At 69.2% G+C, this 183,638-nt stretch carries 146 protein-coding genes, 2 tRNA genes, 1 other RNA gene, 5 pseudogenes and 1 riboswitch (1 of these 155 running past the window's edge); of the genes and pseudogenes, 70 read left to right on the top strand and 84 right to left on the bottom strand.

What is annotated here, in order from left to right; all coding sequences use genetic code 11:
* From uvrC to EUC46_RS00750, 4 genes are all read left to right on the top strand, one after another.
* On the top strand, window positions 1-744 hold the 3' end of the coding sequence (uvrC, locus tag EUC46_RS00735) for an excinuclease ABC subunit UvrC (protein WP_128772277.1). The gene continues 1,494 nt to the left of window position 1, outside the view; 744 of the gene's 2,238 nt are visible here — the last part of the coding sequence; its start codon lies off the left edge, out of view; the stop codon is at window positions 742-744.
* A gap of 98 nt (window positions 745-842) precedes the next feature.
* Window positions 843-1,694 (top strand): PRD domain-containing protein, encoded by an 852-nt coding sequence (locus EUC46_RS00740; protein WP_128772278.1) that lies wholly within the window; start codon window positions 843-845, stop codon window positions 1,692-1,694.
* A gap of 187 nt (window positions 1,695-1,881) precedes the next feature.
* Entirely contained in the window at window positions 1,882-3,741 is a 1,860-nt protein-coding gene (locus tag EUC46_RS00745) for a beta-glucoside-specific PTS transporter subunit IIABC (protein ID WP_128772279.1), read from the top strand.
* A gap of 106 nt (window positions 3,742-3,847) precedes the next feature.
* Window positions 3,848-5,293 (top strand): glycoside hydrolase family 1 protein, encoded by a 1,446-nt coding sequence (locus EUC46_RS00750; protein WP_128772280.1) that lies wholly within the window; start codon window positions 3,848-3,850, stop codon window positions 5,291-5,293.
* 145 nt (window positions 5,294-5,438) lie between these two features.
* On the opposite strand, the gene purT is transcribed toward EUC46_RS00750, so the two are convergent.
* Complete coding sequence (gene purT, locus EUC46_RS00755; protein ID WP_128772281.1) at window positions 5,439-6,662, bottom strand: formate-dependent phosphoribosylglycinamide formyltransferase; 1,224 nt, start codon at window positions 6,660-6,662, stop codon at window positions 5,439-5,441.
* A gap of 235 nt (window positions 6,663-6,897) precedes the next feature.
* On the opposite strand from purT, the gene rapZ reads away from it, so the two are divergent.
* The 19 genes and pseudogenes from rapZ to EUC46_RS00850 all read left to right on the top strand — a co-directional run bounded on the left by rapZ (window position 6,898) and on the right by EUC46_RS00850 (window position 27,571).
* Window positions 6,898-7,896, top strand: a complete 999-nt coding sequence (gene rapZ, locus EUC46_RS00760) for an RNase adapter RapZ (protein WP_128772282.1) — start codon at window positions 6,898-6,900, stop codon at window positions 7,894-7,896.
* A gap of 15 nt (window positions 7,897-7,911) precedes the next feature.
* Window positions 7,912-8,919: a gluconeogenesis factor YvcK family protein gene (locus tag EUC46_RS00765; RefSeq protein ID WP_128772283.1), complete on the top strand. Its 1,008-nt coding sequence runs from the start codon at window positions 7,912-7,914 to the stop codon at window positions 8,917-8,919.
* A 60-nt stretch (window positions 8,920-8,979) separates the two neighbouring features.
* Window positions 8,980-9,960, top strand: a complete 981-nt coding sequence (gene whiA, locus EUC46_RS00770; RefSeq protein ID WP_128772284.1) for a DNA-binding protein WhiA — start codon at window positions 8,980-8,982, stop codon at window positions 9,958-9,960.
* A 413-nt stretch (window positions 9,961-10,373) separates the two neighbouring features.
* Complete coding sequence (gap, locus tag EUC46_RS00775; RefSeq protein WP_128772285.1) at window positions 10,374-11,381, top strand: type I glyceraldehyde-3-phosphate dehydrogenase; 1,008 nt, start codon at window positions 10,374-10,376, stop codon at window positions 11,379-11,381.
* Window positions 11,382-11,556: 175 nt separating this feature from the next.
* Window positions 11,557-12,750 (top strand): phosphoglycerate kinase, encoded by a 1,194-nt coding sequence (locus EUC46_RS00780; RefSeq protein WP_128772286.1) that lies wholly within the window; start codon window positions 11,557-11,559, stop codon window positions 12,748-12,750.
* 12 nt (window positions 12,751-12,762) lie between these two features.
* Window positions 12,763-13,542 (top strand): triose-phosphate isomerase, encoded by a 780-nt coding sequence (gene tpiA, locus EUC46_RS00785; protein ID WP_128772287.1) that lies wholly within the window; start codon window positions 12,763-12,765, stop codon window positions 13,540-13,542.
* A 147-nt stretch (window positions 13,543-13,689) separates the two neighbouring features.
* Window positions 13,690-13,923 (top strand): annotated as a pseudogene (secG, locus tag EUC46_RS00790) (preprotein translocase subunit SecG); the annotation flags it as partial.
* Between the two features lie 144 nt (window positions 13,924-14,067).
* Window positions 14,068-14,991: a site-specific tyrosine recombinase XerD gene (xerD, locus tag EUC46_RS00795; protein ID WP_128772289.1), complete on the top strand. Its 924-nt coding sequence runs from the start codon at window positions 14,068-14,070 to the stop codon at window positions 14,989-14,991.
* A gap of 144 nt (window positions 14,992-15,135) precedes the next feature.
* Window positions 15,136-16,014 (top strand): ParA family protein, encoded by an 879-nt coding sequence (locus EUC46_RS00800; RefSeq protein ID WP_128772290.1) that lies wholly within the window; start codon window positions 15,136-15,138, stop codon window positions 16,012-16,014.
* A complete protein-coding gene (locus EUC46_RS00805) occupies window positions 16,004-16,852 on the top strand; it encodes a segregation and condensation protein A (RefSeq protein ID WP_128772291.1) in 849 nt (282 codons plus the stop codon). Before EUC46_RS00800 ends, EUC46_RS00805 begins: the two co-directional genes overlap by 11 nt.
* Window positions 16,849-17,457 (top strand): SMC-Scp complex subunit ScpB, encoded by a 609-nt coding sequence (scpB, locus tag EUC46_RS00810; RefSeq protein WP_128772292.1) that lies wholly within the window; start codon window positions 16,849-16,851, stop codon window positions 17,455-17,457. The genes EUC46_RS00805 and scpB overlap by 4 nt, the downstream gene beginning before the upstream one ends.
* Window positions 17,454-18,419 carry a pseudouridine synthase gene (locus EUC46_RS00815; protein ID WP_206645846.1) on the top strand — a complete coding sequence of 322 codons (966 nt, stop codon included), beginning with the start codon at window positions 17,454-17,456 and terminating at the stop codon, window positions 18,417-18,419. Before scpB ends, EUC46_RS00815 begins: the two co-directional genes overlap by 4 nt.
* Entirely contained in the window at window positions 18,419-19,594 is a 1,176-nt protein-coding gene (locus EUC46_RS00820; RefSeq protein ID WP_128772417.1) for a prephenate dehydrogenase, read from the top strand. The genes EUC46_RS00815 and EUC46_RS00820 overlap by 1 nt, the downstream gene beginning before the upstream one ends.
* A 131-nt stretch (window positions 19,595-19,725) precedes the next feature.
* Entirely contained in the window at window positions 19,726-21,885 is a 2,160-nt protein-coding gene (gene der, locus EUC46_RS00825) for a bifunctional cytidylate kinase/GTPase Der (RefSeq protein ID WP_128772293.1), read from the top strand.
* Window positions 21,886-22,011: 126 nt separating this feature from the next.
* Window positions 22,012-22,764 carry a carboxymuconolactone decarboxylase family protein gene (locus EUC46_RS00830; RefSeq protein ID WP_128772294.1) on the top strand — a complete coding sequence of 251 codons (753 nt, stop codon included), beginning with the start codon at window positions 22,012-22,014 and terminating at the stop codon, window positions 22,762-22,764.
* A gap of 166 nt (window positions 22,765-22,930) precedes the next feature.
* Complete coding sequence (locus EUC46_RS00835; protein ID WP_128772295.1) at window positions 22,931-24,100, top strand: low temperature requirement protein A; 1,170 nt, start codon at window positions 22,931-22,933, stop codon at window positions 24,098-24,100.
* Between the two features lie 228 nt (window positions 24,101-24,328).
* Window positions 24,329-25,984 carry a glucose-6-phosphate isomerase gene (gene pgi / locus EUC46_RS00840; RefSeq protein ID WP_128772296.1) on the top strand — a complete coding sequence of 552 codons (1,656 nt, stop codon included), beginning with the start codon at window positions 24,329-24,331 and terminating at the stop codon, window positions 25,982-25,984.
* Between the two features lie 84 nt (window positions 25,985-26,068).
* Entirely contained in the window at window positions 26,069-27,334 is a 1,266-nt protein-coding gene (gene moeB, locus EUC46_RS00845; RefSeq protein ID WP_241655306.1) for a molybdopterin-synthase adenylyltransferase MoeB, read from the top strand.
* 160 nt (window positions 27,335-27,494) lie between these two features.
* A tRNA-Pro gene (locus EUC46_RS00850) sits at window positions 27,495-27,571 on the top strand.
* A gap of 496 nt (window positions 27,572-28,067) precedes the next feature.
* On the opposite strand, the gene EUC46_RS00855 is transcribed toward EUC46_RS00850, so the two are convergent.
* Window positions 28,068-28,574 carry an EXLDI protein gene (locus tag EUC46_RS00855; protein WP_229118607.1) on the bottom strand — a complete coding sequence of 169 codons (507 nt, stop codon included), beginning with the start codon at window positions 28,572-28,574 and terminating at the stop codon, window positions 28,068-28,070.
* 65 nt (window positions 28,575-28,639) lie between these two features.
* Window positions 28,640-30,188: pseudogene (locus EUC46_RS00860) on the bottom strand (IS1634 family transposase).
* A gap of 277 nt (window positions 30,189-30,465) precedes the next feature.
* On the opposite strand from EUC46_RS00860, the pseudogene EUC46_RS00865 reads away from it, so the two are divergent.
* Window positions 30,466-31,678: pseudogene (locus tag EUC46_RS00865) on the top strand (IS110 family RNA-guided transposase).
* A 601-nt stretch (window positions 31,679-32,279) separates the two neighbouring features.
* Here the strand turns inward: EUC46_RS00865 and EUC46_RS00870 are convergent.
* Genes EUC46_RS00870 through EUC46_RS00885 form a run of 4 tightly spaced genes read right to left on the bottom strand, consistent with a single transcriptional unit; the run spans window position 32,280 to window position 34,492 of the window.
* Window positions 32,280-32,996 carry a tyrosine-type recombinase/integrase gene (locus EUC46_RS00870; RefSeq protein WP_206645847.1) on the bottom strand — a complete coding sequence of 239 codons (717 nt, stop codon included), beginning with the start codon at window positions 32,994-32,996 and terminating at the stop codon, window positions 32,280-32,282.
* Entirely contained in the window at window positions 32,983-33,426 is a 444-nt protein-coding gene (locus tag EUC46_RS00875; RefSeq protein ID WP_128772297.1) for a hypothetical protein, read from the bottom strand. Before EUC46_RS00875 ends, EUC46_RS00870 begins: the two co-directional genes overlap by 14 nt.
* On the bottom strand, window positions 33,423-33,962 hold the full coding sequence (locus EUC46_RS00880) for a hypothetical protein (protein ID WP_128772298.1): 540 nt from the start codon (window positions 33,960-33,962) through the stop codon (window positions 33,423-33,425). The genes EUC46_RS00875 and EUC46_RS00880 overlap by 4 nt, the downstream gene beginning before the upstream one ends.
* A gap of 20 nt (window positions 33,963-33,982) precedes the next feature.
* Entirely contained in the window at window positions 33,983-34,492 is a 510-nt protein-coding gene (locus EUC46_RS00885) for a TetR/AcrR family transcriptional regulator (RefSeq protein ID WP_128772299.1), read from the bottom strand.
* A 140-nt stretch (window positions 34,493-34,632) separates the two neighbouring features.
* Between EUC46_RS00885 and mobF the strand changes: the two genes are divergently transcribed.
* Window positions 34,633-36,525 carry a MobF family relaxase gene (gene mobF, locus EUC46_RS12825; RefSeq protein ID WP_241655309.1) on the top strand — a complete coding sequence of 631 codons (1,893 nt, stop codon included), beginning with the start codon at window positions 34,633-34,635 and terminating at the stop codon, window positions 36,523-36,525.
* A 28-nt stretch (window positions 36,526-36,553) separates the two neighbouring features.
* On the opposite strand, the gene EUC46_RS00895 is transcribed toward mobF, so the two are convergent.
* Window positions 36,554-36,781 (bottom strand): helix-turn-helix domain-containing protein, encoded by a 228-nt coding sequence (locus EUC46_RS00895; RefSeq protein WP_128772300.1) that lies wholly within the window; start codon window positions 36,779-36,781, stop codon window positions 36,554-36,556.
* Window positions 36,782-36,894: 113 nt separating this feature from the next.
* Here EUC46_RS00895 and EUC46_RS12470 point away from each other — a divergent pair, with 113 nt between their 5' ends.
* A complete protein-coding gene (locus tag EUC46_RS12470; RefSeq protein ID WP_164918716.1) occupies window positions 36,895-37,404 on the top strand; it encodes a hypothetical protein in 510 nt (169 codons plus the stop codon).
* Window positions 37,405-37,854: 450 nt separating this feature from the next.
* On the opposite strand, the gene EUC46_RS00905 is transcribed toward EUC46_RS12470, so the two are convergent.
* The 4 genes from EUC46_RS00905 to EUC46_RS13220 form a co-directional block, all read right to left on the bottom strand.
* Entirely contained in the window at window positions 37,855-38,292 is a 438-nt protein-coding gene (locus EUC46_RS00905; protein ID WP_128772301.1) for a type II toxin-antitoxin system VapC family toxin, read from the bottom strand.
* Entirely contained in the window at window positions 38,282-38,527 is a 246-nt protein-coding gene (locus EUC46_RS00910) for a CopG family transcriptional regulator (RefSeq protein ID WP_128772302.1), read from the bottom strand. Before EUC46_RS00910 ends, EUC46_RS00905 begins: the two co-directional genes overlap by 11 nt.
* 221 nt (window positions 38,528-38,748) lie before the next feature.
* Window positions 38,749-38,877 carry a hypothetical protein gene (locus EUC46_RS13215; RefSeq protein ID WP_277750456.1) on the bottom strand — a complete coding sequence of 43 codons (129 nt, stop codon included), beginning with the start codon at window positions 38,875-38,877 and terminating at the stop codon, window positions 38,749-38,751.
* A gap of 70 nt (window positions 38,878-38,947) precedes the next feature.
* Window positions 38,948-39,550: a sugar O-acetyltransferase gene (locus EUC46_RS13220; protein ID WP_277750457.1), complete on the bottom strand. Its 603-nt coding sequence runs from the start codon at window positions 39,548-39,550 to the stop codon at window positions 38,948-38,950.
* A 162-nt stretch (window positions 39,551-39,712) separates the two neighbouring features.
* Here EUC46_RS13220 and EUC46_RS00920 point away from each other — a divergent pair, with 162 nt between their 5' ends.
* The 3 genes from EUC46_RS00920 to EUC46_RS00930 all read left to right on the top strand — a co-directional run bounded on the left by EUC46_RS00920 (window position 39,713) and on the right by EUC46_RS00930 (window position 42,440).
* A complete protein-coding gene (locus tag EUC46_RS00920; RefSeq protein WP_128772303.1) occupies window positions 39,713-40,564 on the top strand; it encodes a PhzF family phenazine biosynthesis protein in 852 nt (283 codons plus the stop codon).
* Between the two features lie 95 nt (window positions 40,565-40,659).
* A complete protein-coding gene (locus EUC46_RS00925) occupies window positions 40,660-41,583 on the top strand; it encodes a CHAD domain-containing protein (RefSeq protein WP_128772304.1) in 924 nt (307 codons plus the stop codon).
* Window positions 41,580-42,440: an HAD family hydrolase gene (locus EUC46_RS00930; RefSeq protein ID WP_277750458.1), complete on the top strand. Its 861-nt coding sequence runs from the start codon at window positions 41,580-41,582 to the stop codon at window positions 42,438-42,440. Before EUC46_RS00925 ends, EUC46_RS00930 begins: the two co-directional genes overlap by 4 nt.
* A gap of 132 nt (window positions 42,441-42,572) precedes the next feature.
* Here EUC46_RS00930 and EUC46_RS00935 read toward each other — a convergent pair whose 3' ends face one another.
* The 3 genes from EUC46_RS00935 to EUC46_RS00945 form a co-directional block, all read right to left on the bottom strand.
* A complete protein-coding gene (locus EUC46_RS00935; protein WP_164918717.1) occupies window positions 42,573-43,640 on the bottom strand; it encodes an alpha/beta hydrolase in 1,068 nt (355 codons plus the stop codon).
* 72 nt (window positions 43,641-43,712) lie between these two features.
* The gene (locus EUC46_RS00940; RefSeq protein ID WP_128772305.1) at window positions 43,713-44,150 is read right to left on the bottom strand and encodes an RNA-binding S4 domain-containing protein; all 438 of its coding nucleotides are present in this window, start codon (window positions 44,148-44,150) and stop codon (window positions 43,713-43,715) included.
* A gap of 9 nt (window positions 44,151-44,159) precedes the next feature.
* The gene (locus EUC46_RS00945) at window positions 44,160-45,221 is read right to left on the bottom strand and encodes an HNH endonuclease family protein (protein ID WP_241655310.1); all 1,062 of its coding nucleotides are present in this window, start codon (window positions 45,219-45,221) and stop codon (window positions 44,160-44,162) included.
* 291 nt (window positions 45,222-45,512) lie between these two features.
* Here EUC46_RS00945 and EUC46_RS00950 point away from each other — a divergent pair, with 291 nt between their 5' ends.
* Window positions 45,513-46,016, top strand: coding sequence for an NfeD family membrane protein (locus tag EUC46_RS00950; RefSeq protein ID WP_128772306.1), 504 nt, complete (start codon window positions 45,513-45,515; stop codon window positions 46,014-46,016).
* A complete protein-coding gene (locus EUC46_RS00955) occupies window positions 46,013-47,494 on the top strand; it encodes a flotillin family protein (protein WP_128772307.1) in 1,482 nt (493 codons plus the stop codon). The genes EUC46_RS00950 and EUC46_RS00955 overlap by 4 nt, the downstream gene beginning before the upstream one ends.
* Window positions 47,495-47,748: 254 nt before the next feature.
* On the opposite strand, the gene EUC46_RS00960 is transcribed toward EUC46_RS00955, so the two are convergent.
* The 4 genes and pseudogenes from EUC46_RS00960 to zwf form a co-directional block, all read right to left on the bottom strand.
* Window positions 47,749-48,465, bottom strand: coding sequence for a hypothetical protein (locus tag EUC46_RS00960; protein ID WP_128772308.1), 717 nt, complete (start codon window positions 48,463-48,465; stop codon window positions 47,749-47,751).
* 15 nt (window positions 48,466-48,480) lie between these two features.
* Window positions 48,481-49,308, bottom strand: coding sequence for a 6-phosphogluconolactonase (gene pgl, locus EUC46_RS12840; protein ID WP_338324451.1), 828 nt, complete (start codon window positions 49,306-49,308; stop codon window positions 48,481-48,483).
* Window positions 49,288-50,217: pseudogene (locus EUC46_RS00965) on the bottom strand (glucose-6-phosphate dehydrogenase assembly protein OpcA); the annotation flags it as partial. The gene pgl and the pseudogene EUC46_RS00965, both read right to left, overlap by 21 nt.
* The gene (gene zwf, locus EUC46_RS00970; protein ID WP_128772309.1) at window positions 50,214-51,776 is read right to left on the bottom strand and encodes a glucose-6-phosphate dehydrogenase; all 1,563 of its coding nucleotides are present in this window, start codon (window positions 51,774-51,776) and stop codon (window positions 50,214-50,216) included. The gene zwf and the pseudogene EUC46_RS00965, both read right to left, overlap by 4 nt.
* 197 nt (window positions 51,777-51,973) lie before the next feature.
* Here zwf and gndA point away from each other — a divergent pair, with 197 nt between their 5' ends.
* The 6 genes from gndA to EUC46_RS01000 all read left to right on the top strand — a co-directional run bounded on the left by gndA (window position 51,974) and on the right by EUC46_RS01000 (window position 58,985).
* Window positions 51,974-53,449 carry an NADP-dependent phosphogluconate dehydrogenase gene (gene gndA, locus EUC46_RS00975; RefSeq protein ID WP_128772310.1) on the top strand — a complete coding sequence of 492 codons (1,476 nt, stop codon included), beginning with the start codon at window positions 51,974-51,976 and terminating at the stop codon, window positions 53,447-53,449.
* Window positions 53,450-53,566: 117 nt separating this feature from the next.
* Window positions 53,567-56,245, top strand: a complete 2,679-nt coding sequence (gene pepN / locus EUC46_RS00980) for an aminopeptidase N (protein WP_128772311.1) — start codon at window positions 53,567-53,569, stop codon at window positions 56,243-56,245.
* Window positions 56,246-56,395: 150 nt separating this feature from the next.
* Window positions 56,396-56,848, top strand: a complete 453-nt coding sequence (locus EUC46_RS00985) for an FHA domain-containing protein (protein ID WP_128772312.1) — start codon at window positions 56,396-56,398, stop codon at window positions 56,846-56,848.
* Window positions 56,849-56,931: 83 nt separating this feature from the next.
* Complete coding sequence (gene ftsR, locus EUC46_RS00990) at window positions 56,932-57,582, top strand: transcriptional regulator FtsR (protein ID WP_128772313.1); 651 nt, start codon at window positions 56,932-56,934, stop codon at window positions 57,580-57,582.
* 54 nt (window positions 57,583-57,636) lie between these two features.
* A complete protein-coding gene (locus EUC46_RS00995) occupies window positions 57,637-58,113 on the top strand; it encodes a DUF151 domain-containing protein (RefSeq protein WP_128772314.1) in 477 nt (158 codons plus the stop codon).
* Window positions 58,114-58,463: 350 nt separating this feature from the next.
* The gene (locus EUC46_RS01000) at window positions 58,464-58,985 is read left to right on the top strand and encodes a MerR family transcriptional regulator (protein WP_128772423.1); all 522 of its coding nucleotides are present in this window, start codon (window positions 58,464-58,466) and stop codon (window positions 58,983-58,985) included.
* Between the two features lie 285 nt (window positions 58,986-59,270).
* Here the strand turns inward: EUC46_RS01000 and EUC46_RS01005 are convergent, their stop codons facing one another.
* Complete coding sequence (locus EUC46_RS01005) at window positions 59,271-60,869, bottom strand: Hsp70 family protein (protein WP_128772315.1); 1,599 nt, start codon at window positions 60,867-60,869, stop codon at window positions 59,271-59,273.
* Between EUC46_RS01005 and EUC46_RS01010 the strand changes: the two genes are divergently transcribed.
* The 5 genes from EUC46_RS01010 to EUC46_RS01030 all read left to right on the top strand — a co-directional run bounded on the left by EUC46_RS01010 (window position 60,868) and on the right by EUC46_RS01030 (window position 66,655).
* Entirely contained in the window at window positions 60,868-61,167 is a 300-nt protein-coding gene (locus tag EUC46_RS01010) for a hypothetical protein (RefSeq protein WP_128772316.1), read from the top strand. The genes EUC46_RS01005 and EUC46_RS01010 overlap by 2 nt on opposite strands.
* 178 nt (window positions 61,168-61,345) lie before the next feature.
* On the top strand, window positions 61,346-62,575 hold the full coding sequence (locus tag EUC46_RS01015; RefSeq protein ID WP_128772317.1) for an inorganic phosphate transporter: 1,230 nt from the start codon (window positions 61,346-61,348) through the stop codon (window positions 62,573-62,575).
* The gene (locus EUC46_RS01020; protein WP_128772318.1) at window positions 62,572-62,808 is read left to right on the top strand and encodes a hypothetical protein; all 237 of its coding nucleotides are present in this window, start codon (window positions 62,572-62,574) and stop codon (window positions 62,806-62,808) included. Before EUC46_RS01015 ends, EUC46_RS01020 begins: the two co-directional genes overlap by 4 nt.
* 147 nt (window positions 62,809-62,955) lie before the next feature.
* Window positions 62,956-64,476 carry a glycoside hydrolase family 32 protein gene (locus tag EUC46_RS01025; RefSeq protein ID WP_128772319.1) on the top strand — a complete coding sequence of 507 codons (1,521 nt, stop codon included), beginning with the start codon at window positions 62,956-62,958 and terminating at the stop codon, window positions 64,474-64,476.
* Between the two features lie 181 nt (window positions 64,477-64,657).
* Window positions 64,658-66,655: a PTS sucrose transporter subunit IIABC gene (locus EUC46_RS01030; protein WP_206645855.1), complete on the top strand. Its 1,998-nt coding sequence runs from the start codon at window positions 64,658-64,660 to the stop codon at window positions 66,653-66,655.
* A gap of 75 nt (window positions 66,656-66,730) precedes the next feature.
* Here the strand turns inward: EUC46_RS01030 and EUC46_RS01035 are convergent, their stop codons facing one another.
* Window positions 66,731-67,738 carry a LacI family DNA-binding transcriptional regulator gene (locus EUC46_RS01035; RefSeq protein WP_128772321.1) on the bottom strand — a complete coding sequence of 336 codons (1,008 nt, stop codon included), beginning with the start codon at window positions 67,736-67,738 and terminating at the stop codon, window positions 66,731-66,733.
* A gap of 200 nt (window positions 67,739-67,938) precedes the next feature.
* On the opposite strand from EUC46_RS01035, the gene EUC46_RS01040 reads away from it, so the two are divergent.
* From EUC46_RS01040 to EUC46_RS01050, 3 genes are all read left to right on the top strand, one after another.
* Complete coding sequence (locus EUC46_RS01040) at window positions 67,939-68,382, top strand: hypothetical protein (protein WP_128772322.1); 444 nt, start codon at window positions 67,939-67,941, stop codon at window positions 68,380-68,382.
* 88 nt (window positions 68,383-68,470) lie between these two features.
* Entirely contained in the window at window positions 68,471-68,677 is a 207-nt protein-coding gene (locus EUC46_RS01045) for a hypothetical protein (protein WP_128772323.1), read from the top strand.
* A 35-nt stretch (window positions 68,678-68,712) separates the two neighbouring features.
* On the top strand, window positions 68,713-69,213 hold the full coding sequence (locus tag EUC46_RS01050) for a GNAT family N-acetyltransferase (RefSeq protein ID WP_241655311.1): 501 nt from the start codon (window positions 68,713-68,715) through the stop codon (window positions 69,211-69,213).
* Here the strand turns inward: EUC46_RS01050 and EUC46_RS12475 are convergent.
* Together EUC46_RS12475 and EUC46_RS01060 are read right to left on the bottom strand one after the other, a co-directional pair.
* On the bottom strand, window positions 69,210-70,205 hold the full coding sequence (locus tag EUC46_RS12475; protein ID WP_164918718.1) for a GNAT family N-acetyltransferase: 996 nt from the start codon (window positions 70,203-70,205) through the stop codon (window positions 69,210-69,212). The two genes, EUC46_RS01050 and EUC46_RS12475, sit on opposite strands and share 4 nt — an antisense overlap.
* Before the next feature lie 120 nt (window positions 70,206-70,325).
* On the bottom strand, window positions 70,326-71,453 hold the full coding sequence (locus EUC46_RS01060) for a 6-phosphofructokinase (RefSeq protein ID WP_128772325.1): 1,128 nt from the start codon (window positions 71,451-71,453) through the stop codon (window positions 70,326-70,328).
* 253 nt (window positions 71,454-71,706) lie between these two features.
* Between EUC46_RS01060 and EUC46_RS01065 the strand changes: the two genes are divergently transcribed.
* Window positions 71,707-72,060, top strand: a complete 354-nt coding sequence (locus EUC46_RS01065; protein WP_128772326.1) for an RNA polymerase-binding protein RbpA — start codon at window positions 71,707-71,709, stop codon at window positions 72,058-72,060.
* A 720-nt stretch (window positions 72,061-72,780) separates the two neighbouring features.
* On the opposite strand, the gene EUC46_RS01075 is transcribed toward EUC46_RS01065, so the two are convergent.
* The 8 genes from EUC46_RS01075 to EUC46_RS01110 form a co-directional block, all read right to left on the bottom strand.
* Entirely contained in the window at window positions 72,781-73,587 is an 807-nt protein-coding gene (locus EUC46_RS01075; protein WP_128772328.1) for a polyprenol monophosphomannose synthase, read from the bottom strand.
* Window positions 73,588-73,625: 38 nt separating this feature from the next.
* Window positions 73,626-75,128, bottom strand: a complete 1,503-nt coding sequence (gene lnt, locus EUC46_RS01080) for an apolipoprotein N-acyltransferase (protein ID WP_338324448.1) — start codon at window positions 75,126-75,128, stop codon at window positions 73,626-73,628.
* A 77-nt stretch (window positions 75,129-75,205) separates the two neighbouring features.
* Entirely contained in the window at window positions 75,206-78,091 is a 2,886-nt protein-coding gene (locus tag EUC46_RS01085; protein ID WP_128772329.1) for a DEAD/DEAH box helicase, read from the bottom strand.
* 72 nt (window positions 78,092-78,163) lie between these two features.
* Complete coding sequence (locus tag EUC46_RS01090) at window positions 78,164-79,114, bottom strand: diacylglycerol/lipid kinase family protein (protein WP_128772330.1); 951 nt, start codon at window positions 79,112-79,114, stop codon at window positions 78,164-78,166.
* A gap of 40 nt (window positions 79,115-79,154) precedes the next feature.
* Complete coding sequence (gene tatC, locus EUC46_RS01095; protein WP_128772331.1) at window positions 79,155-80,039, bottom strand: twin-arginine translocase subunit TatC; 885 nt, start codon at window positions 80,037-80,039, stop codon at window positions 79,155-79,157.
* Window positions 80,040-80,112: 73 nt separating this feature from the next.
* Entirely contained in the window at window positions 80,113-80,382 is a 270-nt protein-coding gene (gene tatA, locus EUC46_RS01100; RefSeq protein ID WP_128772332.1) for a twin-arginine translocase TatA/TatE family subunit, read from the bottom strand.
* Between the two features lie 48 nt (window positions 80,383-80,430).
* A complete protein-coding gene (locus tag EUC46_RS01105; RefSeq protein WP_128772333.1) occupies window positions 80,431-81,453 on the bottom strand; it encodes a helix-turn-helix transcriptional regulator in 1,023 nt (340 codons plus the stop codon).
* Window positions 81,453-82,406, bottom strand: coding sequence for a helix-turn-helix transcriptional regulator (locus EUC46_RS01110; protein WP_241655312.1), 954 nt, complete (start codon window positions 82,404-82,406; stop codon window positions 81,453-81,455). The genes EUC46_RS01105 and EUC46_RS01110 overlap by 1 nt, the downstream gene beginning before the upstream one ends.
* A gap of 74 nt (window positions 82,407-82,480) precedes the next feature.
* Between EUC46_RS01110 and EUC46_RS01115 the strand changes: the two genes are divergently transcribed.
* The 7 genes from EUC46_RS01115 to hisG all read left to right on the top strand — a co-directional run bounded on the left by EUC46_RS01115 (window position 82,481) and on the right by hisG (window position 89,786).
* Window positions 82,481-83,671: a DUF3866 family protein gene (locus EUC46_RS01115; RefSeq protein WP_128772335.1), complete on the top strand. Its 1,191-nt coding sequence runs from the start codon at window positions 82,481-82,483 to the stop codon at window positions 83,669-83,671.
* Window positions 83,672-83,870: 199 nt separating this feature from the next.
* Window positions 83,871-85,193 (top strand): sensor histidine kinase, encoded by a 1,323-nt coding sequence (locus tag EUC46_RS01120; protein WP_241655313.1) that lies wholly within the window; start codon window positions 83,871-83,873, stop codon window positions 85,191-85,193.
* A gap of 13 nt (window positions 85,194-85,206) precedes the next feature.
* Window positions 85,207-85,968 (top strand): response regulator, encoded by a 762-nt coding sequence (locus EUC46_RS01125; protein WP_241655314.1) that lies wholly within the window; start codon window positions 85,207-85,209, stop codon window positions 85,966-85,968.
* Between the two features lie 54 nt (window positions 85,969-86,022).
* The gene (locus tag EUC46_RS01130) at window positions 86,023-86,757 is read left to right on the top strand and encodes an ABC transporter ATP-binding protein (RefSeq protein ID WP_128772337.1); all 735 of its coding nucleotides are present in this window, start codon (window positions 86,023-86,025) and stop codon (window positions 86,755-86,757) included.
* A 32-nt stretch (window positions 86,758-86,789) separates the two neighbouring features.
* The gene (locus EUC46_RS01135; RefSeq protein WP_128772338.1) at window positions 86,790-88,493 is read left to right on the top strand and encodes an ABC-2 family transporter permease; all 1,704 of its coding nucleotides are present in this window, start codon (window positions 86,790-86,792) and stop codon (window positions 88,491-88,493) included.
* A gap of 66 nt (window positions 88,494-88,559) precedes the next feature.
* Window positions 88,560-88,823, top strand: coding sequence for a phosphoribosyl-ATP diphosphatase (locus EUC46_RS01140; protein ID WP_128772339.1), 264 nt, complete (start codon window positions 88,560-88,562; stop codon window positions 88,821-88,823).
* A gap of 117 nt (window positions 88,824-88,940) precedes the next feature.
* Window positions 88,941-89,786: an ATP phosphoribosyltransferase gene (hisG, locus tag EUC46_RS01145; RefSeq protein ID WP_128772340.1), complete on the top strand. Its 846-nt coding sequence runs from the start codon at window positions 88,941-88,943 to the stop codon at window positions 89,784-89,786.
* On the opposite strand, the gene EUC46_RS01150 is transcribed toward hisG, so the two are convergent.
* The 4 genes from EUC46_RS01150 to acpS form a co-directional block, all read right to left on the bottom strand.
* Entirely contained in the window at window positions 89,781-90,836 is a 1,056-nt protein-coding gene (locus EUC46_RS01150; protein WP_128772341.1) for an ABC transporter substrate-binding protein, read from the bottom strand. The genes hisG and EUC46_RS01150 overlap by 6 nt on opposite strands.
* A gap of 44 nt (window positions 90,837-90,880) precedes the next feature.
* On the bottom strand, window positions 90,881-91,687 hold the full coding sequence (locus tag EUC46_RS01155) for an ABC transporter permease (protein WP_241655315.1): 807 nt from the start codon (window positions 91,685-91,687) through the stop codon (window positions 90,881-90,883).
* Between the two features lie 145 nt (window positions 91,688-91,832).
* A riboswitch (FMN riboswitch) is annotated at window positions 91,833-91,975 on the bottom strand.
* A gap of 108 nt (window positions 91,976-92,083) precedes the next feature.
* Window positions 92,084-93,568 carry a sodium/proline symporter PutP gene (gene putP, locus EUC46_RS01160; RefSeq protein WP_128772343.1) on the bottom strand — a complete coding sequence of 495 codons (1,485 nt, stop codon included), beginning with the start codon at window positions 93,566-93,568 and terminating at the stop codon, window positions 92,084-92,086.
* Window positions 93,569-93,659: 91 nt separating this feature from the next.
* Entirely contained in the window at window positions 93,660-94,262 is a 603-nt protein-coding gene (acpS, locus tag EUC46_RS01165; RefSeq protein WP_241655316.1) for a holo-ACP synthase AcpS, read from the bottom strand.
* Window positions 94,263-94,421: 159 nt separating this feature from the next.
* Between acpS and EUC46_RS01170 the strand changes: the two genes are divergently transcribed.
* A complete protein-coding gene (locus tag EUC46_RS01170; RefSeq protein ID WP_128772344.1) occupies window positions 94,422-95,084 on the top strand; it encodes a DUF6891 domain-containing protein in 663 nt (220 codons plus the stop codon).
* Between the two features lie 88 nt (window positions 95,085-95,172).
* Here the strand turns inward: EUC46_RS01170 and EUC46_RS01175 are convergent, their stop codons facing one another.
* From EUC46_RS01175 to EUC46_RS01335, 33 genes are all read right to left on the bottom strand, one after another.
* Window positions 95,173-104,631, bottom strand: a complete 9,459-nt coding sequence (locus EUC46_RS01175; protein ID WP_128772428.1) for a type I polyketide synthase — start codon at window positions 104,629-104,631, stop codon at window positions 95,173-95,175.
* 100 nt (window positions 104,632-104,731) lie between these two features.
* Window positions 104,732-106,300, bottom strand: coding sequence for an acyl-CoA carboxylase subunit beta (locus EUC46_RS01180; protein WP_128772429.1), 1,569 nt, complete (start codon window positions 106,298-106,300; stop codon window positions 104,732-104,734).
* Between the two features lie 96 nt (window positions 106,301-106,396).
* On the bottom strand, window positions 106,397-108,223 hold the full coding sequence (locus EUC46_RS01185) for an acetyl/propionyl/methylcrotonyl-CoA carboxylase subunit alpha (RefSeq protein ID WP_128772345.1): 1,827 nt from the start codon (window positions 108,221-108,223) through the stop codon (window positions 106,397-106,399).
* A gap of 459 nt (window positions 108,224-108,682) precedes the next feature.
* Complete coding sequence (gene rpe, locus EUC46_RS01190) at window positions 108,683-109,348, bottom strand: ribulose-phosphate 3-epimerase (protein WP_128772346.1); 666 nt, start codon at window positions 109,346-109,348, stop codon at window positions 108,683-108,685.
* A gap of 62 nt (window positions 109,349-109,410) precedes the next feature.
* Entirely contained in the window at window positions 109,411-110,928 is a 1,518-nt protein-coding gene (locus EUC46_RS01195; RefSeq protein ID WP_128772347.1) for an RsmB/NOP family class I SAM-dependent RNA methyltransferase, read from the bottom strand.
* On the bottom strand, window positions 110,925-111,887 hold the full coding sequence (fmt, locus tag EUC46_RS01200) for a methionyl-tRNA formyltransferase (RefSeq protein ID WP_128772348.1): 963 nt from the start codon (window positions 111,885-111,887) through the stop codon (window positions 110,925-110,927). The genes EUC46_RS01195 and fmt overlap by 4 nt, the downstream gene beginning before the upstream one ends.
* 80 nt (window positions 111,888-111,967) lie before the next feature.
* Window positions 111,968-112,597 (bottom strand): HAD family hydrolase, encoded by a 630-nt coding sequence (locus tag EUC46_RS01205; protein WP_128772349.1) that lies wholly within the window; start codon window positions 112,595-112,597, stop codon window positions 111,968-111,970.
* A 34-nt stretch (window positions 112,598-112,631) separates the two neighbouring features.
* A complete protein-coding gene (locus EUC46_RS01210) occupies window positions 112,632-114,728 on the bottom strand; it encodes a primosomal protein N' family DNA-binding protein (protein WP_206645848.1) in 2,097 nt (698 codons plus the stop codon).
* A gap of 7 nt (window positions 114,729-114,735) precedes the next feature.
* Entirely contained in the window at window positions 114,736-115,926 is a 1,191-nt protein-coding gene (metK, locus tag EUC46_RS01215; protein ID WP_128772430.1) for a methionine adenosyltransferase, read from the bottom strand.
* Between the two features lie 5 nt (window positions 115,927-115,931).
* Window positions 115,932-117,338, bottom strand: a complete 1,407-nt coding sequence (gene coaBC / locus EUC46_RS01220) for a bifunctional phosphopantothenoylcysteine decarboxylase/phosphopantothenate--cysteine ligase CoaBC (RefSeq protein WP_128772350.1) — start codon at window positions 117,336-117,338, stop codon at window positions 115,932-115,934.
* Window positions 117,339-117,373: 35 nt separating this feature from the next.
* Window positions 117,374-117,772, bottom strand: coding sequence for a DNA-directed RNA polymerase subunit omega (gene rpoZ, locus EUC46_RS01225; protein WP_128772351.1), 399 nt, complete (start codon window positions 117,770-117,772; stop codon window positions 117,374-117,376).
* Between the two features lie 44 nt (window positions 117,773-117,816).
* Window positions 117,817-118,383, bottom strand: a complete 567-nt coding sequence (gene gmk / locus EUC46_RS01230; protein WP_206645849.1) for a guanylate kinase — start codon at window positions 118,381-118,383, stop codon at window positions 117,817-117,819.
* Window positions 118,384-118,400: 17 nt separating this feature from the next.
* The gene (gene pyrF, locus EUC46_RS01235) at window positions 118,401-119,282 is read right to left on the bottom strand and encodes an orotidine-5'-phosphate decarboxylase (RefSeq protein ID WP_277750459.1); all 882 of its coding nucleotides are present in this window, start codon (window positions 119,280-119,282) and stop codon (window positions 118,401-118,403) included.
* Window positions 119,283-119,302: 20 nt separating this feature from the next.
* Complete coding sequence (carB, locus tag EUC46_RS01240; protein WP_128772353.1) at window positions 119,303-122,629, bottom strand: carbamoyl-phosphate synthase large subunit; 3,327 nt, start codon at window positions 122,627-122,629, stop codon at window positions 119,303-119,305.
* A gap of 1 nt (window position 122,630) precedes the next feature.
* Window positions 122,631-123,860 (bottom strand): glutamine-hydrolyzing carbamoyl-phosphate synthase small subunit, encoded by a 1,230-nt coding sequence (gene carA / locus EUC46_RS01245; protein ID WP_128772354.1) that lies wholly within the window; start codon window positions 123,858-123,860, stop codon window positions 122,631-122,633.
* Window positions 123,861-123,863: 3 nt separating this feature from the next.
* Window positions 123,864-125,183, bottom strand: a complete 1,320-nt coding sequence (locus EUC46_RS01250) for a dihydroorotase (protein WP_128772355.1) — start codon at window positions 125,181-125,183, stop codon at window positions 123,864-123,866.
* On the bottom strand, window positions 125,180-126,169 hold the full coding sequence (locus tag EUC46_RS01255) for an aspartate carbamoyltransferase catalytic subunit (RefSeq protein WP_128772356.1): 990 nt from the start codon (window positions 126,167-126,169) through the stop codon (window positions 125,180-125,182). The genes EUC46_RS01250 and EUC46_RS01255 overlap by 4 nt, the downstream gene beginning before the upstream one ends.
* Window positions 126,166-126,774, bottom strand: coding sequence for a bifunctional pyr operon transcriptional regulator/uracil phosphoribosyltransferase PyrR (gene pyrR / locus EUC46_RS01260; protein ID WP_128772357.1), 609 nt, complete (start codon window positions 126,772-126,774; stop codon window positions 126,166-126,168). The genes EUC46_RS01255 and pyrR overlap by 4 nt, the downstream gene beginning before the upstream one ends.
* A gap of 128 nt (window positions 126,775-126,902) precedes the next feature.
* Window positions 126,903-127,814: an SDR family oxidoreductase gene (locus EUC46_RS01265; RefSeq protein ID WP_128772358.1), complete on the bottom strand. Its 912-nt coding sequence runs from the start codon at window positions 127,812-127,814 to the stop codon at window positions 126,903-126,905.
* A 12-nt stretch (window positions 127,815-127,826) separates the two neighbouring features.
* Window positions 127,827-128,582 (bottom strand): polyphosphate--glucose phosphotransferase, encoded by a 756-nt coding sequence (gene ppgK, locus EUC46_RS01270; RefSeq protein WP_128772359.1) that lies wholly within the window; start codon window positions 128,580-128,582, stop codon window positions 127,827-127,829.
* A gap of 76 nt (window positions 128,583-128,658) precedes the next feature.
* Window positions 128,659-129,237, bottom strand: coding sequence for a transcription antitermination factor NusB (gene nusB / locus EUC46_RS01275; protein WP_128772360.1), 579 nt, complete (start codon window positions 129,235-129,237; stop codon window positions 128,659-128,661).
* Window positions 129,238-129,273: 36 nt separating this feature from the next.
* Window positions 129,274-129,837, bottom strand: a complete 564-nt coding sequence (gene efp / locus EUC46_RS01280; protein WP_128772361.1) for an elongation factor P — start codon at window positions 129,835-129,837, stop codon at window positions 129,274-129,276.
* Window positions 129,838-129,969: 132 nt separating this feature from the next.
* A complete protein-coding gene (locus tag EUC46_RS01285; protein ID WP_128772362.1) occupies window positions 129,970-130,665 on the bottom strand; it encodes an FMN-binding negative transcriptional regulator in 696 nt (231 codons plus the stop codon).
* A gap of 9 nt (window positions 130,666-130,674) precedes the next feature.
* Entirely contained in the window at window positions 130,675-131,217 is a 543-nt protein-coding gene (locus EUC46_RS01290; protein WP_128772363.1) for a shikimate kinase, read from the bottom strand.
* The gene (aroB, locus tag EUC46_RS01295) at window positions 131,207-133,057 is read right to left on the bottom strand and encodes a 3-dehydroquinate synthase (RefSeq protein WP_241655317.1); all 1,851 of its coding nucleotides are present in this window, start codon (window positions 133,055-133,057) and stop codon (window positions 131,207-131,209) included. The genes EUC46_RS01290 and aroB overlap by 11 nt, the downstream gene beginning before the upstream one ends.
* Window positions 133,054-134,301 carry a chorismate synthase gene (gene aroC, locus EUC46_RS01300; protein WP_206645850.1) on the bottom strand — a complete coding sequence of 416 codons (1,248 nt, stop codon included), beginning with the start codon at window positions 134,299-134,301 and terminating at the stop codon, window positions 133,054-133,056. The genes aroB and aroC overlap by 4 nt, the downstream gene beginning before the upstream one ends.
* 73 nt (window positions 134,302-134,374) lie before the next feature.
* Window positions 134,375-135,277, bottom strand: a complete 903-nt coding sequence (locus EUC46_RS01305; RefSeq protein WP_338324449.1) for a shikimate dehydrogenase — start codon at window positions 135,275-135,277, stop codon at window positions 134,375-134,377.
* A 16-nt stretch (window positions 135,278-135,293) separates the two neighbouring features.
* Entirely contained in the window at window positions 135,294-136,511 is a 1,218-nt protein-coding gene (gene mltG, locus EUC46_RS01310) for an endolytic transglycosylase MltG (RefSeq protein ID WP_128772366.1), read from the bottom strand.
* The gene (ruvX, locus tag EUC46_RS01315; protein WP_128772367.1) at window positions 136,508-136,984 is read right to left on the bottom strand and encodes a Holliday junction resolvase RuvX; all 477 of its coding nucleotides are present in this window, start codon (window positions 136,982-136,984) and stop codon (window positions 136,508-136,510) included. Before ruvX ends, mltG begins: the two co-directional genes overlap by 4 nt.
* Before the next feature lie 12 nt (window positions 136,985-136,996).
* A complete protein-coding gene (gene alaS, locus EUC46_RS01320; protein ID WP_128772368.1) occupies window positions 136,997-139,708 on the bottom strand; it encodes an alanine--tRNA ligase in 2,712 nt (903 codons plus the stop codon).
* Window positions 139,709-139,859: 151 nt separating this feature from the next.
* Entirely contained in the window at window positions 139,860-140,483 is a 624-nt protein-coding gene (gene rpsD / locus EUC46_RS01325) for a 30S ribosomal protein S4 (protein WP_128772369.1), read from the bottom strand.
* 352 nt (window positions 140,484-140,835) lie between these two features.
* Complete coding sequence (locus EUC46_RS01330; RefSeq protein ID WP_128772370.1) at window positions 140,836-141,711, bottom strand: sulfite exporter TauE/SafE family protein; 876 nt, start codon at window positions 141,709-141,711, stop codon at window positions 140,836-140,838.
* Window positions 141,712-141,877: 166 nt separating this feature from the next.
* Window positions 141,878-143,389, bottom strand: a complete 1,512-nt coding sequence (locus EUC46_RS01335) for a replication-associated recombination protein A (protein WP_128772371.1) — start codon at window positions 143,387-143,389, stop codon at window positions 141,878-141,880.
* Here EUC46_RS01335 and EUC46_RS01340 point away from each other — a divergent pair.
* A complete protein-coding gene (locus EUC46_RS01340) occupies window positions 143,388-145,775 on the top strand; it encodes an MMPL family transporter (protein WP_241655318.1) in 2,388 nt (795 codons plus the stop codon). The two genes, EUC46_RS01335 and EUC46_RS01340, sit on opposite strands and share 2 nt — an antisense overlap.
* A 69-nt stretch (window positions 145,776-145,844) precedes the next feature.
* Here EUC46_RS01340 and EUC46_RS01345 read toward each other — a convergent pair whose 3' ends face one another.
* Window positions 145,845-146,462 carry an L-threonylcarbamoyladenylate synthase gene (locus tag EUC46_RS01345; protein ID WP_128772372.1) on the bottom strand — a complete coding sequence of 206 codons (618 nt, stop codon included), beginning with the start codon at window positions 146,460-146,462 and terminating at the stop codon, window positions 145,845-145,847.
* Window positions 146,463-146,528: 66 nt separating this feature from the next.
* The gene (locus EUC46_RS01350) at window positions 146,529-147,110 is read right to left on the bottom strand and encodes a TetR/AcrR family transcriptional regulator (RefSeq protein WP_128772373.1); all 582 of its coding nucleotides are present in this window, start codon (window positions 147,108-147,110) and stop codon (window positions 146,529-146,531) included.
* Window positions 147,111-147,487: 377 nt separating this feature from the next.
* Between EUC46_RS01350 and EUC46_RS01355 the strand changes: the two genes are divergently transcribed.
* Together EUC46_RS01355 and EUC46_RS01360 are read left to right on the top strand one after the other, a co-directional pair.
* Complete coding sequence (locus EUC46_RS01355) at window positions 147,488-147,805, top strand: ArsR/SmtB family transcription factor (protein ID WP_128772374.1); 318 nt, start codon at window positions 147,488-147,490, stop codon at window positions 147,803-147,805.
* Complete coding sequence (locus EUC46_RS01360) at window positions 147,783-148,112, top strand: hypothetical protein (protein ID WP_241655319.1); 330 nt, start codon at window positions 147,783-147,785, stop codon at window positions 148,110-148,112. Before EUC46_RS01355 ends, EUC46_RS01360 begins: the two co-directional genes overlap by 23 nt.
* A gap of 173 nt (window positions 148,113-148,285) precedes the next feature.
* Here the strand turns inward: EUC46_RS01360 and aspS are convergent, their stop codons facing one another.
* Window positions 148,286-150,091, bottom strand: coding sequence for an aspartate--tRNA ligase (gene aspS / locus EUC46_RS01365; protein WP_128772375.1), 1,806 nt, complete (start codon window positions 150,089-150,091; stop codon window positions 148,286-148,288).
* A 328-nt stretch (window positions 150,092-150,419) separates the two neighbouring features.
* Here aspS and EUC46_RS01370 point away from each other — a divergent pair, with 328 nt between their 5' ends.
* The gene (locus tag EUC46_RS01370) at window positions 150,420-151,178 is read left to right on the top strand and encodes a DUF4253 domain-containing protein (protein ID WP_128772376.1); all 759 of its coding nucleotides are present in this window, start codon (window positions 150,420-150,422) and stop codon (window positions 151,176-151,178) included.
* A 352-nt stretch (window positions 151,179-151,530) separates the two neighbouring features.
* On the top strand, window positions 151,531-154,077 hold the full coding sequence (locus tag EUC46_RS01375) for a DEAD/DEAH box helicase (RefSeq protein ID WP_128772377.1): 2,547 nt from the start codon (window positions 151,531-151,533) through the stop codon (window positions 154,075-154,077).
* A gap of 170 nt (window positions 154,078-154,247) precedes the next feature.
* On the opposite strand, the gene EUC46_RS01380 is transcribed toward EUC46_RS01375, so the two are convergent.
* The gene (locus EUC46_RS01380) at window positions 154,248-154,982 is read right to left on the bottom strand and encodes a DUF4097 family beta strand repeat-containing protein (RefSeq protein WP_128772378.1); all 735 of its coding nucleotides are present in this window, start codon (window positions 154,980-154,982) and stop codon (window positions 154,248-154,250) included.
* A 99-nt stretch (window positions 154,983-155,081) separates the two neighbouring features.
* A complete protein-coding gene (locus tag EUC46_RS01385; RefSeq protein WP_128772379.1) occupies window positions 155,082-155,660 on the bottom strand; it encodes a CopG family transcriptional regulator in 579 nt (192 codons plus the stop codon).
* 263 nt (window positions 155,661-155,923) lie between these two features.
* On the opposite strand from EUC46_RS01385, the gene EUC46_RS01390 reads away from it, so the two are divergent.
* Together EUC46_RS01390 and EUC46_RS01395 are read left to right on the top strand one after the other, a co-directional pair.
* A complete protein-coding gene (locus tag EUC46_RS01390) occupies window positions 155,924-157,456 on the top strand; it encodes a cation:proton antiporter family protein (protein WP_241655320.1) in 1,533 nt (510 codons plus the stop codon).
* A gap of 75 nt (window positions 157,457-157,531) precedes the next feature.
* On the top strand, window positions 157,532-159,139 hold the full coding sequence (locus EUC46_RS01395; protein WP_128772380.1) for a cation:proton antiporter family protein: 1,608 nt from the start codon (window positions 157,532-157,534) through the stop codon (window positions 159,137-159,139).
* Here EUC46_RS01395 and hisS read toward each other — a convergent pair.
* Together hisS and EUC46_RS01405 are read right to left on the bottom strand one after the other, a co-directional pair.
* Window positions 159,136-160,539, bottom strand: coding sequence for a histidine--tRNA ligase (hisS, locus tag EUC46_RS01400; RefSeq protein WP_128772381.1), 1,404 nt, complete (start codon window positions 160,537-160,539; stop codon window positions 159,136-159,138). The two genes, EUC46_RS01395 and hisS, sit on opposite strands and share 4 nt — an antisense overlap.
* 82 nt (window positions 160,540-160,621) lie before the next feature.
* Complete coding sequence (locus EUC46_RS01405) at window positions 160,622-161,458, bottom strand: MBL fold metallo-hydrolase (RefSeq protein WP_128772382.1); 837 nt, start codon at window positions 161,456-161,458, stop codon at window positions 160,622-160,624.
* Window positions 161,459-161,737: 279 nt separating this feature from the next.
* Between EUC46_RS01405 and EUC46_RS01410 the strand changes: the two genes are divergently transcribed.
* Window positions 161,738-163,438: a DUF349 domain-containing protein gene (locus tag EUC46_RS01410; RefSeq protein WP_128772383.1), complete on the top strand. Its 1,701-nt coding sequence runs from the start codon at window positions 161,738-161,740 to the stop codon at window positions 163,436-163,438.
* Between the two features lie 209 nt (window positions 163,439-163,647).
* Here EUC46_RS01410 and EUC46_RS01415 read toward each other — a convergent pair whose 3' ends face one another.
* Complete coding sequence (locus EUC46_RS01415) at window positions 163,648-164,478, bottom strand: MerR family transcriptional regulator (protein WP_128772384.1); 831 nt, start codon at window positions 164,476-164,478, stop codon at window positions 163,648-163,650.
* 222 nt (window positions 164,479-164,700) lie between these two features.
* Between EUC46_RS01415 and glnA the strand changes: the two genes are divergently transcribed.
* From glnA to EUC46_RS01435, 4 genes are all read left to right on the top strand, one after another.
* Window positions 164,701-166,125 (top strand): type I glutamate--ammonia ligase, encoded by a 1,425-nt coding sequence (gene glnA, locus EUC46_RS01420; protein ID WP_128772385.1) that lies wholly within the window; start codon window positions 164,701-164,703, stop codon window positions 166,123-166,125.
* Window positions 166,126-166,368: 243 nt separating this feature from the next.
* Window positions 166,369-167,292, top strand: coding sequence for an ABC transporter substrate-binding protein (locus tag EUC46_RS01425; RefSeq protein WP_128772386.1), 924 nt, complete (start codon window positions 166,369-166,371; stop codon window positions 167,290-167,292).
* Between the two features lie 113 nt (window positions 167,293-167,405).
* A complete protein-coding gene (locus EUC46_RS01430; RefSeq protein ID WP_128772387.1) occupies window positions 167,406-168,398 on the top strand; it encodes an amino acid ABC transporter permease in 993 nt (330 codons plus the stop codon).
* Window positions 168,395-169,186, top strand: a complete 792-nt coding sequence (locus EUC46_RS01435) for an amino acid ABC transporter ATP-binding protein (protein ID WP_128772388.1) — start codon at window positions 168,395-168,397, stop codon at window positions 169,184-169,186. Before EUC46_RS01430 ends, EUC46_RS01435 begins: the two co-directional genes overlap by 4 nt.
* 106 nt (window positions 169,187-169,292) lie before the next feature.
* On the opposite strand, the gene EUC46_RS01440 is transcribed toward EUC46_RS01435, so the two are convergent.
* The 3 genes from EUC46_RS01440 to EUC46_RS01450 all read right to left on the bottom strand — a co-directional run bounded on the left by EUC46_RS01440 (window position 169,293) and on the right by EUC46_RS01450 (window position 175,100).
* Window positions 169,293-169,931, bottom strand: coding sequence for a histidine phosphatase family protein (locus tag EUC46_RS01440; protein ID WP_128772389.1), 639 nt, complete (start codon window positions 169,929-169,931; stop codon window positions 169,293-169,295).
* 99 nt (window positions 169,932-170,030) lie between these two features.
* Window positions 170,031-173,747 (bottom strand): bifunctional [glutamine synthetase] adenylyltransferase/[glutamine synthetase]-adenylyl-L-tyrosine phosphorylase, encoded by a 3,717-nt coding sequence (locus tag EUC46_RS01445; RefSeq protein ID WP_128772390.1) that lies wholly within the window; start codon window positions 173,745-173,747, stop codon window positions 170,031-170,033.
* A 21-nt stretch (window positions 173,748-173,768) separates the two neighbouring features.
* Window positions 173,769-175,100 (bottom strand): glutamine synthetase family protein, encoded by a 1,332-nt coding sequence (locus EUC46_RS01450; RefSeq protein WP_128772391.1) that lies wholly within the window; start codon window positions 175,098-175,100, stop codon window positions 173,769-173,771.
* A 246-nt stretch (window positions 175,101-175,346) separates the two neighbouring features.
* Between EUC46_RS01450 and panB the strand changes: the two genes are divergently transcribed.
* Entirely contained in the window at window positions 175,347-176,198 is an 852-nt protein-coding gene (gene panB, locus EUC46_RS01455) for a 3-methyl-2-oxobutanoate hydroxymethyltransferase (RefSeq protein ID WP_128772392.1), read from the top strand.
* A gap of 127 nt (window positions 176,199-176,325) precedes the next feature.
* Here panB and EUC46_RS01460 read toward each other — a convergent pair whose 3' ends face one another.
* Window positions 176,326-177,057 carry a histidine phosphatase family protein gene (locus tag EUC46_RS01460; protein WP_128772393.1) on the bottom strand — a complete coding sequence of 244 codons (732 nt, stop codon included), beginning with the start codon at window positions 177,055-177,057 and terminating at the stop codon, window positions 176,326-176,328.
* Window positions 177,058-177,232: 175 nt separating this feature from the next.
* On the opposite strand from EUC46_RS01460, the gene map reads away from it, so the two are divergent.
* Entirely contained in the window at window positions 177,233-178,135 is a 903-nt protein-coding gene (gene map, locus EUC46_RS01465) for a type I methionyl aminopeptidase (RefSeq protein WP_128772394.1), read from the top strand.
* 535 nt (window positions 178,136-178,670) lie between these two features.
* The gene (locus EUC46_RS01470; protein WP_241655321.1) at window positions 178,671-179,519 is read left to right on the top strand and encodes a hypothetical protein; all 849 of its coding nucleotides are present in this window, start codon (window positions 178,671-178,673) and stop codon (window positions 179,517-179,519) included.
* A gap of 110 nt (window positions 179,520-179,629) precedes the next feature.
* On the opposite strand, the gene rnpB is transcribed toward EUC46_RS01470, so the two are convergent.
* The 4 genes from rnpB to EUC46_RS01490 form a co-directional block, all read right to left on the bottom strand.
* Window positions 179,630-180,005: RNase P RNA component class A (rnpB, locus tag EUC46_RS01475), an RNA gene on the bottom strand.
* Between the two features lie 208 nt (window positions 180,006-180,213).
* Window positions 180,214-180,948, bottom strand: coding sequence for a zinc ribbon domain-containing protein (locus EUC46_RS01480; RefSeq protein WP_128772396.1), 735 nt, complete (start codon window positions 180,946-180,948; stop codon window positions 180,214-180,216).
* 34 nt (window positions 180,949-180,982) lie between these two features.
* Window positions 180,983-181,897 carry a Nif3-like dinuclear metal center hexameric protein gene (locus EUC46_RS01485; protein WP_128772397.1) on the bottom strand — a complete coding sequence of 305 codons (915 nt, stop codon included), beginning with the start codon at window positions 181,895-181,897 and terminating at the stop codon, window positions 180,983-180,985.
* A gap of 48 nt (window positions 181,898-181,945) precedes the next feature.
* Window positions 181,946-182,027, bottom strand: a tRNA-Leu gene (locus EUC46_RS01490).
* A 1,310-nt stretch (window positions 182,028-183,337) separates the two neighbouring features.
* Between EUC46_RS01490 and EUC46_RS01495 the strand changes: the two are divergent.
* A pseudogene (locus EUC46_RS01495) lies at window positions 183,338-183,638 on the top strand (recombinase family protein); the annotation flags it as partial.

Consider the following 183,638-nt stretch of genomic DNA (forward strand, 5'->3'; position numbering starts at 1 on the left):
GAGGATGGCGCGCCCCGCAAATCCGACTACCGTCGTTTTACCCTGCGCGGGCCCGAGGGCGGCGGGGCCGGCGATGACACCGCCGCCATGGCGGAAGTCCTCACTCGCCGCTTTAAGCGGCTGCTGGCCGAGCAGGGCGAACTCACCGGCGACAACCCCGCCGGCGATGGCGCGGCGGGGGAGGGGCTGCCGGACCTCGTCCCTGACGTCTTCGACGGGCGGGCCACCGCCGTGGACACCGACGGCGTCCCCATCGCCTCGGGGCCCATCGACCCGAGTACCGGACGGGCTCGGCGCTTTTCCTACGCGCCCAGCCTTGTGGTCGTCGACGGCGGGCTGCCCCAGGTTAATGCCGCCAGGGCCGTCCTTGACGAGTTGGGGGTGGACGTGCCCCTGGTGGGTTTGGCCAAGCGCCTGGAGGAAGTGTGGGTACCCGGAGAGGAGTTCCCCGTGGTCCTACCGCGCACCTCACCGGCCCTCTACCTGCTCCAGCACCTGCGCGATGAGTCGCACCGCTTCGCCATCACCCACCACCGCAAGAAGCGCTCGACGGGCATGACCCGCTCCGTACTCGACGATATTCCCGGCCTGGGGCCGGCCCGGCAGGCCGCTTTGCTCAAGGAGTTCGGAAGCGTTAAGCGGCTGCGCCGGGCCAGCGCCGAGCAAATCGCCTCCGTCAAGGGCATTGGCCCGGCCCTGGCGGCCGCCGTCCTCAACCACCTGGGTGGTGGACAGGGCTCCTGAGGCGCCTGGCACCGGATGGCCGCCGGCACCCCCGCGGACCCTCCCGGAGAGTCACCAGACAGTGCTCACAAGGCGCCTGACAATGGCACACTCACCGTATGGAGATCCTGCGGGTGTTCAACAACAACGTCGTGCTGGCGCGTGACGAGCTTGGGCGCGAGGCCATCTTGACCGGTCGCGGCCTGGGCTTCCAACGCCGGCGCGGGGACACCGTCGATCCCGGGCTCATTGCCCGCCGCTATGTGCCCGCCCAGAACGCCGAGTCCGTGGCCGAGGTCATTGCCGGCATCCCCCTGGAGCGGATCTCGCTGATCGAGCGCACCTTCATCCAAGCCGCGCACGAGCTGAAGACGGCGGTGCCCTCCTCAACCGTGCTGGCGGTCGTCGACCACGTCAACCAGGCCATGGAGCGGGTTCGCACCGGACTGGTCATGGATTACCCGCTGCGCGCCGAGGTGGCCCACCTCCATCCCGAGGAGCTGCGGCTGGCCGAGAAGATGGTGGCCAATATCAATGCCTCTCAGGAGGTCCAGCTCCCTTCCGGGGAGGCCATTGCCCTGGCCCTCCACTTGTTCACGGCCGCCGTCGGGGCTCCCTCAACCCAGGAGGCATCACGCCAGTCCCGGCTCATTGCCCAGGTCATGGACCTGCTCAAGGGCGCCTTCGGCGAGGCCTTCGACGAGCACTCGATCGGCACTGCACGCTTCGCCGTCCACCTGCGCTACCTGCTGGTGCGCTCTCGCACTGGCGAGCAGATCGCCGACGGGACGGCGTCGGCCATAGCCGACGTGCTACGCGCCACGCACCCTGAGGCGCACCGGGTGGCACTGCGGATCAAGGAGCTTCTTGAGTTGCGTCTGGGCACCCGCATTGAGGCCGATGAAACCGCTTACCTCACTCTTCACGTCGCCCGCCTTCAGACGGGAATGCCCCCACTGACAGTGATGTGACTTATGACACATCACTCCGTACTTGTTTCTCCGTTAGCGGCTCCCTACGCTTCTCTTGAGCCCCTTGGGGGTTTATAGGATTGTGACCCGCAAGGGGCAAGACCTGAGATGTTTTCTGTGCAAACAGCACAAGAGGCATTTCGGGTCTTTTTTGTTCCTCGCGGATCCTGGATCGAGGAGGATCTTGATGGCAAAAGTCGACTACGCGGCGATGGCGCCGCAGCTTTTAGAGAAGATCGGGGGCGAGGCCAATATCTCCGCGATGTCCCACTGCGCCACCCGGCTGCGCCTGGTCCTGACCGACGAGTCCAAGGCCGCTACGGACCAGATTAAGGCCATGCCGGGAGTGGTCACCGTGGTGCAGGCCGGCGGCCAGTACCAGGTGGTCATCGGCAACGATGTGCCGCTGCTCTACGAGGAGCTCGGCAAGATTACCAAACTCGGCGACAGCGGCTCCCAGGACGAGGCCGCCGACGAGGGCAGCCTCTTCGACCGCGCCATTAAGCTCATTAGCGCCCTGCTCAACCCCATCATTTGGACCCTGGCCGGTGCGGGTCTTATTAAGGCGGCGCTTGCCCTGGCGACGACGGCGGGCTGGTCGGACCAGTCCACGACCTACACGATTCTCAACGCCGCCTCCGACTCCGTCTTCTACTTCCTGCCCATCGTCCTGGCCCTGACCTCGGCGCGCCGCTTCAAGGCCAATGAGATCACCGCCGTCGCGCTGGCCGGGGCCCTCGTCTACCCCAACATTGTGGAACTGGCGAGCGCCAAGGGCGTCACCTTCTTCGGGATTCCAGTGGTCATGGCGAGCTACACCTCATCGCTGCTGCCGATTATTGTGGCCGTGTGGGTCCAAGGCTATTTGGAGCGCTTCTTGAAGAAGACTCTGCCCGGCGCGATCCGCAATTTCACCGTGCCCATGATCGTTCTGGCCGTCATGGTCCCCCTGACCCTCATGACGATCGGCCCGGTCACCACACTCATCTCCAACGGGCTGTCCTCGGGAGTCTCTCAGCTCTTCGTCCTCGCACCGTGGCTGGCAGGGGCCGTCATGGGGGCCTTCTGGCAGGTCTTCGTCATGTTCGGCGTCCACTGGGGCTTCGTCCCGATCATGATGGCCAACCTCGACTCCCCGGGATACTCCTTCATCGGCGCGCCCCTCTTCGCCGCAGTCCTGGCGCAGGCGGCGGCCGTGCTCGGCGTGATGATCCGCACCCGCAGCGCCAAGATGCGGGAACTGGCCGGACCGGCCGCCCTGTCCGGATTCCTGGCCGGCATTACCGAGCCCGGCATCTACGGTGTCAACCTGCCGCTCAAGCGCCCCTTCATCTACGGCTGCATTGGCGGCGCCGTTGGTGGTGCCATCATGTCCATGGGCGGCGCTGCCACAGACACCTTCGTCTTCCCCTCCCTCATTGGCATCCCCGCCCTGCTCAACTACGGAAACCTCGTGCTGAGCTTCGCCGGTATGGGTGTGGCCGTGGTCATCTCCCTAACGCTCACCCTGGTCGTGGGCTTCAAGGACCCGGTCGAGGAGGCCGACGCCGAGCCCGCAGCGCAGGACGCCGGCGACGCCGAGCCGACCATCGCGCTGGGCTCGCCCCTGGCCGGCCGGGCCGTGCCCTTGGAGCAGGTCACCGATCCGGTCTTCTCCTCCGGCGCCCTGGGCAACGGCGTCGGCATTACGCCTGAGGGCGACAAGCGCATCCGCGTGGTGGCGCCCGCCGCCGGGACCCTGGTCACCGTCATGGACTCCGGCCACGCCTACGGCATTAAGACCGACGACGGCGTCGAACTGCTCATTCACGTGGGCCTGGACACCGTCGAACTCAAGGGGGAGGGCTTCAGCCCCGCGGTCGCGCTCGGCCAGCGCGTTGAACGCGGAGACCTCCTCACTGAGGTCGACCTGGCAACCCTGCGCGAGGCGCAGAAGGACCCCACCACCATTCTGGTGGTGACCAACACCGCCTCACTGGCCGGCGTCGTCCCGGTCATCTCCGGCAATGTCGACGCCGGTGACACCGTCGTCGAGATCGATCACTGAGGGCTCCCGGTTGGGGCCGCAATCGGCCCCAACCGGCCCCTCGCCACCCGCCGCATATAACACGTACCAAAAGCCGAGATCACGACATCACAAGGAGACATCACCGATGACCACCGCATCACCGACCTTCCCCGAGGGCTTCCTGTGGGGCGGCGCCGTGGCCGCCAACCAGGTGGAAGGCGCCTATAACGAAGGCGGCAAGGGCCTGTCCATCCAGGACGTCATGCCCCGCGGCATTACGGCCCCGCGCACTGCAGCGCCGACGCCCGACAACCTCAAGCTCAAGGCCATCGACTTCTACCATCACTACGCCGAGGACATTGCCCTGCTGGCGGAGATGGGATTCAAGGTCTTCCGCTTCTCCATCGCCTGGTCCCGGATCTTCCCGGCGGGCGATGAGACCGAGCCCAATGAGGAGGGGCTGGCCTTCTACGACCGGGTCCTCGATGAGTGCGAGAAACACGGCATTGAGCCGCTGGTGACCATCAGCCACTACGAGACCCCGCTGCACCTGGCCGAGACCTACGACGGCTGGTCCGACCGGCGCCTCATTGGCTTCTACGAGCGCTACGCCCGCACGCTCTTCGAGCGCTACGGCTCGCGGGTCAAGTACTGGCTGACCTTCAATGAGATCAACTCGGTGCTCCACGAGCCGCTGCTGTCCGGCGGCATTAACACCCCCAAGGACGAGCTCAGCCGCAAGGACCTGTACACCGCCATCCACCACGAACTGGTGGCCAGCGCCGCGGCCACGAAGATCGCCCGCGAGGTCGCCCCCGACGCCCTCATCGGCTGCATGGTCATTGCCACGCCGGTCTACCCGCTGACGCCCGACCCCCGGGACGTCCTGGCCGCCATGAAAGCGGACCACGCCAACCTGGCCTTCTCCGACGTCCACGTTCGCGGGGTCTACCCGGGTTACTTCCTGCGCACCCTGCGCGAGGAGGGCCTGGAGCTGTCCGACCTGGGTGTCACCGAGGAGGATCTGGCCCTGCTGCGCGAGCACACCGTGGACTTCGTGTCCTTCAGCTACTACATGTCGGTCTGCGAGACCGTCACCCAGAACGTCGAGGCCGGGGAGGGCAACATCCTGGGCGGGGTGCCCAACCCCACCCTGGAGGCCTCCCAGTGGGGCTGGCAGATCGACCCGGTGGGACTGCGCGTGGTGCTCAACCAGTTCTGGGACCGCTGGAACAAGCCGCTGTTCATTGTCGAGAACGGCCTGGGGGCGCGCGACGAACTGGTCACCGGAGCCGACGGCGAGCCCACCGTCGTCGACGACTACCGCATCAACTACCTGCGCGACCACCTCATCCAGGTCGGCGAGGCCATCGCCGACGGCGTGACCGTGCTGGGCTACACCACCTGGGGCTGCATTGACTGCGTGTCGGCATCCACGGCCCAAATGTCCAAGCGCTACGGCTTCATCTACGTCGACCGCAATGACGACGGCACCGGCACCCTGGAGCGCTACCGCAAGCAGTCCTTCGACTGGTACAAGGAGGTCATCGCCTCCAACGGCGCCAGCCTCGTGACCGACGCGGAGGTCTGAACCCATTCTCCGGCCCCACCAGCCGAACTGACATTGTGGGGTGAGACAGACGACGTTGGTGTCTGTCTCACCCCACAATGTCAGTAATGTCAGTTAATGTCAGTTCGGGCCGGGTAGTGGCGGTATTGGCCGGACGGTGGCGGCGTCAGTGGGCAACACGAACCGCCTGCGCAGCCGCCCGGGCGCGCTGGCGCGCGACAGCCACAGTGGGACCAGTCGCCACCGCTACGCCCATGCGACGCCCCGGGTGCGCCACCGGCTTGCCGAAGAGCCGCAGATCCACGCCGGGCACCGCCAAGGCGGCATCCACACCAGTGAAGAGCACGCCCTGACCGGGCCTGGACTCCCCGGTGGCCTTGACCACGGCGGAGGCGCCCGGCGAGCGCAGCGACGTATCGACCGGCAGACCCAGCAGAGCGCGCGCGTGGAGCTCGAACTCGCTGAGCCTCTGGCTGGCCATGGTCACCAGGCCGGTGTCGTGCGGGCGGGGCGAGACCTCGGAGAAAAGAACCTCCTCACCGCAGACGAACAGCTCGACGCCGAACAGGCCCCAACCGCCCAGGGCCGTCGTCACCGCGCGGGCCATCTCCTGGGCGCGCTCCTGGGCCCCGGCGGGCAGCGCCTGCGGCTGCCAGGACTCGACGTAGTCGCCGTCGACCTGGCGGTGCCCAATGGGCTGGCAAAAGCTCGTTACCGTCTCGCCGCTGGCGGCGTCCCGGGAGCGGACCGTCAGCAGGGTGATCTCGGTGTCGAACTCCACGAAGCCCTCAACGATGACCCGCCCCCGGTCCACCCGGGAGTCGGTGGCCGCGTAGCGCCATGCCGCCTCCAAGTCCCCCGGGCCGCGCAGCACCGACTGGCCGTGCCCCGAGGAGGACATGACCGGTTTGACCACGCAGGGGTAGCCGACCCGGGCGGCGCCGGCGGCGAGCTCGGCCGGGCTGGAGGCGAAAACATAAGGGCTCGTGGGCAGGCCGAGCTCCTCGGCGGCCAGGCGGCGGATCCCCTCGCGATCCATGGTCAGGCGCGCGGCGCGCGCGGTGGGGACCACACGCACTTCACCGGCCTCCTCCAGAGCCACCAGCGCCCCGGTAGCCAGCGCCTCGATCTCCGGGATAACGATCCTCGCGCCCGTGGAGCGGATCGCGGCGGTTAACGCCTGCGGGTCGGACATGTCCACCGTCAGCGCGTTGTGGGCAACATGCTGAGCCGGGGCACCGTCATAGCGGTCAATGGCGGTAACCTCCACGCCCAGCCGCGTCAGGGCGATAGCGACCTCCTTGCCGATCTCACCGCCCCCAAGAAGGACGGCCTGGGTGGCGCTGGAGGACCAGGGCGTACCAATGACGCCGGGGGCGGTCGTAGTCATATTGTGCTCCTCGGGGCCGGGGCGGCGGCATTGTGCCCGACGCACGCCGGACAGCCCCACGCTACCCAAGGACGGCGCACGCAGCCCCACCGCGTCAGTGCGGCGCGCCGCGCCCACCAGGCGCCGCGCCCATAGCCAGGAATAGGGGGAGGCGGGCGAGCGCCCAGGACCGCATCCACCACGCCCCGGGCCCGGTTCACCCCGGCCGGGCTGTGGCCCATGCCATGCTTGGCTCATGGACGCCGACGACCGACCCCCGACCTCCGGGCGCGCACCGCACCCCAACACGGCCTCGGGCCGTGATCCCCTCAGGGACACCGTGCCGACCGAGATCCCGGCGATTGACGACGCCGCACCGCCCGTGCCCCGCGCCCAGCGCCCCGAGATGATCATTGTGACCGGCATGTCCGGGGCCGGGCGCTCGCGCGCGGCCATGGCCCTGGAGGACCTCGACTGGTACGTCGTCGACAACCTCCCGCCCCAGCTCCTGCCCGCGCTGGCGGGCATGATGACAACGGTCGGCGCCGGGGTGCACCGTCTGGCAGCCGTCGTCGACGTGCGCACCCGTGAGTTCTTCGCGTCCTTCATGGACTACCTCAAAGAATTGCGCAGCTCGGGCATTGATGTGCGGCTCATCTTCCTGGACGCCTCCGACGCCTCCCTGGTGCGGCGCTTCGAATCCTCCCGCCGCCCCCACCCCCTACAGGGCACGGGCTCGATCCTGGGCGGTATTGAGTACGAGCGCACCCTGCTGGGCGGCCTCAGGGCCATGGCGGACATGGTGATCGACACCTCTGACTACTCCGTGCACGATTTGGCGCGCCGCGTCCGCGAACTCGTCGCCAAGGACTCCGAGCTGGCCCTGCGCATTAATGTCATGAGCTTCGGTTTCAAATACGGGCTGCCCATGGACGCCGACCACGTCCTGGATGTGCGGTTCATTCCCAACCCCTTCTGGGTGGCCGAGCTGCGGCACTTGACGGGCCGCGACGATCCCGTGGCCGAATACGTCTTCAGACAGGAGGGGGCGGCGGCCTTCGTCGATGGCTATGCCGACCTGCTCGCGCCGGCCCTACCGCGCTACATCGACGAGCTCAAGCCCTTCGTGACCATCGCCGTGGGCTGCACCGGGGGCAAGCACCGTTCTGTGGCCTCCGCCGAGCGCATTGCGACGCGCCTGCGCTCCAAGGGATTCGCGGTGGTGGCCCAGCATCGGGACCTGGGACGGGAGTAGGACAGGAGCAAGGACATGGGTACCACCATTGATGCTGAAGGCTGGCCCCGGCGAGGGGAGGAGGGCCCCGCCGTCGTGGCCCTGGGAGGAGGGCACGGCCTGTCAGCAACGTTGCGGGCCCTGAGTCACGTCACGCACCGCCCCACGGCCGTCGTCACAGTCGCCGACGACGGCGGGTCCTCGGGGCGCCTGCGCCGCGAGTTCGACTGCCTTCCGCCAGGGGACCTGCGCATGGCACTGGCGGCCCTGTGCGACGAATCGGAGTGGGGCCTGACCTGGAGGGATGTCCTCCAGCACCGCTTCGAGGGCGAGGGAGAGCTGGATAACCACGCCCTGGGCAACCTTCTCATCCTGGCCCTGTGGCAGCTCCTGGGCGACGAGGTCGAGGGCCTGGCCTGGGTGGGTCGTCTCTTGTCGATCCACGGCCGCGTGGTCCCCATGAGCGCCGCCCCACTGGTGATCGAAGCCGACATCGTTAACGACGGGCGGCGCCGCCGTGTCTCGGGCCAGGTGGCCGTGGCCACCGCCCGGGGGCGCATGGAGAACGTCAGAGTGGTTCCCGAAGACGCCGACGCCCACCCTGAGGCGGTACGCGCCATTGAGGAGGCCGAGTGGGTGGTACTGGGACCGGGATCCTGGTACACCTCCGTTCTGCCGCATCTCATTCTGCCCGCCATGCGCCGAGCCCTGGTGAGCACCAAGGCCCGTAAGGTCGTGGTGCTCAATCTTTCCGAGCAGCGCGGGGAGACCGACGGCATGACCGCCGCGGACCACCTGCGGGTTTTATCGGAGTACGCTCCAGACCTGCGCCTGGACGTGATTCTGGCCGACCCTTCCGCAGTAGAAGACCTCGGCGACCTCGCCAGGGTGTCCGCCTCCATGGGGGCCTCCCTGGTGCTCCGTCAGGTGCGCATTGACTCATCTGTATGCCAACATGACCCCCTACGGCTGGCGGCCGCCTTCCGGGACGCCTTCGATGGTGTTGTCGGGGACGTCGCCTCTGGCGATGATCCAGGGGACTGAGCGGCAGTCGATCTCGCACACGAGCCGGGGAGGATGAAGACTAGTGGAGGAGTACCGCCCATGTCACTGACCGTGACCGTCAAGGACGAGCTGGCGCGAACAAGAGTGGACAACGCCGCCCAACGCCGGGCAGAGGTCGCCTCCATGCTCCGCTTCGGCGGGGGCCTGCACATTGTCCAGGGGCGCATTGTCGTGGAGGCCGAACTCGACCACGGCGCGGCCGCGCGCCGCCTCCATCACGAGCTCAAAGACCTATTCGGCATGGATCCCGAGGTGATGGTCGTTCAGGCCGGCTCTCTTCACCGGGGCTCGCGCTACATCCTGCGCGTCACCGAGCGGGGCAAGGATCTGGCCCGCCTGACCGGCCTGGTCGACGGGCACGGCCGGCCCGTGCGCGGCATGCCGGTGGCCGTGGTACAGGGCGGACGCAATGCCGCCGCCGCGGCCTGGCGGGGCGCCTTCCTGGCCCGGGGGTCACTGACCGAGCCTGGGCGGTCCTCCGCCCTGGAGGTCACCTGTCCGGGCTCTGAGGCGGCGCTGGCCCTGGTGGGGGCCGCGCGCCGCTTCGATGTGGCGGCCAAGGCCCGAGAGGTGCGCGGCGCCGACCGGGTGGTGGTGCGCGACGGCGAGGCCATTGGCGTTCTGCTGGAGCGCATGGGCGCGGTCGCCGCCTTCAAGACCTGGGGTGAGCGCCGCAGTCGCCGCGAGTCCCGGGGCACCGCCAACCGTCTGGCGAACTTTGACGACGCCAATCTGCGCCGTTCGGCGCGCGCCGCCGTCGCCTCCGGGGCGCGCGTGGAGCGGGCCTTCGAGATCCTGGGAGACGACATCCCCTCCCACCTGCAGGAGGCCGGGCGGTTGCGGGTCCAGCACAAGCAGGCCAGCCTGGAGGAGTTGGGACAGCTCTCCGAGCCCCAGTTGACCAAGGACGCGGTGGCCGGACGGATCCGTCGTCTTCTGGCCATGGCCGACAAGCGCGCCCACGAGTTGGGCGTGCCCGACACCGAGTCCGTGCTCACCCAGGAAATGCTCGACCTGTGAGCCGCTGAGCCCACCGCCTCGGGCCTGCGCCGCCCCGCCGAGGGCGGGCCGAACGCGACCACCAGAATCACCCAGAATCACCGCCCCCGGCGCATGGCACCACCGCTTCTCCGCCAGGCCGGCCGCGGCGGCGGGCCGGGTCGCGCCGTCTCGCAGAATGAGCACAGGAATGCAGATGTGGGACCTGGGTCCTGCGCCCGGGGCGAAACCACGCGCACTTGCAGTGGCCGTTGCGGGCTCGGCTGAACTTTTCGCCCTTGGCGTGTGCAGACAGCCACCTTGTGACCGCCCGCACGCTACACTCGCGTGTGCCGGACCCGAGGTGGTCGTTGATCCTGACGGTCCGGGGCACAGCACAGTGCACACCCCACCATCGACCGTGCGCCACAGCCGGCGCACTAGGAGGACACAAAGTGACCACCCGCGTTGGTATCAACGGCTTTGGCCGTATTGGCCGCAACTTCTTCCGCGCCGCCCTTGAGCAGGGCGCGGACATTGAGGTTGTTGCCGTCAATGACCTGACCGACAACAAGACCCTTGCTCACCTCCTCAAGTACGACTCCATCACGGGACGCTTCGACGGTGAGGTCTCCTACGACGAGGAAGGCATTATCGTCAACGGCAAGCACATTAAGGTGCTCGCCCAGCGCAACCCCGCCGACCTGCCCTGGGGCGACCTGGGCGTCGAGGTGGTCGTGGAGTCCACCGGCTTCTTCACCGACGGAGAGAAGGCCAAGGCCCACATCGACGCCGGCGCCAAGAAGGTCGTCATCTCGGCTCCCGCCAAGAACGTCGACGGCACCTTCGTCATGGGCGTCAACGAGGGCGACTACGACAACGCCACGATGAACATCGTGTCCAACGCCTCGTGCACCACCAACTGCCTCGCCCCCCTGGCCAAGGTTCTCCACGAGAACTTCGGCATCGAGCGCGGCATTATGACCACCATCCACTCCTACACCGGCGACCAGCGCGTCCTCGACGCCCCCCACAAGGACCTGCGTCGCGCCCGCGCCGCCGCCCTCAACATGATCCCGACCAAGACCGGTGCCGCCCAGGCCGTGGCCCTGGTCCTCCCCGAGCTCAAGGGCAAGTTCGACGGTCTGGCCGTGCGCGTCCCCACCCCGACCGGCTCGCTGACCGACCTCACCTTCGTGGCTGAGAAGGAGGTCTCCGTCGAGGCCGTCAAGGCCGCGGTGAAGAAGGCCGCCGAGGGCGAGCTCGAGGGCGTCCTGGAGTACACCGAGGACCCGATCGTCTCCACCGACATTGTGGGCGACTCGCACACCTCGATCTTCGACGCCTCTGAGACCAAGGTCATTGGCAACCTCGTCAAGGTCCTCTCCTGGTACGACAACGAGTGGGGCTACTCCAACGCCCTGGTCCGCCTGACCGCCCTGGTCGGCTCCAAGCTCGCCTGAGACCACGCTGAGAACATGTCTCTTTAAGGGATCGCGCCCGCGCACGCACACTGCGTGCGCGGGCGCAGTCCGTGGAGGGGCGCCGCCCGGCGGCAGGCGCCTCCTCGCCCGGCCCGACTCCGTCGTCGGCCCGGGCACCCCTTACACACCACCCCGACCGATAATGAGGTTTCGCATGAAGACCATCGAGTCCCTGGGCGAGCTCAAGGGCAAGCGCGTCCTGGTCCGCTCCGACTTCAACGTCCCCCTGGACGCCGACAAGAACATTACCGACGACGGCCGCATCCAGGCCGCCCTGCCAACCCTGCGCGCCCTGCTGGACGCGGGCGCCAAGGTCGTCATTGTCGCCCACCTGGGCCGCCCCAAGGGCAAGGTCAACCCCGACTACTCGCTGGCCCCCGTGGCCAAGCGCCTGGCCGAGGTCACCGGCGCCAAGGTCACCCTGGCCGAGGACACGGTCGGGGAGTCCGCCAAGGCCGCGGTGGCCGCCATGAAGGACGGCGAGATCGTCCTGCTGGAGAACGTGCGCTTCAACGCCGCCGAGACGTCCAAGGTGGATGCCGAGCGCGAGGCCTTCGCCGCTGAGCTGGCCGCCCTGGCCGACGTCTTCGTCTCCGACGGATTCGGCGTCGTGCACCGCAAGCAGGCCTCGGTCTACGACGTCGCCAAGGTCCTCCCGGCCGCCTCCGGGCTCCTGGTGCTCAAGGAGATCGAGTCCCTGGGCCGTGCCGTCAACAACCCCGAGCGCCCCTACACGGTGGTTCTCGGCGGCTCCAAGGTCTCCGACAAACTCGGTGTCATCTCCAACCTCCTGGGCAAGGCCGACCGCCTCCTCATCGGTGGCGGCATGGCCTACACCTTCCTGGCCGCCAAGGGCTACGAGGTCGGCTCCTCCCTGCTGGAGAAGGAGCAGATCGAGACCGTCAAGGGCTACATGGAGACCGCCAAGGCCAACGGCGTCGAGCTGCTCCTGCCCGTGGACACGGTCGTCGCCCCGGTCTTCGCCGCCGACGCCCCTGCCACCGTGGTTCCCTCTAACGAGATCCCCGCCGACCAGATGGGCTTGGACATTGGTCCCAAGACCCGTGAGCTCTTCGCCGACGCCATTGCCACCTCTAAGACCGTGGTGTGGAACGGCCCCATGGGCGTCTTCGAGTTCGAGGCCTTCGCCGCCGGCACCAAGGCAGTGGCCAAGGCGATCTCCGAGTCGGACGCCTTCTCCGTCATCGGTGGCGGTGACTCCGCCGCCGCCGTGCGCACCTTGGGCTTCGACGAGTCCACGTTCTCCCACATCTCCACCGGTGGTGGCGCCTCCCTTGAGCTTCTCGAGGGCAAGACGCTGCCCGGAATCGCTGTCCTGGACGACTGAAGGAACACCGCAATGAGTAACCGCACCCCGCTAATGGCGGGCAACTGGAAGATGAACCTCGACCACCTCGAGGCCACCCACCTCGTCCAGGCCCTGGCCATGGACCTGAAGGACAACGACCACGACTACGCCAAGTGCGAGGTCCTGGTCATCCCGCCCTTCACGGACATCCGTTCGGTTCAGACCAGCGTCGAGGCGGACTCCCTGGGCATTAAGTACGGCGCTCAGGACGTGTCCACCCACGACAAGGGCGCCTACACCGGTGAGATCTCTACCGCCATGCTCACCAAGCTCGGCTGCACCTACGTGGTCATGGGCCACTCCGAGCGCCGCGAGTACCATGGCGAGTCCGACGAGCTGGTCGGCGCCAAGGCCCGCAAGGTCCTGGACGCGGGCATGACCCCGATCCTGTGCTGCGGCGAGGCCCTGGAGATTCGCAAGGCCGGCACCCACGTCGAGTTCGTTCTGGCCCAGATCCGCGCCGCCCTGGCTGGTTGGCAAGCTGAGGACGTCGCCAAGATCGTCATCGCCTATGAGCCCATCTGGGCCATTGGCACCGGTGAGACGGCCACCGCCGAGGACGCCCAGGAGGTCTGCGGGGCCATTCGCGAGGCCCTGCGCGCCGACTACGGCGAGGACACCGCCGAGGCCACCCGCATTCTCTACGGCGGCAGCGCCAAGCCGGGCAACATTAAGGAGCTCATGGCTCAGGCCGACATTGATGGCGCCCTTGTTGGCGGCGCCTCACTGAAGGCCGATTCCTTCGGGGCCATGGCCCGCTTCTACGCCTGATCGCGCGCCGGCGCACCAGACGTACCCCGCCGGGGTCCGGACACCTCACAGCCAGGTGCTCGGACCCCGGCGGGCATCTCGGGTAGAGTCGGGCCGGGCCGCGGCTGCGCGCCGGGCCTCGCGCGACACCGACGAAGGGACCACGACATGAACATCCTGCGCATTGCTCTTCAGGTGCTGCTCGTGCTCTCGAGCTTCTTCCTCATTATGTCGATCCTCCTGCACAAGGGGAAGGGCGGCGGCCTGTCGGACATGTTCGGGGGCGGTGTTTCCTCTTCGGCGGGCACCTCTGGTGTCGCCGAGCGGAACCTGGACCGCATTACGGTTGGCGTGGCCCTGGTGTGGGTCGCCACCATTGTGGGGCTGGGGCTCCTCACCAAGTTCTTCCCCGACGGCGGCGGGGATACCGCCGACTCGATTGTCGTGGGCCTGGGCCTGGCCTCTGGTCTTCTCCCCAGTTGAGAACCGGCCACGGACACCGCCCAGAACCCACTGACCCCGCCCAGGGACGCACTCGAGCGCACCCTGCGCGGGTACTTGGCGCACCTGCGCGTTGAACGCGGGTTGAGCCCTAATACTCTGAGCGCCTACGAACGGGATTTGAGCCGTTACGCCGATTTCCTGCGGGCTCACGGCACCATGGACCCCGGCCAGGCCACTGAGGAGGACGTCACCGACTTCCTTCAGGCCCTGCGCACCGGCCGGGACGGCGGCAGGGCGCTGGCCTCCTCCTCGGCCTCCCGGACGGTGACGGCGGTGCGCGGCTGGCATCGTTTCCTCCACGAAGAAGGCCTGACGGATGATGATCCGTCTGCGGCCGTGCACCCCCCGCAGGTGGGCCGGCGCCTGCCCAAGGCCCTGACCGTTTCAGAGGTCCAGCGCCTGCTGGAGTCCGCTGGTGGCGACGACTCCCCGGCCGGCCTGCGCGACCGGGCCCTGCTGGAACTGCTCTACGCCACCGGTGCGCGCATCTCTGAGGCCGTGGGCCTGGTCGTGGACGACCTGGATGCCTCCACCGGCTGCCTGCGCCTGCTGGGCAAGGGGCGCAAGGAGCGCATTGTGCCCATGGGGGCCTGCGCCTGGCGGGCCCTGGAGGCCTATCTGGTCCGGGGACGCCCCGAGCTGGCCTCCAAGGGCAGGGGAGTGCCCGAGGTCTTCCTCAACACCCTGGGCCGTCCGCTCTCACGCCAGAGCGCCTGGGGAGTACTTCAGCAGGCCGCCCAGCGCGCTCAGTTGAGCGGGCCGGACGCCCCCCAGGAGCGCAGCATCTCCCCGCACACCCTGCGCCACTCCTTCGCCACGCACCTGCTGGCCGGCGGCGCGGACGTGCGCGTAGTCCAGGAGATGCTCGGGCACGCCTCAGTCACCACCACCCAGATCTATACGAAAGTCACCGTCAACCAGCTGCGCGAGGTCTACGCCACCAGCCATCCCCGTGCCCTGGGTTGAGTCCGAACCGCACTGCTTATCCGGTTTTCCCGCCCTCGGCACCGGCGGGTGCAAGCCGGTTTCACCGGCGTTCCGACATGAGGTACAACGGCCCGCGCGCGGGTCGAAGCCGTTACCGGGCCAGTGTCGACTAGGCTGACGTTTGTGAACGACTCCGATCACCCTGGACTGCTTGATAGGCCCTCTTCCGAGGAGAAGAAAGAGGAGGGGAGAGTCTTTCCCGACCCTGCGCCACTGGAGTCGCACGGGCCGGCCCGCGTCATTTCGATGTGCAACCAGAAAGGCGGCGTCGGCAAAACCACCACCACAATCAACCTGGGCGCCGCTCTGGCCGAGTATGGCCGCAAGATCCTCATCGTCGACTTCGACCCCCAAGGGGCCGCCAGCGCGGGGCTGGGGATCAACGCCCACGAGTTGGACTCCACCGTCTATGACGTGCTGGTGGCCGCCCGCCCTGATGTGCGCCCCATCATCCAGCCCACCACCACACCGGGCCTGGACATTGTGCCGGCCAATATCGACCTGTCCGCCGCTGAAGTCCAACTCGTCAATGAGGTGGCCCGCGAGCAGGCCCTGGTTCGCGTGCTGCGCCCCATCCTGGACGACTACGACGCCATTTTAGTGGATTGTCAGCCTTCTCTGGGGCTGCTGACTATCAACGCCCTGACCGCTTCCCACGGCGTTATTATCCCCTTGGAGACCGAGTTCTTCGCCTTGCGCGGCGTGGCCCTGCTAGTGGAGACCGTGGACCGGGTGCGGGACCGGCTCAACCCCCGGTTACAGATTGACGGCATCCTGGCCACCATGGTTGATCCGCGCACTCTGCACTCCCGGGAGGTCCTGGAGCGTTTGGCCCAAGCCTTCAGCGACAAGCTTTTCGATACCCGCATCCGGCGCACCATTAAGTTCCCGGACGCCTCCGTGGCCAGTGAACCGATCACCAGCTACGCCCCTTCCCACCCCGGTGCTGAGGCTTACCGCCGCCTGGCCCGGGAGCTCATTGACCGCGGCAATGTCGCTTAACCCGGCGGTCGGCCCCCCGGCACCCCCTGGGCCGCCCCCGCAGTCCCATACCGCTGCGGTCCGGCTGCCCGGTTTCTCGGTGAACCTGCCCCAGTTCGAGGGTCCTTTCGACCTGCTCCTGGCCCTGATCGCCCGCCGCCGGCTCGATGTCACCGAACTGGCCCTGGCAGAGGTCACCGACGACTTCATCGCCCACATGCGCGCCGACTGGGACCTGGGGCGCGCCAGCGAATTCCTGGTCGTGGCCGCCACGCTCCTGGCGCTTAAAGCCCACCAGCTCCTGCCCCACGAACCCGGGGAGCCCGACGAGGACCTGGAGCTCCTGGAGGCCCGGGACCTGCTCTTCGCCCGCCTGCTGCAGTACCGGGCCTACAAGCAGGCGGCGGCGGACCTGCGCGACCGCGCCGAGGACGCCGCCCGCTGCCATCCCCGTGTCGTGGGGCTGGAACCCCACCTGGCGGCCCTCCTGCCCCGGCTCGTGTCCACTATCACCCCGCAGGGGCTTGCCCGCATGGCGGCCGCCGCCCTCACCCGCCCCGCCGACCCGGGCGTCCAGACCGTCCACCTCCATGAGCGCGTGCCCGTGGGGGAGCAGATGAACCTCATGGCCCTGCGGCTGCGCCAGTGGGGTGCGACGACCTTCACCGAGCTCATTGAGGGGGCCACCAGCACTGCCGTGGTTGTGGCCCGGTTCCTGGCCCTGCTCATTTTGCACCGCCAGGGCAGTGTCGAGTTGGACCAGGAGACGCCCATGGGGGAGATCCGAGTGACCTGGTGCGGCCCCGACAACGACCTGAGCGGCATGATAGGACCCGACGTGGAGGAGGAGTTCGCATGAGCCGGCATCAGGACGCCCCGGTGGTGCCCCGCGATCAATTGCGCGCCGCCGCCGAGGCCATCCTCGTCGTCGCCGATGAGCCCGTGCCCACCAGCGCCCTGGCCGAGGCCCTCGGGTTGGACGAGCCGGCGGCCACGGGGCTCATGAAGGACCTTGCCGCCGAGTACCGGGGGCGGGCCCCCGGGGCCCGCGTCCATGGGTTCGTCTTGCGCCGCGCCGCCGGGGGCTGGCGCCTGGCCTCGGCCCCTGAGCACTCCGGGCTGGTCGAGCGCTTCGTGGTGGGCGGGGCCACCGCCCGCTTGAGTCAGGCCGCTCTGGAGACCCTGGCCGTCATCGCCTACCGCCAGCCGGTGACCCGCGCGCGCATTGCCGCCATCCGTGGGGTCAATGTCGACTCGGTGGTGCGCACCCTCCAGGCCCGGGGTTTAATCGAGGAGGTTGGCGCTGAGCCCACTGGGGCGCTGCTGTACCGCACCACCACCGAGTTCTTGGAGTTCCTGGGCATTGACACCCTGGAGGAGTTGGCGCCACTGGCGCCCTATCTGCCCGACGCCTCGACACTGGGCGAAATCGAGACCGAGATGACAGCGAGGAGTCTGACGTGAGCGCACGCGACCTGCCCCACCAGGGCGACTTCGGAACTGAGGAGTTCTACGACCCCGACGACGTCGAGGAGCTTGACGAGGACGCCGACCCGAGGCTCTTGGCCTCCTTTGACGCTGAAGCCCTGGGGGAGGATGAGGAGGCCGAACTGGTCGCCTCCCGCCGGCGGGCCGGGCGCGGAGGGGTCGAGGACCCGCACGTGGCCGGTGGCCAGCGCCTCCAGAAGGTCCTGGCCCACGCCGGCCTGGCCTCTCGGCGCGCCTGCGAGCAGATGATTGCCGCCGGGCGGGTGAGTGTGGACGGAGTCGTGGTCACTGAGCCGGGCCTGCGCGTGGACCCCGTATCCCAGGAGATCCGTGTCGATGGCTCCCGGCTGCTCACCAACCCGGAGATCATTACCCTCATGGTGCACAAGCCCGCTGGAGTGGTCGTCACCATGGAGGACCCCCAGGGGCGGCCCACGGTCGCCCAGTACGCCCAGCGGTGGGTGGCCGAGCACGCCCAGGAGCTTGGGGCGCCCGGGGGCGTCCGCCTGGTCCACGTGGGGCGCCTGGACACTGAAACGGAAGGGCTGTTGCTGCTGTCCAACGACGGCGAGCTTTCCCACCGCCTCATGCACCCCAGCTTCGAGGTCGCCAAAACTTATGTGGCCATCGTCCAGGGACGGGTGGAGCCGTGGGTGCCGCGCAAGCTCAAGCGCGGCATCGAGCTGGAGGACGGCCCGGTACGGGCCGACCGGGTCGTGGTCAAGGACACCGGGCCACGCGGCTCCATTGTGGAGATCACCCTGCATTCGGGGAAGAACCGGATCGTGCGGCGCATGTTCGACGCCGTGGGCCACCCGGTCATCCGTCTGTCACGCACCAGGCTCGGGCCCCTGCGCATTGGCTCCCTCAAGCCCGGGGCGGTGCGGGCCCTCAGCGGCGAGGAGATCACGGCCCTGCAGCAGGAGGTCGGGCTGTGATGCCGGCTCCCGACGCCGATGCGCCCCGGGCGGCGCCCATAATGTCGACCACCGGCCCGGTCCTGGTCATTGGCACGGGCCTGTTGGGAACCTCCCTGGCCCTGGCCCTGTCGGGGGCGGGCATCGAGGTCCAGTTAGCCGATACCTCACCGACTTCCCTGGCCCTGGCCCGGGATATGGGTGCCGGGCATCCGCGCAGTCACGACGACGCCGAGCCCCAGATTGTGGTTGTGTCCACGCCCCCCGATGTGGCCGCCCAGGTGGTCCTTGACGCCCTGGCCGCCCACCCTCACGCGGTGGTCACTGACGTGGCCTCCGTCAAGGAGCGTGTGGCCGCCCAGGTGCGCGCCCGCGCCGGCCAGGACGCCGGCCGCTACGTGGGCTCCCATCCCATGGCCGGTCGGGAGCGCTCAGGGGCGGCGGCGGCCGACTCCGACCTCTTCGCCGGGCGCCCCTGGGTGGTGGTGGGCGATGGCGCCACACCCGCCGCCGAACTGGTGGTGCGCAATCTCGCCGTTGACGTGGGCGCCACGCCCGTGCGCATGCGGGCCGCCGAGCACGACACGGCCGTGGCCGCCGTCAGCCACGTGCCCCAGCTGGTCTCCTCCCTGGTGGCCGCCCGCCTGGAGGGGATGCCTGAGACGGCCCTGGCGTTAGCCGGTCAGGGGGTGCGCGACGTCACTCGCATTGCCGCCTCCGACCCGCGCCTGTGGTCGGCGATCGTGGTGGGCAACGCCGGCCCAGTTACCGGCCTTTTGCGCCAGATCCGCCAGGATCTGGACACCCTCATCGCCGGGATTGAGCCGGCCGCCGTCGACCCCGCCGGCCCCGACTACACCGCTCCCGGGCGGGCGGCGACCATTGCCCCTGGTGCCGTCGGCGCGGTCACGGCGATCATGACCCGGGGCAATGCCGGCCGGGCGCGCATCCCCGGCAAGCACGGCGGGGCGCCCAGCCGCTACGCGCAGGTCCAGGTGCTCGTGCCCGACTCCTCCGGCGAGCTTGGCAGGCTTTTCGTTGATGTCGGGGATGCGCGGGTCAATATTGAGGACTTCGCCCTGGAGCACTCCCCGGGGCAGCGCGCCGGCCTGGCCCTGCTGTCGGTACTGCCCGGCGCCGCCCAGCGCCTGGAGAAGGCCCTGGACGCCAAGGGCTGGCGCGTGGTGCGCTCCTGAAGGCACCGGTGAGTTCATGGGCGATAGCGGTGCGGGTGTGGGCGGGGTCATCGGGGTCCGGCGAGTGCGCAGCGAGCTGCGTGTGCGACGCTTGGCCCGGATTGTGTCCACAAGGCCTTGAGGAGGCGCATATGGGTATTGTCGTGGCCATTGACGGGCCGAGCGGCTCGGGCAAGTCCACCGTCTCCAAACGGGTGGCCACCGAGTTGGGCCTGGCCTACCTGGACACTGGGGCCATGTATCGGGCGGCCGCCTGGTGGTGCGAGCATGAGGGTATTAACCTGGCCGACGCCGCCGCCGTCGCCCGCGCCGTGGCGGCCATGCCCCTGGACATGGGGGTGGACCCGCAGGCCCCGGACGTGGTGTGCGACGGGGTGGACATTACTCGGGCCATCCGTGAGCCGCATGTGGCGGCCGTCGTCTCCCAGGTGGCCACGAATTTGGATGTGCGCGCAGAGCTCGCCCGTCTTCAACGCGAGATTATCCGCACCGAGGCCCAAGGGCTGGAGCGCTGCTTCTCCGGTGGCGCCGGGATCGTGGCCGAGGGCCGCGACGTCACCACGGTCATCGCCCCCGATGCCACTGTGCGCCTGCTGATCACGGCCTCGGAGGAGGCGCGCCTGGCGCGCCGGGCCGGGGATCTTCAGGCCGCGGGCAAGAGCGTGAACGCCACCGCCCTGCGCGATCAGGTGGTGCGCCGCGACCGCGATGACGCCACCGTCTCCCAGTTCCTCACCGCACCCGAGGGCGTCACCCTGGTTGACACCTCGCAGATGAGCCTGGAGGAGACCGTCGAGCACGTCCTGGGCCTTATTGAGGCCCGGGTGAACGAGGACGCCGAGCGCGATGCGCAGGATCTGCTGCGCACCCGGGCCCTGCGCGCGGACCTGGAGGGCTACGAGCTCGACGAGGAGGATCTCGTCCTGCTGGGTCAGGACGGGGAGCTGCCCCGCGCCGACGCCGTCGAGCCGGGCCTGCCGGTGCTGGCCGTCCTCGGCCGCCCCAATGTCGGCAAGTCCACGCTCGTCAACCGCGTCCTGGGCCGTCGCGCCGCCGTTGTCCAGGACGTCCCGGGGGTTACTCGCGACCGCGTTTCCTACCCGGCCGAGTGGGCGGGGCGCCGGTTCACCATTGTGGACACCGGCGGCTGGGAGGTTGATGTTAAGGGGCTGCACGCCTCGGTGGCCGCCCAGGCCGAGGCTGCCATGGAGATGGCCGACGCAGTGCTGCTCGTCGTGGACGCCCAGGTCGGCGTCACCGAATCCGACGCCCAGATTGTGCGGATGCTGCGCCGCAGCGGCAAACCGGTGGTTGTGGCCGCCAACAAGGTTGACTCCCCGGCTCAGGAGGGCGACGCCGCCGCCCTGTGGGGCCTCGGTTTGGGCGAGCCCCACTCCGTGTCGGCCCTGCACGGACGTGGCAGTGGCGACGTCTTGGACGCCGTCATGGAGGTCCTGCCCGAGGTCTCGGCTGTCGCGGGCCCCGCCCCCGAGGCGGGCCTGCACCGTATTGTCCTGGTGGGGCGCCCCAATGTCGGCAAGTCCTCTCTGCTGAACTCCATTGCCGGCGCCCAGCGCGTTGTCGTCAATGAGGTCGCCGGAACCACCCGCGACCCGGTCGACGAGGTCATTGAGCTCAATGGGCGCCAGTGGGTGTTCGTCGACACCGCCGGCATCCGCCGCCGCGTGCGTCAGGCGCGGGGAGCCGACTACTACGCGGTGCTGCGGACCCAGGGGGCCATTGAGAAGGCGGAGGTCGCCGTCGTCCTTTTGGACGCCTCCGAGCCGGTGACGGAACAGGATGTGCGCGTCATTGAGCAGGTACTCGACGCTGGACGCGCCCTGGTGCTGGTCAACAATAAGTGGGACCTGGTGGATGAGGAGCGCCAGGCAATGCTGCGCCGGGAGGTCGAGCAGGACCTGGCCCACGTGTCCTGGGCCCCGCACATTAATCTGGCGGCCCGCACCGGCTGGCACACCAACCGGCTTGTGCGCGCCCTGGACGCCGCCCTGGAGGGGTGGACCACGCGCGTGCCCACTGGGCGCCTCAACGGCTTCCTCGGTGAGCTTCAGGCCGCCGCCCCGCACCCGGTGCGCGGTGGTAAGCAGCCCAGGATCCTCTTCGCCACCCAGGTGCAGGTGGCCCCTCCGCGCATTGTCATCTTCACCACCGGCTTCCTGGACGCCGGCTACCGTCGCTTCATTGAGCGCCGCCTGCGCGAGGAGTTCGGCTTCGTGGGCACCCCCATCCAGATCGGGGTGCGCGTGCGGGAGAAGCGGCAGCGTCGCTGACCCCCCTGCCCGTGACAGGGCGGTCCGTCCCCGCCCCGGGCCGTGGGGGGCACCGGGAGTACCTGGCGCCGGGCCGGCCCCGGTGCAATGCTCACCCCTGTTACCGGTACTGGCAAGGAGCACACCATGACGAGCCGTGACGAGCAGGCAGCCCAGGTCTACCACCGCCTCTTCGGGGCAGGAGCCACCGCACCCTTCGAGAAGGACCCCGAGCTCGGCCGGATACTCCAGACCGTCATCTTCAGCGACGTCTTCTCCACCGGGGAACTGTCTGACGCCGAGCGCGAGCTCGCCACAGTAACCGTCCTGGCCACCCTTCAGGCTCTTCCCCAGTTGCGTGCGCACCTGGGGGCCGCCCTGCGCGTGGGCAACGAGCCCCTGACCCTGCGCGAGACCATCTACTCCCTGGCGCCCTTCATCGGCTTCCCGCGTACGCTCAACGCCCTGGGGATCCTGGACGAGGTCCTCCAGGACCACGGCGTCAGCCTCCCGCTGCCGGATGCGGCCACGGTCACGGACGAGGACCGCCACGAGCGCGGGCGCGCCATCCAGGAGCCTCTTTACGGAACGGAGATCGTGGACACCTTCGCGCCCCTGCCCGAGCCCTACGGGCAGGCCGTCCCCGGCTTCCTCACCGACTTCCTCTTCGGTGACCTCTGGACACGTGAGGGCCTGGATGTGGCGACCCGGGAGATCGTGGGCCTGTGCGCCCTGACGGCCCTGGGCCTGGAGCGCCAAGTGCCGCTCCACGTGCGGGGGGCCATTGCGGCCGGCAACAGCCGTGAGAAGATCCTGGCGGTCCTGGTCCAGATCTTCCCATACATAGGCTTCCCCTTGGCCCTCAACGCGATCCGGACGGTCCTGGACCTGGAGGACTGAGCCCCTAAGTGCTTAGTGGGCTCTTGGTGAGCCCGTGGTGGGCCAACGCCGGGCCTCTCCTGCGCCGTCGGCCCGCCTCAGGCCCAGGCCGCGCAGGGAGAGAGGATGCCTGTACCGCCCGGTTCAGGATCCGTACCCGCCCCACGAGCCGCTAGGGTGACCCGCGATGACTGCCCAGAATCCCGCCGCGTCCCGCCCTGTGCTCCCGCACCGGGCCGTCGACCCGGTCATGCTCTTCTTCGACCTCGTCTACGTCTTTCTCATCACCGAGCTCAGCGGCGTCATCCGGGGCGAGCCGGGCTGGACCGGACTCGTTCACGCGGTAGTCCTCCTGGCCCTCCTGTACTGGCAGTGGTGCCTTGTCACCATCCAATCCTCCATCCGCGATGCCTCCACCACTAGGCACCGCTTCACGGTCATGCTCCTCATGCTCATTGCCATGGGCACAGCCGCCGCGGTGCCCCAGGCCTTCGGCGAGCGGGCCATGGTCTTCGCCGTCTCCTGCTGGGGGGCGCGCCTCCTCATTACCGTCATGCTGGCCCGAGGCGAGAACAGCCGCGCCTTCCGCATGGACCTCACGACCACACTCATCCAGGGCCCGCTCCTGCTCGGGGGCGCGGCCCTGGGCGGTACCGTCCAGATGGTCATGTGGGCCGTGGCGGCCCTGTGGGAGATCGCCGGACCGTTCCTCCACGCCGGTGCCATGAGCACCCAGCGCTACGATGTCGGCAACGTCGTCGAACGCTTCAGCCTCCTCATTATCGTGGCCCTGGGCGAGACGGTCGTGTCCATCGCCACCCCGCAGGCCGAGCTCGCCCACCTGGACTGGACCGACCTGGCCAGCCTCGTCACGGCCTTCACCCTGGTGGGTGGTCTGTGGTGGACCTACTTCCACCACAACCTCAACCTTATGGAGCACTACATCTCGCGTGCGACCACACCCTTCTATGCGGTGCGCAGTCTCCTGGTCTACGGGCACCTGGCCCTTGTCGCCGGGTTGATTACCACCGCCGTCGGGCTCCACCACATTATGGCCGAGCCGCACCACTATGTGGACCTGGAGACCTCCATGCTCCTATGCGGCGGCACCCTGGTCTTCATGTCCATGTTCGCGGTCGTCCGGCTGCGCAATGCGCGCAGGTTCTACCACTCCCGCGCCGTGGCCTGCCTGCTCTGCCTCGCGATCGTCCCCCTCGGCCCCCATCTCAGCGGCCTGGTCCTCCTCGGCCTCCTCGCGGCCGTCGTAGTGGGGGAGGGCACCTGGGAGACCCTCGCGCCCCGCAGTGCGGGCGTGCCCCAGCACGATGAGCTCACGCGCCTCGCCGTAGGCGCCTGAACCCCATCGTCTCACGACACAACGGTTCCCCAGCAGCCGGTCTATAAGGGCCGGGCCGGCCGTCCCGCCCTCAGTGACCTAGTGACCGCCTTGTCGCCCTGCTCGCCCTCGTGGGCGCAGCCGTGCGCCCGGGAGTCCCTCCCGTCGACTGGTACCCGGGGTGCCCGGGCGCAAGGAGCTCGCCGGCAGAGGCTGGGCGAGCGGACCGGAGGCCCATAGACTGTAGGCATGCTGAACCCGGTTGACCCCACCACCACACCTGCCTGGAAGCGCCTCACCGATCTTCATGACACCTTCACCCCTGACCTGCGCGCCTGGTTCGCCGACGACCCCGAGCGCGCCGATCGCTTCTCCTATGAGATAGGTGACCTCTTCGTCGACCTGTCCAAGAACCTTCTGACCGACGAGGTCCGCGACGCCCTCGCCCAGTTGGCCGAGGAGGTTGATGTGCCCGGACGGCGCGACGCCATGTACGCCGGGGAGCACATTAATATCACCGAGGACCGGGCCGTCCTGCACACCGCCCTGCGGCGCCCCGCCACCGACACCCTGAAGGTCGACGGCCAGGACGTCATCGCCGACGTCCACGAGGTCCTGGAGAAGATCTACGCCTTCGCCAACCGCGTCCGCTCGGGGGAGTGGACCGGTATCACCGGCAAGCGCATTGAGACAGTGGTCAACATTGGTATTGGCGGCTCCGACCTGGGACCGGTCATGGTCTATGAGGCGCTCAAGCCCTACGTTCAGGAGGGGTTGGCCTGCCGTTTCATCTCCAATATTGATCCCACCGACTGCGCCGAGAAGGTCAAGGACCTCAACCCCGAGACCACTTTGTTCATTATCGCCTCCAAGACTTTCACCACTCTGGAGACTCTCACCAATGCCCGCATGGCCCGCGACTGGTTCTTGGGAGCGTTGAAGGCGCAGGGCGTTTCCACCGAGGGCGCCATCGCCAAGCATTTCGTGGCCGTGTCCACGGCCCTGGACAAGGTCGCCGCCTTCGGTATCGACCCGGACAACGCCTTCGGGTTCTGGAACTGGGTGGGCGGACGCTACTCGGTGGACTCCGCCGTGGGCACCGTGCTGGCTGTGGCCATTGGCCCGGAGAACTTCGCGGAGTTCCTGGCCGGCTTCCACGCCGTCGACGAGCACTTCGCCACTAAGGCGCCGGCCGAGAACGTCCCCATGCTCATGGGCCTGCTCAACGTCTGGTATGTCAACTTCTTCAAGGCCGGCTCCCACGCCATCCTGCCCTACGCCCAGTACCTGCATCGATTCGCCGCCTACCTCCAACAGCTGACCATGGAGTCCAATGGCAAGTCCGTGCGCTGGGACGGCACGCCCGTGACCACGGAGACTGGGGAGGTCTTCTGGGGCGAGCCGGGCACCAACGGTCAGCACGCCTTCTACCAGCTCATCCACCAGGGCACCCAGCTCATCCCCGCGGACTTCATTGCCGTAGCCAACCCCGCCCACCCCATCAAGGACGGGGGAGTGGACGTCCACGAACTATTCCTGTCCAACTACCTGGCGCAGACCGCCGCCCTGGCCTTCGGCAAGACCGTTGCGGAGGTGCGCGCTGAGGGCACACCGGAGGAGATCGTCCCGGCCCGCGTCTTCGCCGGCAACAAGCCGACGACGTCGATTCTCGCCCCCGCCCTGACCCCCTCGGTGGTGGGGCAGCTCATCGCCCTGTACGAGCACATCACCTTCACCCAGGGCATTGTGTGGGGCATTGACTCCTTCGACCAGTGGGGGGTGGAGTTGGGTAAGAAGCTCGCCCTTCAGATCGCGCCCGCCGTCCAGGGCGACGACGCCGCGCTGGAGGCCCAGGACTCCTCGACGCGTCAGCTCATCACCCGCTACCGGGGCCTGCGCAAGTAGGGTCCCGTCCTCACGCGGGATTGTGCCCGGTGGGCGGGGCTGGATGGCCTGGCCCACCGGGTGCACGTGTGAGCAGGAGCGGGCGTGCTCAAGCCGGTGAATTTACGGGCGCCTGCGGGCCGAGGAGCGTCGACGATCCGCGGCTCGCAGAGCGTGGTTGCCCCAGAGCGCCTGGTGCCGCTCACTGAGGCCGAGCGAGTCAGGTACAGCCGCAATATGCTCGTGCCCGGAATCGGGGTGCGCGGGCAGCAGCGCATTCGCGCCGCCAGGGTGCTGGTGGTCGGGGCCGGTGGACTCGGTTCGGCCGCGCTCCTCTACCTGGCTGCCGCCGGGGTGGGGACACTGGGGGTCATTGACAATGACGCCGTTGACGTATCCAACCTGCAGCGGCAGGTCATTCACACCACCGGGAGGGTTGGGACGGCCAAGGTGGACTCGGCGCACCAGGCAATCCGGGCGCTCAACCCGGATGTCAATGTGGTCACCCACCGCAGGCGGCTCACAGCGGCCAATGCCTTACAGGTGCTGGCCGGCTACGACGTCGTCCTGGACGGGAGCGATAACTTCCCGACCCGTTACCTGGTCAATGACGCCTGCGTCATGACCGGGGTGCCCCTTGTGCATGGGGCCGTGCTCCGCTTCGACGGGCAGGTGGGGGTCTTCGATGCGCGCCAGGGCCCCTGCTACCGCTGCCTGCACCCCGAGCCGCCACCGGCCGGCTCGGTGGTCTCCTGCGCCCACGGCGGCGTCCTCGGGGTGCTGCCGGGCCTGGTGGGGACCATGCAGGCCGCAGAGGCACTCAAGCTGATCGTCGGCGGAGCGGAGCCGCTAGTGGGACGCCTACTCCTCATTGATGCCTGGGGTGCTCGTGTGCGCGAGCTGCCCGTGCAACGCAATCCGGAATGCGCCGTGTGCGGGAGCGCGCCGACCATGACCGACCTTGAAGACAATGGGCGGGCCTGCGGCGCCGGCCCGCGGCCGACCAATGAGGAGGAGGCCTGCGGCGCCGGCCCGCGGCCGACCAATGAGGAGGATCAGATGAGGGAGATCAGCGCCGTCCAGTTGCGGGAGCGCCTGGCAGCGGGCGAGCGGCCCGGCGAAGAGTTCACCCTGCTCGATGTGCGCCAGGCCGACGAAATCGCCGAACGCCCCATGCCCGGGGCGCTTCATATCCCGCTGGGAGAGGTTGTCGAGCGCATGGGAGAGCTGGACGCCACCCGCGAGACGGTGGTGGTCTGTGCCGCCGGGGTGCGCTCGGCCAAGGCGATTGAGGCACTCACGGCGGCCGGATACACCGGGGCACTCATAAACCTCGCCGGCGGTGTGCGCGCCTGGTTGGAGACCACCTGAAAGACACCGCCCGTCGTCTTCTCATCGCCATGAGGGAAGATGCCCGACCGGAGCGCCCTGGAGACAACGGTGACCGGGGTCACGACCCATCGATTTCGAGAGCGGGCACCCCATGGGCTAGGGTTCTACTCGTTCCGAGCGGCATTGCGCCGCGAGGAGACGGGCTGTGGCGCAGCTTGGTAGCGCACTTGACTGGGGGTCAAGGGGTCGTGGGTTCAAATCCCGCCAGCCCGACCAATTGCATAGCACTCAAACCCACGTCATGAGAGACCTCTGGCGTGGGTTTTTGGTTGAAAAACGGCTGGTTTTGGGTGGTTTCGGTCGGTTCGGAGCCGTGGAGGCGGGCATGTGCTGCGGTGGCGGGGCTGGGGTTTCCGACTTCGTCGCCACTCCCGACTTCGTCGTCACCCCCGGCCCGGTCGTCACCCTCGGCCTTGTCGTCGCTCCTGTCCCGGTCGCCCGGAGTCTTTGGTCTTGTCGCGCCCTCAGTGCTCTTACTGTCCCCTGCATCCCCTACCCCTCCTGGGCTGCCTGCACCTGCCGCGTTCTCTGTCCCACCCGGACCCACTGCAGCCCCTGTGGTAGAACTCATATCCCATCCCAGGATGTTGTCGAAGGGCGGCATACAGGTGGCTGTGGTGGTGACCTGGCCTGTGTCTTGGTCTGGCACTAGGTACACATGTTCGAAGAAGAGCTGGTTGAGCATGCGGCGGATGGGATGGCCGATGGCATGTCAGATGTCCAGGACTTCGAAGGGGGGAATGGCGAGGGCTGACTCGACGCGTTCAGCCAAGGCGCCATCGACCTGGCCCAAGTGCTCAATGTCGGGGTACACGACCATCGTCTTGTCGCCCGCGACCCAGAAGTCGCGATCCCACGTCTCGGGGTGGGACCAGAGGTTCTCCTGACCTGCGGCCCAGTCGGGCAACTTCCGCTGGATCTTGGTGGCGACAGCCAGCTGGTTCTTGGCGGTCTGGTAGACGGTGTCGATGCGGGTCCCCTCGGGGGCTGGTTGACTGACGCGGACCAGGCGTCGCCCCATGAAGGTGACCCTGTGGTCTACGCCGTCAGTGCGCAGCGCGAGTTCGATCTCCTCGTAGCCCGCGCCCGCTCGTTGGTGCTTCTTCACGTAGTCGCGGAGCGCCTCCGCGACAGCCGCCGACAGCCCACCAGCGATCTCGCTAGCTTCGGTGAACAGGCTCACGTCGTCTTCCGCGACATACACGTTTCTACTGGGCATGATCATAACTATACGCATATTTGTGACGCTCGTCAAGCCCACCCACATACCTGACTCGTGCCACTTTAGTGCCCTGGGAGCTGGACGGCTGTGATGATGTCGGCGGCTTCGGCGGTGATCTGGGGTTGGGCGGTGATGGTGTGCCCGGCGATGGTGACCTCCACGCTCTGCAGCGGCTGGAGCGCGTGGATGATGCGCTTGATGGACATGCCGGTGGTGTCCTGCAGGTGGCGGGCGACGGCCAGGGCGGCCATGACCGTGGTCAGGTGGGCCTCGATGGAGTCACGCTGGTGGTGGAAGACCGGGCGGGCCCGCAGGTCGTGCTTGGGCATGCGCCACGACTGCTCGACGTGCCACAGGGAGCGGTAGGAGGCCACCACCTCGCCCGCTCCCATCCGGGGGGCGGTCATGTTGGTCACGTACCCCTTGAGGCCAGCCCCGGCGCGAGCCCTGGCCAGGGCGGCCTCGTCCAGGGCCAGGTCGCCGCGCGAGCCGGTGACGAACCTGGGGCGGCGGGAGGAGGCGTCCCCGTCGATGACGGCCCTGGCCTTGTTCTCCTGCGCCGTCAAGGTGGCGTTGTCGCGGGCGAACCACTTCGCGCTGTAGTGCCATACGACCCGCCACGAGGTGGGGTCGGCCTCGGGGTCCCAGGCGGGACGGTTCTTGACCTTGGGGGCCCCGTCCTTGGCGTGCTTGACGCCTTTCCTGGGGGTGGTGGTCTCGATCAGATCACCGTCCGAATAGGCGTTGCCGTGGAAGTGGGTGTGCTCGGCCAGGTCGTAGGGCGCCTTGGTGGTCTTGGAGCCTACGACGAAGGAGCAGCCGGCCTCATCCAGGGCGGTGAGGTTGGTGTAGGAGAGTATGCCGGCGTCGGCCACCACCACCAGGTCGCCCGCACTGACGCCGTGGGCGTCGAGGAACTGTTTGACCATGGGGACGATCGTCTTGGTCTCGGCGTGGTTGCCTTCCCAGCACCCCACCTGGAGGGGGAAGCCGGTGCGGTCCACGAGCATCCCGACCGTGATCTGGGGGTCGACGCGGCGTTCTTTGGAGAAGCCGACCCTCCTGAGGTCGTCCTCCTTCTCGGCCTCGAAGTACAGGGTCGTGACGTCGCACATGAGGAGGCTGAGGTCGCCGTGGGCGGCCACCCGGGCGTGCAGGGCCGCCTGGATGCTGGTGCACCAGTCGCGCTGCGCGCAGCGGGCCAGGGACCGGAACAAGGTCCTCAGGGCGACGGGAGGGATGCCCAGGGAGGCGATGACCCTGACGGTGTCGGCCTTGCTGGTGGGCTCCACCAGACGCGCCAGCGCCATCTGCTTGAACGCCTCGTCCCCGCCCACGGCGTCGTCAAGGCCCAGGGTGGTCCAGGCGTGGGTCAACACGTCCCACAGCAGGTCGCAGCGCCTGGCGCCAACCACAGCCACAGGGGCGCTAGCGGGCCCTGCCACCAGCCTGTCCAGGTCCAAGGCCGACCTCCATCAGGGCGGCGAGCTCGGCCTCGTCGTCGGCTGAGCCCAGGTGCTCCAGGATCGTGCGCCTGTCGTCCTTCTTGTCCACGAGCTGCACGGCGGTGGCGCCCGAGGCAGTACGCACTTTGCGCAGGTAGGGCCTCACCCACCCCACACTACCCACCGCCTTAGTGCCCCAGAGCCCGTTACCTTGTTAGTGGTCGCAGGGAAGAGCCTTGCGGCTGGGCCAGCGGCTGCCGGCATGATGTCTTGCCCCTGTCTATCGAATGATCCGGGGGGCGAAAGTCACTGGCCGCCGTGGGGCGAACTGGTGATCGCTGATAAGGGGAACGACCCACCACCGCGTGAGGTCTTTCGCAGGCGTGGGTGCGGGGCCAGTCGCCAAGGGCTGGCCCCACACGCGCGAAGCGAGGGAGCGTGTCATGCAGGTAGACGACATCGACGTCTTCATCGGTATCGACGTTGGAAAGAGCGATCACTGGGCCACTGCCCTGACCACGGCGGGCAAGCGCCTGTACGACAGGCCATTGCCCAACGATGAGAAGTGACTGCGTGAGCTATACGACAAGCTCTCCCGCCACGGGCTCGTGCTGGTCGTGGTTGACCAGCCAGCCACCATCGGAGCCCTAGCGGTCGCTGTAGCCCAGGACATGGGGATCACCGTGGGCTACCTGCCGGGCCTGTCGATGAGGCGCATCGCCGATCTGGCGCCCGGCAATGCCAAGACAGACCGACGCGACGCGGCGGTGATCGCCCAGGCCGCCCGCACCATGCCGCACACACTGCGGTCGGTCACCACCAGCGACCAGGACTCGGCCGCGCTGAGCATGCTGACCGGCTTCGACTTGGATCTGGCCCGCCAGGTCAACCAGGCCTCCAACCGCATCCGGGGCCTGTACACCCAGGTCCACCCCGCCCTCAAGACCGTCCTAGGTCCACGGCTGGAACACGACAGTGTGCTTGAGGTGATCGCCGCCTGGCCTACGCCCGCCGCCCTGCGCAAGGCTGGGCGGGCGCGCATCGATGCCAAGCTCAAGGCCCACGGCGCCCGCCGCCACGCAGCCTGGGCCCAGGCCATCATCGACGCGCTCGCCAGGCAGACGGTTGTTGTCGCCGGCACCGACGCCGCTGGCGTCGTCCTGCCGCACCTGGCGCGCCAGCTCATCGCCCTGCACACCCAGAGGGCCGACATCGCCGCCCAGGTGGAGGCCCTGGCGGGTGGCCCACCCTCTCTTGCCCGGTCCTGACCACCCATGCCCGGCATCGGGGTCCCGGCCGCCGCTGTCTTTCTGGCCGAGACCCTGGGCAAGACCTTCGCCACGGGCGCGCACCTGGCCTCCCACATCCGGCCTGGCACCCGTCACGAGACGCTCGGGATCCTCCATCCGCGGTGAGCATGCCAGCCATGGCGGCAACAAGAGACTCAAACGGGCCATGTTCCTCTCAGCCTTCGCCGCCCTGCGCACCGACCCCGCCTCAAGGACCTACTACGAACGCAAGAGAGCCCAGGGCAAACGCCCGGGCCAAGCCATCCTCGCCCTGGCCCACAGACGCATCCTCACCCTGCACGCCATGATCCGAAACGGCACCCTCTACAACCCACAACCAGCCCAACCACTAGCCACCGCCGCTTGACACACCACATAGGGGCACCACCCCGCCACTCGCGCCGTTCCAACGAAAACCCCGCACCGATCACCGAGAACCCGAAAAGTGGCACGAGTCACGTCAGACGGCGGTTGATACGCCAAGGGGCGGAGCCAGTGGGCTTGACGGCGCTGTCTGAGGGTGTGGTGGCACCTGATGACCTGGCGGCACTGGGCTTGGCCCGACCTGCCGCTTCGGCGTCACCGGGTGCCGACCGGCGGGTAGGCCCGACAGTGGGGTCTTCCTCGGGTGGCGCTCCTTCGTTGCCAGTCATCCGCTGTTCCGCCTGCTGGAGCTGCCGGACCTCCTCCGACGCATGCTGCATCACGTAGCGCCAACACTCGTCCCAGAGGTTTGAGTGGGATAGGGCTGGGCCGACAGTAAAAGCCCTGGTGAGAAGGTATTTCTCACCAGGGTTTTCTCGTGTCCGAGGGTGGTCCCCCTCTGGTCCCCCCAGCGAGGCGAGCTGGCCGAACGCAAGGCGCCGCTGCACCACGCCGCGGCTGGCCTGTGGATAAGGGGACCAGAACCCCGTTCCGAGCGGGTTCAGCGCCGAAGGCCGGGCACGATCCGCGGCACGCCAGGGTGGTCACAGCCCGCGCCCCTGCCGCTGCCGAGGCGCTTTGGACTTGGCTGCTCCGAACGCGGCTCCGCTCAGGAAGGCGTTGGCCTGTTCTGCGGCCGACGCCAGGTGCCGGTCGTCGGGGTGCAGGTAGCCGCGCGTCGTCTCGATCGAGGCGTGCCCGAGGATTTCTTGGAGCACATGCAGGGGAACGCCCGCATCGGCGAGCCAGGTCGCGCCCGTGTGCCGGAGGCCGTGCCGAGTCAGGTTGGGAAGCCCGAGGTCGATCACGAGCTGATCCCAGTTCGTCGCATCCCGAACGGTCGCGGTGGTCAGCACGCCGCCTCTCGGCCCGGTCAGCAGTTGGTCCTCCGGCTGCTTGCCTTCGGTGAGATGTTCTAGCACGGGACGCAGCGGGTTCAGGATCGGCACTCGGCGCTCCTTGCGGTTCTTGGTGGGCTTGGTGATGAGCCCGCCCTTTCCGGGGAATATCTGCCAGCGGATCACGACAAGGTTCTTGTCGAACTGCACGTCCCTCACTTGCAGCCCGGACACCTCCGAGCTGCGAGCGGCCAGGAGTGCGGCGAGCATCACGAAGTCCGAGTAGGACTGGTGCACCTGCCCGCACGCATCGGCGGAGGGCGTCAGGAGACGATCGACTACCTGCGGCATGATCGGCACATCGGTGGTGCGCACGATCTCGGCCAATGCAGTGTCGCGCGCGGTGTGTTCAAGCGGTGTCATAGCCGGAAAGGTGGACGGTCGCTAAAGCGACCTCCAACAGCCCCCACGCAGTCGAGTAGCTGCCGAAGAGGAGGCCGCCGGTGCCCGTGGCTACACCGTTGGCGATCATGAAGACGCCGATGCCGATCAGTCCGATGCCGATCAGGAGCAGCGGTACGGCAAGAATCCATCGGTTCCAGCGGCGCACACTCGGTATCAAGGGCAGGAGTGTGATCGTCAGGATCAGGATGCCAACGGCGGCGTTGCCCCATTGAGCCAGTGAGATTTGTCTGGCGTTCGCATACAGAGCGCGTTCTGCGTCGCTGACTTCCGGCCCACCGTGGATGCCAAGGCGACCCTCGACGGCGTACTGCGCTTTCGCGGCAGCATAGAGGACAGCAAGGATGGCAGCAGCCACGATCAGAGCGACGCGCACGGAGTTTCGTCTCATCTTCCAGTTCCTCCGTGGCTGTTGCGGAGGACGCCCGCGATCCCTTTGAGCCAGGATCGACGGATCATGCCGCTACCGGCTCGGATGAGAAGCCAGTACACACCGAAGGCGCGAGCAGAGAGCCCGCTGGTGGCGTAACATCGCGTCTCCGTAGACAGCAAGCCGTCGCGGTAGAGGAAGTTCATCGCCACCTTCACCGTGTCCGGCGGGGAGGTATCCCTGAATCCCGTGATGGGATCGCTCTCGAAGTCCAGGACGCTGGGATCATGCCGAGCGCGGAGGAAACCGACGTAGACCAGTTCGTCGCTGTCGCGGTGCGCGAGCACATAGGGGCCGTGGTCGAAGAAGTCGAGCACCCGCCCGCCTCGTTCTTCGGGCACTTTTCCAAGTGAAGCGATGGTCATGATCCGGCGGAACAGAGGCACATCGTTCCAGGTCAGTGCGTCCACCGCGTCGATCACTTGATCCGCAGCGGCGTAGGTCTTGATGCTGTGGTACTCGCTCCACTCCCAGGCGGGGAGTGCGCGATCGAGCATGGTGCCTGCGCGCCCCCGAGTCATTGTTCTGTCTCCGTGCTCGGTGCGAGCACTCGTGCGACAGCCCGAGTGAATCGGCCCCAGGTGTCCTCGGGCAGCGCCTCGGAGATACGGTCGAGCAGCAAGAGAGGCGCGAGATTCAGCACGGCAAGCACAACGGCGGCATCCGGGTCTACATCCGGCCTGAGCGAAGCAGCTCGTTCGACTGCCGCGCGGAACAGCGCACGCGACGGCTCGGGGTCGTCCGTCAGGACGCGGCCCAGGTAGCGGATGTCTGCGGATCGCTTCGCCAGCGCCTCGACCGCCCCGGAGGGATCCGTGCGGGCGAGTTCGTCGGCGCGTTCGAGCACCACCGTCGTGCAGCGATCCGCGAGCGCCTGTTTCGAGCCGAAGTGATGGACGATCAATGCCTGGCTCGTGCCTGCTTCGCGCGCGATCACCTGCATGCTCGTGCCCGCGACCCCGCGCTCACCAAAACATGCGATCGCGGCTTCGATGATCCGCTCTGCCCCGGGTGCGTTGATGCTCATGCGATGAGACTAACTGTTTATTCAGTCAGCGTCTAGAACTGTACCATCGCACGTCTTTCAGACGAGGTCCGCGCCGCCCGGCGGGCGGCGCCGTAGGCGGGTTCTGGCGCTCACCTCCCAGCCAGGAGGGAGGCCCGGTCGTGACGGTTTCGATGCGCGTGATGAGTGCGGGCGATGGCTACAAGTACCTTCTGAAATCCATCGCAGCCGGCGACGGTGACCGCTCCCTTTCGACCCCGCTTACGAGGTACTACGCCGAGGCGGGGAACCCGCCAGGCTTCTGGCTTGGACAGGGCCTCGCGTCGCTGGGGCACGGCGAGCTGGCCGGTGGCTCGCAGGTGTCCGAGGCGCAGCTACAGCTCTTGATCGGCATGGGGCATGACCCCATCACCGGGGAGGCTCTGGGGCGTCCCTATCAGCAGTTCGCCAGTGTCGTCGAGCGGATTGAGCAGCGCGTGAACGCGCTCGACCCGGAGCTGGGGCCGGCGGCGCGAGCGCGAGAGGTCGCTACGATCGAGGCTGAGGAAGCCGAGCGCGGCACCCGCCGCGCGGTGGCCGACTACGACTTCACGTTCAGCGTCCCCAAGTCCGTCTCCGCAATCTGGGTGGTTGCAGACGCGGGCACGCAATCGCTGATCGCTGACGCGCATCACGCAGTGGTTGCAGAGCTGGTTGCGTTCCTCGAACGGGAGGTTGCAGCAACCCGCGTGGGCGCAACCGGCCCGGACGGCGCGGTTGCGCACGTCGATGTCACCGGCGTCTCAGCGGCAGCGTTCGACCACTACGACTCACGCTCAGGCGACCCGCAGTTGCACACCCATGTAGTGATAAGCAACAAGGTTCTGACCGCGCAAGACGGGCGCTGGCGCACCCTCGCAGGGCGCCCGATGCACGCCGCGGTCGTCGCCATATCCGAGCTATACAACGCGGCTCTGGCCGATCGACTGACCGGCACCTTGGGCGTCGGATGGGAAGCACGGGAGCGGGGCCGCGACCGCAACCCAGCGTGGGAAATCGAAGGCGTACCCGACGAGCTGGTGACCGAGTTCTCCACTCGCTCGCAGCATATCGAGGTCGAGAAGGAACGACTGATCGCCGAGTACGTCGCCAGGCATGGCCGGCAGCCCTCGGCGCGAATGGTGCTGAAACTGCGCGCCCAAGAGACGCTCGCCCCTCGACCGGAGAAGCAGATCAAGTCGCTGGCGGACCTCACCCGCGACTGGCGCGAGCGCGCAACCCGGCTGCTCGGCACGGATGCGACCGGCTGGGCGCGCGCCTTGCTCCGCGGCGAGGCACCGCGACGGATGCTGCGCGCCGACGACGTGCCGCTGGACGTGGTGCACGAAGTCGGGCAGGCCGTGATGGAGACGGTTGCGGAGAAGCGCACGACCTGGACTCGCTGGAATCTGCACTCCGAAGCCAGCCGGCAGTTGATGGGCTGGCGGTTCGTCAGCCTCCAAGATCGTGAAGCGATCACCGGGCTCATCGCGGACACAGCCGAGCGTGTATCGCTGCGGCTGACGCCACCGGAGGCGGCGTCGAGCCCGTTGCAGTTCCGACGCGCCAATGGCACCTCGCGCTTCCGGCCGCACGCCTCGGTCCTGTTCTCATCCGAAGCTCCGCTCGCGGCCGAAGACCGCCTTCTTGATCGAGCCGCAGACCGGACGGGGCCGGTACGCGCCGACGAACATCATCCTGATCCGCACCCACGGTCGTCGTGGGATCGGCTGGATCACGCTTGCTGGTGGCCTCGCGGCACTCTGCTTCTACGCTGCCGCGATCTGCACGGTGCTGCTGAGCCGCGATGGCCCCGGCTGGCTCAACCTTCTCGTCCTCTTGTTCATATGGGACGGGTTCAAGATGCTCAGGATCGACCCCGTGACGCTCATGCTGCGCCGGTACATTCGCACCGAGCCCGAACCCGAGTGCGAGCTGGAACCCGAGCCCGACGCGGAGGCCGAGGCGGAGCCGGCCAGCGGTGCCGAGGGGGACGGGGATGGGTACGCGTGAGCACGTGGTGGCCTCGGCGCTGAGGCTGATGCCGGGCGCGGCCCGGGGCCGTTAGGGGTGCTGAGGCCCTCCTGTGAGCAGGCCGAGGGCGTCCAGGTCGAGGCGGCTGGCCAGGAGGTCGACGGAGTCCAGGGTCAGGTTGCGCTCGCCGCGCTCGATGCCCGCCAGGTAGCGGGCCGTCACCCCCAGATGCTCGGCGAGGGCCTCCTGCGTCAGGGCGCGGCGGTGCCGCTCGGCGCGCAGGTTGGCGCCCAGGCGCTTCCTCAGGGGCTCTGACACACCCCCATCGTCAGTGCCGGAAGCCACTGCTTCCAGGTACTCATCAGTTCCACAGGAACCGATGACTTCTACTAAGATCGGCTCGGACTCCAACAGAAACGAGAGGCAGCCCCATGCCCACGAAGTTCCCACGCAGAACAGCCGTCATCGTGATGGCAGCCCTCCCTGCCGTGCTCGCCCTGAGCGCGTGCGGCAGCAGCAGCCCGATGGACCAGTACGCCGGGACGTACACTGGCTCGTCGGGCAGAACGACACTCCTGCTCAACAAGGATGGAAGTGCCTTCTACTCAGAGAGTCGCACCGCGAAGTACGAGCCGGATAAGCGTGGTTCGGCGAAGTGGAAGATTGAGAAGAACAGGCTCATCGTCTACGACAACGAGGCCCTCGGCTACGACATCTACGCCGAGCTGAGAGGCAATGAGAAGGGCAATGAGGACTCCCTGCTGTTCCAGTCCAACAACAATAGGTGGAACGACGAGGTCTATACGCGGGGCAGTAAGAGTGGCCTTGGCGGCACAGTTGGACAATGTCGACGCAGTCGTGTGCGCAAGACTGTTGGGCTTTCCGCCGCGGCGCAGCCACTCCTTGACCTGTCGGGGATCGTGTCGATCAAGTCATGGTGAGCGAGCGCAGAGGTGAGGCAGACCGTCGCGTCGGGTCGGCGGGTCGCGGCCTCGACCAGGCTCCAGTCCGTGGCCGGCGCGTCTCTGGGGAGGTAGATTCCGCGCGCGATACGGGTGAAGTCGCCAGCATCGGCTGCCCGGTAAAGGCCAGCGCGCGACCCAGAAGCGGTCAAGTCCCTTTACGGGAAGGATCATGACAATCATCCGCTGACGATCCGTGACGCCGATCGCGGTCTTCTCACTCTCAAGCGGGCCCGTCGACCAGGGGCTCGGCAAGGTTGTTGGCCTGGGGGATGGCTTGCGGTGATGTGCTTGATATGACTCGCCAGGGTGTCAGCAAGCACTTCCACGCTGCGTGGGGAGCTACATGGGGTCTGATGGCACGTGCAGGTGCCGGTGGTCGGCCGGGATCGCGGGGCCCTCAGGTCCGCCCAGGCGTTGCCCGGCCCGCTACCGCGGGGACGAGACGGCTGGACTGACCCAGCGCAGGTCGGGGAACCGGGCGAAGTCGCTGTCGAAGGAGCACAGGGAGGTGCCGTACTCGATGGCCAGCGCTGCCAGATGCGCGTCGGTCACGAGGTTGCCGCGCAGGTCGCCGTCGACCAGGAGACGAGCGAGGACCTGTGCGTGACGGGCTCCGGGAACGGGGACCCAGGCCTGCTCGGCCTGAAGCCAGTCACTGATGAAGCTCCAGGCCTCTGCCGGCGTCAGGGGACTGGTCGTCACGCGGGGGTGGGTGATGATGCGTTGGAACGCCAGGAGCGAGGCCCAGGGCAGTCCGACGCGTTCCGCGCCGTTCAGTGCATCGGTCAGCCACGCTCGTGCCGCGTCGTGGAAGGAGGAGCGGTCGTCAACGGCGTAGAGCAGGACATTGGCGTCAACGATCATGAGTGGCCCGGGTGCCGTCCTGGTCCAGCAGGTCGAGAACGTCGGCGACGTCGGTCACGTCCACCTTGAGTCCGACGTGCGCCGTCCGCTGGCGAAAGCGGGTGGGTGCAGGCTTACGGGCCAGACCCGCCCTGGCGAGCTCGTTGACGGCCTCGCCGAGCCCCACCTGTCGCTCACGCCGCAGCTGCTCCGCGGCCGCGGCGACCTCCGGGTCCAGCCTCACGGTAGTTCTCATGGAACCAGGCTAGCATCTGTGGTGCACGCCGAGGCGCATCACAGATGCGACACGAGCACCCGGGATATCCCGTGGAGTGCAGTCGGAGCGCTGTGGAGTCAGGGGGTCATGCGCGGAGGTCTAACCGTGTTTGCGGTAACCCGCCCCAGGCCGCCCGTCCCTGGTTGGAGCGGCATCCGGGACCTCGCCGAGGCGTTTCGGTCGCGGGCCGCCGTCAGGGGTCAGGCGGCTTTGATGACGTCGAGGACGTCCTGCCCCGTCGTCACCACCTGCGCGCCGTCCAGGAGCTCAGGCGGTAGATGGCGGCGCTGACCGTCCTCGAACCCGAACGCGAACACCTCGAACGACATACGGTGAGACTACCGGCTGCTCATCGGAGGCGGCCCGGCTGGCCGTTGCGCCCTCCCGGCCCAGTGGGGCTCAGTGGGAGGGCGTGTACCCGGTGCGATCGGCCTCGGTAATCCTCCTCAGCACCCGCGCGGGATTGCCGGCGGCCACAGTGCGCGGGGGCACGTCGTGGGTCACGACGCTCCCCGCGCCGATGACCGCCCCATCGCCGATGGTCACCCCCGGCAGCACGGAGGCGCCCGCACCGATCCACACGGCGTTCCCAATCGTGATCGGGCGGGCGAAACAGCCCCCGGCTATGCGCTCGGCGGCGTCGAGGGCGTGTCCGGCGGTGTAGAGGCCGACCTTCGGGGCGAGCAGCACGTCGTCGCCGATCGTGATGGGTGCGCAGTCGAGCATCACGCAGTCGAAGTTCGCGAAGAACCGCTCACCCAGTCGGATATTGGAACCGAACTCGCAGCGGAAGGTCGGTTCGAGACTCGCCCCCGTCCCGGCACTGCCCACAACCTCCCGCAGCAGGGCCTCGCGCTCCTGCCGAGGCCGGCCGTAGGAGGCGTTGTAGGCGTTCGTGGCCAGGACGGCGCGGGTGCGAGCGGCGATGAGCTCAGGGGTCAGGTCGTCATACATTGCGCCGGTGGCCATATGGGCGAACTGCTCGTGAAGCGAAGCGGTCATCGCGCCATTTTGCACCACTCACGACGATGCGCGGCCCGCAAGCGTCACGGAACAGGTGCGCCCACCGGTCGCGCTGACACGGGGTTAATCGGGACAATGGGCGGGCGCCCTGACTCGGTTAATCCCCAACGCAGGGCACGGACACGAAAGGGGCCTCAACCCATGACCCGCAGCTACCCCTTCGCCCAGGTCAACGTATTCTCCTCCGAGCCCTACCTCGGCAACCCCCTGGCCGTGATCCACGACGCCGATGACCTGACCGTCGAGCAGATGCAGCGCATCGCCCGCTGGACGAACCTGTCTGAGACAGTGTTCCTCCTGGCCCCCACCGCCCCCGGGGCGGACTACCGGGTGCGAATCTTCACCCCCGGTGGGGAGCTGCCCTTCGCCGGCCACCCCACCCTCGGCTCAGCACATGCCTGGACCGAGCACGGGGGTGCGCCCCGCGACCCCGCCGTCATCGTCCAGGAGTGCGGCGCCGGCCTGGTGGACGTGCGCCGTGACGGCGGCCTGCTCTCCTTCGCCGCACCGCCCACCATCCGTTCTGGCGGCCTCGACGAGGACTACCTGACCAGGATCGTTGCGGCATTCGGTATCAACCGCTCCCAGGTGCTCGCCCACCAATGGGTCGACAATGGCCCCGGTTGGGCCGTGGTGCGCCTGGCCACCGCCCAAGAGGTTCTTGATCTTGACCCCGACCTCTCCTTGATCCCCGACGCCATGGTCGGAGCCCTCGCGCCGCACCCCGGGGGCTCCGAGTACGCCTATGAACTGCGCACCTTCGCCCCCGCCGTCGGAGTCGATGAGGACCCGGTCTGCGGGTCCATGAACGCCTCGGTCGGCCAGTGGCTGGCTCGCACCGGCGAGGCCGGGACCGGCTATCGGGTCTCCCAGGGGCGCAGGCTGGGCAGGGCCGGGGACATCACCGTCACCGTGGACGCCGAGGGCGCCGTGTGGGTTGGCGGCGCCACCCAAACCCTGTTCCGGGGCACTGCACTCACAGCACTGACCTGACGTGTGCGCCCTGAACCGCACAATGCAGTTAAGTGTTCAGATTGCTCGCGCAGCCAGTGTGAACGGGAGAGCCCCCGGGTCCCTACCATGGGGCCATGGCTCTGCGCGACGCCCATCACACCATGCCATTGGCGGCGGCCGTCGAACGCTACCTCGACGAGCAGGTTGGTCTGCTCGTCGCAGGCGCCGCCGCCGTCAGACGCCGGGAGGCCGACGCCATCCATGATCAGCGCGCGGCGGGGCGCCGACTGCGTTCGGTTCTGCGGACCCTGGGACCAGCCTTGCGCCCATCCCGCCGCACGGCGCTGATCACCGAGCTCGACTGGTTCAATTCACGCATGGGCTCAGCCCGCGACGCCGAAGTGGTGCGCGATCACCTGGCCCTGCTGTTGCACGGCCTCGACGATCCGGGAGCCGGCCGGCACCTGCTCGAACGCGCCACCGTCCACGCCGAGGCCGAGGCGCGCCAAGTCGACGCCCTCTACAACGACCCCCGCTACACCGCCCTGACCTCCCTCCCCACACCTTTGGCCCCTTCGCTGTGGCGGCACCCTCACCGGGCACCCGACGACCAGATCATGATCGAGCGCCTGACCCGGGTTGGGGCTCGAATGCTCACCGCGCGCGGCCGGGCCGAATCCGCGCATAGGGCCACCGACGTCGAGCTCCACCGCCTGCGCCGACGTGTCAAAGACGCCCGCTACGGAGCCGAGACCATCCGCGCGGCGGACGCTGAGGCGCCCGCCGTGGTCGCATCCCTGCGCAAGGCGGCCACTCTTCTCGGCGATCTCCAGGACATGGTCGTTGTTCGTCAGTGGCTTGACAGCCCCGGCAACGCTGGGCTCACGGCACCCCAGGCGCTGCTTGCGGCGATCGCAGAACGGCGCGACAGCGCCCTGGCCCGTATTGACACCGCGGTCAACTCCGCCCTTGAGGACTGGTGCTCCTGGAGCGGAATGGACCTGCAAGCCCCTCTCCCGCGGCAGTCCACCGGAGCCACTGAAAGAATGGCTCCGTGAATTACGCGCCGCTGCCCAATGAGCTCACCGACCCGCTGCCCTCCCGCATCGACCTGAGGCTGGTGGTCAGCGACATGGACGGCACCCTTATGGACGGCACAAGACGAGTCCCCGCCGGGTTCACTGACATGGCGGCGCGCATGCGCTCTAGGGGGATTCTCTTCGTCCCCGCCTCGGGCCGCCAGCTCGCCAACTTGCACCATGTGTTAGGCGACGCCATTGACGACGCCCCGGTGATCGCCGAGAACGGCGCCCTGGTCAAGCAGGGCGCTACTGAGATCCATTCCGACACGATGAGCGCAGCCGACGTCGCCACCGTCGTTACCACCGTCCGCTCACTAAGGGAACAGGGGTACGATGGCGGCGCGGTCATGGCCTGCAAGCAGAGCGCCTACATTGAGCGCGCCGACGCCCGCTTTATCACCATGTGCGACACGTACTACACCGCCCTGGCCGTCGTTGACGACCTCCTGGCCCTGAACCGCGCGGAGGTCCTCAAAGTGGCCGTCTACGACTTCGGCGACGCCGAGGAGGGCAGCGCCGCGGCCCTCGGCCCAGCGGCGCCCGGGCTCCAGACCGTGGTCTCGGGCAAGCACTGGACGGACATTATGCCCAAGGCCGTCTCCAAGGGCCGCGCCCTGGCGGCAATCCAGGCGCGCTTCGGCATCGCCCCGGCCCAGACCGCCGTATTCGGCGATTACCTCAACGACCTCGACCTCTACGACCACGCCGAGCTGTCCTTCGCCGTGGCCAACGCCCACCCCAGGATCACCGCCACCGCCCGCTACCGGGCGCCGGCGAACACCGAGGACGGCGTGCTGCGCACCATTGCCGAACTCCTGACCCGCCAGGGCTGACACCGCCACTAGCCACCGGGCACATGCGCCAAGTCCACGACGCCCCGGGCGAGCCGGCAGGAACTCATGCGCAAGATCCCATGCGCATCATTTGGCCGTCTTCAACCAGTAACCGCGCCGGCTGCCGCCCCCTCAACGCGAGGGCGCAGCGGACACCAGGGCCAGCCCCAGCGCCTCAATGGACTCAGCCCTGAAATCACGCATGGACGACGCCCACTGGCAGTTGTCCGCCGCGTGGTACATGCCCTTCTCCGTGCGCACTCGTGCACTCACGCCGGCAGCGCGCAGACGCCGAGCGTAGGCCAGACCCTCGTCGTAGAACAGGTCGAGGTCACCGACCCCAATCCACGCCGCCGCCAGCCCGGCCAAGTTGACTCGGTGCGCCGGGACCGCCCAATCGCGCCCATCGAACTGCCCCGGGGCGCACCCCAGGTAGGCCCGCCACGCCTCAGCATTGGCCCGCGCCGTCCACACGAAGTCCCCGCGCCCAGGTATTTCCGCTCCACCGGCACCAGTGGCGCTATCGAGCATGGGGGAGTTGAGCAACTGGAAAACCAGGCCAATGCCCGCATCATGGGCGCGCTGGGCCAGCGCCGCCGCAATCCCACCACCTGCCCCGGCACCGCCCACGGCAAGACGCGCAGGATCCACCCCGAGCTCCTCGGCCCGCTCCCGGACCCACGTCAGGACCGCGAATCCGTCATCCAGGGCCGCGGGGAACGGGTGCCCGGGGGCGAGCCGGTAGTCGACAGAAACCACCAAGATGCCGAGTTGGCGCGCAATACGCGAGCACAGCAGATGATCCTGGGCGGGGCTCCCGGAGACGAAACCACCTCCGTGGAACCAGAGCAGCGCCCCGGTGGGAGCCCCCTGGGGGCCGGCCGCCTCAGCGCGATAGCACCACACCGGAACCTTCAGGCCACCGCCGAGAGCCGTCCTCTCCCGTCCCAGTCCGCGGGGAAAGACCCGGGGGAGGGCGGCGGCCGAGAGCCTGTGGCGCTGCCTGTCAGCAGGACGCCCAGCAGAGCTGGTGCCGTGAGGCAGGACCAGCAGCGGCGCCCGCAACTCGGGGGCCACCTGGTGGAAAGCCGGTCCCAGATCACGACGCCGAGCCTCGACGACGACGGCAGCACCGACCGCGGCCAACCCGGCCAGCGCCAAGGCCCCCAATGAGCGGGGGCGGTGTGTTGGCGGCGGCATTGCAGCTCCTGAACGTGGCGGTAAGGACCGAGGACGGCGCTGTGCCCCAGTCGTCGCGAGAGTACCGCAGTCTCACCGGGCCCGGTGCCGCCCCCCACCCATGAGGGCGTCGAGTTGGCGGCGCTCCTTCTTCGTGGGCCGGCCGGCTCCCCGCGCCCGAATGATCGCGGCGGGAGCGTCCATGGGGGAGGGGCGCGGCGGTGAGAAGTCGGTGTAGGCGGTGCGGGCGACAGGGGCCCCGACCCGCTTGGTGAGGATGCGCTCCACGGTGAGAAAACGATCGAAGCCGTCGACGCGGTAGCGCACCTCATCGCCGACGCGCACATGCTGCGCGGGCTTGGCGGTCTCGCCATTGACACGCACATGACCGGCCTTGCAGGCGGCGGTGGCCGCCGAGCGGGACTTAATCTGCCGCACACTCCACAGCCACACATCCACGCGCACCGAACTGGGTCCACGAGGGGGACCGCCCACCTGCGAAGCCCGGCTCGGGTGCCGCCCGTTGTTCATGGCTTGATCCTAACGACGGCGGCGCCTGCGGCCCCGCCTCAGTGCCCGCCGTGCCCGGCCCATGAGCCCAATCCCGAACAAAATCGTCCCCACGCAGGCAAGCACGGCCCGGCCGGGGTGGTGCACCACGGCGCTCGCGGTACGGGCGGCCAGGTCGCCGCCGCGTTGGAGCAGGGGCGCGCTGCTATCACCGGCCATGCACTGGCTCAACGTGGCGTGCAGGGCACTGCGGTCGGCATCGGGCAGGCCCAGCCCGTAGGCTGCGGCCACGGAAACGAAGCGCTGGGCGTATTGGCAGTGCTCGGCCTCCTGGGGCGGCCACCAGCCGGTCCCCGCGGCGGTGTCCCAGGTGCCCGTCTCAGTGGAGCCGACCGGGCAGGTGGCTGGGCCGCAGGCTCCTTTGCTCTCATTGGCCTGTCCGTCGACGGCCAGTAAGTTGAGCGGGTCATTGGCGACCAATAGGCGAGTGCGGGCGTCCCAGGCCCAGGCCCCGTGGGCGTAAAGGTAGTTCAGTGGCACCACATGGTCGATCTGGACCGCCGCGGAGGTGTCCTGGCCGCGGGTGAAGGCGATGGTGGAGCCCGTGTAGGGATCGTGGAGCACCCCGGACCACACGGTGGCGTCCGGGCAGACGGCGGCCCCCTGGCCGACGCCCTCTTCCCGGCCCTGAAGGCCCTCGGCACGCGAGTAGTCCGTCTCCGTGAGGTCACGGGCCAGGATCTCGTTGCGGGTGTCGCAGCCGTCGCCGTCGACGTCCTCCCAAGCCCGGCCGAACCAGCCTGTGCGCGAGCCGCCCTCGCCCCAGGACACGGCTGCGGGGGAGTCCGGCGGGAGGTTCTCCAGGGCGCTGAGCGCCTCGGCCGGGCTGAGCACCAGTGTCCCGCGCTCATCCCAAGGCACCGGGGAGGCGGTTGCCGCGTCGAGGGCGGGCGGGGCCGCCTGGGCGCCGGCTCCGTTCGGGGCGGCCAGCACCCCCGCCAATGCCAGGGCAAGGACCGGTACCGCCGCCATTGACCGGGACATTCGCGCCTGCACGCCGGAGCGCCGGGTCGCCACCGAGAGGATGCTCATGGTCACGAGGCTACCCAGTGCCTCTGACAAGGACGCGGCATGCTCCGGGTCTCGGACTCCGGGTCTCCGGCCGGACCCTGGGAGGTGGGAGGTGGGATGACGCGCGCAGGCGCCGGCCCGGTGAGGATAGCGCTCCCCATGTGCATGTGCGATGCGGCAGGAGGCGCACGGAGGCGATTTCGTGACATCCTTTGGCTTGTCGGAGGTGGGCCGACCACGGCCGCCCCGACGGGGCGCCCATCCCGCGTCCCGGTCCGTCTGCGGCCCAGCGCCGCATAGGAGGTGCAGTCTGTGGCCGTCTACTTCGTTTTGGCCGTCGTCGGGCTCGCGCTCATGCTCGTGTCCTTCTTGGCCGATGACGTCCTCGACGGGGTCCTGGACATTGACTCCGGGGGCCTGTTCTCCACTACCGCTGCGGCGGCTGCTCTGACCCTTTTCGGTGCGGCCGGCATTATCTCCACCGGTATTGGCGCGGATGCGCGCTGGGCGATTCCGGTGGCGACAGTAACCGGTGTGGTCGGCTACGCCCTCACGGTGGCCCTGGTCCGCGTTATGCGGGCCTCTGAGTCCGAGCAGCCGGAGCTGACCGCCTCGGTGGTCGGCGCGCAGGCCCTGGTCGAGGCGGGCCCGTCCATCCTGGTGCTCTACAACGGCGCCTACCTGCGCCTCGCTGTTCGCACTGAGGATGGCACGCCCCTGTCCACGGGGCAGTCCGTGCGCGTGGTCTCCCTGGCCACGCCCACCAGCGCCGTCGTCACACCTGTCACATCATCCGCAAAGGAGTTCCTCTCGTGACACTCGTTATCGGTATTGTCATCGCGATCGCGGCGGTGGTCTGTGCTGGCTTTCTTGTCGCCTCGCGATACAAAGTTGCCTCGCCTGATGAGGCCCTCATTGTCACCGGCCGCAAAACCAGATCCCGCCTGGACGCCTACGGCCGGGAGATCGCTGATCTGACTAACCAGCGGGTCATTGTCGGCGGTGGCGTCTTCGTTATTCCCTTCGTGCAGAAGATGTACCGCCTCTCCCTGGCCAGTCGGAAGATCGTCATGGGCATCGAGGCCATTGACATTAACTCGATCCCCATCGACGTTAAGGCCGTGGCCGTGGTCAAGATCGGTGGCACTGAGACGGCGATCCGCTCGGCGGCCCAGCGCTTCCTCAACCAGCAGAACCAGATGGCGGACACGGTTCAGGAACTCATGGCCGGCTCCTTGCGCTCGGTCATTGGCTCGATGAGTGTCAAGGAGATCATTACCGACCGTGAGGCCCTGTCCACCAAGGTGCTCCAGGCCGCCCAGGAGTCCCTCACCGAGCAGGGACTCGCCCTCGACACCCTCCAGGTGCAGGACATCTCCGACCGCAACGGCTACCTGGACTCCATGAGTGCCCCGAAGGTCGCCGAGGTTCGCCGCGAGGCCAACATTGCCAATGCTGCTGCGCACCAGAAGTCGGAGGAGGCTCGCATTGAGGCCGAGCGCCAGGTGGTGCTCAAGAACAAGGAGCTCGCCCTCCAGCGGGCCGCGATTAAGGCTGAGACCGACCGGGCCGATGCCGAGGCCTCGGCGGCCGGCCCCATCCAGGCCGCGCAGATGGACCGCGAGATCGCCACGAGTCAGAACGACGCCGCCAAGCAGCGCGCCGAACTGCGCGCCACCGAGCTGGTGGCCGAGGTCGAGCGTCCAGCGGACGCCGCCCGTTACAAGACTGTGGTCGAGGCCGAGGCCGCCAAGGCGGAGGCGATCGCCCAGGCCGAGGCCCGTGCGCGCGCCGCCACCATTGAGGCCGGGGCCCGTGCCGAGGCGCAGAAGATTGAGGCCCAGGCTCGTGCTGAAGCCCGCCGCCAGGAGGCGGCCGCCGAGGCGGAGGCCGTGCGCCTGGCCGGTCAGGCCGAGGCGGACAAGACCTCCGCCATGGCACACGCTGAGGCCGAGCGGACCCTGGGCGTGGGTAAGGCCGAGGCGGAGGCCACCAGCGCCAAGGCCGAGGCCATGCGCGCCTACGGAGAGGCCGCTGTTCTGCAGATGGTGGTCGAGCAGCTGCCCAACATTGTGCGTGAAATGGCGGCACCGCTGTCGTCTATTGACCAAATGTCCGTGGTCTCCACCGATGGTGCCACCCCATTGGTGCGCAATGTGGCCTCGGGCATTGGTCAGACCACTGAGCTCGTCAAGGGCCTAACTGGGCTGGACTTGGCCGGGTTGTTCCACAACGCCTCGGAGGGGGCCACTGCCAGCACCTCCGGTTCCGGCCAGGCGTCTCCGGGCGCCTGAGGGCGGTGCGAAGCCAACTCTCGTAGTTCCAGGTTCAAGGGGAGGGCCGGTCACTCCATGAGTGACCGGCCCTCCCCGCAAGCCCCCTGCCGGGGCCGGCGGCCCGGGTTGAGGACTTCCCGGCCCAGGCCCGGGGCTCACCGCGATGCCGGGCAGCGCAGTGCCGGATGCGGGCGACGACCTTCTGGACTCGTGCCTCCTACGGTGGCCGCGCCGCAAACGCCTCCCGGCAATCACAGGGGCGGCGACGCCGCTCAGGCCGGGTTCCTCTGACCCTGCGGGCCCGTGGCACCACCGGCCTCACTACTGCCGTCTGGAAGCTCAAGCCGCGTCTGGAGGACGCGGAGCTCCTCCAGGGCGGTCAAGTGGGAGAAGCGGGCTTCCAGGGCTGCACCATCAGCATCCAAGGCTCGGCGCCGGGCGGCCTGGGCGCAGCTGCGCAGTTCGGCTGCGGCTCGCGCCACCACCTTGTGCTGAGGGTGAGTTGGGCCCTCGCCCTCACCCAGGTCCCCCCGGGCGGCCTCTACCTGTCCGAGCAGGACGCGCGGGGCGTAGACGCGCACCAAGGCCATGGCGTCGCAGCGCATCTGCTCATCGGTGCCGGGCGCCTCCCACATCAGGCCAACAGTGGTCAGGTCGTCAAGGACCTCCTGCCAGCGCAAGCCCTGAGCGGCGGGCAAAACGCCGCTTGAGCGGGCGACCTGCCCGCGCAGGGACGCCAAGGCGGCCTCATAGTCCGCCCAGGCGGTGCCCTCCAGTTCCGGTCTGCTGCGCCGCTCCCGGTGGAGCGCCACAGCGCCCGCCGCCAGGCCCAGGCCGCCGGCCCCCAGGGCCGTGTCGAGCACTGTGGCCACACCTGAGGCATCGAAGGAGCGCGCGGTGAGGAGGGCGAGTAGCCCGCCGCCCAGAGCGCCGCCAATGACCCACTGCCGCCATCGGCGGCCACTGGCCCGCGCCGCAGAGTCTCGCATGGCCGGCTTCCTACCTCAGGGCACGCCTGCCGCGGCGGCGGCGTCGAGGTACCAGACGGTCTGCGCACCGCGAGCGCAGGAGGCCGGGGCGGCGAGCATATTCGGGGCCGATAAGCCGGCGGCCACCGCCTGCACCTTGCCCTGCCCGCCGGCCACCACCATGACGGTGCGGGCCCGCTGAACCAGCCCCATGGTCAACGAGACGCGCTCGGGTGGCGGCTTGGGGGACTGGCGCACCGCGACCGCCGTCGCCCCCAGGGATACAGCGGCGCTGTGGCCGGGGAAGAGGGAGCATACGTGGGCGTCGGGACCCAGCCCCAGGTGGATGACGTCGAAGCGGCCCTGGGATGGACCGAAACGGGTCAGCTCCTCGGCCAGTTCCTCGGCGGCAGCCTCAAGGTTCTCGACGCGCTCGGGTCCGGCAACGCGGTGAATATTGTCCTCGAGCACGCCGGCTTCCACCAGGGCGTCAAGGGCCAGGTCGTTGCGCTCGGGGTGCCCGGCGGGCACGAAGCGCTCATCGCCGAACCACACGTGGATCGCCTCGCGGGCGGTGCGGTCCATACCCGCCTGCTCCAGTGCGGTCGGCAGCTCCTCTGCTAGGACTACGCCGGCCGAGCCGCCGGTCAGAGCCAGGTGTCCGGCCCCCCGGGCCTGCACGGCCTGGGCCAGCAGCTCGGCGGTGCGCGCCGCGGCTTGGGCGGCGGCCTGGGCGAGGGTACCGGCGACGACGACCTCGGCGGCGGGATGGGCGGCGGCCTGGGCCTCCAGCAGGGCCGCCGCCTTATCGGGGGCCGGTGCCGCGGCGGAGGTCGCCGAGCCGAGGTGGGCCAGGACCTCCACATAGACCAGGTCGGGTGTCAGGCGCCGCAGCTCCTCGTTCATGGTGGATATCGGCTCCCGCCGGGCCATGGTGACCACCTGCGGATCGCTGGCGCCCGGGCGGGTAATAGTCACCCTGTCCTGGTCCTTGCGGGCGATAACGAGCTCGCCGTCTCGTGTGGCCGCAGTGATGGAGGAGATGCCCTGGGCGCCGACGTCGTCGACGCGGCTGACGTCGATGCCCAGGCGCAGGCGCAGCCAGGCGACCATGAGGGACACCGAGGCGTTGCGCGGCTCCCCGGCCACAACAATCCCGGTGAGGTCGCCCTCGCGCGACAGCGGGCCAAGGGTGGCGGCGACCATGGCGCGCCACAGGGTGATGCGGGTCCAGGCCAGGTCAATGTCACCGCTGGCGTGGACCGGTGCTAGGGCGCGCAGGGCCGCCGCCGGGTCCGCCTGGGCCGGGGTGTTGGTGATGCGCGTGGTAGCCAGGCGGCCCAGGGGGTCCTCGGAGGGGACAGTCGGGCAGCGGCACGGCCACCAGGTGACCACGGGGACGTCGGGCAGGAGGAAGGGCACGACCAGGGTGTCGGTGTGCTCGGCGGCCTCCCCCCAGGGGCGCAGCACCAGGGTTTCCCCGGCGCCGGCGTCGTGGCCGACCCGGAGCTCGGCGTCAAGGTGCCCACTGGTGGTGGCCCTGGTGTGCCCGTCGGCGTGGTGGGCCTGGTCGGCTGGTGGGGCGACGACGGCGATAATGCGGCAGGGGTGGTCGCGGCTGGCCTCATGAGCGGCCGCCAGGGCCTCCTCCAGGCCCTCGGCGTCGGTGGAGATCACCAGGGTCAGTACCCTGGAGGCGCCGGCGGCGCCTTCGGCGGCGAGCAGTTCGGAGACAATGCGCTCGGTGGTGGTGGCGGTCAGTTCGGTGATCATGAGCGCCTCCAGGTGCGCTGGTCGCGGGCGAGCAGGGCGCGGGCACTGGGCGGCCCCCAGGATCCGGGCCGGTAGCCCTCGGGGGCGCCGGCACCGGCCCAGTGCTCAATGATCGGGTCGAGGATCCGCCAGGACAGATCCACCTCGCGCTGGTGAGGGAAGAGTGGGGCGTCGCCTAGGAGGGCGTCGAGGATGAGGCGCTCGTAAGCCTCGGGGGACTCCTCGTTGAAAGAGGCGCCGTAGCCGAAGTCCATGGACACGTCACGCAACTCCATCTGGGTGCCGGGAACCTTGGAGGCCAGGCGCAGGGTGATGCCCTCCTCGGGCTGGATGCGCAGCACAATGGTGTTGGCCCCGATCCCGGCGGTGGCGGCGGTCTCGAAAGGCAGGAAGGGCGGCCGCTTGAAGACCACGGCGACCTCGGTGACCCGGCGTGCCAGGCGTTTGCCGGTGCGCAAATAGAAGGGCACCCCCGCCCAGCGGCGGTTGGCGATCTCCAGGCGCACGGCGGCGTAGGTTTCGGTGCGCGAGTCGGCGGCCACCCCCTGCTCCTGGAGGTAGCCGCGCACCGGCACCCCGCCTTGAAAGCCGGCTTCGTAGCGGCCCCGGGCGGTGGAGGCGTCCAGGTCCAGGACGCCGGCGCGCTCCAGGCGCACGCAGTCGAGAACCTTCTCCTTCTCGGCGCGCACGGAGGCGGCACTCATGGAGGCCGGCTCCTCCATGGCGGTCAGCGCCAGGAGCTGAAGAAGGTGGTTTTGGATGACGTCGCGCGCCGAGCCAATGGTGTCGTAGTAGCCGGCCCGGGTACCAATGCCTATGGCCTCAGCCATAGTGATCTGGACGTGGTCGACGTAGCGCTGGTTCCACAGCGGCTCGAACATGGTGTTGGCGAAGCGCAGCGCCAAAATGTTCTGCACCGTCTCCTTGCCCAGGTAGTGGTCGACGCGGAAGACGTCATTGGGCCGAACGATCCGCGCCACCAGGGCATCGAGTTCTTGCGCCGAGGCACGGTCGTGCCCGAACGGCTTCTCAATCACCACGCGCCTCCAGGCCCCCGGGGCCTCCTGGACCAGGCCGGAGCGGGCGATTCTCTCGGTGACGGCGGGGAACCAGCCTGGAGGAATGGACAGGTAGAAGGCGCGGTTGCCGGCGGTGCCGCACTCGTGATCAAGCTTCTCGACCACCCGGGTCAGGCGGGCGTAGGCGCCGTCGTCCTCGAATGAGGCGAAGGGGACGAAACGCATCCCGGCGGCGAGCTGTTCCCAGATGGCCGGCCGCCAGGGGGTGCGGGCGCCGGCGCGCGCGGCCTTGGCCACGTAGTCGCGTAGGGCGTCGTCATCCCATTGGCGCCTGCCCACCCCTACAAGACTGAAAGCGGGGGAGAGCAGGCCGCGGTTGGCCAGGTCGTAGATAGCCGGCAGGAGTTTGTGCTGGGCCAGGTCGCCGGTGATTCCAAACATGACCAGCACGCAGGGGTCGGCAATGCGCGGCAGGCGCAGGTCGCGGGCGTCGAGCAGCGGGTTCGCTCCGGCACTGTCCAAAGAGGCGGAGGTGGGCACGTCAACCTTTCAGGATGCGATCCGGCGCCCCGGGCCCGGAGCGCCTGTACCCAAGCCTATGCGCCCAGAGCCTCATAGGGGCCCGAATGCGCCCACGCCATCTGCGCACTGCCGCCTGCCGCCCCAATGGGCGCGGTAGGCTCGTGGCAGGCGCACGGACGCGTACGGCGCGACCCAACGGGCAGGAAAGGCAGCTCATGAGCGACTTCGTCCCCACCCCCTCCTCAGCCGATATCGGTGTCGTTGGGCTGGGGGTGATGGGGGCGAACCTCGCCCGCAACCTGGCCCGCCACGGCCACGCCGTGGCCGTGTTCAACCGCACTCTGGCCCGCACCGAGCGCCTCATGGACCGCCATGCCTCTGAGGGCCGCTTCCTGCCCGCCGCACAGCTGACCGATTTCGTGGCCTCACTGCGCCGCCCGCGCGTGGCCATAGTGATGGTCAAGGCGGGGGACGCCACCCAGGCCGTGATCGATGAGCTCACCCCACTCATGGAGGCGGGGGATATTGTCGTCGACGCGGGCAACACTCTCTACACCGACACCCGCCGCCGTGAGGCCGCCCTGCGCAAAGCCGGCTTGCACTTCGTGGGCATGGGTGTCTCCGGGGGCGAGGAGGGGGCGCTGCTGGGGCCCGCGATTATGCCCGGCGGCACCGAAGAGTCCTACAAGCGCCTCGGCCCCATGCTGGAGTCCATCTCCGCCCACGTCGACTCCGTCCCCTGCTGCACCCATGTGGGGCCCGACGGCGCCGGCCACTTCGTCAAGATGGTGCACAACGGCATTGAGTACGCCGACATGCAGCTCATTGCCGAGGCCTACGACCTACTGCGCCATGTCGCCGGGATGGGCGTGGCCGAGATCGCCGAGGTCTTCGGCACCTGGAAGGACTCCGAGCTCAACTCCTACCTGATCGACATCACCGCCGACGTCCTCTCACACACCGACCCCGTCACGGGCCGGCCCTTTGTCGACGTTGTCGTCGATGAGGCCGCCCAAAAGGGGACCGGGGCGTGGACCACCCAGAATGCCCTGGAGTTGGGGGTGGCCGTCCCGGCCATTGCCGAGGCGACCTTCGCCCGAGCCGCCTCCTCCTCAGTGGCTCAGCGGCGGGCTGTGCGCCAGGCCGCCATCGACCCGGGCACCCGTCCCCCCGCCATGGAGGGGGCCCAGGAGAAAGAGGCCTTCGTTCTGGCTGTGCGCCGTGCCCTCTACGGCTCGAAGATCGCCGCCTACGCGCAGGGCTTCGACCAGATCGCCACCGCCTCGGCCACCTATGACTGGGGCATTGACCTGGGGGCCATGGCCCGGATCTGGCGCGGCGGCTGCATTATTCGCGCCCGTTTCTTGGACGACATCACCCGCGCCTACGGGGAGGACCCCGGCCTGGCCAGCCTCCTGACCGCCCCCGCCTTCGCCTCCGCCCTCCAGGAGGCTTTGCCCGCCTGGCGCCAGGTGGTGGCCACTTCCGCCCTGGTGGGAGTGGCCACCCCCGCTTTCGCCTCCTCACTGGCCTACATCGACCAGCTGCGCGCCCCCCGGCTGCCCGCCGCCCTCATCCAGGGCCAACGCGACTTCTTCGGCTCTCACACCTACCATCGGGTCGATGACGTCGCCGGCGTCTACCACACCCTGTGGGCCCAGCCGGGGCGCCCCGAGGAGAAGTGGGACTAGAGCCCTTAGCTTCACAACCGCCGCTGGTCGCCTTGGCCGCGGGCCCGGGCCGGGAGCGCTCTCGGTCCGGGCCCGCGGCTTGCGTCCGGCACCTGACTGAAAGACCCGACCGCACCTATGACCACCGCCGCACCGCCACGTCCCGCCGGCCCCACCAACCTCAGTCGCCAGGAGGCCGCCTGGCGTTCATGGGTGTGCACGGTATCCGCCCTGAGCGTCGCCATCGACCTGACTGGGGCGCCGGCGCACGACAACAGCGGCTTCACCGTCCGCAGCGAACTGATCTTGCGGGTGCACGAGGAGGGCACGAGCGGACTGTGGATGGATTTCCAGGGCGAGGAGGTCTGCAAGCTGCTCGTCAATGGTCGGGCGGTGCCCGTGAACTGGGACTCCAACCGCATCGCCCTACCGGCCCTAGGGGCGGGGGAGCACCGCGTCATGGTGGAGGCGCGGGGCCAATACTCCAACACCGGTCAGGGCCTGCACCGCTTCCACGACCCGGTCGATGACGCCACCTACCTTTACACGCACTTCGAGCCCTCCGACGCCCGCCGTGCCTGGCCCTGCCTGGACCAGCCGGATCTTAAGGCGCCCTTCAGTCTCCAGGTGGTCCACCCCGAGTCCTGGACACTCATCGCCAATGGCGCCATTGAGCACCGTGAGGTCCACACGGAGGCCGGCGCGGCCGTGACCCGTTTCGCCACCACCCCGCCAATACCCACCTATCTGACGGCCTTGTGCGCGGGCCCCTGGCATCGTGTGGGCGCCCAATGGCGCCCGCCCCGCCCCGGGGACCGGCCGGTGGCGCTGTCCTGGTCCTGCCGGGCCTCTCTGGCCCACCACTTGGACATCGAGGAGCTCATGCGCATCACGACCGCGGGCATGGACCTGTTCGATCAGGCCTATGCCTTCCCCTACCCGTGGGGAACCTACGACTCGGTGCTCGTGCCCGAGTACAACATTGGCGCCATGGAGAACCCGGGCTGCGTCACCTTCAGCGAGGACTCCTACCTCTTCCGGGGCCCGGTTACCCGTGCTCAGAGGGCGGAACGAGCCAACACGATCCTGCACGAGATGAGCCATATGTGGTTCGGGGACCTGGTGACCCCGCGCTGGTGGGAGGACACGTGGCTCAAGGAGTCCTTCGCCGACCACCAGGGCACCTGGGCGCAGGAGGCCGCCGGCTTCCCGGAGGCCTGGGTGTCCTTCGCCTCCTCACGCAAGGCCTGGGCCTACCGGGAGGACTCGCGTGCCGCCACCACCCACCCGATCGTGGCCACGGTCGAGGACGTTGAGGCGGCCCGCCAGGCCTTCGACGGCATTACCTACGCCAAGGGCGCCGCCGTCCTCAAGCAGCTCGTGGCCCACCTGGGTCAGGAGACCTTCCTGGATGCCGCCCGCGCCTGGTTCACCGAGCATGCCTTCGCCAACAGTGACCTGGGGGATTTTCTGTCCGCCCTCGCAGCCGCCTCGGGACGGGACATGGAGGCCTGGGCGAACGCCTGGCTGCGCACCGCCGGCCCCAGCATCCTCTCCAATGAGATCGAGGTCGCCGATGGCCGAATCACCCGCCTGGTCCTGCACCAGGAGGGCGTCGACCCGACCACTGGGCGCACCGTCCTGCGACCTCACACACTGGTGGTGGGCCTGTATTCCCTCGACCCGCACGGCGCCCTGGTGCGCACCCACCGCCTACCGGTGACCCTGGAGGGGGAAGTCCTGGACGTCACCGCGGCCAGGGGCCTTCCCGCCCCGGATCTCGTGCTCGTCAACGACGAGGACCACACCTACGCTGTTGTGCGCCCCGACGAGACCTCCCTGGCCACCGCCTGCGCGCACCTGAGCGACCTGACCGATCCTCTGGCGCGGGCCCTGGTCTGGTCAATGCTCCACAATCTCATGCGCGACGCGAGGATCCCGCCGCGCCTCTTCGTCAAGACGGTCCTCAACCAGGCCGATGACACCACCGAGGCCACGACCCTGGCGACCCTCCTGGCTCAAGCCCTCCAGGCCGCCACCCGCTACGCCCACGCCCGGGATCGGGCGCTGCTGGTAAGCCATCTTCTTGAGGATGATCATCCCACCGGGCGGGCGGCAGGCGTCCGGCGGGGCGGCTGGGGGCGCTTGTGCGGGGCGGCCCCGGGATCCGACGCCCAGCTGGTGCGGGCCCGAGCCTGGTTGGAGGCCGCCGGCCAGGCCGCACTCCTGGGCCCGGTGGCCTCCAGGAGAGTCGCCGAGCGTGTGCGCAGCATCCTGGAGGGCCGGGTGCCCGGCCTCAACCTGGACGCGGATCTGCGCTGGCGGGCCCTGATCGCCCTGGCCCGCCTGGACCTGGTCGCCGACGAGGAGCTGGACGCCCAACTGGCCGCCGACCCCGGCTCCAGGGGCGTGACCCGCCACCTGGAGGCGACCTGCGCCCGGCCCGAATCGGCCCTCAAGAAGAAGATCCTCACTCGTCTGCTGACCGAACAGACCCTGAGTAACGACCACGTGGACGCGCTTACGAGGGCTTTTGGTGTCGATGGCCACCGCAGTCTCACCGCACCACTGACCGCCCGCTACCTGGAGGCCCTGGAACCGATCTGGGCCGGGAGAGGCCAGGAGATCGCCACCCGCCTGGTGCTTGGGCTCTTTCCGGCCTGCGGGGATAGGGCGGACCTCGACGCCGTCGACGCCTGGCTGATTGGCCACGCTCAGGCACCAGCCGCCCTGCGGCGCCTGATGCTCAAGAACCGCGATGACCTGGCGCGGTGCTTAAACGTCAAAGAGACAGCACTAACGAGCACCGGCGCGTGAGTCATGTGAGTCGTGTGAGTTAAGGCATGAGGCCGGCAAAGAGTTCGCTTTGCGAGCAGTAACGCCATATGATCTCCTCTCCGGGGCCTGGCACCGGTATGGTGTAACAGACGCGGTGCATCCGGCGCCGCCGGACCGGAGGGGGAACAGATGTCGAGCATTCCGATGGACCCGGACCCGACCTCGACTCAGGCCTTCGGGGCGATCGACTTCTTAGGGAGTCACGACGGTCAGGGTGCAGGTCTGTCTCCGCAGGACCGCGCTGCGATTGCGGCGCTGCCGGCGGGCACTGCGCTGCTGCTGATCCATCACGGCCCCACCACGGGCGCCCGCTTCCTGCTGGACGCCGCCGAGACCACGGTGGGGCGTCACCCACGGGCGGACATCTTCCTTGACGACGTCACCGTCTCGCGCAAGCACGCCATGTTCCTCGGCCTGCCCGAGGGGGGCTACCTGGTGCGGGACTCGGGCTCGCTCAACGGCACCTACGTCAATCGCCAGCGCGTAGAGCAGGCGGCTCTGCGCGCCGGGGACGAGGTCCAGATCGGCAAATATCGGATGACGTACCATCCCGGTCCGCAGCGGCCAGTCACTGAGCAGTGAGCACGGCTACGGCGCGCCCTGCCCGGCGCGATGCCGCGGGCCCCTCCGGCCCCTGGCCCCAGGGGGTGTCGCGCGAGCCCTCAATGAAAATCAGCGAGGTCGTGGACGCGCTCAAAGATGAGTTCCCGGCGCTCTCGCTCTCCAAGGTCCGCTACTTGGAGGGGGAGGGGTTAATCTCCCCTCACCGTCTCGGCAACGGCTACCGCCGCTATTCCCAGGCTGATCTGGAGCGCCTGCGCTTCACCCTGTGCGCTCAGCGCGATGAGTATCTACCGCTGTCGGTGATCCGTGAGCGCCTTGCCAGTCTCGACGCCGCGCCCAATGCGCTGGAGCCGGCGCCGGTGGCACGGGTGGTGGCCTCCTACGGGCGGCTGGCCGCCGATGTCCCGCTGGACCTGGACTCACTGGTCTCCCACTCCGGGGCCACTCGCGCCGAGGTGGAAGAACTGATCGCTATCGGCCTGGTCAGCCCCGACGCCCGTGGGCGCTTCTCGCCTCAGGCCCTGCGCACTGTCAGCCTGGCCCTGGAGGTGACCCGGCGAGGCATTCCGTTGCGGAATCTGCGCGCCGTGCGCGCCGCCGCTGAACGCGAGGCCGACGCCATTGCTCAGGCAGTGCAGCACAAGCGCTCCCGCTCGACTACAGCCGGCGAGGACGCCGCTGCCGAGCTCGCCGGGCTGCTGGGGGAGCTGCACGGGGCCTTGCTGCACCGGGCCGTTGAGGCCCTGGACTAAGAGCCATTCATCCATTCGCCAGACAGGGCCAGTGGCTCCCCGTAGCCTTGCCGTGTGCGATCCATGCATCTTGTTGGGGTCCGCTCCACAACTCCGAACACGGGGCTGGTCGCCATCCTGGTAGAAGATGGCGGTCCCGGGATGCTTGCCGTGCCTGTTACCGCCCGAGAGGGCATTGCGCTGAGCCCTGAGGGCGGCGGGCGCCCTCCGAGCTGGACGAGCCTTGTCACCCACTGCACCCGGATGCTCGGCGCGGAGGTCACTGGCGTTTTGCTTGATGTTGACGCCGACGCCCGCTTGACGGCGGTCATGCTCGTTTCCCGGGCCCCGGAGCCTCAGGCCCAGGGCGCGGTGCCCTCCAGCCCCGGCGACGCCCTGGTGCTCTCCTGGGCCGCGCGGCTGCCGGTATGGGCTACTGAGGAGCTGCTCCGGCTGCGCGGCGTGGACCTGAGCGAGGAGACGCTCCAGCAGAGAGTGGACCGCTGGGCGATGATCGTGGAGTCTCTGAGCGCCGAGGACGCCGCGCGCTGAAAACCGAACACCTGCGACACGCGGGGCAGGTGTGACTCGTGTGACTCAGGATGTGATGTACAGCACGTCCGCCTGTTGCCTGAGGGGATTGAACCTGCGTGATTCTGCGGAATACCCGCACTCGCGACAAGCCCGCTGGACCTTAGGTTGAGATTAGGACACAGATGACTAGACCGGACGGCGTGCCATTCATTGAGAGCGCGCCTGGGGCGACCTATCGTGTGCATATGGCCGGATCAAGCCGACCGAACCACGTGCCACCCCCCGCACGGTCCCCGAAATGATAGGAGCCCCCAGTGAGCGCGAACGAGGCGACCCTCCACGTCAGCGCACCCCAGCGTCTACAGGGGATGCTCTTTGGTGACCCTTTGCCTGAGCTTGACCTGAACTCCGGCTATCGAGGCCCTGTCGCCTGCCGGGCCGCCGGCATTACCTACCGACAACTCGACTACTGGGCCCGCACCGGCCTGGTTGAGCCAACAGTGCGAGGCGCCAAGGGATCAGGCTCGCAGCGACTGTACTCTTTCCGTGACATATTGCTACTTAAGATCGTCAAGCGCCTCCTGGACACCGGCGTCTCCCTGCAGCAGATCCGCACTGCCGTCAACGCCCTGCACGAGCGCGGAGTGGAGGACTTGACCTCCATCACCCTCATGAGTGACGGCGCCTCGGTCTACGAGTGCACCAGCGCCGATGAGGTCATTGACCTGGTTCAAGGCGGCCAGGGCGTCTTCGGCATTGCCGTAGGCCGAGTGTGGCACGAGGTGGAGGGAACCTTGGCCACGCTTCCCGTGGATCACGCCACGGACGCCCCGGTGGTCGTCGAAGACGAGCTGGCCAAGCGCCGCGCCGCCAAGCGCCAAGCCATGTGAGCCCCGGCCCGCCCCCGGTGCCCAGTGCTGGATCCGCGTGGCAGAACGTGAGGCGGACGGGGCACCGCGGCGTCGACGGGCTCAACGTGCCGACAACGTATCGACAAGGACGGATCTGCGTTACCGGGACGGGGCCGGCACGGCCGGGGGCGGGACACCGGCGGCCCTGCGAAGAAGAAGGGCGCCTCGAGGGCCGGGCCCGCTCTCAGCAGGCATGTGGTCAAGCATGCGATGAGGCGGCCGTCAGGTAACCCGACGACCGCCGTGACGCGTCTTAAACGACTCTCAAGCCGTGCGGCGCCCCAGTACGTAGGAACGCGAATAGCCGTCATTGAGATCGGTGAGGGTCACTCGCACCACGCCGGTCTCATCAATCTCGTAACGCTCCTCGACCCAGGGGCCGAAGCCCGGGCGCACCACAGCCACGTCTGAGAGGTCGTCGCGGTCGCGCAGGGCCGGGTCGAAGGGGAAGATGACCTCCTCATACGGGGCCAGTTCGCCGCGGGGCCCGCCGTGCTCGTCCACTCCGGCGCACTCCACGAAACGGTAGCGCCCTAGGTTGTGCACAGCCGGGTAGCGGCGGGTAATGACGGTGCCGGGCGCGCCCTTGCGGGCCTGGACCGAGTCCTCGGTGAGGATGGCGTCGAAGGTGGTCACCGCACCGTCGTCGGCCTCGCGGAAGACGCCAAAACCACGCGAGAGCCTGTCAGTGAGGTCGTAGCCGGAATTGCGGTCAGCAGCAATGGCCAGGCCAATGGCCGTCGAGGCGGCCGGATACGGGGAGCGGTGCACGCGTCGCCCGAAGCGCTCGCGCAGCATCCTGGGCACCGGGGGGAAGGAGGAGGCGCCGCCCACCAGATAAATCCCGGCGACCTCGGTCAGGTCGGGGGAACCGTCGTCCAGGCGCCCCACCAAGGGGGACATGGTCTCCAAGGAGCGCTCGATCAGGGGCACGCAGGCGGCGTAAAGATCAGGGGCCGCAATGACAATGGCTGAGCCGCGCAGCTCAATGACCAGCCGCCGGGACTGGGGGGACAGGGCCTCCTTGGCATCGCGGCACTGGTCGAGCAGGTCGTCGAGCTCATGGTGGGACAGGTCCGCCTCGGTCAGGCCCGCGCGCTCCAGGACGAGTTGGGCCAAGACGAAGTCGACGTCGTCACCACCCAGGTCGGACAGCCCCCGAGAGGCCAGAACGTCATGGGCGGTTCCGACCACATCCACCAGCGAGGTGTCGAAGGTGCCCCCACCCATGTCGTAGACGACAACGCGGGTGCGCCGGGAGGAGACCGTGGAAGACTTGCGGTGGGTGTACTCGAATCCTGCCGCACTGGGCTCGTTGAGCATGGCGGTGACATTGAAGCCGGCTGACCGGAACGCCTCCAGAGTCAATAGGCGCTGGGCGCCGTAGGCGTGGGCGGGGGCGGCCACGACGACATGGGCGTCCGCCGAGCCGAGGTCAACCCCGTCCAGGGCCGGGACGGCCCCCAACAGTGTGCGCAGGTGGCGCAGGTAATCAGTGAGGATGTCTAGAACGGTGAAGGTTCGCCCTCCCAACTCCACCGGAGTGGAGTCGGTGACTGTGGGGGAGGAGAGCACCCGCTTGAGACTGCGCAGCAGGGGAGCGCCGGCGCGCGCCGCCTCCAGCGCCTCGAAACCGTGGACCAGGCCGGCATCAGTCAGCGCTGTCAGGGAAGGGAGGTATTCATGGGCATCACCATTGGAGTCGGTAAAGGTAACGACCGGGTAGTTCCCGCGGTCAGCGCGGCAGACCACGGTGCGGGTGGTACCCAGGTCGACACCGATGTCCAGGGGAAGGACGGGGGCGCGCTTGCGCCTCCTGCTCGATTTGCCAGGACGGTTCGTCGCTGTGGTCTGAGGTGTCATGGCGCGAGCCTATCCTCGCGCCGCGCTTAAATCCGGGACCCGGGGCTGCCGCGTCGAAATCAGGCCCGCCAAATACCCTGATGATGACAACATGTCACAATACAAGGCCGCCGAGGGCGCGCACCGCACCCGCGCATCAGGCTCGGGGCGCGCCCTCATCACCGACACCATCGACATCATCAACAAACACCAATGCGAGCGACCCGAGGGCGGTCACCACCCGCGCGGGGCCGTGGCGGCGCCGTCGGGCGCCACCACGGCCCACGGGGTGCGCGGTCGCCATCTGCCGGGGCGGTGACCAGCACCACCGGCCCCGCAGATGAACAGTTGGTGAACAAGAGCCCTCCCGGCATCCACGCACGTGACGGGCTGCTAACAATTGGGCTCGGGGCACGTCCACATGCCCCGAGCCCAGGCTCCCCACCCGCCTCCCGCGCGGCGGAGCGCCCAGGCTCCCTCACCTGAGCGGGACCGGCATGACTACAACCCTTTTCATTGTGATCGTCGTCGTCGTAACGGCGCTGATCTTCGACTTCACCAACGGCTTCCACGACTCGTCCAACGCAATGGCGACATCCGTGGCCACCGGGGCCTTCACCCCGAGGCGAGCCGTACTCGTCGCCGCCATCCTCAACGTCATTGGGGCGATGCTCTCCACCGAGGTCGCCAAGACGATCTCTCACGGCATGTTCGACGACTCCTTGATCCAGGCCGCCCCCGAAATGGTCTTCGCCGGGCTGGCCGGGGCGATCCTGTGGAACCTGGCCACCTGGCTCTTCGGCCTGCCTTCATCCTCCTCGCACGCCCTGTTCGGCGGCCTCATTGGAGCGGTGGTGATGGCGGCCGGCCTCCAGGGCGTGCACTGGGGCACCGTCATATCCAAGATCATCCTCCCGGCCCTCATCGCCCCCTGCGTGGCCGGCGCCGCCAGTGCCGTAGCCACATGGCTCGCCTACCGCATAGCCAAGCCCACCGACCGCTTCAGCCAGGTCATCTTCCGCAACGGCCAGCGAATCTCCGCCTCCATGGTGGCCCTGTCCCACGGCACCTCCGACGGTCAAAAGACCATGGGCGTCATCACCCTGGTGCTGGTGGCCTCCGGTTACCAGGAGCCCGGCAGTTCGCCGCACTGGTGGGTGATCGCCGCCGCTGGAATCGCCATTGGTCTGGGCACCTACTCGGGCGGCTGGCGCATTATGCGCACCATGGGCAAGGGCCTGGTCCACATTGACTCCCCGCAGGGCTTCGCCTCCGAGACCGCCTCGACGGTGGCCATCCTGGCCTCCTCCCACCTGGGCTTCGCGCTGTCGACGACACATATCTGCACCGGCTCCATTCTGGGGTCGGGCGTGGGCCGGGGCACCAAGGTCTCCTGGGGCACCTTCGGGCGCATGGGCGTCGCCTGGCTCATCACCCTGCCCTGCGCGGGCGTGGTGGGGGCGGTGACCTCCTTCATCGCCGTCAAGGGCGGGGTAGTCGGCACCGTCCTGGTCATCGCCCTGCTGGCGGCCTCCTCCCTGCTCATCATCCGCCAGGCGAACCACAACCGTGTGGACTTCTCCAACGTCAACGACGCCAACGAAGTCATTGTCTCCAAGAACGGCGACCCGAGGTTGCGGCGCGCCCCCAAGTCCGTCGATGAGGTCAAGAAGGAGCTTGTGGGCGCCGGAGCCGGCGCCTCGACAACGAAGGAGTCCTTGGCATGAGCATCCACTGGGGGTCACTGGCCCTGGTCACGGTTGTCACCGTCCTGGGCACCGCGTTCATCATTACGATCACCTCGGCGGCCGCGCGGATGCTCGACGAGGTCCACATTAAGCGCAAGTCCGGGCAGGTCGAGGGCCTGCACGCCGCGGAGATAGGAGCGGGCTTCTTCATCGTCTGCGCCGCCGTCATCGTCCTTTTCGGGCTGTGGCTCATCATTCCCTACTTCCACTGAAGACGGACTGCGCGCCCATTCCAATAATCCGTGCAGTGCCGCCGTGGCCCCTCCGGGCCACGGCGGCACTGCGCGTGGTACAAAATCAGTCGTTCCTGTGCGTGCCTCGGGTCACATGAAAGAGCCTTTCATTGATACCCTCAGTGCGTGAATGAAGATCTCAAGGCGCTGGCCCGCGAGGCGGTCTCCGCCTCCCAGGCTTCAGCCGACCCCGACTACCCGCTCCTGCACATCGTCGCCCCCGTGGGGCGGCTCAACGATCCCAACGGCCTGCTGATCGACGGCCAGGAGTATCACGCCTTCTACCAGTTCAGCCCCTTCCATCCCCACCGCAAGCTCGTCTACTGGGGGCACGTGTCCTCCACCGACGCCCTGCACTGGCAGCACCACGATCCTGCAGTCATCCCAGACTCCTTCTACGACCGCAACGGCGCCTACTCGGGCAATGCCATCGTCCTGGAGCCCGGCGAGTTGGGGGCGGCCCCAGGGGGAGGGGACTACCAGCTCTTCTACACCGGCAACCTCAAGGACCCGGTTACCGACGAACGCACCGCCAGCCAGTGCCTGGTCACCAGCACCGATCTGACAGAGTTCACCAAGTGGCCGGACAACCCGCTCATCCCCAACCACCCCGAGGGCTACACCGCGCACTTCCGCGACCCGCAGGTCTTCCGCGACCCGGATCGCCCGGGGGAGTTCCGCATGCTACTGGGCGTCCAGCGCGCCGACGAGACCGGGGCAGCGCTGCTCTACCGCTCCACGGACCTGCTGAACTGGAAGCTGGAAGGCGAACTCACCTTCCCCGACGCCGACGGCGCCTTTGATCGCTTCGGCTACATGTGGGAGTGCCCCGGCATTGTGCGCCTGCGCGACGAGGCGACCGGGCAGGACTGGGACGTCCTCATCTGGTGCCCCCAGGGCATTGACCCCGACAAAGAGGGCTACGAGACAATCTTCGCGTGCACCTACATCGTCGGCCACCTGGTGGGCACTGAGTTCCGCGACTGCGACGGGACCTTCCACGAGGTCGACCGCGGCTTCGAGTTCTACGCCCCCCAGGCCTTCGCCCGCCGCACCACCGAACCCGGTGCGGTGGTGTTGGTCGGATGGGCCGGCAGCGCCGGCGAGGACGACCAGCCCTCCATTGAGACCGGGGGCTGGGTGCACGCCCTGACTGTCCCCCGCGCCCTGTCGCTGCGCGACGGACGACTGGTCCAGCGCCCACTCCCCGCGGTAAGCCAGGGCGCCGGCGCACTGTCTGTGGCCGGCCAGGAGTTGGCGGCGGGGGAGTACCCCATCGCCGAACTCACGGACTCGCGGTCCTGGTATCTGCAGCTCGAGACCGCCCCGGCCACCGGATCCTGGGGGCTGCGGATCGGTTCGCAGGATTCCCACGTGGACATCCGCATTGAGGACGGACGCCTCATTGTGGACCGCTCCACTTCCCGGTACACCCAGCACGGGGCGCGAAGGGTGGTGACTCTTCCCGAGGGCTGCTCCTCTCGTCTCGAGGTACTCCATGACCGCTCCATCACCGAGCTTTTCCTAGGCGACGGTGACCTCGCCCTCACCCTGCGCTCCTTCGTCGACCCGCGCACCTGCGGGGCCACGCTGGTGGTTGAGGACGGGTTGCAGTTGCGGTCCGCGTCGGCGCGCACTCACGACTAGCGCTCGCACTGGCCGGGGTTGGGCCTGGACGCCTCTTGCGAGTCACCCAGGAGCCCGGTAGTGTGACCAACGTTTGACACAGGTCCGATCGCCCGGAATTCACGGCTGAGTTCCACGAGTCGCACTCCCAACGGGCGGCACAGGGCGAAGGGGCCCCAGAGAAAGGAAAACCCGGGTGGCTATGGATCACGCCCGAGTCGCCAGAGACGTCATCACGTATCTGGGCGGCACTGACAACATCAACGCAGCAGCGCACTGCGCAACCCGCCTGCGCCTGGTCATTAACGACATGGACAAGGTCGACCAGGCGGCTTTGGATAAGGACCCCGATCTTAAGGGCACCTTCCTGGCCGGCGGCATGTTCCAGATCATCGTGGGGCCCGGCGACGTCGACATTGTCTTTTCCGAGATGGTGGGCAAGGGCGTCAAAGAGGTCACAAAGGATGAGGCGAAGCAGGAGGCCGAGAAGGGCGGCAATATCTTCTCCCGCTTCATTAAGATGATCGCGGACATTTTCGTCCCGGTCCTGCCGGCCCTCATCGCCGGCGGTCTCATGATGGCCATTAACAACGTCCTCACCGCCGAGGGGCTCTTCGGTGACAAGTCACTGATCCAGAGCTGGACGTGGTTGGCCGACTACGCCGACCTCATCAATATGATCTCGGCGGCCCCCTTCGCCTTCCTCCCCGTTCTTATCGGGTTCTCGGCGACGAAGCGCTTCGGCGGCAACGTGTACCTCGGGGCCGCCATGGGCGCGGCCATGGTCTCGACCTCCCTGCTCAGCGCCTACTCAATGACTGACGACGCCGCGGCGGCGAAGTTCTGGGAGTACACGGGCGCTGAGCCCACGTGGCACCTGTTCGGCCTGGAGGTGGACAAGATCGGCTACCAGGCCATGGTGATCCCCATTATCTGCGTGGCCTTCATCCTGTCGGTCATTGAGAAGCAGCTGCACAAGTACCTCTCGGGCACCGCGGACTTCCTGCTGACCCCGCTCATCACCATCCTGGTGACCGGCTTCCTCACCTTCGTGGCAGTCGGCCCGATTACGCGCCAGCTCTCCATCTGGCTCACCAACGGCCTGGAATGGGGCTTCAATACCCTCGGCGTCCTGGGCGGACTCCTCTTCGGTCTGCTCTACTCGCCCATTGTGGTCACCGGTCTGCACCAGTCCTTCCCGGCCGTTGAGCTCCCCCTCATCACGCAGCTCCAGACCGAGGGTACCGGCGGTGACTTCATCTTCCCCATTGCCTCCATGGCCAACGTCGCCCAGGGCGCCGTCGCCCTCGCCGTCTTCTTCAAGGCCAAGGACGCCAAGCTCAAGGGCCTGGCCGGTGCCGGTGGCGCCTCCGCCGTCTTCGGCATTACCGAGCCCGCCATCTTCGGTGTCAACCTGCGTCTGCGCTGGCCCTTCTTCATCGGCATGGGGGCCGCTGCCATTGGCTCCGCCGGCGTGGCGCTGCTCAATGTGCGCGCCAGCTCCCTTGGCGCGGCCGGGTTCGTGGGCTTCGTGTCCATCCGCACCGAGGACATTGTGAAGTACCTCCTTCTTGAGGTCATTGTCTTTGTCATCGCCTTCGCCTGCGCCCTGGCCTACGCCTCGACCCGGGGCAAGGCATCGCTGGCCGGCGATGTGGACGAGGCGGCTCTGGAGGCCGAGGTCTCCGCCGCTCACGCCGCCCCCGTTGAGATCCCGGCTGAGGCCGCCACCGACTTCAGTGTTACCGCCCCGATTCAGGGACGCGCGCTTCCCCTCTCAGAGGTCGAGGACCAGACCTTCGCCTCAGGGATGCTTGGCCCCGGCATGGCCATTGACCCCGCCGGTGGGCCGGTGGTCTCCCCGATCGACGGCGAAATCCTCGTCGCCTTCCCGACTGGTCACGCCTACGGTCTGCGCTCCGCCAGCGGCGTGGAGTTGCTCATTCACGTGGGCATGGACACCGTCCAGCTGGAGGGCAAGCACTTCGCCCCGAAGGTCAAGGCCGGTGACAAGGTCCGTCGCGGCACCCCGCTGGTCGAGGTGGACTGGGACGCGGTCAAGGCCGCCGGCTACAAGACCGTGACCCCGATCGTGGTCTCTAACGCCACCGCCTTCGGCGGCGTCGAGGAGGCCGCCTCCGGCGAGGTCAACCGCGGTGACGCGCTCTACGCCGTCGTCCCCGCCCCTGCCGACGCCTGAGCTCGGCACAATAGGCTGGTGGGCCGGACCCGGAGCATCCGGGTCCGGCCCACCAGCCGTTTTAGACAGTGCGTCTTAAACAGTGCGACCGGTGAAGAGCTCCACCGGCAAGATAATCGGCGTCGCCGGCCCGCCCCCGATCTCGCCGCCGTCGGCAATCGTCTTAATCTGAGACAAGAGCGTGCCGACGGCGGTGCGGGCCAGATCCGCTAGCGGCTGACGGATCGTGGCCAACCCGGGCATGGCCCGGCGCACCGCGGACGTGCCGTCGAAGCCAATGACCTTCAGCTGGTCGGGGACCGTGCGCTTCCTGGTGTAGGCCCATTCCAGAACCTCCGCGGCCGAGAGGTCGTCAGTGGCGAAGACCCCGTCGACAATGTCTCCCACCTCGTCGAGGTACTCATTGATGAGGTGGGCGCGCTCCTCATCGGGGGTGTGGAAGTCGACCGTGAGAACAATGGGCTCAATCCCGGCCTGCGCCAGTACCTCACGGTATCCGGCCTCCCGCAGGTTGTGGGGGCCCGAGCGGGAGGTCAGTAATGCTGGTCTGCGCGCGCCGCGCTCCAGCAGCAGGCTCGTGGCCAAACGACCACCGGCCTTATTGTCACAACGAATGTTGGGGATGGTGGGGGACAGGTCCCGGTCGACGGTGACCAGAGGCATGCGCACCGTGCGGTACTCCTCCAGGTGCTCGTTGTGCGCGCCGGAGATAATACCGTCCACGCGATGGGACACCAGGAGGTCGAGGTACTCGCGCTCCCTGTCAGCCCGTCCCATGGAGTTGCAGACCAGGATGCGGTAGCCGTGCTCGGCCAGGGCGTCCTCGATCTCAACAGCCAGCTCACCGAAAAAGGGGAGGGCCACGGTGGGGACAATGACACCGATCGTCTGCGTGGACTTGCCGTGCAGGGCGCGCGCCACCTGGTTGGGGCGGTAGCCGAGCTCGGCAATGGCTTCGGCCACACGCTCCCGGGTCGCCTCGCTGAGGTAACCGCGGTTGTTGAGCACGCGCGATACCGTCGTCAACGAAACCCCTGCAACTTTGGCAACATCGGCAAGAGTAGGTTCGCGACGGGACTGCACCACAACTCCTAACATGGGCGGCTAACCATCCAAGCCTATGCCGAGTTCCTGCGAGTCCGCTGGTTGGCACGACTCAGCAAGGACACGAAAACAGGGCGGGTTCGAGTGCGCCGCGACCTCCCGGGCCGGGGGTGGCGGTTCCAAGGAAGCTCACAGGCACCGCCGAGGGCTGGTGCAGGGGTGGTGCTTAGTGTCCAACCATGAGTACCGAGCAGCATCGTCCCGTCATCACCTACATTGACCAGGACGGTTACCCGGTTGAGGCGCCGCGGAAGCAGGCCTTGGGCGGTCACGGCCCGGGGGCCCAGTTCTCGCCGGGGATCACGGTGAGCGCGGGCGCCGTCCATGTCACGGCCGCGCCCCAGGACATCGGGGCCGCGGGAGACGCGGGCGCAGACCCGGACCTGCTGGCCCCGGCCTGGCGGGCGGGCATGCTCACCGGGGCCGGCACAATCGTCCTGGCCCTGCTCATGATGGTGCTGACTAGCGGTTTGCTCGCCGTTGTTGTCTGGCCGCTGGCGGCCTTCACGCTGGTCATGGGCGTCAGTCTCATTGGGGGGACGATTGAGGCACGCCGCAATGCCAGGCGGAAGGGGCTGACCGGACTGCGGGCCCAACACACCCCGAAATCCTCGCTAAAATGACATAATGTTCCTTATCGGCACATGGAGGATCGGGGTGAGCTAAGGCTCCGGAAGCTACTGAGTCTGCGTCTGCGGAGCGCGCCAAACGGTGCTCGTCGTCGAGCACAAACCTGAGACCATCGCCATTGCCGACCACGTTGTCGACCTGGGACCAGGCGCCGGCTCCCATGGCGGAGAAGTGACCTACACGGGGAACGTTGACAGGCTGCGCGCCTCGGGCACTCTCACCGGCCGCCATCTGGCCGGCCGCGCGGGACTGACCGGGGAGCACCTGGCCGACTACGTCGCGCCGTGACGTCGGCCGCGGCCGGTCGTCCTACGGTTGTGCCCGTGAGCGAGCCCGTGACCATCCGCCCCGCCACGAGGGCCGACTCCCTCGCCGTGCGCGAGATCCGCAACGCCGCGGTCCGCGAGTCGCTGGCCATCTGGACCAGCCGGGAACAGGACCCGGCTGCGGCGCTGGGCTGGCTGAGCCGCCTCATTGAGCGGGGCACGGCGCTCGTGGCCTGCGGCGCCGACGAGGCGGTGGTCGGTTTCGCCGTCGCCAGGCCCTGGCAGGCCTACGAGGGTTACGCCCGCACCGTGGAGGACTCCGTCTACCTGTCCCCTGCCGCCCGGGGCCGCGGCCTGGGCGGCGCCCTGCTGGAGGCGCTCATCGCCGCCAGCCGCGCCGCCGGCGACCGGACCATGGTGGCCCAGATCGAGGCCGGCAATGCCGCCTCAATCCGCCTTCACGCCGCGGCCGGCTTCGACCTCGTGGGCACCATCCCGGCCGCCGGTGAGAAGCGCGGCAGAGTCCTCGACCTGACCCTCATGTCGCTGCGGCTCTAGGCGCTGCCCGCCGCTGCGGGCGCCGCCGCGAGGACCCGCAGCCTCGTGCACACCACGGGCGCGTCGTCGTCCAGGACGGGCGCCGGGGCGCCGAGGCCGTCGAACCAGGTCAGGTACTGCGGGCTGGACCAGAAGCGCTCATGGGCCTGACGCCACTGGCCGGCGGTGGCCCACCCCTCCCCTTCGGCCACGGCGTGCTCGTCGGTGACCTCGCCCAGGGGCACGACGGCGATTCCGGTCAGCTCGGTCACGCAGATCGGCGCCCCCGCCGAGTCGACGACGACCTCACGGGAACCCACTTGCGGCAGGGGGGCGTGCTGCGCCTCGTACTCGGCCGCCAGCGCCGTCGTCGCGGTCTTCTCCCCCGCCAGGATCGCCCCGACGAGGCGGTCGCGAAGCGGGCCGGGGAAGGCGTACTCGCCCGCGGGCAGCAGCTCCCAGCCCTCGGGCAGCCACGCGTGGCGCGCCGCCGGCCTGCGGCACGACCGGAACAGCACCTGCGGCGCGGCATCGTAGTAGTCCCGGTTCGTCCCAATGCGCTCCATCCCGATGCGCTCGGCGACACGCTGGGAGGCGAGGTTGTCCGGGTGGGTGACGGCCACGAGCTCCTTGACCCCGCGGTCGTGGACGGCCTCGAGCACGGCCGCGGCCGCCTCGGTGACGTAGCCGTGGCCGCAGTGCTCGGCGACCTGGCGCCAGCCGATCTCAAGCACGCTCGGCTCCGTCCCGTCGGCGGGCGGGATCGGCTTGACCATAATGAGGCCGACCGCCTGGCCGGTCTGGCGCAACTCGATGAGGCTGAAGCCCTGCACCGGGTGGCAGACCAGCTCGGTGAAGCGCTCCAGGAGGCGGCGGGCCGCCGAGGCATCGGGCGTGACGGCCGAGGGGATGAACCGCAGGAGGTCGGCGTTGGCGTGCAGGCGCACCACGAAACCGAGGTCGCCCTCGCCGACGGCGCGCAACCTCAGGCGCCGGGTCTCCAGGGGGATCATGCCGGGCAGTCTCCCACGGCGCTGCCGGCCCCGGCGCCCCGGCTGCGCCCGAATGCCCGGGCGCGCCCGAAGCGGCGGTCCCGGGAACCGGCCGCCCCGATGCCAGCGGGCCGGTGGGGGTCAGTCCCCCAGGGCCGTGCCCACCGCCCGGGCGGCCTCAATCCACTCGTGGTCCGGTGGCACGAACTTGATTCGCCCCGCCACGTTCTTCAGCGGCACCAGCTCGGTACCGGCGCCGCCCCGATCGGCAACCATGACCCCGAAGTGGTCGTCAGCGATCGCCTTGGCGCCGGCCACTCCCAGGCGAGTGCCCAGCAGGCGGTCGGCGGCATTGGGGATACCGCCGCGCTGGACGTAGCCGAGGATGGACACGCGGGCCTCCAGGCCGGTTGCGGCTTCAAGCTGCTCGGCCAGGGTGAGGGTGTTGGCACGGTGCGCCGCCTCCAAAGCCTTGACGCCCTTCTTGGCCGTGGCTTTGAGCTCGGGAGTTTTAGCAGCCTTGACCAACGCCTGGGCGTTGGCCAGTTCGGCGGCGTCGGCCTGGCTCAGGGCGCCTTCGGCGACGGCGACCACGGAGAAGGTCGAGCCGTAGGAGCGACGGCGCTCAATCCTCTCGGCAATGGCCTCAACCGAATAGGGGATCTCAGGCAGCAGAATGACGTCGGCTCCGCCCGCAATACCCGCGCCCAGGGCCAGCCAGCCGGCGCGGTGGCCCATAATCTCGGTGAGGATAATGCGGTGGTGGGAGTGGGCCGTGGAGTGGAGCCGATCGACGGCCTCAGTGGCTATCTCCAGGGCGGTGGAGAATCCGAAGGAGGTGTCGGTCTCCACAATGTCATTGTCAATGGTCTTGGGCAGGTGGATGACGTTCAGTCCCGCATCCAGTAGGCGCTTAGCGTTCTTCGCGGTGCCGCCTCCTCCCAGGCACACCAAGGCGTCGAGCTCATCCTTCTCATAGTTCTCCACAATGGTGGGGATCATGTCGCGGACCTCGCCGTCGACCACCATGCGGTGAACCTTGTCCCGGCTGGTGCCCAGCATGGTGCCGCCAATGGTGAGGATGCCCGACAATGCGGCGCCGTCGAGTTCGATGAACCGGTTCTCCGCCAGGCCCCGCATGCCATCGCGGAAACCGATGAGTGACCAGCCGTAGTCCCGAATCGCCGCTTTGCCGAACCCGCGAATGGCCGCGTTGAGTCCAGGGGCGTCTCCGCCCGCCGTGAGAATACCGATGCGCTTCGTTGCCATGGTCACAGTATGCCGCGCTTCGCCCTGGCGCACTGGCGGTCCGGGATACCTACTCCCGATCCGGACACGCGGTCCCGGACGCGTGGTCAACGCCTTGCCCGCAACCGGTAGTATGGGCTGCCGTGCCTCTTGACTCCATCGGCGGCCTCCGGGAACCCCGGGAACAAGACCGCCGGTGGCGCTGTTGAGAGGGTCGGTGTCGTTGCCACAGGCCCGGCACCGATGCGGTTGAGCAGCGAGGAAGGCAGGCAGCATGGCAGACCGGGCACTGCGGGGCATGACCATTGGCGCGAAGTCCATGGAGTCCGAGGACGGCGTCGAGTTCGCCGCCAGGATGAAAGTCACCTACGAGTGCCCGTTGGGTCATGTCACCATCATCCCCATGTCCACCGAGGCGGAGGTTCCCCCCACCTGGGAGTGCCCCGAGTGCGGGCAGGCCGCCGCCCTGCGCGGCGAGGAGGACCCTGAGCCCGAGGAACCGAAGAAGGCCCCCCGCACGCACTGGGACATGCTCCTGGAGCGTCGTGAGATTGACGAGCTCAAGGTGCTCCTCGACGAGCGCCTGGAAATGCTTCACAGCGGCGAGATCTACCGCCAGCGCTTCTAGGGCGGTTGAAAACAGCCGTGGCGACGAGAGTCAGGAGCCCGGCGACCCAGAACTGTGGCCACCAAACGACCAGGTGCCACCAGCCCCGGACGCTGATCGGCCCAGCCCACACCCTGGGCAGCGCCTGAATGGCGGGGACCAGTCCGTAGAGCAGGGATCCAGTGCCTACGCCTATGCCGAAAAGGAGGTACAAACAGCGCGGGATGTATCGGCCGACCGGGGCGACGATGAGGTAGGCCCAGGCGATCCATCCCAGCTTGAACAAGGCGGTCGCCAGGACGAGGGCCACGATCCAGGTGGGGCGTGCGCGGGCGAGCTCGACACCGCGGTCCTGCACCGCAGTGTCCACGAGCCACATGCCGCCGAGGCCCCAGTAGAGACTGATACCGGCGAAGGGCAGCAGCCAAGCCATCACCATTGTGGCCGGCAGGTTGGCCTGGGGCCGGTAGCTCCATCGTTTGGCGGTCATGTTCCTCACCGACTGCCTAAGAGGCTGCGCCGGTAGGGGCGGCTGGGGTGGCGTCGATGTGATGCATGAAATGCCTCCTGACTCCTGACACTTAGGTCGGGGTTTAGTGTGCCAGCGGCTGCTGAAGTGTGGCCAGGATTCCGCGTGCGTCGGGGGTGAGCTGGGGATGAGCGGTCAGGGTGTGGCCGTTGATGGTGATGTCGACGCGACGCAAGGGCGCCAGGGTAAGGCCGGCGGCAGCGCCCGCCGTCTCACCGCCTGGGCCGGCGGCGGGGTGAGGCCTTTCGCCGGTCGGCGGCATTGCGCAGCTGCCGGGCCAGGTACCCGACTCCCCCGGCGATTTGCCCGCCGCGCTTGGCCAGGCCCCAGCGGGTCACCAGGCCCAGTTCCTCGGTGATAATAGAGCCGGAGAGTTTGGAAACCCCGGCCTCCCGCTCCACGAAGGTGATGGGCATCTCGACAATGCGACCGCCAATATCGTCAACAAGCTTGGTCATATTGACCTGGAAGCCGTATCCCAGGGCCTCGACCTTGCTCAGGTCCATGCGGCGCAGAATGGCCGCCCGGTAGATGCGGAAGCCGGCAGTGGCGTCCTTGACGCGCATGCCCAGCATGGCGTTGATATAAAGGTTCCCGGCGCGCGAAAGCGCTACGCGCTTGGCGTCCCAGCCCTCGGTGGCGCCGCCGGAGACCCAGCGCGAGCCTACAACCAGATCGGGAGCGTCGGCCATCTCAGCGCGCTGGATGAGCAGGGCGAGGTCCTGGGGGCGGTGGGACCCGTCGGCGTCCATCTCGCAGATGAGTTCGTAACCGCTGGCCAGTGCCCAGGAGAAGCCGGCCATGTAAGCCGGACCCAGGCCGTTCTTCTCGGTTCGATGCAGAACGTGGATGTGGTCGTCTTGCTCGGCGCGGGAGTCGGCCAAGGTGCCGGTGCCATCGGGAGAGCCGTCATCAACGACCAATACATCAGCCTGGGGGGCATGCTCACGCACGCCGTCCAGGACCTGGGGCAGAGACTCGATCTCGTTGTAGGTGGGAATGACGACGAGTGCCTTCACAGCGTTTTCTCCTGGTGTGGTGGTCAACGGCGACGCCGCTACCGGTCCTGGCCCCGGCGTGTGCGCACAATGTCGACGATACCGGCCGCGAGCAGAACCAGCCCGCCGAGGCGCAGGGCGAGTCCCGGAACGGGCCCGAGACGGTCGGCAATAGTGGTCGAGGTGCGCAGGGGGACCTCGGCAACGAGTGCCGACTGGGTATAGGGGGTGAGGGAGTGCTCAATGACCCCCTCCGGCGAAATGACGGCGGTCAGGCCGACGGTGGAGACCTGAACAACGCTGCGCCCGTGGACGACGGCCTGGACCTGCCCCTGGGCAAGCTGCTGGGCGGCCTCGGAGGAGTCCAGGAAGGAGGCGTTGTTGGTGGGGATGACAATGACCTGGCCGCCCTGGAGGACCCCGGCGCGCAGAATCTCGTCATAGGAGACCTCGAAGCAGATGCCCATGGCCAGGGGCACATCGCGCCCCTGGGTGGTGGCGTGGATGGTGAGAGTGGAGGGCCCCCGGCCGGGGGCCATGTCGGTGCCAATGCGGTCCACCTGGGTGGTGACGTGCCGCAGCTGGTCGCGCAGGGGCACGTATTCGGCGAAGGGCACGGGGAGGTGCTTGCGGTAGTAGTCGCCCGCGCCCTGGCCGGGGGTCCAGACGACCATGTCGTTGTAGCGCAGCCCGCCCTCGAACAGAACGGCCCCGACCAGCACCTGGGTGCCCGCACTCTGGGCGGCCCTCTCAGCCAGGGCCGCCGAAGCGGGGAAGCGGCGCGGATCGAGGTCGGCGGCGTTCTCCGGCCAGATGACCACGTCGAGATTACCGGCGCCGACCTCGGCCGCCAGCTGCTCGGTGGCCCGAGTGTGGTTGGAGGTAACCTCCAGGGCCCGATTAAAAGCATCCTCGAAGTCCTCGGCGACATTGCCCTGCACGGCGCCGACGCGCAAAGTCCCATTCTCGGCGTGCGAGCCTATGGGCAAGGCGGCCGGGGCGACGACCACGACCCCGGCCGCGGCCGCCGCGCCCAGGACCGCCAGGGTGCGGCGGCCGCGCGCCAGACGGATGGCCTCGGCCAGGCAGGCCCCGGACAGGGCGACCGCCAAAGACAGGCCGACAGAGCCGCCGTAGGCGGCCAGCGGCAGCGGGGGGGCTTGGGCCATGGCGTAGGCCAGGCGCCCGAAGGGGAAGCCGCCCCAGGGCCAGGTTGAGCGCAACTCCTCGACGGCGCACCACAGCACCGCGAAGGCGCAGACTCGCCAGGCCACGGCACCGCGCCCTCCGTTCAGGCGCCGGTGGCGGCTCACCAGCGCCCAGGCGGCGCCGAGCAGGGTCAGGTACAGGGATTCAACGAGGGTCAGAGCCACCCAGCCCACGAGGTTGCCCATGGCCACCGCCGTGAAGTGCAGCAGCGGGGTGAAGAAACCGACACCATAGGCCAGGCCCGCGCCCACCCCGGCCCAGGCGCCGCGCCCGGCTGCCACCAGGGGCAGGACGGCCACGCCGACAGGCGCCAGCCACCACAGGTCCGCGGGAGGGAAAGCGGCCCAGAGCACCAGGCCTCCAGTTCCAGCGACCAGGGCCCGCACCGCCGCGCCTTTAACGGCTCCCGGCCACCACCCGCGCCCGCGCTTCACAGCCCCGACCACGCCACCACCCCCCGGTTGACGTCCAGGCAGGCCTGGGAGGCTCGCAGTGCCAGTTCGCCCAGGACGGCGCGTTCGGCCGGCGGCGCCTCCGGTGGGGGGCTCAGGGCGGCCAGCTGGGTCAGAACGTCAAGAAGTTGCTTGCACCAGCGCACGAAGTCCCCCGCGGTCAGTTCGGCGTCCTGAAGGACTTCGGCCAGGTCGGCGCCCTCGCACCAGGCGCGCACCGCCCCGGCCAGGGCGGGCTCGGCCCCGGAGGAGGCCTCGGTGCGGGCCATGGCCTCCAAGTCGTTAATGTGCCGCGAGACCGCGAGCTCCTCACGCAGGGCGCCTCCCAGGCGCGATCCGGGTGCCACCGGCAAGCCCAGCCCCGGAGCGGCGGCCCGTGGTTCGTAGACGCAGGCGCTCACGGCCCCGGCAAGCTCGGCGGCCTCCAGGTGCTGCCAGATGTCCTGATGCAGGCACTCGGCAATGAGCAGGTCGCGCTCGGCGTAAATGCGGGCCAGCAGCATCCCGGCCCGGGTGACCCGCAACTCGCGCTCGGGGTGGCCGCGCTCAGCCGGCTCCAGGTACCCCAACTCCAGGAGGACCTCGCTGACGGCGTCGAAGAGTCGGGCGATAGTGCCGGTGCTGGCCTCTATGCGCGTCTGCAGGTGCTCTAAGGCGGCCAGAGTCTTGGTCCACCGGCGCCCAATGCGAGCGTGCTCCTCACGGTCGGGGCAGGCGTGGCAGGGGTGGGTGCGCATTTCATGGCGCAGTGCCTCCAGGCGCTCAGCTGTGGCGGTCCCGGCGTCCTGCCCGCGCGCCCGGCGTATGACGCCCTTGTCCAGGGCCCCCGAGCGCAGCGCCTCCAGGAGACGTCCGACCAGCCGGTCGCGGTCTTTGGGGCGGCGCGCGTCCACGGTGGCGGCCACGTGCAGGGAGCCCACGCGCAGCACCCCGTCGGGGCAGGTGTCCGGGGTCAGGGTCACCACCCGGGAATCCTCACCCAGGACGGTCAGGGTCGGGCTGGCGCTGTGGTCCTCGCCCCGCTCCAAAACCACGCCGTGTTTGAGGCGGCGCCCCTTGCGGTAGACGACTACCTCCCCGCGCTCCAGGGCGCTCATCTGGGCGCGGGTGGCGCTCGCCCGAGCCTGGCGACGCTCGTGAGACAAGTCGTTCTCGGTGTCGGCAATGGCCTGGCGCAGGCGCGCGTAGGTGCGGAAGTCGCCCAGGTGGCAGGTCATCTGCTCCTCCAGGGCCTCCAGGGCTCGACGTTTCCTGCGGGCCTGGGCGGCGAGCTCGACCACGCCGCGGTCGGCCTGGAACTGGGCGAAGGAGGACTCCAGGATCTCCCGGGCTCGAGCCCGGGTGGTGCGGCCCAGGAGGTTGACGGCCATGTTGTAGGTGGGGCGGAAGGCGGAGACCAGTGGGTAGGTGCGCCGAGAGGCCAGGGAGGAGACGAAGGAGGGTTCAACATTGTCGGCGGCCAGAACCACGGCGTGGCCCTCGACGTCAATGCCCCGCCGCCCGGCCCGACCGGTGAGCTGGGTGTACTCCCCGGGGGTGAGTGTCACGTGCGCAGAACCATTCCACTTGCGCAAGGATTCGAGCACAACGGTTCTTGCGGGCATATTGATGCCCAAGGCCAGGGTCTCGGTGGCGTAGACGACCTTGACCAGGCCCGCGCTGAAAAGCTCTTCGACTGTCTCCTTGAACACGGGCAGCAGTCCGGCGTGGTGGGCGGCCACGCCCCGTTCCAGGGCGTCGACCCAGACGTGGAAGCCGAGCACGCCCAGGTCCGATCGCGGAATCTGGGCGGTGCGGCGCTCAATGATCTCCCTAATGCGCCGGACTTCGTCCTCGGTGGTCAGGTCCGCTCCCCCGCCCACCACTTGGGCGACCGCCTGCTCGCAGCCAGCCCGGGAGAAGACGAAGACAATGGCGGGCAGCAGGTGAGCGGACTCCAGGGCCCCCAGGACGCTCAACCGTGAGGGCGGGCGCAGGCGGGCGGTGCGCGCCCCGCCCTGGCCGCGTCGTAGCGCACGCGCCTGCGGCCGCGCGCCGCGCCTCCAGGGGCCCGGCCCGTTTGAGCCGCCCCCGGGGCGCTTGGTTGCCCGGTCCTCTCCGGCGGCGGCCCGCCGCGCGCTCTTAACGGCTTCAATGAGCTTGGGGTTCAGGGGCGGGGCGTCGTCGTCGGGGTGCCCCTGGTCGGGCAGGGTGTAGAGGGGCAGGAGGCGGCGGCCCACCATCATGTGCTGGGTGAGGGGTACGGGGCGGTGCTCGGAGACGACCACGGCGGTCCTGCCGCGTACCTGACCAAGCCATTGCCCGAACTCCTCGGCGTTGGAAACCGTCGCGGACAAGGAGACCACCTGGACTTCGGGGGCCAGGTGGATAATGACCTCCTCCCACACCGGTCCCCGGAAGCGGTCCGCCAGGTAGTGAACCTCGTCCATGACCACGAAGCCGAGGCCCGTCAGCGCTGTTGAACCGGAGTAGAGCATGTTGCGCAAGACCTCCGTGGTCATGACGACCACCTGCGCGTGCGGGTTGACTGAGGTATCCCCGGTGAGAAGACCGACTCTCTCCTGCCCGTGGCGGGCGCACAAGTCGAGGTACTTCTGGTTGGACAGGGCCTTAATGGGCGTGGTGTAGAAGGTCTTGAGGCCTCGAGACAGGCCCAGGTGGACGGCGAACTCACCAACCACTGTCTTGCCGGCGCCCGTGGGGGCCGCTACTAGCACGCCCTCCCCGCGTTCCAGCGCCCGGCAGCCGGCTTCCTGGAACTCATCCAGGGGGAAGGGGTAGCCCTGGGAGAAGTGGGCCAGCTCGGTGCGGGCGGCGGCCTGACGACGACGTGCGGCGGCGAAGCGCTCGGCGGGTGAGCTCATGAGCACACCCTACGTGTGCCCCAAGGCCCCCTGATGCGTCACCGCTCCGACCAGATGCGGGCCGGGTGAGCCCTACTGGGCGGCGGGCAGGAGCACCCGCACCGCCCCGGGGGCGGCCCGTAGGCGCAGCGGCAGGTGCTCCAGGGGCTCGCCGTCGGCGAAGGCGAGGGGCGGGCGGCGCAGCCAGTGCGCGTCCCCGGCCCAGGGCTCAATGACGATCGCGCGGGTGCGCTCGTGGTGGACGGCCGGGTGGTCCAGGTGCTTCCCGACGAAGATGCGCCGCACCAGGCGCCCCAGGGATAGGCGCCCCACCGGGTCCAGGTGCAGCACGTCAAGCAGCCCGTCGCTGGTGTCCGCGGTCGGCGCCAACTCCATGCCACCGCCTATGTAGCGGGTGTTGGCCACTGCCAGCACCAGGGCGGGGCCCGCCCAGGTGCCCGAGTCAGTGGTCACGCGGTAGCCGAAGGGGCGCAGGATGGCGAGCTCGGGCAGGACGGCGGCCAGGTAGCGGCCCTCGCCGTGGGGCCACACCAAGGCGTTGGCCCGGGCGTTGATCTGGGCGTCAATGCCGATGCCGACCGTGGCCATGCACCACTCGTGCTCGTCGGGCACACGGGTTCCGTCGGGGCGGGTGACGTGGATGGCGTCGCAGGCCTCAATGCGGCCTTGGCCGCGCAGGGCGGCGTCAATAATGTCGGCGGCGGCTTCGACGTCCCGGGCGGGCAAGCCGAAGTGCCGGGCGACGTCATTGCCGGTCCCGGTGGCAATAATGCCCATGGGCACGTCCGTTTGGGCGACGACGTCGAGCCCCAGATGGACCATGCCGTCCCCGCCGACCACGACCAGGGCGTCAATGCCCTCCCCCAGCAGGTCGGTGGCGGCCTGACGACTGGTGTCGTAACAGGTGGAGGTGGCTACCAGCAGGTCGTGCCCGCGGCGCACCAGGGCGCCGCGGGCCAGATCCTCGGCGCTGCGGTGGCGGCCGTGACCGGAGGCGGGGTTGGAGACAAGACCGAGCTTCATCGTTCAGGGTTCAGGTGGTTCGGGGGACGGCCGGGGAGCCTCAGGCCTGGTCCTTGCCGGCCTGAGGCTCCCCGGCGGGGGTTGAGGCGGGCAGGGCGGGCGCCTTGGGGGCCAGGGCGGCGTCCAGGGCCGCATCCTCCTCGGCGCGCCTCTTGGCCACATGTTTGTCGTGGCGGATGGAGAGGAAGCAGGCCAGGAAGTACAGGCCGGTAATGGGCAGGGCCATAAAGATCATGGACCAGGGGTCGGGCAGGGGGTTCGCGAAGGCCATGAAAGTGAAAATGAGCAGCACCGCCCAGCGCCACCCCTTGAGCATGGTCGTGCCCTTCATCAAACCCAGCCGGTTGAGGGCCACAAGCAGCTCGGGCAGGAGGAAGGCGATGCCGAAGACCAGCACCAGGCGCATGACGAAGGACAGGTAAAGACCGGCCCCAATGATCCCCGCGGTGGGGCCGGTGGGGATGAAACTGGTCAAAATGGCCACCGCATGCGGCATGATCCAGATGCCCAAGGCGGCGCCGGCCAGGAAGAGCAGTAGGCCCACAGTGCCGTAGGCCCAGGCGTAAATCTTCTCCTTCTTCGTCATGCCCGGGCCCACAAAAGCCCAGAACTCGTACATCCACACCGGGGAGGCGAAGAAGACGCCCAGCCAAATAGACACCTTGAGCTTCATGTCGAAGGAGGCCAGGATTGTGTCGAAGTTCAGTGTCAGGTTGGCGCCGTTGGCGTTGGCGGCGTTAATCGGCCGGGTAATGAAGGAGAAGACCGGCTCGTAGACCATGTAGCCGACGATCGCCATAATGAGCACGGCTAGGGCGGAGATGAAAAGCCGATTGCGCAGCTCGCGCAGGTGGTCCCCAATGGACATGCGCGCCTCTGGGTTGTCCCTGCGACTCGTCTTTGAGATCTTGGGCAGGTGCGGCACGACGCTCCTCCTGGTTCGTCTGTTGTACGGGCGGGGCCGCGTGGGAGCCACCCGTCCGTGAATGGTCAGGGCCTCACTGTTGGGCGGAGCCGTCGCCGCCCTGCTGGGGGGCGACCTGACCCTCCTGAGTGGGCTGGGTGTAGTAGGTGCCCTGCTGGGGCTGCTGGATCTGGGCCGGAGGAGGGGTCTGGGCGGGCTCGTCCTCGCGGAGCTCCTTGATCTCCTTCTTGAAGACCTTCATCGATTTGCCAATGCTGCCGGCAATCTCGGGGAGCTTGCCGGCCCCGAAAATGAGCAGGACGAGGACGAGCAGGACGACGATATGGGTCGGTGAGAACTTCACAGCACTACTCCTAATCTAAGGACGTGGCTCGATGAGACGGGGTAGAGTCTAACGTCCGCCCGAGGATGCCCCGTCATGGCGTTCGTCGCGTTCCACCGTCGGCGTAGGGTCGTGCACGGCGGCATCGGCTTCCAGGGCGCGCCGGGCCCTGGAGGCGGCGGCCGCGGCCAGCCCGGGCGGCTCGACGGACAGAAGATGCCGTCCGGCGGAGAGGACCAGGCCCTCCAGCCAGGCCTGGTCCCGGCCGGTGACCGTGGCCCGGATAGTGCCCCGGGGGGTGTGCTCGACGGCGTCGCAGGGAACTTGCTCAACCAGCCAGCGCCCGGTGGGGGCCAAGGTGAGTGTGGCGGTCACAGCGGTGGGGGCCGCAGGGCGTCCCGTGGCACGGTGGCCGGTCGCCGGTGCTGCCAGGACCTGGGCGGCCAGCACCCGATCAAGACGAAAGGTCCTCTCGGCGCCGGCGCTCAGGCACCAGGCCCGCAGCCACAGGTGGGAGCCGTCGCTGAACAGGGCGACCGGGTCGACATCACGCTCGGAGTGCTCGTCGGTGGCCGAGACGTAAGACAGGTGGAGACGACGACGCTCATTGAGGGCCCGCCGCACGGCGGCCAGGATTGCCCGACTCACTCCTGCCCGCCCGGCCGGGGGCTCGGGCCGATCCTGGGCCTCCTGAGGAGGCCCGCCCAACGCAACCTCCAGTGCCGCGGCGGCCTCGTCCATGGTGGTGGCGGCTCCCGAATCGGCCGCCAGCAGATTGCGCAGGACCCGCAGGCTCAGCAACAGGGAGACCGCCTCCTGCCGTGACAGCCTCACCGGCAGGTCGAGCCCTTGGGGCTCACGCAGGCTCAGGCGCCCGGATTCGAAGGCCTCGGCGTCGAAGTCCACCAGCTGGTCGGGCATGCCGCCGGGCAGCCCTGCCACCCACAGGGTTTCAATGTCGCGGCGGATAGTGGCGCCACTGACATCGAAGTGGGCGGCCGCCTGATCAATGGTGGCGCCGTCGTGCTCGGCCACCCAGGCGGTCAGGGCCAGGAGTCGCACGAGGCGCTCAGAGGAGGGGCGGCGAGCCATTAGTCCCACCCCAGTGCGGCGGCGCCCCGCAGGTGGGCCAGGACCGCCTGGCGCAGATCGGTCGGCTTTAGGACGACGACGGCCTCACCCAACGCCGCCAGGGTGCCGGCGAAGCTGAAGGGATCGGTGTAAGTCACGGCAATGGCCTGCCTTCCGGCACGGGCGGCCCGCCGGCGGGCCCAGGCGGGGGCGTCCTCGGCGCGCCGGCGCAGGCCCAGGGCACGCCCGGGCAGCACCGCCAGAACAGCGGTGCTGGAGCCCGGCGCACTGTGGTGCGCCGGGGCGAAGGCGCCGGCCCGGCCGTGGACGGTCACCTCGCCGAGGATCCGGGCCAGGCGGAAGCGGCGCGGAGCGCCCACAGCGGTATCCACCCCGTCGAGGTACCAGGCGCCCTCCACCATGGTCAAACGGTGCGGCTCGACACTGCGGGCCCGCGTTGTGCCCGAGTGGGAGGAGACGTAATCGAAGGTGACGCGCCGGCGCTCCTCGACGGCGGACACCAGGGCGGCGGGGAGCTCATTGCCGGCCAGGTCCACGGTGAGGTCGGGCAGGGCCCACGATGGGTCCTCGCCGCCCAGGGCGGCAACGGCCCGCAGCTTGGTCAGGGCCTGCCGGGCGACTCCCGGCAGGGAGCCGTCACGCCAGGCCGAGGCGGCCAGGGCCAGGGCGGCGGCGTGCTGGGCGCTTAGGCGGACCGGGGGCATGGCGTAGTCCTCCTCAGCCAGCCGGTAGCGGGTCTCCTCCCCCGTCCCCGAGACGCTCAGCACAATCCCCAGGCTGCGCAGGACCTCCTTGTCGCGCTCGAACATGCGGCGGGCCGAGGCCGCGGCGCCGGGCCCGTAGCCGGCGACCGTGCCCAGGATCTGGGTGACCGTCAACCCGGTGCCGGTAGAGCGCAGCGCAAGCAGAAGATTGACCTGGCGCTCCTCGGCGGGGATCGTGGACCGGCTCACAGCGCACAGCGTATGCGCTCGGGGCCCGCCTCCGCAGCGCCCCGCACATCCCATGGTCGTCTATGGTTGCCGCCATGATGTGGCGCGACGGACAGGTCCTGGCCCTGCGGCGCACCTGGGGGGCGGCGGGCCGGCGCTGCGCCGAGTTGGAGGCGCGCCTGACCCGCGCGCCGGATGGTGCGGCGCGCCTGCTGCCCGGCCATAGGATTGACGCCGTCGCCTATGAGTCCCTCACGGGCGTGCCCGGTATCGGGGAGCTTGTGCGCCTAGAGGTCTCGGCCCTGGACCGCGGGCTGGGCACCGGGGGGCACGCCATGGTCACCGCCCGCCTAGACGTCCTGCCCGAGGACCCGCCGCGCCAGGGTCACCTGGTCAAGGTCCGCTACATGCCCGACCAGGTCATGGTCACCGGTGTCGACGAGCAGGACACCCCCCACCACCGGCTGCTGGCCGCCCCCTTGGGGGAGCTTACCCTGGCCGGAGCGCCCGTTATTGTCGCCGACCTGCACTCCAGTTTGCCCGCCATCCTGGCCGGGCTCGGTTCCCCCCTGCCCGCAGGGGGCTCGGGCATTGAACCGGCTGAGCCCCTGCCGCGCACCGTCTACGTCATGAGCGACGGCGGGGCCCTGCCCCTGCCCTATTCGCGCACGGTGGCGGCCCTGCGCGACAGGGGGTGGCTGGCCGGGACCGTGACCGCGGGTCAGGCCTGGGGCGGAGACGTGGAGGCCGTCAGTGTCCACAACGCCCTACTGGCGGCCCGCCACGTGCTCGGCGCGCAGGTGGTCGTCCTCATCCAGGGGCCCGGCAACCTGGGCACCGACACGCCTTGGGGTTTCTCCGGGGTGGCCTGCGGGGACGCTATTAACGCCATTGACACCCTGGGGGGCCGGGCCGTGGCCTGCCTGCGCGTCTCCCAAGCCGACCCGCGCCCCCGCCACCGGGGGGTGTCCCACCACTCCATGACCGCTTACAGCCAGGTGGCGTTGGCCGGAGCCGATGTGGTCGTGCCCGACCTGGGCGGCGACCTGGGGATCCAGGTGCGCGAGCAGGCCCAGCAGATCTGCTCCCCACGCGAGCGTGGGAAGCGCCACCGCCTGGTCGAGGTGCCCCTGGGCGGTCTCATGGAGGCGCTGCACCGCGCGGAGGCCGCCACCGGCGTGCGCCTGTCCACCATGGGCCGCAGCCTGGAGGCGGACCCCGCCGCCTTCCTGGCCGCCGCCGCCGCCGGGCGCCACGCCCGCGCCCTATTGGAGGACGGGCTCTGAACATGCGCCCGCCCCAACCCGTGCCCGGCTCCCCGACCGGCCTCCTGCACTGGACCAGCGCGGCGGGCATGAACACGACCGTGGCATGAAACCGGGCCCTCAAGGTTCCCGGGCCCCTCAGCAGATAATCAGATAATCAGCAGCTAAGCGGATAGCTAGCTGCTTAAGCAGATATTGAGCAGGTAAGGAGACGGGGCCCGTGAGACCGGATCTGGGGGCAGGCGCCCCGGTGGCCAGAGCCCTAGACTGGCGCGCCCACCACCGCATGGTTCCCCGCAACGGGGGACGACGCGGCCTCGCCCTGGTCGACGTCTTACTCAGCGTCCCCCTGACGCTCCTGGCCTTAAGCGAATGGACCTTTATCGAGGACTACGGCCCCTATCCGATCTATGTGGCCAACCTGCTCCTGTGCCTGGGGCTGGCATTGGTCCAACCCCTACGACTGCTCCGCCTGCGGGCGGTCTTCACCGCCACCTACACCCTGCTGGTCCTCTACGCCGCCCTCCTGCTGGTCTCGCCGGTCAGCCTCGGCCTCAACCCCATTATTGTGACGGCCCTGACCGGCCTGCACGCCGTGGTCCGCTGGGAGCCCGACCGGCGCTGGGGCACCGCGGCCCTGCTCCTGGCCCTGGCCGGGGCGGTGGCCAATCCGGTCACATTGACCAGCTACCAGTACCTGAGCGATGGTCGCGCCAGCAGCGCCTCCATTGTGCTCTTCTCCCTGGGATGCATGATCACCGTCATCCTCACCTACCTGCGCGCCTCCTCGCGCAGGCGCATCGCCGAAGACCGCGACCGCGACCTGGCCCAGGCGGCCTCTCAGGCGGTGGACGCGGAGCGGCTGCGCCTGGCCCGTGAGCTCCACGACCTGGTCGGTCACACCCTGACCGCCGTCAAGGTGCAGGCGGCGACGGGTCTGGCGCTGGGCGGCCCCGAGGATCTGCGCTCGGCCCTGACCACCATCCGTGATACGTCGGACGCCTCGCTGGCCGCCGTACGTGAGCTCGTCGGCCTGCTGCGGACCGGTACCGGGGAGGCGGCGCCACTGGCCGACCTGAGCCTCCTGCCCCGCCTGCTGGAGACCGCCCGCAGTGGGGGCCTCACCCTGGACGCCAAAGTGCCCGGGGCCGAGGAGCTCGCCACCTGGAACCAGACCTGGTCGGTGATTCAGCGGCTCACCCTCATGCGGCTGGTCTCCGAGGCGCTGACCAACGTGCTGCGCCACTCCGGGGGCACAGCCATCTTGGAACTCACGGCCCCGGAGGGCCGCTGCCACCTGCGTGTCGTCAACTCGGTGCCGGGCGACAGCGTCACGCGGGGCGAACCTGGCGGGGACGCCGAAAACACCGAAAATACTGGCGGCATCGGCCAGGACGGGAACGGTTATGGCCTCCTCGGCCTGGCCGAACGCCTGCGCTTGGCGGGAGGCACCCTCACCCATGGGGCCACCACCCTGGGCGCAGGCCCCGGATTCGTTCTGGAAGCCGAATTCCCCGTCTCCCGCCCCATGCCCGCCGGCTGAAAGGAGCCCTGAGGTGACGTCCATTGACGTGGCCATTGTCGACGACCAACCGCTGCTGGTGGGGGCCTTCACGGCGCTGATCACCGCCCAGCCGGACATGGAGGTGGTGCTCAGCGCCACCAATGGGCTCCAGGCCGTCGAGGCGCTGCGCGCAGCGGCCCGCAAGCGCCATGGGGCTGACGTGGTTCTCATGGACCTGCGCATGCCCGTACTTGACGGCGTCAGTGCCATCCGCGCCCTGCGGGATGAGGCGCTGACCGCTTCAGTGCGTATCCTGGTGCTGACCACATTCGATGACGAGGACTTGGTGCTGGCCTCACTGCGGGCGGGCGCGGACGGGTTCGTCCTCAAGGACACGGAGCCGGCCGCATTGCTGGCCGCCGTGCGCGCCCTGGCCCAGGGCCGTTCCTGGCTGGATCCGGCCATTACCGCCACGGTCCTGCGCCACCTTGACGGCAGTCCTCAGGAGGTGGGCCCGCCGGCCCCTGGCGGGGCGGGGGCACCGCCGTCCGTGTCGCCTTCTGCATCTTCCGCGCCCATGGCCTGGGTCGAGCCCCTGACCGAGCGCGAGCAGGCGGTGCTGGCCCTGGTGTGCCAGGGCTTGTCCAACGCGCAGGTCGCCGAGCGCCTGCTTGTGGCCGAGTCCACCGTCAAGTCGCATGTCAAGGCGGTGCTGGGCAAGACCGGCTGCCGCAATCGCGTCGAGCTGGTGGTTCACGCCTTCACCACCGGTCTCCTCCCCAGGGAGGGGATGGGCGGGGCGCAGTCGTCGTGAACCGTATCCCTGGTGGGGATCCGCGGCCGGGGCTCTGGGCGGAGTCTTGGGGGCATGAGTACTGTCGCATCCGCCTCACCCGGCCTGCGCCTGGCGGGGATCTCCAAGTCCTTCGCCGGCCAGCGCGTCCTGGACGGCCTTGACCTCACCGCCCGCCCCGGCCGTGTCTACGGCCTTTTGGGGCTCAATGGCGCGGGCAAGTCCACCGCGTTCAATATTGCCCTGGGACTGTTGCGCCCGGACGCTGGAAGCGTGGAGGTCCTTGGCGCCCCCTTCCGCCGGGAGTGCCTGGCTCAGGTGGGGGCCCTGGTCAATGGCCCCGCCTTCTTCCCCCAGCTCTCGGCTCGGCGCAACCTGCTGGTCCACTGCCGCCTGACGGGCACCGCCACTGAGGTCATTGACCCGCTGCTGGAGGTGGTGGACCTGGCCCAGGCGGGTCGCAAGCGCGCCGGCCGCTTCTCCACCGGCATGAAGGTGCGTTTGGCGTTGGCCATGGCGCTGCTGACCGACCCGGCTGTGCTCATTCTCGACGAGCCCCAGAACGGTCTGGACCCGGCCGGCATGATTGAGTTGCGGGACCTGGTGCGCGTCTTGGCCGATGAGGGGCGCACGGTGGTGGTCTCCAGCCACCAGCTCGGGGAGATGGCCCGTATTAGCGACGACATCGGGGTCCTGGCCGCCGGGCGCCTGGTCTACCAGGGGCCGTTGGAGCGCCTTGCCGGGATCGATGACCCTCGGGCGCTTGAGGCGGCCTTCCTGGAGGCTGTCGAGGCGGGGGCACGGTCATGACCGCGCCCCAGGCCGTACCACAGGCCGTCGTCATGACAGACGCACCCGCGGTGCTCCGCCGCGCCTCCCGCCGTGGGGCGCGGGGCCCCGGCCACCGGGTGGGGCCGTGGGACCTGTTTTGCGCCGAACTCCTGCGCTCGCAGCGGACCTTCACCTGGGGGGTCGTTGCTGTCACAGCGGTCTTCACCCTTCAGACCATTCGCTTGTCCCACGCCTCGATCGGCCAGGGAGCGGTCCTGGAGGTGGCCTGGAATGGCAATGCCCTGGCCTGGATGCACTTGTATCCTGCGGGCTTCGCGGTGTCGCTGGGGCTGCTGGTGGGGGTCATGGCGCAGTGGCGCGAGGAGCGGTGGCGCCAGGGTGGGGCTGCCTGGCGGGCGGTTGCGCCCCGGCGGGTTCTGGTCGCCCGCCTGGCCGTCATGTGGGTGTCGGCCCTGGCCTGTCAGGTGGCGCTCATTGCTCCGGTGGTTCTGGACGCGCTGCTAGCGGGCAACGGGTGGGGGCCGTGGCGCAACTATCTGCTGTTCGGGCTGTTCATGTGGATGGTGGTCGCCGGGGCCAGCGCCTGGGGCGTGGTGGCTTACCGGGTGGCGGGGGTCGCCGCCGTGGGGGCGGCCCCGATTATGGGGCTGGTGTGGTCCCTTGCCGGCGCTACGCAAGCTGAGAGGGACGACTGGTGGATGTGGCCATGGGCCTGGTGCGCCCGTCCCCCGCTGTCCCTCTTGGGGGTCCATGGCAATAGCGTCCTGTTGGAGGCCGGCTCACCGGTGTGGGACTACCCGCTGCTGCCCGGATTCCTGCTGACAGCCGCCCTGGGCGCGGCGGGCGCTGCCATCGCACTCCTGGCGGGGTCCGGCCCTGGGGGGCGGTCCCGCCCACGGGACCTGATCACTGGCGGCCCGGTCGCCGTGGGGCGGGCCGGGTCGGGCGGGCAGTCCGATCGGGCCGGCCGGGGACCGGAGGCCCTGGTCCAGGCGCCGCGGGATGCGCGCGCCCGGAGGGCCGGTGGCCTTGACGCCCGTGCGAAGGTGGGAGCCGCGGTGGCCAACGGTTCCGGGCTGCGCTCGGCTGTGGCGGGACTGGCCGGGGTCTTGCCGTGGACGCTGTGGTCGGCGCTAGGCGCGGTCTTCCTGGGCGTGGTGCTGGTGGTTCGTGCCGTGTACTCCCCCGATGCGGCCCTGGGGCTGTTGGAGCTGGCGGGCCTGCCCCTGTCCGCCGCGGTCATGGGGATCACCACCTGGGGTTCGGTGGCGCCGGCGTGGCGGAGTCTGCTTCTGCGCTGCGGCCCCGCCAGGCTTCTGGCCTCCCTGATCCTGCTGCAGGGCGTCTTCCTCGTGCCGGTGCTGACCGGGATCTGGCTAGTGGCCCGCTGGGGTGAACCGCTAGTGAGGACCGATCCCGGGCTGGGCGCGATCATGGGGAGCGTGTACGCCCTGGCGGTCATGCCTGCGGTGGCCCTCATGGTGGTCTCGGTGAGCATGAGCGTGGCCATGTGCGCCCGGCCGGTGAGCGCAATCGCGGTCAATGGGGTGCTGCTGCTCAGTGGTCTGATAATCGGCGGCAATGATGTCCTGGCCCGCACCTCCATGTGGCTGAGCGGCCCCTGGGGCTGGATGCGGGTGGCTCACTCCTTCCCGCAGTACTGGTTGAGTATTACCGTGCTCGGCGTTCTGGCCGCTGTTGCGTCCTTGGCCATAGCCTGGTGGCGTGCCAGTGCGGTGGCCGTGCGCGAGTAGGCCACCGCAGGGCCGGGCGGGCGCGAGGATGCGGGCCTCTCCCGGGCTCTCCGCTAGCCTTAGCCCATGAAGACCTTTGAGGACCTGTTCGCTGAGCTGGAGCACAAGGCCGCCACCCGCCCCCAGGGGTCGGGGACGGTCGCCGAGCTCGACCGCGGAGTCCACTTCATTGGCAAGAAGCTCGTTGAGGAGGCGGCTGAGGCCTGGATGGCGTGCGAGCACGAGTCCGATGAGGCGGCCTGCGAGGAGCTCAGTCAACTGCTCTACCACGTGCAGGTCATGATGGTCGCCAAGGGCTACTCCCTCAAGGACGTCTACACGCACCTGTGAGGGCGGGGCCCGCCACGGCGCTGCGCCCTGCAGGGCCCCGCCGTGGCGGGGAGTCCCGTCAGCCCCTCACCGGTGGCTCCCCCGCCGCCGGCCCACCCCTCTACAGTCAGGAAAGTCGTGCTGCGCATAGCCGTGCCCAATAAGGGCTCTTTGTCCGAGCCCGCCATCACCTTGCTGAAGGAGGCGGGCTATCGTACCCGCCGCACCGGCCGTGAACTGGTCCTGGTCGATGAGGCCAACGACGTCGAGCTGTTCTTCTTGCGGCCCCGCGACATTGCCGTCTACGTGGGTCAGGGCACGGTTCATGCCGGCATTACCGGCCGCGACCTGCTCCTGGACTCCGGGGTGGAGGCCGTGGAGCATCTGGCCCTGGGCTTCGCCCGCTCCACCTTCCGCTTCGCCGCCCCCGCCGGGACCATGTCGAGCCTGGAGGACGTGGCCGGCAAGCGCGTGGCCACGTCCTATGACGTGCTGGTGCGCAACTACCTCAGTGAGCATGGGGTGGAGGCCACCACCGTCCACCTCGACGGTGCGGTGGAATCCTCCGTCCAGCTCGGTGTGGCCGACCTCATTGCCGACGTGGTGGAGACGGGCACCACGCTGCGCGCCGCCGGCCTGGAGGTCTTCGCCGAGCCCATCCTGGCCAGTGAGGCGGTCCTCATCACGACCGGGCGGTATGTGGAGGAGGCGGGCCTGGCCACGCTGGTGCGCCGCCTGGAGGGGGTGCTGCGGGCGCGCTCCTACGTGCTGGTGGACTACGACGTGCCCATGAGCAAGCTGCACCTGGCGGCGCGGGTGACTCCCGGCATTGAGTCCCCCACTGTCTCACCGCTGCAGAACCCGGACTGGGTGGCGGTGCGCGCCATGGTCCCCCGCAAGGACACGAACCGGATTATGGATGAGCTCTACCAGGTTGGTGCTCGAGCGATCCTGGTCTCCTCGCTGCTGGCCTGCCGCCTATGAGACGGTCAGCAGCGGGTCGCAGATGTCGTCGGAGGTAATGGCGACCTCCCCCAGCAGGTTGTGCCCGGAGAGGAAGTCGATCATGTCCCCGACGTGCTCCTGAACCAGGGCGCCAATCACGGTCTTCTCGCTGGGGCGGATGAGTTCGCCGGTGGACACCGCCACCTCCTTGGCCTTGGCGGCCTCGGTGGCATCGGCCAGGTCGGGCAGGTACGCCTTGGTGGCCTCGACGGCGGCGTCGGGCTCGTTCACGAAGGCGGTCATGCCCGCGGCGGAGGCCGTGACCAGGTCGATGAGCTCGGTGCGGTGCTGGTCCAGGACGGCGCGGCTGGTGATGATGGACACTCCCAGCAGTGGGATCTGCTCAGCAATGGGGATGAGGCGCACTGGTGTGCCCGCCAGGCCGATCTGGACGGCATCGTTGTTGGAGAAGCCCACGATCGCCTCCACCTTGCCGCCGATAAGGGCGGCCTGCTGGGTGAAGCCGATCTCCTGGATGTCCAGGTCGTCCTCTGCCAGCCCCGCGGTGTCCATGGCCAGTTCGAGGGCGAACCAGTTCTCCCCGTAGCGCCCCGGCAGGCCCACGCTGCGGCCCCGCAGGCCCGCCAGATCGGTGATCGGGGAGGATTCGGGGACGATGACGCACACCGGGTACTTCTGGTAGCAGCCGCCAATGACCACCAGGTCCGAGCCGTTGGAGGCGGCCACCGCGGCCTCGTCGCCGCCGGCGATCACCACCTGCTCCGTGCCGGCGGCCAGGGCGTCGAAGAGCCCCTCCTGGGCGCCGTGGTGGCGCAGCTTCACGTCCGGGGCGTACTGGCCGCGCGAGGCGGCCAGGTAGAAGGGGCCGAATTGGATATTGGGGGTGTAAGTCAGGCCAATGGTCAGGCCACCGGCTGCTGAGCCGGCTTGGGAGGCGGTGCCCGACGAGCAGGCGGACAGATTCCCCAGAATGCCGGCGACGCCGGCGGCCAGGCCCGCGCCGAGCAGGCGGCGCCGGGAGAGGCTGACCGTGGTGGGCAGGGGGCGGCCGGCGGAAAAGGGGGGCATGGCGGTTCCTTCGGGTTGGGGGCTCATGGAGGGTGGATCGAAGGTCAGGTGGCACGGCGCCCGCGCAGGGCGTTGACGACGCGGCTGCGCCGCTCCAGCTCGTGGAGGCACCAGTGGATGGTGGTGGCCAGGGTGCACATGAGGATGAGGGTGGCGAACAGCCCGGTGGTGTCCACCGAGTCGCGCTGGGAGGACAGCACCATGCCCAGGCCCTCACCCCCCATGGTCATCTCCCCCACCACGGCGCCAGTGATGGACAGGGTGAAGCCGGTGCGCAGGCCTGAGAGGATCGCAGGCAGGGTCATGGGCAGCTCAATGTGGACCACCATGGTCAGGCCGTGCGCGCCGTCGAGCCTGGCGGCGTCTACGACGTCCGCATCCAGGCCGCGCAGTCCCAGGAGGACGGTGACGGTGATGGGGAAGAACACCATGAAGGCGCACAGGAGTACCACGGGAATAGTGCCGTATCCGACCCACAGGACCAGCAGGGGCGCCACGGCAATGGCGGGGACTGCTTGGCTGGCGGCGACGTAGGGCAGCACGGCGCGGGAGAAACGGCGGCAGTGGTGCAGGCCCCAGGCCAGGGGCAGAGCGAAAACGGCCGCGACCAGGCACCCCAGGAGGGCTTCGCGCAGGGTCACCCAGGTGTAGGTGAGCAGGCTGGTGCGGGTAATACCCAGCCACAGGCGTCCCAGGACGGCTACAGGATCGGGCAGGAAGACAGCGGGGACGGCGCCGCTGCGGGTCACGGCCGCCCAGGCGCCCAGAACCAGCAGGCCGGTGACCAGCGCCGGGCCGGGTGCATTAATGCGGCTGCGCCATGTGGTGGCCGGCGGTGCTGCCGTACTCACGCGTGCGGGTCCTCTCGGGTCGCTCCGGGGACCGGTTCCCCGGGGTCCTCCGGGGTGAGGGCGCGACAACCCGCGGGCACCGCCGGCGTCGTCCCCCTGGGATGCGCCGCCCACGGCGGGTCCCTGGGGCCGGCAGCGCCGGCGCCCCGTGCTTCCTCCCATCCGGACTTTCACCGTCGGTGCCGGAGTTCCACCGGCTCAACCGGGGGCGCCTCCCCGGCGGGGCGGCTTCCCCGGGTCGCGGACTCTCACCGCCGGCTCGGACTTTCACCGACCCCGGAGCACGTTGCTGCGCACAGGCTACCGGGCCGGGTCAGTGACCACGAGACCCTCGGGCGTGCCTGTCGTCACACCGGGCTCCTGTGGACCCGGGGGGCGGGGTTCAGGGCGGTGCGATCACTTCCTCAGGGCGGCCATCGCGGCATTGAACTCCTCGGTGACCTCTTCGGCCGGGCTGGAGGCCGAGGACACCGTCCAGGTCACGAGCAAGTTGAGTAGGAAACCGGGGATGATCTCGTACAGGTCGAAGATGCCGCCAGGACCGCCCTCGATATTGCCCCACACGAGGACGGTCACCATGCCGATGAGCATGCCGGCCACCGCGCCGGTGGCGGTCAGGCGCCGCCAGTACAGGCTCAACAGGACGGTTGGGCCGAAGGAGGCCCCAAAACCGGCCCAGGCGAAGGCCACCAGTCCAAGAATGGTGTCATTGCGGCTCCACGCCATGGCCGCGGCCACCAGGGAAACCCCCAGCACGGCGGTGCGCGAGGCCAGTACCAGGTGGTTCGAGGAGAGCTCACCGGTGCGGATGGTGCGGTAAAGGTCCTCAATGAGGGCCGAGGAGGTCACCAGCAGCTGGGAGGAGATTGTGGACATAATGGCAGCCAGAATGGCGGCGAGCATAAAACCGGCCACCAGGGGGTGGAAGAGGAGTTGGCCCAGGGTGATGAATACGGCTTCGGGATTGGTCAGGGCGGCGGGGTCCTGCTTGTAGACGGCAACACCGACAATGGCGGTGGCGGCGGCGCCGCACACGGCGAAGAGCATCCAGCCAATACCAATGCGGCGGGCCTGCGTGGCCTCCCCCGGGGTGCGGATGGCCATGAAGCGCACAATGATGTGGGGTTGCCCGAAGTAGCCCAGGCCCCAGGCCACGGCTGAGATGACGCCCATGACCGAGACGCTCGACCCCACCAGGGCCCAGTAGTTGGGGTCCACGGCGCCCACGGCTGTGACCACCTCACCGGGGCCGCCGAGGCGAATGACGCCGACGACCGGCACCGCAATGAGCGCCACCACCATCATGATGCCCTGGACGAGGTCGGTGTAGGACACCGCCAGGAAACCGCCGACCAGGGTGTAGAGGATCGTAATGGCGGCGACAATGGTCATGCCCAGCCGGTAGTCCATGCCGAAAGAGGATTCGAAGAAGGTGCCGCCGGCCACCATTCCCGAGGAGACGTAGAAGGTGAAGAAGACCAGGATGACCACGCCCGCGACCCGGCGCATGAGGTGGCGCGGATCGTGAAGGCGGTTGTCCAGGAAGCTGGGGATGGTGATGGCGTTGCCGGCCACCTCGGTGTAGGTGCGCAGTCGCGGGGCCACGGCCCTCCAGTTCACCCAGGCGCCAATGGTCAGCCCAATGGCAATCCAGGACTCGGCCATTCCTGAGGCGTACAGGGCGCCGGGCAGGCCCATGAGCAACCAGCCGGACATGTCGGAGGCCCCGGCGGACAGGGCGGCGACGAAGGGATTGAGGTCGCGGCCGGCGAGCATGTAGTCGTCAATGTCATTGGTGCGCATGTAGGCCCACAGGCCGATCAAGATCATGGCGACGAAGTAAATGATCATCGCAATGGCCTCGAAGGTGGTGTCTGTCATTGGCGCCTCTTCTCATGAGCATTGTCAGATAAGGACCAAATCCCAGGGTCATTCCAGGGACATTCGAGGGACACTGTAGCCGTGCGGCCGCTCACTGTGTTTCATGCCCGCATGACGGGCGGCGGAGCAGCACGATGGCGGCCGCCCAGTCCTCGTCGTGGGTGAGGGATGCGGGCCAGCACTCTGAGGCCGCACTGCCCGGACCCAGGGAGGCGGTCACGGCGTCGGCCACTCGGCCGCTGAGGCTGAGCCAGGGGCGCCCCCAGCGGTCGGAGCGGACCTCGATCTGACGCCAGTCCAGGTCCTCGGGCGCGATGACGGGCCCTGCGGGCGTCCCGCACTCCCGCGCCCGCAGGGCCAGGGCCTGGCTCCAGGCCTTGACGAAGGCCTCCTTGGCCGCCCACCGCGCCGCCAGATGCTCGGCCGCCCCCTGCGCGCCGGCTCCCCGCTGCTGCGCCCTGGCGGCGGCATCGCGGCGCTCCCGGGCCGTGAAGGCCCGGTCGGTGAAGACGGTGCCGGGCTGCTTCAACTGCTCGGCCAGGGAGGGGACGTGGACCAGGTCCATGCCCACGGCGAGGCCGCCACCGGGCACTGGCGGTGGCTGCGGCAGGTGCGGGGCCCGGCGTTGGCCCCCGGCGCCCATCCGGCGGTGCTCCTCGTCGGCCGCTGGGGGCTCGGTGGCAGGGGTGTCCATGCCCGCGACCCTAGATGATGGCCCGGATAATGGTCCGGCTCATGGTCCATCACCTCCGGGCACGCCGCGGGCCAATCCCCACCGGTCAGTGCCTGGCGCCCTTCGCCGCCCAGTGGAAGCGGATTCCCGCGACGTTATCAACCTGTATTCTCCCTTGGTGTGACATTCGATCCTCATGCTCAACCCGCCGGCCTGCGTTTGCCGGGGGGAGCCGTCCCCGCTCATCTCGAGCAGACCGTGCGCGACCGGGCCTGGTCGGCGATCCTCATGGGACTGGGCCATCCCGACGAGGTCGCCGACAGCGTCTATGGCGTCGTCTCCGAGGACGAGTTGCCCTATGAGCGGGCGCGTGAGGCCGCGCAGTTCCTCATTGCGGCCAGGAGGCGTCAGCAGGAATCCTTCGGCGAGGTCACGACGAATCTGGACCGGGCTTTCGGCGAGCTCAACTCGAAACGGATTATCGCCCGGCAGAACCTGGGCTGCTGCCTGAACTGCGCCCTCGATGAGGTCCATGCCATTGCGGCGGGCGACCCCTCCTGGGCGGGCTTCGTCTTCTTCCACCAGCAGGATGCTGAGCGTCTCGTGGAATCGGGGGCCTGCGAGCTCGGATTCGGGGTCTTCAGGCCCTACTACCTCACCGATGCGCAGCGCGACGCCATGACCTCCGCTGAGCTCGACGCCTTCCTCGACGAGCGGGCCGCGGAGTTGACGAGCACGCTCATAATCCCGATCCTGCGCAGCCACGGCTTGGGCGTGGAGTGGGACGGAGACCCCGACCGGCGAATCTCCATCTCCGGCGGCCAGTACTACAGCCCGATCTGAGTCTCGCACCCACGGCGGACGCCAGTGGACGAGTCGGGGCCACCGCGCTGGCGCGGTGGCCCCGACTCGTGCGTGAACTGCGAGTGCCTCAGTTCTCGACCGGCCGCTCCCCGGTGTGGTAGACGCCGTCGGCGCCCAGACGCGCCCGGGGGTCGAGCAGCATGGCGGCCTCAACCTCATGCGGGTCGCGCCCGTCCTCGGCCTCACCCAGACGACGGCCCTGCACCTGCTCGAAGAGCGGGGCGCGACCGATCATGCCGGCGCGGCGCTGGCGGGTGCCGGCGGCCAGGCGGGCATTGGCCTGCTCCAACCAGCGGTCGACAGCCCCCTGCCCCTCAGCGCGGCGCAGCGCCGCCTCGAAAGCGCCGGGGTGCACAATCGCAACCAGGCCGGAAACATGCCCGAAGCCCAGGCTGGTGAGCAGTCCCGCGCGGACCGGGCCGGCGCCCGGGACGCGGCCGGAGTCGCCGCCGCGACCCGCCAGGCGGATGGGGGTGCGCGGCCATACCCAGAAGGAGTCCTTGGCCAGCGGGGCGTCGACCACATCCAGGGAGGCGTTGCCCGGGGCCACGCCGGTGGCCAGGATCTCCGTCAGGCCCGCCACCTGGAAGACTGCGGCACCGCCCTTAGCGTGGCCGGTAATAGTCTTCTGGGACACCGCCACCAGCGGGTTGCCCTCAGACCTGCCCAGGGCCCGCGCCAGGCGGGTGTGGAGCTCGGATTCGTTGGGATCGTTGGCGCCCGTGGAGGTGTCGTGCTTGGAGACCACGGCAATGTCGTCGGCCTCCACGCCCAAAGCCCCCAGGGCCCGCGCCAGGCGCGAGTTCCTGCCGCCGCGGCCCGCCCCCAGGGCGCCCAGTCCCGGGGCCGGAATGGAGGTGTGGGCGCCGTCGGCGTAGGAGGACACGAAGCCGAGGACACCGGCCACCGGCAGACCCAGGCGGGCGGCCACGTCACCACGGGCCAGAATCACCGTGCCGCCGCCTTCGGCCTCTACGAAGCCGCCGCGGCGCCGATCGTTGGCGCGCGAGAAGTGCCGCTCAGAAATGCCCTTGGCGCGCATGGCGGCCGCCTCGGCGGTGGCGTTCATATTGCCGAAGCCCACCACCGACTCAATGGAGATGTCGTCAATGGCGCCGGCGATCACCACCTCGGCCTTGCCCAGGGCGATCTTGTCCCAGCCCTCCTCAATGGAGACCGCGGCGGTGGCGCAGGCGCTGACCGGCTGGACCATGGAGCCGTAGCCGCCAATGTAGGACTGCATGACGTGGGCGGCCACCACGTTGGGCAGGGCCTCCTGGAGGATGTCGCTGGGGCGCTCCTCACCCAAGAAGCGGCCGACGAACATTTTGCGCATGGACTCCATGCCGCCGAAGCCGGTGCCCTGGGTGGAGGCCACGTCGGAGGGGTGAACCGCGCGCAGCAGCTCGGCGGGGGTGAAGCCGGCCGCTAGGAAGGCGTCCACGGCGGTGACCAGGTTCCATGAGGCAATGGTGTCCATGCCCTGGGTCATGGCGGCGGGGATGCCCCAGCGCTCCGGATCGAAATCGACCGGGAATTGGCCGCCCACCGTGCGCGAGAGTGCGGCACGGCGCGGCACGCGGGCCAGGGAGCCGGACAGGCGCGTGACCGTCCACTCGCCGGTCTCGGGGTCGGGGACCACCAGGGTGTGCTCGGGGTCGGAGGCCTCAATGGTGCGGGCGGTTGCCTCGTCGGCCACGGACAGGGTGATGTCATGGTCGAGGTAGACGGTGACCTCCTCGTCGGCGATGGTGGCAATAACGCCGTCGTCGACGAATTCACGGATGCCGCAGCGGGCCACGACCTCGTCGCGGTAGCGCTCGAAGACATCCTCCTCGGGGACGAGCTCGCCCTCGGCGTCGTACCAGCCGGCCTTGGGAGAGTCCTGCCAGGTCAGCAGGCCCATGCCCCAGGCCAGCTCCAGCACGCCGGCGGCCGTCAGGTCGACGTCCTCCCCGCCGCCCATGCCCAGCTCGGCCTCGCGGCGCGTGCGCCCCGAACCCCAGGTGGAAACCTCGCCGGTGGAGACAATGACGACCAGATCGGCCGGGTCGACGTCCACCTCGCCCCACTGCGGGGCGGTGGGCTGGGTGGGAACCACCGGGGTGGGCAGGGCCCGCACGGTAGCGGGGGCAGAGGCCGGGGCCTTCTTGGCGGCCGCAGCAGCAGCAGCGGCCGCGGCGTTCTCCCGCAGGGCCACGAGGTCAATGTCCTGATCCAGCCCGCCGGTCAGGTCGGCGTCCACGGGGGCCACAGCAGCCTGGACGCGGACCTCCGGGGTGCACAGGGCCACCAGCTCGGCGGCGATCTCCTGGGTGGACCAGGTGCGCACGCCGGCGGCCTCGACGGCGGCCACGAGCGGGTCGTTGCCGCCCATGAGGCCGGTACCGCGCACCCAGCCGATGCGGGGGTGGGCCAGGGTGACGCGACCGGACCAGGCGCGCTCCGAGCTCCAGCGGTTGACCACGGCGTCCAGGGCGGACTTGACCTCACCGTAGGCGCCGTCCCCGCCGAAGGTGCCGCGGTTGGGTGAGCCGGGAAGCACCACGTGGAGGCGGTGGTCAACATGGGTGTCGGTGCCAATGGCGCTCAGGGCCGCAATGGACCGCTCCACGCTCCACAGCAGCAGCCGGGTCTGGGACTCGGCGGCCGGGCCGGCGTCGGCCAGGGTGCCGACCACGCGCGGGGCGGCGAAGGGGAACAGGAGGGTGGGGACCAGGGCCTCCTTAATGACCGTGGTCTTGCCGCCGGCGGTGAGCGCCTGCTCGCTGCCAATCCATTCGGCCAGGGCGTCCACATCCCGGTAGGAGGACAGGTTCGCCGGCGTCATCCACAGGCGGGCCCCGGCCGAGGCGTGCTGGCGGTACAGGTCCGTGGCGAACGCCAGGCGCTCGTGGGTCAGGCGCGAACTGGTCGCCACCACGGTGGCGCCCCCCGCCAGGAGTTCACCCACCACGGCAGCGGCGATAGAACCGGGGGCCACACCGGTGACCACCGCGACATCCTGGGCCCAGCGCACCGCGGCGTCACCGGGGCTCGGCTGACGGCGGGCGGCCTCGGCCAGGGAGTCGGCCAGGGCGGCCCGCTCGGCCCGGTCCTCCAAGGCGCCCTCGCGCAGGGCGCGGGCCCACCAGGCGGCATGGTCGGCGACGGCCTGGCCCAGGCCCACGAAGGAGGCGGGCGTCAGCACGCGGCGGGCCCGGTCCAGCTCAGTCTGGCCGCTGCCCAGGCGGGCCAGGTCCTCGCGGGCGGTGGCCCAGCGGTCGTCGATGAGGACGGCGCGCTCGGCGGCGAAGGCCGGGGCAACGCTCTTGACCCAGCCGGCGCCCAGCTCAGCATCCAGGGCCGCAATGGCGGCGCGCGTAGCGGCGGCCTCGTCCCCGGCGTCGGCCGGCACGGTGATCCTCTCACTGAGCCCCAGGGCGTCCAGGAGGGTGCGGGCGGTGGTGGCCAGGGCGCCATTGGGGCCGGTCACGCTGGCGGCCAGAGCGTCCAGGGCGGCGGAGTCCACCACGGCGCCCCCGACGCCGCCACCGGCACTGGGCATGGCCACGCTCACACCGTGGTCGGCGGCCACGGCCTTCACGGCGGCGTCAATGAGGGCGTCCACGGCCGCAGCCGAGGTCAAGGGCGCCGAAGAACCCAGGGAGGCCAAATCCTCTCCGCGCATTGAGGCGCCCTCGCGGGTGCCGAGCATGATGGCGGCGGTGACGTGGGAGACCCAGCCCTCGCCCAGGCCCCAGGTGCCGGTGACGCGCTCGGCAATGCGGCTGGCGCGCACGCCCGAGGGGCCCAGGATGCGGGCCAGGCCGGTGCGCACGGCCTCGGAGAGGACCGGCCCGAAGGCCTTGTAGCCCGGTGCGCCCTTGGCGACAGTGGCGGCCAGGGCCGTCATGTCGGCGTCGGCGGCGCCGTCAATGCTGGCGAGCTGAAGCTCGGTGCCCAGGTCCATGAGGAGCTGGTTGCGGCGAGAGGAGACGCCATTGGTCAGGGTCTCGGTGGTGTCGGTGGCCCCCACCTGCTCGGGACGGATGCGCGAGGCGTGCGCCAGAAGCACAGTCAGGGCGTCGGTGGCGCCGAAGGGCAGATCGTCCACCGCTCCGGCGGCGACCGACGCGGCCGGGGCCGGGGCGGCTGCGGCCTCGGGGGCCGGCGCGGAGGGCTCGGGGGCCGGGCCGGGCTGCGCGGGCGCGGCCGGGACCTCAACGACGGGCTCCTCCAGCTCGACGGCGGGGTCGGTGTCGGTGGCCAGTACGCGCGCCTCGTCGCGGCGGGCGTTGTGGACGGTGACGTGGCGTCCGGCGTGGCGCGGCAGCAGCAGCGTCTTGGAGGCGAGGTTGGCCAGTGTCGGGGCGGCCGCCAGGCCCACCTCGACAATGTGCTCAATACCCAGCCCGCCCTGGGCCCCGGAGAGCAGGAACACGTCCTGGGTCTCGATCCAGCGCACCGGGGAGGCGAACTGCCAGGCCAGGAGCTCAACCAGGAGCTGGCGAGCCAGCTCGGTGGGCTTGGCGGCCCACTCCTCCCAGTCGGCCAGGATGGTCTTGACCGGTTCGGAGGGGACCACCTGGAGGATGGAGCGGGCGAACTCGGGGGTGAGCTCGAAGGGCCGCGCCACGAGGTTGGGCACGTAGCGGTCGACCAGGCGGCCGTAGTCCAGATCGGTGGGGACCAGGGCCAGGAGGCGCTCGCGGAACTCGGGCACGCCGGGGCGCAGAACCTCGGAGTGGAAGGGCACGTCAATGCCGGGCACGAACATGAAGGGGTTTTTGCCGCCGCGGGCCTTGGCCTTGGCCCGGCTGTCCGCGGCCAGGGCGTCCAGGCCGGCCACGGTCCCGGCCACGGCGTACTGCACGCCGGCCAGGTTGTGGTTGACGATCTGGAGGAACTCGCCGGTGCTCTCGCTAATGGAGGCGACATAGGCCTCCACCTGTTCGGCGCTAATGCCGCACTGGTTGGGACGCAGGGCGCCCATGCGGTAGTTGGAGGCACCGGAGTGGTCGCGCGGCACCAGGGAGTGCATGGTCGAGCCGCGCTGGAAGACGATGGAGATTGTCGTCTCCACCGGCATGACCCGCCCGTAAGCGCTCAGAGCCGTGTACTCCCCCAGGGAGTGGCCGGCGAAGGCCGCGTCCTCCACCAGGGCCCCGGCCTCGGCCAGGCGGGCGGTGGTGGCCATGGCGACAGTGGCCAGGGCCACCTGGGTGAACTGGGTGAGGTTGAGCAGGCCCTCGGGGTGGCGGTAGGTCACGCCGCGCGCCGTCATCTCCGTGGGGTTGTCACGCACCAGGGCGATGACGGAGAAGCCGAGCTCGGCGCGGGTGTGGGCGTCAGCGCGCTCCCACACCTCGCGGGCGGCCCTGGATGAGCGCATCTCGTCCAGGCCCATGCCCGGGGACTGGATGCCCTGCCCGGGGTAGACGTAGGCGGTGGGTTGAGGCACGGTGACGGCGGTGCCCCGGGAGACCACCTCCCCGTCAATACGGCAGACGACCTCCAAGACGTAGCCGCCGCCGCGCACCAGGCCAGTGCGCTCCACGGAGACCTCGACGTCGTCGCCCAACTCCACCGGGCCGGTCATGACGTAGGTCCAGCCGGCCAGCACGTGGTGGGAGCCGTCGGCCGCGGTGGAGGCGGCAACCTGCTGGGCGGTGGCCGACAGCCACATGCCGTGCACCAGTGGAGCCTCCATGCCGGCGACCTTCGCGGCGTGGTAGCTGGTGTGGATGGGGTTGAAGTCGCCGGTGACGCGGGCGAAAGCGGTCATGTCCGTCGGGGCGGTCACGGTCACTCGGCGCAGCAGGCGGCGGGCGGCCGGGGCGGTGCGGCGGCCGGTGCCCCCGGCCAGTTCGGGCGCGGAGGGGACGGCGGTGCCCGCGGCGCGGCCGCGGATGGCGAAGCGCTCGCGCATGAGGGCCACGAGCGCGCCGTCGGCCGCGTCGGTCAACTCCAGGCGCACGTCCACGACGCGACCGGCACTGGACTCCTCCAGGGCGGCGACCCAGCCATCGACCTGGATGCGCGGGGCGGCCCCGGCAGTGGCGCCCCGGCGGGCCCAGGCCTCCAGCTCCGCCAAAGAGCGGTGCAGGTCAATGGTGTGATCCAGGTGGACGGCTCCGAGCAGGCCCTCAATCAGGGGCATGCCCTCCTCGACGACGCTTCCCAGGGCCGCATAGACCACCGGCCAGCACGGGCCCAGTAGGGCGTCGGGCACCAGTGGGGCGGCGGACAGGCTGGTGGGCAGGGCGTTGGCGGTCACCGAGCCGTGGTCGTGGCCCAGGGTGTCGGCCAAAGTGAACTGGGCGTGGACGGTGCCGAAGGGCTGGGTGGCCGGGCGGCCCAGGGCGTCGGTGGCGCCCTCGGCGGCCGGGCGCACCTGCGGCAGCTGCTCGACCAGGTCGCCGACAATGCTCACGGCCCCCACGCCGGCCGTGGTGCGCAGCAGGTCGTTCATGGTCTCGCTAATGCGCTCGGGGTCCACCAGCGGGGCGGCGCCATCCCAGGCGCGGGCCAGGCGCAACGGCACCACCAGGCGGCGCACCGCGTGGATGGCCTCACCGCCGGGGGTGGCGTCCCAGTGGGTGTCGAGGTGAATGTCCAGGTCGTAGGCGTCCTCGGCGATGTCGGGGCGGGCCTTGACCGTGTAGGCGCCCTCGTCCAGGACGGTGGCGGGGTTAATGCTCAGGTGGCCGTTCCACAGCACGTGGGGGGCGGTGCGCACCAGTTCGGTGGCGTCGGCCACCGGGGCGCTGCCGGCGCCCCACGAGGTGCCCAGGCGGCCGGCGGCAGCCCGCTCAGGGGCCTCGGCGGCCTGCAGGGCCTCAACGGCGGCGGTCTCGAAGCGCCCCAACAGCTCGCCAATGGGCTCGTTAATGGTGGTAATACCGGCCACGGCCACCGGTCCGGGGATAATGCGGACCTGGTCGGCAGTGTAGCGCGGGTCCTGGGACTGCCACAGGGAGTCGGTGCCCCACCAGCGCAGGATGTCGGCGTCGACCACCGGGACGAAGGGGACCGGCTTGGGGTGCTTGGAGCACAGGTCCACGAACCAGGCGGCGTCCGCCGGCTCCACCAGGGTGGTGGCGGCCGCGGGGTAGCGCCCGGCCAGAGCGGCCAAGGCGGCGTCGGAGTCCACCACGGCGCTCTCGTCGGCGAAAAGAGTCTCGACTTCGCCGCGGTCGGCGCTGGACAGGCGGGCCTCAGTGCGGTGCAGCAGGTCGAGGAAGCGGTCGTACCAGCCCTCATCCGCCCAGTCCTCGACGGTGGCGGCGCGCCCCTCGTGCGGGGCCACGCACAGTTCGGCGTAGCGGGCGGCCCACTGCAGGTAGGTCATGGACTCGACATCGCCGAAGTAGGGCTTGGCGGTCTTGGCCAGGGCCTCAATCATCTCCTCGCGGCGCGCGGCCATGGCGGCCTCGTCACCGGCGAGCTCCTGAATGAGGCGCGAGGCCTTGGCCGAGGAGTTGTCGATCTCGTACAGGTCGGCGCGCAGATGGGACAGCCCGGAGGTCATGCCGCCCGCGGAGGCGCCCGAGGCGACCCAGCCTCCCCGGTCGGTGGGGTCGACCCCGGGGGTATCGACCAGCAGCTGCTTGACATCGTCGTTCGTCAGGGCCTCCCGGCAGGTCATGGCGGCGGTGCCGACCATGACGCCGTCCACCGGGGCGGCGGCGGTGCCGTAGGCCAGGGCCCAACGGCCGGTCAGGTAGTCGGCGGCCCGCTCGGGGGTGCCAATGCCGCCGCCGACGCAGACAATGACGTTGTCGTGGGTACGAATGGAGTCGTAGGTGGCCAGGAGCATGGTGTCCAGGTCCTCCCACGAGTGGTGGCCCCCGGCGTGACCGTCCTCGATCTGCATAATGATCGGGGTGGCGGGTACGGACCTGGCGATGGCCAGCACCTGGCGAATCTGGTCGACGGTGCCGGGCTTGAGGGCGATGTAGGGGAAGCCCTCGGCGTTGAAGCGGGTAATGAGGGCCTTGGCCTCATCCAGTTCGGGGATGCCGGCCGAGATGGTGATGCCGTCAATGGGGGCGCCCCCGCCACGGGCCTTGGACAGCAGGCGCTGGGTGCCCAGGTGGAGATTCCACAGGTAGCGGTCCATGAACATGGCGTTGAAGGCGGCGGTGCGGCCCGGCTCCAGGGCCTGGGACAGCCCGTCGAGGTTGTCGGCGAGCACCCCGGCGGTGACCTGGCCGCCCCCGGCGAGCTCCGCCCAATAGCCGGCATTGGCGGCGGCCGCCACAATGCCCGGGTCCACGGTGGTGGGGGTCATGCCGGCCAGGAGGACGGCGGAGCGGCCAGTCAGGCGGGTAAAAGCGGTCTCAACCGTCAGGCGCCCGTCGGGCAGACGGGTCAGGCGCGGGGCGAAGCGGGAGCGGTCCACGGTGGGGGTCGGGGCGGCGCCCTCACGATCCAGGGCGTCAATGGTGGCGGCGGTGCCGGCGGGGATGACGGTGGCGCCGGTGCCGGCCAGGACCGCCTCGGTCAGGCGGGTCAGCACGGTGCCGGGGCCCAGGTCCAGGACGGTGCGCACCGGGGTGGAGTCGTGGTAGAGCGCGGTGTGGACAATGCCCGGCCAGTCGACGGGATCAATGAGGACCGAGACGGCCAGGTCGCGGGCCAGGGCCTCATCCAGGCCGCAGGCGGCGGCCCAGGACACCACGTCGGTGACGGCGCTGGCCAGCAGCGGGGTGTGGAAGGGCACGGAGGTGGCAATGAACTCGGTGACTGGGGCCAGGACGGCGCCACCGCGGCGGCGCTCCTTGCGGTCCTTGGCGCTGCGGGCGGCGGCCGCCTCCAGGGCGGTGACCACGGTCTCCAGGTCGGCGGGGCGACCGGAAAGGGTGTGGGACTGGCGGCCGTTGGTGACACCGATGTTAATGCGCTCGGCGGCGGGCACACGGGCCAGGACGGCGTCGAGCACGGGGCGGGTCACGCCGCGCACCGAAAGCATGGGGGTGGCCTCCCCCACTGTGCCCAAGTCGAGCCGGCGGGTGGCGCGGGCGGCGGCGGCGCCCATGAGGCGGGCCAGGGCGTGGATCTGGATGACGGCCTCGTCGGTGGGCCGGCCGCCGGCCGCGCTCAGCGCGTCGAGGAGGGCCACGCCCAGCACTCCTTGGGAATGGCCGATGACGCCGGCCGGGCGGTTGGTCAGCACATCCACGCCGGCGGCCGGAAGGCTGGCTAGGGCGGCGTGCTGGGCCAGGAGGATGCCGGGCACGGAGATGTCGGCGGTGTCGGCCAGGGCCTTGGGGGCGGGGGCCACCGGGGCGGCCTCGTCGTCCAGGAGGCGCGGGCCGCGGGGGGTGATGGTCAGCAGTTCGGTGGCCACGGGCGCCAGGCGATCGGCGACCGCAGCGTCAATGGCCGCGAGTTGGGAGGCCAAGTCACGGTCCAGGCCCACAAGCTCCTCGAGCGTGGAGCGCCACGGGGTGGCCTGGCCCCCGAAAGCTAGAACGTAGGGCTCGCCACTGGCCAGGCGGTCGGCACTGGTGCGGGCGGCGGATGGGGAGCTGGATGTCATCGTGCTGCTTCCGGTGGTGATTGACTGGGTCGTAGCGCCCTTGGGGGCGGCGGTTGAGGTAGTGGGCGGGAGAACGTGGGTCATGTCGGTGGAGGTCTCCTCACAGGGGCACGTTGTCGTGCTTTTTGGGCGAGGTGGGTCGGGCGTCGTTCTTGGCTCTTAGGGCGGCCAGGGAGTCGACAATGACGGCGCGCGTGTCCTCAGGGGCGATGACGGCGTCAATCTCACCAATGGCCACGGCCTTGTCGGGGTTAATGACCGCGTCGGTGTATTGCGCCACAAGGCGCTCCTGCTCGGCTGCGGCGGCCTGGTCGCCCTGCTCGTCGCGGACCCTCTTCAGGTCGCGGCGGTGGATGATGCCCACGGCCCCGGCAGCCCCCAGGACCGCGATCTCGGCGCCGGGCCAGCAGAAGTTGAGGTCGGCGCCAATGGCCTTGGAGCCCATGACAATGTAGGCGCCCCCGTAGGCCTTGCGCAGGATGACAGTCACCAACGGCACGGTGGCGGTGGCGTAGGCGTTAATGACCTTCGCGCCGCGGCGAATGATGCCGGCGTGCTCCTGCTCGGCGCCGGGACGGTAGCCGGGCACGTCCACGAAGGTGACCACCGGCAGGCCGAAGGCGTCGCAGAAGCGCACGAAGCGGGCCAGCTTCTCCGAGGCGTCCACGTCCAGAGTGCCGGCATCCACCAGGGGCTGGTTGGCGACCACGCCCACCGGGCGGCCCTCGAAGCAGGCGAAACCCACCACCACGTTGGTGGCGAACTCTTCCTGGACCTGGACGAGCTCACCGTGGTCGACCAAGGATGAGACGACCTCGACGACGTCGTAGGCCTGACGGGTAGAGGCCGGCACCAACGCGCCCACCGAGGCGGCCGTCGCCTCATCGTCAGCACGGTCGCTCTCGTCGTAGTCGTAGCAGGGGGCGTCGAGTTCGGCGGAGGAGGGCAGGTAGGCGAGCAGGGTGCGCACCTGCCCCAGGGCGTCGTCCTCGTCCTCAGCCACATAGTGCACCACCCCGGAGACCGAGCCGTGGATCCGGGCCCCGCCCAGGTCCTCAGCGCTGATCTGCTCGCCGGTGACGGCGCGCACCACGTCGGGGCCGGTGACGAACATGTGGGAGGCCTCGCGGGTGGCGATGACGAAGTCAGTCAGGGCCGGGGAGTAGACGGCTCCCCCCGCGCAGGGGCCCAGGATGACGCTGATCTGCGGGACCAGGCCCGAGGCGGCGCAGGTGCGGTTGAAGATGCGCCCGTACTGGCGCAGCGCCCCCACGCCCTCCTGGATCTTGGCGCCGCCGGAGTCAATGAGGCCGACCACCGGGATCCGCAGGCGCAGGGCGTCATCGAGAAGACGGACGATCTTGTCCCCCTCCACCGAGCCCAGGGCGCCGCCGGAAACAGAGAAATCCTGGGAGTAGACGGCCACCTGGCGGCCGTCAATCTGGCCGAAACCGGTCACCACGCCCGAGGGGCGGGCCTTGTCCCCGGCCCCGGACCCGGTGTAACGGCCGATCTCCAGGAAGGTGCCGTCGTCGAGCAGGGAGTCGATGCGCTCGCGGGCGGTGGCCTTGCCCTTGGGGTGCTGGCGCTGGGCGGCCCGGGCCTCGGCCTCGGCGTCGACGCGGGCGATGCGCTCACGGAAGGCAGTGGTTGCGGTCGAGTCCGCCATCGTGCCGGCAGTGTTGGCAGTGCCGGCAGTGCTGGCAGTGCCGGCGCCGCCGGCCTCCGGCGCGGTGTTCTCGGGGGTGGCGTGGGTGGTCACGGCTCAGGCCTCCTGGGTGTGAGTGTCGTCGGCCATGCGGACCAGGACCTCTCCAGCGGAGACGGTGCGTCCGGCCACGACGGGGATGTCCGCCACGGTGCCGTCATAAGGGGCGTGAACGTAGTTCTCCATCTTCATGGATTCCAGGACGATGAGGAGGTCGCCCTCGCCCACGCGCTGGCCCTTCTCCACGCAGATGCGGGTGACAATGGCCTGCATGGGGGCGGCGATGGCGCCGTTCTCCCCGGGGGCCGCCTCGGCGGCGCCGCTGCGGCCCCCGGGCCGGGCGGCGGCCCGCCCGCGCAGGGGCTGCATGCGCCGCACGTGCCTTGAGGGGGTCACGCGCGGTCCCCGCCCGCCCAGAATGCCGTCGGGCAGGGTCAGTTGCAGGCGTCGGCCGTTGACTTCAATGATGTAGGTGGAGCGGGTGCGCAGGCTGACCTCCTCGACGGCCTGGGCGCCCGGGGCCGCCGCGCAGGCCGCCGAATCGGTCAACTCGGGCAGGACGCGGTCCTCGAGCCACCGAGTGGTCACGCCCAGCTGCCCGTCCCGGGTGGGGCCGGTGAACTCGGGGCGGCCCAGGACGTGCTCGTGCAGGGCGGTGCACACGGTGACGCCCTCGACAATGGTTTCGCTCAAGGCGCGCCGTGCCCTGGCAATGGCCTGCTGGCGCGAGTCGCCGGTGACGACGATCTTGGCGAGCATGGGGTCGAACATGGGGGTGACGACGTCTCCTTCAACCACCCCTGACTCCATGCGGATACCGGGGCCGGAGGGCCAGCGCAGGCGGGTGATGGCGCCGGTGGAGGGGGACAGGCGGCGGGCGGGGTCCTCGCAGGTAATGCGCAGTTCCAGACTGTGCCCGCGGGGGGCGGGGACGTGGCCGAGGTGCCCGCCCTCAGCAATGCGCAGCTGGATTTGGACCAGGTCGGTGCCGGTGACTTCCTCGCTGACGCAATGCTCGACCTGCAGGCGGGGGTTGACCTCGAGGAACCACAGGTCGCCGGCGGGGGTGAGCAGGAACTCGCAGGTAGCCACCCCGACGTAGTCGACGGCCTCCAGCAGGCGGCGAGAGGACTCCACGAGCTGCTCGTCAATGCCCTGGGGCAGGAACGGGGCGGGGGCCTCCTCCAGGAGCTTCTGGTTGCGGCGCTGGAGGGTGCAGTCGCGGGTGGAGATCACAGCGAAGGCGCCGTGGCGGTCGCGGGCGCACTGGGTCTCGACGTGGCGAGCCGCGGTAATGAACCTCTCCAGGATGAGGGTGCCGCCGCCTGCCGTGGCGGAATCGAAGGCGGGGGTGGTGCGCGCCTCCTCCTGGCAGCCCACAACAGTGATGCCGCGGCCGCCTCCCCCGTCGGTGCGCTTGAGGGCTACGGGATAGCCGTAGCGGGCCGCGAAGTCGATAACAGTCTGGACGTCGGTGACTGGATCGGTGACGCCCGGGACCGGGGCGACACCGGCGCGCTCGGCGGTGGCCCGCGCGCTCATCTTGTCCCCCAAGGCGTCCATGGCCTGCGGCGAAGGGCCGATCCAGGTCATGCCGGCTTCAATGACCGCTCGGGCGAAGTCGGCATTCTCGGCGAGGAAGCCGTAGCCGGGGTGGATGGCGTCGGCGCTGGTGGAGCGGGCCAAGTCCAAGATGGCCTCGGCGTCGGTGTAACCCGAGCCCTCTGGGAGGGCGTGGGCCTCGTCAGCGAGCTCGGCGGCCGGGCTCATGAGGTCCTCGGGGGTGTACGGCAGGATCGAGGTCGCGCCGAGGTCTCGGACGGTGCGCAGGACACGCAGCGCGATCTCACCGCGATTGGCGATGAGGATGCGGTTGAGGGTCACCAATGGCTCCTTGCCGGTGTGTCGGATCGAGGGACCGCATCGCGCTCCGTGGTTTCCTCCACCTCAGTGCGCTGCGCCGCCCCTCTTGTGCGAAGGACTTGCCGGTGCTGGCAGCCGGAACTCCCAGCGGACGGGCTCCGCCCTTCTCTACAAGGAGGCGTGGGCCGAACCAGCCAATGACCACGCTACGGTGCCCGGTTCACCACAGCATATTGTGGATTCCTCATAACTCTACGAGATCGCATTGAAAATGCGGGATGCTCGAACGCGAATCCAGCGGTACCGCCCCATTAAGGAGACGCATTGCACACGGTGCCGCGTTTCGTGACACCCACCAAATACACCTGTGTTGTGAAACTGCCGGAGTGCTGCCCCGCCGCACCGCGGGCGGCCTCGTCCTCTTTGTCCTCTTTCTCCGCGCCTTTTGCCGCGGCCGCCACTGGGGCGGCCGCGGGCCCGTCAGTGGCTGTGGGCCGCGGCCAGGGCGCGCAGTCGGCTCAGGGAGGCCGCCGCGTCGTCGGCCCGGTAGACCGCGGATCCGGCAACGAACACGTCCGCCCCGGCCTCGGCGGCGCGTTCAATGGTCCGGGTGGTGACCCCGCCATCGACCTGGATGCGCAACTCCAGGCCCCGGGCGCCCACCATGGCCCGGGCCCGCTCAATCTTGGACAGCATGGCCTCAATAAAGGGCTGCCCCCCGAAGCCGGGTTCGACCGTCATGAGGAGGAGGAGGTCCAGTTCGCCCAGGACGTGCTCGACGGCCTCCAGGGGAGTGGCCGGGCGCAGCGCCATCCCCACCCCGGCGCCCAGGCGCCGCAGCTCACGGGCCAGTCGGATGGGGGCGGTGCTCGCCTCCAGGTGGGGGGTGACAATGGCGCACCCGGCCTCGGCGTAGACCGGCGCCCAGCGGTCAGCGTTATCGATCATGAGGTGGGCATCCACGGCCAGGGAAGTGTTGGCCAGAACCGCCTCGACGAGAGACGGGCCCCCGAAGAGGTTGGGCACGAAATGGTTGTCCATAATGTCCACGTGCAGGCCGTCGGCGGAGGCGACGCGCTTGAGTTCATCAGCTAAATGGGCCTGGTCCGCATTGAGGATCGAGGGGTGGATGGCGGGGGAGGTCATCGGTTGTCCTTGGGTTGTCCTTGCCGTGCAGTGGGAAGGTCGGCGGTTGGGGTGCGGTGAGTTCAGGATGTGCGCCGCAGCAGGGCGCAGAACATGGCGTCGGTGCCGTCCAGGTGCGGCCAGAGCTGGAGCATCTCCTGGTCCGCCCCCACCGGGGGCAGGGGCGCAATGCGGGTCGCGGCCTGCCCGGCGTGGAGCACCTCGGTTCTCTGACCCTGGCGGTTCAGGCGCCCGACGACGTCGCGCACCACCAGACTGGTCTCCAGCACATGGGGGGAACAGGTTGTGTAGGCGACCACTCCCCCACGGCGCACTGCCTTGAGGGCGCTGGTGAGCAGCTCGCGCTGAAGGGCGGCCAGCTCGGTGACGTCACGGGGCTCCCTGCGCCACCGGGCCTCGGGGCGGCGTCGTAGAGAGCCCAGCCCGGTGCAGGGCGCATCCACCAGGACGCGGTCGTAGTTGCCGGGCTCGAGGGCGCCGATGTCGCGCCCGTCAGCGCAGCGAATCTCAATGCTGTCCTCGGGCAGGGCGCGTACGGAGGCGCTGACGAGGCGAGCGCGGTGCGGGGCGATCTCATTGGCCACCAGGCGGGCTCCGCGCTGGGCGGCGCGCGCGCCCAGGAGCGCCGCCTTCCCGCCGGGGCCGGCGCACATGTCGAGCCAGCGCTCGTCATGGCCCGGCACGGGCGCCTCCGAGAGCATGAGGGCCACAAGTTGGCTGCCCTCGTCCTCGACGCCGGCGCGCGAATCGCGCACTGAGCGGATACGGCCCGGGTCGCCCCCGGGCAGAATCAGGGCGTAGGGGCTGACATCGCCGGGGCGCGGGCTCTGACGGCAGGCCGCGGTGGCCTCCTTGGCAAGTTGGGCCGGGGTGATGAGGCCGGGGCGGGCGCAGAGCACCACTTGGGGGTCGGTGTTGTCGGCCGCCAGGAGGGCGGCGAGTTCACTGGCGTCGCGGCCGTTCTTTATGAGCGCCTGGCGCATGGCCTTGACAATCCACAGTGGGTGCGACTCGGTGACGGCCAGGGCGGTGCTCTCGTCGGGGGCGTCCAAGCGCAGGAGTGCTAGCCACTCCTCCAGGTCCTTGGCCGCCACTTGCCGCAGGACGGCGTTGACGAAGGTGGCGGCGCCGCGGCCGGCAGCATGGGCGGCCAGGTCGACGCTGGCCGACACGGCCGCGTGGCTGGGCACGCGCATGCCCAGCAGTTGGTGAGCCCCCAGGCGCAGCACGTCCAGGACCACGGCGTCAACTCGTTCCAGGGGCCTGTCCACGCACTGGGAGACAATGGCGTCATAGCGGCCCCGGAGCCTGAGCGTGCCGTAGGTCAGGGCGGTGGCGAAACCGGCGTCGCGGCGATCGAGCCCGGCGGCGTCGAGCATGGGGGGCAGCACCAGGTTGGCGAAGGCGTCATCGGTGCGGACCTTGGTCAGGGCCTCCAGGGCGGTCAAGCGCGCCCGGTCCGGGGTGCGGGACCTGCCGGGGGCGCCCCCGGCGGGTCGGGGGCGCCGGGGGCTGCCCGCGCCCCGGTCGCCCTTGCCGTGCCCCCGCGCGTAGCCGTGCCCGCGTGCGTCCCGTGTCATTGGTGCGCCACCTCCTGGGTGGGGGCAGGCGCGCCGAGCACGGTGCCGGGGGCGGGCCGGGCGCCGCGGGCCCAGGCGTCGGCGGCCATCCAGTTCTTGCCCGCCGGGGCGACCCGGCCCAGGCGCAGGGCGTAGGATCCGGTGCCCACCAGCACCTCGCGCTTGCCGACGCGCACCTGGCCGGGCGCCAAGTCGGTGACCTCCGGGGCTGTGGTGACGGGCCCCAGGCGCAGGCGCAGCCCCTGGTAGGTGGTGTGGGCGCCGGGGGCGGGGGTTACGCCGCGCACGCGCCGGTCAATGGCCGGAGCTGGATCGCTCCAGGTCACCAGGCCGTCGACCGCGGTGAGCATGGGGGCGAGTGTGGCCGCGGCATCGTCCTGCGGTTCGGGGATGACGGCACCGGCGGCTACGGCGTGCAGGACGTCCAGGATGAGAGGGGCCCCGGCGTCGGCGAGCCGGCCCAGCAGGTCGCCGCTGGTGTCTGTGGGGCGCACGGCCTCGGTCAGGCGCCCGTAGACGGGGCCGGTGTCCAGACCCTCCTCGAGGCGGAAGACGGTGGCGCCGGTGACCTCGTCCCCGGCGATGAGGGCCCGTTGGACGGGGGCGGCACCGCGCCAGGCGGGCAGGAGGGAGAAATGCAGGTTGAGCCAGCCGTGGGTGGGGGCGTCCAGGAGCTCTGGGGGGACGAGGCGGCCGTAGGCGACGACGACGGCCACCTCGGCGGCCAGGGAACGCACCCACTCCTGGGTGTCCTGGTCGCGCAGGGTGGAGGGGGTGCGCACCTCGAGCCCGGCCCCGCGGGCCAGGGCGGCCACCGGTGAGGGGCGGAGGGTGCGGCCGCGCCCCTTGCGGGCGTCCGCACGGGTCAGAACACCGACGACCTCGTGCTCCGTGGAGTCCATGAGGGCGTGGAGCACGGGTAGGGCGGCCTCGGGGGTTCCGGCGAAGAGCACGCGCATGGCCTCAGTGTAGGTGCGCGGCGGGGTCCTGCCCTCGTGCGCTGCCCTCCGCCCCGCCGTGTCGTCCCGCCGGCCGGGCTCTAGGCGTGGGGCAGCAGGCCCAGCGCCACCAGGTCGCAGCGCAGGCGCCCGGCCCCGGTGAAATGCAGCCCGGTGATCCCCACCTGCTGTGCGCCGGCGATATTCGCCTCCGAGTCGTCAATGAACACGGCCCGGGCCGGGTCGACGTCGTAGCGCTCCAGCAGGATGCGGTACAGGGCCGGGTCGGGCTTGGTGAGGTGCTCGGCCCCTGAGACGACAATGCCGTCGAAGAGCTCCAGGACCGGGGCCAGGGGTATGGCGTCGGGGAAGACCGTGTGGTCGAAGTTCGTCAGCCCCAGGAGGCGGATGCCCTGCTCGTGGAGTTCGGTGAGGACCCGTGCCACACCGGGGACGGGGCCGGTCAACGAGTAAAGGTCCCGGCTGCGGTACAGGCGCAGCGCGGCCGCCCAGTCGGGGCGCTCGGGGTGGGTTCTCTCAAGGTCGGCCACAATGTCCTCGAAGGGCTCGCCGGCGTCAGAACGGGAGTTGAGGGCGTAGAAGCCGGCCCCGGTGACGAACTCCTCCCACTGCTCGACGCTCAGGTGCCCGGCGACGGCCGCCAAGGGCTCCCAGGCCACCAGAACATTGCCGTAGTCGACGATCGCGGTGTCGTAGGCGACGGTGCTCATGGGCTCATCATGCCTTGCACGGGCGGCGATGGGCTCACCACAGCACAGTCGGGTCAAGTTCGATGCGCACCTGCTCCTCGCGCCGCACTGAGCGCTCCCGCAGGCGCAGGCGCAGCATGGCCGCCAGCTCGCGGCCCCGGGCCAGGGGGGCGCGCACCAGGGCCCGATCCATGGTTTGGGCCCCAGCGCCCTGACCTTCAGGGCCCGGCACGACTGGGGCCGGAACCGGGCCCAGGGTCTCGAAGCCGGCCCGGCGGGCCTCCTCCAGGGCGGACTCCACCGCCTGACTGGCGCCGTCGAGGCGGGCTGTGCGCCATGCCGGCGGCAGGTGCAGTTCGGCCCGCTCGGCGAGCTGTCGGCGGGCGAAGCCGGGATGGTCCCAGCGCACCAGCGCCTGGGCGGCGACCGGTTCGGCTCCTCCCAGAACCATGACTCGCGCCGAGTGGCGGGCCAGGGCCGCAGCATTGGTCCATAGGCGCAGCGCCTCACTGGAGGCCCCCAACTCCGGGCGGGTGGACAGGGCCGAGGCGTCCACAATGAGGACGGCCCGGTACCCGCCCTCCGCATGCGGCTCCGCCCCGGGGGTCGCCACCACTAGGCGCGGCGAGTCGTCGACGGTGGCGACCACGCCGTGGTCCGCCCTGGCGCCGGAGACCACCACGGGTACGCCCGGGAAGGCCCGCCCCAGTTCCTCTCCCGTGCGGACGGCGCCCACACTGGCCATGCGCAGCGAGGTGGCCCCGCATTCCGGGCAACTCCAGGCGGCCACACCACGGGCGCACCAGCGGCAGGAGATGCCCCCCGACCGCCCCAGGGACAGGGGCCCCCCGCAGGTCTGACAGCGGGCGGCGGTGCGGCAGCGGGCGCAGGCCAGGACTGGGGCGTAACCGCTGCGCGGGACCTGGATGAGCACCGGGCCCGCGGCCAGGGCGCGGCGCACCATTCGATAGGCGAGGGAGGGGATGCGCGCCGCCCCGGAAGCCCCTTCAGCCTCCAGTTCGGGGGCGCCGGGAACCTCCACGCGGGGGGCGGCGGCCCGCAATACCGGACGCGGGGCACGTAACTCGCGCGCCCAGCCCTGCTCCACATAGGCCTGGGCCTCGACGCTGCGGGAGTAGCCGGCCACTAAGAGGGCGCAGCCCTCCAAGCCGCTGCGCAACGCCAGGACGGTGCGGGCGTGGACGTAGGGGGCGTGGCGCTCGTCGAGGCGATTGTCGCCGTCGTCCCAGATGAGGGCCAGGCCCAGGTCCGCCACGGGGGCGAAGGCCGCTGAGCGGGTGCCCACCACCACCCGGCAGCGGCCCAGCAGTATGCGGGTGAAGACCCGGTAGCGGCGGGCGGGCCCGTGCTCGGCGCAGAGCACCCCCACGGGCTCGCCGGGCAGGGCCGACCTCAGCGCCTCGGCCACCTTCTCAGCGTGGCCGGTGGTGGCCACAACCACGAGCACGCCGCGGCCGCTGCTCAGGGCGGTGCGGGCGGCCGCTGCGAGCAGCCGGGTCCAGGGGCTGGTAACACCTGGGACGGCGGGCAGGGCGCACCAGGCGGCGCGGGGTGCTCCCCCACCGGCGAGCTCGCCCAGGAAGGCCGGCCCGCCGTCGTAGGCCTCCCAGCCCGGCGCCTCGGCGCGGGCCGTGCCGGTGCCCGGCGCCTCGGCGGCAGCCTCGGGAGCATCCCAGGTGGGCAGGGCCGGCCCCGGCGCCTCCCGCTCGGAGCGTTCGGTGCTGGCGTGGCGCGGCGGCACCGCCAGGCGGACGACGTCCGAGCGGGTGCCAGCGCAGCGCACGGCCACGGCCTCAACCAGGGCCATGGTGGCGGCGGTGAGCACCGGCAGGTCGGAGTGGACCCGCTGCACTGGCGCGAGGGGGCCCAGGTGCGTGGTGGTGCGGGCGCGCTCCCACACCCACCCGTGGGACTCCTGGGCCCCGAAGCGGACAGTGACCCGGGTGCCCACGGCGGCGGCCGCGTCGAGTTCGGGGGCGACCAGGTAGTCGAAGGTACGATCCAGGTGCGGGACGGGGGTCTCCAGCAACACCCGGGCCACGGGCTCGGCCACGCCGTGGCCCTCCACCTCGCGCTCGGCGGGTGCGGGCACGGCCAGTAGTGCGCCCTGCCCGGCAATGCCCTCACGCATGGGGCCCTCAGACGGCCTCGCGCAGGGCCTCGGCGCGCTGTGTGCCCTCCCAGGTGAACCCGGGACGGCCGAAGTGACCGTAGGCGCTGGTTGAGCGGTAGATGGGGCGCAACAGGTCCAGGTCTCGGATAATGGCGGCCGGGCGCAGGTCGAAGACCTCCTCAATGGCGGCGCGAATGCGCTGGGTGGCCACGGTGTGGGTGCCGAAGGTCTCCACGTACAGGCCCACCGGGTGGGCGGCCCCAATGGCGTAGGCGACCTGGACCTCGCAGCGCTGCGCCAGACCGGCGGCGACGACATTCTTGGCCACCCAGCGCATGGCGTAGGCCCCGGAGCGGTCCACTTTTGAGGGGTCCTTGCCGGAGAAGGCGCCCCCGCCGTGGCGGGCCATGCCGCCGTAGGTGTCCACAATGATCTTGCGGCCGGTCAGGCCGGCGTCCCCCGCGGGGCCGCCAATAATGAACTGCCCCGAGGGGTTAATGAGGTAGGTCGCATCCTTGGTGAGCAGTTCCACGCCCTGGGCCTGCGCCTCGTGCAGGACGGGGGTGATGACTTCCCGGGTGATGGCGTCGGTGAGCCAGGCGCGGGTGCGGTCCTCGTCGTGCTGGGTGGACAGGACAATGCCGGCCAAGCTCACGGGGCGGTCGCCGTCGTAGCCAATGGTCACCTGGGTCTTGCCGTCGGGGCGCAGGCCCTTCACGACGCCCTGCTTGCGCACGGCGGCCAGGCGCTCGGCCAGGCGGTGCGCCAGGTGGATGGGCAGGGGCATGAGGCTGGCGGTGTCGGTACAGGCGTAACCGAACATGAGGCCCTGGTCCCCGGCGCCCTGGAAGTCCAGGGGGTCGAGGTTTCCGGCATCCTGGCGCACCTCCAGGGCCTTGTCCACGCCGGCGGCAATGTCCGGGGACTGCTGGCCGATGGACACCGACACCCCGCAGGAGCGGCCGTCGAAGCAGACGTCGGAGGAGGTGTAGCCAATGTTCACAATCTCGGAGCGCACAATGTCGGGGATCTCCACATAGGCGCTGGTGGTCACCTCTCCGGCCACGTGGACCAGGCCCGTGGTCACCATGGTCTCGACTGCGACATGGGCCGCGGGGTCCTGGAGGAGGATGGCGTCGAGAATCGAGTCCGAGACGCGGTCGCACACCTTGTCGGGGTGGCCCTCGGTCACGGACTCAGAGGTGAAAAGGCGCAAAGAGGTCACTGCGCCATCCTACCCAGGGCCCCGGACGCGCCCAGGTGGCCTTCCCCACGGCCCGAGCCTACCCCTTTCAGGGCTGCGCGTCCCCGGGCCCCCGCCCATTGATTGGCCCCCGGCCCGGCGTCCTCCAGGCGCTGGGCGACAAGGTTGACGAGCAACTCGGCGACCTGCTCCTTAGTGCCCTGACCGCGGGCCACCTCCTGGCCGGCGGCGTCGAGCACGACCACGGCATTGGGCACGTCCCCAAAACCCAGGTGCTCCCCCACGGTGTTCACGGCCAGCAGGTGGGCGCCCTTTCGGCGGGCCTTGGCGGCCCCGTGGGCCAGGACGTCCCCGTCATCGTCCCCGGTCTCGGCGGCGAAACCGACCAGGAGCTGTCCGGGGCGGGGTGGGGCGGACACCAGCCCGGCCAACACATCGGGGTTCTCCACCAGGGTGATCGTGGGCGCCCTGCCCAATGGGGTCGCACCGTCGAGCCCGTGCTTCTTGAGCTTGGTCCCCGCCGGGCCGGCGGGGCGGAAGTCCGCGACGGCAGCGGCCATAATGACGGCGTCGGCGCTGGCCGCCGCGTCCCTGACCGCCTCCCCCAGCTCAATGGCGGTGCCCACGGGCACCACCGCGACGGCGGTGGGCAGGGATGCCAGGAGGCCGGCCTCGACATTGGCCGCCACCAGGGTCACCGCGCCGCCCTGGGCGGCGGCGGCAGCAGCAATGGCGCAGCCCTGGCGCCCCGAGGAGCGGTTGCCCAGGAAGCGGACCGGGTCAATGGGCTCGCGTGTGCCGCCGGCGCTGACCACCAGGTGGCGGCCGGCCAGACGGCCCGGTCGGAGGGGGGCGGCCCCTCGGTCGGTGAGCACGGCCAGCGCCTGGTCGACAATATGCTGCGGCTCGGGCAGGCGCCCCACGCCGGAGTCCTCGCCGGTCAGGGGCCCGCGGGCGGGGTTGATAATGACCAGGCCGCGGCGGCGCAAGGTGGCGACATTGTCCCGGGTGGCCGGGTTGTCCCACATCTGGGTGTGCATGGCCGGGGCCAGGACCACGGGGGCCGTGGTGGTCAAAATGGTCGCGGTGAGCAGATCGTCGGCTCTCCCGGCGGCGACGCGGGCCAGCAGGTCGGCGCTAGCAGGAGCCACGAGCACCAACTCGGCCCACTCGCCAATGGCGACGTGCTCGACGGCCGCCGGGTCGTCGAAGACCCCGGTGGACACCGGTGCGCCACTGACGGCCGCTAGGGCCGGCGCCCCAATGAAACGCAGTGCCGCCCGGGTTGGGACGGTCTTGATCTTGTGGCCTCCTCGCCGCAGCAGGCGGATGACGAAGGGGGCCTTGTAGGCGGCAATGGACCCGGCCACGCCCACCACAATGCGCCGCGGCCGATGCTCACCGGCTGCGGCGCGGGCGCTCATGGTCTGCGTGGGGGGTGGGTCCTGGCGCGGGGCGCTCAGAACTGAATGTCGTCCAGGCTGGTGGTGGTCTCCGTGGTGCCCGATTCAAGGGGGGCGTCCAGAGGGATGTCGGAGAACATGTCGGCCTCGGCGGCGCGGCGGGCCGCCTCGGCCTCGGCGCGGCGGGCGCGGGCAACGTCACCGGAGATGACCTGAAGTTTGTCGTCGGCGACCTCGCGCAGGGCGATGCTCAGGGGCTTCTCCTCCACGGCGGCCTCCACCAGGGGCCCGAAGAACTCGAACTGGTTGTCCTCGAGCTGCTGGGTGTAGGTGTTGATCTGGCGGGCGCGCTTGGCGGCCTCCACCACGAGCCCGTACTTCGACTCGACCTTCTCCAGGAGGTCGTCGATCGGCGGGTTGGTGATGCCCTCAGGCTGAGCAGAGGTTCCGAGCATGTGCTTCTCCCCGGGGTCGAACGGCGATGATGCGTCGCGATATTTTAGCCCTTCAGGCCCAGCAGGCCCTCAAGCTCGTCCGTGGCACGCGCCACGGTGTCATTAATAATGACGTGGTCGAACTCGTCAATGGCGTCCATCTCCATGCGCGCGGTGGCCAGGCGCCGCTCCTGCTCATGGGCGTCCTCCGTGCCGCGCCCTGTCAGCCTGGCCACCAGCTCCTCCCAGGAGGGTGGGGCCAGGAAGACCAGCTGGGCTTCGGGCATGGTCTGGTGGACCTGGCGGGCCCCGTCGAGGTCGATCTCCAGGAGGGCCGGACGGCCGGCGTCGAGCTGGTCCTGCACTGGCCTGCGGGGGGTGCCGTAGCGGTGGGCGCCGTGGACCAGAGCCCACTCCAGCATCTGGCCCTGGGCCACAAGAGCGTCGAATTCCTCGTCGGTGACGAAGTGGTAGTGGACGCCATTGATCTCGCCGGGGCGGGGCGAGCGGGTCGTGGCAGACACTGAGACGAATAGGTCGGGGTGGCGACGACGGAGCTCAGTGACAACAGTCCCCTTGCCCACGGCGGTGGGCCCGGCCAGGACCGTGAGTCGGGCGGGAGCGCTACTCATGGCCTCATCATGCCCTCTCATGAGGACCGCAGGGCCCGAGCCGCCTCGGCTGTGGCCGCCGCGGCCGCACGACGCAGGGCGGAAGCGCCCGGCCCGGCCGCCAGGACGCCGCGCGAGGTCGAGGCGAGCACATTGCGGCGCGCGGCCCCGAAGACGTCCCTGAGTTCGGCTGCGCCGGCCCCTTGGGCGCCGACACCAGGGGCCAGCAGCGGAGCATTGGCCCCGGCCAGGTCAATGCCCAGGTCCCGCACCGCCGAGCCCACGGTGGCTCCCACGACCAGGCCGACACTGCCCAGCGTGCCAGCGGCCCCGGCCGCCGCATTGGCGGCCCCGGCCGCCTCGACCACGGCGGCGGCCACCGCCCGTCCCCCCGCCGCCCGGGCGTGCTGCACGCCGGCGCCCTCCGGGTTGGAGGTGAGGGCCAGCACGAAGACGCCGCGTCCGGTCGCCTGGGCCAGTTCAAGGGCCGGGGCGAGGGAGCCGTAGCCCAGGTAGGGGGACGCGGTCATGGCGTCGGCGGCCAGAGGGGCGCCGTCGGCCAGGTAGGCCTGGGCGTAGCCGCCCATGGTTGAGCCAATGTCCCCGCGCTTGACGTCCAGGATGACCAGGGTGCCGGTCTGCCGCGCCGCGGCCAGGGTCTGCTCCAGTACAGCGACGCCCGCTGAGCCGTGGCGCTCGAAGAACGCCGACTGGGGCTTGACGGCGGCCACGCGCCCGCCCACGGCCTCCACGGTGCGCAGGGCGAAGTCCCGCAGGCCCTGGGGCGTGTCGGGCAGGCCCCAGGAATCCAGGAGGCGCGCATGCGGGTCAATGCCCACGCATAAGGGCCCCGCATTGTCCATGGCGGCGCGCAGGCGCTCCCCGAAGGGATGTTGAGTCGGCGTGCCCGCGGTGCTCACAGGTACTCCTTAATAGTGTTTTATTGATATTCAATGGCGTTGGCCCGGCGGCGGGCGCGGTCGGCGTCGCGCTCCTGGAGGCTACGGGCCTTGAAGGGGCCGCGCAGCTGGGCCTCCAGGGCCTGGACGGCTGCCTGGAGCTCCTGGACGGTGGTGATAATGGGCTTGTCGGCGCTCGTGGTGGCCGCGCGAATGGAGTATCCGTCCGCGCGGGCGCCCTGACCCTTGGGGGTGTTGACCACCATGTCGACGGCCCCGGACTCAATGAGGCCCACAATCGTCTGCTCACCGTCTTCCCCGGCGCCCTCGGAGAGCTTGCGCACCGGCACCGAGGGGATGCCGTTGCGGCGCAGCACCTGAGCGGTGCCGGTGGTGGCCAAAATGGTGAAACCGAGTTCGGCCAGGCGCGCCACCGGCAGGATGATGGCCCGCTTGTCCCGGTCCGCCACCGACACGAAAAGGGTCCCCTCACTGGGCAGGCCCCCGTAGGCGGCGGCCTGGCTCTTGGCGAAAGCCCGCGGGAAGTCGACGTCGTAGCCCATGACCTCACCGGTCGAGCGCATCTCCGGGCCCAAGACGGTGTCCACGCCGCGGCCGGTGGGGGTGCGGAAGCGTTTAAAGGGCAGGACCGCCTCCTTCACGGCGATCGGGTCAAGAGGGTCGGAGACGGCGGCGTCACTGTGAGGCAAGTAGCCGGCCTCCCGCAGCTCGGCGATGGAGGAGCCGGCCATGAGCAGGGCGGCCGCCTTGGCCAGCTGAGTGCCGGTGGCCTTGGACACGAAGGGGACGGTGCGGCTGGCACGCGGGTTGGCCTCAATGACGTAGAGGGTGTCGCTCATGAGGGCGAACTGGATATTGATCAGGCCCCGCACCCCCACGCCGGCGGCAATAGCCTGGGTGGAGCGGTGGATCCGGGCGATCTCGGCATCGGAGAGCGTCATGGGGGGAAGCACGCAGGCGGAGTCCCCCGAGTGAATACCGGCCTCCTCAATGTGCTCCATAACGCCGCCCAGGAACAGCTCAGTGCCGTCGTAGAGGGCGTCGACGTCGATCTCAATGGCGTCGTCGAGGAACCGGTCGATGAGCAGGGGCCCGCCGGCGTAGGCGCCGCCCGGCTCGGCCCCGACGCGGCGCAGATAATCCTCCAGGCCCGCGCGCTCGTAGACGATCTCCATGCCGCGCCCGCCCAGCACGTAGGAGGGGCGCACCAGCACGGGGAAACCGATCCGCTCGGCCACCGCCAGGGCCTGCTCGTCGCTCAGGGCCGTGCCATGGGCCGGCGCGGGCAGGCCCGCGCGCTCCAAGACGACGCCGAAAACCTCCCGGTCCTCCGCGGCGTCAATGGCCCGCGGACTGGTGCCCAGGATGGGGACACCGGCGGCCTCCAGGCGGGCCGCCAGGGACAGGGGCGTCTGCCCGCCGAGCTGGACCACTACGCCGGCCACGGGGCCGGCGGCCTTCTCCGCCTCGTAGACCTCCATGACGTCCTCGAAGGTGAGCGGCTCGAAGTAGAGCCTGTCGGAGATGTCGTAGTCGGTGGAGACGGTCTCAGGGTTGCAGTTGACCATGACGGTCTCGTAGCGCTCGGCCAGGGCCATGGTGGCGTGCACGCAGGAGTAATCGAACTCAATGCCCTGGCCAATGCGGTTGGGGCCGGACCCCAGAATGAGGACGGCCTCCCGCCGCCGGGGCGCCACCTCAGTTTCAGTGTCGTAGGAGGAGTAGAGGTAGGGGGTGCGGGCGGCGAACTCGGCGGCGCAGGTGTCCACCGTCTTGTAGACCGGCCGCAGGCCGAAGGCGTGGCGCACCTCGCGCACGGTGTCCTCGCTCACGCCCCGCAGGGCGGCGATCTGGGCGTCGGAGAAGCCGTGGCGTTTGGCGTGGGCCAGGACCTGGGCGGTCAGTGCCGGGGACCGCCTCACCTCGTGGGCGACCTCCTCCAGCAGCAGCATCTGGTCCAGGAACCAGGGGTCGATCCTGGTGGCCTCGTAGAGCTGGTCAATAGTGGCCCCGCCGCGCAGGGCCTGCTGGACGTCCAGGAGCCGGTGCTCAGTGGGGGTGCGCACGCCGGCCAGCAGTGCCGCGGTCTGCGCCGGCGTGGGGGCCGGCCCCTCCCAGTGGAAGCAGGTGCCCTTCTTGTCGATGGAGCGCATGGCCTTATTCAGCGCCTCGGTGAAGCAGCGCCCAATGGCCATGGCCTCGCCCACGGATTTCATGGTGGTGGTCAAGGCGGGGTCGGCGCCGCGGAACTTCTCGAAGGCGAAGCGCGGGACCTTGACCACCACGTAGTCCAGGGTCGGCTCAAAGGAGGCCGGCGTGGAGCCGGTAATATCGTTGGGGATCTCATCGAGGGTGTAGCCCACGGCCAGGCGCGCCGCAATCTTGGCGATCGGGAAGCCGGTGGCCTTGGAGGCCAGGGCGGAGGAGCGCGAGACGCGGGGATTCATCTCAATGACCACGACCCGCCCAGTGGCCGGGTCCACGGCGAACTGGATATTACAGCCGCCGGTGTCCACGCCGACCTCGCGGATAATGGCGATGCCAATGTCGCGCAGGCGCTGGAGTTCGCGGTCGGTCAAGGTCAGGGCGGGGGCGACGGTCACCGAGTCCCCGGTGTGCACGCCCACGGGGTCAACGTTCTCAATGGAGCACACAACGACGACGTTGTCCGCCTTGTCGCGCATGAGCTCCAGCTCGTACTCCTTCCACCCCAGGATGGACTCCTCCAGGAGCACCTCGGTGGTGCGCGAAGCGGCCAGCCCGGCCCCGGCAATGCGCTCGAGGTCCTTGGGGCCGAAGGCGATGCCGCTGCCCAGCCCGCCCATGGTGAAGGAGGGGCGCACCACCACGGGGTAGCCGCCGAGCTCCTCGACACCGGCATGGCACTGGTCCATGGTGTGGGCAATGACGCTGCGGGCGACCTCGGCGCCGCAGCGCTCGACCACCTGCTTGAACTCGTCGCGATCCTCCCCGGCATTAATGGCCTGGGCACTGGCACCAATGAGTTCGACGCCATACCGGTCGAGGACCCCCTCCTCGACCAGGCTCATGGCCGCATTGAGCGCGGTCTGCCCGCCCAGAGTGGGCAAGAGGGCGTCAGGGCGCTCCCGGGCGATAATGGAGGACAGAACCTCGGTGGTAATGGGCTCAACATAGGTGGCGTCGGCCAAATCCGGGTCGGTCATAATGGTGGCCGGGTTGGAGTTGAGCAGGATCACCCGGATGCCCTCACCGCGCAGGACGCGGCAGGCCTGGGTGCCGGAGTAGTCGAACTCGCAGGCCTGGCCAATGACAATGGGCCCTGAGCCTATGACCAGCACCGACTCAATGTTTGAGCGCAGGGGCATGTCAATCCCTCTCCTCACGGTAGGAGCGCATGAGGCGGATAAAACGGTCGAAAAGGTGCTCGCCGTCGTGCGGCCCGGCAGCGGCCTCGGGGTGGAACTGCACGGAGAAGGCCGGCATGTCCAGGGCCGTCAGGCCTTCAACGACGCCGTCGTTGAGCCCCAGGTGGCTGACCTCGACCCGCCCGTAGCGGCCACCGGCGTAGGGGGCGACGGAGGGCCCCCCGACAGGGGCGTCGACGGCGAAACCGTGATTGTGGGCGGTGATCTCCACCCGGCCGGTGGCGCGGTCCAGCACCGGCTGGTTGACACCACGGTGCCCGTAGCCGAGCTTGTAGGTGCCGTACCCCAGGGCCCGCCCGAAGAGCTGGTTGCCCAGGCAGATGCCGAAGAAGGGGATGCCCGCGTCCAGAACCCCGCGCAGCAGCTCGATCTCACCGGTGGCGGCGGCCGGATCGCCGGGCCCGTTGGAGAAGAACACGCCGTCGGGGCGCAGGGTGAGAAGCTCCTCGAAGGTGGTGGACTGCGGCAGTACGTGAACGCGTGCGCCCCGCTCGGCCAGGTGGTGGGGGGTGCGGCTCTTTATGCCCAGGTCAATGGCGGCCACCACCGTCACGGGCTCGGCGCCCTCGTAGGCCCCGGAGGGTTCGACCACGTACCCCTCGGCGGTGGAGACCTCTGCGGCCAGGGCCCGCCCGGCCATGGGGGGCGTGGCCCGCACGGCGTCCAGGCAGATGTCGGTGGCCGCGGGCGAGGGCCCGGCGGGGTCCTGCGCTCCGGCCGGCAGGGCCTGGCCGGAGAAGATGCCGGCGCGCATGGCCCCGCGCTCGCGCAGGTGGCGGGTCAGGGCCCGGGTGTCGACCTGGCAGATGCCGACGACGCCGGCGGCGGCAAGCTCATCGTCCAGTTCGCGACGGGCGCGCCAACTGGAGGCGCGGCGGGCCGGGTCGCGCACCACATAACCGGCCACCCAGATGCGGTCGGACTCGGGGTCCTCGTCATTGACGCCGGTGTTGCCGACGTGGGGGGCGGTCATGACCACGATCTGACGGTGGTAGGAGGGGTCGGTGAGGGTCTCCTGGTACCCGGTCATGCCGGTGTTGAAAACGATCTCGCCGAGCGTGCGCCCGGTAGCGCCATAGGCGCACCCGCGCAGCACGTAGCCGTCCTCCAGGACCAGCAGCGCTACCGGGCGCTCGGCACGGGCGGTGGCGGCCCGAGTGGTGGTGGTCATGGCTCAGGCCCCGCTGTCCACCGGGTTGTCCACCGGCGCGCCGTCCAGGACGGTGGGGCGCCCGTGCAGGAAGGTGGCCATGACCCGGCCGGGCAGTTCCAGCCCCGCATAGGGGGTGTTGGCGGAGCGGGTCCACTGGGCGCGCCCGTCAACGGTGCGTCTCACCTCGGGGTCCACCACCGCTATGTTCGCCGGCGCGCCCACCCCCAGGCCCTGGCCCTGGTCCGTCAGGCGGCCAATGCGCGCCGGCGTGGTGGACAGGACCCGGGCGACGTCACGCCAGGTCAGGCGTCCCGGGCGCACCATGGTCTCAATCACGACGCTCAGGGCGGTCTCCAGCCCGGTCATGCCGAAGGCGCCCGCGGCCCACTCGCAGTCCTTGCTCTCCAATGGGTGGGGGGCGTGGTCGGTGCCCACGACGTCAATGGTGCCGTCCTCCAGGGCCTGACGGACCGCCTCAACATCCTCGGCCGTGCGCAGGGGCGGGTTGACCTTGTACAGCGGGGAGTAGGTGCGGGCCATCTCATCGGTCAGAAGCAGGTGGTGGGGTGTGACCTCCGCGGTGACGTCAATGCCGCGGGCCTTGGCCCAGCGGATAATGTCAACGCTGCCGGCGGTGGACAGGTGGCACACGTGCAGGCGGCTTCCCACGTGCTCGGCCAGGAGCACGTCGCGGGCAATGATTGACTCCTCGGCCACGGCCGGCCAGCCGCGCAGGCCCAACTCGGCGGAAACCACGCCCTCGTGCATCTGGGAGCCCTCGGTCAGGCGCGGATCCTGGGCGTGCTGGGCGATGACGCCATCGAAGCCTTTGACGTACTCCAGGGCGCGGCGCATGAGCACCGGGTCGGAGACGCATTTGCCGTCGTCGGAGAAGACGCGCACGCGGGCGGCGCTGGCGGCCATGGCGCCCATCTCGGACAGGTGCTTGCCCGCCAGTCCCTCGGAGACCGCGCCGACGGGGTGGACGTCCACCCAGCCGGCCTCTTTCCCCAGGCGCAGGACCTGCTCGACAACACCGGCATTGTCCTGGACGGGGGTGGTGTTGGCCATGGCGAAGACGGCCGTGTAGCCGCCGACGGCGGCGGCGCGGGTGCCGGTGAAGACGGTTTCGGCGCTCTCCCCCCCGGGCTGACGCAGGTGGGTGTGGATGTCGACCAGGCCGGGCAGGGCCACCAGGCCGTCCAAGTCGTGGCGCACCGCCTCACGGGGGGCCTGGGAGGCGGCGCCGGCGCCCAGGGCGGCAATGGATCCGTCGACAATGAGGATGTCGGCGGCGTCTTCACCGTAGGGGCGTACACCGGTCAGGAGGTGAGCGGTCACAGCTGGTTCCCTTCGTCGGCCAGGAGGAGGTAGAGGGCGGCCATGCGCACCGAGACGCCATTGCCGACCTGCTCGACGACCCGCGAGCGCGGGTCGTCGGCGGCCTCGGCGGTGATCTCCAGGCCGCGGTTCATGGGGCCGGGGTGCATGACAATGGCGCTGGCGGGCATGGCCTGGCGGCGGGCCAGGTTCAGGCCGTAGGCGCGCGAGTACTCGGCGGGGCTGGGGAAGAAGCCGCCTCCGGCGGCGCTCATGCGCTCGCGCTGGACGCGCAGCATCATGACGGCGTCAGGGCGATTGTCGGCGATGGCGGCGTCCAGGTCGTAGGAGACCTCGCAGGGCCAATTCTCCATGCCCACGGGCAGGAGGGTGGGTGGGGCCACCAGGGTGACCCGTGCGCCCAGGGTGGTGAGCAGGTCGACGTTGGAGCGGGCCACGCGCGAGTGGAGGATGTCGCCGACGATAATGACTCGGGCGCCATTCAAATCGCGGCCCTGCGGGGCCGGGGAGCCGTCGGCGGCGCCCGGGGAGCCGGGGACGTACCAGCGCCGCAGGGTCATGGCGTCCAGGAGCGCCTGGGTGGGGTGCTGGTGGGTACCGTCCCCGGCGTTGAGAACCGGGACATGGATCCATCCGGCGTGAGCCAGCAGGTGGGCGGCCCCGCAGGCGCGGTGTCGCACGACCACGGCATCGGCGCCCATGGCTTGGAGGGTCTGGGCGGTGTCCTTGAGGGACTCGCCCTTGGACACCGACGAGCCCTTGGCGGAGAAGTTGATGACGTCGGCGCTCAGCCGCTTGGCGGCGGCTTCAAAGGACAGGCGGGTGCGCGTGGAGTCCTCGAAGAAGAGGTTGACGACCGTCCTGCCGCGCAGAGTGGGCAGTTTCTTAACGGAGTGGCGCTGGGTGGCGGCCATGGCCTCGGCGGTGTCCAAGACCATCACGGCGTCGTCGTGGGACAGGTCCTTCGCGGAGAGCAGGTGCCTCATCGTGTGGCCTCCTGGCCGGTGGCGGCGGTGACTGAGGGGACGATGGTCACGGCGTCTGCGTCGGCGCCGAGCTCGGTTAAGGAGACAACGACCTTCTCGCTGCGGGAGGTCGGCAGATTCTTGCCCACGTAGTCGGCGCGGATCGGCAGCTCGCGGTGGCCGCGGTCCACCAGGACGGCGAGTTGGACGGCGCGGGGGCGGCCAATGGCGCCGATGGCGTCCAGGGCGGCGCGGATGGTGCGCCCGGAGTAGAGGACATCGTCGACCAGGATGACGGTCTTGTCGTCGAGGCCGCATTCGGGGATGCGCGTGGGTTTGGGCACGCGGATGGGGTGGCGGCCCAGGTCGTCGCGGTACATGGTGATGTCCAGCGTTCCCACGGGGACGGCGACCGGCGCGGTGACGGCGGGGTCTTCCCCGTGGGCACTGGCCAGGGACTCCGCCAGCCGCTGGGCCAGGGGGACCCCGGCGCTGGGGATGCCCAGGAGCACAATGTTCTGGGCCCCGCGGTTGCGCTCGATCGCCTCGTGGGCGATGCGCACCAGGGAGCGTGCGATCTCTGGGGCGCCCAGGATCTGCTTGCCGGTGGACTGCGTTGCGGCCACGGTGTGTGGACCTCCTTCCCCGCCTCTCCGGACGGACTTAAAGGATGCCTGTCGGTGGCGATCGTAGCCCCGCGGGGGTCGGCCCGCGCGCCGTGACCGCACTGCGGATGAGCGTCGCGGGCAGGGCTTCAGGCCTCCAGGGAGCGCAGCAGGTCGGCCAGGGACATGGGGGCGCGCCCGGTCAGGCGCTCGACGTCGTCGGTGAGGAGCTCCAGCTCCCCGGCCGCAATGGCGGTGTAGGTGGTCACCCAGGCCTCCACCTGCCAGTGCGGGGCGCCGTAGTGGGCGCGCGCGGCGTAGGCCTCCTCCACGGTCTCTTCGCGGTAGACGCAGGGTCGGCCCGTGACCTCGGCGGTGGTGCGGGCGACGTCGGCCAGGCTGAGGGCCTGGGGCCCGGTGAGGTTGTAGGTGGCCCCGGTGTGCTGGGTCCGCCCCGCAGCCAGGTCTGTGAGAACGGCGCTCAGGCTGGCGGCGACGTCGGCCCTGGTCACGGCGCCGACCCTCCCCTGGCCGCCGGGTCCGGCGATGACGCCGCTGAGGGCCAGTTCGGCCAGGAAGTCGGTGTAGAAGGAGTCCCGCAGGAAGGTGAAGGCCATGCCGGAGTCGCGCAGCGCCTGCTCAGTGTGCCAGTGCGTGCGCGAGAGGGTGAAAGTCGCCTCTGGCGAGGCGCCCAGGAAAGAGGTGTAGACCACGTGCCGTACTCCCGCCGCCGCGGCTGCGGCAATGAAAGTGCGGTGCTGGCTCAGCCGGTCGGCCGATTCCGCCGCTGAGACCATGAGGAGGAGATCGACGCCCTCCAGGGCGTCAAGGCAGGCCCGACGGTCCCCGTAGGTCATGACGGCGACGTCGTCGGCCCACTGCGGTGCACGGCCCCGATCCCGCACCAGTAGTCTGAGCCGCTGGCCGTCCCGGTGAAGGGATTGGGCGACCATGCCGCCGACCTTGCCGGTGGCCCCGGTGACTCCTATGAGGGGGCGGGATTGGGGCCGCCCAGCGCCGGAGGGGGCGGCCGGGTGACCGGTCGTGTCTGCCGCACTCATGTCTCAGGTGTCTCAGGCCCGGCTGCAGCGGTCGGCCTCGTAGGCGGCTCCGATAATGCCGGCGGCGTTGAGCAGGGCGGCGGGGACGATCTCGGTGTGAAGGTCGAGCAGCGGGAGGAACTTCTCGTGTTTCTTGGACACGCCCCCGCCGACGACGAAAAGGTCGGGGGAGAAGAGCATTTCGACGTGGCTGTAGTAGCGCTGGAGGCGCTTGGCCCACTTCTTCCAGGACAGGCCCTGGGCTTCACGCTGCCCGGAGGAGGCGCGCGTCTCGGCGTCATGCCCGTTAATCTCCAGGTGGCCGAGCTCGGTGTTGGGTACCAGGGTCCCGTCGACAATGACGGCCGACCCGATCCCGGTGCCGAGCGTGGTGACAATGACGGTGCCCGGGTGGTCCTTGGCGGCGCCGTAGGCGACCTCGGCGAGGCCGGCGGCATCGGCGTCGTTGAGCGTGTGCACGCGGCGGCCGAGGCGCTCGGACAGGAGCGCATTGACGTCCACACCGGTCCAGGACTGGTCGAGGTTGGCCATGAAGCGCACGACGCCGCGGATGATTGGAGCGGGGAAGCTAACGCCGACGGCGATGTCCTGCGGGGCGCCGAGGCGGTCGAGGACCTCCGCACAGACCGCGGCCACCGCCTCAGGGGTGGACGGCTGCGGGGTTTCAATGCGCACGCGCTCGCCAATGAACTCCCCGCTGTCGAGATCTACCAGGGCGCCCTTGACACCCGATCCGCCAATGTCGATACCGCATCCGACGTGTGCCATGGCTTCCTCCTGCAGGGCCGTGTACATGGCTGTCAGCGCGAGAATACCGCCCAGCGGGGTGCCGGCGCCCTGGTTTTCAGCCCAGAGTGTCCGCCAAATCGCCAATGCGGCCCAGTAGGCCGCCCAGGTAGCGGGGGGAATCGTCAGTGGAGAGCATGCGCGCCAGGGTCATGGCCTCGTCCAGGGCCACGGGGGCGTCGACCTCGTTGTTGTAGACGATCTCCCAGGTGGTCATGCGCGCTATGGCCCGGTCCACGGCGGGCATACGGCCCAGGGTCCAGTCCTGGGCGTAGGTCTCAATGGCCTCGTCAATGGCGTCGAGGTGGTCGGCTACACCGGCCAGGATCTGGCGGGTGTAGGCGGGGGCCGGGGTGTGGTTGGCGGAGTTGACCGCACGTTCAGCGGCGAACAGGCGCAGTCGCTCCCCGGCCGGCCCAGCGCCCGCGGGGTCGCCCCCGCCCTGGGCCTCGTCACTGTCATTGCCGCTGCGGCGCCCAGCGTCCAGCAGGCCGCGCTGATCGGCCTCGAAGAGGATCTCAATGGCGCGGCGCCGGGCCTTGGTGCGGGCGGTGACGGCGTGCTTGAGCGGGCGGGAGGCCCCGCCCCCCTGGTGGGGGGCGGGGCCGCTCGGCGGGGCGGTGGTGTCCTCAGTCATTAGTCATTCATTAGTCACTGCGTCAGTCACTGCGTCTCAGTCGGTGACGCGGGAAATGTAGGAGCCGTTGCGGGTGTCCACCTTGATTCTGTCCCCGGTGTTGAGGAACAGGGGCACCTGGATCTCCGCGCCGGTCTCCAATGTGGCCGGCTTGGTGCCGGCGCTGGAGCGGTCGCCCTGGAGGCCGGGCTCGGTGTGAGAGACGGTGAGCACCACGGAGGCGGGCAGCTCAACGAACAGGACGGCGTCCTCGTGGAAGGCCACCACGACGTCCTGGTTCTCCAGGAGGAACGTGGCGGCCTCCCCCACGGTGGCCGCCGGGACATAGGTCTGCTCGTAGTCCTTGACGTCCATGAAAACGAAGCCGTCACCGTCGCGGTACAGGAATTGCATGTCGCGGCGGTCCACGGTGGCGGTGTCGACCTTGAGGCCGGCGTTGAAGGTCTTGTCCACGGTCTTGCCGGACAGGACGTTCTTGAGCTTGGTGCGCACGAAGGCGGGGCCTTTGCCGGGCTTGACGTGCTGGAACTCGACCACCTGCCACAGCTGGCCCTCGAGGTTGAGAACCATGCCGTTCTTCAGGTCGTTCGTCGTGGCCACGAGCGGTTTCCTCACTGTCGGGGCTGGACCCCTGGGCTGTGCCGGCTGCGGGGTCCGGGGGTCTTGGACGCGGTGAGTCTACCGTGCCCCCGGCCCCGGCGCCGACCGGCGAGGTCGGGCCCGCCGAGCTCCTCAGGCGCCGTAGCAGGTGGGGGCGGCGGCCAGGTCCGTGCGGGCCTGCCGCTGGCCGCGTAGGCGACTAATGGTGGCGAAACGCTCCTCGGCGTAGGGCAGGGAGACGTCGCGCAGGTAGCGGGCCAGTTTCATCTCCCCCTGCTCCTCCATGGCCGCTATGAGGCTGCGCACGTCGTCGGGGTGGCGGTTTTGGCTCATCTTCGCCTTGCCGCGCACCATTCGGGCCTCGACTGAGGCTGCGACGATCGCCCGGGACATGCGCTCCAGTTTCTCCTCGCCAATGGGCTCCAGGGTGTCGCCATCGCCCATGACGTGCGTCATGCGCCGGGCGGCCTCGAGCGCCGCCGACGGGCTCGGGTCAATGGTCACCGGACCAGTGACGTGGATAGTGATGTAGTCCCAGGTGGGGACGTTCGGCTTGACGTCATTGGTGGCGTACCACTCAGGCGAGACGTAGGCGTCGGCTTCGTCGAGGATAATCAGTCCCGTGGGGTGAATCAGGGGCTCGCCGGCCTGGGGGTTGTTCCGCACGAGGTGGGTGACGAGGCTGGAGGATTCCTCGTCGTAGTAGAACGGCACCAGGGTGGCCTCGGGGCCGTGTGCGTGGACTGTGACCAGGTTGCCGGACCTTGGCGCGGTCATTAGTCGGCGGGTGTAGTCCTCGGGCAACTCGAAGTGCTGGGGAACGTACATGCCGGCAGGCTACTGGCGCGCCCCTGAGCTGTCGAGAAGTGCGGCGACCTGCTCGGCCTCCAGGTCGGTGGTGTCGACAACACGATCCGCCACCTGCCGGCACTGGGCCTCGCGGGCGTGCAGCATGAGGGTGAACTCGTGGCGGACGGTGCCCAGGGCCACCGACCGGGGCGCGTCCAGGCCATTGCGGGAGGCCAGGCGTCGCGTTGAAGCGGTTAGGGCGATGATGCGGCCGCCGCTGTCGGCCAGGGCGGCGAGCGCGGCGCGAACCGGCCCGGCACCCAGGCACCCCGAGCCCAGGGCGACGACGGTGCCCTCGGCCCGGGCCTGCGCAATGAGGCGCAGGGCGCAGGCTTCCTCAACCCGCCGGTACTGGGCCTCCGGCGCCATGACCAGGGCGAGCTCGGGCTCCACGCCGAGTCCGGCGGCGGTTTGCTCCGCCAGGTCGGTGCTGGCCGTTCCCCGGAGGGCGGCGAGGGCGCGCGCTGCGCTGGAGCATCCGGCGCCGGGAGGCCCCACGAGGATGACCGGTTGGCGCCGACTAGCGCTCATGCGCGCGCCCGGGGGTGGTGACGGCGGTGTGGGCGGCTTCGAGCACCTGGGCTTCGGGGGCGCGCGCGCGCACGGGCGCCGCAATGGCCTCGAGCAGGACCATGCGCAGGGTGCCGGCGCGCACTTTTTTGTCGCTGAGCATGGCGGCGTGCAGGTCCGCCCAGTGGTCGGCGCCCTCGGGAAAGGTGGTGGGCAGCCCTACCGCCTCAAGGGCCCGGCGGTGGAGGGCGAGTTCGTCGGCGCCCAGGCGGCCGGTGCGCCAGGCGGTCTCGGCGGCGAAGACGCAGCCCACGGCCACGGCCTCCCCGTGGCGCCAGGTGTAGTTGGTGACTTTCTCAATGGCGTGGGCGTAGGTGTGCCCATAGTTGAGTATTTCCCGCAGCCCCGATTCGGTGAGGTCCTCGCTGACTACGGCGGCCTTGACGGCCACGGAGCGGGTGACGAGATCGGCCAGAACCGGGGAGTCCCAGTTCAAGCAGTCGGCGGGGTCGGCCAGGACCCGGTCCAGGATGACGGGGTCGGCGATGAAGCCGCACTTGACGACCTCTGCCATGCCGGCGCGCAGCTCGGCGGTGGGCAGGGTCGCCAGGGCGGCCAGGTCCGCGATGACGGCGCTGGGGGGGTGGAAAGCCCCCACGAGGTTCTTGCCCGCGGCGGTGTCAATGCCGGTCTTGCCGCCCACGGCGGCGTCGACCATGGCCAGCAGGGAGGTGGGGACCTGCACCACGGGGACTCCGCGCAGCCAACTGGCGGCGGCGAAGCCCGCCAGGTCGGTGGTGGCCCCTCCGCCCAGGCCAATGAGGCAACCGTCACGACCCATGCGGAATGCGCCCAGGGCCTCCCAGACGTCAGTGAGGACCGCTGCGCATTTGCAGGCTTCCCCGTCGGGGACGACGACGCGGGTCACGCGCCCGCCGGCGCCGGCCAGGTCGGCCTCGTAGCCGCGGGCGACCCGAGTCAGGGCCTGGGGGTGGACTATGGCCACTCCCCCGGCGCCGCCGCCCGGGGCCGTTTGGACGGCGCGAGTAACCTCGGGGGCCAGGTCGTGGCCAATGACGACCTCGTAGGGCCGGGCGCCCCCGACACGGACGCGGGCGGGGCCGTGCCGCTCGGCGACCGTGCCGGAGGAGGCCACGGTCCTGGGACGGTCCGGGCGGCGCGGTGAGGGGGCCGCCAGGGAGCTGCGGGTGGCGCCGGCAGCGGCCAGGGAGCGGGCCGTGTCGCTGGGGCTGGCTCCCAGGGCGACCAGCACCAGGGCGCTGACCTGTTCGGGGGTGAGCCCGTCGGTGGCCACGGTTATGGTGGCCACCTCCTCGTACAGGGGGGCCCTCTCAGCGTGGAGGGCCTCCATGCGGGCCAGGATCCCGGGCGCCACCGGGCCCTCGAGGGCGGCCTCGGCGGCGTCAGAGTCGACGGTCTGGTTCATGAGGGGCCGTCCGCTGCCGTCACCGACGTGGGCGGCGGCGGTGGCCGGGGAGGCGACCAGGTGGATGACGCTGTGCCCGGCCAGCATGGCCCGGTTCTCGGCGCGCAGCACCGCGCCGCCTCCCAGGGCCACCACGCCCTGAGCACGGGCCTCGGACTCCAGCACGGCCCGCAGGGCGCGTTGCTCGCGGTCGCGGAAGCGCTCCTCCCCCTCTGAGGCGAAGATCTGGGGGATGGTCATGCGGGCCCGGCGGCGGACCTCGGCGTCGGTGTCGGTGACCTGGACGCCCAGGGCCGCGGCCAGGAGGCGCGCCACCGTCGTCTTGCCCGCCCCGGGCAGACCCACGAGGATTAGGGGCAGGTGGGTGGGGTCCACGACGAGGCCCGGCTCGCCGGGGCGTTTGCGCGCGCTCACGGGTGCTCCCTTCGGCTCGTGCCCTCCCAGGTGGTGCGCCCGGCCACCTGCTCCAGGTAGCCGGCCAGGTTGCGGCGGGCCTCGGCCACTGAGTCCCCTCCGGTCTTGTCCAGGAGGGCGTCGGCCAGGACCAGGGCCACCATGGCCTGGGCGATGACGGCGCCGGGCACGACGGCAGTGGTGTCCGACCGCTGATGGAGCCCAGTGGCCTCCTGCCCGGTGGCCAGGTCCACGGTGCGCAGGGCGCGTGGGACGGTGGAGATGGGTTTGTAGGCGGCGCGCACGCGGAGGGGGGCGCCATTGGACATGCCGCCCTCAATGCCCCCGGCCCGGTTGGTGGCGCGCGTCATGTGTCCGCGCTCCACCGCCAGGATCTCGTCGTGGGCGGTTGAGCCGCGCCGGGCGGCCTGGGCGAAGCCATCCCCGATCTCCACGCCCTTGACGGCCTGGATGCTCATGACAGCGGCCGCCAGTCGGGCGTCCAGGCGCCGCTCGGCGCTGACGTGGGTGCCCAGGCCGACCGGCACGCCGGTGGCGATAACCTCGACGACTCCCCCCAGGGTGTCGCCCGCCTTCTTGGCGGCGTCGATCTCGGCGACCATGGCGGCGCTGGTGGCCGGGTCGGTGCAGCGCACCGGGTCGGCGTCCAGGCGGGCGGTGTCCTCCACGCGGGGGGCGGGGGCGTCCTCGGGCAGGGCGATGGCGCCCAGGCGCACGACGTGGCTGATCAGGCCAACTCCCGCGATCTGCTCCAGTAGGGCCTGGGCGATGGCGCCCAGGGCGACGCGGGCGGCGGTCTCGCGGGCGGAGGCGCGTTCCAGGACGGGGCGGGCGTCGGGCAGTTCGTACTTGAGCAGGCCGGGCAGGTCGGCGTGGCCGGGCCGCGGGCGGGTCAGGGGGCGGTTGCGGGCAATCTCCTTCTCGTCGCCGGTGCCGGCGTCTATGAGCATCGCGGCTTCGTCGACGGGGTCGGCGTTCATGACGGTGGACCACTTGGGCCACTCGGTGTTGGAGATCTGCAGGGCGATCGGGCTGCCAATGGTGCGGCCGTGGCGCACTCCTCCCAGGAGGCGCAGGTGGTCCTGTTCGAAGGCCTGGCGGGCCCCGCGCCCGTGCCCCAGGCGGCGGCGGGCCAGGGCGGCGCGGATCTGCTCGCTGGTGATCCTCACCCCGGAGGGGATCCCGTCGATCACGGCGGTTAGGGCCTCGCCGTGCGATTCGCCGGCGGTCATCCATCGAAGCATGCCGTTGATCATCCCACAGTGGGGCACTGGCCCATGAGGGCTTCTCGTCGGCTCCTGACGGGCACGGGCCCGCTCACCGCGCAATGGCGGCCAGCAGGGCGGCGCGCATGGTGTTGAGGTCGGGCTGGCGACCAGTCATGAGGCGCACTTGGGGCGCGGCCTGGTGCAGCAGCATGAGCCAGCCGGGTGCCACGGCGCCGCCGGCGTCCTGCCAGGCGGCGGCTATGGCCGTGGGCCAGGGGTCGTAGATGACGTCGAGCATGGCGGCCCCGGGGCGCGGGCCGCCCCGGGCCGCCAGGGCGTGACCCAGGGGCAGGGCCAGGGGGTCGGCGGCGTGGGCGGGCAGGGTGGTGACGATCAGGTCGGCCGCGGCCAGGGCCCGGGCGACCTCGGCGTGGGAGGCCTGGTCATTGACCCGCCACGTCAGGGTGGTGACGTTCAGGCCCATGCGCCGGGCGGCTGCCTGGGCGCGCCCGGGGCCGGCGTGGCGGCGGGCGGCGATGGTCATGCTGGTGGCGCCCAGCTCGCTGAGCGCGGCCAGCGCCGAGCAGGCGGTGGCCCCTGATCCCAGGACGACGGCGCGGAGCGGGGCCGGCCCGCCCGGCTCGCGGGCCGCGGTGATCTCGCGCAGCGCCTCGACAATGCCGGCGACGTCGGTATTGAAGCCGGCCAGCAGGGCGGCCCCGGTGCCCGAGCGCTGGGCGAGGACGGTGTTGACCGCCCCGACCGTGCTGGCCAGCGGGTCGACTATGTCCAGGTGAGGGATGAGCGCCTGCTTGTGGGGCATGGTCACGCTCAGCCCGGCCCAGACGGCGCCCTGTGCGGGGGCGGCGACCTGCTCCAGCACGGCCGCCAGCGCGGCGGGGGCGACCCGACGGGCCTCGTAGGTCCAGTGGTCCAGGCCGAGTCGCCTGTAGGCGGCGCGGTGCAGGACTGGGGACAGGGAGTGCTCCACCGGGTCGCCAATGACGGCCACCCGGTGGCCCCTGGGCTCAGCCCCCACTGCCGGTGGGGGTCGGTGTGGCCGTGTTGCCCGAGCAGATATCGGGGTGCTCCTTGCAGTAGGCGGTGAGTTTCTCCGTGTTGGTCTTCTGCTCCTCGTGCGTGGTGGCGAAGAGGGTTTCGCCGGTGGTCAGGTCCACGGTGACGAAGTAGAGCCAGTCGCCCGCGGGCGGGTTCATGACCGCGGCAATGGCTTTCTCGCTGGGGCTGCCGATCGGTGTGGGCGGCAGGCCGGCGTGAGCGTAGGTGTTGTAGGGGTTGGAGGTGTCGGCGATCTCCGCCGATGAGGGGATGCCGCCGGTGCGGCCCAGCCCGTACAGGACGGTGGAGTCCATTTGGAGCATGCCCCGGGTCTCGCCTCCGGTGTCGGCCAGTCGGTTCTCAATGACGCGGGCGACCTTCCCGTAGTACTGGTCGGAGGAAACCTCGCGTTCAACGATGGAGGCCTTGGTGAGCACCGCCTGGTAGTCGGCGGCGGCCACCCCCTGGGCGGTGAGTCGCGAAATGGTGGTGGCGACCATCTGGGCGACCACATCGGTGGCGGTGGCGTTCTCAGAAATGTCGTAGGTTGATGGCGCCAACCAGCCCTCGACATCGCCTCCTGCGACCTCCGGCAGGCCAATGGCGGCGGTGTCCGCGAAGGCGGCGTCGATCTCGGCGTTGGTGTAGCCGCCGACGCTCTGAAGGCGCTCGCGCACCTGGGCCTTGGTGGCGCCCTCGGGAATGGTCAGCGCATGGTCGGACCGCGATGAGGGGTCGAGGAGCGCGGCCACGGCGTTGGCGGCGGACATGCGGGTCTTGAGGGTGTAGGTGCCCGCCTGGATTTTGGAGGCGTTGGCATTGGCGCCGTAAGCGTTGACGAAGGCCCCCACGGAGGCCACTACGTCGGCCTCCACGAGGATGGCCCCAATCTCGTTTCCGGTGGCGCCCTCGGGGATGGTGACGGTCACCTCGGTGTCACCGATCCCGGTGTAGTCGGTGATGGCGGTCTGGAGGCTCTGGGCCTCCCGGATGTTGTCGAGGGCCAGGTAACCGCCAACACCCACCCCGGCGAGGGCCACGACCAGCACCACGGTGGTCAGAATGCGGCGGCGCCGGCGGCGGCGCCTGGCTGCACGGCGCGCGGCGCGCCGGCTGCGCTCGCCCCGCTGAGACCGGGTGGGACCGGGGTCGATGCCGATCTGGGCGAAGAAGTCATCTTGGCTCATGATCTGCCTCTCTTGGTCGGGACGACGGGTTCCCCGGCCGGGGCGCCCGTGGCTCGCTCAGCCTCGAGGGCCTGCTCGAGAATGACCACGGCCGCGGCCTGGTCGACAATGGCGCGGAAGTTCTTCTCACGGCGACCGGACTCGTGCAGTGAGCGGTGCGCCATGACCGTCGTGAGGCGCTCGTCGACGAGTCGCACGGGAACGGGAGCAATGGCCCCCGCCAGGTCACGGGCCCATCGTCGGGCATCACGAGTGGATGAAGAGCTGCCACCACTCATAGTACGCGGCAGGCCGACAACGACCTCAACTGCGGCGTGGTCCTGGACCAGGTCTGCCGCCTGATCGAGATCTGCGCCGTAGCGGTCACGGCGCAGCGTGGTCAACGGGACGGGGAGGATTGCCTCCGCGTCGCAGCGGGCCACGCCCACCCGCGCCTTACCGACGTCGAACGCCAGTCTCACACCGTAACGCACCGGTCTAAGGCCTCAGGCACCCAGCTCGCGCTCGACAACGTCCAGCGCCTGGTCCAGCGCCTCACTGTTCTGGCCCCCGCCTTGGGCGACATCGTCGCGGCCACCGCCGCCGCCGCCGAGGATCCTGGCGGCCAAACGGACCAGCGGCCCGGCCTTAATGGAGCGCTCACGCGCCCTACTGTTCGTGGCCGCCACCACTGAGGGCTTGCCGCCCACCAGACCAACCAGGACAACGGTCACCGGCCCGTCCTCGCCCAGGCGGTCGCGCACGCCCAGGGCCAGGGCGCGCAGGGCGTCGGCGGAGGGCATCTCGCCGACGGCGGCGCGCACCAGGCGCACCGGGCCCACCTGGGTGGCGGAGCCGGCGAGTTCGGCAACCCGGGCCAGCGCCTGGGCGGTGCGGGCCTTGTCCAGTTCCTTCTCCGCCTCCTTCAGGCGCGTCATGAGGCTCTCGACGCGGCTGGGAAGCTCTTCGGCGCGGCCCCCCACAAGGGCGGAGAGCTGAGAGACCAGGGCGTGCTCCCTGGCCTGGAAGCCGTAGGCCCCGTCACCGACCAGGGCGTCGATACGACGCACGCCCGAGCCAATGGAGGACTCCCCCAGGACGGCAATGCGCCCAATGCGGCCGGTGGTGGGCACGTGGGTGCCGGCGCACAGTTCCTTGGACCAGTCCCCGCCAATGGACACCACACGGACTTGTCGGCCGTACTTCTCCCCGAACAGGGCCATGGCCCCGGCGGCGCGGGCGGCGTCAATGTCCATGACCTCGTCAGTGACCGGCAGGTCCTGGGCGAGCTTGACATTGACGAGTTCCTCAATGCCCTCGATCTGCTCGCCGGCCAGGGCGGTGCCGTGGCGGAAGTCGAAGCGCAGGCGGGAGGGGGAGTTCTCACTTCCGGCCTGGGTGGCGTTGTCGGAGACGACCTCATGGAGGGCCTTGTGGACCATGTGGGTGGAGGTGTGAGCCCGGGCAATAGCCAGACGGCGCTCGGTATCAATGTGCGCGTAGGCCCGCTCCCCCACGGTGATGGTTCCCTCGGTGAGGCGGCCGCGGTGAACGGTCAGCCCCTTGACGGGGGCCTGGACGTCGTCGACCTCCATGGTGCCCCCCTCCGCCAGGCGGATGGTGCCGTGGTCGGCGAGCTGGCCGCCCATCTCGGCCCAGAAGGGCGTGCGGTCCAAGATGACCTCAACCTGCGCGGGGGCGGTGGCGACGGGCTGAGGGAGGCCGTCGACGAGGAGGCCGGCCACCGCCGCCTCAGCGCTGGAATCGGTGTAGCCCACGAAGGTGGAGCCTCCGCCGAGCTCCTTAACCATGTCCCGGAAGACGCGAATGTCGGCGTGGCCGGTCTTCTTGGCGCGGGCGTCGGCGCGGGCGCGCTCCTTTTGCTCGTTCATCAGCGTGCGGAAAGCGCTCTCGTCCACAACCACGCCCTGCTCGGCAGCCATCTCCAAAGTCAGGTCGATGGGGAAACCGTAGGTGTCGTGCAGTTCGAAGGCGGAGGTGCCTGACACCACCGGCCGGGATCCCTTCTTGGCGCTTCTCCTGGCGGTGGCCACAGCCGTGTCCAAGATGGTGGTGCCGGCGGCCAGGGTGCGTAAGAAGGCCTCCTCCTCGCCGTAGGCGACGTCGGCAATGGTGGACCAGTTGGTTTCCAGCTCAGGATAGGAGGCCTTCATAACGTCCTTGGAGGCGGTCAACAGGATGGGCATGGTGGCCTCCTCCACGCCCAGCAGGCGCATGGATCGCACCGCACGGCGGATGAGACGGCGCAGCACGTAGCCGCGGCCGTCGTTGCCGGGGCGCACGCCGTCGCCAATGAGCATGAGTGCGCTGCGCACGTGGTCGGCCACCACGCGCATGCGCACATCGTCGTCGTAGGCCTGCCCGGCGGCGGCCCCCTTGGCCCCACGGCCGTAGGTCTTAGAACTCATGTCCTGGACGGCGGCGATGACGGGGAAAACCTCGTCAATCTCATACATATTGGGTTTGTCCTGCATGAGGAAGGCGAGGCGCTCCAGGCCCATGCCGGTGTCAATGGCCGTCCTGTCGAGCTTGCCCACCAGCTCGAAGTCGTGGCCCTGGCCCTCCCCGCGCAGGAATTCGTCGAACACGAGGTTCCAGATCTCCAAGAAGCGGTCGCCCCGGGTGTCTACGGCCGGACCGCCGTCGGGCCCGTAGGCCCGGCCGCGGTCGTAGTGAATCTCACAGCACGAGCCGGCCGGCCCGGGCTGCCCAGTAGACCAGGAGATCTCCGCGAAGGGAAGCTTCTGGATGCGCTCGGCGGGCACACCGATCACTCGGGTCCAGTGGTCGAAGGAGACCCTGTCCTCCTCCCAGATGGTCATCCACAGCCGGTCGCCGTCCAGCCCGTACTTCCCCTCCTGCTTTGAACCGGTCAGCAGGTCCCAGGCGTAGTCAATGGCGCCCTCCTTGAAGTAGTCCCCGAAGGAGAAATTGCCGTTCATTTGGAAGAACGTGCCATGGCGTGTGGTCTTGCCGACATTGTCAATGTCGTTGGTGCGGATGCACTTCTGCACCGAGGCGGCGCGCGGCCAGGGGGCCTCCTCGGTCCCCATAATGTAGGGGATGAAGGGGACCATTCCGGCGATGGTGAACAGGATCGAAGGGTCCGGGGAGACCAAGGGCACGGAGGGGCAGACCTCGTGACCATTGGCCCCGAAGTAGGCGAGCCAGCGGTTGCGGATCTCGGAGGTGCGCATGAGTATCCTGCTCGATTCTGGGTGAGGCGCTCCGGTGGGGCTGCGGATGCGCGTGATGACAATGTGGTCTGAAACGAGGTTACCTTGGAACGTCAGGCGCCCCGAACCGGTGAACGGTCCGGGGCGCCCCGGCGTCGTGGGCCGGCGGAGGTCAGCGTGAGTAGTACTCGACGACCATCTGGACGTCGCAGGTCACGGGGACCTCATCGCGCTTGGGACGGCGCACCAGCGTGGCGGAGAGCTTCTCCAACTCGACCGTCAGGTAGTCGGGCACGGGCGGCAGGACGTCGCGGTGCGCGCCGGCGGCGGCCACCTGGAAGGGGACCATCACCTGGGAGCGCGGGCGGACCTGGATGGTCTGGCCGGGCTTGACGCGGAAGGAGGGGCGGTCCACGATCCTGCCGTCCACCAGGATGTGGCGGTGGACCACGGCCTGGCGGGCCTGGGCGATAGTGCGGGCGAAGCCGGAGCGCAGGACAAGAGCATCCAGGCGCATCTCCAGGAGCTCGACCAGGGACTCACCGGTCAGGCCCTTCTCGCGGCGGGCCTCCTTGAAGACCCGCTGGAGCTGGGCCTCGCGAATACCGTACTGGGCGCGCAGGCGCTGCTTCTCCTTGAGACGGACGGCGTAGTCGGATTCGGCGCGACGCCGGGCGCGCCCGTGCTCGCCGGGGCCGTAGGGGCGCTTCTCGAAGTAGCGCACGGCCTTGGGGGTCAGCGGGATGCCCAGGGCGCGCGAGAGGCGCACCTGACGGCGGGAGCGGGATGAGCTCACTTGTTGTTTCTCTTCCTGTCGGATTTCTCGCGCGCCGCGGGCGGGTGCCCGCGGCGCGGGGTCAGCCGTAGCAGGCCAGGACCCCAGGGGCCCGTCGGGCGCACTGCGCCAACGAACCACCCCAGGACTTTAGCCCGAGGACGACGGCGGCCGCACCCTTCGCCCACCGCCTGTGAGGCGATCCTCATCGTCTTCATTGTTCGTCTTCATTGTTTCAGTGCCCTGGCCAGGGGCTCCGGCGGCGTCGAGTGCTTCACCGCGACCGGCCCGATTCACCTCAGGCGCCGCCGCCCAATGGGCGGCCGTGCGCCCGGCAGAGCGCGGTCGACGAGGGCTTCGGCGGCATTCTCGGCTACCGCCGTCTCCGCGCCCGGTAGAGCACGGAGACGGCGGCGATCAGCAGAAAAGCGCTGAAGAGCCATCTGCCCGTCACCGGGCTCATGCCCGCAGCGAGGAACGAGCCCACCGGGGAGCACACCGCCGAGGCTGCTCCGGCCAGCAGGCCGACGCGCAGTTCGACACCGCCCCGCCGAAGGTTGCCCGCCGTGCCGGCCACGGCGGTGGGCACCATGGCGGCCAAGGAGGTGCCGCGCGCCAACAGGTCGCTGGCGCCCAAAACAATCTCCAGCCCCGGCACAACCACCACTCCCCCGCCGACGCCGACCAGCCCGGCGAGAAGGCCCGCCACCAGGCCGAGGCACACCAGCGCCACACACCGACCGGGGCTCAACGCGAGCGCTATGCCTCGCACCGGTACCGACATCCGCTGAGCCACCAGGACCAGGACGATAAAGGCGACGAAGATCCACGTCAGCACCCGGGTGGGAAGGCTGTGCAGGAGGCGAACACCAACCTGGGTGCCCGCCAGGGAGCCGAGCACGACCAGCGCCGCGGCGACGAGCGAAACCTCGGCACGCAGGCCGTAACTCATGGCCCCGACGAGGGCTGCGGGCGCAATGGCCACCAGGGAGGTGGCAGCGGCCCGGCGCTGGTCCAGGCCCAGGACGGCCACCAATGCGGGCACCAGCACAATGCCGCCTCCGACCCCGAATAACCCGGACAGGAGCCCCGCGCTCGCGCCGACAAGGCACGCCAGGGCCAATCTGCCCGGGCTCGTGGATCCGCCGCGTTGAATCTGGCCGCCCGAGGACTGCGGCGCCTCGGGCCGGTGGCGCACATCGGGGGATGCGTCAGCGCCGTCGTCGCCGGCCTGCTGATCGTCCTCCATGCGCTCAGCTTAGGCACCGGCGGGAACGCCGGGTGCCCGTGATCGAACGATGTCGCACGCCCCGTGGGGCGCGAAGTACCGCGAAGTGCAGAAGAAGTGCAGAAAGCCACAGGAGGTGCCGGGGAAGAACTAGAGAGCACGGGCCACCACCTGGCGCCGCGCAGCCCTATGACTCGGGCCCGCCGGGGGCGGCCCGCCATGGCCCCTGGCCCAGCCTGTTCCTGGCTGCGCTGCACCGCTCGAACTCAGTCCCGGCAGTCTCAGGAGAACTGGCGCTCGCGGGGTCAACCGAGGCCGTGGTCTGCAGGATCCTGCGGATGGAGGCCAGGCGTTGAGTCAGGCGGTCCTCAAATCCGTGGGTGGTCGGCCGGTAGTATTCGGCGCCTTCCAGGTCATTGGGCAGGTAGGACTGGGCCACCACGGAGTGCGGGAAGTCGTGGGGGTAGAGATATCCCTGACCGTGACCAAGAGATTGGGCTCCCGGGTAGTGAGCGTCGCGCAGATGGGCCGGCACCTGCCCGCCCTTGCCGGCGCGCACGTCGGCCATGGCCCGATCCAGGGCGATGGTGACCGCATTGGACTTTGGTGCGGTGGCCACGGCCAGGGCCGCCTCGGCAAGAACCAGTCCGGCTTCGGGCATGCCTATGAGTGCTACGGCCTGTTGGGCGGCCGCAGCCGTGGACAGCACCGTGGGATCGGCCAAGCCCACGTCCTCGGCGGCATGGATGACAATGCGCCGGGCAATGAACCGGGGGTCCTCTCCGGCGGCAATCATGCGGGCCAGGTAGTGGAGTGTCGCGTCCGGGTCCGAGCCGCGCATGGACTTAATGAAGGCGCTGACGACGTCGTAGTGCTGGTCTCCGCGACGGTCGTAGCGCACGGCGGCCACATCGACGGCCCGTTCGACGTCGGCCAGGGTGACGGCCGGGACCGTCCGGGCCGCTTCCCCAGGGGCGTCCTCGGCTGTGGCGGCCAGGACCGCACCGGCCGCCGCCTCCAGGATTGTCAGGGACTTGCGGGCATCCGAGCCGGCCATCCGCACAATCTGCTCGCCGGCATCCCGGCTCAGGCTCACCGAGCCATCCAGGCCCCGGGGGTCGGCGACGGCCCGCTCCACCAAGGCGCGGACGCTGCGGGCATCAAGGGGTTGGAGGGTCAGCAGCAAGGAGCGGGACAGCAGCGGGGAGACGACCGAGAACGAGGGGTTCTCGGTCGTCGCCGCCATGAGGGTCACCCAGCGGTTCTCCACGCTGGGAAGAAGCGCATCCTGCTGGGATCGGGAGAAGCGATGCACTTCGTCAATGAAGAGAACCGTCTCCTGCCCCGAAGCGGCCAGACGGCGTCGGGCGTCCTGGACGACGGCGCGCACGTCCCTGACCCCGGCACTGACCGCGGACAACTCCACGAAGCGGCGGCCTGAGGCGCGAGCCACAAGGTAGGCCAAGGTGGTCTTGCCGGTGCCCGGAGGCCCCCACAGGATCACGCTGGAGACTCCTGGGCCGGTGCGCGGGCCGGCAGCCGGATCAATGAGCCTGCGCAGGGGGGAGCCCGGGGCCAGAAGGTGGTCCTGACCCAAGACCTCGTCGAGGGCGCGCGGACGCATCCGCACGGCCAGCGGCGCCCGGGCGTCGTCGGGCACCCCGGCGTCATCCACCCCCTGGGTCTCGAACAGATCCATGGGAGTGACCCTATCCCTCACCACCCCTCACCGGCGCGCCCCGCCCCTGGAGGCGAACCCTTCCGGGGAACAGTGGAACAATATGGTCATGCTCTCCTGGCTCGCCCGTCGGATTATTAAGGACGCCTGGATCGTCGTCGGTGCCTGGGCGTTCTTGGCTATTGTCATGCTGGCGCTGGCACTGACCGGCCTGGGCGGTAAGGGCCTATTCGAACGCCTCGAGCCGGGCAATGCGGTCGTGCAGGGGACTGAGAGCGCTGAGGGCCAGGAGGTTCTTGACACGCTGACCGGTGACGGCGTCGCCGTCTCCCTGCTCATCACCGGCGTGGACATCTCCACCCCTGACAAGCAGGCGGCGGTGGCCGCCGCCCTGGAGCCGGCTCACAGCGAGCTGCGCGATCTGGTCGGTGAGGAGAATGTGCTCGACCCTTTCGTGGTGCCCAGGATGCTTGAGGAGCCGGCTGCCCAGGTCCTGGCCTCCACCAAACTTGATGGTTTCCTCATTGTCGTTACCGTCGACCCCAACGGCGCGGCCATCGCCCGGGCGGACGATGAGGCCTACACGAATAAGCGCGACGAGATCGTTGCCAAGGTCGAGACGCGCTTGGCGGCGGTGCCCGCCGAGCTCCAAAAGGTCGACCCCTCGGCGCAGGGCATCGTCTCCGACGAGGCGCTCATGAGCCAAGCCGTCAATGACCAGGTGGAGAAGGACCTGGTGCGGGGCGAAGTCATTGCCCTACCGGCCGCGCTCATCATTATGGTGCTCGTATTCGGTGGTTTCTTGGCCGCGGGGATGCCGCTGTTGGGCGGGGTGGTCTCCATCGCCGCCACCTTGGGGGTGCTCTACTTCATGAGCCTGGGCGCCGAGATGCAGTCCTTCGTCGTCAATATCGTCTCGGTAATCGGCCTGGGCCTGTCCATCGACTACGGCCTGCTCATTACGTCCCGCTACCGGGAGGAGCTGGCCCGCGCGCACGGCCAGGATGATGGGGCCGAGGAGGGCCGCGCACGCCGGCGCCGCACCGGGCGACGCGATACGCTCATTACCAGATGCATGCTGCGCACCCTGGCCACGGCGGGACGCACTGTGCTTTTCTCGGCTCTGACCGTCGCGGTGTCCATGCTCGGCCTGGTGCTGGTGGGCACCGGCATTCTGCGCTCAATCGGGCTGGCGGGTGTTGCGGTCGTCCTCATCTCAGTGGCGGCCTCACTAACCCTCATCCCCTCGGTGCTGGTGCTCTTGGGGCGCCGTCTGCTCAAACCCTCCCCCCTGCAGAGACTGCCCCTGCTCGGCGCCCTGCAACGACGCGTGGGAGACGTCACCCGGGAAGAAGGGGTCTTCTCCGCCCTGGCCCGTCGGGTCCACGCCCGCCCCTGGCTGGTGCTTATCGGCTGCCTGGCGCTCCTGGGCGTGCTCGCCGCCCCGGTGCGCGGCTTGCACATGCTGTCCTCAACCACTGATCTGCTGCCCCCGGCCTCCGGACAGCGCACCTATCTGCGCATTCTTCAGGAGGACTATCCGGCGGCAACCGAGCAGGACGCCACTCTCATTATCGCCGGCGCCGGGGACTCGGTCACCGACTTCATTAATGACAAGGTCGCCACCACCCCCGGCGTGACCTCCGTGCTCAAGTCCGCCACGGCCGAGAAGTACACAGTGGTTTACTTGGACTTGGAGGGCGAGCCCTCCTCATCGACCGCTGAGCAGGCGGTCAGTTCCCTGCGCTCCCTGCCGGCACCGGCCGACACCTGGATCACCGGGCAGGCGGCCACTCAGCTCGACTTCCGCCAGTCCGTGTCCGCCCAGCTGCCGTGGGTCGTGGGCATCATTATCCTGGCTACGGTGGTCCTGCTCTTCCTTATGACTGGTTCTTTGCTGGTGCCCCTTAAGGCCCTCATTATCAACACCATTTCTCTGGTGTCCTCCCTGGGGGTCGTGGTGTGGGTTTTCCAAGGCGGGCACGGCGCCGGCCTGCTGGGGTTCACACCGATCGGAGGGGTGGAGACCTATGTGGTGGTCACCGCCCTGGGGGTGGGGTTCGGCCTGGCAATGGACTATGAGGTCTTCCTGCTGGGCCGGATCAAGGAGCACTGGGATGCTGGGGCGGACAATGACGCCGCGGTCGAGCGCGGGCTCCAGCACTCCGGGCGGATCGTGACCTCTGCGGCCCTGATTATGCTCACAGTCTTCCTGGGTTTCACGGTCGGCGAGCTGCTGGTGGTCAAAGAGATTGGGCTGGCGCTGGCAGTGATTGTGGCCCTGGACGCCACCGTGGTGCGGATGCTCCTCGTGCCGGCAACCATGACCCTGCTGGGCAAGTGGAACTGGTGGGCGCCCGCCCCCTTGCAGCGCCTGCACAAGCGCTACGGCTTGAACGAGGGCTGAGCGCTCACTTCTCCATATTCTCCATAATTCTCCATAGAAGCGCGCGATGCGCGGGCCTTTGAAGATGAATCAGATGAAGGAGTGGTCTCCGGCCCCGGCCCGCAGGAGTTCGGGGGCATCCTGAGTCAGGTCGATGACGGTGGTGGGCTCGGTGGAGGTCACCGGCCCCTCAATCACAATGTCAATAAGGTGGCCGAGGCTGTCCTCAATCTCCCAGCCGCTGGTCTCGGGCTCCTCTTGGCCGGGGCGGATGAAGGTGGAGGACAAGATGGGGCTGGCGAACTCCGCCACAAGCGCCTGGGTGATGGCGTGGTCGGGGATGCGCACCCCCAGGGTGTGCTTCTTAGGGTTGAGTGTCATTCGCGGCACGTCCTTGGTGCCCTTGAGAATGAAGGTGTAGGGGCCGGGCGTCAGGCGCTTAATGAGGCGGAAGGCGTTGTTGCCCACGATCGCCAGGGGGCCGGCCTGAGCGAAGTTGGCGCACACGAAAGTGAAGTTGTGCTTGTCGTCGAGCTGGCGGATGGCGCGAATGCGGTCAAGCCCCTCCTTGTTGCCCGGCGCGCAGGCCAGGGCGTAGCCGGAGTCGGTCGGGTAGGCGACCAGGCCGCCGTCGCGCAAGGTCCCCACCACCTTCGCTACGAGTCGTGCCTGCGGGTTGACGGGGTGGAGCTCAATGTAGCGCGACATGCCCCCATTGTGCCCTGCCGCATGGACTCTCGGCAGTCCAACGGGCCGCACGGCCCACGCTCCACGTCAATCCCCCAGTGCGGCAATGGCGCCGGCGGCGGCAGCCACAGCGTCGTCAAGCCAGTCGGGAACCTCTCCACCCACGAAGGGTTGGACCATCCCGTGGGGGCACAGGCGCATGGCGGTGTGCAGCAGGGTGTTGCGGTGAGCATCGAAATCCCGATAGCGGCGATAGACCAGCTCCCGGGAGACAATGTCGACCTCCTCGTTGAGGGCGGCAATCTCCTCGCGCAGGCCGGGAGGGGCAGTGTCGAGCAGTTCGCTGTGCCGGTAGAGGGTCATGGCGTAGGCGTCGGCCGGGTGCTCTCGGCAGAACTGGACGACGTGGACGGCCGCTGCCACCACGGCGTCGGCGGCCGGTTCTGAGCGGCAGGCCCGAAGGAAGCCGGTGTGGAAACGACGCATTGAACGCAACCACAGCCTTATGAGCAGCTCCTCGCGGGAAGCGAAGCGGTGGTAGATCGACCCGGTTGGAGCCCCTGCGGCCCGGGCGATCTGGGCCATCGTGACCTCCGTCCCCTGCTCCAGGACGGTCCGGGTGGCGGCGTCAAGGATGTCATCGGCGCTGAATCTCGCTGGTCGTGCCATGGGCGGGAGTCTAGATCCCGAATGAGATCCTACGTTCTAGAACGAATATTCTAGAACATATATTCTAGATGTTTTAGCCGCGCTGGCACCCTGAGCCATTCACTGCGATAGACGCCCATCCGGACATGGACGAGGGCCGGACAGCAGTTGTCTCTGCCTTTGTCCCGACCTTGCGCCAGGCGTCAACGCACCCGTGTCCGTCTGCGCTCGGCAGCCCGCGCAGTCGCCCCCACGAGCTGGCAGCTGCGCTCGGCGCCGGGGCCGAGCAGCCCTCACGGCCGCCCCAATGGGCTACTGTGGTCAGCGCTATCCACTGATCCGGGTGCCGTCAGGCACGCAATTGCCGCATTGAGTTTCTTTGATATAAGGTTGGTTTTATGCGAGAGGTCGAGGCACCGCTCTCCGACGAGGAACCCGTCGTGCGGCTGTTCAAGGCCCTCGCGCACCCGATGAGGGCGAGCATTATCCACCGCCTGACCACTTCGGCGGCGGACGTCACCGAGCTCACCGAGCTCCTGGGCGCCTCCCAGCCCCTGGTGTCACACCATCTGCGCATTCTGCGCGACGCTCACCTGGTACAGGTTGAGCGCAGTGGGCGACGCTCGAACTACTCCCTCATCGATGACCACGTGGCGTCGATCTTCCTCGACGCCCTGAACCACATGAGAGAACATGACCATGACTGTCACCACTGAGCACCGCCCCGCCGAGGCCCACCACCACACCCACGGCCCGAACTGCGGCCACCTCGCCATCATCCATGGCGACCACGTCGACTACGTCCACAACGGGCACCTCCACCACGAGGACCACGGGCACTACGACGAGTGCGACACCTGCGCCTGCCCGCACTGCTCAGACTCCTGCGCCGTATGCGAGTGTCAGGACTGCTCCTGCCCCACCTGCAACCACAACACCTGCAGCTGCCCGCACTGCTCAGACTCCTGCTCCTCATGCGTCTGCGAGGACTGCTCCTGCCCCACCTGCACGCACGCCGCCTGAGATCGGGCGGGCGACGGGTGCGGGCCCCGCGCGGGGCCCGCGCGGGGCCCGCCGATGACGATCCACTGACATCCGGGGCCCGCAACCTCGTGGTTGCGGGCCCCTCGGTGTCGAACTGCGTATTGGGCGCGAGGCGTCGTCCTCAGGCTTCCAAGGCGCTCGTGGGGGGTGACTCATCCCGCTGCGCCCGGGCGATCCGGGCTTGGGGCGACCGGCTCCGCCACGGCGTCCACGCCGGCCTCCTTGCGCTGGGCAGCGGTGATCGGTGCGGGGGCCTGGGTGAGCGGGTCAAAGCCGCCACCGGACTTGGGGAAGGCAATGACGTCACGGATGGAGTCGGCGCGGGTGAGCAGGGAAACGATGCGGTCCCAGCCGAAGGCGATCCCGCCGTGGGGCGGAGCGCCGAAAGTGAAGGCGTCGAGCAGGAAGCCGAACTTCTCGGCCGCCTCAGCCCGGCTAATGCCCATCACCTTGAAGACCCGTTCCTGGACGTCGGCCCGGTGAATGCGAATGGAACCGCCACCGATCTCGTTGCCGTTGCAGACAATGTCGTAGGCGTAGGCCAGGGCGGTGCCCGGGTCGGTGTCGAAGGTGTCGAGGCACTCCGGCTTGGGCGCGGTGAAAGCGTGGTGGACAGCAGTCCAGGCGGATCCGCCCAGGGCCACGTCGCCCTCCGCCCTGGCCTCAGCGCTCGGCTTGAACAGGGGGGCGTCCACAATCCACACGAAGGACCATTCGTTCTCATCAATGAGCCCGCAGCGCCTGGCGATCTCCAGGCGGGCGGCGCCCAGGAGCGCGCGGGCGGCGTCCACGGAGCCGGCGGCGAAGAAGATGCAGTCCCCCGGCCCCGCGCCCGCGGCGGCGGCCAGGCCGGCCCGTTCGGCCTCGGTAATGTTCTTGGCCACGGGCCCGCCCAGCGCGCCATCCTCGCCAACGGTCACATACGCCAGGCCGCGGGCGCCGCGCTGCTTGGCCCACTCCTGCCAGCCGTCGAAGGTGCGCCGCGACTGGCCGGCACCGCCGGGCATGACGACGGCGCCCACATAGGGCTGGCGGAAGACCCGAAAGCTCGTGTCGGTGAAGAACTCGGTGAGGTCGGTCAGTTCCAGGCCGAAGCGCAGATCGGGCTTGTCGGTGCCGTAGCGCTCCATGGCCTCGCGGTAGGTCATACGCGCAATGGGAGTCTCTAACTCATGGCCGATCAGGGCCCACACTTCGCGCAGGACCTCCTCGGCCACGGCTATGACGTCGTCTTGCTCGGCGAAACTCATCTCCACGTCGAGCTGGGTGAACTCGGGCTGACGGTCGGCCCGGAAGTCCTCATCGCGGTAGCAGCGGGCAATCTGGTAGTAGCGCTCCATGCCGGCGACCATGAGCAGTTGCTTGAACAGTTGGGGGCTCTGGGGCAGGGCGTACCAGCAGCCGGGCGCCAAGCGCGCGGGCACCAGGAAGTCGCGCGCCCCTTCGGGGGTGGAGCGGGTCAGGGTCGGGGTCTCGACCTCGACGAAGTCATGGGCGTCCAGGACGCGGCGAGCCGCCTGGTTAACCTTGGCGCGCAGGCGCATGGCGTGCTGCATGGGGCTGCGGCGCAGATCCAGGTAGCGGTACCTCAGGCGGGCCTCCTCACCGACCTGCCCGGCGTCCTCAGCGTGGTCGGAGACCTGAAAGGGCAGCGGGGCGGCCGGATTGAGGATCTCAACCTGTGTGACCACCACCTCGATCTGGCCAGTGGGCAGGTTGGGGTTGGCGTTGCCCTCGGGGCGGGCGGTCACCTCACCGGTGACCCTCAGGACGTACTCGGCCCGCAGGTCGTGAGCAATCTCCTCACGGATGACCACCTGGGCAATACCGGAGGCGTCACGCAGATCGATGAAGGCGACGCCCCCGTGGTCCCGGCGTCGGTCCACCCAACCGGTGAGGGTGACGACCTGGCCAATGTCGGTGGCGCGCAGGGAGCCTGCGGTGCGGGTTCGCAGCACGATGCTGGGTTCCTTCCGTATGGGGCACATCCCCGGTGCCCAGCGGGGCGCACCGCGAGACGAGCGGGCGCCGCCCACCATCCTATGTCCGAGCGCGCCCCGCGCCCGGCCAGGCCCCTCGCGCCCGGCCCGGTTGCCTCCCGACTCCCGCAGGGACGGGCCGGCCGACCAGGTCGGGGACGGTATTCGTGACGGCGAAGAGCCCGCCATACCTGAGGGCAGGAAGGGCAGAAGGACGAAGGCGCAGAATATGAGGCGCCAGGGCGCAATGCGGTCCACAGCACGGCGGCGGGCCGCACCCCGCACCGCATGCCCGTAGCCTTGCGCCATGCACATTCCCTCCCCGTCCCTCCCTCCGACCGGCGCCGCCGAGGTCTCCGGGATTCGTCTTCCCCGCGGGCGCCAGGTGACCACCAGGCTGGGCGCTACCCCGCAGACGGTAGCCTGGGTCAGCGATGACATCCTGGCCGATGCCCTCCTGGCCGGCCTTATCGCCAAACTGGTCGAGGCCTTCCCGGTTACGGGCCTGTGGCCCCTGCGTGCACAGGGGCAGCGCGGCGACATCTCCAGCCCCTGGCACGACGGCGAGCTCGCAGGCCCTTCCGCGCGGCCATCGCGCCACGACGCCCTGGACGTGCTGCGCTCCATGGGCGCCCAACTGGACCACCCCGCCTTGCCCGTGCCCACAACCCTGGTTCCGGGGACGGCCGGCCGGGAATTGGAGCCCGCCGACCTCAGCACGGGCCCGGGAGACTCGGGTTTACTGCTAGTGCCCGTGGCCCGTCCAGCCGACGTCCCGGCTCGGCTCGGCTGGCTGGGCAGCTGCAACTGGGACCTGGACGGCGAGGGAGCCTCCGCTGTGCTGCGCTCCTGGGAGGAGCGCTTCGGCATAGTGCTGTCCGCCATTGGCTTTGACACCATGCTCCTCATGGTGCCCCCGGGGCGCCTGGAGCACGTCAATGCCCGGGCGCTCGCGGCGGAGGTCTACACCTTCTGCCCGGACCTCTTTGAGCAGGGGAACTTCACCCTGGAGGGCTTTGTGCACAGGATCCCGCGTGCATGGGCCTGGAAACTGTGGTGGGACTGAGTTGAACCGAGTTGAGCCGAGTCGGGTAGCCGCCCGGGCGGCGGGCGCAGCCCGGGCGAGACCGACCTCACCTGTGACCCGCGGCAAGGCCCTGGGCAGGGGCATGGGCGCTCCCATAGTGTGGCGCCAGGAGCGATCCGCGCCCCAATGATCCCCGATCGGGGCTCACGCCGGCCTCAGGCCTGCGGTGAGTGACCCCTGTCAGTTCGTGCGTACAGCCCGTCAGCCGCCGGCCATCCGGCCCGCGCAGGGCGAGTGTGGTGGGTCAGGTGCGGCAAGAGCGGAGGGCACACGGTCCTCCCCCACACTCCGCAGTAGGTCCCCGTGCCGGGGACAAGATGGGAATAACTCCATGAGCACCAACCAGAGCCCTGCCGAGATCAATGGGCCCTTGAGCCTGGACGACCTCTTCGCCGCAGAGGCCGGCACCGAGCCCACCGAGAAGGTCGCCGCCCCGCACCTGAGCGAGTCGAGTGCAAACGACTCCACTCCCGGTTCTCCCGAGAACTTCTCGACCCCGGATTCCTCGGACTCCCCCGAGGACCCTGAGGATGTTGACCATGAGGACGAGGAGGACGACGTCGAGCGCAACGTCCCCGAGAAGGACCCTGAGGACGACGCCGAGGATGACGAGGACGGCCGGGATCCCGAGGACGGCCAGGATCCCGCTGAGGAGGAGGTCGACGGGCACGTCCTCTTCATTGAGGACGGCGCCTTGGACGCAGATGGCTCCGACAGCGAAGGGGAGACAACCTTCGCGGACCTGGGCCTGCCCGGGGACCTGCTCAAGGCCGTCACCGACATGGGGTTCACCACCCCGACCGCCATCCAGCGCGAGGCCATCCCGGTCCTTCTGGCCGGCCGCGATGTTGTCGGCGTCGCCCAGACCGGGACCGGTAAGACTGCTGCCTTCGGCTTGCCGCTGCTCGATGCTGTTGACGCCCATGAGACCGCCGTCCAGGCGCTGGTCCTGGCCCCCACCCGCGAACTGGCACTCCAGAGTTCCGAGGCCATCACCGATATGGCGTCGCGCTCACGTGGCCTGGACGTCGTCGCCGTCTACGGCGGCGCCCCCTACGGCCCGCAGATCGGGGCCCTGAAATCCGGCGCCCAAGTGGTCGTGGGCACTCCGGGGCGGATTATCGACCTCATTGACAAGGGCGCCCTGGTCCTGAGCGAGGTCAAGTACTTCGTTCTGGACGAGGCCGACGAGATGCTGCGCATGGGCTTTGCGGAGGACGTCGAAACCATTGCCTCCTCCCTGCCCACCCAGCGGCGCACCGCCCTGTTCTCGGCCACCATGCCCCCCGCGATTCAGGATGTGGCCCGCCAGCACCTTCACGAACCAGTCCAGATCGAGGTCTCCCGACCGGCCTCCACTGTTGAGACGGTCCGCCAGACCTACGCCGTGGTGCCCTTCCGCCATAAGATCGGTGCGGTCTCCCGCGTCCTGGCGGTCACCGATGCCCAGGCCGCCATTGTCTTCGTGCGCACTAAGTCCACCGCCGAGGACGTGGCCATTGAGCTCGCCGGCCGCGGCATCCAAGCGGCCGCCATCTCCGGGGATGTCCCCCAGCGTGAGCGCGAGCGCCTGGTTGAGCGCCTGCGCGCCGGCACCCTCGACGTCCTCGTGGCCACCGATGTAGCTGCCCGCGGCCTGGACGTGGACCGCATTGGACTGGTCGTCAACTTCGACGTCCCCCGCGAGGCCGAGGCCTACGTTCACCGCATTGGGCGTACCGGCCGGGCCGGGCGCAGCGGCGAGGCCGTCACCTTCCTGACTCCCAAGGAGAAGAGCAAGCTCCGTCAGATCGAGCGCTTGACCGGCAGCCGCCTGGAGGAGATCACCCTGCCCTCCCCCGCCGACGTCTCCAAGCATCGCGCCGGCAAGCTCCTGGAGCGGGCCGCCGCCCGGCACCAGCGCGGCCGCCTGGGCATGTACACCGCTATGGTGGGGGCCAAGGCCGATGAACTCGGCGTCAGTGTCGAGGAGATGGCCGCCACGCTGCTGGCCCTGGCCGTGGGCGACGAGGGTCCGCGCCGTCGCGAGGAGCACGAGGACGGACCGCGCCGACGGGGGCGTCGCGAAGAGACCGTAGACGCCGAAGGCGCCTTTGTCTCGGCCTCCTTCGAGGGCAGCGGCCGGGACCGTCGTCGGGATCGCCCCGAGGGCAAGCGCGGGGCGGCCCGCGGCGGGCGCCGTGAGCGCACCGGGGGCTCGGGCACTGTCTACCGGGTGGAGGTCGGTCACCGCGACCGCATTATGCCCGGCGCGATTGTGGGCGCCCTGGCCAACGAGGGCGGCATCTCCGGCTCTGACATTGGCAAGATCGACATCCTTCAGTCCTTCTCCCTGGTCACCATTCACGCACCATTGACCCCCGAGCAGCTCCAGGCCATGGGCCGGGCCACTTTTGGAGGCCGCGAGCTGCGCATCCGCCCCGACGAGGGGCCCGGCGGCGGCTGGTCGGGCCCCGACGGCGAGGACTCCGGACGCCACTCGCGTCGTGACACCCGCCAGGAGGACCACGGCGGCTACCGTCGCGACGAGGACCGCGACAACCGGGGTTTCCGCGGGGGCCGCGGCTTCGGCCGGGGAGGGCGCGATGGGCGCGGCGAACGCGGCGGCTACCGTCGCGAGGAGGATCGCGGTGGTTTCCGCGGAGGCCATGGCTTCGACCGGGCGGAGCGCGACGGGCGCGGCGCGCGCCGCTGGGAGGACCGCGGCGAACGCGGCGGCTACCGCGGTGGGCGTGAGGACCGCGACAACCGGGGTTTCCGTGGGGGCCGGGAGGATCGCGGGGAGCGCGGCTACCGGGCCGGCCGCGACGACCGCGGCTCTAATCGCTTCGGCGGGAACCGCGGCGGGGGCTACCGCGGCAATCGCGACCCGCGCTGACCGGGGCGCGCGGGGTCGGGCCAGTGACCCCGTGACCTTGTCCCCGTTGTCTTGAGGTTGTTTTGAGGGGCGGCCGGGCATCCGGCCGCCCCTCCTGACCTGTCTTGAAACCGCCGCCTTTTCACTGCGCGTTCACCACGCGGCCCTCCCGGCCTCAGGCCGGCGAGGTTTCAGGCGCGGCGCAGGCGGACGGTGCCCAGCTCGGTGCGGGCCCGAAGCTCCAGGCGCCGCTCAGGGTCGCTCGGAGCGTCGCGCTCAGGCAGCTCGGTGATGACGCGGCCCATCGCCGAGCTGCAATCGACTAGGACGGCGGTTCCGAAGGGCACCCCGACCGAGATACTGCCCAATTCGGTGCGCAAGTCCAGGGAGCCCTCGCGGGCCTCCATGACCTTGACCGAGCCGGCGGAGGCGGAGGCCGTCACCGCGCCGGTCACCGTGCCCACTTTGACCGATCCGGCCTGGGCGAAAATCTCACCACTGCCCAGGGCCGCCACCCAGACCGTGCCGGCGTCGGCGCGCACACTCGCGGTACGGCACTCCCCGAGCTTGACCGATCCGGCTGAGGCGCGGACCCGCGCATCCTCCCAGGGCTGCTTGGCGCTGAGGCTGCCCAGGTCCATGCGCGCCTCGAGCCGGGACCATGCCGGCATGGTCACATGCACCCGCGACTGCTCCGACGTCCACGCCCAGATGCCGGCGAGGCGCTCGCGTCCCACTAAGGCGACTTGCCGGATTGAGATGGTGGCGCCGTCGGCTCCGACTGCAATCAGCGGGGCCAGCGATTCGTCCGCGTCAACCGTTACGCGCCCTCCCGCGCCGGGGCTAATGGTGATGCTGAGCGAGGACAGGTCCAGGGCGAGCACGGGGGTGGTTCCTGAGGGGATCTCAAAGTTCCAAATCGGCATGGTGGTCTTCCTTGTGTGTGGTGTCCGAGTCTGTGCCGACCCTATTGACGGCGATTGACGGCGATTGACGGCGGGGCCGGGGGTGCTTCGCGCTGGGGCTCAACCGAACCAGCCGTGCAGGCTTGGGCTCGACCTGGTGGGCTGGGGCCCGTAGAAGGGGCCGCCCGGAGGGGGGCCGGCCTGCCCGCCCAGGCGGGCACGGACGGCCGCCAGGAGCCAGGTGTTCACCGAAACCCCCTGGGCCTGGGCGGCGGCGTCAACCTCGGTCTTGAGGGCGGCGGGCATGCGCAGTGTTGTGCGCGTGTCATTGCCATCGCCAGCAGGTGACTCGCTCCCTGTCGCCGGCCCCTCATGGGCGGTTCCGGACCCGGGCGCCTCAGACTCACCGCCTTCATCAGACCTGTGAGATCTGTGCTCCGTTTGCCCCGGCGGTTGCTCAGGGATCACCTCGGTGAGCATGAGGTGAGGGGTGGGGCCGTCCATGACGACGGTGGCGCGCACAGTGTCGAGGTCGTCCTCGATTTGGGTGGCAATGTCGCACAGCATTTGGAGGAGGGTCAGGCGCAGGGCTGGGTCGAGTGCTGACACCAGCGAGCCGGCCACCTCCTGGGTGCGTTCGTCACCAAGCGAGGACACCTCTCGCATTGATCGACCTAGGGTCTCCGCATAGCTGCTCATTTGCATGACACCATCATGACACCATGACGGTGTATGACACCATGGTGGTGTCATACAAGACTGCCCTGTGCGCTCCACCGCAGACTGAGCGCAGACTGAGCTCCGATTTGGTGTCAGAGAACGGGAATAACCGCTGTCAAGATGCTGTTGCCATCACCGGAGCAGGCCCGGAACCACAGGAAGGCGCGCGTGACATCAGCTATCTACCTCACAGCCGTGGTGGTCTTCGGGTTCACAGCCACTCTTCTGCGGCTGCCCCACTGGTGGGTTTTCTCGCCGCCGGTTTCGCTCTGAGCGCCGCCCCCGTCGCGCACCTGCCCTACGTCGAGACCCTCGGAGACTTGGGCGTGGCCGTACTGCTGTTCACCATTGGCCTCAAGCTCAACCCGCGCATCCTCATCCGCAAAGAGGTCTATGGCACAGCCATCGCCACCACGGCGCTACTGACCGCCCTGGGCTCGGCCCTCCTCGCCGGTCTTCTCCTCCTGGGGCTCCAGGTGGACAGCACCACTCCCAGTGGCGTCCTGGTCCTGGGTTTCGCCCTGTCCTTCTCCTCGACAGTCGTCGTGGTCAAGCTGCTCGAAGAGCGCGACGACACCAACTCCCTGTACGGGCGCATCGCCATTGGCGTGCTCGTCGCCCAGGATATTGGCGCAGTCCTCTACATGAGCGCCTCCTCCCAGCGAACACCCAGCCCCTGGGCGCTGGCACTGGTCCTGCTGTGGCCGGCCTCCCGGCTGGCGCGCAGGCTGCTCAACCGCATTGACCACCGGGAGATGCGCAGCCTGTTCGGGATCTCCATGGCGCTCCTGCCCGGCTTCCTCCTGTTCGAGATCGTCGGCATTGACGGGGACCTCGGCGCCCTCATTATGGGGGCCCTCTTCGCCTCCCACCCCGCCGCCAAAGAGCTGTCCAACGCCCTGTTCACCATTAAGGAGCTCCTCCTGGTGGGGTTCTTCCTGACCATTGGCCTGCACGGCATCCCCGGGGCCGGTGCCTTCGTCCTGGCCGGCATCCTTCTCCTGCTGCTGCCGGTGCGCGCCCTGGTCTACACCGCCGTCGTGCGCGCCCTGAGAATGCGCCGGCGCACCTCGGTGCTCACCGGACTATCCATGACCGCCTACAGCGAGTTCGCCCTCATTGTCGTGGCCGTCGCTGTTGAACACGGTTCCCTGGGCGAAGACTGGACGGCCGCGGTCTCCTTGGCGCTGGCCCTGTCCTTCGTGGTCTCGGCCGTCATTAACCGCCACCCCGCCAGACTCGTGCGCCGTATGACCGCACTTATCCCGCACCGCCCCGATTCCACCCTCCACCCCGAGCAGCGCTCCCTGGACCTCAGCGGCGTGCACACCGTCGTCTTCGGCATGGGGCGCGTGGGCCGCGCCACCTACCACAGGCTGGTCGCCGATGGCGAGCAGGGGGTCCTGGGCATTGACAATGACGCCACCAAAGTCGAGCAGCTTGAACGCGAGGGCCTCCACGTACTTGAGGCCGACGCCACCGACCAGGGCTTTTGGGACAGGCTCGACGCTGTCCACGCCACCAAGGCGGTCCTGGCCATGCCCAGCCCCGGCGCCAATCTGCACGTCCTGGAATGGCTCAACCGCTCTCCCTTCGAGGGCCACATCCTGGCCATTGCCCGCTACGACGACGAGGCCGCGGCCATGCGCGAACGGGGTGTGGACGCCATCATCAACATCTACGACGGCGTGGGACAGTCGCTGGCCGAGGCAGTCGAAGCCCTCCCGGATCTTGAGGCGCCTGAACCTGAATCTGAGGCCGCATTGCCCACCTGAGCCGGTCGCACCGGCCTCGCCGCACCCCACGCGGCACCCACCCAGACGCATTTCGCTACGCCCGGGAAAGGACCCATGTCTGTCGCCGTCTACCTCATCGCCGTTGTCATCCTTGGTCTAGGCGCCGCCATACTCAAAGTGCCTCCCCTGGTCGGCTTCATTGCCGCCGGCTTCCTCCTGGGCGCCGCCGACGTCCCCGAGGTCCCCTGGGTTTCCACTGTCGGTGAGCTCGGCGCGGCGCTCCTGCTGTTCTCCATTGGGCTGGACCTGGATCTGCGCACCCTGGGCCGCAAGGTCATCTCCTCCACCGCCGCCGTCACCATGGTGGTAATAACAATGACAACGGCAGCAGTCATTGGAACCGTGGTCCTGGGCCTGGGCCTGCATGTGGGCCTGGTCAAGGGTTGGACGGCGGTCCTCATGCTCGGATTCGCCCTGGCCTCCTCCTCCACGATCGTCATTATGAAGATCCTGGAGGAGCGCGACGACAGCTCCGCCCTCTACGGGCGCATTGCCGTGGGCACCTCCATCCTCCAGGACACCAGCTCAATCATCCTGCTGGTCTTCATCTCCGGGACCGCCCCCAGCCCCTGGGCACTGGCCCTGGTGCTCCTGGTCCCAGCGGCGCGGGTCCTGGGCTGGATCCTCAGCCACATCCGGCATCGGGAGATGTACGCCCTCTTTGGCATCACCATCGCCCTGCTGCTGGGGTACGAGCTCTTCGAGCTGGTGGATCTGCCCGGCACGCTGGGGGCGCTAATCGTCGGGGCGCTGCTGGCCTCGCACCCCAACTCGGCAGACCTGGCCGAGTCCTTCCGCCCCATCCAGGAGCTCTTCCTAGTGGCCTTCTTCGTCTCCGTGGGTGCTGCCGGCCCACCCACCGCGGGGGCGGTGGCCATGGCCCTCGTGCTGGTGGCCCTCCTGCCCCTCCGCTCGGCCGCCTACGGTTGGATGCTGTGGTTCATGCGCCTGCGGCACCGCAGCGCAGTCCTCACCGGCCTGGCAGTGGCCTCTTATTCCGAGCTGGCGATCGTGGTGGCCGGCGTCGGGGTCGGACAGGGACTCCTGGGACCGGAGTGGGTCCAGTCGCTGTCCCTGGCGGTGGCCCTGTCCTTCATTGTGGCCTCCGTGGTCAACCAGCGCGCCAGCCACCTGGTGCGCGTGCTCTCCAACGCCATGCCCGACCACGCCCCCGACGCCCTCCACCCCTCGGAAGCACCAGTGAACCTGGCCGGTGTTGAAGTCGTCATCTTCGGCATGGGCCGGGTAGGGCGCGCCGCCTACCGCCGCTACCTCGCCGACCTGCCCGACCTCGGTCGAGGGGCGCCCGTCCCGATCTTGGGTGTCGACAATGACGCCGACAAGGTGCGCAGGCTGGTGCGCAAGGGCTACAACATTGTGGAGGGAGACGCCACAGACACCGACTTCTGGCAGCGGTTGAGCAGCGGGGAGGTTCGCTCGGCCATCCTGGCCATGCCCGAGCCCGGCGCAAACCTGGCAGTTCTGGACTGGATCGAGCATCACGGCTTCGCCGGCGAGGTCATGGCCGTAGCCCGCTACGACGATGAGGCCGAGGCCATGCGCAAGCGGGGTGTGGATACCGTCATCAACATCTACGACGGCGTGGGGGCCGCCCTCGCCGAGGCCGCTGAGCACCGCTGGCCGGCCCTGGCCACCAGCTAGGCATCGACCTCCTCATCCCCGGGCACCAGCAGGCGCGGGGCCAGGTCGGCAGCCGGGGGCTGCCAGGTGGCGGCGTCGGCCTCCACCTGGACCCCGGAACGGATGTCCTTAACGGAATCAGGGGCCCCCGCCGAGCCGGGGAACCAGACGAAGGGGATGGCGCGCTTGTCGGCGAAGCGAATCTGCTTGCCGAATTTCGCGGCGGTGGGGGCGACATCGGCGGCCACGCCCCGGGCCCGCAGGACATCCGCTACCGCGTCGGAGGCGGCCCGGTGCTCCTCGTCGGCAACAGCCACAAGCACGGCGGTGGGCACCGGCCGGCTCACCTCGATCAGGCCGGCGCCGATGACGCGGGCCAGTATGCGCGAGACGCCAATGGAGATGCCCACCCCGGGGAAGGTCCGCTTGCCGTTGGAGGCAAGGCTGTCGTAACGCCCGCCTGAACAGACACTGCCCAGGTCCTCGTGGCCGGCCATGAAGGACTCGTAGACGGTACCGGTGTAATAATCCAAACCACGGGCAATCTTGAGGTCGGCCACAATGGCGCCGGGGCGGCGTCGGGCCGCGGTGGTCAGCAGCTCGGTGAGCTCGGCCAGGCCCTCAGCGAGCAGATCAGTGGGCTCAGCCCCCTCCAGAGCCGCCTTGACGGCGTCGGCCACAACCTGCGGCTCGGCGCTGGTGATCTCGGCCAGGCGCAGGGCCTGTCCGGCCTGGCCGGCGGTGGCGCCAACAGCCTCGACTAGCTCGGCGGCCACGGCGTCGGCACCGATCTTGTCGATTTTGTCCACCACGCGCAGGACTTCGGCGAGTTGGCTGTCGGCCAGGCCAATGGACTGGTAGAAGCCCTGGGCGACCTTGCGGTTAGACACATGAATAGTCACCGGCGGGATGGGCAGGGCGGCCAGGGCCCGGTGCATGATCAGGGGGACCTCAACGTCGTTGTGCAGCGGCAGGGCGCCGTCGCCAACAATGTCAATATCGGCCTGGATGAACTCCCGAAAACGCCCCTCCTGGGGGCGCTCACCGCGCCAAACCTTCTGGATCTGGTAGCGCTTGAAGGGGAAGTGGAGGGTGCCTGCGTTGTCCAGAACGTAGCGGGCGAAGGGGACGGTCAGGTCGAAGTGCAGGCCAAGCTGCTTACGCGGGTCGGTCTCCTCTGCGTCGCGCGGATCGGCCTGGAGGCGGCTCAGAAGATAGACCTCCTTGGACGTCTCCCCCTTGCGGGTCAGCTCGCTAAGGGGCTCTACGGCGCGGGTTTCAATGCCGCTGAAACCGTGCAGTTCAAAGGTGCGGCGCAGGGTGTCGATAAAAGACTGCTCAACCAGGCGGCCCGCGGGGAGCCACTCGGGGAAGCCGGAGAGGGAGGAAAGCGCCTGTCGTGCCTGTGCCATGGGTGGCATTGTGTCACGACGCCACCCGGCGCCCGCGCCACCAGGGGCATACCGTCGGCCGTGGCGGGGCGGGGCAGTGACACTAGGGGCATCAGGGCCTGAGGTCTCCCCCACGCACCTTGGCCTCCGCCACGTAAGGGTTGGCGTAGTGCTCGTGGGCCATGGTGGTGGCCGCCCCGTGACCGGGCAGCAGGACGGTGGCCGGATCCAGGGCGGTGGCCAGGAAGCGCAAAGTGGCGAACATCTGGGTCTGGTCACCGCCAGGAAGATCGGTGCGGCCCACCGACCCCTTGAAGATGACGTCGCCGTCCAGGGCTAGCAGATAGTCGTGCTCCTTATCCAGCTCCGAGGGGTCGGCATCCATAATCTGAGGGACCTCCGCCTCGATCAGAATGGCGTTGTCGCTCACAGAGGCGTCCAACAGGAAGAGGCTGGAGCCCTCGGAGTGACCAGGGGCGGCCACCGCCCGCATGGCGATCCCGGGAACGAGCTCAACCGCGCTGGAAAATCCCTGACCGGGGAAGGAGCGAACGTCGGCCGGAGGCACCCACGGGGTACCGGCCAGGTCGGCGAAGGTCATGCCGGCAGCGCTAATCCCGGTAGTGGCATCGGGGTCCTCCAGGCGGTAGCGGTCCGGCTCGGGTATGTAGACCGGTACCGAGGCGGCAGAGTCGGCCGGATCCTCCACGGTCAGGAGCCCATCGGCGCGGGCCGCCTCAATGAGGGCGCTGGTGTCCCACACGTGATCGGCGTGCCCGTGGGTCAAGAGCACTGCCCCCAGGGTGAGCCGGTTGGAGCGCAGCAGGGCCAGGACCCGATGCGCGGCGCCCGCCCCGGGGTCCACGACGAGCGCCGGGGCGCCGGGAGCAGGGGCCAGAACATAGCAGTTGGCGGCGAAGACAGGTGCGATGGTGCGCTCCAGGATCATGGATCCAGCCTAACCGGGGCCGAAGAGCCGGGTACGGACAGGCTCCGCGCGCCGGGCTCTCAACCTGCTCTCTCTCAGCCCGCTCCGCTACAGGCGGGCCCGGCGCCTCCGAGCAAGGGTCTGGGACGGAGGCCCTGCTTCGAGGGGTGGGTATCTGCGAGTAGGCTTGCGGCGGCGCCGTCCACCTGCGACGCCTCACACACCCGGAGGACTCCGGGCGAGAACGGAACGGAGCGGGCCATCTTGCTCCCACCCCGTCAACCCACGAAGGAGCACCACGTGACCGAGCAGCAGCAGCCGGACACCGAGCTGGAAACCACTGCCACGTCCATGACGGAGGCCGACTCCGCCGCCCCCCAGACCCCCACCCGGGCCGGTGAAACGGTCGAACAGTCCGAGGCCCCCGCCGGGGAGCCCGGCACCGCGCAGCCGACCGAGGACTCGCCGGCCGCCCAGACCGAGCAGACCGAGCCCAGTGCCGAGAACCCGCCCGCTCTCCCGGAGGAGGGCGCCGACGCACCAGCCGACAACAGCGCAGAGGGCCCCTCTGCGCAAGCTGAGGCCCCCGCGGCTGAGCAGTCCGCCCCCCAGGAGGAGCCCGCCGCCGAAACGCCGACCCAGGAGGCCGGTGAACAGCAGGAGGCAGATGAACAGGATCAGGAACAGGCCGCACCACCCACACCTGCCGCCCTGCCCGCCCCCGCTATCCCCGCTGAGCCGGTCGTTGACCCCCAGGAGGCCATGGACGCCGCCAAGTGGGGCCGCGTGGACGGCGAGGGCAGGGTCTACGTCCAGGACGGCGGCACCGAGCGCGAAGTCGGTCAATTCCCCGACGCTCCTATTGCTGAGGCCATGGCCTTCTACGTCCGCCGCTACCTGGACCTCAAGTCCACGGTGGACCTCTTCGCCACCCGCCTGCCCCAGCTCTCCGTGCGGGAGATTGACTCCACGCTGAAGTCCATTGAGGAGTCCCTGGTCGAGCCGGCCGCCGTCGGCGACCTGGACGGGCTGCGCGCCCGCTTCGACGCTTTGCGCGCGGTGGCCGCTGAGCGCCGGGAGGCGGTGGCCGCCGAGCGCGCCGCCGCCAAGGAGCAGGCCCTCAAGGAGCGCACAGCGATCGTTGAACGCGCCGAGGCCATTAGCCAGCAGGACCCCGCCCGCACCCAGTGGAAGAACTCCGGTGCCGAGTTGCGCAAGTTGCTGGAGCAGTGGAAGGCGGCCCAACGCCGCGGCCCGCGTCTGGACCGCCCCACCGAGGACGCCTTGTGGAAGCGCTTCTCCCACGCTCGCACCGCTTTCGACCGCCACCGTCGCCAGTTCTTCAGTGAACTCGATGCCAAGCAATCCAAGGTGAAGGCCGCCAAGGAGGCGCTCATTAAGCGCGCTGAGGAGCTATCGGGGTCCACAGACTGGGCGGGCACCTCCGCGAAGTACCGTGACCTCATGGCCGAGTGGAAGAAGGCCGGCCGGGCCTCCCGCAAGGAGGACGACGCCCTGTGGGCGCGTTTCCGTGCCGCCCAGCAGGTGTTCTTCGACGCCCGCCGGGCCAAGGACGAGGCCGCCGACGCCCAGTTCGCCGAGAACCTCAGGGTCAAGGAGGCGCTGCTGGCCAAGGCGGAGGCTCTCCTGCCGGTCAAGAACGTCAAGGCGGCCAAACGCGCCCTGCGCCCCATCCAGGACGCCTGGGAGGAGGCCGGCCGGGTGCCGCGCAATGCGGTGCGCCGTATTGAGGGGCGTATGCGCGCCGTCGAGGACGCCATCCGTGAGGCGGAGAACGCCGAGTGGCGCCGTACTGACCCCGAGACCAAGGCCCGCGCCGAGGGCTTGGCCGGCCAGCTTGAGGACTCCATTGCCAGTCTTGAGAAAGACCTGGCTGAGGCCACAGCCGCGGGAAATGCCAAGAAGGTCGCCGAGGCGGAGGCCGCCCTGACCGCCCGTCGCGCCTGGCTGGAACAGGTCCGTCGCTCGGCGAGGGCCTGATCCGGCCCTGGCCGGCACTGACCCCACCGGCGCCCCCGTGGCCCGGCACCAACCCCGGTGCCGGGCCACAGTGCGCCCTGGCCTCCAGCGTCCACGGTGCGCCCTGCAGGCGGGAGGAAAAGCCCTCGGACACGCCTCGCGGGCAGAGGGGGAAAACGCCTCAACAGCCCCGGACCCGTTGGTCCATGCCGTTCTTCAGGGCGGCGCGATCAGGACCAGCGGGCGGTACTCGGGTCGACGCCTTGGGCGCGGGCCGAGGCGTCGACAACCTCTTTGAGCCATGCGGCCAGGCCCGGCGCGCGGCGGTTGTAGTGGCGGGCGAAGCGCTCGTCGGCCACGTACCCGCGGGCAATGAGAACCTGCTTGGAGACACTGACCTCGAACCATCGATTGAGATCGGCCCGGTGTCGCTCGGCCAAGGTGTTGGCCCGTGGACTGCCGGGCTCAACCCCTTTGGTGAAAGCGTCGGCGAGTGCCGTCTCCAGCGATTCAGTCTCCTCGTAGGCGCGCATCCAGTCCACCTTGGACATGCGCGCCTGGCGCCTGGCGGCCTCGGCCCAGTCTTCAGTGTCGCCCCAGCGCTGCTCAGCCTCCTGGGCGTAGGCGGGGTCCCAGTCGGTACCCCAAATCTCGGTCCATTCCTGTGCGGTCAGTGGTGCCCCCATAGTCTCCTTCTCCATCATGGTGTCAATGGCGCGGACCATCCGCTCCAGTCGCGAGATCCGCTCAGTAAGCAGCTCACGCTGGCGCGCGAGGTGGGCGATGGTGCTGGTGAGGTCCGCCTCAACCAGCAGGTCCTTAATGCGGGCCAGGGGCATGCCCGTCTCCCGGTAGATCAGCACCTGGTGCAGGCGGGCAATGTCATCGGCGTTGTAAAGGCGGTAACCGGACCAGCTGCGCGCTGAGGGGCATGCCAGCCCAAGCTCGTCCCAGTGGTGCAGGGTGCGCACGCTGACCCCCAGCAGGGCGGCGACGGCACCGACCGTCATCTCCTGGGCGCCGGGCGCCCGCGCGGCGGGCCCGGACTCGTCAGTCGTCATGACCTGAGCATCTCTCACCTTGACAGCCTCCCGCCTGACGCAACGTGAGGGTCAAGCGCCCCACCGGGCGAATCACCTCGCCGACAAGCCGGCATGGTTGAGGCCGTCCGCATGACGGGGACTGAAACAATCAGGACACACATCCGGCACGCCGGCGATACGGCGCGCCCATAGTGTTCGACCAGCCGCACGGACAGTGCGGACAACCGCTGGAGGAATCCCATGTTCAAGGACGCTTCAGAAGCGCTGGCCTATATCGACAAGGAGGATGTCGCCCTGGTCGACGTCCGTTTCTGTGACCTGCCCGGCGTCATGCAGCACTTCACGATCCCGGTTTCGGCCTTCAAGGACGACGCGCTCACCAACGGCCTCATGTTCGACGGATCCTCGATCCGCGGATTCCAGGCCATCCACGAGTCGGACATGAAGCTCATCCCGGATGTGACTACTGCCTTCCTCGACCCTTTCCGCGCCGAGAAGACCCTGGTCATCAACTTCTCGATCGTGGACCCTTTCACAGACGAGGTCTACTCCCGCGATCCGCGCTCCATTGCGGCCAAGGCCGAGGACTATCTGCGCTCCACCGGCATTGCCGACACCTGCTACATCGGTGCCGAGGCGGAGTTCTACGTCTTCGACTCCCTCACCTATGACACCACTCCGGCAGGCGCGCACTACGCAATCGACTCCGCTGAGGCCGCTTGGAACACGGGCCGCCAGGAGGAGGGGGGCAACAAGGGCTACAAAACCCAGTTCAAGGCCGGCTACTTCCCGGTCTCCCCCAACGACCAGATGGCCGACCTGCGCGACACCATGGTGCGCACCTGCATTGAGTCCGGCCTGGACATTGAGCGCGCCCACCACGAGGTAGGCACTGCCGGCCAGCAGGAGATCAACTACCGTTTCGCCTCGCTGCTCGCCGCCGGCGACGACATGATGAAGTTCAAGTACATTATTAAGAACGAGGCGTGGCGCAACAACAAGACCGCAACCTTCATGCCCAAGCCGATCTTCGGCGACAATGGCTCGGGCATGCACTGCCACCACTCACTGTGGAAGAACGGCAAGCCGTTGTTCTTCGACGAGCGCGGTTACGGCCAGCTCTCGGACCTCGCCCGCTGGTACATTGGCGGGATCTTGACCCACGCGCCGGCACTGCTGGCCTTCACCAACCCCTCGGTGAACTCCTTCCACCGCCTGGTGCCCGGTTTTGAGGCCCCGGTCAACCTGGTGTATTCCGCCCGCAATCGCTCGGCGTGCATCCGCATCCCGGTCACCGGCTCCTCACCGAAGGCCAAGCGCATTGAGTACCGCGTGCCCGACCCCTCATCCAACCCCTATCTGTGCTTCTCCGCGGTCCTCATGGCCGGTATTGACGGCATTCGCAACCGTATTGAGCCCCGAGAGCCCATTGACAAAGACCTCTACGAGCTCGCCCCGGAGGAATACCACGACATCGACAAACTGCCGTACTCCCTGGACCAGGCCCTGGAGGCGCTGGAGACCGACCACGACTTCCTCACCGAGGGCGACGTCTTCACCCCCGACCTGATCGAGACCTGGATCGATTACAAGCGCTCCAACGAGATCGAGCCGTTGCGCCTGCGCCCCCACCCTTACGAGTTCCAGCTCTACTACGACATCTGAGAGGCGATCGCCCGGGCCGGGCCGACCGCTGGCGCACCGGCGGCGCCCGGCGGCGGCGCGGGGTTCCCCCGAGCTGGGATGCGGTGGAGCCCCGCGGTGCCCGCAATCGGATTCGCCGCCTGTGTCGCGGACAACACCGCAGCCGACCCCTCGCCGTTTGCATATATATACATCGAGGCCGGTATTGTCTGGCCCGGAGCACACCGCTCAACACCCTGTGCCCCCAGCACCTCAGGAGCCCTCATGAAGCGTATCCCCACCCTCACCCTTGGCCTGGCCGCCATGACGGCGCTCGCCCTGGCAGGCTGCACCTCGGCCTCCGATGTCCAGGACGGTGCCGCCAACGCCTCAGCCATCCCCTCCTACGACACCTCGAGCATCACTAAGCAGGACGACATTGCCGCACTCCTGCCCGACTCGGTGACCGCCGATGGTGTGCTGACCGCGGGCGCCTCCACCGACTACGCCCCCGCTGAGTTCCGTGACCCCTCGGGCAACCCCGTGGGCTATGACGTCGACCTCACCCGCGCCATTGCCGCCGTCCTGGGCCTGGACGCCAAGACCGAGCATGCCGAGTTCGACTCCATCATCCCCGCGGTGGGCACCAAGTTCGACCTGGGCATTTCCTCATTCACCATTACCCCGGAGCGCCTGGAGTCGGTGACCATGGTCTCCTACATTAATGTCGGCTCCCAGTTCAATGTCGCCAAGGGCAACCCGGAGGGCGTCGACCCCTCGAACACCCTCAACCTGTGCGGTCTGACCATTGGGGTCCAGACGGGCACCTCCCAGGAAAGTGCCATCAAGGGCTACTCCACCGCCTGCACCGCGGCCGGGAAGCCGGTCATTGACGTCAAGCCCTACTCCGCCCAGTCCGACGCCACCACGGCGCTGGCCGGCGGTGCCCTCGACGCCACCTTCGCCGACTCCACAGTTGCCGGCTACGCCCAGATCCAGACCGAGGGCAAGGTCGAGACCGTCGGCGAGGTCATCGACGCCGCCCCGCAGGGCGTGGTCGTCGCCAAGGGCGACACGGCCACCGCCGAGGCGGTCCGCCAGGCCATCCAATACCTCATGGACGAGGGTTACTGGGACGAGATCCTCGAGACCTGGGGTATTGACACCTCCCAGGCCCTGAAGACCTCCGAGATCGACCCCTCCGTCTGACCCCGCCCTGAGCCCCCCGCCCTGAGCCGCGCCGGCAGGCCCGCCCTGAGAGCCTGCCGGCGCCACACCCCACGACCGCTACACAATCATTGCAATCATTGAGGAAACCCCTTATGCCTGAGCCGTCCCGGCCCCTGGACCCCGACACCATCGAGGACCGTCCTGTCACCCTCAATCAGGTCCGCCCGGTCCCCCGCCCCGGACGCTGGGTCTCTGCGGGCATTGTCGCAGTCCTCGCGGCCATGTTCATTCACGCCCTCGTCACCAACCCCAACCTGCGCTGGGACGTCGTCTGGTTCTACTTCCGCTACGACGACGTCGTCAAGGCCGTGGGCTGGACCTTGGCGCTGACGGTGGGCGCCATGGCCCTGGGCATTGTGCTGGCCCTCATCACTGCGGTCATGCGCCAGAGCCTCAACCCGGTGCTACGGGGCGTGTCCTACTTCTACGTCTGGTTCTTCCGCGGCACCCCGATCTACACCCAGCTGGTGTTCTGGGGGCTCATGCCCGCCCTGTACAACCGGCTGAGCCTGGGCATCCCCTTCGGCCCGGAGTTCTTCACCTTCTCCACCAAGGAGGTCTTCACCGGCGCCTTCGCCGCAATCCTGGGCCTGGGCCTCAACGAGGGCGCCTACCTCTCCGAGATTGTGCGCTCGGGCCTGAACGCCGTCGACCACGGACAGCGGGAGGCCGCCGGGGCCCTGGGCATGAGCAACGGCCAGATCCTGCGGCGCATAGTCCTGCCTCAGGCCATGCGCGTCATTGTCCCGCCCACCGGCAATGAGACCATCTCCATGCTCAAGACCACCTCCCTGGTGCTGGCGGTGCCCTTCACCAAGGAACTCACCTTCGTGGCGAACTCGGTGGGCAACCGGCTCTTCCTGCCCGTGCCCCTGCTCATTGTGGCCGCCCTGTGGTACCTCATTATTACCTCCCTGCTCATGGTGGGACAGCACTACCTGGAGCGCTACTACGGCAAGGGCTTCGACGGCGCCGATTCCGACCGTCGGGGCGGCGCCAGGCGAGGGCGGCTGTCCGCCAGGCAACAGGCGATCCTCAACTCCCACACCACCAAGGACAACCCCTTCCTGGAGGTCACCCCGTGAGCACCCGGCCCACCACCCCGAAGGTCCGTATCACCGGCCTGCACAAGTTCTTCGGCGAACTCCACGTCCTCAAGGGCATTGACATGGAGGTCGCCCCCGGCTCCGTGACCGTGCTCGTAGGCCCCTCGGGCTCAGGGAAGTCCACGCTGCTGCGCTGCATTAACGAGTTGGAGTCCATTGACGCCGGCCGGGTGTACGTCGACGGCGAGCTCATTGGCATGCGGGAGATGACCAAGAGCGACGGCACCGTGGCCCTTCACGCGCTGTCGGACAAGGCCCGCTCCGCGCAGCGGGCCAAGATCGGCATGGTCTTCCAGCGGTTCAACCTCTTTCCGCACATGACGGCACTGGGCAATGTCATAGAGGCGCCCGTCCACGTACTCAAGCAGCCCAAGGAGCAGGCACGGGTGCGCGGCATTGAGCTGCTGGAGCGCGTGGGCCTGGCCGATCGCCTCGACCACTACCCCGCCCAGCTCTCCGGGGGCCAGCAGCAGCGCGTGGCCATCGCCCGGGCCCTGGCCATGGACCCCGAGCTCATGCTCTTCGACGAACCGACCTCGGCGCTGGACCCCGAGCTGGTCGGGGAGGTCCTTCAGGTCATGAAGGACCTGGCGGCCTCGGGTATGACCATGGTGGTCGTCACCCATGAGATGGGCTTCGCCCGGGAGGTCGGCGACCAGTTGATCTTCATGGATGAGGGCATGGTCTGCGAGTCCGGGCACCCGAAGGAGGTCCTGGACAGGCCCCGGGCCGAACGCACTCGTGCGTTCCTGTCCTCGGTGCTCTAAGTGCGCTGAACGCCCTGCCCTCCTACTGGCCCCTACTGACGGGTCCGGTCCTTGCCCGCGCGGGCAAGGACCGGACCCGGTTATGAGAGGAGAAGTGAGCCCGGGCCTAGACAGTCCAGTCGCCCTCGTTCCAGTCCACCAGCCGCCAGCCGGCCTCGGGGCTCCCCTCGGCCAGACTAATGCCGGCATTACTCATGGGGTGGTTGGCTATCCAGGCGGGATCCGCCCCACCGCCGGGCGCGGCCCGGATGGCTGTCCACAGGCGCAGGATGGTCCCATGGGCCACCAGCATGGCGGTGGCCCCGGGATCGGTGGCCGCGGCAATCCGACGCACGACGCCGTCGAAGCGCTCCAGGGTATCGGCGCCGTCCTCAGGGGAGCCGGGGATGCGGCAGGCCATGCGCCCGATCATCCAGGAGCGCGTCGTGTCCCTGTAGCAGGCCATGGAGCGGACGTCCGTGTTCATCTCCAGGTCGCCGGCGAGCACCTCGCGCAGCCCGGCGCAGATGGTGGCGCTCATGCCCGTCGCCGCCTCCACGGGGGCCATGGTCTGACGGGCCCGCAGAATCGGGGAAACCCACAGGGAGGAGATCGCCTCCAGATGGCCCCGGGCGGACAGGCGCTCAACCAGGGATTGGGCCTGTGCGAGCCCGCGCTCGTCAAGGCCCTGACCGGGGAAACCGGTGTCGAGAGCTCCCATTGTGTTGGCAATCGTGCGGGCATGGCGGACCAGGACAAGCTTCACCCTCCTATCCTGCCAGGCTCGCCCCCCAGCGTCCGGGGCGCCGGAGGCCCAGCTGCTCACACGCTGGCCGACGCCGTCTGCCACGGCGGGTCTTGCAGTTCAGGACCAGGGGTAGGGGCCGCTCTCGCGGCGGCGCACCGGGCGCCGTCGCCGGGAGGCGGGCGGCGTCGAGGCCCCGGGCCGACGGCGGGAGCCAACAACGGGTGCATCCTGGTCCAGGTTGCCGCCATGCGCGCCATTGGCAGCCCGGCCGCGCTGCGCTGCGCCATTCCCCGCACCGGCCCCGGGTGAGGCTCCCCGACGCTGGGGTTCTGCCCCAGACGGGTTCGCGGTCCTGGCGCCCATGCCAGGTGGGCCGGCCCGGTGCGGCGCCGCAGGCGCTGCCGCGCCGGCCTGCAAGGAGGCTTGGCCGGCCCGCCCCCCGATGCCCTGATCTGGAGGCGCCCCGCCAGGGGCACCACGGCCTGCCGTGGTCGCAGCGCCGCCGACGACGGCGTCCCCCGCCTTCTGCTGCCCTGAGCCGAAAACAATCCTCTCGGCCACCGCGCGGGCGTGGCGGGCGGTGCGCCGATAGATCTCCTCCAGATCCCGCTCACGCCCCGGCTCCATCTGGATGAGCCGTCCCACAATGCGAATACCCAGTTGGTCGGAGGGAAGCACGTCGACGCGCACTCCACTGTCCCTACCGGTGCCCAGCACATTGGCGGCGCGCACACGCGTGGCCAATATCCAGGCACTGGCGAGTTCACCGGCGTCCTCGACCTCAAGCAGTCCTGCCTGGGCGGCGGCCTCAAGCGCCCTCAGGGTCGAGGTAGTGCGCAGCCCGGGCACTTGCGCGCCGTGGGCGAGTTGGAGAATCTGGGCGGCCCACTCCACATCGGACAGTCCTCCCGGTCCGAGCTTGAGGTGCCGGGAGGGGTCGGTGCCGCGCGGCAGCCTCTCAGTCTCCATTCGCGCCTTGAGGCGCCTAATCTCGCGCAGCTCGACGGCGCTCAGGCCATCGGGGCTCCACCGCAGTGGGGCAATGAGCTCTTGGAAGCGCCGCCCGAGCGGCTCACTACCGGCACAGGCGCGGGCCCGCACCAGGGCGTGGCGCTCCCACACCGAGGCCCAGCGCTGGTAGTACTCGGCGTAGGAGGCCAGGGAACGGCTCATGGGGCCCCGGCGCCCCTCGGGGCGCAGGTCGGCGTCTATGGTCAGGGGGTGCGGGCGGGCCCCGGCCAGCAGGCGCAGCGTGCGGGAGGCGACCGCCTCCGCCTCTTGGGCGGCCAGCGCCGGGTCGCACCCGGGCAGGGGGTCATGGACGAAGAGGACGTCGGCGTCCGAGGCGTAGGTGAGCTCGGCTCCGCCGAAGCGCCCCATGGCGATCACGGCATGCTCGGCCAGCCCCCCGGGCCAGTGCCCGGCGGCGTCCGGGCCGGCGGCAACGGCCTGGGCGCCTTCACGCTCGGCCACGACCAAACCCGTGGCCACAACCAGGGCCCCGCCAATGACGGCGTCGGTGGCGTCAGTAAGAATGCGGGCCGTGCGCGCGGGATCAACCCCGTCCAAGGAGTCGGCCAGGGCCGCGCGAATGAGTTCACGGTTGCGCACCGAGACGACGGCGCGTACGGCCTCTACAGCCTGACGCTCCAAACCGGCCTCGTCGGGTGCGGTGAGAGCGCGACGGCGCAGGATGTGGGTGATCTCCTCGCACAGCAAACCGGGGCGGCGGGCGAGGAGCTCCTCATCGTCGTCGAGCCAGGCAATGGACTCGGGCCTTTCCGCCAGGCGCTCAGTGGTCCAGCGCGCCCCGGAGAGCACCTGGCACAGGCGTTGCGCAGCCACCGGCGAGTCCCGCAGCATGGCCAGGTACCAGTGGGAGCCGCCAATGGCCTCCGACAGGCGCCGGAAGGACAACAGGCCATTGTCGGGGTCGGGTCCCTGTCCGATCCAACCGATAATGACCGGCAGGAGCTGGCGTTGGATGGCGGCGCGGCGGCTCACTCCCTCAGTGAGGGCCTGAATGTGCCGTAGAGCGCCGTCAGGGTCGAGGTAGCCCACCGAGGCCAGCCGGGCGCGGGCCGCCTCTGGGCTTAACCGCATCTCATCGGCCGATAAGGACGCCACCGCCCCCAGGAGGGGCCGGTAGTAGATCTCTTCGTGCAGGGCGCGCACTTGGCGGCGCAGGCCCTTGAAGACGGTCACCAACGCCTCGGGCTCACCCAGCTCCAAGCGGTCAATGCCGCGCCCCATGCGCCGCAGATTCTCTGGACGTGAGGGCAGGTCGTGGGTGCGGCGCAGGCGGTAAAGCTGGGCGCGGTGTTCCATGAGGCGCAGCGCCCGGTAGCAGTCCGCCAAGGCGCTGGCCGCGGTGCGGCTGACGTAGCCGCCCGCTGACAGGGCGTCAATGGCCTCCAGGGTGGGGCGCACATGGAGGCGGGCATCGCCGCGCCCGTGAACGAGTTGAAGCAGCTGAACGGTGAACTCCACATCGCGCAGGCCTCCGGGCCCGAGCTTAATGCGCCGGTCGTCCTCACCCTGAGGCTCGGACTCGCGCTCGACCCGACGGCGCATGGCCCGAGCGTCCTCGACGAAGTTCTCCCGCTGACTCGCCGACCAGATGAAAGGGGCGACAGCCTCCTCGTAGGCCTCTCCTAGCGCGGCGTCCCCAGCACAGGCCCTGGCCTTGAGCAGGGCCTGGAACTCCCATGAGGAGGCCCAGCGCTCGTAGTAGGCGATATGGGAGGCCAGTGTGCGCACCAGGGCGCCGTCCTTGCCCTCAGGGCGCAGGCCCGTGTCCAATGGCCACAGCGGCGGCTCGTCCCCGCCGGCGGAGGTGGCGCGAGCCAGCTCGGTGGCAATCTCACCGCCCACCCGCACCAGCTCCTCCTCATCGAGGGGCTCCCCACCGCTGTCCCGGGCAGGACCGACGACGTAGACGACGTCGACGTCGGAGATGTAGTTCAGCTCCTGGGCCCCGGTCTTGCCCATGGCGATAACAGCCAGGGCCACCCGGTTGGCCGTGGGCCCCACGACGGCGCGGGCAATGAGCAGCCCAGCATCCAGGGTGGCGTCCACCAGGCGGGTCATGCGCTCGCCGACCACGGGGACGTAAGCGATGGGCTCAGAACTGGTGACGTCGTCGGCGACAATGGCCAGCAGCCGGTCGCGATAGGCGCGGCGCAGAGCGTACGTAGCGGCGCGGGCGCGCTCGCGGGGCCTGGGGTCGCAGCAGCCGTCTTCCTCGGTCAGGGCCCGGTGCACCGCCCCGGACACCACCTCAGCTACACCGGGGGCGCCCGGCGCATCGAAGGAGTGCTCCGGAGCCAGGGCCTCGAGGTGAGCGGGGTGGGTGACCAGGAAGTCCCCCAAGGCCTGGGAGGCGCCCAAAACCGCCAGCAGTCTGTCGACGTGCTGGGCCACGGGGTCAACGGCGGAATCGCCTTCCCCACTGCGCGCCGCCTGATTCTGAGCCTGCGCGGTAGCAACTGCCAGAAGGGAGCGCAGGAGCGCCGCGGGGGCGGCGGTGGGGCCGGCCGCGGTGCAGGCCTCACACAGGCGGATGAGGCTGAGTAGAGCCAGATCGGGATCAGCGCAACGGGCCAGGGCGGGGATTAGGCCCTCCCCAGCCCCCGTGGATATGCCATCAGGCGGCGTGCCCGGGCCATCCCCCGCCTCTGGGGCCGGGTCGGGCGCGGGGGGCTCAGGCAGGTAGGCGATTAGGGCCGGATCCGCCAGGCAGGCTGCGGCGCGGTCAACCTCTATGAATCCTGCTCGGATAAGACGGGTGCGCATACTCGTGCGACGTCGCCCCGCTGGTTCCCAGCCCCGCATGGTGGCCTCCTGGCGCCCCGCTCAGGAGCGGGGGAAGAACTGGGAGAGCTCGAAGTCCGTGACCTGGGCGTCGTAGGCCTGGTACTCACGGCGCTTATTGCGGCGGAAGAATTCGAAGGCGTCCTCCCCTAGAGTGTCGGCTACCAGGTCCGAGTTCGACATGGCGGCCACGGCGCTCTTAAGGCTGGTGGGCAGGGCGCCAATGCCCAGGGCCTTGCGCTCGCCGTCAGATAGAGCCCACACGTCATCCTCGGCCTCGGGCGGCAACTCATAGCCCTCCTCAATGCCGCGCATGCCGGCCGCCAGAATGACCGCCAGCGCCAGGTAGGGGTTGGCGCAGGGGTCAAGGGAACGGTATTCCACTCGCACCGACTGGGCCTTACCTGGTTTGTGCATGGGCACGCGCACCAGGGCGGAGCGGTTGTTGTGCCCCCAGCACACGTAGCTGGGAGCCTCATCCCCGCCCCATAGGCGCTTGTAGGAGTTGACGTATTGGTTGGTCACGGCGGTGATCTCACTGGCGTGGTGCAGTAGGCCGGCGATAAAAGCGCAACCGATGGACGAGAGCTGGTACTGGCCCGCCGGATCGTAGAATGCGTTGCGCTCCCCCTCGAACAGGGAGAAATGCGTGTGCATGCCGCTACCGGGCTGGCCAACAAAAGGCTTGGGCATGAATGTGGCCATGCAGCCCTCCTGAATGGCCACCTCCTCGACCACGGCCTTGAAGGTCATAATGTTGTCCGCCATGGACAGGGCGTCGGCGAAGCGCAGGTCGATCTCGTTTTGGCCCGGGCCGCCCTCGTGGTGGGAGAACTCCACCGAGATGCCCATCTGCTCGAGCTGGAGGATGGCGCGCCGGCGGAAGTCATGGGCGGTGCCCCCCGGCACGTGGTCGAAGTAGCCGGCGTTGTCAGTCGGCCTAATGCGGCCGTCCGGGCCGCGCTCCACCAGGTAGAACTCGATTTCGGGATGGATGTAGCAGGTGAAGCCGGCGTCGGCGACGCGGGCGATCTGGCGCTCCAGGACGGCGCGGGGGTCGGTGCGGGCGGGCTCGCCATCGGGGGTCAGCACGTCGCAGAACATGCGGGCCACGCCGTTGGTGCTGGTGCGCCAGGGCAGCATTTGGAAGGTCGAGGGATCCGGGGACAGGAGGAGATCGGATTCAAAGACGCGGGTCAGGCCCTCAATGGCGGAGCCGTCGAAACCAATGCCCTCCTCGAAGGCCCCCTCAACCTCCGCCGGAGCAATGGCCACTGATTTGAGCTGGCCCAGCACGTCAGTGAACCACAGGCGGATAAAACGGATGTCGCGCTCCTCAATGGCCCGCAGGACGTACTCCTGCTGCTTGTCCATAGTGCCTCCTGCCCATGGGGTCCTGGTGCCGCCATAAACGGTTTTCAAAGCCTCCGGCGGGGCCGACTGTCCCCCGCCGTCGGGCACGAGCCTAGTAGGCAGGTGAGTCGAAGACGTTTCAGGCCCGCCCAGGACAGGGCCGCATGCCGGCACGGGTGGCGCAGTGCCGGCGGCCGCGCCGGCGCCAGGGGCGATGAGCCACAGCATTGGTGCTCTCACCGCCCGTCTCGGGGCTAGGCTTTATCTATGGCTACACCTGAGTCCCCCTACGGACCCTCAGACCACTCCAGCCTGGTGGGGGGCGGCAAGCCAGTGCGCCTCCAACACCTGGCTGCCGCCAAGGCGGCGGGCACCAGGCTCACCATGATCACCGCTTATGACGCCCTGACCGCCCGAATCTTCGATGCCGCTGGCATGGACATGATCCTGGTCGGCGACTCCATTGGCAATGTCATGCTCGACCACGGTTCCACTCTTCCCGTAGAGCTTGACGAGATGGTCGTGGCCACCCGCTCCGTGGCTCGCGCGACTACACGCGCCTTCGTGCTGGCCGACCTCCCCTTCGGCACCTACGAGGCGGGCCCCGGTCAAGCCCTGGCCAGCGCCGTACGAGTAATGAAGGTCGGCGCCAACGGCGTCAAGCTCGAGGGCGGTCGCCCTCGCGTTGAGGCGGTCCGGGCCCTGAGCCAGGCGGGGATCCCCGTCATGGGGCATCTGGGCTTCACGCCCCAGAGCGTTAATACGCTGGGCGGTTTTAGGGTTCAGGGCCGGGGCGAGGCCGAAGAGATCCTCGTTGAGGACGCCCTCGCCCTCCAGGAGGCTGGAGCCTTCGCCCTCCTGGTGGAGATGGTGCCCGAGCCGGTCGCCGCCCGGCTCACTGAAACCCTCGACATTCCCACGATCGGCATTGGTGCGGGTGCCCGCTGCGATGGTCAGGTCCTGGTGTGGTCCGATATGGCGGGAATGACCAGTTGGAGGCCACGCTTCGCCAAGCAGTTCGGGCAGGTGGGCGAGGCCCTGCACCAGGCGGCGGTCGACTACGGACAGGCCGTGCGCGCCGGCACCTTCCCCGCCAAGGAGCACTGGTTCGACTCCTGAGCCCGGTCTCCTTGGCCCGACCGGTCTCCTTGGCCCGCCGCCAGGTGGCCTGCTCGACCCTCCGCCAGAAGGCCCGCCGTGGGGCGAGGCCTGCGCCCGGCGCCTCGCGCGGACTGGGTTAACTGGGCTAACACAGCGCCGGTGCCGGGTGGGAAAAGTCGATCGGGACCATGTTCATGCCGTTTCCGTCCTCGAAGACGCCGGTGATATCCCGGAAGGGGAAGGTCACTCCTTGGTTGCCGGGGTCAACGGCCCACTGGAGGAGGCGGACGGCGCCGTCGACTATGGTGGGGTCGACCTCGACAGTGGTTACAGAGCAGTTGGCCATGGGGCTCATGCCGAAGACCTCCGGGCCGACCCAGCGGGCCATGAGCGTCATAATGGTCATGCCGTGGGAGATGGCCAGGACCTCCTGGTCCGGCTCGCCGGCGCGCAGGTCGGCCATGATTCGCGCCAGGGCGCCGTCGACATTGGCCAGGTAGTCGCGTGCGCTAATGCCGTCCGGGGCACCTGGGTGGGTGCCGGACAGGACCGCGGGCACGTGGGTTTCAAGGGGCATGGCGGCGTGCATCTGCGGGTCGGGTCCGCCGTCGTAGATGCCGTAGTCGTACTCCCGTAGCCCCTCCACAATGATGCGCTTGGCGCCCGGGTGAGCCTGAAGAAGGATCTCAGCGGTCTCTAAGACGCGCCCCTGCGGGCTGAGGTAGGCCCGGGCAACGGGCACATCAGCTAGATAGTCGCGGCAGGCTTGCGCGCCCAGGCGCCCTTCGGGCGTCAGCGGTGAGTCGCAGCGCCCCTGGGTGCGGTGCTGCTCGTTGAGAACCGTGCGGCCATGGCGCACGAAGTGGATTTTGGCCATGGCTGCATGGTATGCCGCACCGGGGGCGCCCCTCCCCTAATCCTCCACCGCCGCACCCTTCCCTATCCTCCACCGCTGTATGAGGCGTCGGGGGTGAGGGTGTATGGGGCGCCGGGGGTGAGGGATGAGCCGACGCGGGGCAAAAGCCCGTGGGGGACGCACTTATGCTGGGGCTATGACGACCTCCCCTCAACCCCGCCGCGCATCCGGTGCGGACCGTGCTCCGCGCGGTACCCTCACCCCCGGCGTCCTTGGCCCGCAGCGCCGTGTGCCCGCCTCAATCCCCCGCCCCGAGTACATGTTTCACGACGGCCCCGAGGTCGTCACTGCCTCTGATGTCAAGAGCCCGGAAACCATTGAGCGTATCCGCATCGCCGGTGGTATCGCGGCCCGGGCGCTGCGGGAGGCGGCGGCGGCCATCGCCCCGGGCGTGACCACCGACGAACTGGACCGCGTCGCTCACGAGTACATGTGCGACCACGGCGCCTACCCCTCTTGCCTGGGTTACATGGGCTTCCCCAAGTCCATTTGCACCTCCATTAACGAGGTCATCTGCCACGGCATCCCCGACTCCACGGTGCTTGAGGAGGGCGACCTCATTAACCTGGACGTCACCGCCTACGTCGATGGCGTCCATGGGGACACCAACGCTACCTTTACTGTCGGCGAGGTCGATGAGGAGAGCCGCCTGCTCATTGAGCGCACCCGCACAGCCATGGAGCGCGGAATCAAGGCCGTGCGTCCGGGCCGGGAGATCAACGTCATCGGGCGGGTTATTGAGGCCTACGCCAAGCGCTTCGACTACGGTGTCGTGCGCGACTACACCGGCCACGGGGTCGGCGAGGCCTTCCACTCCGGACTGATCATCCCCCACTACGACGCCGCCCCCCTGCACAGTGAACAAATCGAGGTCGGCATGGTCTTCACCATTGAGCCCATGCTCACCCTGGGATCCATCGACTGGGAGCAGTGGGAGGACGGCTGGACCGTGGTCACCAAGGACCGCTCCCGGACAGCCCAGTTCGAGCATACCCTGGCGGTTACCGAGCAGGGCGCCGAGGTCTTGACCCTGCCCTGAGGGACCCTGAGGGCGGGATCGCCTGCCGGAACCAGTTATCTCGACCCACAGCGGAGGCTCTAGCCTAGTGCCCGGGCGCACCTCCTTGGGGAGCAGTCCCCAAGGAGGTGTGCTCGGATGCTCACTTCGAGCCTGACGGCGTGTACATTCTTACGCAGGACGACATCTGTCGTGCGCCTGTCCCGACCATCCCTATCGGAGGTTCTTCATGGCACTTCGCTTTAACCCCCCACCGAACTGGCCTGCGCCGCCAGAGGGCTTCGTCCCGCCCGCGGGCTGGCAGCCGGACCCTTCGTGGGGCCCAGCACCTGAAGGTTGGGAGCTCTGGGTTGACGACGCCGTCTCCGGCACGAGCGCGTCCTCGGCGCCGCAGGCGACCTCAGCCCCGCAGGCAGGCCCGGGCGCCGACCCCGCCTGGGCGCCGACCCAGGCGGTTCCTACAAGTTCCTCCCCGGTGGCCGACCCCACTGGGCAGTCCGCCTCCGCCCCTTCCGGGGACTTCGCGGGTACGGCCCCCATGCCGAGCCAGGCCCCGATGACAGGTTCAGCGTCCAGTGCCAGCCCCTACGCCGCCAACATGGACTACGCGCAGGCGCCCACCCCGTACCACAACCAGGGCGCACCCACTGGCGGTGCTCCCGCCTCGAGTTGGCAGCCAGTGGATATGGGAGGGGGCACTCCCGCCAATAACAACAAGCCCATTGTCAAGCAGTGGTGGTTCTGGACCATTATCGGTGTGCTTGTGGTCGCCTTGGTCGTGGGCATAGTGGTCGCTTTGAACAGCGGTGGCGACGACGACCCCAAGGACCCGGCGACTAGCGCTCAGTCGAAGACCGACGAACCAGACGACGGACCGACGTCTGACGGGCCGACAACGAGCGGGCCGACGACGAGCGCCCCTAACACGACGTCCTCCAGCGGCGACCAGGGGACTACTCGGGACAACCCCGCTGACCCCGCTACCCAGCAGTTCACCATGAAGGCCAGCAAGTACAGTTCCGACCCCAGCGCCTCCGTGGACGTCTCCTTCGGCGCTGTCGAGTGGAACGTCAACGACATCCTTAAGGGGCAGAGCTCCATCTTCTACGAGGAGCCCCCCTCGGGTAAGGTCTACATCCGCGTGCCCGTGACGATCACCTACCACGGCTCGGGCCAGTTCTCCTCGTACGACCTGTCAATTGACTATGTCAACGCCAAGGGCAACACCTCTGAGGCAGTGCGGCTCTACGACAAGTCTGAGTTCGTTAGCCAGGACATGCCGCGTGACGGCGGCAGCGCCACGGGCTACTTCATCTTCCTCATTGATGAGGCCGATGCGAACTCCGGCGTCTTCGCAGTCTCGGCTTTCTACAATTCCACCGAGATGTACATGGCCGCTAAGTGACCTGAGTCTTCGCCGGCTTTAGCACATGAGGGTGCCTTCTCAGAATGATCATTCTGAGAAGGCACCCTCATGTGTGCCCGTCCACTGTCGGGGCAGTACGGCGGCAGGGGCGGATGAGTCGACCTGTACGCCGGGTTCTGTTGCCGCCTACCGTCACCGGCATGGCGGTGGCGACCATCTATCTTGGACCGCCGTTGCCGACAGCCTCATGCGACCTACCCGCAGGCTCGGGCGAGCAGCCCTCAAGCACCTGCTGCGCGGTCTTGCTCCGGGCGGGGTTTACCGAGCCGCGACGGTCACCCGCCACGCTGGTGGGCTCTTACCCCACCGTTTCACCCTTACCGGCGGGCAGGCCTGCCGGCGGTCTGTTTTCTGTGGCACTGTCCCGCGGGTCACCCCGGGTGGCCGTTAGCCACCGCCCTGCTCTGTGGAGCCCGGACGTTCCTCGATCCACATGCGTGATACCGCGGCCGCCCGGTCGGCTCATCCGCCCTGACAGTGTAGCTGGTCGCCGGTGTGCCCCGTCGCCGATCGTTGAGGCGCGCCCCGCCCTGCTATGAGCGTCACTCGCGGCACTCGAACTGGCGCTATGGGATGAGACTGGCATCGTCGCCGCCGATCTCGTCCCACATTGTCTGGTTGGAAGTGCTGGTTGGCGGCGGACCCGGCCTTGGGGGGTGGCCCCGCCGGCTGGCTAGAGGTCCATGCGCACAATAATGACGTCATTCTCCTCGGCGTGGATGACGGCGGTCTCCGGGGCCGCATTAATGCGAGCCATCTCGTGGGGGCTGATCTCAATGGTCCCGCCCTCTAAGCGGTTGCCGCGCAGGGCCACGGCGCCCAGCCCGCCAGTAGCGGCCCGCACGGCGTCGTACTCTGCGAGCAGGGGGGCGTCAATACTGCCAGCGAGCTCGTCACGCTCAGCTCGGACGGCGGCAAGTTCGGCATCAATGCGTGTGAAGGCGGCGTCACGCTCGGCGGTGAGCTCACGTCCGGCGACGCGGATGGCCATCTCTTCGGCCTCGACGCGCTCGATCTCACTCTGGGCGGCTTCCAGCGCCTCTATGGCGGCGAGCTGCGCGTCTTCCAGGGCGCTTTGACGACGGCCGAGCTGATCGATCTCCCCCTGAATGGCGGTCAGGTCACGGGCGCCGGCGGCCCCGGAGTGAAGACGCTCGCGCAGGACAGTGGCACGGCGGGCGACCTGGTTGACATCGTCTTCGGTGCGGGTGGCCTCGCGCTTGGCGTCGGCCAGGGTCGCGGCGGCCAGTGCTGCGGAGCGCTTATTGTTCCTCAGGCGCTCGACAGTGGCCTCAATGCGGGTGAGCACGGGCAAGGTGTGGCGCTCGTGGGCGAGACGCGCCAGGCGGGAGTCGCGTTCCTGAAGGTCAATGAGCAGTCGTTGCTGGGCGATGGGGGCGCTGGTCACGGCGATGGTCCTTCGGTATCAGATGGAATGTCGGTCAGGAGCCGGTGCTCAGGCGCAGCGTCCAGGGGTCAGTGACGATTCTGGAGACCTGCGTGGTGAGTGTACGTCCCTGAGCGGCGGCGGCAGCCTCAAGACGGCGAGCCACTGGAGGCAGGCCCACCCATTCAGTGGCCCAATGCGTGCCGCACAGGAGGTAGGGTCGCCCTCCTTCCAGGTGTTCGCTGGCCGGGTGATGGCGCAGGTCGGCGGTGAGGAAAACGTCGGCCCCGGCGCTGCGGGCGGCACCGAGCAGCGAGTCCCCTGCTCCGCCTGAAACGGCAATGGTTTCAACAGTTGCCTGCGGGTCTCCACCGACGAGAAGACCGGGGGCTGAGTCGGGTAGGACGGAGGCAATGGCGTCGGCGAATTCTCCTAAGGTGACAGGGCGCGGGAGCCGGCCCACGCGGCCAATGCCCTGATCGGTGTCAATTGCACTGGGTTCCAGGGGGCGGGTGTCAACGAGCCCGGCGCGCTCGGCCAGGGCGTCGGCCACTCCGCCGTGGGCGGCGTCGAGGCTGGTGTGAGCGTTGAGCAAAGCAATGCCGGCGCGGATGAGGCGATGTACGCAGCGGCCCTTGGGGTCGGTGGCGGCAACATGATCGGTGCCGCGCAGGTAGAGAGGGTGGTGGGTGATGAGCATGTCCACGCCCAGAGTGATCGCTTCGTCCACGACGACGGCCACCGGGTCCACGGCCAGGAGGATGGAGCGAACCGACTCAGCGGGATCCCCGCAAATGAGTCCGTTGGAGTCCCAGGGTTCGGCCAGGGCGGGCGGGGCGGAGGCCTCGACCAGGGCAACGACCTCCCCAACGGTCAGTGGTGGGGGTGCGCCAGCAGGTTGCGAAGCAGAGGCAGGGGCCTTGGGGGTGAAGCCCAGGGGCGCGGCGGGGATCTCCTGGCTGGTGCTCATGGGTCCAGGCTAGCGGTGCACCACGGCCCGTGGCGCGAACGGCGGCGGTGCCCCCGACGGGGCTCGAACCCGTACGCCTTGCGGCAACGACTTTTAAGGTCGCTGTGTCTACCGATTCCACCACAGGGGCAGGCGCGCCCAGGCAAGACTAGGAGCACCGGTCCGCCTCGGCGAACTCCGCTCGAGCATCTGGAGCCGTCTCCTCGCCTTCAGGAGGCGGCTGCCCGCCGCTGGAGGCCGAGCGATGAACTGGAGGCGAACGGAAGCAGCCTACCAGGCGCCGGATCAGAGAGAAAAAGCGGCTCTTCACGGCTGAAGACGCGGGTACGGTCGGTGATGCGGCCGGTGAACGCATCATAGTGGAGTGGGCGGCGTTTCTCGGGCGCTTAGAAGTTTTGTTCCTCATTAATCCGACGGGATGTGGTCATGTCTGAAGTATTCCGGTGGATTGCCTGGTCGACCGGGGTGAGAGGATTGTGCCGGAGTTGCTCCCCGGCCGACGACGCCATCACACGCCCCGAAGAAAACCTCATTTAAGGTCGACTGTACTTTTATAGGCGAGATTTTCTCATCGTTACCTGCGACGAACCCTGCATCTGTACCATTTAACACAGGTTCGCATAAAACCATCGTGGTATACTCTCGTCCATCGGTATCCCACCGCACTCGTGGCCGTGACATTCAGTCAGCTCCGCGCGCAAAACAGGCTCCACCACGTTCTTCGTGAGCTCACTGAACAGGCCACTAACCAGATAGTCCTGCACCGGGCGAACCTCGATTCGCCGAACGATTCCCGCACGCGAAGGCTTTCAGCTCGTCAACTTTTGTCGATGACCGCCATTGGAGGGATGCTGCCGCCAGCTTTTTCAAAGGCGACACAATTCTCGACACCATCATCGACTAAAATAGCCTGATCGAACGAGAAACCGTTCGATTCCAGCTATGACCCAAAAAAATCATGAGGCGATTCATACTTAAGAACGTCCAGGTCGCTTGACGACAGAATATGATCGGCAAACTCCCGCACATCTGACCTTGACGCAATCACGTCAGTGGATAGATCCATGTTGTCCGTAGCGATGACAATGCTCGGCACAGCTATTAAAAGATGCAGCGCGCTGACCAAATCATCATTTAAGCGAAGCCATCGACAATCATGCGCGAACCACCTTACAGCAAAATTTGATTTTGCTCGAATCAGCCTCACTAGAACGAATACGTCATTGCACTATTTTCATCTCAGTAGAACATGACCTATTTCCCGTGTCACATCAATGTGCGTGTAAATATTCTACATCAGGCCACACTCGAATACTCAGGGCGCAAATCCTCTGAATACGCTTTATTTGAAGTCGGTCATAACTCACCTCTCCGAAAGCGCGAATCGCCATGTTCGCCCCGGCCACACACTCCACAACACCATCAGGACCGCCTTCTGACATCAAGGAGTTCGTTGATCGTGGTGAGTCCGCTCGCAGCGCTAACCGCCCTGAGCTTCAGAAGATGCTCGCCTACCTGCGCCAGACACCAGATGTGGACTACGTCATCGTCCACAAACTCGACCGCCTAGCCCGCAACCGCGCCGACGATGTCGAGATCAACCGGGTCTTCGAAGAAGCCGGCGTCCGCCTGATCTCCACCAGCGAGAACATCGACCAGACCCCCGGCGGCATCCTGCTGCACGGCATCATGAGCTCCATCGCCGAGTTCTACAGCCGCAACCTGGCCAACGAAGTCATCA

Source organism: Actinomyces oricola (assembly GCF_004104015.1).
In the GTDB taxonomy this organism is placed as follows: Bacteria; Actinomycetota; Actinomycetes; order Actinomycetales; family Actinomycetaceae; genus Actinomyces; species Actinomyces oricola.

What these genes read in the sequence shown, in the direction of transcription:
- EUC46_RS01395 (WP_128772380.1), top strand. Translation starts at nt 157,532, where the DNA reads ATGTCTGTCGCCGTCTACCTCATCGCCGTTGTCATCCTTGGTCTAGGC.
- EUC46_RS01330 (WP_128772370.1), bottom strand. Translation starts at nt 141,711, where the DNA reads ATGGAGGACGATCAGCAGGCCGGCGACGACGGCGCTGACGCATCCCCC.
- EUC46_RS00985 (WP_128772312.1), top strand. Translation starts at nt 56,396, where the DNA reads ATGTCGAGCATTCCGATGGACCCGGACCCGACCTCGACTCAGGCCTTC.
- putP (WP_128772343.1), bottom strand. Translation starts at nt 93,568, where the DNA reads ATGACAGACACCACCTTCGAGGCCATTGCGATGATCATTTACTTCGTC.
- EUC46_RS01140 (WP_128772339.1), top strand. Translation starts at nt 88,560, where the DNA reads ATGAAGACCTTTGAGGACCTGTTCGCTGAGCTGGAGCACAAGGCCGCC.
- aroC (WP_206645850.1), bottom strand. Translation starts at nt 134,301, where the DNA reads ATGCTTCGATGGATGACCGCCGGCGAATCGCACGGCGAGGCCCTAACC.
- ppgK (WP_128772359.1), bottom strand. Translation starts at nt 128,582, where the DNA reads ATGGCACACGTCGGATGCGGTATCGACATTGGCGGATCGGGTGTCAAG.
- EUC46_RS01195 (WP_128772347.1), bottom strand. Translation starts at nt 110,928, where the DNA reads ATGACACGGGACGCACGCGGGCACGGCTACGCGCGGGGGCACGGCAAG.
- EUC46_RS01335 (WP_128772371.1), bottom strand. Translation starts at nt 143,389, where the DNA reads ATGGATCTGTTCGAGACCCAGGGGGTGGATGACGCCGGGGTGCCCGAC.
- EUC46_RS00885 (WP_128772299.1), bottom strand. Translation starts at nt 34,492, where the DNA reads ATGAGCATCAACGCACCCGGGGCAGAGCGGATCATCGAAGCCGCGATC.
- EUC46_RS00830 (WP_128772294.1), top strand. Translation starts at nt 22,012, where the DNA reads ATGACGAGCCGTGACGAGCAGGCAGCCCAGGTCTACCACCGCCTCTTC.
- EUC46_RS00875 (WP_128772297.1), bottom strand. Translation starts at nt 33,426, where the DNA reads ATGAGACGAAACTCCGTGCGCGTCGCTCTGATCGTGGCTGCTGCCATC.
- alaS (WP_128772368.1), bottom strand. Translation starts at nt 139,708, where the DNA reads ATGCGCACCTCCGAGATCCGCAACCGCTGGCTCGCCTACTTCGGGGCC.
- EUC46_RS01105 (WP_128772333.1), bottom strand. Translation starts at nt 81,453, where the DNA reads ATGGCTCGCCGCCCCTCCTCTGAGCGCCTCGTGCGACTCCTGGCCCTG.
- EUC46_RS01355 (WP_128772374.1), top strand. Translation starts at nt 147,488, where the DNA reads ATGCGAGAGGTCGAGGCACCGCTCTCCGACGAGGAACCCGTCGTGCGG.
- carB (WP_128772353.1), bottom strand. Translation starts at nt 122,629, where the DNA reads ATGCCCCTGCGCTCAAACATTGAGTCGGTGCTGGTCATAGGCTCAGGG.
- EUC46_RS00740 (WP_128772278.1), top strand. Translation starts at nt 843, where the DNA reads ATGGAGATCCTGCGGGTGTTCAACAACAACGTCGTGCTGGCGCGTGAC.
- EUC46_RS12475 (WP_164918718.1), bottom strand. Translation starts at nt 70,205, where the DNA reads ATGATCCCCCTGGAGACCCGGCGCCTGAGGTTGCGCGCCGTCGGCGAG.
- EUC46_RS01135 (WP_128772338.1), top strand. Translation starts at nt 86,790, where the DNA reads ATGACAGACGCACCCGCGGTGCTCCGCCGCGCCTCCCGCCGTGGGGCG.
- EUC46_RS00920 (WP_128772303.1), top strand. Translation starts at nt 39,713, where the DNA reads ATGACCCGCAGCTACCCCTTCGCCCAGGTCAACGTATTCTCCTCCGAG.
- coaBC (WP_128772350.1), bottom strand. Translation starts at nt 117,338, where the DNA reads ATGAGCGCCCGCGCCGCAGCCGGTGAGCATCGGCCGCGGCGCATTGTG.
- EUC46_RS01405 (WP_128772382.1), bottom strand. Translation starts at nt 161,458, where the DNA reads ATGATCCTGGAGCGCACCATCGCACCTGTCTTCGCCGCCAACTGCTAT.
- tpiA (WP_128772287.1), top strand. Translation starts at nt 12,763, where the DNA reads ATGAGTAACCGCACCCCGCTAATGGCGGGCAACTGGAAGATGAACCTC.
- EUC46_RS00750 (WP_128772280.1), top strand. Translation starts at nt 3,848, where the DNA reads ATGACCACCGCATCACCGACCTTCCCCGAGGGCTTCCTGTGGGGCGGC.
- fmt (WP_128772348.1), bottom strand. Translation starts at nt 111,887, where the DNA reads ATGCGCGTGCTCTTCGCCGGAACCCCCGAGGCCGCCCTACCCGTGCTC.
- EUC46_RS00935 (WP_164918717.1), bottom strand. Translation starts at nt 43,640, where the DNA reads ATGCCGCCGCCAACACACCGCCCCCGCTCATTGGGGGCCTTGGCGCTG.
- EUC46_RS01180 (WP_128772429.1), bottom strand. Translation starts at nt 106,300, where the DNA reads ATGGCGGACTCGACCGCAACCACTGCCTTCCGTGAGCGCATCGCCCGC.
- EUC46_RS01290 (WP_128772363.1), bottom strand. Translation starts at nt 131,217, where the DNA reads ATGAGCGCTAGTCGGCGCCAACCGGTCATCCTCGTGGGGCCTCCCGGC.
- EUC46_RS13215 (WP_277750456.1), bottom strand. Translation starts at nt 38,877, where the DNA reads ATGTCGTTCGAGGTGTTCGCGTTCGGGTTCGAGGACGGTCAGCGCCGC.
- map (WP_128772394.1), top strand. Translation starts at nt 177,233, where the DNA reads ATGACGACCTCCCCTCAACCCCGCCGCGCATCCGGTGCGGACCGTGCT.
- scpB (WP_128772292.1), top strand. Translation starts at nt 16,849, where the DNA reads ATGAGCCGGCATCAGGACGCCCCGGTGGTGCCCCGCGATCAATTGCGC.
- EUC46_RS01130 (WP_128772337.1), top strand. Translation starts at nt 86,023, where the DNA reads ATGAGTACTGTCGCATCCGCCTCACCCGGCCTGCGCCTGGCGGGGATC.
- EUC46_RS01115 (WP_128772335.1), top strand. Translation starts at nt 82,481, where the DNA reads ATGATGTGGCGCGACGGACAGGTCCTGGCCCTGCGGCGCACCTGGGGG.
- EUC46_RS00820 (WP_128772417.1), top strand. Translation starts at nt 18,419, where the DNA reads ATGCCGGCTCCCGACGCCGATGCGCCCCGGGCGGCGCCCATAATGTCG.
- EUC46_RS00745 (WP_128772279.1), top strand. Translation starts at nt 1,882, where the DNA reads ATGGCAAAAGTCGACTACGCGGCGATGGCGCCGCAGCTTTTAGAGAAG.
- EUC46_RS01340 (WP_241655318.1), top strand. Translation starts at nt 143,388, where the DNA reads ATGGGAGTGACCCTATCCCTCACCACCCCTCACCGGCGCGCCCCGCCC.
- rapZ (WP_128772282.1), top strand. Translation starts at nt 6,898, where the DNA reads ATGGACGCCGACGACCGACCCCCGACCTCCGGGCGCGCACCGCACCCC.
- EUC46_RS00960 (WP_128772308.1), bottom strand. Translation starts at nt 48,465, where the DNA reads ATGCGAGACTCTGCGGCGCGGGCCAGTGGCCGCCGATGGCGGCAGTGG.
- rpoZ (WP_128772351.1), bottom strand. Translation starts at nt 117,772, where the DNA reads ATGCTCGGAACCTCTGCTCAGCCTGAGGGCATCACCAACCCGCCGATC.
- EUC46_RS00780 (WP_128772286.1), top strand. Translation starts at nt 11,557, where the DNA reads ATGAAGACCATCGAGTCCCTGGGCGAGCTCAAGGGCAAGCGCGTCCTG.
- EUC46_RS01090 (WP_128772330.1), bottom strand. Translation starts at nt 79,114, where the DNA reads ATGAAGCTCGGTCTTGTCTCCAACCCCGCCTCCGGTCACGGCCGCCAC.
- EUC46_RS01380 (WP_128772378.1), bottom strand. Translation starts at nt 154,982, where the DNA reads ATGCCGATTTGGAACTTTGAGATCCCCTCAGGAACCACCCCCGTGCTC.
- EUC46_RS01000 (WP_128772423.1), top strand. Translation starts at nt 58,464, where the DNA reads ATGCTCTTTGGTGACCCTTTGCCTGAGCTTGACCTGAACTCCGGCTAT.
- EUC46_RS01385 (WP_128772379.1), bottom strand. Translation starts at nt 155,660, where the DNA reads ATGAGCAGCTATGCGGAGACCCTAGGTCGATCAATGCGAGAGGTGTCC.
- rpe (WP_128772346.1), bottom strand. Translation starts at nt 109,348, where the DNA reads ATGACCTCCCCCGCCATCCACCCCTCGATCCTCAATGCGGACCAGGCC.
- hisS (WP_128772381.1), bottom strand. Translation starts at nt 160,539, where the DNA reads ATGCCACCCATGGCACAGGCACGACAGGCGCTTTCCTCCCTCTCCGGC.
- EUC46_RS01255 (WP_128772356.1), bottom strand. Translation starts at nt 126,169, where the DNA reads ATGAGGCACCTGCTCTCCGCGAAGGACCTGTCCCACGACGACGCCGTG.
- EUC46_RS01445 (WP_128772390.1), bottom strand. Translation starts at nt 173,747, where the DNA reads ATGCGGGGCTGGGAACCAGCGGGGCGACGTCGCACGAGTATGCGCACC.
- EUC46_RS00925 (WP_128772304.1), top strand. Translation starts at nt 40,660, where the DNA reads ATGGCTCTGCGCGACGCCCATCACACCATGCCATTGGCGGCGGCCGTC.
- EUC46_RS01175 (WP_128772428.1), bottom strand. Translation starts at nt 104,631, where the DNA reads ATGACATCCAGCTCCCCATCCGCCGCCCGCACCAGTGCCGACCGCCTG.
- EUC46_RS00880 (WP_128772298.1), bottom strand. Translation starts at nt 33,962, where the DNA reads ATGCTCGATCGCGCACTCCCCGCCTGGGAGTGGAGCGAGTACCACAGC.
- EUC46_RS01460 (WP_128772393.1), bottom strand. Translation starts at nt 177,057, where the DNA reads ATGGCCAAAATCCACTTCGTGCGCCATGGCCGCACGGTTCTCAACGAG.
- EUC46_RS01345 (WP_128772372.1), bottom strand. Translation starts at nt 146,462, where the DNA reads ATGTCGCGCTACATTGAGCTCCACCCCGTCAACCCGCAGGCACGACTC.
- EUC46_RS12470 (WP_164918716.1), top strand. Translation starts at nt 36,895, where the DNA reads ATGCCCACGAAGTTCCCACGCAGAACAGCCGTCATCGTGATGGCAGCC.
- EUC46_RS00805 (WP_128772291.1), top strand. Translation starts at nt 16,004, where the DNA reads ATGTCGCTTAACCCGGCGGTCGGCCCCCCGGCACCCCCTGGGCCGCCC.
- ftsR (WP_128772313.1), top strand. Translation starts at nt 56,932, where the DNA reads ATGAAAATCAGCGAGGTCGTGGACGCGCTCAAAGATGAGTTCCCGGCG.
- EUC46_RS13220 (WP_277750457.1), bottom strand. Translation starts at nt 39,550, where the DNA reads ATGACCGCTTCGCTTCACGAGCAGTTCGCCCATATGGCCACCGGCGCA.
- acpS (WP_241655316.1), bottom strand. Translation starts at nt 94,262, where the DNA reads ATGGACACCCCTGCCACCGAGCCCCCAGCGGCCGACGAGGAGCACCGC.
- EUC46_RS01430 (WP_128772387.1), top strand. Translation starts at nt 167,406, where the DNA reads ATGCCTGAGCCGTCCCGGCCCCTGGACCCCGACACCATCGAGGACCGT.
- EUC46_RS01150 (WP_128772341.1), bottom strand. Translation starts at nt 90,836, where the DNA reads ATGCCCCCCTTTTCCGCCGGCCGCCCCCTGCCCACCACGGTCAGCCTC.
- EUC46_RS00835 (WP_128772295.1), top strand. Translation starts at nt 22,931, where the DNA reads ATGACTGCCCAGAATCCCGCCGCGTCCCGCCCTGTGCTCCCGCACCGG.
- EUC46_RS01415 (WP_128772384.1), bottom strand. Translation starts at nt 164,478, where the DNA reads ATGACGACTGACGAGTCCGGGCCCGCCGCGCGGGCGCCCGGCGCCCAG.
- whiA (WP_128772284.1), top strand. Translation starts at nt 8,980, where the DNA reads ATGTCACTGACCGTGACCGTCAAGGACGAGCTGGCGCGAACAAGAGTG.
- mltG (WP_128772366.1), bottom strand. Translation starts at nt 136,511, where the DNA reads ATGAGCCAAGATGACTTCTTCGCCCAGATCGGCATCGACCCCGGTCCC.
- EUC46_RS01040 (WP_128772322.1), top strand. Translation starts at nt 67,939, where the DNA reads ATGAGTACCGAGCAGCATCGTCCCGTCATCACCTACATTGACCAGGAC.
- EUC46_RS01450 (WP_128772391.1), bottom strand. Translation starts at nt 175,100, where the DNA reads ATGGACAAGCAGCAGGAGTACGTCCTGCGGGCCATTGAGGAGCGCGAC.
- EUC46_RS01470 (WP_241655321.1), top strand. Translation starts at nt 178,671, where the DNA reads ATGACAGGTTCAGCGTCCAGTGCCAGCCCCTACGCCGCCAACATGGAC.
- EUC46_RS00910 (WP_128772302.1), bottom strand. Translation starts at nt 38,527, where the DNA reads ATGAGAACTACCGTGAGGCTGGACCCGGAGGTCGCCGCGGCCGCGGAG.
- EUC46_RS01065 (WP_128772326.1), top strand. Translation starts at nt 71,707, where the DNA reads ATGGCAGACCGGGCACTGCGGGGCATGACCATTGGCGCGAAGTCCATG.
- EUC46_RS01030 (WP_206645855.1), top strand. Translation starts at nt 64,658, where the DNA reads ATGGATCACGCCCGAGTCGCCAGAGACGTCATCACGTATCTGGGCGGC.
- EUC46_RS00870 (WP_206645847.1), bottom strand. Translation starts at nt 32,996, where the DNA reads ATGACACCGCTTGAACACACCGCGCGCGACACTGCATTGGCCGAGATC.
- EUC46_RS01360 (WP_241655319.1), top strand. Translation starts at nt 147,783, where the DNA reads ATGACCATGACTGTCACCACTGAGCACCGCCCCGCCGAGGCCCACCAC.
- nusB (WP_128772360.1), bottom strand. Translation starts at nt 129,237, where the DNA reads ATGACTGAGGACACCACCGCCCCGCCGAGCGGCCCCGCCCCCCACCAG.
- EUC46_RS01085 (WP_128772329.1), bottom strand. Translation starts at nt 78,091, where the DNA reads ATGAGCTCACCCGCCGAGCGCTTCGCCGCCGCACGTCGTCGTCAGGCC.
- gndA (WP_128772310.1), top strand. Translation starts at nt 51,974, where the DNA reads ATGAGCGACTTCGTCCCCACCCCCTCCTCAGCCGATATCGGTGTCGTT.
- EUC46_RS01485 (WP_128772397.1), bottom strand. Translation starts at nt 181,897, where the DNA reads ATGAGCACCAGCCAGGAGATCCCCGCCGCGCCCCTGGGCTTCACCCCC.
- EUC46_RS01015 (WP_128772317.1), top strand. Translation starts at nt 61,346, where the DNA reads ATGACTACAACCCTTTTCATTGTGATCGTCGTCGTCGTAACGGCGCTG.
- EUC46_RS01005 (WP_128772315.1), bottom strand. Translation starts at nt 60,869, where the DNA reads ATGACACCTCAGACCACAGCGACGAACCGTCCTGGCAAATCGAGCAGG.
- EUC46_RS00765 (WP_128772283.1), top strand. Translation starts at nt 7,912, where the DNA reads ATGGGTACCACCATTGATGCTGAAGGCTGGCCCCGGCGAGGGGAGGAG.
- der (WP_128772293.1), top strand. Translation starts at nt 19,726, where the DNA reads ATGGGTATTGTCGTGGCCATTGACGGGCCGAGCGGCTCGGGCAAGTCC.
- EUC46_RS00940 (WP_128772305.1), bottom strand. Translation starts at nt 44,150, where the DNA reads ATGAACAACGGGCGGCACCCGAGCCGGGCTTCGCAGGTGGGCGGTCCC.
- pgi (WP_128772296.1), top strand. Translation starts at nt 24,329, where the DNA reads ATGCTGAACCCGGTTGACCCCACCACCACACCTGCCTGGAAGCGCCTC.
- EUC46_RS01010 (WP_128772316.1), top strand. Translation starts at nt 60,868, where the DNA reads ATGGCGCGAGCCTATCCTCGCGCCGCGCTTAAATCCGGGACCCGGGGC.
- purT (WP_128772281.1), bottom strand. Translation starts at nt 6,662, where the DNA reads ATGACTACGACCGCCCCCGGCGTCATTGGTACGCCCTGGTCCTCCAGC.
- EUC46_RS01265 (WP_128772358.1), bottom strand. Translation starts at nt 127,814, where the DNA reads ATGAGTGCGGCAGACACGACCGGTCACCCGGCCGCCCCCTCCGGCGCT.
- glnA (WP_128772385.1), top strand. Translation starts at nt 164,701, where the DNA reads ATGTTCAAGGACGCTTCAGAAGCGCTGGCCTATATCGACAAGGAGGAT.
- EUC46_RS01375 (WP_128772377.1), top strand. Translation starts at nt 151,531, where the DNA reads ATGAGCACCAACCAGAGCCCTGCCGAGATCAATGGGCCCTTGAGCCTG.
- EUC46_RS01425 (WP_128772386.1), top strand. Translation starts at nt 166,369, where the DNA reads ATGAAGCGTATCCCCACCCTCACCCTTGGCCTGGCCGCCATGACGGCG.
- gmk (WP_206645849.1), bottom strand. Translation starts at nt 118,383, where the DNA reads ATGAGTAGCGCTCCCGCCCGACTCACGGTCCTGGCCGGGCCCACCGCC.
- EUC46_RS01020 (WP_128772318.1), top strand. Translation starts at nt 62,572, where the DNA reads ATGAGCATCCACTGGGGGTCACTGGCCCTGGTCACGGTTGTCACCGTC.
- EUC46_RS01205 (WP_128772349.1), bottom strand. Translation starts at nt 112,597, where the DNA reads ATGAGCACCGTCGCCTACGACACCGCGATCGTCGACTACGGCAATGTT.
- EUC46_RS00945 (WP_241655310.1), bottom strand. Translation starts at nt 45,221, where the DNA reads ATGAGCATCCTCTCGGTGGCGACCCGGCGCTCCGGCGTGCAGGCGCGA.
- carA (WP_128772354.1), bottom strand. Translation starts at nt 123,860, where the DNA reads ATGACCACCACCACTCGGGCCGCCACCGCCCGTGCCGAGCGCCCGGTA.
- EUC46_RS00905 (WP_128772301.1), bottom strand. Translation starts at nt 38,292, where the DNA reads ATGATCGTTGACGCCAATGTCCTGCTCTACGCCGTTGACGACCGCTCC.
- EUC46_RS01060 (WP_128772325.1), bottom strand. Translation starts at nt 71,453, where the DNA reads ATGGCAACGAAGCGCATCGGTATTCTCACGGCGGGCGGAGACGCCCCT.
- EUC46_RS01350 (WP_128772373.1), bottom strand. Translation starts at nt 147,110, where the DNA reads ATGGCACGACCAGCGAGATTCAGCGCCGATGACATCCTTGACGCCGCC.
- EUC46_RS01370 (WP_128772376.1), top strand. Translation starts at nt 150,420, where the DNA reads ATGCACATTCCCTCCCCGTCCCTCCCTCCGACCGGCGCCGCCGAGGTC.
- pepN (WP_128772311.1), top strand. Translation starts at nt 53,567, where the DNA reads ATGACCACCGCCGCACCGCCACGTCCCGCCGGCCCCACCAACCTCAGT.
- panB (WP_128772392.1), top strand. Translation starts at nt 175,347, where the DNA reads ATGGCTACACCTGAGTCCCCCTACGGACCCTCAGACCACTCCAGCCTG.
- EUC46_RS00855 (WP_229118607.1), bottom strand. Translation starts at nt 28,574, where the DNA reads ATGCCCAGTAGAAACGTGTATGTCGCGGAAGACGACGTGAGCCTGTTC.
- EUC46_RS01285 (WP_128772362.1), bottom strand. Translation starts at nt 130,665, where the DNA reads ATGTACGTTCCCCAGCACTTCGAGTTGCCCGAGGACTACACCCGCCGA.
- EUC46_RS01210 (WP_206645848.1), bottom strand. Translation starts at nt 114,728, where the DNA reads ATGCGTGAGGGCATTGCCGGGCAGGGCGCACTACTGGCCGTGCCCGCA.